194 protein-coding genes and 8 pseudogenes (2 of these 202 cut by a window edge) are annotated in these 230,686 nt (G+C 66.2%); 105 read left to right on the top strand and 97 right to left on the bottom strand.

The features are described from left to right. A protein-coding gene (locus GKZ92_RS11865) for a manganese-dependent inorganic pyrophosphatase (protein WP_035751572.1) crosses the window boundary here: on the bottom strand, window position 1 shows a 1-nt sliver of it. 923 nt of this gene lie to the left of the window's left edge; only 1 of the gene's 924 nt is visible here; its start codon straddles the left edge of the window (only 1 of its three bases is visible, at window position 1); its stop codon lies beyond the left edge, outside the window. A gap of 100 nt (window positions 2–101) precedes the next feature. Here GKZ92_RS11865 and GKZ92_RS11860 point away from each other — a divergent pair, with 100 nt between their 5' ends. Next, window positions 102–548 (top strand): MarR family winged helix-turn-helix transcriptional regulator, encoded by a 447-nt coding sequence (locus GKZ92_RS11860; RefSeq protein WP_035751574.1) that lies wholly within the window; start codon window positions 102–104, stop codon window positions 546–548. Further along, on the top strand, window positions 545–2,020 hold the full coding sequence (locus GKZ92_RS11855) for an MFS transporter (RefSeq protein WP_035751577.1): 1,476 nt from the start codon (window positions 545–547) through the stop codon (window positions 2,018–2,020). Before GKZ92_RS11860 ends, GKZ92_RS11855 begins: the two co-directional genes overlap by 4 nt. 1 nt (window position 2,021) lies before the next feature. On the opposite strand, the gene GKZ92_RS11850 is transcribed toward GKZ92_RS11855, so the two are convergent. Further along, window positions 2,022–2,834 carry an alpha/beta fold hydrolase gene (locus tag GKZ92_RS11850; protein WP_042376268.1) on the bottom strand — a complete coding sequence of 271 codons (813 nt, stop codon included), beginning with the start codon at window positions 2,832–2,834 and terminating at the stop codon, window positions 2,022–2,024. Between the two features lie 125 nt (window positions 2,835–2,959). Here GKZ92_RS11850 and GKZ92_RS11845 point away from each other — a divergent pair, with 125 nt between their 5' ends. From GKZ92_RS11845 to hisG, 5 genes are all read left to right on the top strand, one after another. Beyond that, window positions 2,960–3,427: a CinA family protein gene (locus GKZ92_RS11845; RefSeq protein ID WP_006360409.1), complete on the top strand. Its 468-nt coding sequence runs from the start codon at window positions 2,960–2,962 to the stop codon at window positions 3,425–3,427. Window positions 3,428–3,431: 4 nt separating this feature from the next. Beyond that, window positions 3,432–4,226, top strand: a complete 795-nt coding sequence (locus tag GKZ92_RS11840) for a helix-turn-helix transcriptional regulator (RefSeq protein ID WP_035751582.1) — start codon at window positions 3,432–3,434, stop codon at window positions 4,224–4,226. A 50-nt stretch (window positions 4,227–4,276) separates the two neighbouring features. After that, entirely contained in the window at window positions 4,277–4,948 is a 672-nt protein-coding gene (locus tag GKZ92_RS11835; RefSeq protein WP_042376306.1) for an HAD family hydrolase, read from the top strand. Continuing rightward, window positions 4,945–5,208, top strand: a complete 264-nt coding sequence (locus tag GKZ92_RS11830; RefSeq protein ID WP_006360406.1) for a phosphoribosyl-ATP diphosphatase — start codon at window positions 4,945–4,947, stop codon at window positions 5,206–5,208. Before GKZ92_RS11835 ends, GKZ92_RS11830 begins: the two co-directional genes overlap by 4 nt. A gap of 70 nt (window positions 5,209–5,278) precedes the next feature. Then, window positions 5,279–6,124 carry an ATP phosphoribosyltransferase gene (gene hisG, locus GKZ92_RS11825; protein ID WP_006360405.1) on the top strand — a complete coding sequence of 282 codons (846 nt, stop codon included), beginning with the start codon at window positions 5,279–5,281 and terminating at the stop codon, window positions 6,122–6,124. A 166-nt stretch (window positions 6,125–6,290) separates the two neighbouring features. On the opposite strand, the gene GKZ92_RS11820 is transcribed toward hisG, so the two are convergent. Together GKZ92_RS11820 and GKZ92_RS11815 are read right to left on the bottom strand one after the other, a co-directional pair. After that, complete coding sequence (locus tag GKZ92_RS11820) at window positions 6,291–7,151, bottom strand: thioesterase family protein (protein WP_006360404.1); 861 nt, start codon at window positions 7,149–7,151, stop codon at window positions 6,291–6,293. Window positions 7,152–7,199: 48 nt separating this feature from the next. Further along, on the bottom strand, window positions 7,200–8,081 hold the full coding sequence (locus GKZ92_RS11815) for a RecB family exonuclease (protein ID WP_006360403.1): 882 nt from the start codon (window positions 8,079–8,081) through the stop codon (window positions 7,200–7,202). A 163-nt stretch (window positions 8,082–8,244) separates the two neighbouring features. Between GKZ92_RS11815 and GKZ92_RS11810 the strand changes: the two genes are divergently transcribed. The 3 genes from GKZ92_RS11810 to GKZ92_RS11800 all read left to right on the top strand — a co-directional run bounded on the left by GKZ92_RS11810 (window position 8,245) and on the right by GKZ92_RS11800 (window position 13,680). Beyond that, the gene (locus tag GKZ92_RS11810; RefSeq protein WP_005200017.1) at window positions 8,245–9,075 is read left to right on the top strand and encodes a tRNA (adenine-N1)-methyltransferase; all 831 of its coding nucleotides are present in this window, start codon (window positions 8,245–8,247) and stop codon (window positions 9,073–9,075) included. A gap of 183 nt (window positions 9,076–9,258) precedes the next feature. Further along, the gene (gene arc, locus GKZ92_RS11805; RefSeq protein WP_155225302.1) at window positions 9,259–11,046 is read left to right on the top strand and encodes a proteasome ATPase; all 1,788 of its coding nucleotides are present in this window, start codon (window positions 9,259–9,261) and stop codon (window positions 11,044–11,046) included. A 114-nt stretch (window positions 11,047–11,160) separates the two neighbouring features. After that, on the top strand, window positions 11,161–13,680 hold the full coding sequence (locus GKZ92_RS11800) for an FHA domain-containing protein (protein ID WP_035751708.1): 2,520 nt from the start codon (window positions 11,161–11,163) through the stop codon (window positions 13,678–13,680). 108 nt (window positions 13,681–13,788) lie between these two features. Here GKZ92_RS11800 and glgP read toward each other — a convergent pair whose 3' ends face one another. Beyond that, entirely contained in the window at window positions 13,789–16,347 is a 2,559-nt protein-coding gene (glgP, locus tag GKZ92_RS11795; protein ID WP_035751590.1) for an alpha-glucan family phosphorylase, read from the bottom strand. 81 nt (window positions 16,348–16,428) lie between these two features. On the opposite strand from glgP, the gene dop reads away from it, so the two are divergent. From dop to GKZ92_RS11740, 11 genes are all read left to right on the top strand, one after another. Beyond that, complete coding sequence (gene dop, locus GKZ92_RS11790; RefSeq protein WP_006360398.1) at window positions 16,429–17,928, top strand: depupylase/deamidase Dop; 1,500 nt, start codon at window positions 16,429–16,431, stop codon at window positions 17,926–17,928. Between the two features lie 194 nt (window positions 17,929–18,122). After that, on the top strand, window positions 18,123–18,314 hold the full coding sequence (locus tag GKZ92_RS11785) for a ubiquitin-like protein Pup (protein WP_004019064.1): 192 nt from the start codon (window positions 18,123–18,125) through the stop codon (window positions 18,312–18,314). Next, window positions 18,311–19,192, top strand: coding sequence for a proteasome subunit beta (gene prcB, locus GKZ92_RS11780; RefSeq protein ID WP_006360397.1), 882 nt, complete (start codon window positions 18,311–18,313; stop codon window positions 19,190–19,192). Before GKZ92_RS11785 ends, prcB begins: the two co-directional genes overlap by 4 nt. Continuing rightward, complete coding sequence (gene prcA / locus GKZ92_RS11775; RefSeq protein ID WP_006360396.1) at window positions 19,189–19,989, top strand: proteasome subunit alpha; 801 nt, start codon at window positions 19,189–19,191, stop codon at window positions 19,987–19,989. The genes prcB and prcA overlap by 4 nt, the downstream gene beginning before the upstream one ends. A gap of 72 nt (window positions 19,990–20,061) precedes the next feature. Next, entirely contained in the window at window positions 20,062–21,420 is a 1,359-nt protein-coding gene (gene pafA / locus GKZ92_RS11770; protein WP_005200010.1) for a Pup--protein ligase, read from the top strand. A gap of 45 nt (window positions 21,421–21,465) precedes the next feature. Then, window positions 21,466–22,458, top strand: coding sequence for a helix-turn-helix transcriptional regulator (locus tag GKZ92_RS11765; protein ID WP_006360394.1), 993 nt, complete (start codon window positions 21,466–21,468; stop codon window positions 22,456–22,458). After that, window positions 22,458–23,426, top strand: coding sequence for a helix-turn-helix transcriptional regulator (locus GKZ92_RS11760; protein ID WP_006360393.1), 969 nt, complete (start codon window positions 22,458–22,460; stop codon window positions 23,424–23,426). Before GKZ92_RS11765 ends, GKZ92_RS11760 begins: the two co-directional genes overlap by 1 nt. A gap of 75 nt (window positions 23,427–23,501) precedes the next feature. Beyond that, the gene (gene tatA / locus GKZ92_RS11755) at window positions 23,502–23,765 is read left to right on the top strand and encodes a Sec-independent protein translocase subunit TatA (protein WP_006360392.1); all 264 of its coding nucleotides are present in this window, start codon (window positions 23,502–23,504) and stop codon (window positions 23,763–23,765) included. A 20-nt stretch (window positions 23,766–23,785) separates the two neighbouring features. Beyond that, window positions 23,786–24,760, top strand: coding sequence for a twin-arginine translocase subunit TatC (gene tatC, locus GKZ92_RS11750; protein WP_006360391.1), 975 nt, complete (start codon window positions 23,786–23,788; stop codon window positions 24,758–24,760). Next, window positions 24,757–27,585, top strand: coding sequence for a DEAD/DEAH box helicase (locus GKZ92_RS11745; protein ID WP_006360390.1), 2,829 nt, complete (start codon window positions 24,757–24,759; stop codon window positions 27,583–27,585). Before tatC ends, GKZ92_RS11745 begins: the two co-directional genes overlap by 4 nt. A 180-nt stretch (window positions 27,586–27,765) precedes the next feature. Continuing rightward, on the top strand, window positions 27,766–28,644 hold the full coding sequence (locus tag GKZ92_RS11740) for a DUF4333 domain-containing protein (protein WP_006360389.1): 879 nt from the start codon (window positions 27,766–27,768) through the stop codon (window positions 28,642–28,644). Between the two features lie 16 nt (window positions 28,645–28,660). Here the strand turns inward: GKZ92_RS11740 and GKZ92_RS11735 are convergent, their stop codons facing one another. Further along, window positions 28,661–29,617, bottom strand: a complete 957-nt coding sequence (locus GKZ92_RS11735) for a 5'-3' exonuclease (RefSeq protein ID WP_006360388.1) — start codon at window positions 29,615–29,617, stop codon at window positions 28,661–28,663. Between the two features lie 84 nt (window positions 29,618–29,701). Here GKZ92_RS11735 and GKZ92_RS11730 point away from each other — a divergent pair, with 84 nt between their 5' ends. Continuing rightward, on the top strand, window positions 29,702–30,844 hold the full coding sequence (locus GKZ92_RS11730; protein WP_006360387.1) for a M24 family metallopeptidase: 1,143 nt from the start codon (window positions 29,702–29,704) through the stop codon (window positions 30,842–30,844). Here GKZ92_RS11730 and GKZ92_RS11725 read toward each other — a convergent pair whose 3' ends face one another. Beyond that, entirely contained in the window at window positions 30,845–31,246 is a 402-nt protein-coding gene (locus GKZ92_RS11725; protein WP_035751598.1) for a PPOX class F420-dependent oxidoreductase, read from the bottom strand. 64 nt (window positions 31,247–31,310) lie between these two features. Between GKZ92_RS11725 and GKZ92_RS11720 the strand changes: the two genes are divergently transcribed. From GKZ92_RS11720 to GKZ92_RS11705, 4 genes are read left to right on the top strand one after another with little or no spacing between them, the layout of a single operon-like run. Beyond that, window positions 31,311–32,078, top strand: coding sequence for an SDR family NAD(P)-dependent oxidoreductase (locus tag GKZ92_RS11720; RefSeq protein ID WP_006360385.1), 768 nt, complete (start codon window positions 31,311–31,313; stop codon window positions 32,076–32,078). Next, the gene (locus tag GKZ92_RS11715) at window positions 32,075–33,334 is read left to right on the top strand and encodes a bifunctional cobalt-precorrin-7 (C(5))-methyltransferase/cobalt-precorrin-6B (C(15))-methyltransferase (protein WP_006360384.1); all 1,260 of its coding nucleotides are present in this window, start codon (window positions 32,075–32,077) and stop codon (window positions 33,332–33,334) included. Before GKZ92_RS11720 ends, GKZ92_RS11715 begins: the two co-directional genes overlap by 4 nt. Then, the gene (cobM, locus tag GKZ92_RS11710) at window positions 33,331–34,104 is read left to right on the top strand and encodes a precorrin-4 C(11)-methyltransferase (RefSeq protein ID WP_006360383.1); all 774 of its coding nucleotides are present in this window, start codon (window positions 33,331–33,333) and stop codon (window positions 34,102–34,104) included. Before GKZ92_RS11715 ends, cobM begins: the two co-directional genes overlap by 4 nt. Beyond that, entirely contained in the window at window positions 34,101–34,844 is a 744-nt protein-coding gene (locus tag GKZ92_RS11705) for a cobalt-precorrin-6A reductase (RefSeq protein WP_006360382.1), read from the top strand. The genes cobM and GKZ92_RS11705 overlap by 4 nt, the downstream gene beginning before the upstream one ends. On the opposite strand, the gene GKZ92_RS11700 is transcribed toward GKZ92_RS11705, so the two are convergent. Genes GKZ92_RS11700 through GKZ92_RS11690 form a run of 3 tightly spaced genes read right to left on the bottom strand, consistent with a single transcriptional unit; the run spans window position 34,797 to window position 38,195 of the window. Beyond that, window positions 34,797–36,374, bottom strand: a complete 1,578-nt coding sequence (locus GKZ92_RS11700) for a precorrin-2 C(20)-methyltransferase (protein ID WP_035751601.1) — start codon at window positions 36,372–36,374, stop codon at window positions 34,797–34,799. The two genes, GKZ92_RS11705 and GKZ92_RS11700, sit on opposite strands and share 48 nt — an antisense overlap. 2 nt (window positions 36,375–36,376) lie before the next feature. After that, window positions 36,377–37,000, bottom strand: a complete 624-nt coding sequence (locus GKZ92_RS11695) for a precorrin-8X methylmutase (RefSeq protein WP_035751714.1) — start codon at window positions 36,998–37,000, stop codon at window positions 36,377–36,379. A 13-nt stretch (window positions 37,001–37,013) separates the two neighbouring features. Next, a complete protein-coding gene (locus GKZ92_RS11690) occupies window positions 37,014–38,195 on the bottom strand; it encodes a nitrite/sulfite reductase (protein ID WP_155225301.1) in 1,182 nt (393 codons plus the stop codon). Window positions 38,196–38,280: 85 nt separating this feature from the next. On the opposite strand from GKZ92_RS11690, the gene cobN reads away from it, so the two are divergent. The 5 genes from cobN to GKZ92_RS11665 all read left to right on the top strand — a co-directional run bounded on the left by cobN (window position 38,281) and on the right by GKZ92_RS11665 (window position 46,905). After that, window positions 38,281–42,036: a cobaltochelatase subunit CobN gene (gene cobN / locus GKZ92_RS11685; RefSeq protein WP_442903302.1), complete on the top strand. Its 3,756-nt coding sequence runs from the start codon at window positions 38,281–38,283 to the stop codon at window positions 42,034–42,036. A gap of 93 nt (window positions 42,037–42,129) precedes the next feature. Beyond that, the gene (locus GKZ92_RS11680) at window positions 42,130–42,666 is read left to right on the top strand and encodes an FxsA family protein (protein ID WP_006360377.1); all 537 of its coding nucleotides are present in this window, start codon (window positions 42,130–42,132) and stop codon (window positions 42,664–42,666) included. Window positions 42,667–42,731: 65 nt separating this feature from the next. Further along, on the top strand, window positions 42,732–44,372 hold the full coding sequence (locus GKZ92_RS11675) for an amidohydrolase (RefSeq protein WP_035751605.1): 1,641 nt from the start codon (window positions 42,732–42,734) through the stop codon (window positions 44,370–44,372). Further along, window positions 44,369–46,051, top strand: coding sequence for an apolipoprotein N-acyltransferase (gene lnt / locus GKZ92_RS11670; protein ID WP_035751606.1), 1,683 nt, complete (start codon window positions 44,369–44,371; stop codon window positions 46,049–46,051). The genes GKZ92_RS11675 and lnt overlap by 4 nt, the downstream gene beginning before the upstream one ends. Window positions 46,052–46,059: 8 nt before the next feature. Continuing rightward, a complete protein-coding gene (locus tag GKZ92_RS11665; protein WP_035751607.1) occupies window positions 46,060–46,905 on the top strand; it encodes a polyprenol monophosphomannose synthase in 846 nt (281 codons plus the stop codon). A 71-nt stretch (window positions 46,906–46,976) separates the two neighbouring features. Here the strand turns inward: GKZ92_RS11665 and GKZ92_RS11660 are convergent, their stop codons facing one another. After that, entirely contained in the window at window positions 46,977–47,321 is a 345-nt protein-coding gene (locus GKZ92_RS11660; protein WP_006360373.1) for an RNA polymerase-binding protein RbpA, read from the bottom strand. Between the two features lie 281 nt (window positions 47,322–47,602). On the opposite strand from GKZ92_RS11660, the gene GKZ92_RS11655 reads away from it, so the two are divergent. The 6 genes from GKZ92_RS11655 (at window position 47,603) to GKZ92_RS11630 (ending at window position 51,597) form a co-directional block, all read left to right on the top strand. Further along, window positions 47,603–47,887 (top strand): hypothetical protein, encoded by a 285-nt coding sequence (locus GKZ92_RS11655; RefSeq protein ID WP_005199987.1) that lies wholly within the window; start codon window positions 47,603–47,605, stop codon window positions 47,885–47,887. After that, window positions 47,884–48,981 carry a DUF475 domain-containing protein gene (locus GKZ92_RS11650; protein WP_035751608.1) on the top strand — a complete coding sequence of 366 codons (1,098 nt, stop codon included), beginning with the start codon at window positions 47,884–47,886 and terminating at the stop codon, window positions 48,979–48,981. The genes GKZ92_RS11655 and GKZ92_RS11650 overlap by 4 nt, the downstream gene beginning before the upstream one ends. A 215-nt stretch (window positions 48,982–49,196) precedes the next feature. Beyond that, window positions 49,197–49,418: a DUF3263 domain-containing protein gene (locus GKZ92_RS11645; protein ID WP_006360370.1), complete on the top strand. Its 222-nt coding sequence runs from the start codon at window positions 49,197–49,199 to the stop codon at window positions 49,416–49,418. Between the two features lie 54 nt (window positions 49,419–49,472). Continuing rightward, window positions 49,473–49,802 carry a hypothetical protein gene (locus GKZ92_RS11640; RefSeq protein ID WP_035751610.1) on the top strand — a complete coding sequence of 110 codons (330 nt, stop codon included), beginning with the start codon at window positions 49,473–49,475 and terminating at the stop codon, window positions 49,800–49,802. Beyond that, complete coding sequence (locus GKZ92_RS11635) at window positions 49,799–50,533, top strand: VOC family protein (protein WP_035751611.1); 735 nt, start codon at window positions 49,799–49,801, stop codon at window positions 50,531–50,533. Before GKZ92_RS11640 ends, GKZ92_RS11635 begins: the two co-directional genes overlap by 4 nt. Window positions 50,534–50,625: 92 nt before the next feature. Beyond that, complete coding sequence (locus GKZ92_RS11630) at window positions 50,626–51,597, top strand: oxygenase MpaB family protein (protein ID WP_006360367.1); 972 nt, start codon at window positions 50,626–50,628, stop codon at window positions 51,595–51,597. A gap of 82 nt (window positions 51,598–51,679) precedes the next feature. Here GKZ92_RS11630 and GKZ92_RS11625 read toward each other — a convergent pair whose 3' ends face one another. After that, window positions 51,680–52,783, bottom strand: coding sequence for an NAD(P)/FAD-dependent oxidoreductase (locus tag GKZ92_RS11625; protein ID WP_006360366.1), 1,104 nt, complete (start codon window positions 52,781–52,783; stop codon window positions 51,680–51,682). A gap of 69 nt (window positions 52,784–52,852) precedes the next feature. Here GKZ92_RS11625 and GKZ92_RS11620 point away from each other — a divergent pair, with 69 nt between their 5' ends. The 5 genes from GKZ92_RS11620 to GKZ92_RS11600 all read left to right on the top strand — a co-directional run bounded on the left by GKZ92_RS11620 (window position 52,853) and on the right by GKZ92_RS11600 (window position 59,245). Further along, entirely contained in the window at window positions 52,853–54,082 is a 1,230-nt protein-coding gene (locus GKZ92_RS11620; RefSeq protein ID WP_035751613.1) for a glucose-1-phosphate adenylyltransferase family protein, read from the top strand. After that, window positions 54,061–55,761 carry a phospho-sugar mutase gene (locus GKZ92_RS11615; protein WP_006360364.1) on the top strand — a complete coding sequence of 567 codons (1,701 nt, stop codon included), beginning with the start codon at window positions 54,061–54,063 and terminating at the stop codon, window positions 55,759–55,761. Before GKZ92_RS11620 ends, GKZ92_RS11615 begins: the two co-directional genes overlap by 22 nt. 39 nt (window positions 55,762–55,800) lie before the next feature. After that, a complete protein-coding gene (locus GKZ92_RS11610) occupies window positions 55,801–56,232 on the top strand; it encodes a helix-turn-helix transcriptional regulator (protein WP_040004352.1) in 432 nt (143 codons plus the stop codon). A gap of 20 nt (window positions 56,233–56,252) precedes the next feature. Next, complete coding sequence (locus GKZ92_RS11605; RefSeq protein WP_035751617.1) at window positions 56,253–56,663, top strand: VOC family protein; 411 nt, start codon at window positions 56,253–56,255, stop codon at window positions 56,661–56,663. A gap of 170 nt (window positions 56,664–56,833) precedes the next feature. After that, on the top strand, window positions 56,834–59,245 hold the full coding sequence (locus tag GKZ92_RS11600; RefSeq protein WP_006360361.1) for an ATP-binding cassette domain-containing protein: 2,412 nt from the start codon (window positions 56,834–56,836) through the stop codon (window positions 59,243–59,245). A 154-nt stretch (window positions 59,246–59,399) separates the two neighbouring features. On the opposite strand, the gene GKZ92_RS11595 is transcribed toward GKZ92_RS11600, so the two are convergent. Beyond that, entirely contained in the window at window positions 59,400–60,662 is a 1,263-nt protein-coding gene (locus tag GKZ92_RS11595; RefSeq protein WP_006360360.1) for an HNH endonuclease, read from the bottom strand. 333 nt (window positions 60,663–60,995) lie between these two features. Here GKZ92_RS11595 and GKZ92_RS11590 point away from each other — a divergent pair, with 333 nt between their 5' ends. From GKZ92_RS11590 to GKZ92_RS11580, 3 genes are all read left to right on the top strand, one after another. After that, entirely contained in the window at window positions 60,996–61,433 is a 438-nt protein-coding gene (locus GKZ92_RS11590) for a globin domain-containing protein (protein WP_155225300.1), read from the top strand. 93 nt (window positions 61,434–61,526) lie between these two features. Continuing rightward, window positions 61,527–62,804, top strand: coding sequence for a glycosyltransferase 87 family protein (locus GKZ92_RS11585; protein ID WP_155225299.1), 1,278 nt, complete (start codon window positions 61,527–61,529; stop codon window positions 62,802–62,804). A 100-nt stretch (window positions 62,805–62,904) separates the two neighbouring features. Then, window positions 62,905–64,320 carry a cytochrome P450 gene (locus GKZ92_RS11580; protein WP_196221999.1) on the top strand — a complete coding sequence of 472 codons (1,416 nt, stop codon included), beginning with the start codon at window positions 62,905–62,907 and terminating at the stop codon, window positions 64,318–64,320. Window positions 64,321–64,578: 258 nt separating this feature from the next. On the opposite strand, the gene GKZ92_RS11575 is transcribed toward GKZ92_RS11580, so the two are convergent. From GKZ92_RS11575 to GKZ92_RS11515, 13 genes are all read right to left on the bottom strand, one after another. Beyond that, entirely contained in the window at window positions 64,579–65,178 is a 600-nt protein-coding gene (locus tag GKZ92_RS11575) for an FKBP-type peptidyl-prolyl cis-trans isomerase (RefSeq protein ID WP_155225706.1), read from the bottom strand. Window positions 65,179–65,213: 35 nt separating this feature from the next. Beyond that, complete coding sequence (locus GKZ92_RS11570; RefSeq protein WP_155225298.1) at window positions 65,214–65,681, bottom strand: SRPBCC family protein; 468 nt, start codon at window positions 65,679–65,681, stop codon at window positions 65,214–65,216. Continuing rightward, a complete protein-coding gene (locus tag GKZ92_RS11565; protein ID WP_155225297.1) occupies window positions 65,681–66,715 on the bottom strand; it encodes an LLM class F420-dependent oxidoreductase in 1,035 nt (344 codons plus the stop codon). Before GKZ92_RS11565 ends, GKZ92_RS11570 begins: the two co-directional genes overlap by 1 nt. After that, window positions 66,712–67,125: a nuclear transport factor 2 family protein gene (locus GKZ92_RS11560; RefSeq protein WP_155225296.1), complete on the bottom strand. Its 414-nt coding sequence runs from the start codon at window positions 67,123–67,125 to the stop codon at window positions 66,712–66,714. The genes GKZ92_RS11565 and GKZ92_RS11560 overlap by 4 nt, the downstream gene beginning before the upstream one ends. Beyond that, entirely contained in the window at window positions 67,091–68,104 is a 1,014-nt protein-coding gene (locus GKZ92_RS11555; RefSeq protein WP_155225295.1) for a DMT family transporter, read from the bottom strand. The genes GKZ92_RS11560 and GKZ92_RS11555 overlap by 35 nt, the downstream gene beginning before the upstream one ends. After that, window positions 68,101–69,228, bottom strand: coding sequence for an MSMEG_0565 family glycosyltransferase (locus GKZ92_RS11550; RefSeq protein ID WP_155225294.1), 1,128 nt, complete (start codon window positions 69,226–69,228; stop codon window positions 68,101–68,103). The genes GKZ92_RS11555 and GKZ92_RS11550 overlap by 4 nt, the downstream gene beginning before the upstream one ends. Further along, complete coding sequence (locus GKZ92_RS11545) at window positions 69,225–70,088, bottom strand: carbon-nitrogen hydrolase family protein (protein ID WP_155225293.1); 864 nt, start codon at window positions 70,086–70,088, stop codon at window positions 69,225–69,227. The genes GKZ92_RS11550 and GKZ92_RS11545 overlap by 4 nt, the downstream gene beginning before the upstream one ends. A 52-nt stretch (window positions 70,089–70,140) precedes the next feature. Next, window positions 70,141–71,592, bottom strand: coding sequence for an MSMEG_0567/sll0787 family protein (locus GKZ92_RS11540; RefSeq protein WP_155225292.1), 1,452 nt, complete (start codon window positions 71,590–71,592; stop codon window positions 70,141–70,143). Next, on the bottom strand, window positions 71,593–72,648 hold the full coding sequence (locus GKZ92_RS11535) for an MSMEG_0568 family radical SAM protein (protein WP_155225291.1): 1,056 nt from the start codon (window positions 72,646–72,648) through the stop codon (window positions 71,593–71,595). Between the two features lie 254 nt (window positions 72,649–72,902). Further along, window positions 72,903–74,174 carry an MSMEG_0569 family flavin-dependent oxidoreductase gene (locus GKZ92_RS11530; RefSeq protein ID WP_155225290.1) on the bottom strand — a complete coding sequence of 424 codons (1,272 nt, stop codon included), beginning with the start codon at window positions 74,172–74,174 and terminating at the stop codon, window positions 72,903–72,905. Then, entirely contained in the window at window positions 74,171–74,488 is a 318-nt protein-coding gene (locus tag GKZ92_RS11525; protein ID WP_006360346.1) for an MSMEG_0570 family nitrogen starvation response protein, read from the bottom strand. The genes GKZ92_RS11530 and GKZ92_RS11525 overlap by 4 nt, the downstream gene beginning before the upstream one ends. Then, window positions 74,481–75,380, bottom strand: coding sequence for a carbon-nitrogen hydrolase family protein (locus tag GKZ92_RS11520; RefSeq protein WP_075863237.1), 900 nt, complete (start codon window positions 75,378–75,380; stop codon window positions 74,481–74,483). The genes GKZ92_RS11525 and GKZ92_RS11520 overlap by 8 nt, the downstream gene beginning before the upstream one ends. 40 nt (window positions 75,381–75,420) lie before the next feature. Then, window positions 75,421–75,945, bottom strand: a complete 525-nt coding sequence (locus GKZ92_RS11515) for an MSMEG_0572/Sll0783 family nitrogen starvation response protein (protein ID WP_005195025.1) — start codon at window positions 75,943–75,945, stop codon at window positions 75,421–75,423. A 508-nt stretch (window positions 75,946–76,453) separates the two neighbouring features. Between GKZ92_RS11515 and GKZ92_RS11510 the strand changes: the two genes are divergently transcribed. Next, entirely contained in the window at window positions 76,454–77,140 is a 687-nt protein-coding gene (locus tag GKZ92_RS11510) for a ZIP family metal transporter (protein ID WP_155225289.1), read from the top strand. Between the two features lie 8 nt (window positions 77,141–77,148). On the opposite strand, the gene GKZ92_RS11505 is transcribed toward GKZ92_RS11510, so the two are convergent. After that, entirely contained in the window at window positions 77,149–78,264 is a 1,116-nt protein-coding gene (locus tag GKZ92_RS11505; protein WP_155225288.1) for an alpha/beta hydrolase, read from the bottom strand. A 126-nt stretch (window positions 78,265–78,390) separates the two neighbouring features. Between GKZ92_RS11505 and GKZ92_RS11500 the strand changes: the two genes are divergently transcribed. The 3 genes from GKZ92_RS11500 to GKZ92_RS11490 are packed head-to-tail and all read left to right on the top strand — an operon-like array spanning window position 78,391 to window position 84,043. Next, window positions 78,391–79,911 (top strand): DUF3375 domain-containing protein, encoded by a 1,521-nt coding sequence (locus GKZ92_RS11500; protein ID WP_155225287.1) that lies wholly within the window; start codon window positions 78,391–78,393, stop codon window positions 79,909–79,911. Beyond that, a complete protein-coding gene (locus GKZ92_RS11495) occupies window positions 79,908–80,708 on the top strand; it encodes a DUF4194 domain-containing protein (RefSeq protein ID WP_155225286.1) in 801 nt (266 codons plus the stop codon). The genes GKZ92_RS11500 and GKZ92_RS11495 overlap by 4 nt, the downstream gene beginning before the upstream one ends. Next, on the top strand, window positions 80,705–84,043 hold the full coding sequence (locus tag GKZ92_RS11490) for an ATP-binding protein (protein WP_196221998.1): 3,339 nt from the start codon (window positions 80,705–80,707) through the stop codon (window positions 84,041–84,043). Before GKZ92_RS11495 ends, GKZ92_RS11490 begins: the two co-directional genes overlap by 4 nt. Window positions 84,044–84,323: 280 nt before the next feature. Here the strand turns inward: GKZ92_RS11490 and GKZ92_RS23735 are convergent, their stop codons facing one another. Together GKZ92_RS23735 and GKZ92_RS23730 are read right to left on the bottom strand one after the other, a co-directional pair. Then, window positions 84,324–85,391 (bottom strand): ATP-dependent nuclease, encoded by a 1,068-nt coding sequence (locus tag GKZ92_RS23735; protein ID WP_230461794.1) that lies wholly within the window; start codon window positions 85,389–85,391, stop codon window positions 84,324–84,326. 132 nt (window positions 85,392–85,523) lie between these two features. Continuing rightward, window positions 85,524–86,093: an AAA family ATPase gene (locus GKZ92_RS23730; RefSeq protein WP_230461793.1), complete on the bottom strand. Its 570-nt coding sequence runs from the start codon at window positions 86,091–86,093 to the stop codon at window positions 85,524–85,526. A gap of 263 nt (window positions 86,094–86,356) precedes the next feature. On the opposite strand from GKZ92_RS23730, the pseudogene GKZ92_RS11480 reads away from it, so the two are divergent. Next, window positions 86,357–86,727, top strand: a pseudogene (locus GKZ92_RS11480) (SbcC/MukB-like Walker B domain-containing protein); the annotation flags it as partial. A 533-nt stretch (window positions 86,728–87,260) separates the two neighbouring features. On the opposite strand, the pseudogene GKZ92_RS11475 reads toward GKZ92_RS11480, so the two are convergent. From GKZ92_RS11475 to istA, 5 genes and pseudogenes are all read right to left on the bottom strand, one after another. Beyond that, window positions 87,261–87,565 (bottom strand): annotated as a pseudogene (locus GKZ92_RS11475) (transposase); the annotation flags it as partial. 118 nt (window positions 87,566–87,683) lie between these two features. Beyond that, window positions 87,684–92,948 carry a DEAD/DEAH box helicase gene (locus tag GKZ92_RS11470; RefSeq protein WP_155225284.1) on the bottom strand — a complete coding sequence of 1,755 codons (5,265 nt, stop codon included), beginning with the start codon at window positions 92,946–92,948 and terminating at the stop codon, window positions 87,684–87,686. Between the two features lie 8 nt (window positions 92,949–92,956). Then, window positions 92,957–95,944: a hypothetical protein gene (locus GKZ92_RS11465; RefSeq protein ID WP_155225283.1), complete on the bottom strand. Its 2,988-nt coding sequence runs from the start codon at window positions 95,942–95,944 to the stop codon at window positions 92,957–92,959. 386 nt (window positions 95,945–96,330) lie between these two features. Beyond that, window positions 96,331–97,121 (bottom strand): annotated as a pseudogene (gene istB / locus GKZ92_RS11460) (IS21-like element helper ATPase IstB). Next, window positions 97,118–98,623: pseudogene (gene istA / locus GKZ92_RS11455) on the bottom strand (IS21 family transposase). The pseudogenes istB (GKZ92_RS11460) and istA overlap by 4 nt, the downstream one beginning before the upstream one ends. A gap of 496 nt (window positions 98,624–99,119) precedes the next feature. Here istA and GKZ92_RS11450 point away from each other — a divergent pair. The 3 pseudogenes from GKZ92_RS11450 to GKZ92_RS11440 all read left to right on the top strand — a co-directional run bounded on the left by GKZ92_RS11450 (window position 99,120) and on the right by GKZ92_RS11440 (window position 102,493). Beyond that, window positions 99,120–100,417: pseudogene (locus GKZ92_RS11450) on the top strand (IS21/IS408/IS1162 family transposase). A 60-nt stretch (window positions 100,418–100,477) separates the two neighbouring features. Further along, window positions 100,478–101,186: pseudogene (gene istB, locus GKZ92_RS11445) on the top strand (IS21-like element helper ATPase IstB). A gap of 67 nt (window positions 101,187–101,253) precedes the next feature. After that, window positions 101,254–102,493: pseudogene (locus tag GKZ92_RS11440) on the top strand (IS256 family transposase). Between the two features lie 441 nt (window positions 102,494–102,934). Here the strand turns inward: GKZ92_RS11440 and GKZ92_RS11435 are convergent. Both GKZ92_RS11435 and GKZ92_RS11430 read right to left on the bottom strand, forming a co-directional pair. Next, window positions 102,935–104,263 carry a DNA cytosine methyltransferase gene (locus tag GKZ92_RS11435; RefSeq protein WP_230461792.1) on the bottom strand — a complete coding sequence of 443 codons (1,329 nt, stop codon included), beginning with the start codon at window positions 104,261–104,263 and terminating at the stop codon, window positions 102,935–102,937. A gap of 554 nt (window positions 104,264–104,817) precedes the next feature. Next, window positions 104,818–105,513: a hypothetical protein gene (locus tag GKZ92_RS11430; RefSeq protein WP_230461791.1), complete on the bottom strand. Its 696-nt coding sequence runs from the start codon at window positions 105,511–105,513 to the stop codon at window positions 104,818–104,820. Window positions 105,514–105,629: 116 nt separating this feature from the next. Between GKZ92_RS11430 and GKZ92_RS11425 the strand changes: the two genes are divergently transcribed. The 3 genes from GKZ92_RS11425 (at window position 105,630) to GKZ92_RS24000 (ending at window position 109,682) form a co-directional block, all read left to right on the top strand. Then, complete coding sequence (locus tag GKZ92_RS11425) at window positions 105,630–107,036, top strand: ParB N-terminal domain-containing protein (protein ID WP_155225282.1); 1,407 nt, start codon at window positions 105,630–105,632, stop codon at window positions 107,034–107,036. A 164-nt stretch (window positions 107,037–107,200) separates the two neighbouring features. Further along, on the top strand, window positions 107,201–108,865 hold the full coding sequence (locus GKZ92_RS11420; protein ID WP_230461790.1) for a DEAD/DEAH box helicase: 1,665 nt from the start codon (window positions 107,201–107,203) through the stop codon (window positions 108,863–108,865). Then, window positions 108,849–109,682 carry a protein NO VEIN domain-containing protein gene (locus GKZ92_RS24000; protein ID WP_155225280.1) on the top strand — a complete coding sequence of 278 codons (834 nt, stop codon included), beginning with the start codon at window positions 108,849–108,851 and terminating at the stop codon, window positions 109,680–109,682. Before GKZ92_RS11420 ends, GKZ92_RS24000 begins: the two co-directional genes overlap by 17 nt. A gap of 35 nt (window positions 109,683–109,717) precedes the next feature. Here GKZ92_RS24000 and GKZ92_RS11410 read toward each other — a convergent pair whose 3' ends face one another. The 3 genes from GKZ92_RS11410 to GKZ92_RS11400 form a co-directional block, all read right to left on the bottom strand. After that, the gene (locus GKZ92_RS11410; RefSeq protein ID WP_155225279.1) at window positions 109,718–110,164 is read right to left on the bottom strand and encodes a very short patch repair endonuclease; all 447 of its coding nucleotides are present in this window, start codon (window positions 110,162–110,164) and stop codon (window positions 109,718–109,720) included. 310 nt (window positions 110,165–110,474) lie between these two features. After that, window positions 110,475–111,080 (bottom strand): class I SAM-dependent methyltransferase, encoded by a 606-nt coding sequence (locus tag GKZ92_RS11405; protein ID WP_155225278.1) that lies wholly within the window; start codon window positions 111,078–111,080, stop codon window positions 110,475–110,477. 130 nt (window positions 111,081–111,210) lie between these two features. After that, on the bottom strand, window positions 111,211–112,377 hold the full coding sequence (locus GKZ92_RS11400) for an LLM class flavin-dependent oxidoreductase (protein WP_155225277.1): 1,167 nt from the start codon (window positions 112,375–112,377) through the stop codon (window positions 111,211–111,213). Between the two features lie 207 nt (window positions 112,378–112,584). Between GKZ92_RS11400 and GKZ92_RS11395 the strand changes: the two genes are divergently transcribed. Next, window positions 112,585–113,358 (top strand): helix-turn-helix transcriptional regulator, encoded by a 774-nt coding sequence (locus GKZ92_RS11395; RefSeq protein WP_155225276.1) that lies wholly within the window; start codon window positions 112,585–112,587, stop codon window positions 113,356–113,358. Between the two features lie 341 nt (window positions 113,359–113,699). On the opposite strand, the gene GKZ92_RS11390 is transcribed toward GKZ92_RS11395, so the two are convergent. The 3 genes from GKZ92_RS11390 to GKZ92_RS11380 form a co-directional block, all read right to left on the bottom strand. Then, a complete protein-coding gene (locus tag GKZ92_RS11390) occupies window positions 113,700–115,007 on the bottom strand; it encodes an ISL3 family transposase (RefSeq protein WP_155225275.1) in 1,308 nt (435 codons plus the stop codon). Window positions 115,008–115,693: 686 nt separating this feature from the next. Next, window positions 115,694–116,410 carry a DUF3558 family protein gene (locus tag GKZ92_RS11385; RefSeq protein ID WP_155225703.1) on the bottom strand — a complete coding sequence of 239 codons (717 nt, stop codon included), beginning with the start codon at window positions 116,408–116,410 and terminating at the stop codon, window positions 115,694–115,696. A gap of 555 nt (window positions 116,411–116,965) precedes the next feature. Continuing rightward, complete coding sequence (locus GKZ92_RS11380; RefSeq protein WP_155225702.1) at window positions 116,966–118,237, bottom strand: vWA domain-containing protein; 1,272 nt, start codon at window positions 118,235–118,237, stop codon at window positions 116,966–116,968. A 97-nt stretch (window positions 118,238–118,334) separates the two neighbouring features. Here GKZ92_RS11380 and GKZ92_RS11375 point away from each other — a divergent pair, with 97 nt between their 5' ends. After that, a complete protein-coding gene (locus GKZ92_RS11375; RefSeq protein WP_155225274.1) occupies window positions 118,335–119,048 on the top strand; it encodes an NrtR DNA-binding winged helix domain-containing protein in 714 nt (237 codons plus the stop codon). A gap of 71 nt (window positions 119,049–119,119) precedes the next feature. After that, window positions 119,120–120,373: an APC family permease gene (locus GKZ92_RS11370; RefSeq protein WP_155225273.1), complete on the top strand. Its 1,254-nt coding sequence runs from the start codon at window positions 119,120–119,122 to the stop codon at window positions 120,371–120,373. A gap of 20 nt (window positions 120,374–120,393) precedes the next feature. Here the strand turns inward: GKZ92_RS11370 and GKZ92_RS11365 are convergent, their stop codons facing one another. Continuing rightward, the gene (locus GKZ92_RS11365) at window positions 120,394–121,062 is read right to left on the bottom strand and encodes a M23 family metallopeptidase (RefSeq protein ID WP_155225272.1); all 669 of its coding nucleotides are present in this window, start codon (window positions 121,060–121,062) and stop codon (window positions 120,394–120,396) included. Window positions 121,063–121,431: 369 nt separating this feature from the next. Between GKZ92_RS11365 and GKZ92_RS11360 the strand changes: the two genes are divergently transcribed. The 3 genes from GKZ92_RS11360 to GKZ92_RS11350 are packed head-to-tail and all read left to right on the top strand — an operon-like array spanning window position 121,432 to window position 127,693. Then, entirely contained in the window at window positions 121,432–121,827 is a 396-nt protein-coding gene (locus tag GKZ92_RS11360) for an SseB family protein (protein ID WP_006359080.1), read from the top strand. Then, the gene (locus GKZ92_RS11355; protein ID WP_006359081.1) at window positions 121,824–122,462 is read left to right on the top strand and encodes a hypothetical protein; all 639 of its coding nucleotides are present in this window, start codon (window positions 121,824–121,826) and stop codon (window positions 122,460–122,462) included. Before GKZ92_RS11360 ends, GKZ92_RS11355 begins: the two co-directional genes overlap by 4 nt. A gap of 20 nt (window positions 122,463–122,482) precedes the next feature. Then, window positions 122,483–127,693, top strand: a complete 5,211-nt coding sequence (locus tag GKZ92_RS11350) for a putative T7SS-secreted protein (RefSeq protein WP_230461941.1) — start codon at window positions 122,483–122,485, stop codon at window positions 127,691–127,693. A gap of 118 nt (window positions 127,694–127,811) precedes the next feature. Here the strand turns inward: GKZ92_RS11350 and GKZ92_RS11345 are convergent, their stop codons facing one another. Then, complete coding sequence (locus GKZ92_RS11345; RefSeq protein ID WP_006360329.1) at window positions 127,812–129,200, bottom strand: IS1380-like element ISGosp1 family transposase; 1,389 nt, start codon at window positions 129,198–129,200, stop codon at window positions 127,812–127,814. 309 nt (window positions 129,201–129,509) lie between these two features. Here GKZ92_RS11345 and GKZ92_RS11340 point away from each other — a divergent pair, with 309 nt between their 5' ends. The 4 genes from GKZ92_RS11340 to GKZ92_RS11325 all read left to right on the top strand — a co-directional run bounded on the left by GKZ92_RS11340 (window position 129,510) and on the right by GKZ92_RS11325 (window position 133,116). Continuing rightward, window positions 129,510–130,604, top strand: coding sequence for an RHS repeat-associated core domain-containing protein (locus GKZ92_RS11340; protein WP_230461940.1), 1,095 nt, complete (start codon window positions 129,510–129,512; stop codon window positions 130,602–130,604). 16 nt (window positions 130,605–130,620) lie between these two features. Next, window positions 130,621–131,040 (top strand): hypothetical protein, encoded by a 420-nt coding sequence (locus tag GKZ92_RS11335; RefSeq protein WP_006359083.1) that lies wholly within the window; start codon window positions 130,621–130,623, stop codon window positions 131,038–131,040. A gap of 152 nt (window positions 131,041–131,192) precedes the next feature. Further along, window positions 131,193–132,500 (top strand): ISL3 family transposase, encoded by a 1,308-nt coding sequence (locus GKZ92_RS11330; protein WP_155225270.1) that lies wholly within the window; start codon window positions 131,193–131,195, stop codon window positions 132,498–132,500. Between the two features lie 112 nt (window positions 132,501–132,612). Continuing rightward, on the top strand, window positions 132,613–133,116 hold the full coding sequence (locus GKZ92_RS11325) for a nuclear transport factor 2 family protein (RefSeq protein ID WP_006359084.1): 504 nt from the start codon (window positions 132,613–132,615) through the stop codon (window positions 133,114–133,116). Between the two features lie 7 nt (window positions 133,117–133,123). Here GKZ92_RS11325 and GKZ92_RS11320 read toward each other — a convergent pair whose 3' ends face one another. Both GKZ92_RS11320 and GKZ92_RS11315 read right to left on the bottom strand, forming a co-directional pair. Next, window positions 133,124–133,606, bottom strand: coding sequence for an SRPBCC family protein (locus GKZ92_RS11320; RefSeq protein WP_042377011.1), 483 nt, complete (start codon window positions 133,604–133,606; stop codon window positions 133,124–133,126). 31 nt (window positions 133,607–133,637) lie between these two features. Further along, a complete protein-coding gene (locus GKZ92_RS11315; protein WP_268902894.1) occupies window positions 133,638–134,177 on the bottom strand; it encodes a TetR/AcrR family transcriptional regulator in 540 nt (179 codons plus the stop codon). A 161-nt stretch (window positions 134,178–134,338) separates the two neighbouring features. On the opposite strand from GKZ92_RS11315, the gene GKZ92_RS11310 reads away from it, so the two are divergent. Further along, window positions 134,339–134,626 carry a hypothetical protein gene (locus tag GKZ92_RS11310; RefSeq protein ID WP_006359087.1) on the top strand — a complete coding sequence of 96 codons (288 nt, stop codon included), beginning with the start codon at window positions 134,339–134,341 and terminating at the stop codon, window positions 134,624–134,626. A 3-nt stretch (window positions 134,627–134,629) separates the two neighbouring features. Here GKZ92_RS11310 and GKZ92_RS11305 read toward each other — a convergent pair whose 3' ends face one another. Then, entirely contained in the window at window positions 134,630–135,235 is a 606-nt protein-coding gene (locus tag GKZ92_RS11305; RefSeq protein WP_006359088.1) for a TetR/AcrR family transcriptional regulator, read from the bottom strand. A 598-nt stretch (window positions 135,236–135,833) separates the two neighbouring features. On the opposite strand from GKZ92_RS11305, the gene GKZ92_RS11300 reads away from it, so the two are divergent. From GKZ92_RS11300 to GKZ92_RS11290, 3 genes are read left to right on the top strand one after another with little or no spacing between them, the layout of a single operon-like run. Beyond that, window positions 135,834–137,069 (top strand): ABC transporter substrate-binding protein, encoded by a 1,236-nt coding sequence (locus GKZ92_RS11300; RefSeq protein ID WP_155225269.1) that lies wholly within the window; start codon window positions 135,834–135,836, stop codon window positions 137,067–137,069. Between the two features lie 51 nt (window positions 137,070–137,120). Next, the gene (locus GKZ92_RS11295; protein WP_035752478.1) at window positions 137,121–139,868 is read left to right on the top strand and encodes a branched-chain amino acid ABC transporter permease/ATP-binding protein; all 2,748 of its coding nucleotides are present in this window, start codon (window positions 137,121–137,123) and stop codon (window positions 139,866–139,868) included. Further along, window positions 139,865–140,587 carry an ABC transporter ATP-binding protein gene (locus tag GKZ92_RS11290; protein ID WP_035752475.1) on the top strand — a complete coding sequence of 241 codons (723 nt, stop codon included), beginning with the start codon at window positions 139,865–139,867 and terminating at the stop codon, window positions 140,585–140,587. The genes GKZ92_RS11295 and GKZ92_RS11290 overlap by 4 nt, the downstream gene beginning before the upstream one ends. A 70-nt stretch (window positions 140,588–140,657) precedes the next feature. Here the strand turns inward: GKZ92_RS11290 and GKZ92_RS11285 are convergent, their stop codons facing one another. Next, entirely contained in the window at window positions 140,658–141,224 is a 567-nt protein-coding gene (locus tag GKZ92_RS11285) for a TetR/AcrR family transcriptional regulator (RefSeq protein ID WP_035752472.1), read from the bottom strand. Window positions 141,225–141,294: 70 nt separating this feature from the next. Between GKZ92_RS11285 and GKZ92_RS11280 the strand changes: the two genes are divergently transcribed. After that, a complete protein-coding gene (locus GKZ92_RS11280) occupies window positions 141,295–142,737 on the top strand; it encodes a carotenoid oxygenase family protein (protein WP_035752469.1) in 1,443 nt (480 codons plus the stop codon). Between the two features lie 816 nt (window positions 142,738–143,553). On the opposite strand, the gene GKZ92_RS11275 is transcribed toward GKZ92_RS11280, so the two are convergent. Beyond that, window positions 143,554–144,336 (bottom strand): FadR/GntR family transcriptional regulator, encoded by a 783-nt coding sequence (locus GKZ92_RS11275; RefSeq protein ID WP_006359094.1) that lies wholly within the window; start codon window positions 144,334–144,336, stop codon window positions 143,554–143,556. Window positions 144,337–144,510: 174 nt separating this feature from the next. Here GKZ92_RS11275 and GKZ92_RS11270 point away from each other — a divergent pair, with 174 nt between their 5' ends. Continuing rightward, entirely contained in the window at window positions 144,511–144,819 is a 309-nt protein-coding gene (locus GKZ92_RS11270; RefSeq protein ID WP_042377000.1) for an ArsR/SmtB family transcription factor, read from the top strand. Between the two features lies 1 nt (window position 144,820). After that, entirely contained in the window at window positions 144,821–145,216 is a 396-nt protein-coding gene (locus GKZ92_RS11265) for a VOC family protein (protein ID WP_006359096.1), read from the top strand. Between the two features lie 15 nt (window positions 145,217–145,231). On the opposite strand, the gene GKZ92_RS11260 is transcribed toward GKZ92_RS11265, so the two are convergent. Then, the gene (locus GKZ92_RS11260) at window positions 145,232–146,365 is read right to left on the bottom strand and encodes a DUF2235 domain-containing protein (RefSeq protein WP_006359097.1); all 1,134 of its coding nucleotides are present in this window, start codon (window positions 146,363–146,365) and stop codon (window positions 145,232–145,234) included. A gap of 94 nt (window positions 146,366–146,459) precedes the next feature. Here GKZ92_RS11260 and GKZ92_RS11255 point away from each other — a divergent pair, with 94 nt between their 5' ends. The 5 genes from GKZ92_RS11255 (at window position 146,460) to fadD5 (GKZ92_RS11235) (ending at window position 152,183) form a co-directional block, all read left to right on the top strand. After that, window positions 146,460–146,966 (top strand): M15 family metallopeptidase, encoded by a 507-nt coding sequence (locus tag GKZ92_RS11255; RefSeq protein WP_006359098.1) that lies wholly within the window; start codon window positions 146,460–146,462, stop codon window positions 146,964–146,966. A 92-nt stretch (window positions 146,967–147,058) separates the two neighbouring features. Further along, on the top strand, window positions 147,059–147,436 hold the full coding sequence (locus tag GKZ92_RS11250; RefSeq protein ID WP_006359099.1) for a YciI family protein: 378 nt from the start codon (window positions 147,059–147,061) through the stop codon (window positions 147,434–147,436). Between the two features lie 10 nt (window positions 147,437–147,446). Beyond that, window positions 147,447–148,694 (top strand): RNA polymerase sigma factor, encoded by a 1,248-nt coding sequence (locus tag GKZ92_RS11245; RefSeq protein ID WP_155225268.1) that lies wholly within the window; start codon window positions 147,447–147,449, stop codon window positions 148,692–148,694. Window positions 148,695–148,875: 181 nt separating this feature from the next. Beyond that, window positions 148,876–150,480: a fatty-acid--CoA ligase FadD5 gene (fadD5, locus tag GKZ92_RS11240; protein WP_155225267.1), complete on the top strand. Its 1,605-nt coding sequence runs from the start codon at window positions 148,876–148,878 to the stop codon at window positions 150,478–150,480. Between the two features lie 95 nt (window positions 150,481–150,575). Continuing rightward, window positions 150,576–152,183, top strand: coding sequence for a fatty-acid--CoA ligase FadD5 (gene fadD5, locus GKZ92_RS11235; RefSeq protein ID WP_155225266.1), 1,608 nt, complete (start codon window positions 150,576–150,578; stop codon window positions 152,181–152,183). Window positions 152,184–152,265: 82 nt separating this feature from the next. On the opposite strand, the gene GKZ92_RS11230 is transcribed toward fadD5 (GKZ92_RS11235), so the two are convergent. The 6 genes from GKZ92_RS11230 to GKZ92_RS11205 form a co-directional block, all read right to left on the bottom strand. After that, entirely contained in the window at window positions 152,266–152,961 is a 696-nt protein-coding gene (locus GKZ92_RS11230; protein ID WP_006359103.1) for a hypothetical protein, read from the bottom strand. A 31-nt stretch (window positions 152,962–152,992) separates the two neighbouring features. After that, window positions 152,993–154,150 (bottom strand): FAD-dependent oxidoreductase, encoded by a 1,158-nt coding sequence (locus tag GKZ92_RS11225; protein ID WP_155225265.1) that lies wholly within the window; start codon window positions 154,148–154,150, stop codon window positions 152,993–152,995. Further along, a complete protein-coding gene (locus tag GKZ92_RS11220) occupies window positions 154,147–155,055 on the bottom strand; it encodes a DUF1295 domain-containing protein (RefSeq protein WP_006359105.1) in 909 nt (302 codons plus the stop codon). The genes GKZ92_RS11225 and GKZ92_RS11220 overlap by 4 nt, the downstream gene beginning before the upstream one ends. A 26-nt stretch (window positions 155,056–155,081) precedes the next feature. Continuing rightward, on the bottom strand, window positions 155,082–155,558 hold the full coding sequence (locus GKZ92_RS11215; protein ID WP_075863089.1) for a glutathione peroxidase: 477 nt from the start codon (window positions 155,556–155,558) through the stop codon (window positions 155,082–155,084). Between the two features lie 66 nt (window positions 155,559–155,624). After that, window positions 155,625–156,341: a ferredoxin reductase gene (locus GKZ92_RS11210; protein WP_075863088.1), complete on the bottom strand. Its 717-nt coding sequence runs from the start codon at window positions 156,339–156,341 to the stop codon at window positions 155,625–155,627. Further along, window positions 156,338–156,934 (bottom strand): sulfite oxidase-like oxidoreductase, encoded by a 597-nt coding sequence (locus GKZ92_RS11205; RefSeq protein ID WP_155225264.1) that lies wholly within the window; start codon window positions 156,932–156,934, stop codon window positions 156,338–156,340. The genes GKZ92_RS11210 and GKZ92_RS11205 overlap by 4 nt, the downstream gene beginning before the upstream one ends. An 81-nt stretch (window positions 156,935–157,015) precedes the next feature. On the opposite strand from GKZ92_RS11205, the gene GKZ92_RS11200 reads away from it, so the two are divergent. The 3 genes from GKZ92_RS11200 to GKZ92_RS11190 all read left to right on the top strand — a co-directional run bounded on the left by GKZ92_RS11200 (window position 157,016) and on the right by GKZ92_RS11190 (window position 159,894). Continuing rightward, a complete protein-coding gene (locus GKZ92_RS11200) occupies window positions 157,016–157,219 on the top strand; it encodes a DUF2945 domain-containing protein (RefSeq protein WP_006359109.1) in 204 nt (67 codons plus the stop codon). A 111-nt stretch (window positions 157,220–157,330) separates the two neighbouring features. Further along, entirely contained in the window at window positions 157,331–158,293 is a 963-nt protein-coding gene (locus tag GKZ92_RS11195; RefSeq protein ID WP_006359110.1) for an ABC transporter ATP-binding protein, read from the top strand. 8 nt (window positions 158,294–158,301) lie between these two features. Next, the gene (locus GKZ92_RS11190) at window positions 158,302–159,894 is read left to right on the top strand and encodes an ABC transporter permease (RefSeq protein WP_155225263.1); all 1,593 of its coding nucleotides are present in this window, start codon (window positions 158,302–158,304) and stop codon (window positions 159,892–159,894) included. Between the two features lie 99 nt (window positions 159,895–159,993). Here the strand turns inward: GKZ92_RS11190 and GKZ92_RS11185 are convergent, their stop codons facing one another. The 3 genes from GKZ92_RS11185 to GKZ92_RS11175 all read right to left on the bottom strand — a co-directional run bounded on the left by GKZ92_RS11185 (window position 159,994) and on the right by GKZ92_RS11175 (window position 163,036). Further along, window positions 159,994–160,860 carry an LLM class F420-dependent oxidoreductase gene (locus GKZ92_RS11185; RefSeq protein ID WP_042376984.1) on the bottom strand — a complete coding sequence of 289 codons (867 nt, stop codon included), beginning with the start codon at window positions 160,858–160,860 and terminating at the stop codon, window positions 159,994–159,996. Window positions 160,861–160,908: 48 nt separating this feature from the next. After that, on the bottom strand, window positions 160,909–161,799 hold the full coding sequence (locus GKZ92_RS11180) for a hypothetical protein (RefSeq protein ID WP_155225262.1): 891 nt from the start codon (window positions 161,797–161,799) through the stop codon (window positions 160,909–160,911). Window positions 161,800–161,872: 73 nt separating this feature from the next. After that, window positions 161,873–163,036 (bottom strand): beta-ketoacyl synthase N-terminal-like domain-containing protein, encoded by a 1,164-nt coding sequence (locus GKZ92_RS11175; RefSeq protein ID WP_035752446.1) that lies wholly within the window; start codon window positions 163,034–163,036, stop codon window positions 161,873–161,875. A 292-nt stretch (window positions 163,037–163,328) separates the two neighbouring features. Here GKZ92_RS11175 and GKZ92_RS11170 point away from each other — a divergent pair, with 292 nt between their 5' ends. The 4 genes from GKZ92_RS11170 (at window position 163,329) to GKZ92_RS11155 (ending at window position 172,030) form a co-directional block, all read left to right on the top strand. Then, window positions 163,329–165,725 (top strand): sensor domain-containing protein, encoded by a 2,397-nt coding sequence (locus GKZ92_RS11170; protein WP_230461938.1) that lies wholly within the window; start codon window positions 163,329–163,331, stop codon window positions 165,723–165,725. A 177-nt stretch (window positions 165,726–165,902) separates the two neighbouring features. Next, window positions 165,903–167,372: a sugar porter family MFS transporter gene (locus GKZ92_RS11165; RefSeq protein WP_155225261.1), complete on the top strand. Its 1,470-nt coding sequence runs from the start codon at window positions 165,903–165,905 to the stop codon at window positions 167,370–167,372. An 18-nt stretch (window positions 167,373–167,390) separates the two neighbouring features. Beyond that, on the top strand, window positions 167,391–168,404 hold the full coding sequence (locus tag GKZ92_RS11160; protein ID WP_006359118.1) for a nitronate monooxygenase: 1,014 nt from the start codon (window positions 167,391–167,393) through the stop codon (window positions 168,402–168,404). Between the two features lie 164 nt (window positions 168,405–168,568). Further along, window positions 168,569–172,030, top strand: coding sequence for a serine/threonine-protein kinase (locus GKZ92_RS11155; RefSeq protein WP_155225260.1), 3,462 nt, complete (start codon window positions 168,569–168,571; stop codon window positions 172,028–172,030). Between the two features lie 50 nt (window positions 172,031–172,080). Here GKZ92_RS11155 and GKZ92_RS11150 read toward each other — a convergent pair whose 3' ends face one another. Beyond that, on the bottom strand, window positions 172,081–172,839 hold the full coding sequence (locus GKZ92_RS11150) for an SDR family oxidoreductase (RefSeq protein WP_006359120.1): 759 nt from the start codon (window positions 172,837–172,839) through the stop codon (window positions 172,081–172,083). Between the two features lie 102 nt (window positions 172,840–172,941). Between GKZ92_RS11150 and GKZ92_RS11145 the strand changes: the two genes are divergently transcribed. Further along, window positions 172,942–173,793, top strand: coding sequence for a helix-turn-helix transcriptional regulator (locus tag GKZ92_RS11145; protein ID WP_006359121.1), 852 nt, complete (start codon window positions 172,942–172,944; stop codon window positions 173,791–173,793). A gap of 3 nt (window positions 173,794–173,796) precedes the next feature. Here GKZ92_RS11145 and GKZ92_RS11140 read toward each other — a convergent pair whose 3' ends face one another. Continuing rightward, on the bottom strand, window positions 173,797–174,267 hold the full coding sequence (locus tag GKZ92_RS11140; RefSeq protein WP_006359122.1) for a MarR family winged helix-turn-helix transcriptional regulator: 471 nt from the start codon (window positions 174,265–174,267) through the stop codon (window positions 173,797–173,799). Between the two features lie 115 nt (window positions 174,268–174,382). Here GKZ92_RS11140 and GKZ92_RS11135 point away from each other — a divergent pair, with 115 nt between their 5' ends. Together GKZ92_RS11135 and GKZ92_RS11130 are read left to right on the top strand one after the other, a co-directional pair. Beyond that, window positions 174,383–174,847, top strand: coding sequence for a DoxX family protein (locus GKZ92_RS11135; RefSeq protein ID WP_006359123.1), 465 nt, complete (start codon window positions 174,383–174,385; stop codon window positions 174,845–174,847). Window positions 174,848–175,114: 267 nt separating this feature from the next. Next, entirely contained in the window at window positions 175,115–176,629 is a 1,515-nt protein-coding gene (locus tag GKZ92_RS11130; protein ID WP_035752438.1) for an acetyl-CoA hydrolase/transferase family protein, read from the top strand. Between the two features lie 4 nt (window positions 176,630–176,633). On the opposite strand, the gene GKZ92_RS11125 is transcribed toward GKZ92_RS11130, so the two are convergent. From GKZ92_RS11125 to GKZ92_RS11110, 4 genes are all read right to left on the bottom strand, one after another. Then, a complete protein-coding gene (locus GKZ92_RS11125; RefSeq protein ID WP_035752436.1) occupies window positions 176,634–177,650 on the bottom strand; it encodes a YihY/virulence factor BrkB family protein in 1,017 nt (338 codons plus the stop codon). Between the two features lie 131 nt (window positions 177,651–177,781). Beyond that, the gene (locus tag GKZ92_RS11120) at window positions 177,782–179,104 is read right to left on the bottom strand and encodes an NAD(P)H-binding protein (protein WP_155225259.1); all 1,323 of its coding nucleotides are present in this window, start codon (window positions 179,102–179,104) and stop codon (window positions 177,782–177,784) included. Between the two features lie 131 nt (window positions 179,105–179,235). Further along, entirely contained in the window at window positions 179,236–179,673 is a 438-nt protein-coding gene (locus GKZ92_RS11115; RefSeq protein ID WP_155225258.1) for a nuclear transport factor 2 family protein, read from the bottom strand. A 14-nt stretch (window positions 179,674–179,687) separates the two neighbouring features. Continuing rightward, window positions 179,688–180,875, bottom strand: coding sequence for a lipase family protein (locus GKZ92_RS11110; protein ID WP_075863082.1), 1,188 nt, complete (start codon window positions 180,873–180,875; stop codon window positions 179,688–179,690). A gap of 437 nt (window positions 180,876–181,312) precedes the next feature. Between GKZ92_RS11110 and GKZ92_RS11105 the strand changes: the two genes are divergently transcribed. Together GKZ92_RS11105 and GKZ92_RS11100 are read left to right on the top strand one after the other, a co-directional pair. After that, window positions 181,313–182,107, top strand: coding sequence for a hydroxymethylpyrimidine/phosphomethylpyrimidine kinase (locus GKZ92_RS11105; protein ID WP_006357263.1), 795 nt, complete (start codon window positions 181,313–181,315; stop codon window positions 182,105–182,107). 139 nt (window positions 182,108–182,246) lie between these two features. After that, on the top strand, window positions 182,247–183,722 hold the full coding sequence (locus GKZ92_RS11100) for a flavin-containing monooxygenase (protein WP_035752424.1): 1,476 nt from the start codon (window positions 182,247–182,249) through the stop codon (window positions 183,720–183,722). Between the two features lie 57 nt (window positions 183,723–183,779). Here GKZ92_RS11100 and GKZ92_RS11095 read toward each other — a convergent pair whose 3' ends face one another. Beyond that, window positions 183,780–184,994: a cation:proton antiporter gene (locus tag GKZ92_RS11095; protein ID WP_155225257.1), complete on the bottom strand. Its 1,215-nt coding sequence runs from the start codon at window positions 184,992–184,994 to the stop codon at window positions 183,780–183,782. Between the two features lie 172 nt (window positions 184,995–185,166). Here GKZ92_RS11095 and GKZ92_RS11090 point away from each other — a divergent pair, with 172 nt between their 5' ends. Next, the gene (locus tag GKZ92_RS11090) at window positions 185,167–185,586 is read left to right on the top strand and encodes a DUF1622 domain-containing protein (RefSeq protein WP_006357574.1); all 420 of its coding nucleotides are present in this window, start codon (window positions 185,167–185,169) and stop codon (window positions 185,584–185,586) included. A gap of 55 nt (window positions 185,587–185,641) precedes the next feature. Here the strand turns inward: GKZ92_RS11090 and GKZ92_RS11085 are convergent, their stop codons facing one another. Next, on the bottom strand, window positions 185,642–186,469 hold the full coding sequence (locus tag GKZ92_RS11085; protein WP_230461957.1) for a GlxA family transcriptional regulator: 828 nt from the start codon (window positions 186,467–186,469) through the stop codon (window positions 185,642–185,644). Window positions 186,470–186,557: 88 nt separating this feature from the next. On the opposite strand from GKZ92_RS11085, the gene GKZ92_RS11080 reads away from it, so the two are divergent. Then, complete coding sequence (locus GKZ92_RS11080) at window positions 186,558–187,193, top strand: isochorismatase family protein (protein ID WP_155225256.1); 636 nt, start codon at window positions 186,558–186,560, stop codon at window positions 187,191–187,193. 87 nt (window positions 187,194–187,280) lie between these two features. Then, a complete protein-coding gene (locus GKZ92_RS11075) occupies window positions 187,281–188,069 on the top strand; it encodes a thioesterase family protein (RefSeq protein WP_155225255.1) in 789 nt (262 codons plus the stop codon). Between the two features lie 23 nt (window positions 188,070–188,092). Here the strand turns inward: GKZ92_RS11075 and GKZ92_RS11070 are convergent, their stop codons facing one another. Beyond that, window positions 188,093–189,166, bottom strand: a complete 1,074-nt coding sequence (locus GKZ92_RS11070; protein WP_075863348.1) for a YihY/virulence factor BrkB family protein — start codon at window positions 189,164–189,166, stop codon at window positions 188,093–188,095. Between the two features lie 81 nt (window positions 189,167–189,247). Then, complete coding sequence (locus tag GKZ92_RS11065; protein WP_006357580.1) at window positions 189,248–189,907, bottom strand: FMN-dependent NADH-azoreductase; 660 nt, start codon at window positions 189,905–189,907, stop codon at window positions 189,248–189,250. 96 nt (window positions 189,908–190,003) lie between these two features. On the opposite strand from GKZ92_RS11065, the gene GKZ92_RS11060 reads away from it, so the two are divergent. Continuing rightward, window positions 190,004–190,354 (top strand): winged helix-turn-helix transcriptional regulator, encoded by a 351-nt coding sequence (locus GKZ92_RS11060; RefSeq protein WP_006357581.1) that lies wholly within the window; start codon window positions 190,004–190,006, stop codon window positions 190,352–190,354. Window positions 190,355–190,363: 9 nt separating this feature from the next. Here the strand turns inward: GKZ92_RS11060 and GKZ92_RS11055 are convergent, their stop codons facing one another. The 6 genes from GKZ92_RS11055 to GKZ92_RS11030 form a co-directional block, all read right to left on the bottom strand. Continuing rightward, a complete protein-coding gene (locus GKZ92_RS11055; RefSeq protein WP_035752412.1) occupies window positions 190,364–191,095 on the bottom strand; it encodes a lysophospholipid acyltransferase family protein in 732 nt (243 codons plus the stop codon). Window positions 191,096–191,208: 113 nt separating this feature from the next. Then, window positions 191,209–192,252: an NAD(P)-dependent alcohol dehydrogenase gene (locus GKZ92_RS11050; RefSeq protein WP_035752567.1), complete on the bottom strand. Its 1,044-nt coding sequence runs from the start codon at window positions 192,250–192,252 to the stop codon at window positions 191,209–191,211. 118 nt (window positions 192,253–192,370) lie between these two features. Beyond that, window positions 192,371–192,769 carry a TraR/DksA family transcriptional regulator gene (locus GKZ92_RS11045; protein WP_050918651.1) on the bottom strand — a complete coding sequence of 133 codons (399 nt, stop codon included), beginning with the start codon at window positions 192,767–192,769 and terminating at the stop codon, window positions 192,371–192,373. Window positions 192,770–192,822: 53 nt separating this feature from the next. Next, the gene (locus GKZ92_RS11040) at window positions 192,823–193,242 is read right to left on the bottom strand and encodes a hypothetical protein (RefSeq protein ID WP_006357585.1); all 420 of its coding nucleotides are present in this window, start codon (window positions 193,240–193,242) and stop codon (window positions 192,823–192,825) included. Window positions 193,243–193,316: 74 nt separating this feature from the next. Next, window positions 193,317–194,822 carry a protein adenylyltransferase SelO gene (locus tag GKZ92_RS11035; protein WP_006357586.1) on the bottom strand — a complete coding sequence of 502 codons (1,506 nt, stop codon included), beginning with the start codon at window positions 194,820–194,822 and terminating at the stop codon, window positions 193,317–193,319. A 46-nt stretch (window positions 194,823–194,868) separates the two neighbouring features. Then, entirely contained in the window at window positions 194,869–195,072 is a 204-nt protein-coding gene (locus GKZ92_RS11030) for a zinc-ribbon domain-containing protein (RefSeq protein WP_006357587.1), read from the bottom strand. A 91-nt stretch (window positions 195,073–195,163) separates the two neighbouring features. Between GKZ92_RS11030 and GKZ92_RS11025 the strand changes: the two genes are divergently transcribed. Beyond that, window positions 195,164–195,889 carry a DUF6319 family protein gene (locus GKZ92_RS11025; protein WP_230461937.1) on the top strand — a complete coding sequence of 242 codons (726 nt, stop codon included), beginning with the start codon at window positions 195,164–195,166 and terminating at the stop codon, window positions 195,887–195,889. A 7-nt stretch (window positions 195,890–195,896) separates the two neighbouring features. Here GKZ92_RS11025 and GKZ92_RS11020 read toward each other — a convergent pair whose 3' ends face one another. Both GKZ92_RS11020 and GKZ92_RS11015 read right to left on the bottom strand, forming a co-directional pair. Further along, window positions 195,897–196,301 (bottom strand): VOC family protein, encoded by a 405-nt coding sequence (locus tag GKZ92_RS11020; RefSeq protein ID WP_006357589.1) that lies wholly within the window; start codon window positions 196,299–196,301, stop codon window positions 195,897–195,899. Between the two features lie 82 nt (window positions 196,302–196,383). Then, window positions 196,384–197,184 (bottom strand): crotonase/enoyl-CoA hydratase family protein, encoded by an 801-nt coding sequence (locus GKZ92_RS11015; protein WP_006357590.1) that lies wholly within the window; start codon window positions 197,182–197,184, stop codon window positions 196,384–196,386. A 77-nt stretch (window positions 197,185–197,261) separates the two neighbouring features. On the opposite strand from GKZ92_RS11015, the gene GKZ92_RS11010 reads away from it, so the two are divergent. The 5 genes from GKZ92_RS11010 (at window position 197,262) to GKZ92_RS10990 (ending at window position 203,962) form a co-directional block, all read left to right on the top strand. Next, window positions 197,262–197,810, top strand: a complete 549-nt coding sequence (locus tag GKZ92_RS11010) for a YceI family protein (RefSeq protein ID WP_006357591.1) — start codon at window positions 197,262–197,264, stop codon at window positions 197,808–197,810. A 149-nt stretch (window positions 197,811–197,959) separates the two neighbouring features. Further along, the gene (locus GKZ92_RS11005; RefSeq protein ID WP_155225253.1) at window positions 197,960–198,760 is read left to right on the top strand and encodes a DUF1542 domain-containing protein; all 801 of its coding nucleotides are present in this window, start codon (window positions 197,960–197,962) and stop codon (window positions 198,758–198,760) included. A 422-nt stretch (window positions 198,761–199,182) separates the two neighbouring features. Further along, window positions 199,183–200,424, top strand: coding sequence for an ABC transporter substrate-binding protein (locus tag GKZ92_RS11000; protein ID WP_155225252.1), 1,242 nt, complete (start codon window positions 199,183–199,185; stop codon window positions 200,422–200,424). A gap of 47 nt (window positions 200,425–200,471) precedes the next feature. Further along, window positions 200,472–203,240, top strand: a complete 2,769-nt coding sequence (locus GKZ92_RS10995; protein ID WP_155225251.1) for a branched-chain amino acid ABC transporter permease/ATP-binding protein — start codon at window positions 200,472–200,474, stop codon at window positions 203,238–203,240. Next, entirely contained in the window at window positions 203,237–203,962 is a 726-nt protein-coding gene (locus tag GKZ92_RS10990; protein ID WP_075863353.1) for an ABC transporter ATP-binding protein, read from the top strand. The genes GKZ92_RS10995 and GKZ92_RS10990 overlap by 4 nt, the downstream gene beginning before the upstream one ends. A gap of 393 nt (window positions 203,963–204,355) precedes the next feature. Here the strand turns inward: GKZ92_RS10990 and GKZ92_RS10980 are convergent, their stop codons facing one another. From GKZ92_RS10980 to GKZ92_RS10965, 4 genes are all read right to left on the bottom strand, one after another. Then, window positions 204,356–205,012, bottom strand: a complete 657-nt coding sequence (locus GKZ92_RS10980) for a hypothetical protein (protein ID WP_230461936.1) — start codon at window positions 205,010–205,012, stop codon at window positions 204,356–204,358. Window positions 205,013–205,241: 229 nt separating this feature from the next. Next, the gene (locus tag GKZ92_RS10975) at window positions 205,242–206,492 is read right to left on the bottom strand and encodes an NAD(P)/FAD-dependent oxidoreductase (protein ID WP_155225250.1); all 1,251 of its coding nucleotides are present in this window, start codon (window positions 206,490–206,492) and stop codon (window positions 205,242–205,244) included. After that, a complete protein-coding gene (locus tag GKZ92_RS10970; protein WP_155225249.1) occupies window positions 206,489–207,877 on the bottom strand; it encodes a cytochrome P450 in 1,389 nt (462 codons plus the stop codon). The genes GKZ92_RS10975 and GKZ92_RS10970 overlap by 4 nt, the downstream gene beginning before the upstream one ends. Window positions 207,878–207,896: 19 nt before the next feature. Beyond that, window positions 207,897–208,217, bottom strand: coding sequence for a 2Fe-2S iron-sulfur cluster-binding protein (locus GKZ92_RS10965; RefSeq protein ID WP_006357602.1), 321 nt, complete (start codon window positions 208,215–208,217; stop codon window positions 207,897–207,899). A gap of 172 nt (window positions 208,218–208,389) precedes the next feature. On the opposite strand from GKZ92_RS10965, the gene GKZ92_RS10960 reads away from it, so the two are divergent. Further along, on the top strand, window positions 208,390–209,025 hold the full coding sequence (locus tag GKZ92_RS10960) for a TetR/AcrR family transcriptional regulator (RefSeq protein ID WP_155225248.1): 636 nt from the start codon (window positions 208,390–208,392) through the stop codon (window positions 209,023–209,025). A gap of 307 nt (window positions 209,026–209,332) precedes the next feature. Further along, window positions 209,333–210,265: a hypothetical protein gene (locus GKZ92_RS23720; RefSeq protein WP_230461935.1), complete on the top strand. Its 933-nt coding sequence runs from the start codon at window positions 209,333–209,335 to the stop codon at window positions 210,263–210,265. A 3-nt stretch (window positions 210,266–210,268) separates the two neighbouring features. Here GKZ92_RS23720 and GKZ92_RS10950 read toward each other — a convergent pair whose 3' ends face one another. The 7 genes from GKZ92_RS10950 to GKZ92_RS10920 all read right to left on the bottom strand — a co-directional run bounded on the left by GKZ92_RS10950 (window position 210,269) and on the right by GKZ92_RS10920 (window position 216,933). Beyond that, entirely contained in the window at window positions 210,269–211,135 is an 867-nt protein-coding gene (locus tag GKZ92_RS10950) for a formate/nitrite transporter family protein (RefSeq protein WP_155225247.1), read from the bottom strand. A gap of 228 nt (window positions 211,136–211,363) precedes the next feature. After that, window positions 211,364–211,939, bottom strand: a complete 576-nt coding sequence (locus GKZ92_RS10945) for a hypothetical protein (protein ID WP_155225246.1) — start codon at window positions 211,937–211,939, stop codon at window positions 211,364–211,366. A 79-nt stretch (window positions 211,940–212,018) separates the two neighbouring features. Further along, window positions 212,019–212,177, bottom strand: a complete 159-nt coding sequence (locus tag GKZ92_RS10940) for a hypothetical protein (RefSeq protein WP_155225245.1) — start codon at window positions 212,175–212,177, stop codon at window positions 212,019–212,021. Window positions 212,178–212,204: 27 nt separating this feature from the next. Further along, window positions 212,205–212,975, bottom strand: coding sequence for an ethanolamine ammonia-lyase subunit EutC (eutC, locus tag GKZ92_RS10935; RefSeq protein ID WP_155225244.1), 771 nt, complete (start codon window positions 212,973–212,975; stop codon window positions 212,205–212,207). Further along, window positions 212,972–214,381, bottom strand: a complete 1,410-nt coding sequence (locus tag GKZ92_RS10930; protein ID WP_155225243.1) for an ethanolamine ammonia-lyase subunit EutB — start codon at window positions 214,379–214,381, stop codon at window positions 212,972–212,974. The genes eutC and GKZ92_RS10930 overlap by 4 nt, the downstream gene beginning before the upstream one ends. After that, window positions 214,378–215,820: an ethanolamine permease gene (gene eat / locus GKZ92_RS10925; RefSeq protein WP_006357610.1), complete on the bottom strand. Its 1,443-nt coding sequence runs from the start codon at window positions 215,818–215,820 to the stop codon at window positions 214,378–214,380. The genes GKZ92_RS10930 and eat overlap by 4 nt, the downstream gene beginning before the upstream one ends. Before the next feature lie 219 nt (window positions 215,821–216,039). Further along, entirely contained in the window at window positions 216,040–216,933 is an 894-nt protein-coding gene (locus GKZ92_RS10920; RefSeq protein ID WP_035752385.1) for an SGNH/GDSL hydrolase family protein, read from the bottom strand. Between the two features lie 263 nt (window positions 216,934–217,196). Between GKZ92_RS10920 and GKZ92_RS10915 the strand changes: the two genes are divergently transcribed. Then, window positions 217,197–218,084 carry a universal stress protein gene (locus GKZ92_RS10915; protein WP_006357612.1) on the top strand — a complete coding sequence of 296 codons (888 nt, stop codon included), beginning with the start codon at window positions 217,197–217,199 and terminating at the stop codon, window positions 218,082–218,084. Window positions 218,085–218,708: 624 nt separating this feature from the next. Here GKZ92_RS10915 and GKZ92_RS10910 read toward each other — a convergent pair. From GKZ92_RS10910 to GKZ92_RS10895, 4 genes and pseudogenes are all read right to left on the bottom strand, one after another. Further along, window positions 218,709–219,881 carry a L,D-transpeptidase gene (locus tag GKZ92_RS10910; RefSeq protein WP_006357614.1) on the bottom strand — a complete coding sequence of 391 codons (1,173 nt, stop codon included), beginning with the start codon at window positions 219,879–219,881 and terminating at the stop codon, window positions 218,709–218,711. 436 nt (window positions 219,882–220,317) lie between these two features. Continuing rightward, window positions 220,318–220,560 (bottom strand): annotated as a pseudogene (locus GKZ92_RS23715) (M23 family metallopeptidase); the annotation flags it as partial. A gap of 301 nt (window positions 220,561–220,861) precedes the next feature. Then, a complete protein-coding gene (locus GKZ92_RS10900) occupies window positions 220,862–221,701 on the bottom strand; it encodes a F510_1955 family glycosylhydrolase (protein WP_006357616.1) in 840 nt (279 codons plus the stop codon). Between the two features lie 111 nt (window positions 221,702–221,812). Further along, a complete protein-coding gene (locus GKZ92_RS10895) occupies window positions 221,813–222,130 on the bottom strand; it encodes a hypothetical protein (protein WP_010844644.1) in 318 nt (105 codons plus the stop codon). A 235-nt stretch (window positions 222,131–222,365) separates the two neighbouring features. On the opposite strand from GKZ92_RS10895, the gene GKZ92_RS10890 reads away from it, so the two are divergent. After that, the gene (locus GKZ92_RS10890; protein WP_006357618.1) at window positions 222,366–223,316 is read left to right on the top strand and encodes a M56 family metallopeptidase; all 951 of its coding nucleotides are present in this window, start codon (window positions 222,366–222,368) and stop codon (window positions 223,314–223,316) included. Window positions 223,317–223,344: 28 nt separating this feature from the next. On the opposite strand, the gene GKZ92_RS10885 is transcribed toward GKZ92_RS10890, so the two are convergent. Next, on the bottom strand, window positions 223,345–223,998 hold the full coding sequence (locus GKZ92_RS10885; protein WP_035718242.1) for a DUF305 domain-containing protein: 654 nt from the start codon (window positions 223,996–223,998) through the stop codon (window positions 223,345–223,347). A gap of 269 nt (window positions 223,999–224,267) precedes the next feature. Between GKZ92_RS10885 and GKZ92_RS10880 the strand changes: the two genes are divergently transcribed. Continuing rightward, window positions 224,268–225,203 carry a M23 family metallopeptidase gene (locus tag GKZ92_RS10880; RefSeq protein ID WP_006357620.1) on the top strand — a complete coding sequence of 312 codons (936 nt, stop codon included), beginning with the start codon at window positions 224,268–224,270 and terminating at the stop codon, window positions 225,201–225,203. Window positions 225,204–225,225: 22 nt separating this feature from the next. Here the strand turns inward: GKZ92_RS10880 and GKZ92_RS10875 are convergent, their stop codons facing one another. The 4 genes from GKZ92_RS10875 to GKZ92_RS10860 form a co-directional block, all read right to left on the bottom strand. After that, a complete protein-coding gene (locus GKZ92_RS10875; RefSeq protein WP_006357621.1) occupies window positions 225,226–225,555 on the bottom strand; it encodes a metal-sensitive transcriptional regulator in 330 nt (109 codons plus the stop codon). Further along, window positions 225,552–227,486, bottom strand: a complete 1,935-nt coding sequence (locus tag GKZ92_RS10870; protein ID WP_006357622.1) for a heavy metal translocating P-type ATPase — start codon at window positions 227,484–227,486, stop codon at window positions 225,552–225,554. The genes GKZ92_RS10875 and GKZ92_RS10870 overlap by 4 nt, the downstream gene beginning before the upstream one ends. Before the next feature lie 263 nt (window positions 227,487–227,749). After that, complete coding sequence (locus tag GKZ92_RS10865; protein WP_155225242.1) at window positions 227,750–230,104, bottom strand: heavy metal translocating P-type ATPase; 2,355 nt, start codon at window positions 230,102–230,104, stop codon at window positions 227,750–227,752. A 77-nt stretch (window positions 230,105–230,181) separates the two neighbouring features. Then, window positions 230,182–230,686: the 3' portion of a hypothetical protein gene (locus GKZ92_RS10860; RefSeq protein ID WP_006357624.1), read on the bottom strand. It continues 446 nt past the right edge of the window; only the last 505 of its 951 coding nucleotides appear in the window; its start codon lies off the right edge, out of view; its stop codon occupies window positions 230,182–230,184.

The following is a 230,686-nucleotide window of genomic DNA, read 5'->3' as shown; positions in this document are numbered from 1 at the left end:
TGCGACTCAGCTTTCGCTCGACGTTGCTGCATCCCAGCGTACGGCGGAGCTCCGACGTTCGATGATTGCCGCAGAGATAGTTGTAAAACTACAATCGTTTTATGTCGACAACGGACGCCCACGTGCGCTCGCAGACCACCACCGAGGTGTGGTTCGCGATGAACAGCCTCGTGCGGGATCAAGAGAAGCAGTCGCGTGCCCGCATCAGCGAGGTCATCGACATCCCGTTCAGCCGGTTCCGCGCGCTCCGCCGTGTCGCCGTGCGGCCGATGACGCAGCGAGACCTCGCGGAGCGAATGGGTGTGGATGCATCGGCCATGAGCGGCATCGTCAATGATCTCGTCGCCCGCGGGCTCGTGACCCGGGAGGCCGACGCCGACGACGGCCGGTGTAAGCGCGTCACGATCACCGACGCCGGCCGCCGGGTGATGGACGAGGTGACCGCGAACCCCGCGACTGCGCCCGAGATGTTCGCCGCGCTCGACGAGGCGCAGCTCCAGCAGCTCGCGGAATTGCTCGATCTCCTCCGCGCGGCGGCCGAGTCGTGAACGCCGCACGCGCTGCGTTGCGCGCTCGATCGGCCGACGGCACCCTGACGCGGCGGGACCGGCTCGTCATCCTCGCCACCTGTTGCCTGAGCCTGTTCATCGTCGGCCTCGACGTGTCGGCGGTGAATGTCGCGTTGCCGTCGATCAGTTCGGACCTCGGCGCGACGCCGGCGCAGCTGCAGTGGGTCCTCGACGCGTATGCGCTGGTGATCGCGAGCCTGCTGATCTTCGGCGGATCGCTCGGAGATCGCCTGGGCCGCAAGCGGATCTTCCAGGTCGGCCTGGTGACCTTCGGCGTCGCCTCGGTGTTGTGTTCGCTGGCACCGACACCGGAGGTCCTCATCGGGGCACGCATGTTGCAGGCCGTCGGCGGCGCGATGCTCAACCCGGTCGCGCTGTCGATCGTCACCAACGTCTTCGTCGATCCTCGCGAGCGTGCGCAGGCGATCGGACTGTGGGGCACCGCGTTCGGCATGAGCCTGGCATTCGGGCCGGTCGTCGGTGGGGCCCTCGTCTCCGGGATCGGGTGGGAGGCGATCTTCTGGCTCAACGTTCCGGTCTGCCTGCTCGCCCTCGGACTGACGATGCGATTCGTCCCGGAGTCGAGGGCCGAGCACGCTCGCCGCGCGGACCCGGTCGGACAGGTGTTGATCCTGACCCTCCTCGCCACCCTCACCTTCGCCATCATCGAGGGACGCCCCCAGGGGTGGACGTCACCGGGAGTGCTCACGTGTTTCGCCGTGTCGGCCGGCGCGTTCGTCGCGATGATCGCGTACGAGAGTCGCCGCGAGGAGCCGCTTCTCGACCCGCGATTCTTCCGGAGCGCGCCGTTCTCGAGCTCGGTCGCATGCGCGGTCATCGCCTTCGCCGCCACCGGGGGCTTCCTGTTCCTCAACACCTTGTACCTGCAGGAGGTTCGTGAGATGTCGCCGCTGCACGCGGGACTCATGACCTTGCCGATGGCGGCGGCGTCGGTGGTCTGCGCGCCCATCGCCGGTCGGCTCGTGGGCGATCGGGGAGCCCGGACACCGATGGTGATCGGAGGAGTCGGGATGGTGGCGGGCGCCCTGATGCTCACCGGCCTCGGCAACGACACCTCCCTCGTCTACGTCGGCGGCGCATATCTGGTCTTCGGGCTCGGCTTCGGGTTCCTCAACGCACCGATCACCAACGGGGCGGTCTCGGGGATGCCCCGAACGCAGGCGGGTCTGGCGTCGGCGATGGCCTCGACCGGCCGCCAGGTCGGCACCGCGCTCGGTGTCGCGGTGTTCGGCGCGGTGGCGTTCGCCGGAATCGAGGGGTCGGTCGCCGACGGGCTCGCCGCCGCCGCCCGCCCGGTGTGGCTGATCATGGCGCTGTGTGGCGCTACGGTCCTCGTTCTCGCCTTCGTCTCGACGGGGGCGTGGGCCCGTGGAACGGCTGCCCGCACACGCGAGCGGATCGAGTCCACGTCGGGGACCTGGGTGCCCTGACCTACCCCGGCCGGCGCTGAGCGTCGGCTTCGGTGGCTGCCCGTGCACCGGTTGCCTGCGAGTCCCACCACTCCGCGATCCGTTGCGCGACGACGTCGGGCGTACGGACCCAGCCGATGTGCGTCGTGTTGCCGCCCGCCGGGCATCGTGCGTCGTCGTAGCGCCAGTGGGTGATCGACTCCGGCGAGAACGCGGCGTCGAACGCTGATGCCGCACCGTCGGTGACGATCTCGTCGTCATCGAGCCGGATGGCCAGGGTCGGTGTCTCGATCGAGCCGTCGAGGGCGAACGGCGCCCTACCGGTGAGGACCATACGTGCCCACTGCCGCATCAGCGTTCGGGCCGTGGGGCCGCCGAAACCCTGCCGGGGCCAATGGCCGACGGCACCCGATACGGGCCCGACGGCCACGGCGATCGCGCCCAGGGCCAGACCGCGGAGCCCGTAGTGGCGTACCGCCGGCACCGACGCGCCCACTGCGACGATCCCGTCGGGCGTGTGATCCGACGACTGGGCGACCATCGCGGCGAGTTGCGCACCGAGGCTGTGCCCGACCACGACGACCCGCGTGCCCGGGACGTCGGCCCGGGTGCCGGCGATCGCATCGGCGAGGTCGGCGGCCTCGTCCTCGTAGGACCAGTCGGCGGTGTGGGAGGGCGGGGTTGTACCTTCCTCGACACCGCGGCGCGCGACGACGCGGACATCGAGCCCGTATCCCGTCAGTGCCTCCGTCAGCCGTCGGTAGACCCGCGCCGGCACGGCCATCGCCGGGGAGATCAGGATGGCGGTCGGCCGATCTGTGCTGGTCTGGGTCATGGCCCAAGAGTGACGCATCGCCGACGCCGGCACCACTACCTACCAGGTAGTGGTTTGATCTCGGCCCTATCCGGATATCGCCGGGGTGCTGTGATCGAAGATTCCGACCGAAAGGCGAGCCACCGATGTCCGACGTGACCGATTTCTCCGAGACGTGCGCGCGACTGGCCGACGCGATCGTGGAGCAGGGTGTGCACGTCGCGGTCGCGGAGTCGCTGACCGGCGGCAACCTCGCGAGCGAGCTGAGCAAGGCCCCGCAGGCGGGGGACTGGTTCCGCGGCGGCGTCATCGCCTACCACGAGGACGTGAAGTTCGGCCTACTCGAGGTGCCCGAAGGGCCCGTCGTCAGCGAGACGGCCGCACGCGCCATGGTGGCCACCACCGCGCGACTGTTCGACGCCGAGATCGTCGTCGCGGTGACCGGCGAGGCGGGGCCGGAACCCGACGAGGCCGCACCGGGAACCGTATGGTTCGGACTCGACCATCGCGGCCGGGTCTCCGCGACCCGCAAGGAGTTCGACGGCGAGCCCGAAGACGTTCTCGCCCAGACCATCGCGTACTCACTCGAACTGATCGAGAGCTGTCTACGATGACCCCATGACCGTCGAGGTGGGAACTCTGCTGCAGCAGTGGCGGTCTCGCCGGTCCATCAGTCAGCTCGACCTCGCCTACGAGGTCGGGGTCTCGCCGAAGCACCTCAGCTTCGTCGAGACGGGTAAGTCCCGCCCGAGTCCGGGGCTGCTTCACGCGCTGGCCGAACGTCTCGACATCCCTCTGCGCGAACGTAATTCGCTCCTCCTCGCGGCCGGTCACGCACCGCGCTACAGCGAGGAGCCCCTCGACTCGGAGACGATGACCCGCGTGCGCGGCGAGGTCAAGAGACTGCTCGACGCGCACAACCCCAACATCGGGATGGCCCTCGACCGCGCGTGGAACGTCGTGTTGGCCAACGACACCGCGATGCGGCTCCTGTCCCTGCTCCCGGACGAGCTCCAAGCCAGGCCGGTCAACCTGTTCCGGGTGTCGCTGCACCCCGACGGCTTCGCGCGGATGACGCACAACCTCGACGAGTGGGCCTCCTACCTGCTCGACCTCCTTCGTCGGATGGTGCGCATCACCGGCGACGAACGACTCGCCGAGCTCGAACGCGAGGTGTCGTCGTATCCGACCGTGTCCGGTCTGAACGGCGGGCAGGTGTCGGGCAGGTCGCGAGAGGTGGGTTCGCTGCTGGTGCCGTTCGAGCTGGAACTCGGCGACGAGGTCTTGTCCTTCTTCAGCACCCTGACCACCTTGGGTTCACCCCGCGATGTCACGCTCGAAGAGCTGACGATCGAGCTTTTCTACCCGGCCGACGAGCCGACGGAACGATGGGTTGCGATGATGCAGGGGTGACCGACTCCGCTGATCCCGCATTCCGACTCCCCGCCGCCGTCCTCTGGGACATGGACGGCACGCTGCTCGACTCCGAGCCGATCTGGGAGATAGCGATGTCCGAGCTGGCGGCGCTCCATGGCATCGCGATGACCCCGCACCTGCGCGAATCGACGCTCGGCAACTCCCTGCCCGACGCGCTGGCGAAGGTCCACGACGCCGCGGGTCTGTCGCCCGAGGTCCGGGATCCCGCCGCGGACGGACGGTGGACGCTGGACCGGGTGACCGAACTCTTCCAGGAGGGTCTCCCGTGGCGACCCGGCGCACTCGAGGCGCTGGAACTGATCGCCTGTGCCGGTATCCCGATGGCGCTGGTCACCAATACGGTGCGTGAGGCAGCCGATGTGGCCCTGGAGACGATCGGCCGTCATCGCTTCGCGACCACGGTCTGCGGCGACGAGGTCGCCGTCGGCAAACCCGCTCCCGACCCGTACATGCGCGCCGCCGAACTGCTCGGATTGCCGACCGCGGAATGCCTGGCGGTGGAGGATTCCCCGACCGGCGCTCAGGCCGCGACGGCGGCCGGATGTCTCACCCTCGTCGTCGAATCCGCGGCACCGGTGGAACCCGGACCGCTGCGGGTGTTTCGACGCTCTCTGGTCGGATTGGGACTCGACGACGTCACCGAGGCATGGACCGGCGGTCTCGCGCGTACCGCGACATGCCAAAATGAGGAATCGTGAAGACATTCGAGGAGCTGTTCGCCGAACTCAGCGACAAGGCCGAGAACCGCCCCGCGGGGTCGGGCACGGTCGCCGCGCTCGACTCGGGTGTGCACACCCTGGGCAAGAAGATCATCGAAGAAGCCGGCGAGGTGTGGCTCGCCGCCGAGCACGAGTCCGACGACTCGCTCGGCGAGGAGATCTCCCAGCTCATCTACTGGCTGCAGGTGATGATGATCAAACGGGGCCTCAAGCCGGAGGACGTGTACCGACATCTGTGACCGGAAGCCCCGGTCGCCGACACACAACCTCCCGCTCAGCTGAGCACAACCCCACGAAAAGGACATCGAGATGCTGCGAGTGGCTGTACCCAACAAGGGTGCGCTCTCCGAATCCGCGTCGGCCATTCTCTCCGAGGCCGGCTACCGCAAACGATCCGACTCCAAGGATCTGACGGTTCTCGACAACAACAACGACGTCGAGTTCTTCTTCCTCCGTCCCAAGGACATCGCCATCTACGTCGGGTCGGGACGCCTCGACCTCGGCATCACCGGCCGAGACCTCGCCGGCGACTCGGGAGCCCAGGTCCACGAGCAGCTCGCGATGGGCTTCGGCACGTCGACCTTCCGCTACGCGGCCCCGGCCGACCAGGAGTGGACCGTCGCCGACCTCGCCGGCAAGCGCGTCGCGACGTCGTACCCGAACCTGGTGCGCGACGACCTCGCCGGGCGCGGCATCACCGCCGACATCATCCGGCTCGACGGCGCGGTCGAGATCTCCATCCAGCTCGGGGTGGCCGACGCGATCGCCGACGTCGTCGGTTCCGGACGCACGCTGCGCCAGCACGGGCTGGCTGCCTTCGGCGAGTCGCTGTGCGACTCCGAGGCCGTGCTGATCTCCCGGCGCGACGCCGATCTCACCAAAGCCGAGAAGCAGTTCATCGCGCGCGTCCAGGGCGTCGTCTTCGGACAGCAGTACGTGATGATCGACTACGACTGCCCCAAGTCGCTCCTCGACAAGGCAACGGCGATCACCCCGGGCCTCGAGTCCCCGACGGTCGCCCCGATGGCAGATCCCGATTGGGTCGCCGTCCGCGCGATGGTTCCGCGCAAGGACCACCAGAACCTGATGGATGAGCTCTCCGAGCTCGGCGCGAAGGCGATCCTCGCCACCGACATCCGCTCCTGCCGGTTCTGACCCTTCGAGACGGCCGTCGCAGGCTCCGGCCTCCTCAGGGGGCGGGGGACGGCGGTCCGTCGCAGGCTCCGGCCTCCTCAGGGAGCGAAAAGGGGCACCCTCGACCAATCTCGGGGGTGCCCCTTTTCTCCTCCCTGAGGAGCGAGCTTGCGAGCGCCTCGAAGGGTCAGCCGACGGCGTTGAGCAAGACCGTCTGCGCCGACCGGCCGATGTAGCCGGAGGTGTCGTACAGGTCGCCGAGGGTCGCGCCGAAACCGTCGGGTCCGGCGACCATGTTGGCGTCGATGCCGACCCACGGCCCGCTCGGTACCCGCGTCAGATGCACGGTGGTGTCGGTGTTCATCCAGGACCAGCGGTCCGGGCGCAGTCTCGTACCCACACCGTTGGCGACGTCGATCACGATGAACATGGCCTCGAGGTCCGAGGTCTTCTCGCCCTCGACCAGCGGGAGGGCCGCGCGCAGCCACACCGCCGGGGTCTCGCCGTAGCGGCCCTCGGTGCGTGCCGATTCGACGGTTCCGATGAACCCGAGCGTTCCCCAGCTCACTGCTTCGCCGCTGTCGTCGGGGAACCCGATCTGGCTCGGCAGCTCGTCGGGCAGCGGGGTCAGGGGAGCGGGACCGTTGGCGATCTCGCTGGTGTCCGCGCCGCGGATGCGCCAGCCCACCGACTTCGCGGCCGTGCGGAACGAGCCGTCGGCCCGCTGCACCTCGAGCTCGGTCTCGACGAGACTGATCTGCCTACCCGGGCGGATCACGCGAGCGTGAATCCGGTTGACGCCCAGCCCGATCGGGCCGAGGATCTCGGTCGTCACGCGGGTGAAGTGCTGTGAGGGATCCGGGTCGCAGCGCAGCAACGACCGCATCATCAGCGCCGACGGCGGGCCGCCGTGCTGCATGGTCGGCGACCAGACGCTCAGGGTGGCGTCGGTCGGCTGGAAGTACTCATATCGCGCCGACGGGTCGCCGGCCGGGCTGGTGCCGTCGGACGCCGGGGCGTCGACGGGGACGTAGTACGAACTCTCCACGTGTCCAGCCTATGTGCATCTACATAATCGGGCGTCCCGGGGTGTGCCTCAGGCGACGAACCCGGGCGGCGGACCGGGGTAGGGCGGGATCTCGCCGCCGAACTCCGGGCACCGCGACTGGTGTTCGCAGAACCGGCACATCCGGGACTTCCGCGGCCGGAAGTCCCCGGAGGCGACGCCGGTGCGGATGGCCTGCCAGATCGCGCGCAGCGTCCGCTCGAAGCGGAGCAGCTCGTCGTGATCGGGGTGGTAGATCAGCTGCTGGCCGTCGGACAGGTACATCAGTTGCAGCCGGGCCGGCACGACGCCGCGCGTCCGCAGGATCGCCAGCGCATAGAACTTCATTTGGAACAGCGCCTTGGCCTCGTAGGCCTCGCCGGGGGAGCGTCCGGTCTTGTAGTCGACGACGCGGATCTCGCCGGTCGGTGCGACGTCGATACGGTCGATGAAGCCGCGCATCAGCATGTCGTCGGCCTCGATCTCGACGTGTTCCTCCACCGAGTCGGCATCGAAGGCGGTGGGGTTCTCCATCGTGTAGTACGTCGCGATGAGCTTGTGTGCACCGGCGATGAACGCCGCCTGACCGCCCTCGTCGATCACCCGCGCGAGCTGCGGGTCCTCCTCGCACAGCGCCGCCCAGGCCCCCTCGACGAGCAGCTCTGCCGAATCCTGGGTGCGGAGCTCGGCAGGCATGTCGAAGAGGTTCTCGAGTGCCGCATGGACGACGGTGCCGCGGGTCTGTGCGGCGGTCGGCGTCTCCGGGAAACGGTCGATGGCGCGGAACCGGTACAGGAGCGGGCATTGCTTGAAGTCCGCCGCCCGCGACGGAGACAGAGCCAGGGGGCGTCCGACGATCCCGCGCGCCCCCTCCGACGGGGGCGGCTCCGGCGCGGGGGTCGCGCTGGCGGAGGGGTTGTCGGTGCCGGTCATCGTGCTCACATCTCGCAGACTAGGCCGCAGCCCCGACACTCTGCCGGTCCGACACCCACCTGCGGTCGGGTATCGTCCTCACGGCCCACCGGACTCCCGACCACCACCTTCTCCGCCAGCGCGGAGGCGTCGGCTCCGTCCCGTTCACGAGAGGAAGCACCCAGTGCCCACCACCGGACCGTTCGCCGTCGGCGACCGGGTTCAACTGACCGATGCCAAGGGCCGAAAGTTCACGGTGCTCCTCGAAGAGGGCAAGCAGTTCCACACCCACCGCGGCGCCATCTCGCACGACGATCTCATCGGCTCGCCCGAGGGCAGCGTCGTCTCGGCCACCAGCGGCACCCAGTACCTCGCGTTGCGGCCGCTGCTCGTCGACTACGTGCTCTCGATGCCGCGCGGTGCCCAGGTCATCTACCCCAAGGACGCCGCGCAGATCGTCCTCGAGGGCGACATCTTCCCGGGCGCCCGCGTCTTGGAGGCCGGCGCCGGATCCGGCGCGCTGACGTGTTCACTGCTCCGCGCCGTCGGCACCGAGGGCGAGGTGAACTCCTTCGAGATCCGCGAGGATCACGCCGAGCATGCGATCCGCAACGTCGAGACCTTCTTCGGTGGCCGCCCGGACAACTGGAACATCGTCGTCGACGATCTCGCGAACGTCGACCAGGACGAACGCTTCGACCGCGTCATCCTCGACATGCTCGCGCCGTGGGAGCCCCTCGACGTGGTGCGCACCGTGTTGAAACCAGGCGGGGTCCTGACCATTTATGTGGCGACCGTCACCCAGCTCTCGCGCGTGATCGAGGCGCTGCGCGAGCAGGAGTGCTGGACCGAACCGCGTGCCTGGGAAACCCTGCTGCGTGAGTGGTCGGCGGTGGGTCTGGCCGTGCGGCCCGAACACAAAATGCAAGGCCACACCGCGTTTCTGATCACCGCCCGGAGGCTGGCCGACGGCACCACCACGTTGCGTCCGCAGCGTCGTCCGACCAAGGGCTGAGTTCTGCTCGTCCCGACCGCGGTCAACATCGCGATCACGTTGCGAAGACGCACATTTAACACACCCTCAACACCCCCGATCGGTCCGGTGAAGGGCGATTCTGCGTCCGTGCCGGTAGCGTAGGGATACGGCGCGAGCATTCCGATCGTGGGATCGGGTGATTGCCGGGGAGAGGAGTCAGCAATGACCGAATCTGACCGCCATGACGCCACCGGGGACCGTGCGGTCCCCGAGAGAGCGAGTGCACCCGACGAGGGCTTCACCCCTGCCTACACCCCGCCTCTCGCGCGGAGTGGTTCCGAACGCCCGTCGTTCGGACGCCAGGCAGACACCGATAGCCTCCAGGAACGCGTCGACAGCCTCACGGCGCGCAACGCGAAGCTGCTCGACACGCTCAAAGAAGCGCGTCAGCAACTCGTCGCCTTGCGCGAGGAGGTCGACCGTCTCGGTCAGCCGCCGAGCGGCTACGGGGTCCTGCTCGAGGTGTACCCCGACGCGACCGTCGACGTGTTCACCTCCGGTCGCAAGATGCGGCTCACCTGCTCGCCGAACATCGACACCGAGACCTTGACCAAGGGCCAGACGCTGCGTCTGAACGAGGCCCTGACCATCGTCGAGGCCTTGGCGTTCGACACGGTCGGCGAGATCAGCACTCTGCGCGAGGTTCTCGGGGACGGCAAGCGGGCGCTGGTCGTCGGTCATGCCGACGAGGAGCGCGTCGTGTGGTTGGCCGAGCCGTTGCTGGGCGAGGTCGACGCGGAGGACGGCAAGCGCCGCAAGCTGCGTCCGGGCGACTCGCTGCTCATCGACACCAAGGCCGGGTTCGCCTTCGAGCGGGTGCCCAAGGCCGAGGTCGAGGACCTCGTCCTCGAAGAGGTGCCGGACGTCGGGTACGAGGACATCGGTGGTCTCGGCCGGCAGATCGAACAGATCCGCGACGCCGTCGAACTGCCGTTCCTGCACAAGGACCTGTTCCGCGACTACCAGCTGCGGCCGCCGAAGGGCGTGCTGCTCTACGGTCCGCCCGGTTGCGGTAAGACGCTCATCGCCAAGGCCGTCGCGAACTCCCTTGCCAAGAAGATCGCGCTGTCCCGCGGAGACGACGCCAAGGAGGCGAAGTCCTACTTCCTCAACATCAAGGGTCCCGAGCTGCTCAACAAGTTCGTCGGTGAGACCGAGCGTCACATCCGGCTGATCTTCCAGCGCGCCCGGGAGAAGGCGTCCGAGGGCACCCCGGTCATCGTGTTCTTCGATGAGATGGACTCGATCTTCCGCACCCGCGGCTCCGGTGTCTCCTCCGACGTCGAGACCACGGTCGTGCCGCAGCTGCTCAGCGAGATCGACGGTGTGGAAGGCCTCGAGAACGTCATCGTGATCGGTGCGTCGAACCGCGAGGACATGATCGACCCCGCGATCCTGCGTCCCGGCCGCCTCGACGTGAAGATCAAGATCGAGCGTCCCGACGCCGAGTCGGCGATCGACATCTTCTCGAAGTACCTCACCGAGGAACTGCCGATCCACGCCGACGACATCGGCGAGTTCGGCGGGGATCGCACGGCCTGCATCAAGGCGATGATCGAGAAGGTCGTCGAGCGGATGTACGCAGAGAGCGAGGACAACCGGTTCCTCGAGGTCACCTACGCCAACGGCGACAAGGAGATCATGTACTTCAAGGACTTCAACTCGGGCGCGATGATCCAGAACGTCGTCGACCGTGCGAAGAAGTACGCGATCAAGTCGCAGCTCGACACCGGTGCCCCGGGTCTGCGTGTGCAGCACCTCTTCGATTCGATCCTCGACGAGTTCGCGGAGAACGAAGATCTGCCCAACACCACCAACCCGGACGACTGGGCTCGCATCTCGGGCAAGAAGGGCGAGCGGATTGTTTACATCCGCACGCTGGTCACCGGCAAGTCCTCCGGGACGAGCCGCGCCATCGACACCGAGACGAACACCGGGCAATACCTGTAGCACGCGCCTCATCCAGCAGACGACCGACTCCCCAGGGGGTCGGTCGTCTGCTGTACAGAACGGCATGAAAACCGTCGTCAAGCACTAAAGTTGGCGGCGATGAACAGTACATCGATGGCTCGCGGTCGGGTGATCGTCGACGGTGGGGCGCCTCATCCGCTGGGCGAATCCCCGCGCATCACCCTGGGCAGGGAACCCGACAACGACATCGTGATCAATCATCCGATGGTGTCGCGTCGGCATCTCGCCATCGAGTGGCGCGGGGCTGCGTGGTATCTCGTCGACATCGGTAGCACCAACGGCTTTTTCGCCGGCGGACGACGCCTGGCCGAGCTCATGGTCGCCGGCCCGACGCAGGTCCGGCTCGGCGACGTGAGCACCGGTCCGATAGTCGACCTGGTGATCGATCCGACCGCCTACCCGCCACCGCCGAGCGGTCAGATGCCGTCCGCACCCGCCCGTCCGGGTCCGTTCCCGCCGGGGCCACGGTCAGCGGGTTTCGCCGCCCCCGGCCACCCGGGACCGAACATGCCGCAGTCGGGCCGCATCCCGTCACGATCCTCGGGCGGACCCTCGCGCGCCGGTGCGCCGGAACCGATGCCCGCCGAGCTGCGCGACGCCCCGCATCTGCAGGCGCTGAAACAGAACGTCTCGGCGGTCTACCGGCTTCCGGGAGCACCGACTCCGCCCGAGCGCGAGTCGATCTCGCTGCGCGGTGTGCAGCGCATCGGCCGCACACCGGACAACGACATCGTCGTCAGCGACGTCCTCGCCTCCCGCCACCACGCGCAGGTGTCGAGCCGCGGCGGCGTCCTGGTCATCGACGACCTCGGCAGCGTCAACGGCACCTTCGTCAACGGCCGCCGGGTCAACAACGCGCCGCTGTCCGACGGTGACGTGGTCACGATCGGCAACAGCGACTTCGTGGTGTCCGGCGGCACGCTCATGCGCGGCCAGGAGAGCGCGGCGGTCGCCGACGGTCTCCACGTGCACGGGGTCAGCCTCATCGTCGACGGTGGTAAGCGGCTTCTCGCCGACGTCGACTTCAGCGCGAGTCCCGGCACGCTCACCGCGGTGATCGGCCCGTCCGGCGCCGGCAAGTCGACCGTGTCGAAGATCGCCGCGGGCCTGAACTCGCCGACGAGCGGCCTGGTCACCTTCGAGAGTCGCAACGTCCACGCCGAATACGACGCCCTCCGCACCCGAATCGGGATGGTCCCGCAGAAGGATGTGCTCCACCACAAGCTCACGCTCCGGCAGGCCCTGCGCTACGCGGCAGAGCTGCGACTGCCGCCCGACCTGTCGAAAGAAGACCGCGACCGGGTCATCGACGGCGTCCTCGGCGAACTCCAACTGACCGAGCACGTCGACACCCGCGTCGAGAAGCTCTCCGGCGGACAGCAGAAGCGTGCATCGGTCGCGATGGAGCTGCTCACCGGTCCATCGCTGCTGATCCTCGACGAGCCGACGTCGGGTCTCGACCCGGCCCTCGACCGCCAGGTGATGGCGACCCTGCGGCGCCTCGCCGACGCCGGCCGCGTCGTCCTCGTGGTCACCCACTCGCTGACGTACCTGTCGATGTGCGACCAGGTGCTGCTGCTCGCCCCGGGCGGCAAGACCTCGTTCTGCGGTGCGCCGGCGCAGGTCGAACAGGAGATGGGGACCTCCGACTGGGCGGAGATCTTCGCCTATGTCGCCGACCAGCCCGACGCCGCGTACACGCGCTACCTCGAACGGCATCGGCGTGCTCCGAATCCACCGCCGCCGCAACGTCCTCCGGGCCCGCCGATACCGGTGCCGCACACCAGCTTCACCAGACAGGCGTCGACCATCGCCCGACGCCAGGTACGGCTCGTCTTCGCCGACATCGGCTATCTGGTGTTCCTGGTGTTGCTGCCGGTGGTCCTCGGACTGCTGACGCTGGTCATCCCGGGGTCGAGTGGTTTCGCCCGACTCGAGGTGATCCCGAACGCGCCGCCACCCAAAGACGGCGCGGAGGCGATCCAGATCCTGGTGGTCCTCGTCGTGGGTGCCGCGTTCATGGGTGCGGCTCTGACGGTGCGCGACCTCGTCGGTGAGCGCGACATCTTCGAGCGGGAGAGAGCCGTCGGATTGCGTCCCGGCGCTTACCTGTTCGCGAAGATCGTGGTCTTCTTCATCGCCGCGATCCTGCAGACGATCATCATGGTCGGCATCACCTTCGCCGGTCGTGGGCTACCCGACTTCGGCGGCCCGATCCTGCCCCCGCCGCTGGCCCTGCTGTTCGCCGTCGCCGTGCTCGCCTGTGTGAGCACCCTTGTCGGACTCGCGATCTCGTCGGCGGTGAAATCCAACGAACAGGTGATGCCGCCGCTGGTCATCGTGGTGATGGTGCAGCTCGTCTTCTGCGGCGGCCTGTTCAAGCTGGACGGTGTCGGCCTGCAGCAACTGTCGTGGATCTTCCCCTCGTTCTGGGGTTACGTCACCGCCGCCGGCAGTGTCGACCTGTACAACATCAACGTCGCCGCACCCCAGCGGATCACGTTGTGGGAGACCTCGATCGCCCACAGCGCCATCGCCTACTCGGTGCTCGCCTTCATCAGCTTCCTGCTGCTGGCCTTCACCTACTCACGGTTGCGGCTGAAAAAGCGCTGAGCCAGCCGCACCCGACCGGTAGACGTCAACTCGACCGGCAGACGTCGATCGAGGTCTGGCGGTCGGGGCTGAGGTTCGGCAGTCGGGCCGAGCTCGTACGGCCTTCGCCTATCCCGCCGCATCGCCCGACGCCACCGGATACCGGACGAGTCCGAGTTCCGCGTCGTGCGAGAGCTGTTCGTGGCGGGGGAGTACGCGCACCGTGTAGCCGAGGTGGCCCGACGCCGGCGGGGTGGCCAGCACCGAGAAGATCACGCGACCCGACGCATCTCGTTCGGCGGCCGGGCTCATGTCGGTGATCGCGGGGTCGACGATGTCGCCGTCGTCGGTCACGCGGCCCAGCACGAGTTGGACACGGAGACTGTCGGGGTCGAGTTCGCCGACCGCCACGTGGGCGGACACGCGGAGACCGTCGTTCTCGCTCTCCTCGTCCACACCCGCGACGACGACCGAGCCCCAACCGGTCTCGATCTCCCGCCGATAGACGGCGAGGTCACGGGCGCCGGCATGATCGTCGGCGCACGCGGCGACGTAGGCCGCCGCGGCGGGGCAGTACAGCTCGGTGGTGTAGTCGCGAACCATGCGCGAGGCGAGGACTTGGGGGCCCAGACGGGTGAGCGTGTGGCGCATCATCTCCACCCACCGCGTCGGCAGCCCGTTCTCGTCCCGCTGATAGAACAGCGGGATCACCGTGTCCTCGAGGAGTGCGTAGAGAGCTTCGGCCTCGAGGTCGTCGCGCCGGTTCTCGTCCTCGACTCCCTCGGCCGACGGGATGGCCCAACCGTTGTCGTCGTCGGCCATCTCGTCCCACCAGCCGTCCAGGATGGACAGGTTGAGGCCGCCGTTGAGCGCCGACTTCATCCCCGATGTCCCGCACGCCTCCATCGGCCGCACCGGGTTGTTCAGCCACACGTCGCAGCCGGCGTAGATGTGGCGGGCCATCGAGATGTCGTAGTCGGGCAGGAACACGATGCGGTCGCGCAACTGCGGGTCCTCGGCGAAACGCACCACCTGCTGGATGAGCGCCTTGCCACCGTCGTCCGCCGGATGCGCCTTGCCCGCGATGACGAGCTGCACCGGCCGGTCCGGGTCGGTGAGGATGCGGCGCATGCGGTCCGGGTCGCGCAGCATGAGCGTGAGCCGCTTGTACGTTGCTGCGCGACGGGCGAATCCGATCGTCAGCACGCCCGGGTCGAAGAGGTCGGCGGTCCAACCGAGTTCGGCGTCGGTGAAGCCACGCTCGCGTCCGCTCGCATGCGCCCGGCGCCGGACCTCGGCGACGAGCTCGGCCCGCAGCGATTCGTGGGTCGACCAGATCGTCTCGGCGGGCAGCCCGGCGTAGACCTCGGGCGCGGAATCCTCGTCACTCGAGGCGAAGTCACGCCACACCTTCGCCACCCAGGTTGGGCCGTGCACGCCGTTGGTCACCGCGCCGATCGGCACGTCCGCGGCGTCGAAGCCGGGCCACAGGTCGGCGAACATCTCCCGGCTCACCTCGCCGTGCAGCTGCGAGACGCCGTTGCTGCGCTGGCCGAGCCGAAAGCCCATGTGCGCCATGTTGAACACGCCCGGGTCGGCCTCGTCGCCGAGCTCGGCGATGGTCGACGCGGGCAGGCCGGGCAGCAGTCGCGAGGTCCCGGAGGCGTCGGCGTCGAGGTACCGGTTCACCAGATCGGTGGGGAAGCGGTCGATCCCCGCCGGCACCGGGGTGTGCGTGGTGAAGATGTTCGACGCCCGGACCACGGCCTCGGCGGTGTCGAAGTCGAGCCCGGCGGCCACGTACTCCCGGATGCGTTCGGTGCCCAGGAATCCGGCGTGGCCCTCGTTCATGTGGAACACCGTCGGCTCGTCCCGGCCGGTCGCCCGCACATAGGCGCGTAGCGCGCGCACCCCGCCGATGCCGAGGAGGATCTCCTGCAGGATGCGATGCTCCTGGTCGCCGCCGTAGAGCCGGTCGGTGACGCCGCGCAACTGGTCGTCGGTGTTGGCTGCGATGTTGGAGTCGAGGAGCAGCAACGGGATCCGGCCGACGCTGGCAACCCACACCTGTGCAGACAGGGTCCGGCCGTCGGGCATGGAGATCTCGACGACGACGGGCGCGTCCCCGTCGGTGAGGAGGGTCAGCGGCAGATCCCGCGGGTCGTTGACCGGATATCGCTCCACCTGCCGGCCGTCGTGGTCGAGGCCCTGGCGGAAGTAGCCGGACCGGTAGAACAGTCCGACGCCGATCAGCGGGAGCCCGAGGTCCGAGGCGGCCTTCAGGTGATCGCCGGCGAGGATGCCGAGCCCGCCGGAGTAGATGGGCAGCACCTCGGAGACGCCGAACTCCATGGAGAAGTACGCGATCCCGGGCGGGACCGGATGGGTCTGCGCGTACCCGCCGAACCACTGCGGCGCATCGAGGTACTCCTCGAGACTCGCGTGCGCCGCCGAGACCCGCGCGCGGAAGTCCCCGTCGGCCGCCAGCTCGGTCAGCCGGGCCGGGTCGACGTCGGCGAGCACCCGCAACGGATCACCCGTCGCCTCCCACCGCTCGGCGTCGATCGTGGCGAACAACTCCTGGGTCGGCGGGTTCCACACCCAGCGCAGGTTGTGCGACAGGGGACCGAGGGCGGCGAGTTCGGGAGGCAGCGGCACCCGAACGGTGAACCGGCGGAAAGCTTTCACGGCGACGACGGTACTGGTGCCGGGCCCGCCCTGCGAGCGGGACGCTGCGAGCCTCTCCGCATCACCCTCTACCCTCGAAGCATGCAGCGAATCATCGGTACCGAGGTCGAGTACGGAATCTCCGCGCCCGGCGACCCGACCGCGAATCCGATCATGACCTCCACGCAGGCCGTTCTCGCCTATGCGGCGGCCGCCGGCGTGCCCCGCGCCAAGCGCACGCGCTGGGATTACGAGGTCGAGTCCCCGCTCCGCGACGCCCGCGGATTCGACCTCGGCCGCGGTTCCGGACCGGCTCCGATCATCGACGCCGACGAGATCGGCGCGGCCAACATGATCCTCACCAACGGCGCCCGCCTGTACGTCGACCACGCCCATCCGGAGTACTCCGCACCCGAGGTGACCGACCCGATGGACGCGGTCATCTGGGACAAGGCGGGCGAACGCGTCATGGAGGCCGCCGCACGCCACGTGGCGAGCGTTCCGGGTGCGCCCAAGCTGCAGCTCTACAAGAACAACATCGACGGCAAGGGCGCCTCGTACGGCACCCACGAGAACTACCTGATGGCCCGCGAGACCCCGTTCACCGCGGTCATCGCGGGTCTGACCACGTTCTTCGCCTCGCGTCAGGTCATCACCGGCTCGGGTCGCGTGGGCATCGGCCAGTCGGGCGACGAGGCGGGCTTCCAGCTCTCGCAGCGCTCGGACTACATCGAGGTCGAGGTCGGTCTCGAGACCACCCTCAAGCGCGGCATCATCAACACCCGCGACGAGCCCCACGCCGACCCGGAGCGCTACCGCCGGCTGCACGTCATCATCGGCGACGCCAACCTGGCCGAGACCGCGACCTACCTCAAGGTCGGGACCACCGCGCTGGTCCTCGACCTCATCGAGGCGGGCGTCGACTTCTCCGACATCGAGCTCGCCCGCCCGGTCCAGGCCGTGCACACCATCAGTCACGATCCGACCCTGACCGCGACCGTCGCACTCACCGACGGCCGCGAGCTCACCGGCCTGGCCCTGCAGCGCGAGTACCTCGAACGCTGCATGAAGTTCCACGAGCAGGAGCACTCCGACGACGAGCGGGCCAAGCACGTCCTCGAGACGTGGGCGGATGTGCTCGACCGCCTCGAGCGCGATCCGATGGAATGCTCCGACATCCTCGACTGGCCGGCCAAGCTGCGCATCCTGGAGGGCTTCCGCCAGCGTGAGGGCCTGTCCTGGTCGGCCCCGCGCCTGCAGCTCATCGACCTGCAGTACTCCGACGTCCGCCTCGACAAGGGTCTCTACAACCGCCTCGTCGCGCGCGGCTCGATGAAGCGTCTGGTCGACGAGAACGACGTGCTCGCCGCGATCCACGAGCCGCCGCGCAACACCCGCGCCTATTTCCGCGGCGAATGTCTCCGTCGTTTCGGGGCAGATGTCGCCGCGGCCAGCTGGGATTCGGTCATCTTCGACCTCGGCGGGGACTCCCTCGTCCGCATCCCGACGCTCGAGCCGCTGCGCGGGACGCAGGCCCACGTGGGCAAGCTTCTCGATTCGGTCAACTCCGCCGCCGAACTGGTCGACCAGCTGACGACCTGACACGCGCGGGGCATGTGCTTTGTTCCGCCCCAGTTGTCGCCGCCACAGGTAGTGTGGGACCACACGATTCCGAGGCCGATTCACCAGGGATCAGCGCCCGGCGGAAGCCGGTGAGATCCCAGGGGTCGCAAGACCCGATGGTGGTCGGTCGCGGGTAGCCCGCCAAGGGGCGATCGGTTTCAAGGAGGCAGCAGATGGCGCAGGAACAGACCAAGCGTGGTGGCGGCGGCGACGATGAGGGCGTCGGCCCCGATTCCGGTGCCGGACAGGAACGTCGCGAGAAGCTGGCCGAGGACACCGACGACCTGCTCGACGAGATCGATGACGTGCTCGAGGAGAACGCCGAGGACTTCGTGCGTGCTTACGTGCAGAAGGGCGGCCAGTGAGCGACAGGTTCGGATCACTGCCCCCTTTTTCACAATTTCGTACGGGTTCTGCTCTCGGCGCGGACATCTCGTCGTTCACCGAGTTCCTGCGGTTGCACGCGCCGGAGCAGCTTCCGCAGGCTCAGGTTGATCGCGTGGGTTCGTTCGCCGGGGGCGCAGACGGCGCCGGAGACATCCCGCACGGCACGACGATAGTCGCCGTGTCGTATCCGGGTGGGGTCGTGCTCGCCGGTGACCGGCGGGCCACGATGGGCAACCTGATCGCCACGCGCGACGTCAAGAAGGTCTACATCACCGACGAGTACTCGGCGGCCGGCATCGCCGGCACCGCGGGTATCGCGATCGAGATGGTCCGGCTCTTCGCCGTCGAACTCGAGCACTACGAGAAGATCGAGGGTGTCCCGCTCACGCTCGACGGCAAGGTCAGCCGGCTCGCGAGCATGGTGCGCGGCAACCTCGGCGCGGCCCTGCAGGGTCTCGCCGCGATCCCTCTTCTCGTGGGCTACGACATCGACCACGACGACCCGACCGAACGCGGCCGGATCTTCAGCTTCGACGTGGCGGGTGACCGTCACGAGGAGTTCGGCGGCTACACGGCCATCGGTTCCGGATCGGTGTTCGCGAAGTCGTCGCTGAAGAAGCTCTACCGCTCGGACCTGACCGCCGACGAGGCGATCGCCATCGCGGTCGAGTCGCTCTACGACGCCGCCGACGACGATTCGGCGACCGGCGGACCGGACCTGGTCCGCAAGATCTTCCCGATGGCCGCGGTCGTCGACGCACAAGGTGCACGGGAGGTGGACGCGGCCGAGATCGAGAGTGCGGCGCGGGCCGTCGTCGAACGCCGTGCCGCCGAGCACGAGGGAGGTGCCCGATGACCTTCCCGTATTACGCCAGTGCCGAGCAGATCATGCGCGATCGCTCGGAGCTCGCGCGCAAGGGCATCGCACGCGGGCGGTCCGTGGTGATCCTGACCTATGCCGACGGGGTGCTGTTCGTCGCGGAGAACCCGTCGAACACCCTGCGGAAGACGAGCGAGATCTACGACCGCATCGGCTTCGCCGCGGTGGGCAAGTACAACGAGTTCGAGAGCCTGCGCAAGGCAGGAATCCAGCTCGCCGACATGCGGGGCTACAGCTACGACCGCGCCGACGTGTCCGGTCTGTCCCTGGCCAACACCTACGCCAATGCCCTGGGCAGCGTCTTCACCGAGCAGGCCAAGCCGTTCGAGGTCGAGCTGTGCGTGGCCGAGGTCGCCCGGGCGGGCAAGCCGAAACCGTCTCAGCTGTACCGCATCTCCTACGACGGGTCGATCACCGACGAGACCCGGTTCCTGGTGATGGGCGGCGCGACCGAACCGATCGCGGCGGCTCTCAAGGAGAGCTATGCCCCCGACATGGCGCTCGCCGAGGCGATCGGGGTCGCGGTCAAGGCGCTCGCCACCCCGGCCGACTCCGGCAACGGAGCCCCGGCGTCGCCGCGCGAGCTGACCGCCGGCGACCTCGAGGTCGCGATTCTCGACCGCAACCGGCCGCGACGGGCGTTCAAGCGCCTGACCTCGGCCGCGGTCGAGGAACTCCTGCCCGCTGCCGCACCCACGACCAACTCCCCGGCCGAGGGTTCCTCAGCGGACGACACCACCTCCGGCGGCGACTCTTCCGGCGGATCGGACTAGAACGCGACGACTCGCGGTCGGCCTGGCGCTTCTGCCCGGTCGGCCGCGGGTCCCGCGAGTAGGGTTGGTCAAGTGCAGCGACGAATCATGGGCATCGAGACCGAGTTCGGTGTCACATGCACCTTCCACGGTCATCGGCGGCTGAGTCCTGACGAGGTCGCGCGGTACCTGTTCCGCCGCGTCGTGTCATGGGGTCGGTCGTCGAACGTCTTCCTGCAGAACGGCGCACGCCTGTACCTCGACGTCGGATCGCACCCCGAATACGCGACCGCCGAGTGTGACAGCCTGATCCAGCTGATCAACCACGACCGCGCCGGCGAACTGGTCCTCGAGGACCTGCTCGTCGACGCCGAGCAGCGTCTTGCCGACGAGGGGATCGGCGGCGACATCTACCTGTTCAAGAACAACACCGACTCCGCGGGCAACTCCTACGGCTGCCACGAGAACTACCTCGTCGTGCGGGCGGGGGAGTTCTCCCGGATCTCCGACGTCCTCCTGCCGTTCCTGGTGACCCGGCAGCTGATCTGCGGCGCAGGCAAGGTGCTGCAGACCCCGAAGGCCGCCACCTTCTGCCTCTCGCAGCGCGCCGAGCACATCTGGGAGGGCGTCTCCTCGGCCACCACCCGCTCGCGCCCGATCATCAACACCCGCGACGAGCCGCACGCCGACGCCGAGAAGTACCGGCGCCTGCATGTCATCGTCGGCGACTCGAACATGTCCGAGATGACGACCCTGCTGAAGGTCGGCTCGGCGGCGCTGGTGCTCGAGATGATCGAGGCCGGCGTGGCGTTCCGGGATTTCGCCCTGGACAATCCGATCCGCGCCATCCGCGAGGTCAGCCACGATCCCACCGGCCGGCGTCCCGTGCGTCTCGCCGGCGGACGGCAGGCCAGTGCCCTCGACATCCAGCGCGAGTACCACGCCCGCGCGGTCGAGCACCTCACCAACCGCCGTCCCGACCCCGAGATGGACATGGTCGTCGACCTGTGGGGCCGCATGCTCGACGCGGTCGAGGCCGACGACTTCGCGAAGGTCGACACCGAGATCGACTGGGTCATCAAACGAAAGCTGTTTCAGCGCTACCAGGACAAGTATTCGATGGAGCTGTCGGACCCGAAGATCGCGCAGCTCGACCTCGCCTTCCACGACATCAAGCGCGGCCGCGGTGTGTTCGACGTCCTGATGCGCAAGGGGCTCGTGGCCCGTGCGACCACCGACGAGGCCATCAAGACCGCCGTCAACGAGCCGCCGCAGACCACCCGTGCCAAGCTCCGTGGTGACTTCATCTCGGCGGCGCAGAAAGCGGGACGCGACTTCACGGTCGACTGGGTGCACCTCAAGCTGAACGACCAGGCCCAGCGCACCGTGCTGTGCAAGGACCCGTTCCGCAGCGTCGACGAGCGGGTCGACCGGCTGATCGCATCCATGTGAGCGAGCCTCCGCACCGCCTGATCGGCAAGGATCTAACCTGACGCAGTGGCCACTCCCAAAGTCGAGCGACTGCTCAATCTGGTGATCTGTCTGCTGTGGACGAAGCAGTACGTCACCGCCGACTACATCCGACGCAACGTCGCCGGTTACCAGGACGGCGACAAGTCCGACGAGGCATTCAACCGGATGTTCGAGCGGGACAAGAACGAACTGCGCGACCTCGGCATCCCGCTGGTCACCGGACGTTCGCCGATGGCGGCGGGCGCCGAGGGATACCGCATCGACCGTGACACCTACGAGCTGCCCGAGATCTCCCTGGACTCCGACGAGGCCGCCGCGATCGCCATGGCCGCCGCGCTCTGGGACACCCCGGAGGTCTCCACGCTGTCGCAGACCGCGATCCTCAAGCTGCGCGCCGCGGGCCTCGACGTCCGCTCGGAGGACGACCTCGGCTTCACCGCCGGCGGGTCGACGCGATCGATGGGTTCGGAGCAGGTCATCGCCGGACTCCTCGGCGCGATCCAGGTCAAGCGCGCCGTCGAGTTCACCCACCGGTCGTCGGCGACCGCGACCCCGGCCGTCCGTCGGGTCGAGCCCTGGGGTGTGGTGTCCCACCACGGCCGCTGGTACGTCGTCGGACACGACCTCGACCGGGCCGCCACCCGCACGTTCCGCCTGTCGCGGATCTCGACGGTGACGCCGGTCGGACCCGCCGATGCCGTCGACGTGCCCGTCGGCACGGACCTCCAGCAGATCGTCTCCGCGGCGGTCGATTCCGCGGCGGGCACCGACGGTCGCACCGCGCGCATCTGGGTGGCCGCGGGCCGGGCCGCCGGACTCCGCCGGGCCGCGACCACCTCCGAACCCGCTGACCTCGACGGTGAGGCGGGCGACGTGCTGACCCTCGACATCCATTCGCTGTCGGCGGTGGCGCGCATGGCGCTGGGCGTGGGCCGGGACGCGGTCGTCCTCGATCCGCCAGAGCTGCGCGACCTCGTGATCGCCGGCCTGGACCGCCTGGCGGGGGTGAGCGCCTGATGGCCGGTGCACAACCGTCGCGCCTGAACCGGCTGCTGGCGATGGTCCCGTATTTCCAGGCTCGGCGCGGCATCTCGATCGAGCAGGCCGCGCGCGAACTCGGCGTCACCCAGACGCAGCTCACCAAGGACCTCGAGTTGCTGTTCGTGTGCGGGCTCCCGGGTTACTACCCCGACGACCTGATCGAACTCGAGTTCAGCGAGGGCTTCGTCAGCGTCGGGTTCACCGCGGGCATGGACCGTCCGCTGCGGCTCACGACCGTGGAGGCCAGCACCCTGCTCGTGGCACTGCGTGCTCTCGTGGAGACGCCCGGTGTGGTCGACGTGACCGCCGCGCGGCGTGCCATCGCCAAGATCGAGGAGGCGGTCGGGGCGACCGCCGTGCCGGGTCTGTCCTCCGGTGCGGAGTTCGAGGCATCGCCGGGGGAGAACCCGACCTTCACCACCGTCCGCGAAGCCGTGCGTCGAGGACGTGCGCTTCAGCTGAGCTACTACTCGGCGAGCCGGGACAGCGTCACCGACCGTGTCGTCGACCCGATCCGGCTGCAGGTGATGGACCAGCACACCTACCTCGAAGCCTGGTGTCGCATGGCCGAGGGCGTGCGGTTGTTCCGCTTCGACCGCATCGACACCGCCGTCGAACTGGACGAACCGAGCAACCCGCCGGCCGAGGCCGAGTGGTCGTCGCAGTCGGTGCTCGTCCCGGAGAACCCCGATCTGCCGGCGGTCGAACTCGAGATCGATCCCGACCACCTGTGGATTCTCGACTACTACCCGGTGGAGCCGACCACCTCGATCGACGACCGCCATCCGGATGAACCGGTCCGCGCCCGCATGGTCTACGGCTCACCCGAGTGGCTGACCCGTTTCCTGCTCGGCTTCGGCGGCTCGGTCCGCGTCGTCGACGATCAGAAAGTCGCGGCGGCGGTCGTGGAATCGGCGGCGAGTGCGCGCGAGCGCTACCGCTGAACCGGGCGGTCCACCGGCCTCAGACAACTCGGGTAGCATTGGATACGGTCTGGATCCGATCTGAAGGGTGATCTCATGGGCTTCACTTCGTGGTGGCACTGGGCGATTGTCGCCGTCGTGCTGCTGATCCTGTTCGGCTCGAAGAAGCTGCCGGACGCCGCCCGAGGTCTCGGACAGTCGCTGCGCATCTTCAAGAGCGAGGTCAAGGAGATGCAGAAGGACGACAAGCCTGCCGACACCGCACCGGCATCTCCCGACGCCCCGCAGCGGGAACTCCCGTCGGCTGACAACACCCAGCCGGGCACGTCGTCGAACGCCGACACCAAGAAATCGGCTTAGGGGCGCGTCGGAGAATCCGAGTGCGCATCCCCTTCGACCCCCGACACCGCAAGCGCAAACTCAATCCCGACGGCACGATGTCGTTGGTCGAGCATCTCTATGAGTTGCGCACCCGCATGGTCATCTCGCTGTTGGCGATCGTGGCCACCACGATTCTCGGGTTCATCTGGTACAGCCACGGCTTCCTGGGCATCCCGTCGCTCGGCGACATGCTGCGCGGACCGTACTGCGACCTGCCGCCCTCGGCCCGTGCGACGCTGACCGCCGACGATTCCTGCCGTCTCCTCGCGACCGGCCCGTTCGACCAGTTCATGCTGCGACTCAAGGTCGCGCTCACCGCCGGTGTGGTCCTGGCATGCCCGGTGTGGATCTATCAGACCTGGCAGTTCATCACCCCCGGCCTGCATCAGAACGAACGCCGCTACGGCATAGCCTTCGTCACCGTCGCGACCACGCTCTTCGTCGCCGGCGCGGTTCTGGCTTATCTGGTGGTGGCGAAGGCCTTCGACTTCCTGTTGACCGTCGGCAACGAGGTCCAGGTCACCGCCCTCGCCGGTGACCAGTACTTCGGGTTCATGATCAACGTCCTGGTCATCTTCGGTGTCAGCTTCGAATTGCCCCTGCTGATCATCGCGCTCAATCTCGTCGGTGTCCTGACCTACGACCGGCTCAAGAAGTGGCGCCGCGGCCTGATCTTCGCGGTCTTCGTGTTCGCCGCCATCGTCACCCCGGGCCAGGACCCGTTCACCATGCTGGCCCTGGCCTGCGCGCTGACCGTGCTGCTGGAGTTCTCCATCCAGTTCGCGCGCATCGCCGACAAACGACGCGGCAGGCGGGCACCGAGCTGGGCCGGACTCTCCGATGACGAGGCCAGCCCGCTGCCTCCGACCCGCCCGGTCTCGTCGCCGTCGCCGGTCGCGACCTCGGCCGCGGGCACCTCGAACGCCACCCGGACCTCGACACGGGCACACGAGACATTCGACGACGTCCTGTGAGTCAACTCGACGCGTTCACGTCGCGGCTGGACTTCGGACTCGATCCGTTCCAGCGCCGTGCCTGCGAGGCTCTTGAAGCCGGTCACGGCGTGCTGGTCTGCGCACCGACCGGCGCGGGCAAGACCATCGTCGGCGAATTCGCGGTCCACCTCGCTCTCGCCGGCGGGACCAAGTGCTTCTACACGACCCCGATCAAGGCGCTGAGCAACCAGAAATATGCCGACCTCGCCGCCGTTCACGGCCATGAGTCGGTCGGACTGCTCACCGGCGACAGCTCCATCAACCCGGATGCGCCGATCGTCGTGATGACGACCGAGGTCGTGCGCAACATGATCTACGCCGAATCCCGCGCGCTCGACGGGCTGTCGCATGTGGTGATGGACGAGGTGCACTTCCTCGCCGATCGCTTCCGCGGAGCGGTCTGGGAAGAGGTGATCCTGCACCTCGAGCCGTCCGTGCGTGTGGTGAGCCTGTCCGCGACCGTCAGCAACGCCGAGGAGTTCGGCGAGTGGATCCAGACCGTCCGTGGCGACACCTCCGTCATCGTCGACGAGCACCGGCCGGTCCCGCTGTCTCAGCACATGCTGGTCGGCCAACGGATGTTCGACCTCTTCGACCCGGCCGATCGCGATCCCGCGGACCGGAAGGGGTCGCGTCCGCGGGTCAATCCCGAACTCAAGCGGCACATCCGTCACCGCATCCTGCTCGCCGAGGACGAGCGTGATTCGTCCCGGGGCCGAGGCCGGGGAGGTGGCGGGGGACAGCCGCGCCGACGCGACGGCCGGGGTCCACTGCTCTCGCGCCCGAATCTCGTCGGTCGCCTCGACCGTGAGGGTCTGCTGCCCGCGATCGGGTTCATCTTCTCCCGTGCCGGTTGCGACGCCGCCCTGGCTCAGTGTCTGCGGTCGGGTATCGCGCTGCTGACACCCGAGGAGGCCGCCGAGGTCGACGCCGTCGTCGACCGGCGCCTCACCGAACTCTCGCCCAGCGACGCCGACGTGCTGGGCGTGCAGGAGTGGCGCGAAGGTCTCCGCCGAGGCCTGGCTTCGCATCACGCCGGGATGCTCCCGACCTTCCGCCACGCCGTCGAGGAGCTTTTCGTCCGTGGGCTCGTCCGCATGGTGTTCGCCACGGAGACACTGGCTCTCGGGATCAACATGCCGGCCCGGTCGGTGGTCCTCGAACGTCTGGTGAAGTACAACGGCGAGTCGCACGTCGACCTCACCCCCGGCGAGTTCACCCAGCTGACCGGCCGCGCCGGACGCCGCGGGATCGACGTCGAGGGCCATGCCGTCGTGGTGTGGACACCCGAGGTCGTCCCCGAGGAGGTCGCCGGACTCGCGGGTGCCCGCACCTTCCCGCTTCGTAGCTCCTTCTCGCCGGAATACAACATGGCGGTCAACCTGCTCGGCCGGCTCGGTCTCGACGGGGCCCGTGAACTCCTGCACCGATCGTTCGCCCAGTTCCAGGCCGACCGCTCGGTGGTCGGGCTGGCCCGCAAGCTCCACGAATCGCAGCGGGCGCTGCGCAAGCTCGACGGCGAGCTGGCCCGCGCCGCCGAGGCCCGGGGTCTGGAACCCGGGGGAGTCGACGCCACCGGGGCACCGGCAGCGGGCGAGACCGAGGCGTACGCCGGGTTCCTCGGCTACGTCACGCTCCGCGAGGAGATCCGCCGTCGAGAACGAGACCTGAAGTACCGCAAGCGGATCAACACCGAGGATGCAATCGTCGCCGACCTGGCCGCGCTCAAACGGGGTCACGTCATCGGGGTGCCCGTCGGACGCCACCGGGGTCTCGCGGTGATCGTCGAACCGGCCACCCAGGCAGCAGATCCCAAGCCGCTGGTGGTCACCGAGGACGCCTGGTGCGGACGTATCGGGCTGCGTGACTTCGTCAATCCGCCCGAGGTCCTCGGCAACATGCGGTTGCCGAAGAACGCCGACCGCCGGACCGGACGCGGCCGCCGCGACCTCGCGTCTGCACTGCGGTCGACCGGGATAGAGATGCCCCGGGGGCGCTCCAAGAAGCGCGCCGACGCCGCCGATGACCCAGAGCTGGCCCAGATGCGTCGCACGCTGCGTGCCCATCCCGCGCATCAGATCCCGAACGGCGACGAGCTGTTCCGTCTCGCCGAGAAGCGCAACCGTCTGCTGCGCGACATCGTCACCGCCGAACGCAGCATCGGTGAGCGAACCTCGACGCTCGGTGTCACCTTCGACCACATCGTCGGTGTCCTCAGCGAGCTCGGGTACGTCGAACGCGTCCGCGAGGCCTCCGAATCGACCGGCCACAACATGCGGGTGACCGAGTCGGGCAAGCTGCTGGCCCGCATCTACAGCGAGAGCGATCTCGTGGTGACCGAGTGCATTCGCGCGGGCGTGTGGGACGACCTCTCGCCGGCCGACCTGGCCGCCGTCGTCGCCGCACTCGTCTACGAGAGCCGTCGCGACAGCTACGGCGGGGTCGATGCGCTGCCCGGCAGCACCTCGCTGCGTACTGCGATGGCCGCGACCGTGGACATCTGGTCGAAGGTGACGGCGGTCGAGTCGCGCCACCGGGTCAGTCCCACCCGGGAGCCGGACACCGGTTTCTCGCTCGCGGTGGCGACCTGGGCGTCGGGCCGATCGCTCAGCGAGGCACTGCTCCTCGCGGGCGAACGCGGTCAGCTGCTCTCACCTGGCGACTTCGTCCGGTGGAATCGTCAGGTCATCGACCTCCTGGAACAGATCCGGCTCTGCGTCGGCACCGACACCCGCCTGGGCGGCACCGCACGATCCGCGGTCAAGGCGATCCGCCGGGGAGTGGTGGCCGCCGAACTCGGTTGAGCCCGTCGGTTCACCAGACGACGCTGCGGGCCACCCTGCTCGAGGTTGCCTGATTGTCGTGTGTGCCTGAGGTAACGTTCATCCCGCATTCGGTGTCAGGGAGGGATGTCCCGGCACTGTCGCGTGACGTCACAGTTCGCCGACACCTCGTCGAGGTGGGAGCCGAGTGGGAGGGGACTCATGACCGACCCGAACAACCCGAATCCGTCCCAGCCCCAGCAGGGCCAGCCCGGCTCCGGCGACAAGACCGAGATCGTGAACACGGGCGGTTCCCAGGAGGGCGGCTCGCAGGCCGACCCCACGACGATGGCGCCCAACCCCGGTTACGGACAGCCCCAGCAGGATCCGTTCCAGGCGAATCCCTACCGGCAGAACCCCTACCAGCAGGCTCCCGGATACGCGCCCGGAGCGCAGGCACCGGGCCAGCCGGCCCAGAACCAGCCGACACAGGTCGGGTACCCCGGGGCGCAGCCCGGCCAGTACGGGCAACCCGGTGGTCAGCCCGCCTACGGTGCCCCGAACCAGGGTGCGCCCAACTACGGCGGACCCGCGCAGCCCTACGGTCAGCAGCCCGACCCCGCACAGTACGGTGCCGGACAGTACGGTGCCGGTCAGTACGGTGCGCCCGGCCAGTACGGTCAGCAGCCCTACAGTCAGCCGCAGCAGACCCCGGGCGCCTACGGCCAGAACCAGTTCGGCGGACCCGACCAGTTCAGCGGCATGGCGACGCCCAAGTCGAACAAGACGCTTCGGACGCTGCTGTTCGCCGGTGGCGGTGCGCTGATCGTGATCGCCGCGATCATCCTCATCACCGCCTTCGTCGCCCCCGGCTGGGCCCCGAAGAACCTCGACCAGCAGGCAGCCCAGGACGGCGTGCAGCAGATCCTCACCGAGGACTATCAGGCCAGCGATGTCAGCAATGTGAAGTGCCCGTCCGGCCAGCGCGTCAAGGAGGGGTCGTCGTTCACCTGCTCGGTGACCGTCGGCGGACAGGACCAGCAGGTCACCGTCACCTTCATCGACGACGAGGGTCGCTACGAGGTCTCGCGTCCCAGCTGACACGAGACCGCGCTGATCAGGCCTTGGGCCAGCCCAGCGCCTTCGACAACCGACCCACCGACGCCCCGATGCCCAGCTCCTCGACGAGCGCGGCCAGGGCCTCGGGGTCGGCCGGTTCCGACGGCAGCAGATCCGGGCCGCTGTCGATGGTCTCCGCGTCGGTGCGCACCGAGACGACGGTGCGGGCCGCCTCCAGGTAGTCCTCGGCGGCGAGCAGCGCCTTGCGTGCCCGCGTCGGGACCTTCGACGACGAGTCCCGGGCAGCCGCTTCGAGCGCGTCCAGGCTGCCGTATTCGCTGATCAGTTTCGCCGCGGTCTTCTCGCCGATGCCCGGTACACCGGGGAGGCCGTCCGACGGGTCGCCGCGCAGCATCGACATCTCCGCGTAGCCGATCCCGGCGCGATCGGCGGGTACGCCGTACTTCTCCCCGACCTCGACCGGCCCCATCATCTCCGCCTTCGCCAGTCCGCGCCCGACGTAGAGCACCCGCACCGGGACCGGATCATCGGAGACCACCTGCAGCAGATCGCGGTCACCGCTGACGACGACCACCGGATGCTCCGCCTCCTCCCAGGCGAGTGTTCCGATGACATCGTCGGCCTCGCAGCCGACCGCCCCCGAGGTCGCGATCCCCGCGGCGGCAAGGACATCCATGATCATGTCGACCTGCGGCGTCAGCGTGTCGGGCACTTCTTCGACGTCGATGGTCTCCGTGCCCGTGGCGTCGGTCGCACCGTCCTCGACCGCGACGCGGTGCGCCTTGTACGTCGGGATGAGGGCGGTACGGAACTCGGGACGCCAGTCGAGGTCGAGGCACACGACGAGCCGCGTCGGGTGTTCGCGTGTCACGAGATTCGCGATCGTGTCGATGAATCCCCGGACCGCGTTGACCGGTCGCCCGTCGGGGCTGGTCATCTTCTCGGGCAGGGCGTAGAACGACCGGAACCACAGGCTCGCACCGTCGAGCAGCATCAACGAATCCGTCACCTCCACACTCTCGCATTGACGGTGTCGCCGCGTCACCACGACCCGCACACCCGGCGGTAGTCTTCGACCATGGCTGCCACATCGACCACCGCCGGCCCGGCGGCACCGCTGTTCGATCCCGAGGTGTACCGCGAACGCATGCGACGCGCCGCGGAACTCACCCGCGACGCCGGCCTCGACGCGCTGGTGCTGGCGCCCGGTCCCGACCTGCGATATCTCGTGGGTTCGCGCGCCGACACCTTCGAACGCCTCACCGCACTCGTCATCCCCGCAGCGGGGGACCCGAAACTCGTCATCGCGCGCCTCGAGGTGCCGTCGCTGTCCGCCTCAGCCGTCGGCGACCTCGGCATCGAGGTGGCCGACTGGGTCGACGGCGACGACGCGCACGGTCTCGCGCTCTCCGGTCTGCCGTCGAATCCGACCATCGCGGTGTCGGATTCGATGCCCGCCCTGCACGTGATCCCGCTGGCCCGGCACACCGGCGCCACACCGCAACTCGCCACCGCAGTGCTGCGCGAACTCCGAATGCTCAAGGACGACGCGGAGATCGAGGCCCTGCGTCGTGCCGGCGCGGCCATCGACCGCGTCCATGCCCGGATGGGTGAATGGCTCAAGCCCGGACGCACCGAGCGGGAGGTCTCCGACGACATCGCGGCGGCGATCCTCGAGGAGGGCCACACCGAGGCCGCGTTCATCATCGTCGGTTCCGGACCCAACGGCGCCGACCCGCATCACGAGTTCTCCGACCGGGTCATCGAACGGTCCGACATCGTCGTCATCGACATCGGCGGACCGGTCGAACCCGGTTACAACTCCGACTCGACCCGCACCTACTGTTTCGAACCGCCCGCCGCCGACGTCGCCGACGCGTACGCCGCCCTGCACGAGGCGCAGCGGACTGCAGTCGCCGCCGTACGTCCCGGAGTCACCGCCGCCTCCATCGACGCAGCCGCCCGCGACCTGCTCCGCGAACGCGGCCTCGCCGAGGCGTTCATCCACCGCACCGGACACGGCATCGGCCTCTCGGTCCACGAGGAGCCCTACATCGTGAACGGCAACGACATCACCCTGCGCCCCGGCATGGCCTTCAGCGTGGAGCCCGGGGTGTACTTCTCCGGCCGCTGGGGTGCCCGCATCGAGGACATCGTCGTGGTCACCGAGGACGGCTGCGAGTCCTTCAACAACCGCCCGCACCAGCTGGTGCAGCTGTAGCTACCCCAGCAACGACGCCGACCCGAGCACCCGGGACACGCTGATCTCGATGACCACACGTCGAGGGTTGGGCTTCGGCTGCCGGTACCGCTGTGCGTAGCGCTGCTCCGCCTCGTGCACGCGTTCCGGTTCGCGGCTGACCCGCGCCGGACCCTCGAGGGTGAGCCAGCGGGGACCGTCGACGTTCGTCACCGCCGCGTAGCCGCCGCGCTCGACGTTGCGCACCTTCTGGCTGCCGTCGAAGGTGATCACCCGCGCCAGCCCGGCTTCGGGGTCCCAGGTGAAGCCCACGGCCACCGAATGCGGTGTCCCATCGGCCCGCAGCGTCGTGAGGGTGCCGAGATGGCGTTCGGTCAGGAACTCGAGTGCGGCGGGGCCGATGTCGGCAGCGGTACGTGACATGTCTGCCACGCTAGCGCCGGTGGGGTGACTTCGACGTGTCGGGGCTGGTGCGATACTGCTGTGCATGGCGTCTGAGACATCTGCGGGTTCGCTGGTCCTGTTCGGCGGCCGCAGTGAGATCGGTGTGGCCACCGCTCAGCGTTTGGCCGACGGGCGGACGGTGGTCCTCGCGGCCCGTCGGCCCGACGACCTCGCCGATCAGACCGCACTGCTTCTCGAGGCGGGCGCGACCGCCGTACACACCGTCGGCTTCGATGCCGACGACACCGACACCCACCCCGGGCTGATCGCGTCCCTGCTCGACGACTTCGGCCCGATCGGTATCGCGATCGTCGCGTTCGGGATCCTCGGTGACCAGACGCGCGCGGAAGCCGATGTCGCGCATGCCCTGCAGATCGCGCACACGGACTACTACGCCCAGGTCAGTGTGCTGATACCGCTTGCCGCCGCCCTGCGCGCACAGGGGTCCGGCACGATGATTGTCTTCTCCTCGGTCGCAGGGATCCGCGTGCGCCGGGCCAACTTCGTCTACGGCTCCACCAAGGCCGGGCTCGACGGCTTCGCCAGCGGTATGGCGGATTCGCTGCACGGCACCGGCGTCCGGCTGCTCCTCGCCCGACCCGGTTTCGTGATCGGCGCGATGACCAAGGAACTGATGGAGTCCGGGGTGAAACCCGCACCGTTCTCGAAGACTCCGGACCAGGTCGCCGATGCCGTCGCCCGCGCGTATCGCAAGGGGCGTGGTGAGGTTTGGATCCCGTCGGTGTTGCGCCCGATGTTCTTCGGCATGCGTCTGCTCCCTCGCGCGGTGTGGCGGAGACTGCCCCGATGAGTTCCACACCGTCGAATTCGGGTGTTCCGCCGCGCTTCGTGGTCGTCGGCATCGGCGCCGATGGTTGGCGCGGTCTCGGCGACGCCGCACGCGACGAACTGCGTGGTGCCCACGTGATCTACGGGGCGAGAAGGCAACTCGCACTCCTCGACGACGCCGGGCACGAGCTCACCGGCACGCGTGAGGTGTGGCGCTCGCCGATGTCGTCGCATCTCGCCGAAGTCCTCGAGAACGCCACCGGCCGTGTACACATCCTCGCCAGCGGCGATCCGATGTTCCACGGCGTCGGCGCCAGCATCGTCGCGCGGGTCGGGCCCGATCAAGTGCGGGTCGTCCCCACGGTGTCCAGCGCGAGTCTGGCGTGCGCGCGTCTCGGCTGGGACCTTGCGACGACCAGGATCGTCAGTGCCGTCACCGCCGACCCCGAGGTGGTCCTCACCGAGGTCACCGGCGGCGGACGTCTCCTCGTTCTCAGTCGGAACGAGATGACACCCGCTTCCGTGGCAGAACTGCTCTCGCAGAACGGATTCGGCGATTCGTCGATGACTGTCCTCGAACAGCTCGGTGGACCGGACGAGCGCATCCGTTCCTCGACCGCGGAATCCTGGGCACCTTCACCCGTGGACCCGCTCAACATCGTGGCCGTCGACTGCGTCGGACCACGTCGCAGCCGGATGCCCGGCCGCGACGACGACACCTACGACCACGACGGCCAGATCACCAAGTCCACGATCCGCGCGATCACTGTCGCCGCTCTCGAACCGGCCGGGGCGCAGCTCCTCTGGGACATCGGCTCAGGATCCGGAAGTGTGGCCATCGAATGGTTGCGCGCCGACGACCGGGGACGGGCGGTCGCCTTCGAGCAGAACGCGGACCGGGCGGAGCGGCTCACCGCCAACGCTCGCCGGCACGGCGTCGGTCATCGCCTGACGCTGCGCGGCGCCGCACCCGAAGCCCTTTCCGACGCACCGCCTCCCGACGCGGTGTTCATCGGCGGCGGCCTCGACGAGAAGGTCCTCACCTCCGCGTGGAACGCACTGCGACCGTCCGGACGGATCGTCGTCAACGCCGTCACCGTGGAGAACCAGGAGATCCTGGTCCGCTGGCATGCGGAACGCGGCGGCACCCTTCGGCGCCTGTCCGTGGAAACAGTCGCACCCCTGGGGACGATGAGCACCTGGCGGCCCGCGCTGCCGATCGTCCAGTGGGCCGCAACCAGAGACGACACAGCAGACAAGGCGGGATCGACGACATGACCGTCTATTTCATCGGCGCCGGGCCCGGCGCTCCCGACCTGATCACGCTGCGTGGCGCTCGGCTGCTGGGGGAGTGCCGCACCTGCCTGTATGCCGGGTCACTGGTACCCGGCGACATGCTCGAGTTGTGCCCCGACGACGCCGTCCTCGTCGACACGGCGCGAATGCCGTTGCCCGACATCGTCGATCACATCGTCGCCGCCCACGAACGCGGACACGACGTCGCCCGTCTCCACTCCGGTGACCTCTCGATCTACTCGGCATTGGCAGAGCAGCAACGCGAACTGCGTGCACGGGGCATTCCGTACGAGATCGTGCCCGGGGTACCCGCGTTCGCCGCCGCGGCCGCTGCTCTCGACACCGAACTCACCGTCCCCGGAGTGGGGCAGAGCCTGCTCATCACTCGGGTGTCGACGCTGTCGACCGACATGCCCCACGGCGAGGACCTGGCGAACCTCGCCGCAACCGGTGTGACACTCGCCCTCCATCTCGCCGCACACCGTGCCGGACAGATCGTCGAGGCGCTCGCACCGCACTACGGATCGGAATGTCCCACGGCGACCGTCGCTTTCGCGAGCCGACCGAACCAGCAGGTGGTGCGCTGTGCACTGAGCCGTCTACCGGAGACCCTGGACGCCGCCGACATCCGCAAGACCGCGATCATCTTCGTCGGTCGCGTGCTCGACGCCATGACGGATCCCGAGGTCACCGACAGTTACCTGTACTCCCACGCGCGAATGACGAAACTCCGCGAGACACCGCACCCATGACCGATGAACAGATCCTCATCCTCGGCGGCACCGGGGAGGCACGAGCACTGGCGGCGTCCCTGACCGAGACCGGGAGGTCGGTCATCAGTTCACTCGCGGGCCGCGTGGACAATCCGCGCCTCCCGGTGGGCCCGGTCCGCATCGGCGGCTTCGGAGGAGTCGACGGCCTGCGGGAGTGGCTGCTCAGCAACCGGATTCAGGCCGTCATCGACGCCACGCATCCGTTTGCGGCGACCATCACCCGGAACGCGGCGCAGGCCGCGTCGGAAGCGGGGGTGCCGCTGCTCCGGCTGCGTCGTGAACCCTGGGTCCCGTCCGACGCCGACCGCTGGATCCGCGTACCGGATCTCGCCACCGCTGCCGACGAGGTACGGCACCGCGGCAACCGGGTGTTGCTGACCACGGGTCGCCAGGACGTCGGCGAGTTCGCCGGCATCGACGACGTCTGGTTCCTGATCCGGGTCGTCGATCCGCCGACCGCGGAACTCCCTGCGCACCACGAAATTCTGCGGTCACGCGGGCCCTACGACTACGACTCCGAGCTTGCACTCCTGCGCGAGAATCGGATCGACCTGCTGGTCACCAAGAACAGCGGGGGATCGCTGACGAAGGCGAAACTCGACGCCGCCGCGACGATGGGGATCGACGTGATCGTCGTCGACCGTCCGATCGAGCCCGACGTCCCGGCGGTGTCAGAGGTTGCTGCCGCCCAGGCTTGGCTCGAGCGGCTGCTCGGCTGAGACCTGTTCCGGTTCCTCGGTGGGAGTGTGCCGGCGCGGGGTGAACACCAGCGGACCCCCGGCGCGGGACACCGCTCGGGTCGCCGACGAACCGATGATGAGCAACGTGCGCATGTCGACCACTTCGGGGTCGAGGCCGGCCACGGTCGTCGTGGTCAGTGACTGCTCCGGACCGCCCACATCGCGACCGAGGACGACGACCCGGTCGGATGAGACCGTCTGCAGCAGCGTGTGTTTGAGGGCCCCGACCTGCCACGACCGGCTGGCCGAACCCGGATTGTAGATCGCGATGACCAGGTCGGCGGCCAAGGCGGCACGGATGCGGCGCTCGATCACCGACCACGGCTTGAGCCGGTCGGACAGCGAGATCACCGCGAAGTCGTGACCGAGCGGCGCACCGACGGCCGCCGCGACGGCGGTCGCCGCAGTGATCCCCGGAACCACGCGCACCCGAACGTCATGCCACTGCGGTTCGGCGGCCACCTCGGTCACCGCGGCCGCCATCGCGAATACGCCCGGATCGCCCGACGACACGACCGCCACGCGCGCTCCGCGTCGGGCGAGATCGAGAGCGAACTCGGCACGCTCGGACTCGACCCGGTTGTCGCTCGCATGGACGCGCTGGCCCGGTCTCGGGGTCACCCGCTTGAGGTAGGTTGTGTACCCGACGAGGTCGGTCGCGGTGGCGAGTTCCGCGCGGACTTCGGGTGTCGTCCAGCTGTCGTGACCCGGTCCGAGACCGACGACCACCAGTTCGCCCGGTACCGGTTCCGGCTCGAAGCGCGGGTTGTTCCGTCGGCCGGGAACCACGAGGATCGAGAAGTACGGCACCTCAGCCGGATTCACCTCCGCCGCCGGCAGCACACGCTCGACGGTGGTCGACGCCCGTTCGACGTAGAAGGCCTCGTCGAGGCGGCCGGCCTCGCGCAACGCCTCCCGCACCCGTTCGAAGGTGCGGCCCAGTTTCATCACCACGATGGCGTCGGCCGAACGGAAGCGGAACAGCAGCTCTTCCGTCGATGCCGTACCCGGGACGACCGTCAAGGTCTCGTCGCCCTCCACCAGCGGAACACCGGTGGCCGCCGACGCCGCGCTCACCGACGTCACACCCGGCACGATCTCCGCATCGAAGTGCGGGGACAGCCGCTTGTGCATGTGCATGTAGGAGCTGTAGAAGAGCGGATCACCCTCGGCGAGAAGGACGACGTCCCGGCCCGCGCGCAGGTGGACGGCGAGCCGTTCCGCGCTCTCGGCGTAGAAGTCGTCGAGTGCACCCTGATACCCGCCGGGATGGTCGGTGGTCTCGGTGGTGACCGGGTACATGAGACGCTCTTCGGTCTGGTCTTCGCGCAGATAGGGTTCGGCGACCGACCGCGCGATGCTGTTGCCGTGGCGCGCACAGTGATACGCGACCACGTCGGCGGTGCTGATCACCCGCGCGGCCTTGACCGTCATCAGTTCGCTGTCGCCGGGCCCGAGGCCGATTCCCCAGAGCTTGCCGGGCCGCTGATCATCGTTGACTGCAGGCACATTCACTCCTGAGGGGTGGCGAGCGCGTTGACGGCGGCGGCGGTGATCGCCGACCCACCACGACGACCGGTGACGGTGATGAACTCGAGATCGGTGCGGGCAGCGAGGGCCTCGCACGACTCCGCGGCGCCGACGAAACCGACGGGCGCGCCGACGATCGCGGCCGGGCGGGGTGCGCCCTCGTCGATCATGTCGAGCAGGGCGAACAACGCGGTCGGGGCATTGCCGATCGCGACGACCGCGCCCTCGAGGCGTGGCAACCAGAACTGCAGGGCAGCAGCGGTTCTCGTGGTGCCCATCTCCTCGGCCAGAGCGGGGAGACCCGGTTCGGAGAGATGGCACAGCACCTCGTTGTCGGCGGGCAGACGCTTGCGGGTGATGCCGGACGCCACCATCGACGCGTCGCAGAGGATCGGTGCTCCGGCCTCGAGTGCCCCGCGGGCCGCGCGTACGACGCCGGGTGTCGCGATGACGTCGCGTGTGAGATCGGTCTGTCCGCAGGCGTGGATCATCCGGACGACCACGGTCGACACGTCGGAGCCGAAGGCGGACAAGTCCGACTCGGCCCGAATCGTCGCAAAGGACTGGCGGTAGATCGCGGCGCCGTCGCGCAGGTACTCGGTCATGATGCGCACGAGCCTAGCGGCGACGCCGGTCGTACCCGCCGTCGGGCGTGGCCTGCACCGACAGGTGTGTACCGGCGGGGGAGCCGCAGCGACGCTCGCACCCCACCCAGTGTTCGCGATCGCCTACCGGGAGGCCGGCCTCGACATGGGCGAGCAGGTCCTCGCGCACCGGGGCGTTGGCCGATCCGCAGCCCGGGGCGCCCACACAACAGCTGAGCCGTGCCCACGGCGAGTTCGCGTCGAAGATCAGGCCCATCGGTGCGAGCACCCGCACCACGGTCTCGGCAACGCCTTCACCGAGGTCACAGATCAGGATCTCCCGGTCCGGGGTGAAGACCACCGGCGACTCCACCGCGCCGATGAACTCGGCGAGGCGCGCGGGCAGGCGGCCGAGTTCGACGACCGAGCCGAGCAGCACCGATCCGTCGTCCTGGTCGAACCAGCCCACGATCGGCTCCACCGGGGCCGCTACGTCGTCTTCGTCGGATTCGACGGTGGGGGCCAGGTTCTCGGCGACGAGCCGCTCCAGGCGGTAGCGGTCCTCGGCGCCGAGATCGCGGACGCGCCAGGCGCCGGGCGCCACCGCGTTCAGACCGGCGGCCACCGAGATGAGTGCCTCGACGATCCCGGGCACCCCTCCGACCGATCCGACCGCGACGCCGCCGACCAGGATGTCGGCGACCACAGGTTCGGCCGAGCGCGCCACGGCACACGCGTCGGCGCCTCGGCGCCGGATGTCGCCGCGACCGTCGTCGACCCCGAACAGGAAGCGTCCCGAGATCGAGGTGGCCGCGGGATCGGCGCGCAGCGCGTCGTCGAGTGCCGCTGTCAGCGGACCTGCGTCGATGACACCGCCGATGCGGCCGGTCAGCGGGCTGACCTCGATGTTCCGGACCTTGTCGTGCGACGAGCTGGGCGCGAGGCCGGCGCTCACCACGGCGTCGGCCACGGCCTCGACGTCGGCGATCCCGCGCAGCTGCAGGTTCCCGCGCGCGGTGAGCTCGAGGAAGCCGTCGGCGTGAGCAGCCGCAGCCTGGGCGAGGGTGGTGAGCTGATCAGCGCGGATCCGGCCTCCGGGAAGCCGGATCCGGGCCAGTGCGCCGTCCTGCGCCTCGTGCGTGCTGAACACGCCGGGGCAACGATCCGCGGATTCCCGGATCGCCGTGCCGGGAGCGGGTTCAGCCGCTTCAGTCATCCCACCAGCCTACGACCGGACCAGGTGACGACTCCGCCGACCGGTCGCCGTAGGCTGAGACCCAACCGCGAGCGGGCTGAAGCCGGTGAGATTCCGGCGCGGTCGCGCCACTGTGAAGGGTCCCGGTAGACGCCGGTGCCCCAGCCAGACCAGTCCCTCGCACACACCCGACACTCCGGGCGCGACAACCCGGCGAGGAGACACGATGATCCTGCTGTTCTCGACCTCGGACACCGATCTGCTGACCGCGGCGGCCGCCGGCGAGGCGAACCCGGAAGTGGGGTTCCGCGGCGCGAATCCCGCACGACTGCTCATCGACGAGATCCCGGCACTGGCCGCCGACGCCGACCTGATCGTCGTCCGCATCCTCGGTGGAACGCGTGCCTGGGAAGAGGGACTCGCCGCGGTCGAGGCGACCGGCAAACCGCTGGTGGTGTGTTCCGGCGAGCAGCAACCGGACCCGGACCTGATGGCCCATTCGACGGTGCCGGCCGGTGTGGCCGCCCAGGCCCACGACTACCTCGCCGCCGGCGGCGTCGCGAACATCGTCAACCTGCATCATTTCCTCTCCGACACCGTGCTGTTCACCGGATACGGCTTCGAGCCGCCGCAGCAGACCCCGGCGTGGGGAATCCTGGAGCGCGCGCAGCGGGAGAATTCCGATGCACCGACCATCGCGGTGCTCTATTACCGCGCCCAGCACCTCGCCGGGAACACCCGCTACATCGACGCGCTCTGCAGCGCCATCGAGGAGCGAGGCGCCCGGGCGCTGCCGATCTTCTGTGCGTCCCTGCGTACCGCTCCCGACGACCTGATCGAGCTGCTCGGCACGGTCGACGCTCTCGTGGTCACGGTCCTGGCGGCCGGCGGCGCGACCCCGGCGACCGCATCGGCCGGCGGCGACGACGAGGCGTGGAACATCGAACAGCTTGCCGCACTCGACATCCCGATCCTGCAGGGCCTGTGCCTCACGGGTTCCCGGGCGGACTGGGAGGCGAGCGACGACGGTCTCTCACCGCTCGATGTCGCAACGCAGGTGGCGGTGCCGGAGTTCGACGGCCGGATCATCACCGTCCCGTTCTCCTTCAAGGAATTCGACGACGACGGCCTTCCCTGGTATCGGCCGGATCCCGAGCGCTGCGCCCGCGTGGCGGGCATCGCGGTGTCGCATGCACAGCTGCGCCGAATTCCGGCCGCCGACAAGCGCATCGCCGTCATGCTGTCGGCGTATCCCACGAAGCACGCCCGCATCGGCAACGCCGTCGGCCTCGACACCCCTCGGAGTCTGCTGCGTCTGCTCTCGGCCCTGCGCGCGGCCGGTTACGACATCGGACCGGAATCCGGTCCCGGTGCGATACCCGGTTTGGCAGAAGACGATTCGGATGCGCTGATCCACGAGATCATCGCGACGGGCGGTCAGGACCCGGATTGGCTGACCGAGGAAACCCTCGCCGCCAACCCGATCCGCCTGCCCGCCGCGGAGTACCGCGACTGGTTCGAGACGCTGCCGGAAGAACTGCGCAACGGCGTCGTCGAACACTGGGGCGAGGCACCCGGCGAGCTGTTCGTCGACCGGTCGAACAATCCCGACGGCGACATCGTCATCGCTGCACTGACTTTCGGCAACATCGCGATCATGGTGCAGCCGCCGCGCGGGTTCGGCGAGAACCCGGTGGCGATCTACCACGACCCCGACCTGCCGCCGTCGCATCACTATCTGGCGTCGTACCGGTGGATCGCCGCCCGACACGCAACGGGGCAGGCCGGTTTCGGTGCGGACGCGATCGTGCACGTCGGAAAGCACGGCAACCTCGAATGGCTGCCGGGCAAGAACCTCGGCATGTCCGCCAACTGCGGAACCGACGCCGCCCTGGGCGATCTCCCGCTCATCTACCCGTTCCTCGTCAACGACCCGGGGGAGGGGACCCAGGCCAAGCGCCGGGCCCACGCGGTGCTCGTCGATCACCTGATCCCGCCGATGGCGCGCGCCGAGTCCTACGGCGACATCGCCCGCCTCGAGCAGCTGCTCGACGAACACGCGAACATCTCCGCCCTCGACCCGGCGAAGCTTCCGGCGATCCGCCAGCAGATCTGGACGCTGCTCACCGCGGCGAAGATGGACCACGACCTCGGACTGACCGAACGCCCGGACGAAGAGGTCTTCGACGACATGCTCCTGCACGTCGACGGCTGGCTGTGCGAGATCAAGGACGTCCAGATCCGCGACGGCCTCCACGTCCTCGGCGAGGCCCCCCGCGACGACGCCGAGGTCGACCTCGTCCTCGCGATGCTGCGCGCCCGTCAGCTGTGGGGCGGAACGTCGGCGTTGCCCGGACTCCGTGAGGCACTGGGCCTTGTCGAGGACGGCACCGCCGAACGCGGGACCGTCGACACCGTCGAGGCGCAGGCCCGTGAACTCGTCGCCGCATGTGCCAAGGACGACTGGTCGGAGGCTGCCGTCGCCGAGGCCACCGCCGGATTGCCCGACGCGGTCGCCGACGTCCTGCGTTTCGCCGCCGGCGAAGTCGTCCCGCGTCTGCGGCAGACCACGGGGGAGGTGCCTCGCGTGCTGCACGCCCTCGACGGCGGCTTCATCCCCGCCGGCCCCAGTGGCTCTCCGCTGCGCGGACTGATCAACGTGCTGCCGACCGGCCGCAACTTCTACTCCGTCGACCCGAAGGCCGTGCCTTCGCGGCTGGCGTGGGAGACCGGACGCGCGATGGCCGACTCACTGCTGGAACGCTATGTCGCCGACCACGGCCACCACCCGGCGTCGGTCGGCCTGTCGGTGTGGGGGACCAGCGCGATGCGCACGTCCGGTGACGACGTCGCCGAGGTCCTCGCACTGCTCGGCGTCATGCCGGTGTGGGACGAGATGTCACGCCGCGTCGTCGATCTCGAACTCATCGACCTCGCCGAACTGGGCCGTCCGCGTATCGACGTCACGGTCCGGATCTCCGGGTTCTTCCGCGACGCCTTCCCCCACGTGGTGGCGATGCTCGACGACGCGGTCGCCCTCGCCGCCTCAGCCGACGAGCCCGACGACCAGAACTTCGTCGCCGCCCACGTCCGCGCCTCGATGGCCGATCACGGCGACCGTCGCCGCGCCGTCACCCGGGTCTTCGGTTCCAAGCCCGGAACCTACGGCGCAGGGATCCTGCAGCTCATCGACTCCCGCGACTGGCGCAGCGACGAGGACTTGGCTCGGGTCTACACCGAGTGGGGCGGCTACGCCTACGGGCGCGGACTCGACGGCGTGCCCGCGGTCGACGACATGCGCGCGGCCTACAAGCGGATCGCGGTGGCCGCGAAGAACACCGACACCCGCGAACACGACATCGCCGACTCCGACGACTACTTCCAGTACCACGGCGGCATGGTCGCGACCGTCCGCGCGCTCACCGGAACGGCACCCGAGGCGTACATCGGTGACAGCACCCGGCCCGACTCCGTTCGCACCCGGACGCTCTCGGAGGAGACCGCCCGCGTGTTCCGCGCAAGAGTCGTCAACCCGCGCTGGATCTCGGCGATGCAGCGCCACGGCTACAAGGGCGCCTTCGAGATGGCCGCGACCGTCGACTACCTCTTCGGTTACGACGCCACCACCGACGTCGTCGCCGACTGGATGTACGAGAAGCTCACCGAGTCCTACGTCCTCGACGAGACCAACCAGGAGTTCATGCAGCAGTCCAACCCGTGGGCACTGCACGGCATCGCCGAACGACTGTTGGAAGCCGTCGAACGTGACATGTGGCACGAACCGCCCGCCGACCTCCTCGATCAGCTGCGCAACGTCTACCTGCAGACCGAGGGCGACATCGAGGCCCGCGGCGAAGACTGAACCCCGGGAGAAAAATCGCCCCGTCGTTCGTTAACCTGCCAGACCCTGACGTCGAGGGTGCCCACAAGGCACCGAAAGACAGGTGAGACGACCATGGCACTCCGCTACTTCGCCGTGTACGCGCTGCTGGAGATCGCCGCCTTCGTGGCGATGGCGGTATGGCTCGGGTTCGGCTGGGCCGTGCTGATCAGCATCGCGGCCGGCGTCCTGGGGTTCCTGACGCTGCGCTGGCAGGGCCGCAAGGTGTTCGGCGAGTTGCGCCGCGCCGCCAACAACGAGGTCGACGCACGGGCGCCGCTGGCCGACACCGCGCTGGTCGCCGCCTCGACGATCCTGCTGGTCATCCCGGGTGTCGTCTCGACTCTCGCCGGCATCCTGCTGCTGTTCCCGCCGACCCGCAAGGTGTTGCGCCCGGTCGTGGTGGCCGTGGGCGCGAAGCGGATGGCGACCGCGATGGACCGCGCGGGCCTGTACGCAACCGGCGTCTACGGCAGCCGAATCCGCGGTGGCGGCGTCCCCGGTGGTGGGACCGTCGTCGACGGCGTGGTTGTGGAGTCCGACACCCCCGGAACCGGCTTCGGCCCAGGAACCACACCGATGACCACCCCGCAGCTGCCGCCCACGCGCTGACCTGGGCACGCCCCGCCCGACCCCTCCCGGCCACATTCACTCACGGCAAGGCAGACTGAACGATCGTGGCAACCCAACTGCTTCTCGGCGGTGCCGTGTACTCGGCGGCCGCCCCCGACGCGACCGCGATGGCCATCACCGATGGGGTGGTGGTGTGGGTCGGTACCGATGACATCGGCCGGGCTCTCCACCCGGATGCGGAGATCGTCGACCTGAACGGGCTCTTCGTCAGCCCGGGTTTCGTCGACTCGCACGTGCACCTCACGTCGACCGGTCTCTCGCTCGACGGTCTCACCCTCAACGAGGCGACGAGCCGGACGCACTGCCTGCGTCTCGTCGGGAAGGCGGTGGCCGACGACGCCGCCGCCGGCCACGACGAGGGCGACCTGCTCTGGGGTCTCGGCTGGGACGACTCGACCTGGGAGGGCCCCGAACCCGAGGACGGCCGGTTCCCGACGACCAGCGAACTCGACGCCGTGGTCGGTGGCCGCCCGGTGTACCTGGCCCGCGTCGACGAACACTCCGCGGTCGCCTCGACGGCACTCCGTCGTCTCGTCCCGGAACTCGCGGGCGCCGTCGGCTACCACCCGGAGGAGCCGCTTGTCGCCGAGGCGCATCATCTCGTCCGCGGTGCGGCCCGCCTCCTCGTCACCGCCGCACATCGTGAACGGGCGCAGCGTCGTGCGCTCGACGTGGCCGCCGCGCACGGTGTCGTCGCCGTCCACGAGAACGGCGGCCCCGACATCAGCGGTATGGACGACTTCCTGGCCATCGCCGACCTCGACCACCCCGTCGAGATCCGCCGCTACTGGGGACAGACCGTCACCGACGCCGACCACGCGGCCGAGCTGATGACCATCACCCGCGCCCACGCCCTCGGCGGCGACCTCTTCATCGACGGCGCGATCGGGTCGCACACCGCGTGGCTCAACGAGCCGTACACCGACGCCCCGGACACCCGCGGCATCAGCTACCTCGACATGGAGACGATCCGCGATCATCTCCGCGGCTGCACACTGGCCGGTATCCAGTCCGGTTTCCACGTCATCGGTGATGCCGCCACCGGTGCCGTCGTCGCCGCGCTCACCGAACTCGCCGACGAGCTGGGCACCCCGGCGATCGCCCGCTGCGCACACCGGCTCGAGCACGCCGAGATGGTCACCGCCCGCGACGCGGAGGTCCTGGCGCGCTGCGGCGTCATCGCCAGCATGCAACCGCACTTCGACGCCGAATGGGGCGGCGAAGGCGACCTCTACGACGCCCGACTCGGCAAGGCCCGCGCCGCAACGCTCAACGACTTCGCGATGCTCGCGAAAACCGGTGTGGCACTCTCGTTCTCGTCTGACGCTCCGGTCACGCCGATCGATCCCTGGTCGACGATCCGGGCCGCCGTGCACCATCATCAGCCGACCAACGCGATCTCCGCACGCGGCGCCTTCGCAGCGGCAACCCGCGGCGGCTGGCGCGCCGGCGGCATCAACGACGGTCTCACCGGCACCCTGACACCCGGGGCGCCAGCGAGCTACGCCGTCTGGGAGGTCGACGACCTCGTCGTCGCCGGCTCCCACGAGAAGGTGCAGCGCTGGTCCACCGACCCGCGTTCCCGTGTGCCCGCCCTGCCGGACGTCTCCCCGGGAGCCGAACTGCCGCGGTGCGTCCGGACCGTCCACCGCGGACAGGTCCTGTACGACCGGGCCGTCGGGTGAACGCCACCGACACGATGACGTCCGCCGAGGAGACCGAGGCGCGTTCGCGTCGCTTCACCCTGACCTGGGACTGGAGTCTCCGCACCCTGGCCGCGATCGTCGCCGGTCTGGCGATGTGGGCGGCCTTCCCGCCCCGCAACTGGTGGTTCCTCGCGGTCTTCGGGCTCGGCGTGCTGTTCACCGCCCTGTACGTGCGGCGCCCGCGGGTGCGCACGGGTGCATGGGTCGGCTTCGTCTTCGGGCTCGCCTTCTTCATCCCGCTGCTGCCGTGGATCGGCGTCTATGTCGGGCCGCTGCCGTGGCTCGCATTGTCGGTGCTGCTGTCCGGGTACCTCGCCCTGTTCGGCGCGATCGCCACCCTGACCATGCGACTCCCGGTCCCGCCGGTCTGGTTCATGGTCTCCTGGGTGCTCGTCGAAGCCCTGCGATCGGCGTTCCCGTTCGGCGGGTTCCCTTGGGGGAGAGCCGCTTTCAGTCAAGTCGACGGCCCACTGCTACCACTGGCCTCCGTGCTGGGCGCCCCCGGGCTGTCCGCCGGCGTGGCGTTGTTCGGCGCGTCGGTCGCCTGGATGCTGATCATCCTGGTCTCCGCCTATCGCCGATCCGCCCGATCGGCGGCGGCGCTCAACGGTGACCAGCCCTCGGGTTTCGTGCGGGTCGCGACCCTCGCCGTCGCCATCGCGCTGCTCGCACCCGTGGCGGCGATCGCCCTCACACCGGCCACCATCGACCGCACCATCTCGTCGGAGTCGGTGCACATCGGGGCGGTCCAGGGCAACGTGCCCCGACTCGGCCTGGACTTCAACGCACAGCGTCGTGCCGTGCTCGACAACCATGTGCGCACCACCATCGGCTACGCCCAGGCGATCGACGCCGGCCTCGCCGCCCCGCCCGATTTCGTGCTGTGGCCGGAGAACGCCTCGGACATCTCGCCGCTGGACAACGCCGACGCCGCCGCGGAGATCACCGCCGCCTCCGAGGCGGTCGGCGCCCCGATCCTCGTCGGCACCCTGATCCGCAACTCCGACGGCCGCCCCACGAACTCGGTGCTCGTCTGGGACGGCGCGAAGGGACCTGTCGACCGCTACGACAAACACATCGTGCAGCCGTTCGGCGAATACCTGCCCTGGCGCCCGTTCTTCCGTCTCTTCTCGTCGTATGCGGACATGGCCGGCAACTTCAAGCCGGGCACCGGTCCCACCGTCGTGGACGTGCCCGGCCGCTCGGGTGAGGTCACGGTGGGAGTCGCGACCTGCTGGGAGGTCGCCTTCGACCGTGCGGCGCGCCAGTCGATCCGCGACGGGGCGCAGATGCTTTTCGTCCCCACCAACAACGCGACCTTCGGCCGCACCGAGATGACATACCAGCAGCTGGCGATGTCGCAGGTGCGCGCCGTCGAACACGGACGTGCTGTGGTCGTCGCCGCGACCAGCGGTGTGAGCGCGATCATCGACGCCGACGGCTCGATCACCGAACAATCCGGCGTCTTCTCCTCGGACGTGCTGACCAGCACCCTCCCGCTGCACAACGGAACGACCCTCGCGACCCGCCTCGGGATGTGGCCCGAGGCCCTCGCGATCGTCGTGGCGGTGGGTGGTCTTTTGTTTGCGCTGGCCTCGCGTACTAGGTTCACACTCAAGCCACGCAGGGACGCCGCACGGGCGTCCGGTGACATTTAAGGAGCTCGATGGCATCGGGGATTGACGCCTCGGCAGGACAGCGGCAGTCAGGCGACGCGCCGCAGCCGGTGGTCGGCGCCGACGGAGCGGGCGCACTGGTCGTCGTGCCGACGTTCAACGAGCGCGACAACCTGCCGGTGATCGTCGAACGCCTCCAGGCCGCCCTGCCCGGCGTGCACCTGCTGGTGGTCGACGACTCCAGTCCGGACGGCACCGGCGAGGTCGCCGAGAAGCTGGCCCGCCAGGACGCCGAGGCACACGCCGAGAAGGGCGAGGAGTCGGGTCGCATCCACGTGCTGCACCGCGAGGAGAAGGACGGCCTCGGCAAGGCCTACCTTGCCGGTTTCGCGTGGGGCCTGAGCCGCGACTACCCGGTCATCGTCGAGATGGACGCCGACGGCAGTCACGCCCCCGAACAGCTGCACCGCCTGTTCGACGCCATCAACGACGGCGCCGACCTCGTGATCGGATCCCGGTACGTTCCCGGCGGCAAGCTGGTGAACTGGCCCAAGCACCGTGAGTTCCTCTCGCGCGGCGCCAACACCTACGCCCGCGTCGCTCTCGGCGCCAAGGTGCACGACATCACCGCCGGCTTCCGCGCCTACCGGCGCAGCGTGCTGGAGAAGATCCAGCTCGACACGGTCGAGTCGGCCGGTTACTGCTTCCAGATCGACCTGGCCTGGCGGACCGTGCGGGCCGGGTTCGATGTCCGCGAGGTGCCGATCACGTTCACCGAACGTGAGCTGGGCGTGTCCAAGATGAGTGGTGGCGTCATGTCGGAGGCCTTCACGATGGTCGCGCGCTGGGGCATCCAGAGCCGCCTCGAGCGCCTGGGCCTCGTCAAGAACTCCTAGCTCGGCATACACATACAGACCGGCCCGGCAGGTGTTCCTGCCGGGCCGGTCTGTATGTCAAGCGGTCGGGCTCAGTGCGAGATGCCCTTGCGACGTTGTTTCAGGAGGTCGAGGCGCTCGTTGAGAAGCACCTCGAGCTCTTCCTCGCTGCGACGCTCGAGCAGCATGTCCCAGTGGGTGCGCGGCGGCTTCGTCTTCTTCTCCTCGGGCTCTGCGCCCTCGAGGATCGTGCCTTCCATACCGTTCTTGCACGGCCACTTCGACGGCACCTCGGCGTCGTCGGCGAAAGGCACGTCGAAGATCTCACCGTTGTCGGTGCGGTACTGGACGATGCGACGTGGCGCGAGGTCGTGGTCGCGATCGGTCTCGTAGCTCACCGCGCCGAGGCGGCTACCCCGAAGTACTCGATCTGCCATGAAGGGTTCCTCTCAAAGCTTCGTCAGATTCTCAGTTTGCCGGATCTATCAGCTGTGTTCACGCGGCGTTCACCATCGAACGCAGCCAACTGAGTCGTCAACAGGAACATTCTACGCGCATTCCTCCCGGTGGCTCGCCACCGCCGACGACCCGTGTTGCCGGTGGCGGCTGCCGGACGTGCCGTGCCGGTCTCCGGGCGTCCGATCGGGGTACCGTCTCCGATGTGGAACAGGTCTCCCATCACCGGCGCCGCCCGTACAACTGTGCCTGGTGCGGCTCGATGATGGTCGACTCCGAACTCGGCCGGCGCCGCAAGTACTGCAAGCGTTCGTGCAGGCAGCGCGCCTATGAGCAGAGAACGCTCCTCGAGGGCACGTCCATTCCCGCCGACGCCGTGATCCTGTCCGCGGCCGAGGCCGCGGACTTCGGGGACCGGATGTTCGCCCTCCGCTGCGCCGCGGAGGACCTCGGCACCGCGGTCGCCGAACGCGCCGACCACGATGTCCTGGCAGAGCTGACCGACACCCTGCTCGAACTCGCGAAGGAAGCCGAGAAGCTGCGGTGATCACGCGCATCTTCGGCCTGTCCGCCGTCGTCTCGGTGGCGGCGCTGATCGTCGCCTATCTCTACCTCGGCTGGACCGGGCTCGCGCTGTGCGCCATCCTCGGCGTGCTCGAGGTGTCGCTGTCGTTCGACAACGCCGTCATCAACGCGACCATCCTCGAGCGGATGTCGGAGTTCTGGCAGCGCATGTTCCTGACCGTGGGCGTGCTCATCGCGGTCTTCGGGATGCGTCTGCTGTTCCCGCTGTTGATCGTCTGGATCACCGGCGGCCTGAATCCGGCCGAGGCGCTGCGGTTGGCCACCAACCCACCGCCGGAGGGGCAGACCCACTTCGCCGACGGCCAACCCAGCTACGAGACGATCCTCACCGAGGCGCATCCGCAGATCGCCGCGTTCGGTGGCATGTTCCTGTTGCTGCTGTTCCTGAACTTCGTGCTGACCGAGCGGGAGCGCACCTGGCTGACGTGGCTCGAGCGCCCACTGGCCAAGATCGGCAAGCTCGACCAGCTACCGGTCGTGCTCGCGTCGACCGGCCTCGTGCTCTGCGCGGAGTACCTCGCGTCCGACGACATCAGGGCCACCGTCCTGATCGCCGGGATCCTCGGCATGGTCACCTACATCACCGTCGACGGACTCAGTTCGCTGTTCATGTCCGACGGTCCGGAACACGACGAGCCGGGTCCGACCCGAGCGACCAGGGCGACCGGCAAGGCCGCGTTCTTCCTCTTCCTCTACCTCGAGGTGCTCGACGCGTCCTTCTCCTTCGACGGCGTGATCGGCGCGTTCGCGATCACCTCTGACCCGATCATCATCGCGCTCGGCCTCGGTTTCATCGGCGCGATGTTCGTCCGGTCCATCACGATCTACCTCGTGCGTACAGGCACGCTGGGGGAGTACCGGTATCTCGAGCACGGAGCGCACTGGGCGATCGGCGCGCTCGCCGTCATCCTCCTTCTGGGCGTGGAATTCCATATCGACGAGATCGTCACCGGCCTCGTCGGAGTGGCGTTCATCGGTGCCTCGCTCGCGAGCAGCATCCGGGCGAATCGACGCGACTCACGACGCCCGAAAACCCCGTCTTCGGTGAACGCCTGATGCCCCGATCGGAAGCGTTCGACGGGAATTCATGACCTTCCGGTGAACGTTCTGAGACACATTCGAATCACCCTGGGTCACTTGCTCCCGACTGTCGGTCGACAGGTGTACAAAGGACTCCGTCGGTGACGTGCGTCACGCACGATCCCGGGATTGCGCGACCGGGGCGAGGTGCCCCGGCACTACTTCGCAAACAGCACGCAGTTGGAGGTGGAATGAACGACAGGCAGCAGCAGATGATCCAGTTCGAGAAGTACTGGTACCCGCTGGGCGGTGGGTCGTCGAAGCAGATCATCGAGGAATTCGGGCTGTCTGATCGAGATTTCTTCACCGAGCTCAACCGGATCGTCGACGCCGATCCGCCGGAGGCCCTGAGCGCCGCCGAGCTACGCCGTATGCGTGAGGTCATCCGCCGTCGTCTGTGGATGGCCCGCTAGTCACGCGCCGGGCGCGGTTCTGCCGACGATCCGCGGTGAGGGGATAATCGATCCGTGCCCTTCTCCGACGACGATCTCGAATCGTTCTACCGCGAGATCGAGGCACGGACGGCTTTCCACGAGCTTATGCACCGGCGCCCCGCGGCGCGAGCGGAGCGTCGGATCGAGGCAGCCGAGTGTCCGACACCGGACAAGCTTCCCTTCTCGTCGCCGGCCGATGCGCTCGACGGCATCGACCGCATCAAGCGGCGAGCGCTGGGCACCCTGTCACTCCGCTACTACGAGTGCATGTGCGGTGCCTGGCACATCACCAGCTCGGCGCGGCTGACGTACCGACCCACCCCGCCGGGACCCCGTAGGCGGAAGGGTAAGAAGAAGCGGTGATCCCGCCGAACCCGTTCCCGACCGCGATCGTCGAACTCGCCTGCGCCGACCCCGCACTCGCCGCCCGTACTCACGCGAGCCTTCTCGGTCTCTCCGGTACGCCCGATGCCGATTCGCCGGCAGTGGTTCTCGGGAACACCGAGCTCCGGTTGCGTCAGGCACCCGCCGGGGATGCTGATGCCGAAGCCGATCACCGGGTGTATTTCACGGCCGACGACCTCCCGGCGATGCACCGGCTGCTGGTCCGACGCGGCTTCCCCGTGGTCGAGTCGACGCTCGGGGTGTTCGGCGAGACGGCCCCGCTCGGTGTCGCCGCCCGTGAGGCCGTGGGGGAGTCGACACATGCCGGGGATGTGACGGGGATGGACCACCTCGTCTTCACCTGCGACAACCGCGATCGGGCGGTCGCGCTGTTCGGCGGCGTGTTCGGCCTGGACTTCCGGCTCGACCAGCCGCTCGGCGACAACGCCCGGCAGCTGTTCTTCCGCGCCGCTGACCTCATCGTCGAGGTCGTCACCGCCGCGACCTCGACCGAGCCGCCGACCCCCGCTGCGACCTCGCTGTGGGGTGTCGCCTGGCGGTCCACCGACGTCGAGGTGACCCACGCGCGTCTGTCGTCTGCGGGTTTGGCACTCAGTGAGATCCGTACGGGCCGCAAGAAAGGCACCCGCATCTTCACCGTCCGAGAACGCGCCCTCGGCACCCGCACGGTCATCATCGGTCCTGCTTGAGTGCCGAAACCTGGGTTTTCGGCGCCCCCTGCGCTAATCTGACTACGAATGTTGTCGAAAGACACGCTGTCGAAAACGACGTTGGGGGCACCATGACCGCGGTACACGACGAACCGACGACCGCCGCACTCGAGGACACCGATCGCCTGATCAACCACCGTGACGACGAGATCGAGCTGATCCCGCCGGATTCGCTGACCGCGCAGCTCACCGGGCTCTACACGTTCCTGCCGATCAACGGTGCCGCGTTCGTGATGCAGGTGATGCATCCGGTGATCGGCGATGTCGTCGACAAGTACTCGGTGTTCCGCACGGACCCGGTCGGGCGGGCGATCCGGTCCGCCGACTCGGTGCTGCGCTGGACCTACGGCGGTCAGGAAGCCATCGCCGAGGGGCACCGCCTGCGGAAGCTGCACCAGCCGCTGCAGATGCGCAACGCCGAGGGCAAGCACATCAGTGCGCTCAACCCGGAGGCCTACGCGTGGGTCATCGCGACCGCATTCCCGACGATGACCACGGCCGCGCCGCTCGTCCTCGGCCGTGAGTTCACACTCGAGGAGCGCACGGAACTACTCCGCGACAACCGTCGCATCGCGAAGATCGTCCAGGTCCCGATGAAGGGCTACCCGGAGACCCTCGAGGAGTTCGAGGAGTACTTCGACGACTTCGTCGAGAACAAGCTGGTCCGTCACCCGGTGGCGATCGAACTCATCGAGCAGATGCGTGCCGCCCCGCCGGTGCCGAAGACCGTTCCCAAGGCGCTGCGCCCGGCCGTCAAGAAGGTAGCCGCCACCGCGTCGGTCCCGTTCCAGGATTTCAACTACCTCACGACCGTCGGCGTCATGGATCCGCGCGTGCGCGAGATCCTCGGGCTGACGTGGACCAACGAGGAGCAGCGCCACCTCGAGAAGATCCACCGTCGCCTGCGGTTCGCCTACCGCACCCTGCCCGAGCGTGCGACCTACTTCCCGCTGGCCTACCACGCCCGTCGCCACCACGACGCGATCCAGGCCATGAAGAAGCGCGAGAAGCAGAGCGCCGCTTACCAATACGCCGCCAAGTAGCTCCGCTCACGGGTCGCTCACGATCTCCGTTCCCGCTCACGCGGAAATCGTGAGCCGGTACAGAGATGATGAGCGGTTCGGCTCAGAGACCGAGGACCCCGACGACGTACTCGCCGATCGCCAGGCACGAGGTGATGCCTGGCGACTCGATGCCGAACAGGGTGACCAGCCCGGCGTGCCCGTGTGTGGCCGGCCCGTGGATGGTGAAGTCCGCGGTCGCCTCGCCGGGGCCGCTGGTCTTGGGTCGGATTCCTGCGTATGCGGGAGTCAGTGTGCCCGAGGGCAATCCGGGCCAGTAGCGGCGGATCGACTCCTCGAACCCGGCCAGGCGTGTCTCGTCGACCGAGTAGTCGAGCTGCTCGCCGTCAACCCACTCCACGTCCGGGCCGAAGCGCGCCGCACCGGCGAGGTCCATGATGAAGTGCACGCCCAGTCCGCCGTCGACCGGCACGGGATAGACCAGGTGCTCGAATGGTGCTCGTGCACCGGACAATCCGAAATAATTGCCCTTCGCCAGGTGTCGCGGCGGGATCGGACCGTCGAACCCGTCCAGGGAGCGGGCAACGTCCCACGCACCCAGCCCGGCGCAGTTCACGAGCATCTTCGCCGACGCCGAGCCGGCCTCCGCAGTGTCGACGGTGACTCCGCCGCTGTCGACGCGCCCGCCGATCACCCTGCTACGCAACGCCACTGCGCCGCCTGCGGACTCGAGGTCCCGTCGCAGAGCCCGGACCATGCCGTCGACGTCGACGATCCCGGTCGACGGCGACAGCAGCGCGGCCACACCGTGCACATCTGGTTCCAGTTCGTGCAGTTCGGCACCGTCGATCCGTCGCAGATCGGCGACACCGTTCGTCAGTCCGTGCCGGAGCAGTACGTCGAGCCGGTCGGTCTGGGCGTCGTCGGTGGCCACGATCAGCTTGCCCGGGCGACGCCAGGAGACGCCGTGCTCGTCGCAGTACCGGGTGAGGAGTTCACGACCCCGCACGCACAACCGCGCCTTCAGACTGCCCTCGGGATAGTAGATCCCTGCGTGGATGACCTCCGAACTCCGCGAGGTCGTCTGCGTACCGACCGAGTCGGCCGCCTCGACGACGATCACCTCGCGCCCGGTCGAAGCCAGCGCATGAGCCACGGCCAGACCCACGATGCCGCCGCCCACCACCAGGCAATCGGTCCGTTCCACCGGGTTCTCCCTTCTCCTCGCCCATCCGATCATCCCGGTACAGATCGAGGTCTCGGGCACACTGGGCTGATGCGGCACTCTGATGTTCTCGCGATCGTGCAGGCCGGTGGGCGTGGTTCCCGGATGGAGGTGTTGACCGATCGACGGGCCAAACCGGCCCTGCCGTTCGCGGGGAACTATCAACTCATCGACTTCCCGCTGTCGAACCTGCACCACAGTCACGTCGACGACGTCTGGCTGTGCGTCCAGTACGAGGCGGAGACGCTGACCCAACTGGTCGCCGGCGGGCGCCCCTGGGACCTCGACCGCACGAGCGGCGGACTGCGGATCGTCATTCCCGAGCAGACCGACGCCCCGGAGACCGAGGACGGCTTCGCCACCGGCAACGCCGACCTTCTCTACCGGATCCGCGACCGCATTGCCGAACACGGACCGGCCGAGGTGATCGTCATGAGCGCCGACCACGTCTACGATTTCGACTTCCGCGACGCCCTCGACACCCACCGCAGCCGCGGCGCCGAATGCACCATCGTCACCACGACCTGTTCGCTGGAGGAGGCGTCCCAGCACGCCACGGTCACCTCCCGCCGCGACGGCACCGTCCGCGAGTTCCGCTACAAGCCCGACCGTGCGACGACCCGCACGATCGCCACCGAGATCTTCATCTACGACCCGCAGGTGCTCATCGAAGGACTCGAAGGCCTGGTGCGCGAGACGACGGTGGGTTCGGCCGAGGACGACACCGGGCTCGGCGACTTCGGCGAACACCTCGTGCCGTGGTTCGTCGACCGCGGAAAGACGGTTGCGCACGCGATGTCGGGGTACTGGATCGACGCCGGCCGGCCGGAGACCTACCTGCAGGCACATCGGGATCTGATCGACGGCAGGATCGACGTCTTCCGCGCCGAGCGACCGGTCCTGACGAACCAGCCGCAGCGCGCCGCGGCCCGGATAGAAACCGGGGCGGTCGTCGAGGACAGCCTCGTCAGCAGCGGCGCCCACGTGTGCGGAACCGTGCGACGCAGCGTCCTCGGACCGGGCGTGGTGGTGGAGAAGGGGGCCACCGTCGTCGACTCGGTTGTCTTCGCGGACTCCGTGATCGGCACCGGGGCGTCCGTGTCGTGGTCGATCCTCGACGAACGGGTCCGGGTGGGGCCGCGGGCGACGATCGGTGGCCATCCCCGAACCCGGCCGGTGCCGACCGAGAAGATCACGCTCGTGGGGATGGACACTCAGATCCTCCGGGGAGCGAAGGTCGCTCTCGGCGACCGCGTCGAATGTCACCGCCGAATCCGCTGACTGATAGCGTCGCGCGGGTGATCGAGACCGCGCGTACCTGGCGAGACCACGACCCGGATCCGGCGACCCGCGCCGAACTCGCCGGCCTCATCGAGGCAGCCGAATCCGGAGACGCCGCGGCCGGCGCCGATCTCGACTCCCGATTCCGCGGCCCGCTGACCTTCGGTACCGCAGGGCTGCGAGGCGAGGTCGGGGCGGGGGAGACCCGTATGAACGTCGCGGTGGTCACCCGCGCCACGTACGGCCTCGGCCGCCACCTCATCGAGACCGTCGGGCCCGATGCGCGCGCCGTCATCGGTTGCGATGCCCGGTACGGTTCCGATGCTTTCCTCGACGCCGCCGCCGAAGTCCTTGCCGCACAGGGCGTCACCGTGATGACGCTCCCTCGTCGGCTACCGACCCCGGTGACCGCGTACGCCACCCGCGCGCTCGACTGCGACGCCGGGGTGATGATCACCGCGTCGCACAATCCGCCTGCCGACAATGGCTACAAGGTGTACCTCGGTGGCCGCGCCACCGACTCTGCCGGTCGTGGCGTCCAGATCGTCCCGCCCGCCGACGAGCAGATCGCCGCCTTCATCGACTCCGCGCCGCCGGCTGACGAGATCACCCGCGACGCCGCCTCGGTCGTCGCCCTCGACGGTACGACTCTCGAGGCGTACATCGCCCGGGCCGCCGCACTCCGGCCCGGCACCGGCCCCAGCCCGGTGCGCGTCGTCCTGACCCCGATGCACGGCGTCGGCGGTTCGACGGCACTCGCCGTGTTGAGCGCTGCAGGCGTCACCGACGTCCACGTCGTCGGCGACCAGTTCTCTCCCGACCCCGATTTCCCGACCGTCCCCTTCCCGAACCCGGAAGAACCCGGAGCCCTCGACCGTGCTCTCGATCTCGCCCGCCACGTCGACGCACATGTGGTGATCGCCCTCGATCCGGACGCCGACCGCTGCTCGGTCGCCACCCCCACCGACCGTGGCTGGCGGCAGCTCACCGGCGACGAAATCGGTTGGCTGCTGGGCGAACAGGCCGCCCGCGACGCCGGTCGCAACGGGAACACGCTCGCCTGCTCGATCGTGTCGAGCCGGCTGCTGGGGAAGATCGCCGGCCATCACGGACTTCGGTTCGCGGCGACCCTCACCGGCTTCAAATGGATCGCCCGGACACCGGATCTGCGATTCGGCTACGAGGAGGCCATCGGGTACTGCACCGACCCGGAGGCCGTGCGCGACAAGGACGGGATCTCTGCAATGGTCCGGGTCATCGGTCTCGTCGAAGAACTCGCCGCCGACGGCCGCACACTCGTCGACCTCCTCGATGACCTCGCCCGACGCCACGGCCTCCACGCGACTGCCCCGCTGACGATTCGCGTCGACGACGTCGCCGAGATCGGACAGATGATGGACCGGTTACGCACCACGACGATCGACGCACTCGCCGGCTCCCAGGTCGTCGAGGTCCTCGACCTCGCCACGGGTTCCGGCGACCTTCCGCCCACCGATGCACTCGTCCTCCGCACGGCCGCCGACGACCGGGTCGTCGTGCGGCCGTCGGGCACCGAACCGAAGCTGAAGTGCTACCTCGAGGTCGTCCTCGATTGTGCGGACACCGAGGTCCCGCACCTCCGCGCCGCCGAACGGCTCCAAGAGCTCAGCGTCGACATCGCCGCAGTTCTGCGCGGCTGAGTGGGCCCCGCGCGCCGGTTGACGATCTACGATCGACGGGTGCCCCGATCCGATTCCGACCAGCGGTTGCGTGACCTGACCCTGCTCCGCCAGGTCCGTGACCGGATCGACCGTGAGTATGCGCAGCCGCTCGACGTCGAGGCGCTGGCGCGGGGCGTCAACATGTCGGCCGGGCATCTGAGCCGCAAGTTCCGTCAGACCTATGGTGAGTCGCCGTACTCCTACCTGATGACCCGCCGCATCGAGCGGGCGATGACGCTGCTGCGCCGGGGCGATCTCAGCGTCACCGAGGTCTGTTTCGAGGTCGGCTGTTCGTCCCTCGGGACGTTCAGCACGCGGTTCACCGAGCTCGTCGGGGTACCGCCGAAGGTGTATCGCGAGCAGTCCGCCGATGCCACCGACGGAATCCCTGCATGCATGGCCAAGAACATCACCAGACCGATCAGGAATCGAGAAGCGCAGCGGGGGTGAGGATGCCTAGCCTGACATCCATGAACATCAGCATCCAGTACGCATTCCTCCCACACACCGATGGCGAAGCAGCTCTCGGCTTCTACCGCGACATCCTCGGCTTCGAGGTCCGCAAGGACGTCGGATACGAGGGCATGCGTTGGCTGACGGTCGGCCCGCCGAATCAGCCGGGCACGTCGATCGTGCTGTACCCGCCGGCCGCCGAACCGGGCATCACGGACGCCGAAAGGCAGACCATCCTCGAGTTGATCGCCAAGGGCAGCTACGGCGCGCTCACCCTCGCCACCGAGGACCTCGACGGACTGTTCGAGAAGCTGCAGGCCAGTGGCGTCGACATCGTGCAGGAGCCGATGGACCAGCCCTACGGCGTCCGCGACGCCGCGGTGCGGGACCCTTCCGGCAACCTGATCCGTATCGACCAGGCGGCCTGAAAGGTGTGCGGCGCCGGTCGATTGCCGCCACGTGAAGCGCTCGCCGGGGGAGTTGCCGAATCGCCGATGACTCTCCTGGTTGGATCGAGTCAGACCAGTACGCCAACGGAAATCCTGCCCGATCACGACGATGGCTGCGCACCGAGACGCGCCGCCGCGATGGAGACACGATGAGCCCTGCCTCGCGCACGAAGTCGACGCCCCGATCCGCCCCGGTCGACGAGTACGACACCCATCCCGCCGACACTCACGACCGCATCCGGGTGCACGGGGCCCGCGAGAACAACCTCAAGAACGTCGACGTCGAGCTGCTCAAACGGCGGTTGACCGTGTTCACGGGTGTGTCGGGGTCCGGTAAGAGCTCTCTGGTCTTCAGCACGATCGCCGCCGAATCGCAGCGTCTGATCAATGAGACGTACAGCGCCTTCGTGCAGGGCTTCATGCCGTCGATGGCCCGGCCCGATGTCGACGTCCTCGAAGGACTCACCACGGCGATCATCGTCGACCAGGAACGCATGGGCGCGAACGTGCGGTCGACGGTCGGCACCGCTACCGACGCGAACGCGATGCTGCGAATCCTGTTCAGCCGCTTGGGGAAACCGCACATCGGTTCGCCGCAGGCGTTCTCGTTCAACGTCGCGTCGATCAGCGGCGCGGGTGCGGTCACCGTTGAGAAGGGCGGCCAGAAGGTCAAGGAGCGCCGCAGCTTCTCGGTCACCGGCGGCATGTGTCCGCGCTGTGAGGGCCGCGGCGATGTCTCCGACTTCGACCTGACCGCGCTCTACGACTCGTCGAAGTCACTCAACGAGGGCGCCCTGACGATCCCCGGTTACACGATGGACGGCTGGTACGGGCGGATCTACCGCGGCTGCGGCTACTTCGACCCCGACAAGCCGATCGCCAAGTACACCAAGAAGCAGCTCAACGACCTGCTCTACAAGGAACCGACGCGAATCAAGGTCGACGGCATCAACGTCACCTTCGAGGGTCTGATCCCCAAGATCCAGAAGTCGATGCTGAGCAAGGACCGCGAGGCGATGCAGCCGCACATCCGCGCCTTCGTCGACCGCGCCATCACCTTCCAGACCTGCCCGGACTGTGAGGGCACCCGACTCACCGCCGAGGCCCGGTCGTCGAAGATCAATGGCATCTCCATCGCCGACGCCTGCTCGATGCAGATCAGCGATCTGGCGCAATGGGTCGCCGAACTCGACGAACCGTCGGCGGCGCCCCTGATCAAGTCGCTCCGCGAACATCTCGACGCATTCGTGGACATCGGCCTGGGCTATCTGTCCCTCGACCGCCCGGCGGGAACGCTGTCGGGCGGTGAAGCCCAGCGCACCAAGCTGATCCGTCACCTCGGATCGTCACTCACCGACGTCACCTACGTCTTCGACGAGCCGTCGATCGGATTGCACCCTCATGACATCGCGCGCATGAACGACCTCCTCCGGGCCCTACGCGACAAGGGCAACACGGTGCTCGTCGTCGAGCACAAGCCCGAGGTCATCGCCATCGCCGACCGCGTCGTCGACCTCGGTCCGCGAGCCGGCACCGACGGCGGCGAGATCGTCTTCGAGGGCACGGTCGAAGAACTCCGCGCCGCCGACACCCTGACCGGCCGTCACCTCGACGACCGCGCGTCGGTCAAACCCGACGTCCGCACACCCAGCGGTGCTTTCGAGATCCGCGGCGCGAACATGCACAACCTGCAGAACGTCGACGTCGACATCCCGCTCGGTGTCCTGGTCGTGCTGACCGGCGTCGCGGGGTCGGGCAAGAGTTCGCTGATCAACTCGTCGGTCGCCGGCGCCGACGGCGTGGTCTCGATCGATCAGACGGCGATCAAGGGTTCGCGACGCTCCAACCCGGCCACCTACACCGGACTGCTCGAACCGATCCGCAAGGCGTTCGCCAAGGCCAACGGCGTCAAACCGGCTCTGTTCAGCGCCAATTCGGAGGGCGCCTGCCCGAACTGCAACGGCGCGGGTGTCGTGTACTCCGACCTCGCCATGATGGCCGGCGTCGCGGCCCCGTGTGAGGTGTGCGAGGGCAAGCGTTTCCAGGCCGAGGTCCTCGAGTACACCCTCGGCGGCCGCAACATCAGTGAGGTCCTCGAGATGTCGGTGGCGCAGGCCGAGGAATTCTTCGCCGATGGTGATGCCAAACTACTTGCAGCGCACAAGATCCTGCGTCGCATGGTCGATGTCGGACTCGGCTACATCAAGGTCGGTCAGCCGCTGACGACCCTGTCCGGCGGCGAACGCCAGCGTCTGAAGCTGGCGACGCACATGGGGGAGAAGGGGGACGTCTACATCCTCGACGAGCCGACAACCGGTTTGCACCTCGCCGACGTCGAACAGCTCCTCGGGCTGCTCGACCGGCTCGTCGACTCGGGTAAGTCGGTGATCGTCATCGAGCATCACCAGGCGGTGATGGCGCACGCGGACTGGATCATCGATCTGGGCCCCGGTGCCGGCCACGACGGCGGTCAGATCGTTTCCGAGGGGACTCCGGCGGACATCGTCGCCGATCGATCCACCCTGACCGGACAGCATCTGGCCGAGTACGTCGGAGCCTGATTGCCCGGCGTTCCGTCCTGCCCAGCGCCACTGCCGGGCAGGACGGAGCCCGTGGGCTCGCAGTGTTCACACTGTGTACTTGTCAAAGATCGAATGCGGTCCCGGCTCTGTGCTCGTATGCCGGGTGCGAGAAGGTGCTACGCGAAAGCTGGCGTCATGCGGCGTCGTCGAGGCGCATGGTGCGGCGGTTGTAGGCGGGGCAGGGCCGACGCTGCGGGTCGATCTCGACGGGCGGGACGAGCCACGGGTGTCGATCGAATCCCATGACGACGTCCCATCCGTGGTGATGAACCTGGGTATGGCAGCGCTGACACAGCAGGCAGCCATTGTCGAGATCGGTGTTTCCGCCGTCGCTCCAGTGCTCGACGTGGTGCACCTGCGTATGAGACGGCGGTGCACCGCATTTGATGCAGAACTCATCGCGGATGATGATCGCTCGTCGCAGGTGGGCCGGGAACAGGCGCTGCTCACGGCCCATCTGCAGCGGCACGGTCTCGGCGTCGATGACGATCTCGGAAACCGAGCCGTCGCAGGACAACTGTCGCGCGGTCGCGTGCGTGACCGAACCCGTCCACGGCAGCGCGGCGGGATCTTCACCGTCCGCCGGGATCGTCAGCACGATCTGGGTATGTGGCGACCCCGCGCTGTCGACGGATGCGCCGAGAGCTGCCTGGTCCAGTAGTAGTTCGAAAGCGTCGGCCCGGCGTTGTTCGGCCGATCGTCGATCGTCCGCGCCGTCCGGCTCTGGGCGAGGTGCCGCACGCTCGTCGATCATCGCTGCGAACTTCTCACCGATCACCTGCGTGACATTGGCGCGGATGTCGATCCGAGCGTCATCCGTCACGCTGTGATTGAGCGTGTTCAATGAGCGATCGTCGGATGCGGGAACGCCCGTGTCCACTGACTCGGCGACGTCGTTGCCGATCCGCCGGGCGAAGGTCTGGACCTCGGCGGGCGTCGCTCCCGACAGGGCTTGGCTGACGAGCTGGGACTCGAATTCGGCCCGATCACCGTCGGAGAGGCCGTCAGGCGAGCGTTTCTCGATGAGTGCGACCCCGCTGACGACGGCATCGACGACCTCGACCGACAGTCGCCCATCCGCAGCGTGTCCGACCACCTTGCCGAGGCCGTACAGGCCAGCGAGGATGCGCATGAGCCGGGAAGCTGCGGATGGTGGGAATCCCATCTCGATCAGCAGTCGCTTGGTGGTGGAACCGGATCTTTCCGCCAACTGACTCTGGCCGAGTTGCGCTGTGTGACAGACGATCTTGTGGTCGACGACGTTGCGCATCTGTCGCAATGAATCGATTTCTTCGAATGTTGCTCTCCCAGAGGGGTCGTCAACCGGAGGGGTGATCGCGATGAGCTGGTCGAGGAGGGAGTCGAGCTTTGCCATGACCCCAATGTACTCGAACATACGTTCGGGTACCAGGTTTCTCCACAGCCGTTCGGAACGTCAGAAACGCGGAGTTGCAATATCTTTCACATTCGTTAACTGCATCGTCGTCTCTGGTGATCAACAGTCACAGGCGTTACGCAATGCGGACGAAGAGGGGTGGGTTTGTCTTTCTTCTTGGCTCATTCTCTTCTGGCTGCTCGGTGACGAGGTGGACTCGCAGAACAATCCGGTCGACCGAGGCGACCGCCCGGCGTCCATCTCACACGCACCCAAGGCGGTTGTGAGATCACCGTTACCCAGCCCTTGCGGCGCGACATTCCGGACGCAACGCCGCGGCCGGAGAGTCTTCGCATGGACAAACAACTATTGGAAGAAAGCCTGACCCTCGTCGATCTACCCGATTCCGGTCTCACCGTCCGGTTCTACGAGATCCTCTTCGAGCGCTATCCCGGCGTGAAGCCGATGTTCCAGCGGGACACCCGCGTCCAGGCCGAGATGCTGCGCTCCGCAGTGGTGTCGGTCCTCGATCACCTCGAGGACGCGGCGTGGCTGACGACCAATCTGCACGCACTCGGCAAGCGGCATGCGAGCCTCGGCGTCACCAGGCCGATGTACAGCGCGGTCGCCGAATGCATGATCGCCGCCATGGGTGAGATCGGCGGTGAGTCGTGGACGCCGGCGATGACCTCGGCGTGGGAGGAGGCGTTGGGCGCGGTCGCCACGATCATGCTCGACGGCTATCCCGACGAAGCCACGTCGGAAACCGCTGAAGAATCCGGCGCTGCCTGAGCCCTGCACACACGACCACCTCAGCGGGGTCACCGCCGCCCCCGCTGACTCTCAGCTCCACCGCGATACGATCCCGCTCGGAAGAGAGGGCTCGTGACAGTTGTGGACATTCCCCGGTCGGTGATCGATCGCTATCTCCGTTCGGCGTGGGCGCGAAGGCTGACGCTCGTCGTCTTCCTCGTCAGTGCGGCGATCGCGATCTTCGTACTCCCGAACCATCCGCCGGTGCCCTATCGCATCGATTTCGACGTCTATCGCATGGGAGGCCGCGTCTTCCTCGACGGCGGTGACCTCTACGGCACCCTTCCGACGCTCGGCGGCGGCTCCTATCTGCCGTTCACCTATCCACCCCTGGCGGCGGCCTTGTTCTCCGTGTTCACCGTCGTCCCGTTGGGACTGGGTCAAGCGCTGTTCACCGCTGCGACCATCGCCTGCCTGCTGGTGGTCTGCCGGATCGTGGTGGCCCACCTGACCGACCGCTCGTCGTCGGATCTCTGGTGGCTGGCGACCGCCGCGACCACCATCGGCCTGTGGCTCGAACCGGTCCGCGACACTCTGAACTTCGGGCAGATCAACATCGTGTTGATGACCCTCGTCGTCGTCGACGCCCTGCTCGGGCGAGGGCGTTGGTGGCGCGGCCTGCTGGTCGGTCTGGCCATCTCGATCAAGCTCACCCCGGCGGTCTTCCTGCTGCTGTTCTTCCTCCGACGCGACTGGCGAGCACTCGTCGTCGGCGCGGTGTCGGCCGTCGCCTATGCCGGCATCGGGTATCTGCTGGCGGCCGACGACTCCGTCACCTACTGGACATCCACCCTGTTCGACACCGAGCGCATCGGTAGTCCGCAATTCGCCAACAACCAGTCGGTGAAGGGCGAGGTGGCCCGACTCGGCTTCGAGTCGGAGCGCATCTGGTTCGGCGCGGCTCTCGTCGTCGGACTGCTCATCGCGTGGTCGGCGTGGCGCCTGCTGTCCGCGTCGGAGGCCTCTGCGAATGGGCGCGACGAGACGCTCGAGGTCGCGGCCGTGATGACCGTCGCCTTCGCCTGGCTGTTCTGCTCACCGGTCGCCTGGGACCACAGCTGGGTCTGGATCGTGCCGCTGCTCCTGGTGCTGATCGCACTGGCCGCACGCCTGGAGGCGTCGAGAATCTGGTGGTGGATGGTCGGCACCGGGCTGATCATCTTCGCCTACGCCCCGCATCAGCACGTCCCGCAGCGCTACGACGCCGAGCTGTCGTGGGCCTGGTGGCAGCACGTCATCGGGTCGTCGTACCTGGTCTGGGGACTGGTCGTGATCGTCTCCTTCGGCGTGCTCGCACCACGCCTGGCCTCGAACTCTGTCGGTGAAATCGTGAATAGCCGAGGGAACTGAGCGGCTGACACAGACTCGCCTCTTGAAACAACTGTCAAAATCCGTTCCAATGGTGCATAGTGACCTAAGGCACAACGGATCAACGGGGAGTGGCAAGGACATGGCTAGTCGGAAGAAGCAGATGCAGACCGCGCTCGGCAAGCTGAGCAGCATGTACCCGAGCAAAGAGCGCCCGCTGGCCGAGCCACCTGCGGGTTCAGGCCTCAAGCCGGTCATGGGTGATCCCGGTATCCCGTACCTGGGCAACACCCTTCAGGCCCTCGCGGACCCGCTGCAGTCGGCGATGGACCGCTTCGAGCGGTACGGCCAGGTGTCCTGGTCGGGTGCCCTCGGCATGAACATGGTGACCCTCGTCGGCCCCGACGCCATCGAGGCCGTGTGGATGAACCGCAACAAGGCGTTCTCCAGCGAGCTCGGCTGGGAGCCGATGATCGGTCCGTTCTTCCGCCGTGGCGTCATGCTCATGGACTTCGACGAGCACATGCAGCACCGCCGCATCATGCAGCAGGCCTTCAGTCGCCCGCGCCTGAACGGCTACCTGGACATCATGACCCCGCACATCGAGAAGACCCTCGCCAACTGGCAGGTGGGCAAGGGCTTCCACATGTACTCCAACACCAAGGACCTGACGCTCTCGCTTGCCACCGAGGTCTTCATGGGTGCGCACGTGAGCGAAGCCGAGGCGCATCGCCTCGAGAAGGCCTTCGAGGCCGCGGTCCGTGGCGGTCAGGCGATGGTCCGCAAGGATGTCGGCAACTGGACCTGGGCGCAGGGACTCCGCGGCCGCGAGGTCCTGCAGGAGTACTTCCGCTCCGAGATCCCGCTGCGTCGCGGCAGCGACGCCGACGACCTGTTCACCGTCCTCTGCAACAGCGAGAGCGACGAGGGTGAGACCTTCACCGACGAGGACATCGTCAATCACATGATCTTCGTGATGATGGCCGCGCATGACACGTCCACCATCGCGCTGTCGATGCTCACCTACTTCCTCGGCCGCCACCCCGAGTGGCAACAGCGTCTGCGCGAGGAGTCGCTGGCCCTCAACAAGTCGACCATCGACTACGACGACGTCGACAAGCTCCCCAGCATGGAGCTCGCGTTCAAGGAGACCCTGCGCCTCAACGCCCCCGTCGGCATGCTCTTCCGGATGGCCATCGAGGACACCGAGATCTGCGGCCACTACATCCCGAAGGGCACCCTGCTGGCCATCCACCCGTGGGCGACCATGCTGCGCAAGGAATGGTGGCCGAACCCCACCCATTTCGACCCCGAGCGCTTCTCGGCCGAGCGTCGCGAGGACAAGGTCCACCGCTTCGCCTGGGCCCCGTTCGGCGGCGGCGCACACAAGTGCATCGGCCTGTACTTCGGTGGCATGGAGGTGAAGTCGATCCTGCACCAGATGCTGCAGCGCTTCGAGTGGACCGTCCCGGCCGGCTACAAGCCCGAACTCACCTACGGCACCGGCCCGACCCCGGCCGACGGTCTGCCGATCGACATCCGGCACCGCGCGCTGTAACGAGCGAGTTCTTCCGTCCAGCACGAGGCTCCGCAAACCGGTCGACTTCAACCCGACCGGCAGACCTCGATCGACGTCTGCCGGTCGAGTTGAGGTTCGGCAGTCGGAAGATGCGGTCGACGCCACCACTCGCTCCCTGAGGTGCGAGGAGCGGTCGACGCCACCACTCGCTCCCTGAGGTGCGAGGAGCGATAGCGACGAGCCACGAAGGGCTGGTGACCAAACGGCCACCAGCCCTTCGTATTTCGTTCTAGATCCCTAAGACGCCGCGAGAATCCCGATCTCGAAGATGAGCGTGTCGCCGGGCTCGATCCCGGCGCTCGGCTGTCCCTGGGCGTAACCGTCGGCCGACGTCATCGCGACGCCTACCTTGGAACCGACCTTCTGTCCGGCGATCGCCTTGCTGAAGCCAGGGATCACGCCGTTGAGCGGGAAGTCGACGGGGGTGCCGCTCTGGTAGGCACTGTCGAATTCCTCGCCGTTGCGTCCGTTGACGCCGACGTAGCAGACCGTGACCGAGGCGGTTTCGGCGACGACGGGTCCGTCGCCCTCGACGAGGGTTTCGACCACGGTCTGGTCGACGCTGAACGGCGCCTGGACGGTGATCTTCGGCGCCTCGTTCTGGGTGGCGGCGACCATCTCCATCTCGCCGGTGGCGCCCTTCAGCGTCCACTGCGGCTTGGCGTCGTCCTTGGCCGACGCGGTGGGGCAGCTGGTCGGAGCCGAGCCGGTGTCGGTGCTGCCGGCTGCGGCGGTACCGGTGGCTTCGGTTGTGCCGGAATCGGAATCGGAGTCGGAGCTACAGCCGGCCACCGCGAGGACGAGGGCCGCGCCGAGCGCGAGCGTCGCATTCTTCATGTTCACCCTGGTCACGCTACCCGAGCGGCCGGTGATCACCGACCATCATGCTCGGCGATGAGCCGGGCCGCACGAGCGAGGTCGGCGCGGATCGCCCGCGCCGCCGGCCACCGGTTCACCGCCAGCAGGGGCACGCCGATGGCAGGCACCGTCAACGTCGCCACGGCGTGGACATCCGTGCCGCCGTCGGATCGTTCCTCGAAGCCCAACGTCAGTACTGCGTCGACCGATCGCCATCCACCGACTTCCCGCCACAACCGATGCGGCTCGCAGTCGGTGACCTCCATCCGCGGACCGACCCCGGGCACGATGGTGACGTCGGTCCAGCTCGTGCCGACGTCACCCGCCCGGTCGCCGACCACCTGCAGGTCGTCGATACGGCGCAGACTCGACTGCCACGCATGCCGATTGCTCGGGTCGGTGAGGTAGTCGAACGTATCCGCGACGGGCGTCGGGAACGCCACGACGTCGTCGATGATCGTGAACCGGGCGGGCGACAGCATCAGCTGATGAGCCCGGCGAGCTGGTCGATCTCCTCGATGGTGCGCGGTGAGACCAGCATCGTGGTGACACCGCAGGACTCCCACACCTTGATCTGCTCGCGCACGTGATCGAGGTCGCCGACGATCGCCGAGTCCTCGACGACCGCATCGGGGATGATCTGCGCCGCTTCCTCTTTGCGATTCGAGCGGAACAGCCTGGTCACCTCGTCGACGACGTCGGAGTACCCCATGCGGCGGTACACCTCGGCGTGGAAGTTGGTGTCCTCACTGCCCATCCCGCCCATGTACAGCGCGAGGAACGGCTTGATGGCGGCGTAGGTCGCGGCCTTGTCGTCGGTGATGACGATCTGGGCCGTGGCGATGACCTCGAAGTCCTCGCGACTCCGCCGGGCTCCCGGCTTGGCGAAACCTTCGTCGAGCCAGGCGTTGTACGTGTCGGCCATGCGCGGCGTGTAGAACAGCGGCAACCAGCCGTCGGCGATCTCGGCCGCGAGCGCGACGTTCTTGGGCCCCTCGGCGCCGAGCATGACCGGGATGTCCGGTCGCAGCGGATGGGTGATCGGCTTGAGCGGCTTGCCCAGTCCCGATGCGCCGTCGCCGTTGTACGGCAGGGGATAGTGCGGTCCGGCGCTGGTGACCGGAGCCTCCCGCGCCCATACCTGACGCATGATGTCGATGTACTCACGTGTGCGGCCGAGCGGCTTGGCGAACTTCTGCCCGTACCAACCCTCGACGACCTGCGGACCGGACACACCGAGGCCGACGATGTGGCGTCCGCCGGACAGGTGGTCGAGCGTCAACGCGGCCATGGCGCAGGCGGTTGGCGTGCGCGCCGACAGTTGCAGGACCGAGGTGCCCAGCCGCACGCGGTTCGTCGACGACCCGAGCCACGCCAGGGGGGTGTAGGCGTCCGAACCCCACGCCTCGGCGGTGAAGATCGAGTCGAAACCGGCCTTCTCCGCGGCGTCCACGAGGTCGGCGTGACCGGCCGGCGGCTGCGCGGCCCAATACCCCAGTTGCAGTCCGAGTTTCATTCGTTCGCCCCGCCCGCGGTCTCGGCTGCGGCTTCGGCTGCGATCTGGTCGAATTGCGCCCCCATCGCTTCGGCGAGTGCCTGCGCACCCGAGAGCGGCCGGACCATCACCATGAAGTCGTCGATCTTCCCGTCGTCGTTGATGTGGATGAAGTCGCAGCCGGTGACGGCCTTGCCGTTGACGGTGGCCTCGAAGACCAGCGCCGAATCCCGACCGCCCTCGTCGTTGATCTCCCGGACGTAGCGGAAGTCCTCGAAGACGCGCAGCACGCCCCGCAGGATCGCCGAGGTGATCGCCTTGCCCGGGTACGGCTTGAACGCGACCGGGCTGGTGAACACGACGTCGTCGGCGAGCAGATCCTGCATCGCCTGCGCGTCACGTGCTTCGACGGCCTCTCGGAACTGCTTCATGCATGTCCTCCTCATCCACGGCGGGGACGCCGTTGTGCGTACTTCTCCGCTCGACGCTAACCGATCCCCGTCGCCGCGCGGGAGCCATCAACACGACGAGCGCCACCGCCAGCACCGCGATGCCCGCCCAACCGATCGCGGTGATCGATTCCGACAGCACGACGACGGCCAGCACTGTGGCGACCGCCGGCTCGATGAGGGTGATGGTGGTGGCGGTCGAACTGTCGATCCGTCGCAGCCCGCGGCTGAACAAGACGTATCCGAGGAACTGCGGCACGACGACCAGGTAGGCGAGGACGACAAGGCCTTCCGGATGCTCGATCACCGACGGCACGCACACCGCCACCACCGGTAACAGCAGAACTCCGCCCAGTCCCATGACGCCACCGGCCGACGCCCCGCGGGCCAGTCCCTCGTTCATCAGGCGACGCATCGCCCACGAGAAGCCCGCATATGTCGCACCCGCGCCGAGCCCGAGTACGACACCCCAGGCCGACGCGGTGCTGCCCGAGACGCTGTCGCCGTGCGAGGACTCGCTGCGCGACAACGCCAGTGCGACACTGCCGGCGATACCCAGCGCACACGCGACGCTCCACCGCGTCGTCAACGCCCGCCCCTCGGCGACCCGTTCGATGACCGCCGAGAACAACGGCGCCGACGCCAGTGACACCACGGTGCCCAGCGCGACGCCGCCGATCCGCATCGAGCCGTAGAAGCACAGCGGGTAGATCGCCACGCAGATTCCGCCCGCCAGCACCGTCGGCCATCGCTGCATCAACGACGGCCAGGCAGCACGCACCGCACGCGCGTTGATCGCACCCTGCAGCAACCCGCCGCCCGACATCGCGATGGCACCGATCGTGACCGCGCTGAGCGCCGGCGCCAACGCGGCGACCGTGCCCGACGTCCCCCACAGGAACGCGGTGAGCGTCACGGCGAGGATCCCGGCGCGCTCCGCGGCGCGCGGATGCTCGCTCATCTGCGCGTCGGCATCGGATGGCGGGCATAGAACTCGAGATGACGACGGGCCGCGTCCTCCCACGTCAGTGACGCCGCCAGCGATCGCCCGGCGTTGACGCGCTCCGGGTCGGGTGTCAGCGCGTCCGCCAGGGCGTCGGCAAGTTCGGGCACCGTCGACGCGTAGGCGACCCTGTCGCCGAACACCTCCCGGAGGATGGGCAGCTCGCGGGTCACGACCGGCCGTCCGGCGGACAGCGCCTCCATCGCGGCCAGCCCGAAGCCTTCCTTGACCGACGGGAAAGCGAACACCCGGCCGGCGGCGACCAGCGACGGCAGCTCGTCGTCGGGTACGTTACCGAGGACGATCGGTTCGACGTCGAGTTCGGCTCGGCGACGGTCGAATTCGGCGCGATAGTCCCGATAGTCGAACAGCGTTTCCCCGCCCGCGAAGACGAGCGACAACTCCGGATGACGCTCCCGCAGCAAGCCATATGCGTTCAGCAGGTCGATGCTGCCCTTACGGGGTTCGATCCCGCCGACGGCCAGCACGTACTCGCCGAGCTTCGAGGTCCATCGGCCGCGTGCCTCCACCGCCGCCGAGGCGTCCGACGCCGCGTCGGCAAAACGTTGATAGGCAACACCATTGGGTATGACTTCCGGCGCCAGCCCCCACCCGTGCCGCACCTCGTCGGCGACCGCCCGTGAGACACAGATCCGCGCATACGGATTCACGACGGCCTTCTCGTGGCATTCGACGAGGATCGGCGTCGTGAACTGGTCGAGGTGATGGATCGTCCGGATACAGGTGCCAACGGCGTTGGCGCTGATGCAGTCCTGGGCGTGCACGATGTCGTAGGCACTCGCGTCGAAGGCGCCGCGCAGGGTGTCGATGGATCGCACGATGCGGTCGGTGATCGTCTCGTTCTCCCGATCGGCGAACGGCACCAGCCGCAACTTCACCGCCGGATCCACCGCGCGGAAGAAACCCTCGTCACCGCCGCGCGCCAGCGACCAGACCGACACGTCGACGCCGAGTCGCGCCATCGCCTCGGCCAGGTTCAACGTGTGGACCACGCCGCCACGCGGTTTCGTCGAATAGGTCAGCAGGGCGACTCGCGGGGAGGGGGAATCCACACCGGTCATGATAGGTCCGCGCCAGTCCCGGACTGGTGGCTCGCACTGCGGTAGGAGTCCGGGCGCAACTCGGCGAGGTGATTGAGCACGCGGCGGGCGCGGTCGATCTCCGCGTCGACGTCGACCGTGACGCTGGCCAGCCCACCCTTCGACCGTGTGGTGGCGAGTATGTCGCCGCCGGGTCCGACGACCTTGGCCTGCCCGAGGAACCGCAGCGAGCCCATCACGCCGGTCTGGTTCGACGACACGACGAACACCTGGTTCTCGGCGGCGCGGGCGCAGTCGTACAGGTCGAACAGCCGTGATTGCCGGTCGGCGGGGAGTCGGGCGGCGCGGTCGGTCACGCTCGCCGGCCATGCGGACAGCGCGGCGATGATTCGCGCGCCGTCGAGGGCAAGGGTCCGGGCCGACTCCGGGAAGGTCTTGTCGTAGTCGATGAGCATGCCGATCCGGCCGGCCGGGGTGTCGAACGAGCGGAACTCGTTACCGGCCGCGTAGGCGAGGGACTCACCGGCGGGCTGATGGACCTTGCGGTGGGTGCCGAGGATTCCGTCCCCGGAGACGCAGACCGCGGTGTTGAAGTGCCTGTCGCCGTCGGCCTCGGTGTAGCCGATGCAGACCGTCGTGTCGCCCGCGGCCGCGATCAGTGCGGCCAGTTCGGGGCCGTCGGGATCTAGCGCCGGTGGCAGCTCGTCAGGATCGGGATTGCGTAGGTCGCCCAGATAGCCGCCGAGCGTCGCATCCGGGAAGACGAGCAGGTCGACGCCATCGCGTGCGGCCGCTTCGACGATGCCGACGGCCTTGGACACGCCGCGCTCCACGTCGCGGCCGAAGTGCGCGGCGAGAGCACCGAGGGTGACCGTGCTCATGGTCGAACAGTACCGGGCTGACCGTCCGGAGAAGGTGTCACGCGAGCTCGGATCACGCGGCCCCCAACCCGGTGACCGTGGAGGCCACCGCGACGGTCACCGCGCCGTCGGGCCACCGCAGCCGCACGCCGGGCTCCGCGGTGAGACGACCACAGTCCGCGATGGTGAGAGTGTTCGGGGCCGGCACCTCGGCACGACGACCCGGTCGGTCCGCACTGAGCATCGCGAACCCGGGGAAGCACGTCAGCCAGGCGCCCATCGACGCACCGGTCGGGCGCTGCACGGCGGTCACGTCGAGTTCGGCTCCGGTGCCCGACGCCTCGGCGAGCATGCCGAGCGTCCCGGCGATCCCGGCCATGCTCACGTCCTTCGCCGACGCCGGTCCAACCCTCGCCAGATGACCTGCCATCGAGCACAATTCGTCGCTGCTTCGTGAACTCGTGGAGTCCCACTGCCGGTCGTGATAGCCCGGCCGCCACGACCCGCCGAGGTCTGCGTGCAGGGTGACGGTGTCGCCGACCGCACCGCCACCTGCACGCAGGGGACTGCCGGTGGTGCCCAACGCCGTCACCGACAGTGCCGATGGCACCCCGACCTGGGTGTGACCGCCGAGAACCGGTGTCTGCCAGGCGCGTGCAGCTGCGGAGATACCGCGGATGATGCGGGTCAGATGCGAGGTCGTGGGTGCGCCGACGGCGTCGAGGAGTCCGATCGGTCGTGCGCCCATCGCGGACAGGTCGTTGATGTTGACCAGCACAGAGCACCATCCGGCCCACTCGGGATCACGTTCGATCATCGACGGGATGATGGCGTCGCAGGCCGCGATCACGTCCGTCCCGGGCAGCGGCACGCCGTCGTCGCCGCGGAAACCTGCCGCGCCGAGCCCTCCGTCCTGCTCCGCGAACGGCGCAAGCGCTTCGGCAAGAACGGCTTTGGTTCCGTCGACGGTCCGCTGGATGCGGTGAATCGGCCATCGCATCTCCCGATGTGCCTGACCCGCGATCACCGGACCCGCCCCGCAGTCGTCCCAGCCGAGCCGCCGGAACATGCGTGCGTAACGGTCTTGCACGGTGGCGTCGAAGCGCAGTGCGCCATGCTGTTCGACGTGCGCACACGCCGCCCGCACGAGTGCCGGACCGATCCCGGCTGCGTGCCCGGGGTCGGCGACCACGAGCCGGCTACCGAACCACCAGCCGATGTCCTCGATGTCCGACGTTCCGTCCCACCGCACGGGTGCGACGCGGACTCCGCCGGCGATGGTCCCGTCCGCGAGGGTCGCGACGAGCACCACGGTGCGCGGATCGTCGTCGGTGTCGTCGAGGTCGGAATGCGCGAAAAGTCCCTGTCGATCGACGAACTCGTGGTGCCGCATCGCACGGTAGGCGGTGTGCTCGACGGCGGTGTCGGCGACCGTGATCAGGAAGTCCGGCCGTGCGGCGACGCGTCGTCGACCGGCGAGGATCGACAGTTCACCGCCGACGACGTCTGTGCTGGTTGTCCTCATTCAGCCACCCACCGTCGGGAGGATGCTGCACGCACCACATGCCGCGCAGCCGGCCCGCTGATCTGCTCCCGCCATCCCGATCAGGGTGAGATGGCGCGCGACCTCGCGACTGATCTTCTCCACGATGGCCGGGTCCGGTGCCGGCGCATCGTCGACGTCGACGGCGAGCGTTCCCGCATGACGCCGGAACGGCACGATGAACGGGTAGACACCCAGGTCGGCGAGTTCCTTGGCACCGGCGATCATCTCGTCGGCGTCCTCGCCCAGCCCGACGAGTAGATACGTCGACACCTGGTTTCGTCCGAAAACGCGGACGGCCTCAGTCCACGCCTCGCGATACTCGGCCATCGAGACCGACGACTTGCCCGGCATCCACCGTCGTCGCACCTCGTCGTCGAGGGATTCGACGTGGATGCCGATCGCATCCGCGCCGGCCTCCCGCAGCTCGGTGAGGACCGCGAGGTCGGCGGGTGGTTCGCACTGCACCTGGATCGGCAGGTGGGGGACCGCGGCCTTGATCGCGCGGACGCACCGCGCGAGGTGGCGGGCCCCGCGGTCGCGACCCCCGGTGGTGCCGGTGGTCATCACCATCTGGGTGATGCCGTCGAGTTCGACTGCCGCGCGGGCGACCTCGGCCAGCTGATCCGGCTTCTTCACCGCGATCGTCGACCCCGACCGCAGTGACTCCTCGATCGAGCAGAACCGGCACCGCTCCGATTCGTCGTAGCGGATGCACGTCTGGACCACCGTCGTCGCCAAGACGTTACGACCGTGTAGACGGGCGATCTTCTCGTAGCTGACCCCGTCGGCGGTCTGCAGGTCGTAGAACCGGGGCCGTCCGATGGCCTCGACCTCGATGCCGACATCCACTCCGTCGTACAGGACACGTTCGCCGTCGAAGACGAACGGACTCTGCGGGTTCCGCGGGATCGCAGCGTGCAGGCCGTCGACCATCAGGTGGCCGTCGTCGCTCGGCCCGGCACCGCCGGTCCGCTGCACCGGCGGCTCGCCCCGAATCCCGAGCAGTGCCAGGTCAACTCGTGTGGTTACCGTCATGGGTACTTCCCCTGTTCCCTGAGTAACAAGCTCTTGCTGCTCCCTGAGGTGCGAGCTCCATTGCCCCGTGAGGTGCGAGTTGCGTCTTCGCGTGCGTCGCGACGCAATCTGCCAAAAGACTCGTCCCCGTGAGCACCGCCGGAGGGCAGATTGCCCTCGGAGGACGCTGAGGGGGACGAGTTTTTCGAGCGCACGGCCCGCTTGTAGCGTTCACCTCGAGGTCCGGACCCAACTCCTCCGTTTCGCCCGGCCATCTACTGCGCCGCCGCCAATCGCGGGCGCCCCTGGTCCAGAACACCGACGATGTGCTCCGCCACGTACCTCGCGTCCCGATCGATCCCGAGGAACCGTCCCGATCCCCAGGTGTGCATCCACGGCAACCCGACGAAGCTGAGCCCGGGGACCTCGGTGATCCCGCGCGTCTGCATCGGGCGACCCCCACCGTCGAAGGCGCTGGCCTCGATCCACCGGTAGTCGGGTCGGTACCCGATGGCCCAGATGATCGACGTCACCCCGGCTGCTGCGAGATCGAGTTCGGCAGGGTCTTCGTCGGGAGCCCACACAGGTTCGTACCGCGAGGGTTCCGGCGCCTCGATCCCCAGCGAGTCGATGTGCCGGTCGATGTCGGAGCAGATGGAGTTGTAGGTTGCGTCGGCCTTGTCCAGTGCATCGCTGAGCGTCGGCGCGAACCGCAGCGTCGAGTCCTTGCCGTCGGTCAGCATGCCGTAGAGCTGCATGCCCTCGACAGCGAAGCGTCGGAGGTCGATGTCGCGGCCACCGTCGCGGCCGGTGACGTAGTGGTTGGTCTTCTCCTGCGCGGCACGGCCACCCGGATACTCCTGGGTGGGAGTGTCGTAGAGCCCCATGTCCGACAGCCACGTCATGCAGTCGCGTCCGCGATAGAACCGTGCGACCCGCGGCGCGTTGCCGACCGCCAGATGCACCTGCCGCCCGGCCAGGTGCAGGTCTTCGGCGATCTGCGTGCCCGACTGCCCGGTTCCGACGACCAACACCGCACCCTCGGGCAACTGGTCCGGGTTGAAGTACTCCTCGGAGTGGATCTGATGGACGGCCGGATCGAGCGCCGACGCGAACGCCGGGATCACCGGCAGCGGATAACCACCGGTCGCGATCACCGCCTGGTCGCACGTCACGGAGGTGACGCCGTCCGGACCGTCGAGGGTCACCTCGAACCGGTCAACACCGAGCCGCTGCAGACGGGTCACCCGCGTGTGTTCGACGAGCGGCGGCTCGAAGGTCTGCAGCCACCCCTCCAGCCAGGCCACGACCTCGTCGCGGGTCATGAACCCGTCCGGATCGGGGCCGTCGTAGGCATATCCGGGCAGCCGGCAATGCCAGTTGGGTGTCACGAGAGTGAAGTTGTCCCAACGCTTGTCGGCCCACGCGTGGACCGCGGTCTCGGCTTCGACGACGAGATGCTCGACTCCGGCCTGGCCGAGGTACCAGCTGACCGAGAGGCCGGCCTGCCCGCCGCCGATGACGACGACCGGTACGTGTGTGTTCATGAGCGCTCCCGTAGGTCGGTGGTGTGCGCGGGTAGCGGCGGGTACATCGAGACCACTTCGACCTCCGCCGAATCCGGATGCCGCGCAGCATCCTTGGTGATCTCCTCAGCGGACGCGGCGGCCGAGGTGCACGCGAACCCGTACTTGGCCCGCACCCGTGCGCTGGCTTCGTCGAGCGCGGTGGTGGCCCGCGCCCGGAAGTCGTCGACGCGGTACGAACCCGGCGCGAGGTGGTCGTGCAGGACGAGGCTGGGGGAGTAGTACTGGCGGAACAGCCCGTCGGGCCAGCGCACCTGGACGGTCATCTCAGGCATGAGCGAGGTCCCGCCAGGCGAGGTCGTCGGCGGTCTCTGGTTCGGTGAGCAGGCCGTACTTCTCTGGGCGGCGGTCCCGCAGGTGGAACATGCCGGCGCGCATCGCGGTGAAGCTCTCGCAGATGTCCACCTCGGCGACCGCGAGACCGCTGCCGAGGAGAGTGGTGGCGAGAATGTTGCCGCCCGGGTCGACGATCTTGGCGTTACCGACATACCGCAACGACCCGAACGTCCCGCTCTGGTTCGACGCCACCCAGAACACCTGGTTTTCCAGGGCGCGCGCGGCGTCGAAGAGGTTGAACCGGTAGGTCCAGCGGTCCTCCTGGAGATTCTCGGCGGTCGCGGTGCGTGCCGCCGGCCACGCCGAGAGGCTGGCGATGATCTCGGCACCCTTGAGAGCCATGATGCGGGCGGCCTCGGGAAACGCCTTGTCGTAACAGATTTGGAGTCCGACCCGTCCGACCGGGGTGTCGAAGACGCCGTATCCCTCGCCGGACGAGTACGACATGTTCTCGCCGAGCGGCTGGTGGACCTTCCGATAGCTGCCGTAGATCCGGTGGCCGTCGAGGACTGTGGCCGCGTTGTAGCGGGTCTCGCCGTCCTCGCCGAGTTCGCAGAACCCGATCGCCACCACCAGGTCTCCGACGATGGACTGCACCCGCGCGATCTCGGGTCCGTCGAGGGAGATCGCCGGTGGCAGCGACCGTGCACTGTTCTTCCGGGTGTCGCCGTGGTTGCCCAGCGACGACAAGTATCCGCCGATCGCCGCCTCGGGGAAGACCAGGAAGTCGACGCCGCGGGCCCGCGCCTGGGCGACATACTCTTCGATCGTCGCGTAGTTCTGTTCGAGATCGCGGGTGAAGTTCGCCGCGACGGTTCCGATGGTGGTCATAGGAATGTCCCAGGGTCGGTGGTGCGGAAAGTGTTGCGACTCAGACCATGTACGTCGAGTTGATGATCGCGCCCTTGCGTGCGTAGTGGATGATCGCGTCCTGGACGTCGAGCGGGTGCGCCGGGATGACGCCCTCGATCAAGTCCTCCTCGCGACCGCCATGGAGCGCGAGCCCGAAGCGGCAACAGAACACGGTGCCGCCCTCGGAGATGAAGGTCTCGAGCGCGTTGTTGATGTTCTGCTCACCGGGGAAGCCGGAGTCGCCGGTCGTCGGAAAGCCGCGCGTGGCAAGGCAATTGATGGCACCGGGGCCGTAGAAGTACATCGCGGATTCGAAGCCCTTGCGCAGGGCGCGGGTCGCCTGCAGCACCGCGACGAACGACACCGAGGACTCATGCGCGATGCCGTGCACCAGCGTGAAGTAAGTTTCACCGTCCTCGGCCTGGTAATCCGGGAAGATCTTGGTGCCGCCGTAGATGTTGGAGCCCTTGGGAAGTGAGGGATGCGGGATCTCCGCCAGCGACGCGGCGATGTTCTCGGTGATGGTTTCGTCGAAAGAGGGCACAAGGACTCCTGGATGGCGAGACGACGGCGCCTGGCGGCTCGGCGTGTGAGACGAATGCGGATCGGGCATCATTGCCCAAGAGCGGTGGATCGGAAGACTTCGATCTCATCGAGTAGCTGATCGCTACGAGAACCAGTTCACCCCTCGACGATTACCGGGTGGTTACCGCTGGAATAAATGGATGGCCGGTCTGCGTAACACGTCGCTCGACGCGCGCCCGTCCCTCAACCGCTCGTCAGGACAGCAGGATGGTCCGGCAACTAAAATGTCCGACGAACCGGTCGGGTCGGGGGTCTGACCGGTTCATCGGACGTAAGACAGCATATCCTCTGCGTCGCCGCAGATCGAGCGCGGGATCCGCAATTCTGTGACCTGTTTCTCACGGATTCCGGACGAACCCGACCTCTACGGCTCCGTAACCGTCGTTCGCCGTCGTCCACCTGGACGACACCGATCTCGTCCGACGTGTCGCACCATCTCGCCGAACGACGAGGCGCAAGCTGGACCCATGCTCACTGCGATCCTCTACGGACTCGTGACTGCGGTACCCATCGCGATCGGTGCCGCGATCGGTCTCCGGTGGGATCTCCCGGCTCGAGTCTTGGCGACCCTGATGGCCTTCGGCGCAGGCACGATGATCGCCGCGGTCTCCACCGAGCTCTTCCAGCCGGCGTTCACACAGGCCGGCATCGGCCTCGCCGGGGTAGCGCTGCTTCTTGGAACCGCGGTCTACGTGGTCGCCGACCACGTCGTCGAAACCAAACTCGGCTCCCGCGCCATCGGTCCGGCGCTCATGCTGGGTGTCTTCCTCGACGGCGTGCCCGAGAACAGCGCGCTGGGCGTCTCACTCACCGCTGGCGGCTCGCTCGTCCTGTTGGTGGCGATCGCCGTCGGCAACGTCCCGGAAGCGGTCAGCGGGGCGTCGTTGATGAGACGCGAACACGACATGTCGCTGCGCTACGCGCTGGTGATGTGGGTGGCCACCGCCGCGATCCTCATCGCGGTGACCGTGGGCGGTTATGCAGTCTCCGACGCCATCTCGCCGACCGCGGTCAGCATCGTCCAGGCCTTCGCGGGCGGCGCGACCCTCGGCGTCCTCGCGAACGGTCTGATGCCAGAGGCATACCGCGAAGGCGGCTGGTGGGTGGGCCTCGCCACTGCAGCGGGCTTCCTCCTCGCGTTCGTCCTGGCCTGACGGCGAACTCAGTGCGTCTGCGTGGCGTCCGGGTCGCTGGCAACGTGGCCCTGGGCGAGCTCTTGGAGTTCTCGGAAGACCCGCTTCGACGCCTCGGCCCAGGGCATCAGGATCGGGAACACGTGGAACATCCCCGGTTCCTCGAGCGCGCGCGTGGGCACCTCGGAGTCCTCCAGCCGCGCTGCGAATTCCCTGATGCCGTCGCGGAACATCTCGTCCTTGCCCCAGCACACGAAAGTCGGTGGGAACCAGTCCGGCTCCGGGTCGGCGTGGATGATCGAGACGCGAGCATCGTTCGGCTGCACACCATGTAGGTACGGCGTCACCGGGATGTTCCACGGCAGCACGTCGTACTGGGCGTTCTCGGTGATCGACGGGTGATCGAGGTCGAGATCGATCTCGGGGGAGAACAACGCCATCGCACCGGGCTTGGGTAGACCCTGCTCGTGCAGGTGCGCCACCAACGACGCTGCGAGGCCACCACCACCGGAGTCGCCGGCGATGATGATGTGCTCGGGTGTCACGCCGCGTCCCAGCAGCGCCCGGTAGACGTCGGCGGCGTCGAGAACACCTGCGGGAAAGGGGAACTCGGGTGCCATCCGATAGTCGGCGATGAACACCTCGAAACCGGTGATCCGCACCAGCGACGACGCGAACGCCGAGTACATGATCGGCGACGTCCCGATGTAGCCGCCGCCGTGCAGGTACAGGATGGTCGCGCCGATCTCCTGCTTCTCCTCGTCCTCGTCGACGTAGGCGTCGGTACTCGCCTTCGCGCGACACCACAGGCCGGGGACGCCGCCGATGGTGTCGTCGGTCAGTTCGACCCCGTCGGTCAGTTCGACGAACGGTGGCATCACCACGCGGCAGATCTCGTCGAGGATTTTCTCCATCGACCGGAATTCCTCGATCGGCAGACCCATCGAGTAACCCATGAACGTACGGATGGACTGCCGGGTGACGGCCTGGCCGATGTTGTCGAGCAGCCCCGACGGACCCGACCACGGCTTCTTGAAGGGCACGCGCGCGAGTCCGCCGAGCATGCTCGACGCCAGTCCGGCGACGGTCAGCGCCGTCAGCGGTCCGGACGCGGTCTCGACCTCGGGACGATCAGCCATCACCATGCTGCTCAGGGTAGCGAGGTGGGTCACGGGCGGCTCAACACACAACCACCGGACTGGGGTGCGCCCGGACGGACGTGGCAGACTGTCGCGGGTCCTGTAGTCCCCCGAGAACCCCGTGAGGCGGCGATGGAGAGTTCTGCCTTCCCGGCTCAGCGCGAGGCCGGGCGACCCGTCGTACCGTCGGAATCGGTGCAGGTCACACTGGGTGACGCCCTGGAGGCCAACCGCGCGCTGCAGAAGTCGGCGGCGGTCAAGCTGTTCGCCGCGAACAATTCGGCTCTCTACGTCACCTTGATGGAGCGTCACCTCGACTACGGCACCAAGATGTCGGAGGTCGAGCTGACGATGCGGCTCGAACGCGACCTCGCCGAACTCGACCTCACCGACGACCAGCCCACCGGCCTGGAGCTGGTCAAGCTGTGGGCCCGTCAGGGCTGGCTGCACCGCGTCACCGACACCACCGACCCCGACGCCCCCAACCTCTGCCATCTGACCAGCGAGGCCCGCTCGGTCCTGGACTTCATGCGCCGTCAGCGCCGCGAGGACTCCATCGCCACCGGTGGCTCGATCACCGGTATCGCCGCCGAACTCCGACGCGTCGCCGGACAGGTCAGCAACGACCCCGAGACCATCCGCCTGGAGCTCGAGGCGCAGATGTCCGACCTCGACGCCGAGCTCGCCGACCTCGAAGCCGGCCGCCGCCCACCGGTCGACCTCCGCGTCGCCGAGGACTCCGCCCGCGCGATCGGCTACCAGATGGAGCAGATCATCTCCGACATCGGCCAGTACGGCACGATGCTCGACCGCATCACCACCGCGCTGCTCGACGACCCGGGGGACTCCGACCTCGCCTACCGCGACCGTCAGCGCCAGCTCTTCGACGACTACGAGGCGCTACTGCAGTCGTCGCAGTCGGCGTCGTACCAGGCGTTTTCCCAGATGATCCAGGACCCGGAGCGTCGCGCCCGCCTCAAGGTCGACATCGACACGATCATCGAGAACTTCCCCGGGATGGACGCCGGGCTGCGGTCGGTGATGGACAACTTCTTCGGGCTGGTCACCCAGCAGATGGCCGAGGTCGGCCGCACCCGTCAGCGCTGTGCCCGTCGTATTCGACGCTTCGTCGCATCCGGCACCCTCGAGCAGAGCCGCGGTCTGGCCCGTCAGCTCAACGACGCCCTCGCCACCGCCAACGACCTGCTCAAGTCCTCGCTCGCAGACCGTCGCCTCGGCTACGAGCTCCCGCTCGCCGCGCCGACCCTCAACTCGATCGGTCGCCTCGCCTTCGAGATCCGCGAACACGTCCCACCCGCCCCGGCCTTGCCCGCCGGTGGCGCCGACGCCGATCTGACGGCCTTCGCGTCGATGACCGGGCAGGTCGACACCGTCGAACTCACCGAGACCGTCAACAACGCCGTCGCCGCCGGCCCGGTCGCGCTCACCGACGTCATCGAAAGTCTCGACGAGGCGTATCTCGCGCACGTCATCGTGCTGTGGTCCTGGGCCCAAAAGCAGGCCGCAGCAGGGGAGAAGGTGCCGATGACCACCGTGCGCTTCCGGTCCCTCCTCGGACATGACCATGCCATCGAAGTCCCCGACCTGACCTTCACCGAACCGATTCCGACTGCGGAGGTCGACGCCGAATGACCACCACCGACGACACGAGCGCCGAGCTCCCCGAGACCGAGGCTCCCGCAACGCCCGACGAGTTCGCCGGCTTCGACGACCTGCCCACCGTCGCCAACCGCGCCACCTCGCACGCCCCGAGCGCGCCCCGCTTCGACGGCGACGTGAGCGAGCTGCCCGACCGTGCCTGCTGGGCGCTGCAGAACCTGCTCGCCCGCCGCTACGTCAGCGGCGACCGGCAGCCGCAGCTGTGGTCGTGGGTGTCGGAGTACCAGGACGTCCTGCGCATCCGGCTGTCCGAACTCGACCTTCGTCTGCGCCTCGTCGACGAACTGCAGGTCGCCTTCGTCGCGCAGGCCGGTTATGACTCCCGGTGGGGCCGACGCATTCTCAAGCGCGAGACCGTCCACACCTACGACGCGATCCTGGCGCTGCATCTCGCCAAGTACATCCGGGCCGCCCGCGACGAGGATGCGCTGATCACCCGCGAGGAGATCCACGAGCTCTTCGCCGGCGTCACCAACACCATCGACCGCGACCTCGCACTCTTCGACAAGCGCATCGAGCGGGCGATCGACAAGATGGAAGAGCTCGAGTTCCTGCGCAAGCAGCGCGACGACGCCGACACCTTCACCGTCAGCCCGGTGATCTCCGCGGTCATGACGGCGTCGGTGATCACCGATCTGCAGCGCCAGTTCGAGCAGTTCATCGGCTCCGGCGACACGGGGGAGGAGCCGCCGGAGATCGCGGCTGACGAACCCGCACAGCCCGACGACGCTGAGGACGGCTTCGGCGACGACGAAGGAGACGACTGGTGAGCGTCGACCAGTACCACCTGTCCCGGTTGCAGCTGATCAACTGGGGCGTGTTCGACGGGTATCACTCGATCCCGTTCAGCTCCAACGGTTCTCTGATCACCGGGTCGTCGGGTTCGGGTAAATCATCGTTGCTCGACGCCATCTCGCTGGCGTTCCTGCCCGACCATCGCCGCAACTTCAACGCCTCGGGCGACGCCACCGCCGCCGGCTCGTCGAGCGGCAAGCGCACCGTCGGCAAGTACGTGCGCGGGGCGTGGGGTGAGCGACGCGACGGCACCAACGCGCACCGCGAGATCATGTACCTGCGCGGCACCGGCCCGGCGTGGGCGGCCATCGCGGTCACCTATACCTCCACGTCGGGCACCGCCATCACCGGCCTGGTCCTCAAGTGGCTGGCCGCGGGCAAGATGACCGACGCGCACAGCTCGTACTTCATCTACGACGGCGACGCCGACATCGTCGAGGCCTGCAACGAGTGGGCCGCGGCCAACTACAACTCGGCCAAGTTCCGCGACCGCGGCTGGCGCGGCGGACCCGGTGAGGGCAAGTACCTCTCGACGCTGTACTCGCTCATCGGCATCCGGGGTTCCGACGCCGCGCAGCAGCTCCTCGGAAAAGCGAAGTCGCTCAAGAGCGTCGGCGGTCTCGCACAGTTCGTGCGGGAGTTCATGCTCGACGCCCCGACGTCCATCGTCGGCATCGCCGACGCCCTCGAACAGATCGACCCGCTCGTCGAGGCCCGCGAGCTGCTCGACGTCGCGCGCCGCAAGCGCACCATTCTCGGCAACATCGAGGAGGTCCACGAGCGGTACGCGAGCGAGTCGGCGACGTTCAGCGTCCTCGACACCATCGACAGCAACACCATCCGCGGCTACGTCAACAACCTGCGGATCCGCAACGCGCAGCCCGAGGTCGCCGACCTCGACGACCAGATCACCCGCCTCGACAGTGATCTCGCCGCGCTGACTACCCAGCACGACCAGCTGCGCCAGGACCACAGCCTGCTGCTGGCCCGCATCGCCACCTCCACCGGCGACCTCGCCCCGCTGCGCGAACAGCTCGGCGGCGCACAGAAACTCAGCACCGAGGTCACCGCACGGCGAAACGCGTACGAGGACAAGGTCTCCGCACTCGGCTTCAGCGCGCCTACCAACGCCGAGGGCTTCTGGTCGCTGCGCGAGGAGCTCATCGAGGAGGCCACCAAGATCGACGGCCAGCTCGACGCCGGTCGCGCCCACTACGCCGAGGCGCTCGCCCGCGAGGTCGCCGCGCGTAGCCGCCGCGACACCGCGCAGGAAGAACTCGGCCGCGTCGAACAGGCCGGCTCCGCCCTGCCGCGCACCGAACACGAGATGCGCCGCGTCATCGCGCACGCGCTGCAAATCGACGAGTCCGAGCTGAAGTATGTCGCCGAGCTCGTCGAGCTCGACCCCGACGAGGAACGCTGGCGCCTGGCCGTCGAAAAGGTCCTGCGCAACGCGGGCCTGAGGCTGCTCGTTCCGGACAAGCACTTCCGCTCTGCCCTGCGCTTCGTCAACTCGCACGACATGCGCGGCCGGATCCAGCTGCACCAGGCCGAGACCCGCCCGATGCCCGACGTCGAGCCGGGCACCCTGGCCTCCAAGCTGCGTCCCGTCGACCCCGGCCACCCGTGTGCCGCCGAGGCGATGACCATCCTCGCGCGCCTGGGTAACCACATGTGCGTCGACAACCCGGGCGAGTTCTCCCAGTACGCGAAGGCCGTCACCGACCAGGGTCTGCGCAAGGACTCGGCGAAGCTGGCCGTCAAGGACGACCGCCAGCAGCTGCGCCGGTCGCAGTACATCTTCGTCGGCGACGTCGAATCCAAGATCTCCGCGCTGCGCGACGAACTCGCGTACGAGGAGCGCGCTTTCGAGGACGCCCGCGAGGACTGCGCCGAACTCGACCGTGAGCGTTCCGCCAAGGAACGACGCCGCGACGCCTACCGCCGTGTGTGCGAGCAGTTCACGCAATGGAATGAGATCGACGTCGACTCGGTCGATGATCGCGTCGACCAGCTCACCGACCAGTACGACCTCCTCATGGAGGAGCACCCCGACGTCGAGGCCCTGCAGCGCAAGGCCGAAGACCTCTGGGAGCAGGTTCGCAACGCGATCTCGCAGGCCGCGCTGGTCAAGGACAAGATCGCCCGCCAGGACGAGCGCCGCACCCAGCTGCTCGACCTCATCGACCGGCTGAAGCCCGAAGACGTTCCCGCACAGGCGGAGAAGACCCTCGACGGCTTCCGCGAGGACCTCTCGGCGACCCTCGACGTCCTCAACCCGGAGCCGTACCGCCAGGAGATCGTCAAGGCCGCCGGCCGCGAACGCGACCGCATGCGCTCCGACGCCCGACGCTCCCGCGATGAGCTGGCCCGGATCCTCGACACCTACGACGAGGAATTCCCCGACGCCATCCCCAACGACAGCGACGACTTCGACGAGCGCATCCACGACTACGTCGCCGTCTGCCGTCGCATCGACGGACGCGAACTGCCGTCGGCCTATGAGCGGATGCGGCGCCTGATCACCGAGCAGGCGCCCGGCGCGATTCTCGGTCTCCACATGGCCGCCGACGCCGAGGAACGACGGATCGTCGAGCAGATCGAGCGCGTCAACACTGGCCTCGGTGCGGTGGCATTCAACCGCGGAACCCGCCTGCGTCTGGTCCCGGGCCGGAAGAAGCTCGCCGCGGTGGAGGAGCTGACCGAGAAGGCTCGCCAGATCTCCAACCGCGCAACGGCGGTCAGCTTCGGCGACGAGCAGGCCATCCTCGAGCAGTACTCCGACATCCTGCTGTTGCGCGAACGCCTCGCCGGCAACACCCCGGAAGACCGCCAGTGGACGCGCGACGCCCTCGACGTGCGCAACCGCTTCGACTTCTACTGCGAGGAGCACGACGCCGAGTCTGGCGAGACCATCCGCACCTACTCCAACGCCGGTGATAACTCCGGCGGCGAGCAGGAGAAGCTGATGGCCTTCTGTCTCGCCGGTGCGCTGAGCTTCAACCTGGCCAGCCCGCACGGCAACGACAACCGGCCTATCTTCGCCCAGCTGATGCTCGACGAGGCGTTCTCCAAGTCCGACCCGCAGTTCGCTCAGCAGGCGCTGTCGGCCTTCCGCAAGTTCGGGTTCCAGCTGATCATCGTCGCCACCGTGCAGAACACCAGCACGATCCAGCCGTACGTGGACAACGTGGTGATGGTGTCGAAGACGGAGGTCGGTCCGGAGTTGCGGCCGGTTGCCACGGCGACGTCGACGACGATCAAGGCGTTCTCGGAGTTGCGGCGGTCGGGGAGTCAGTTGTCGGTGTAGGGGGTCCGTCCCGCAGAGGATCGTATTCAAGGTACGCCACCCCGGACTCTGAACCGATTTTTCGTACGATCGAGCGCATCAGCCGGTGTGGATTTGTGCCTGGCGGACGGAGACCGATGGGTGGAGACGTAATTGTTGACGAGTCGTCCTACCGGAAGATGGCTAGGACAAGGCGCGTACTGTCCCGCATTGCGAATAGCCTCTTCTGAACCGATACCGACTGCCGGTGGTCAAACACCCGACTGTCTTTCAACTGTGACCCGGGATTGGTATCAGTTTGCTAACTGCCTCCTGGACTACCGGACCCGCTCAGCTTGCTGGCGGAAATCTTGGCGGCTCGCGCGCTCACTTCCTTCGCGAGCCACACCATCCCGCCCGGATCGCCGTCCAGGTAGTCAGCAAGTTTGGAGATTGCGTGCTCTTTCCACGTCTTGCTGACTCGTAGGTGCCAGCTGCCTCCGCATTTTACTTTGCCGTCAATGGCGGCGTCCTCACCTAGTTGCTCTACGAGTTGCTCGACTGCTCGGCGTGGAAGCAGGTCCTCGATTTCAATATCGTGCTGTTTGGTACATGCGCCGTCCCATTTGTTCAAAGTCAGGATGCGTCTGTTGGGTTCCCAATTGAAACTCTTCAATTTATCAGCCGCTGCGCGTCCATGATCGTCGAAATCAAGCAGGGCGATGACCGGTGCTTCGGTTGCAGCTTCCGCGAGAATTGCTTGAGGGACTACGTTTGAGGCGTTACCTGCAGGAATGAAATAGATTCCCTCGACGAGATCATGTCGGTTCGCTGCGGTGCAGCACTGGTTGATGAAGAGGCCATCGGTGTACCCTTCGGTGACCACAACGACCTCGGTCCCTGCCGGAATTTCAAGGCTGCGCTCGAGAACATGAGCGAGCCCGGCGTCGCGGTAGAGTGCCCCTAGGAGTTGCGCTCTTTTCTCGTTTCCGCGGACACTGGCGGCCTTTTCAGTGAATCCATCGGGACGCTTTCGGAGCTCAGTAATTCTAGACGTCGACCTCCGCGATATCACGTAGGGTGAATGAGTTGTGACTACAAGCGAGACATCGGCGCGGGTTGCTAGTTCCTCGAGTTGGTCCCGAATGTCTTCCTGTCCGGCCGGATGAAGAAACGCCTCTGGTTCCTCCACTGCTAGAACGAGGGACCTTTTACTCTGTTCGGCCAGATACTGCAGCATCGACACGAGCACTGCCCCACGGATTCCAGTGCCCTTCGCTGACAACGGAGTCGTAACCGCGTCTCCAAGCCTAATCTCAACAGATGAGAGGGTGTCGTAAACGGTGGGCACTGCGGGCACCAACTCTGCATTGGAGATTTCAGGGAACATTTCCCCAACGCGTTCTTGGATCAAACCTCTAAGAGGCTCGAGGAGTTGAGTCTGCAATGATGTCAGATACTCATCACGAGCGGCGTCGGCCTTCGCGATTTCACTTCCAAGATGATCGGAAATTACCAGCTGCTATATCTCGCGGAACTTCCCCTTCAGTAGAGATTCGAGGTCCTGTCCACTGTGAATTACGGCGAACCGGACCACAGACCGGAATTGTGCCTCGAGCTTCGTGTGCTCGGCACTCTGAGCTGGCAGCGACGCGGCGCCGAACCCTTTGGCCTGGAATGAAGTTTGGCGTGTTCCGCGCGCACCAAAAGTGGTGACCATACGAATTTCGTTGTCCGCCGCGTAAGTCTTCACGGAGCCCTTGGTAGATGCGTTGCGTGCCTTGCGGATTGCTAGTTCGTAGGCTTGTGCCCGGCTCAGAAGGGTTCTTTCGGGCGAGGATTTTCCAACTTGAAAGGTCAACGCAATTCTGGTTGAGGGTGGGGCCCCGACCGACGGGGAGTCTTTTGTCGGTCGGTCATGTGCGGGGGAGTACACGGACTCAGGGTCGAGCGCGAGCTCCAGTGCACGTACGAGGTTTGACTTGCCACAGTTGTTCGGGCCGACAATGTAGTTGACGCCGTTGGACACGTCGAACTCGTGCTCACCAGAGAAACTTCGCAGATCTTTGACACGGATGTGAGTGAGTTTCATTTCGCGTGACCTAGGACCTTCTTCGGGTAGATGCTATCGATTCGTAGATCTTGCCAGCGTCGATCTCGTTGCGTCACAAAACGGTGTAGTCCGCTTGAGCTTGGACAGAGGTCGCTCGTCTTTGCGTGCTCCGGGCTTGTGGGTCTGTCCAGTCCGCCGCGCGAGGATTCGATTGGGGCGTTCGAAAGGTGGAGTCGTATCACTGGACCGGGCCCGTTGGTCAGTCAGGCGCCCAGCGGGGCTGGCTCCAGTCCGTCTCCCATAACGCCGGCGACAACTTCGGTGGCGAGCAGGAGAGGCCGATGACCTTCTGTCTCGCCGGTGCGCTGAGCTTCAACCTGGCCTGCCTGCACAGCAACGATAACCGGCCCATCTTCGCCCAGCTGATGCTCGACGAGGCTTCTCCAAGTCCGACCCGCAGTTCGCCCAGCAAGCGCTGTCGGCGTTCCGCAAGTTTGGAATTTGGCTGATCATCGTCGCCACGGTGCAGAACACCAGCACCATCCAGCTGTACGTGGACAACGTGGTGATAGTGCCGAAGGTCGAGGCTGGCCCGAATCTGCGGCCGATTGCCACTGCGACGTCAACGACGATCAAGGCGTTCTCGGAGTTGCGTAGGTCGGGGGCGTCAGTTGTCGGTGTAGGACGTGGGAAGTCGGTCCGGTCCGGGCGAGCAGGACCGTCGGTCACACAACGATCTGGCAATATCCGCCCGCGAGCCTCGACCGTCGGCTGGTCTATGCTCAGGTACTGCCTCCGTCGTCCCAAATGCTTGTGCGAAACGTCACCAGCGGTCCGGCGGAGTAGTCCTGCGAAGGATCGCGCAGAACATTCGCCGCGTCCGCGAAAGACTTGTCGAGTTCGCTTGTTGTTCTCCGAAGAAGAATTAGCAGTGGCCCGACGACGACTCCATCAGTTCGGTTACCAGGAAGAACCTCGAACGTGAACGAAGGCTACGTCAACGAGTCTGATCGACAGATACTTCACCACCGTCACTTGGACTGCACCTGAATCGAAGTCGAAGTCGACTGTCGGAGCTCGGTTTAAGGCATCGGTGAGACGTTTACACCTAGATGACGCCGTCCTCGATTGTAAAGTCCGCCTGCTCTGGCGGAGCCACACGGGTGAGGAATTCAGATGAGCATCACTGGGGATTTCGATGAGCGCCGTCATGATCATCCGGGACACGGTGGGATAAAAAGCGACGCGTCCGAACACCGCTGGATCAGCGCGGACCTGGTTGATGTCGGCCAGACAGTCACCGCCGATCGCAACCGCCAGGTCGGCGATGATCTTTCCCGGATCATGAGTTGCCAACGGTTTACGCCACAGTCCAAGCGCTGTCGACAAACCGGTGGTCAGGCCCGTTTTCTCCGCGGTCCGCAGAAACACCGCGGCCCCGGCATGCGACACCACCCCGGTTACGGACCCATCTACCGACAACGACGGTACGGCGACGTAGACTTACTCACCAGATTGGTGCTCCTCGATCATGAGATGTTCGGACCTTCGCAAGTCGAATTATCCCAGGTCAGGGCACCTTTCTTCGTTTACGACACGAGATCAGCGTGAAAGCGCCGGGCTAGTTGGTTACTGAAGGTGCCTCCATACCGAGACTGGGTTGCGTCGGAACTCACGCACGTCATGCGTCCTGACCGTTCGATACTCGAGCTCGGCCTTCTGGAGCGCGGTTTGGAGTTGTGAGCCGATAAAGCCTGGTTCACTCCGCCACAGCGGATGAGTCAGCAGCACACATTTGTCAGCTCTGGTCACTGCCGGTACGGAGGTCACCACGCGCATAACGGCACCGTTCAACGCTGCTGCAGCAGTGTCCATCCACGGTGCTGTCGGCGCCATAGAACGGGAGTTATCCAGCACCGACCCGGTAGCAAGCTCGAGCATGTCGAGTGCCAACCGCCAGTCCAACAGCGGATGGCGACGCGCATTGTTGTAGGACCGAAGGCAATCGGGGCATGAGGTATCGCAGTTGTCGGAGTGATTGGGGTCCTCCCACACGCTACGGAGTTCGCGAAGTGCGTCAGTCAGCAGCTGTTGGAACCCGGCTGGATCTCCGAGTTCTAGTGCGTACCCCGCGCCATTCTCTGCCGTGTCGGCGAGGAAGACCCCGGCTCCGACCTGCTCGGTAGTGTCGCCCTCGTTCGTTGTGGCTGGTAGGCGCATAGGGACGAGTCCGGCTGCGATTTCTACAGGGTCAAGATCGAGCAATACCTGCGCGGCACGGCGGAGTACCTCTGCGAAAGACGTATAGGCTGCTTTTCCTGACGGTAGGTCGTAGAGCGCAATGATGCCTGAGCCGACGTCAAGCGGTCCTGGGGTGATGAGAAGTGCATCAGTGACACGCACTTCGCCGATGGTGTTCATCGTGCCGGATGCCGCGGAAGGCGTCTCCGCGAGGACTGTCTTGTCGTAGCGAGTTTGAAACTCGTAGCCTCGGCCGAAGTTGTCGTTGACGGTGACGAGTTGGGCCTGCTCGTAGAGGTCCAGTTTGAGGTGTTCTAGCTGCGCAGTTTGCGTCGGCGAGTCGCCGGGTATGAGGGCCGGTGATGATGTCGTGCTTAGCACTTCCTGGTCATCGTTGAAAGCTCGTGGAGAGTAGGTGGTGCGGAATCCCCGTGGCTCGAACAGATTCATCTGAGTCATGGTGCTTCCGCATGCGTTGCACGTTGTGCGCGCTGTCAGAGTTGTTTGATCACATGCGTCGCATGTGCTCACTTGGCGTGGGCTTCCCAGCGGGTCAACGGCCTCGGCTTTGCTGCCTCTGAGGACGTATGCTGCGAATCCGTTCGCAGTGTGGACAAGTCCGTCCTTGACGACCTCGGCTCCCGGCGCAAAACTGCGGACTGCCAATTCGAGTGCCCGGTCGCTGACTGCGTTGCGCTCCATATCCCGGCGGGTTCGGACCTCCTTGCCCCAGAGGTTGCGGACTCTGGTGGGGAAGCCGAACATCGGAACCACGCCATGCCTGGCGAGTGCGGCGCTGAGTTCTGTATCAGCTGAGCCGCTCTCAGCATCTACGACCTCGTCGATGCGTGTAGCAAGCGCTGTGCGGATGAAGTCGTGGACGATCTTGCGATCGGATGGTGGGAGGGGGGTATGTGCGGACAGCCGGTCGACGATTGTATCGACAGACGGCGAGGTCGTTAGCCAGTCGACAACGCCGTCGCGAAACAGTGGTTGCCACTCGTAGATCTGGCCAAACGATCCATGGTTGCTATTTGGTGTCCAAGCGGGAGCTGGTGACTGAGCGGCAAAGGCTTGGAAGAGGCACTCGCTTGCCACGACGCGCTGGACGATTCTGGTTCGGGCCAGGTCGAGGAACGGCTGCGGTGGGACGTCGCCGGTGATCCGCTCGGGCCGATTGAAGTAGTACTCGTCGTGTGTCCTGTCGCGACAGATCGTCAGCGCGAAGCTCAATGCCTGCCCTGATCGGCCCGCACGCCCCACGCGCTGCTGATAGTTGAAGCGCTGCGGCGGCATGTTGGCCATGAGAGTGGAACGGAGCGAGCCAATGTCGACACCGACTTCCATCGTGGTCGTGACAGATAGGACATCCAGCCCGTTGGCAAGGCTGTTCTCGGACTGCGTAAAGGCGCCCTTGAACCATCGCTGCCGATCGCGCTGAACGGCAAGTGGCCGTGTCTGCCCGGTGAGCTCGGCGATCGCGAGACGGCGCGGGTCGCGATGCGCGAGCCATGAGTAGTAGTCGTCAGACTCAGCGGACAGCGGGTACTCCTCCAGAGCTGCTGCGAAGCACTGACGGTTGGCGCAGACTCCCAGGCTTGGCTGAAGGTGTGCAAAGTTGCAGCGATTGCAGCGCCATTCGGACTCACCCGGTGGGTGGAACCTGAGCGTGGAATCAGCGGAACTCGTTTTGAGTAGCCACCCGCTGACTGCGCGGGATACTGCAGCGTCACCCATGAGAGCCACGAGCTGGTTACTTAGCAGTTCCTCGTCGTGACCCAGCGCGGCTGCTACCGCCGCCAAGTACTTGTTGATCGGCGCCGGGGCGATCGCCACTTCGTCGACACCGCCGCGGTTACTGCCCTCGGTCCTCCCCATAAGGCCCAGAACCCGAATAACCGTGTGAAGCAGCTGAGCTTGTTCAGCTTCGTTCAGCGGTCCATGAACCGGCTCCCAACCATCGACGTCAACCCGTGCGATGGCAACCGATTCGAGATCACGTCGTGCGCGATCGAAGGTTGCATCGACGATCGCAGAACGTAGCGCAGACTTCAGCTTGGCTTGCCCGTTAGTGATGGGCGGTTCAGCCCATAGACCAGGCTGGGGTGGGCGAAAGGCTCGGTACCAGGGGGTCTCGCCATCGAGGTCATCCTCGAGCTGCTGGTTCCAGGGGTCGGTTCCGCCAGGGTTTGCGCCAAGTGACACTAGGACGTCGGTGATGCGATCGCACATGTCGCTGAAGGTGACCGTGGGGATGGCGCTGAGTTGGCTCACCGCCTCATCGAGAGCGGCCTGCTCGTCGTTTGTGAGTTCGAATCCGCTTTGTTGTTTCATCCGCGCCATTGCGCCGGCCAGCAGCTCGGGCTTGGCATGGAGCTGTGCGGGGTCGGCCTTGAGTGCGTCGAGTGCGGCGAGTGGATCAGCCCCTTCGGCGAGTTCCTGCCGTAGGACTTGCCGGATGAGGTCGCGGTGGTGGTTGCGTGCAACGCCGGCGGCCGTGCGCGCCGCATCATCTCGGCTGTCTGTGAAGACAATGGTTTTGGAGTTCGCGCCGCCGGCAGAGTCCTGGCCTTCATCAAGGGAGCGGACGAGCTGCGACAAGTAGAGTTGTGTAGCGGCGGCCGCGCCCGAGGTATGGGCTCGGATGGCCGAGGACACTTGCCCAGCCCGAAACGCTCCCTTCTTGGAAGGAGCTCCGGGTTTGTAGGCACATGCGGGGCAGCGATCGGGTAAGGCCGGAACGCGGTCCTCGGGGGAATCGCCTGTGAAGACTAGCCCGAGTCCGGTCGGTGTTCCGGAGGTTGACGCGATGCCTAGCGCCGGGTTCCACGCGACCTGGGAAAATGCCAGCTGGATATCGTCGCGTTTCCACGGTTTCAGCGCACCGAGGGTGCCCGGCCGGTACCAGAAGAATTGTTTTGCAGGCCTGAGGAATACAGGCTTCGCGCTCTGGCTCTCGTCGAGCGGTGTCGGCGAGAGAAGCGCGTCGGACCCTTGTGACTCGATGATGTAGCCGCCGAGACTGATATCGCCGCACTCGTAGCAGTAGAGGAGCTCGAGGACTCGTGCGCCGCAGTCCGAGCAGGCGCCGAGCGGTGTGCTGAAGAGCCGGCCAATCCTCCGGTCCTCGGAATGCTCTGTCACACCCGAGCAGTTCGGGTTACTGCATGCCCACATGCCACGGGGGACCCGGACGAAAAGGTGGGCACGTATGGGAATGGGAGTCGTTGCCGCAGTGCTCAGGTCAGCGTTTGCAAGTTGCTTGAATGCAGCTGTGATGAGCTGACCGCTGGTGTCGTCGGGGAAGAGACGAGCTGCGATGGTTTCGAGCGAAGTCGCACGAATGCGGTCTTCATTCTCGTTATGACATGCGGCAGCGATCGCATGGGTCAGATCGCCGGTGTCGATAGATTCGGCGGACAGCGATTCAGCTGCGCTTGCGGCGGGTGGTGTGATGGCGATGTGCTGCCCGGCCTCGATGGTGAAGCTGTCTGGGCTAACGCCAAAGAACTCCTCGAGGTATTTTCGGCCCTCGTCTGAATCGGTGAGTGACGCCGACGTTGCAATGACACGCAGCTGGGGGCTGTCTGCAGCCAGTCCGAGCCTTCGCAGCAAGGCGCGCAGGATCATTGCGACCTCGCTACCCTGCGTTCCCCGGTACAAGTGCAGCTCGTCGACCACGATCGTGAAGACGTTGTCGGTGCTCTCGTCGAGCCATGCTGCGGTCTGCGTAAAGATCTGCTCCTCACGGTGCCGCATCATCATGGTGTTGAGCATCGAGTAGTTCGTCACCAGGATGTCGGGCGCGTGGGCGATCATGTCCCAGCGAGTTAGCATCTCGCCGGAGCGAGGATCAGGGAACTGGCTAAGATCGACGTCAGACCGGCCATTTCGCTGAGCGTCAACCAGGGAGTCGTATTGGCGTGCGTAGGCGCGTAGCTCTTGGGCTACCTCGGCAACCTTCTGCTTCGACTTCTGACCCGACCCGGGGGTGTTGCCGGTGTAGCGGCCAAACCAGATGGGGTGGAGCGGATCTTCGTCGCGCAACTTTCGGACTGCGCGGCGTAGTCGGGTCATCTGATCCTCAACCAGGGCATTGGTCGGGTAGAGGATGAGGCTGCGGACAGCTGGCGCGCGGTCTTCGTTGCTTCGGATCGAGGTCCAGTCAGGTTTCGCTGCCTTCCACCATGGGGTGATCTGGGTTTGTGGTCTCCACGTCGAGGACTCGCGCACCAGCCTCAGAAGTATGGGGAGAAGGAATGATTCGGTCTTTCCCGAACCAGTTCCCGAGGTGACGACAACATTTCGGCCCACCGCGTCGCCGGGCAGGAAGTGGTGACGAATTGAGTTCGCCTGGTGCTCTCTCAGCGTAATCTTGTGCTCGGGTGCACCAGGGAACAGAGCAGTCGCGACGCGGCGGCCAATCGACGCCGGTATGCCGGCATCAGACGTGACATCGTCGAGCCGTGCGGTATTGGGGTAGGGTATGACTGGTTCGATCATCACCTTGCCCACGAGCGCGCCTGGTTTCGCGAGAAGTGCCCGGCGCTCGGCCATTACGGCATCATTGTTGAGCCAGAATGCGGTATCGAAGTAGCGCACATAGGTATCGCGTAGGGAGTCCGAAAGGGTTACGGGGGTAATCGGTTCCATTCGAAGCCTCACGTAGTCAGGAGTGTTACCAGGAGATCGGCACTTGCTCTGTCGATCGAGGAGTACAGAAGGCACTTACGTTTCGCCTGTGCGATAGTGACCGTCTTTGACGACGGCAGCTTGCCAGCGAAAGCGACCGCTGCGCGTTCGTAGAGGCCCGGGAGTTCACAGCCACGCGGAGTGAGCAGAGACTGGGAACTCTCGAGATAGAAGGCGAACGTTCTACCGGTCGCGTTTGCGGCGAGGTGCTTCGCGAGGTGAACACTCGTCGCTGCCGCGGTTCCCGCCTCCACGTCGGAGCTGCCGCGGTAAAGGTAGAGGTTCTCAAAGCCGCGCTTGAGGCGGTACGCACCCGGGATAGAGATATCGCCGGTTGGCTCCCACGTCGCGGAGCTGAGGTCGAAGCGTTCTGCAGACTCGAAGCCGGGCAACACTGCTCGCTCAAGAGCAGCAGCGACGTCGGAAAGCCGGGGCAGTGCTCGGAGAAGCTCGGCACCAGCATCCGGCGCAGGCGTACCATCCTCAAGGGCGGCGATTGTGTCTAAGTCCTCTGCGCTCGCCGGATTGAGCAGTAGTTCAGTGGGACCGGTCGTCGCGTCAATCTGCTTCAGAACCCGAGGCCCGAACTGTGATGTGACTGCGGACAGCGTGGAACGAGACCACCGCCCGATGAGCCGATATTGGCCCTTGGCCGTCTCTGCAAGACAGGAGGGCGACAGTTCCCACCGGACCGGCCGTCCGCGCTGGTCGCGTTCGACAGCGATATGCCCGAGAGCTTCCATCGTCCGGGTGAAGGTGTCAACAAATAGCGCTGAACCCTCCAGCTGACGCGCGATGCTGTCGAGGGAACCGAACGTTCCTCCTCCGAGGTGGACGAGAGCGTCGAGTGCGGCGTCCCAGTCGACTTTGGCCTCTGCAACTTCCGGCAGATCCGCGACACGGATCTCAGGCGTCGCTGACTCGCCATGCGAGGGTGAAGTCCGTTTCCCACCGTTGCGGGGCAACCAGCCAGGATATCGCTTCACCAGGCCACACGAGGTGCACTCTCCCTCAATGACTTTGGGGGCATCGCCTCCGTACCACGTCGGTAGTTGAATGCGGTGAGCGCCGGTAGCTACGCAGGAGGTAGGGTCGGGTGTTCCGATGCTGACACGGGTGGCCTTGCGGGTCTTGCGTGGTTTGCTCCAGAAGATTTTCTTCGTCGCAACTTCGGTTGCGACAATGCTCGTAGTTCCATCGCAGGCCAGACCGTCAACAACGACTTCGGTGGCCTCTCCCTCTGACGCGGAAAGCACTCCCAAGGGTCTGTCAAGGTTGTACACGAGCCGGGGCGTGCGGTCCCACGTCAGGTCATCGACAGCTTCACCAGAGCGTAGACGTACCGAGATCTGTTGAGTGGGTGTCTGTTTGGTCCCGGTAAAGAGTGACACCTGGTAGTCCCCGTCGGTAAGTCCTAGACCGGACAGGGGAGCCACGAGGGAACCTGTATTAGATACCCAGGTCTTCAGCGGAGTGTTCGCCTCGCTCTCGGCGATCGTGACCCGAAGATCTGTCTCACTCTGGACAGTCGCGCGCAGCTCAGGCGGACTGACCGTCGACCATTTGCGGATTCGCGACGGGATCTGCAGGCCTGCGGCGACTGTGAGCTGGTTCCTTGCGAGCGGTATCAGCTCGTTGAAACGGGTGGATGCGGGAGCAGTAAACAGCTGGACACCGCTGAACAACGACCAGCCATCGGGCAGCCCCGCGAACGACGTGACCATCTCGAAGCCAGGTCGGGCACACGTATCTAGGACGCGCTGCACTTCCTCGACTGCGCCGCTGGCGAGTTTGGTAGTTCCGGTCGTTCGAACCAGGATGATGGAATCGACGCCCAACTGCAGACGCTCTGCCTGCACATATGCGGACTGAAGGTCGTCGTAGATAAGCGGAACGACGTTTCGCGGATACCGCTTGTACTCCAGGCTGTCGTTGGTCTCCGAGTGTCGTATTCGGACCAGCCCCTCGAGCATTGAGCCGAAGTCGATTTCTTCTGTGTAGCTGGTCCGCCATAGGCCGGCAGTACCAGGTGTGAAGCCGATTGCTGTCCACTTCCCTGAGGTCTCCAGAACCTCCATGTGGCCGTCCATGCTGTCGCCGATAGGGCGAAGGCCAAGCGATAGGTCGAGCGATGAACCAAGGAAGCCGTTCCGCAAGTTGGCGACAAGCAACGCGCGGGCGGAACTGACGACCGTGGCTGAATCCAGTTGTGCACCATCCCAGTTCGCGAGCTCGACTGCGGCGACGGTAGCGATTCGCTCGTGAGAATCGGTGCGTTTCCATAAGCGGCGTAGGTTGCCCGTCGCGGTGGACGAATCAGACGTCAGCCACATCCCGAGGTACGGTGTGAGATCTTCAGGGGCGAGGCGCATTCCGGGACTCAGCCCGTACTGGGCGAACATTGATGGGAACCGGCGCCTGTCAGCGTCCCGGACCAGGGCCTGAGACATGGGTAGCCCGACGTACCTGTGCGTGAGTGCAAACGCGGTTGGTACCCCACGTTCGCCCTCGAGGTTCTCAAGCCACTTGTTGACGCGCTTCCATAGGAACTCCGCGTACTGAGGATAATGCCTCCGAAGCGCCGAATCGTTGTCGTCGAGTCCTAGGAGCCGTGCAAGCCGGGCGTAGTACGCGTGGGAGGCTAGGCCGCTTTCGGTATTGCCCATTTCCTCTGCAGCGATCACAGTTACTGCGAGAAAAGCGAGACAAGGCGGCTCGTCCATCGACTGCAAGCGCCAGCTGCGTGTCTTCGCAGCGATTGTCTTCAGCGAAAAGACGCCATCGCGATCTACTGTGACCGCCTTGACAACTTCAGCAAGGGCAGTGCGGGAAGATGACGACGTTTCTTGGGCCGCGATCGCGATCTGATCGATGAGATCCTGCTCGAGATCCATGTAGGCCGGCACAGCCTCGTCAGTCTCGGGGTAGATCACCTCCGCGACCGCGGCGTTCCACACCAGGTAACGCTGCCAGCGCTCTGCCGGAGTGCCTTTTGGCCTCCATGTATCAGTACTGTGCTTTGGTTCGTTAGCCAGGCGCAATTGATGTCCTTACCGACCGAGTATCTGTTTCGATGACACTAGCGAAGGGCTGTGACAGCGGACCGAACCTTAGTATGAGGTGAGGCATATCACGGTCTGGTCTTCGGCTCAGAGTACTTCGGTCGTCTCGCGGGCGAGATGGCAGTGCGCGTGCAGTCCGATTCTCATGTCGGAGCCAAGCATCACAATCAACTGTCCTCCGCAGCTTTGCACGCGGGCGGGCGGTAGTACAGTAATGTCAACGGCCAGTTTGATGTCCCCGCTGGTGGCCAGGTGAAAGTCCCCACCCTGTGCGGGATGTTCTAGGTGGGTGGCACCTCCGTTCGGTGTGTCATGCGGTAGGAGTCGCCGTCGGTGATGACGATGGTGGCGTGGTGCAGTAGCCGGTCGAGGATGCTGGCGGCGGTGGTGGCGTGTTCGGGCAGGAAGCGTCCCCATTGTTCGAAGGGCCAGTGACTGGCGATCGCGAGGGAGCGGCGTTCGTAGGCGCCGGCGACGAGCCGGAACAGTAGTTGGGTGCCGGTGTCGTCGAGCGGGGCGAATCCGATCTCGTCGAGGTTGAGTAGATCCTGACGCAGTAGGGTGTCGATGGTTTTGCCGACGGTGTTGTCAGCCTGCCCGCGATACAGGGTTTCTACGAGGTCGGCGGCGGTGAAGTACCGCACCTTGTGCCCGGCGTGCACTGCGGCGATCCCCAGCCCGATCAGGGTGTGACTCTTACCGGTCCCGGCGGGGCCGATCAAGGCCAGGTTGTGTTGGGCCCGAACCCATTCCAGCGACGACAGGTATTCGAAGGTGTTGGCTGGGATGGAGGGTGCGGTCAGGTCGAAAGATTCCAAGGTTTTGGTGACCGGGAACCCGGCAGCTTTGAGCCGGTTGCGGATGTTGGAGGCATCACGGGCGGCGATCTCGGCTTCGACCAGGGTTCGCAGCACTTCCTCGGGTGTCCATCGCTGAGTTTTCGCGGTGAGGAGTACCTCGGGTGCGCTGCGGCGGATCGAGGCCAATTTCAATCGGCGTAGCGCTTGGTCGAGGTCGGCAGGCAACGGCGGACAGATTGGGGTGCAACTGGTTTCGATGTTGTGGTGGTCATGACACCTCCTTATCGTCGGCGCCGAGCTTGTAGGCATCCAGCGAGCGGGTGGGCGCGGTAGGCAGGTGACCCAACAGTGCTGCGCCGGCCGGTCGCGGGTCGGGGGTGCCGGCTCCGGCATCGAGGATCGAGCGCACATCGGCGGCCTTGAACCGCCGGAACGCCACCGCCCTGGTCACAGCGGTGAGCACCTGTTCGCGGCCGTGGGAGGTGACGAGTCCGAGGATGTCGTCGAGTTCACGGGCCAGGCGGGTGTTATCGATCGCCGCGGCACCGACCAGGAACCGCTCCGCAACCTCACCGAGATCGCAGAACTGTTTTTCGGCCGCAGTTTTGGGTCGTGGCGCCCGACTGGGCGGTGTGCGTGGCCCCCCCGTAGTGGGCATCGTCGAGGACGACCTCTCCGGGTGCGGCCAACACATGCTCGGCGACCACCTCGCCCGAGGCGGGTTCGGCTAGCAGCCGCGCACCGTCCTGGATGAGGGTCACGGTGGTGCCGATGAGCCGGTTGGGTACCGAGTAACGGGCCGAGGCGTACCGAATACGGGAGAGGCGGTCGACCTTACGGGTGACCGGCGGTGGACCGACCTAAGCACGCAGAGATGGCAACGCGCTCAGTATGGTTCGTTCGATCGCGAGTTGCTCGGCGGGAACGCAAGTGTGTCGCTGTGGCGGCGGGTGTTGACCTCAACGCACCAATCCCGCGCGCCAGGTTCGCCGTATGCACATCCAGCTGCACGTCGTCACGACCAGCGGCGATCTTGGCTTCGGTCCACAACGGTTGCGCCAGATCTGACTGCGCGTACCCGCAGAGGTTCTCCACGATCCCTTTCGATTCCGGATCGCACCGTGACAGAAGTCTGGGGCGAATCCGTAGTGGGTGGCAAACCGCACATGCGCCGGGGTGGGTACGACGACGTTGGCGACGACTCCACCTTTGAGGCAGCCCATCCGATCAGCGAGTACCTTGTTGGGCACTCCGCCGATCTCATCGAAGGCTTCGGCGATGAATCCGAGTGTGGTGGTGGATGTTTCGTTGGTGGCGAACCGAACGAACCGCCAGCGTGAGAACGCCAGCACCGCGCAGAACATGTGCAGGCCGCCGATCACGGCCCAATCGATGACCAGGTAGTCACCCGGAGCCCACACTGCCGGGCGGCGGCCGCGATGGTGATCGCGGCGCCACTGTGTCTTCGCGGTGGGGACCAGACGACGGAAGTTGCGGGCCGAGCCTGCATAGCCCGCCGCTCGCGCTACCGGCAGCAGTCGTTTGGCGGTGATCCGGCCGTGTGATCGCTCGACGCGCTCTGCCACCAGTTCGGCGACGGCGTCGTAGTTGCGGGCCCGTTCCTTACGATCTGGTGGCTGATCATCGCCTCGAACCGGTCGACCACACGTTTGACGGTCTTGTGGGTGGTGCCGCACACCTCGGCTGCGGCGCGATAGCTTCCGAGTTCTCGGTAAGCAGAAATGATGTCCATACGGTCCTTCGCAGACTTCAATGGAACTCCCGGGCGGTGATGGTGATCGGTTGGCACCTTCACCGTCATCGCCTGGGCGCTCAGTTCCGGGTCGACACTACGAACACAGGGTGGGGACTTTTACCTGGCCACCAGCGGGGACCTCGACCTGGCCACCAGTGGGGACTCTCTCATGGCCATGGACACAGCACCGACGCTGATCTCGGTTCTGTATCCACCTAAGTCAGTAGCCCAGAACATCTCGAGGTAGCCCATGTTGAGGGTCACCAGACGATGTTTCGACCATCCCGGCAAGCACGTCAGACGGGTAAGTCCCCTGGTGTGGTGGGGTTTCAGGGCTGAGGTGAGGCCGTCACGTTGCGTGTCGGTGCCACTGTTGAGGCGGGCCATCGCGTAGTGGTCAGGGAGTTACCTACCAAGTGACTCAACAGAAGGACACACGACGCGATGTTGACGGCGCCTGAAAACTGACCCCTTGACGACGGGTGAATTTTGACCCCCCCGTCTTGTTAGGAGGGTGATTTCAGTGGAGCAGTGTGCGGAGATCCGCCGTTTGCATCGCAGTGAGGGTGTGCCGATCAAGGAGATCGCGCGCCGGTTGGGGGTGGCCCGTAACACGGTGCGGCGGCGTTGGCCTCAGACACGGCGCCGAAGTACTCATGACCGGCGAAGGGCTCGGTGGTCGATGCTTTCGAACCGCAGATCCGGGCGTTGTTGCGGGAGTATCCGACGATGCCGACGACGGTGATCGCGGAGCAGATCTAGTGGACGAGGTCGTTGACTGTCCTCAGAGACCGGGTCCGGGCGATTCGTTCGGAGTTTCGTGGGGTAGATCCGGTCAATCGGGTGATCTATCAGCCCGGCGGCTGCTCGCAGTGGGATCTGTGGTTCCCGACTACCGAATCCCAGTGGGCCACAATCAGTTCGCCATTTTGCTGGTGTTGGCGATGACGTTAGCGTTCTCCCAGATACCGGTCGGCGGTGATGATCCCGTCGCGCCAGGGCGGAGACATCCTGACGGGGATGTGGCTGCTGCTGCCGCAACTGGGCGGGGTGACCCGCAAGCTGGTGTGGGACCGTGAAGCCGCGATCGGCCCCAAGGGCAAGCCCACCGGGCTGGCGGCAAGATTCGTGGGCACCTTGGGTACTCGGCTGGAGCTGGCGCCACCGGGAGACCCCGAGTACAAGGGCATGGTCGAACGCAACAACCGATTCTTCGAGACCTCGTTCCTGCCGGGCCGCCAGTTCGCCTCACCGGACGATTTCACCGCCCAGTTCGATCGGTGGCTGGCCGATCATGCCAACACCCGAGTGGTGCGCGCGATCGGTGATCGACGCCTGTGTGATGTGCTCGCCGAGGACCTCGATCAGATGGCCGGGCTTCCCCCGAGCGCACCTCATATCGGGTTGAGTAGCCGGGTGCGGCTCGGTCGCGACTACTACGTACGTGTGGCCGGCAATGACTATTCGGTGCACCCGTCGGTGATCGGTCGCTTCGTCGACATCACCGCCGACCTGCAGCAGGTGCGTATCCAGTGCGGTGAGGTCACCGTCGCCGACCACGCTCGCAGCTGGGCCAACCACGTCACCATCGCTAATCCTCAGCACGTGCGGGCAGCCAAAGAACTGCGCCGCGACTACCGCCGCCAAGAACTCCTCCACCGGGCCCGAAACGCCGCCCGCATCCGCGCCCACCCCGACGGCCACGAGGTACCCATCCGGGCGCTACCGGACTACGACGAGCTGTTCGGGGTGCACTTTGCTACCCCGCAAGGTACTCACCCGCCCACCACGTCCACTATCGCTGAAAGGTGAAATATCATGTCCGACAACCAGACAGGTAAATAGATCGAGTTCGCGGCGCGGGCGTTGAAGATGCCGGCGATCCGCCGCTGCTGGGCCGAGTTGGCCGAGCGGCCCGCTCCGACAACTGGACCCACGAGCAGAACCTCGCCGCGATCCTTGACCGTCAGGTCAGTGAACGCGAAGCCAACGGCGCCGTGCTACGGATTAGTGGCGCTCGTTTCCCTGCGGTCAAGACACTCGAGGACTTCAACTTCGACCACCTTCCAGGATTGCGTCGCGATGTGATCGCCCACCCGGCCACCAGCACCTGGATCGCCAAGAGCGACAACGTGATCCTTTCTCGGACCACCTGGAGTGGGAAAACCCACCTCGCGATCGCGCTCGGGATCAAAGCCGTGCGCAACGCCTACCCCGTGCTCTTCGACACCGCCACCGGATGGGCCACCCGCCTGACCTAGGCACACACCACCGGCCGCCTGGCCTCCGAACTCAAACGGCTACGGCGCTACCGGCTGATCATTATCGACGAGATCGGCTACCTGCCGTTCGACTCCGATACCGCAACCTGTTCTTCCAACTCGTTGCCAACCGCTACGAACAAGGCTCGATCCTGATCACCTCGAACATGCCATTCGGCCGCTGGGGCGAAGTCTTCGCCGACGATGTCGTCGCCGCCGCACTCACCGACCGCCTCGTCCACCACGCCGAGGTCATCACCATCGACGGCGACTCCTACCGCACCAAAACCCGACGACAACTCGTCAACGCCGACCAATAACCACACCAAAGGGGGTCAAATTTCAACCGTCGATAAGGGGTCAGTTTTCGGCCGCCGTTGACACGCGATGTCCCACGACGATTCTGGCTTGCTCGCCCAGCTCGACGCACTTACGTCCGCTGATTCCGGGGCCGTGTTCGCCGAACTGATCCGAGCTGGCCTACAAGCCCTGATCGAGGCCGAGGCCAGCGAGAAAATCGATGCCGGCCGTTATGAGCGTCCCGCGGAACGCTCGACTCACCGTAACGGCCACCGCACCAAGACAGTGTCGACGACCTCGGGTGATGTCGAGGTCAAGATCCCCAAGCTACGATCCGGGTCGTCCTTCCCGAGCCTGCTCGAACGATGCCGCCGTATCGACAAGGCCCTGCACGCAGTGGTGATGGAGGCCTACGTTCACGGAGTGTCCACGCGCTCGGTCGATGACCTCGTCAACGCCCTTGGCGTGTCCTCGGGCATTTCCAAGTCCGAGGTCTCCCGCATCTGCGCCGGCCTCGACCACGAAGTGGCCGCGTTCCGCGAGCGCTCGCTGGCCCACACCGAGTTTCCGTACGTGTTCGCCGATGCGACTTTCTGCGAGGTTCGCGTCGGTGCCCACGTGGTGTCGCAAGCGTTGGTCGTGGCGACGGGAGTGTCGATCGACGGCACCCGTGAAGTGTTGGGTACCGCAGTCGGCGACTCGGAGTCCTTCGAGTTCTGGCGTGAATTCCTCACCTCCCTCAAAAGCGCGGGGTCTGTCTGGGGTGCATCTGGTCATCTCCGATGCCCACGCCGGATTGAAATCCGCTGTGGCCCAACAGTTCACCGGCTCATCGTGGCAGCGATGCCGAGTTCACTTCATGCGGAACCTGCACGGTGCGGTATCAGCAAAACAGGCACCCGTGGTCACCGCGGCGGTCAAGACCATCTTCGCTCACACCGAGCCCGCCGAGGTCGCCGCGCAGTGGGACCAGGTCGCCGACACCCTGGAATCGTCGTTCCCGAAGGTCGCGGCAATGATGGCCGATGCCAAACCCGACGTGCTCGCGTTCACCGCGTTCCCCAAGGCCCACTGGCAGAAGATCTGGTCAAACAATCCCATCGAACGGCTCAACAAAGAAATCAAACGCCGCGCCGATGTCGTCGAGATCTTCCCCAACCCCGCCGCGTTCCTGCGGTTAGCGACCGCGGTCGTGATCGAGGGCCACGACGAGTGGCAAGTCACCCGCCGCTACCTCTCCGACATCAGTATGGCCGAACTTCGCAAGGTAATCGCCGCCAAACACCGCGCTGCCGAAACAGTCGACGAAACACGCCAAATCGCCTAACGTTCACCACGACTCGTTGATCACAACGCGTGGCTCACGCCGGTCTGAAGTCCACCACCCTACGGGGCGCTATCCCGGGTTGTGACCGGGCTTCAGGCAGCCCGCGACCGCTGCCGTTGTAGGACCGACGCTGGTGTCGGCGCCAAACGGGTCTGGTCACCGCCCGGACGTGACCCCGGGATCGAGAGAGCCGACATCGAGCACGAAACTGAAATCGTCTGAAACCCCCGGGTTCGCGACGTCCTGCCCCACATATCTGAGGGCTCCCTCGAGTAGTTACCGGGCATTTTACGTTCCACGAGCGTTGCACCCGCCGGGCACCAAGCGGCGAACGCTTACTCGGGTTCGGTGACCTGTCACGTGGGCTGACTACGCGGCGAACAGGGCTAGGTTGGTTCGGCTAACACCTAGCTGAGTCACATTGAACTCGCTCGCCATACGTCAGCTGATCTTTGAGCGAAGGCTGCTGGTGGCGAATGCTGCGTGGCGGGCGTGGTTCTCCTGGCCGCGGAACGCGCGCCACTCGCCCAGCCGGTAGGTAGGCGTGCCGCCTCGTGCGCGCACGTCGATCTCGAAGTCCCGGCCAAGGAACTCGATTCGGCGCTCGATCTCGTCATCGCTCAGTGAGCGTCCAAGCGCCTTTCGTAAGCCCGCGAGCGAGACGTAGCCGCCGTGCTCCCTCAGCGCGCGATACACCTCGTCGCGATATTGGCTGGTCGCACCGTGATCGCCCCTCGATGTGCCCTCCTTGCGCAGCGCTGTTGCGATTGAAGCCCCGACGGCCCGCGCGACAGGAGGAGGGAAGGCGTTGCCGATCTGGCGATAGATCGCCGTCTTGCGGCGCTTCGGGTCGCCGAAGTCCCACTCGTAGCCGGGTCCGGACCAGCCTTGGATCCGGGCGATCATCTCGTTCGTTAGTTTGGGCACGAAGCTGGCAGGCATGCTGGGTCCGGGAGCGGTGTCCGCGATCCCGAGGCCGTCGACCCCCAGTTTCCGCCACTCTCGCTTCGCGCGAGTCGGTCCGAGGTCGGGGCCACCATGCTTCTTCGATCCGCCCACGATCGTCGGAGCGACACGGTCAGCGCGCTTCGCCCAGACCTCAGCGCCGGGCCATCCGTTCGCGGCCATCAGGTCATAAAGGGCGGCGCCAACCGTCTGGACCGCGGGTGTGGGTTCAGGCCAGGAGAAGTACGGCGCGAACTCCTCACGCAGGGCGACTAGGATGAAGCGCGGCCTCAGCTGCGGGACGCCGAAATCCTTGGCCTCCAGCAGTCGCCAGTCCGCGCAGTACCCGAGCTCGACAAATCGGTCGAGCACGGCCTGGCGGTACCCGGCGAAGCGCGGCATCGATAGCCCCCGGACATTCTCCAGCAGGACAGCATCCGGCTCCATGCGCCCCGCGGCCTCGACTGCCCACGCGAAGAGGTCGCGCTCGTCTGATGACCCGAGCTGCTTGCCCGCGATCGAGAAAGGCGGGCACGGCACGCCCCCGGCGAGCAGCGATGCCCCGCGGTGGTCCTCCGGTTTCCACACTTCGTCGTCGGCGACGTCCCCGACGACGACGGACGGCGACGGCAGCCCTTCTTCGGAGGCAATACGGGTCAGATTGCGTTCGAGTGTCGCTGCCGCGTCGCGGTCCAGCTCGACGGCAAGGGTGTGCCTGAATCCCGCGAGGTGAAGGCCGAGGCTCTGGCCTCCTGCCCCCGCGCAGATCTCTACGGCGGTCAGCTGGGTTGCGCGTGTCTTCCCCTCCATAATGCTGTCCATCATGTCAGGGGCATCCGACAATCCCGGGATGCGCGCCGTGGTTGGGATCGAGGATTGTCACCTCGGACGGCGGGACCCGTACCAGAGGGGGTCGAAGGGGAGGCGTATTTCGAGGGTCGCAGCGCGAGACCCGACGGCCAGAGCGCGACAACTCCTTCCCAGCCGGGTTCCGGGGGCGCGACCTGGCCGGCGACATACTCTGACCGCCGCGACACAGGGAGACCGAGCCGGCGCGCCGATGTGTCGCGTAGAACCTGTCCGGTGATTGCGCCCCCGGGTCCAGTCGCTCCAACTCGCTCGCGACAGTGACGCAAGCGGGATCGCTGGCAAAGTGTGTCTGAGCTCGAGGGACACGGGCGGACGTTACCGTGCTCTAGCTGGCGCCGTGGAGGGGGGCCTGGACCTCTACCTGACCTTATGTCCCCAATGGGAAGTGCCTTCCCACGCCAGTTGCTCGCGCGACGCGTGCTTCATCCGCGATGCTCGTACGGCGACTGCTTCGTCTGCGTGTCATACGGAGGAGGGCGCCAAATACGATCATTAATCGATGTGAACCGCTACTGAAGTCCATCCACCCGGCTGATGACATGCTTCCGTTGTTCTGGAGGCAGTCGAAGGTAAGATGTCCACGCTCGGTCCAGTTCAGTCGTGCCGCGGCGCCCGCGTTTCATCCAGCGAACGAGGCGGCGCAGCTCTGATGGACCAAGATCGCCCGCGGCCGCAATTGCGTCACTCACGCTGACGCTGTCTCGCAGGCTGCCTGCGCGGCACCGCTTGCATTCGGTAACAAATTCGGCGGCCTCAACACCATCTACATCCACAATTTTGCGCCGCGAGACAGCCAAGACCGCCGTAGTGACTTCATCGTCTGGGTAGGGTTCGCCTCCGGCAATTCCACACAAGGTGCACATGAAACCATCACGGGCAAGCACGTTTTGGCGGTCCTTGCTCGAGATGGTCTTCTGCTGCGCTGCTGCGCGACGGGACTTAGTATCCCAGACCGGAACCCCAGCTTTCACGAAACGTTGGTCCTCGCGCAAGAGAGTGGCGTCCTCAGTGTTCGTGTGTACGACCCAACCGTAGTCTCGAAGATCTCGGATACGCCGGTCCACCTGAGACACGCCCGGAAAGGCATCGCGCAGCTGGGTCTTCGTGAAGGTATTACCCTCACCGACAACCTGTAGAAGCCAGAGGGCGCCGCGAACCATCGCGCCTGCCGACAATTCGGGGTCGTCCCAGGTTGGTTGACTCACGTGATTCCTCTCGATAGACCGTTTTGCCCCGCCGGACCGGTATCGCTTTGTCAGACCTGTTTGGAATGATGGCCGCAACCACAGCTCAACATCGACCCGACACAAAGGATCATTACATGTCAGACTTCGGCATCCCGCCTAAGGGTGAGGAGGTCAAGGCGGTCATCGATCAGCGATACAAGCTCGCAATGACCGAGGACGGCGCGAAGGTTACGATCGACTGGCGCGGTGAACAGCGGCACGTCTACGTGATCTCGATGCCAGTCGACATGCTCTATTTCAATCCGGATACTCACCGGATTCGAGCGCAGCGCACACTCGACCCAGAGCGCAATCGTGCGATCGAGGACGATCCGTGGGGCCAGACGGCGCAGCAGTACCTCCATGACTTGTTGCGGCAGCGACCGTCGAATCCTGATCAAGTTGATCCTGAATACACAGCGCTCATGGAGGAACTGGACGACGTAGGTCAACGTGAGCCAGGGATAGTCAGCCCGCATGGGATCCTTGTGGACGGCAATACCAGGGCCGCCGCACTGATCGACCTCGGAGTGCAGAACATCCGGGTTGGTGTTCTACCGGACGACACATCGCGCCAGGACATCAACAATGTTGAGCTATCGCTCCAGCTTCGCAAGGATCGACGACGCGACTACTCGTACATCAATCGGCTGATCGCGATCGACGAGGAGTTGGGACGTGGCCGCTCGGAAGCCGATGTCGCAAAGGACTTCAACATCAAGCTCGCCACGCTCCAGCGTGACCGATGGGTCTATTCCCAGATTCTTGACGCGATCGAACGGAGTAAGTCGGCGGCGGGTGCGTCGCTACGATTGATTGACTTCGAACAGCACCAGGAGAAGTTGCGAGAGCTGCATCGCGACTATTCGAAACTTGCGGTGACAGATCCGGACGCTGCGAAACGTCTGTTCCAGTCACGCCTGGCCATGGTGCTCCTTGACTATCCCAAGACGTCATTGCGGCTCGCGGAAGCTGACTTCCATACGCGGTACCTCGCCACGCGGCTGCCCGAGGAGCTAAAACCCGAGGTGGCGACGGTGCCTGCGGTGTCGGTCCCAGGTATCTCTGGGACATCGCTCCCGAGCCAAAGCACTGACGCTGCGGCCGCTGAAGCTCTGACCAGTCGCCTCCTGCGCGCGAAAGCGATTACTAGCAACGCAGACAAAGGAAGTCCTGAGGAGGTTGCTAAAGCGTCGACCGTCATGAAGCAGGCACGAGAGACGTTCGATGTTGCCGTCAAGATGGCCGGTCAGAACGCGCAGCTCGTCAAGCGGCAGACTGCCGTTCCTGAACGATTGACCGATGCAGCGGATTACGTCACGCAGTGCGCTAACGAGTTCGCCGAGGCGCGAGCGAAGCGGGCGTTAGACGAGGAAGCCTTTGACGATGCGCTTGTCCTGCTCCGCGACAGTCTCATGATCCTCGCTCGGCAAGCTGGTCGAGCATTTCCAACGCCGGGTGAAGGCGTGGCTTGGCTCCTGGAAGCTGCACGGACCACGTAATGGTGACCGATAGACCAAGCCTCTCAATTGGTCTGGCGTCTGAAGTGACGCGTGTGCGTCTTACGGCCCGGCAAGGGCTTGAGAGTGACCTACGTCGCCTCGCGGTTAGGTTCCCCGCTAGCACCCAACCTTCGCCGGGCACAGTTGAGATAGAACTCGACGCCTTGCTCACTAACCTGGAGGCGCTTAGCCACTGGCCACACGCTGCTGAAGGCGAGGTGGTATGGGATGCGCAACTGGAAGCGTTGGTCGTCGATTCGCTACAGGACGCTCGCAGTGTCGCCGATCGGCTGGACTTTCGTGAGGCAAGAGAAGAGCTCGGCCCCGAGGCGGTCAACGATGTACTTGGGCATGAATGGATAGGCAACTTAACGCTGTTTCAGCGCAGGGACATCGCCAAGCTGTTGTCGCTCCGACATGGTGCGAACTTCTCCGTCCCTGGTGCCGGCAAGACGAGAGTCGGACTAGCTGTATTTCAGGCGCTCCGCCAGCAGGACGGCATTCGGCGACTGCTCATCGTGGGTCCAAAGTCGAGTTACGGTGCGTGGCTCGACGAGAACGCTGAATGTCTCGCCCCTGCACTTTCGATGGCCGTCGTCGAGGGTTCGTTGCCCAGTACCGTAGACGCGATCATCGTTAACTACGAACGTCTTCCGAAGCTCGTCAGCGCACTTGGGCGTTGGCTCATGGAATCACCGTCGATGATCATCCTCGACGAGGCGCATCGAATGAAACTCGGGGCTGAAGGCGCTTATGGGGCCGCCTGCCTTGCGCTCGGTCCCCGCGCAAGACGACGGCTGATCCTGACTGGCACCCCTGCCCCAAACGGCGCAAAAGACCTAGAGAACCTCTTCGCATTTGTGTGGCCCGGTACAGGGCGACAGAGCGTGCGGCGAGCGGTCAACAGCGCTGACCTATCCAGTGCTAGCCGCGCTCTCAAACCGTTGTTTACGAGAACCACGAAGAACGAGTTGCAGCTGCCGCCAGTGGAGACAACACTGCGGACCGTCACACTTCCTCCACTACATGCGGAAATCTATAGAGCCTTAGTCGGCCAGTTCTCCGCCCGAGCGAAAGGGAATGAGGGAGATTTCCAAGCACTTGGCCGAATTATGGTTTATATGCTAATGGCGGCGACTAGCCCGGCGTTGCTGTCTGTGGGTGCCACGAAGTACGAGCCACTCGCATATCAGGTGCCACCACTTCCAATCTCGCAACGATCGGCTCTCTATAAACTGATGCAAGATCTCCCGGCATACGAGTTTTCACCAAAGTACCAGGAGGTACTATCTCTAGTTGATGAGAACGCACGGCGCGGGCGAAAAACATTGGTCTGGTCCACATTTATTCGGAGCCTGAATACCCTAGATCGGATTCTATCTCCATACAGTCCAGCGATGGTCCACGGAGGTACCGCAGACCGCGACGAGCAGATTCAGCGCTTTAGATTCGATCCGGATTGCATGGTTCTGCTGTCGAATCCCGCCACACTCGGCGAGGGAATAAGCCTTCATCACGAGTGCCACGATGCTGTCTATGTGGACCGTGACTTTGCTGCTGGGCGCTTTCTTCAGAGCCTCGATCGAATTCACCGACTCGGTCTTCCTGATAGCGTCACAACTCGTATCACCGTACTGGCTTCGGACGGAACAATTGACGAGGTTGTCGCGGCGCGCCTGTCCACGAAACTGGCGTTCATGGGTGGAATTCTTGACGATCCTGCGGTTCAACAGCTCGCAGACTTGGATGAAGAGCCCTCTGTAGCAGGAGGCCTCGACCGCCAAGACATCAATGCCTTACTGGACCATCTAAATGCGCCTTCCTCCTGAGAGTGTCTTGCTCGCAGCAAAGCGCTGGCTCGAGATTCTTCCAACAAGTAGCGGGATTCCACGTGCACAGGCGCTGCTCACTACACACGTCAAATACAGTGACCTGACACCGACGCAATATGCCAGCGCGCTCACGCTCCTGCATGAACTCGAGCTGATCCAGGGCGGGCGGGTCGTTATTCCACCGGGCAGCCGAGTTTTGGGTGCGCTCCTGGAGAGGGCGGCTCCCACCTGGTTCTCGGACGCAGATCAGCTTGTGCGGTCGCCTGACGAATTGCCTTCTGACATCATCTCAGCTGGAAGGGCACTAGGACTCAATGAGGTTGAGGTCTACCACCAGCTCGTCTCAAGTTGGGGCAAGGTGGATACTGCAGCTCGTGAGCGCGTCGGAGCCGCGGGAGAGGCTCAACTTGTCAGGAGTCTCGAATCAGTCCCGGGTAGCCGAGTCGACCATGTCTCGGAATGGTCGGATGGGTTCGGATATGATATTTCGTACTCACACGGAAGAACGTTTGGGCATCTAGAGGTAAAAAGCACAACGCGTGCCGGGCGGTTTACCGCCTATCTATCGCGCCACGAGTACAGTGTTATGAGGCGGGACGACAGGTGGGTTTTCGTTGCGGTCCGCTTAACAGGGGACTTGAATATCTCCGCCGTTGGTTCTGTCTCGAATGAGTGGATCGAAGCGAATGTGCCTCGTGACCAGGGGCCATTCGGTAGCTGGGCTAGCTGTAAACTCGAGATCCCGACTGAAGTTATAGCTTCCCCGCTTCGCGAATTAGGAGAGGCCGTCGCAGATCGACTGCCGACATGGTAAAGACTGATTGAATCGTCGACATCTGCGCCAAAATGCTAAATATCGTGAGGCTCAATGGGTGTGAATCTGCCGACAGATCTTAGGGTGGCTAAGACTTTACTTACGGAGCCGTACAAATCGTCACGAATTTCGGTATCCCATATACGGACGACTTTCCACCCATTTCGAGCGAGTTCTTCGTCGGCCAGACGATCGCGCTGGATGTTGCGAGCTATCTTCTGGCGCCAATAATCTGACGACGCTGTCTCTGGGTTCCAGTGGTCGGGATGGCCATGCCAAAAGACTCCGTCGACGAACACTGCCACCTTCCAACGGGTGAATGCGATGTCCGGCCGACCGGGGAGGTCAGCCTTATGGATGCGATACCCAGTGACCCCCTCATTCCTGAGCGCCGCTCGAAGTGCGAGCTCTGGTTTGGTGTTCTTACTGCGGATTGCAGCCATGTTGCGGGAGCGACCGTCTTTGCTGAGATGATCGACCATGCCAACAGCATGACAAAGATCGAGGAGAGGTGCCGCGCCGGGGGGAGTCAGCTGACAGAACCAGCGTCTCGGTGCGAGCGTCCATCGCTTCGGACTGCAAATCGTCCGAACGTACTACGCGACCCTTCAAGCGCCCGGGGACGCTACCGGGGCTTGTAGGGATAGCGAGGATGTTGTCCACAGGCCGGTCGCGGTTACACGAATGATCCTTTCTGCCAGAAGAATTCGCAGTTCGTCAGGTGATCAGTGAGCCAAGCGGCCAGACAAATGGCCCACGTGCAATCAGTTTGCTGCCCGTTTGGGACAGCAACTACCTCGGCCGCAGCACCGCCACGAGGAACTCCGAGTCCGAGGTGAACGGCCGGACATCCCACGTCGACAGCAGCATGTCACTGGTGAACCCCGCCAACTCGGCGTCCGCCAGGAACTTGTCGAACGAGTACCCGCGGCCGGCACCGAATCCGATCACCGCACGGCCGTCGTCGCGCAGATGGCTGCGGAGTCGGTTCAGTACAGGGACGCGTGTACTGGGTGCCAGGAACGCCATGACGTTCCCCGCGGACACGACGATGTCGAACGGGTCGGGGATAGCGACCGCGGGAAGGTCCAGCTCCGCAAGGTCCTGGACCACCCAGCGCGGTCCGGGATGATCTTCTTCAGCTGCGGCGATGAGAACTGGATCGACATCCACGCCGACGACGCGGTGCCCGACGGTGTGTAGGTAGCCACCGGTTCGTCCAGGCCCGCAGCCGGCATCGAGGATGTGCGACCCGCGTGCGGCCATCGCGTCGATGAGTCGAGCCTCGCCCACTACGTCGTTGCCTTCACGCTCCAGTTTGCGGAAGCGCTCGACGTACCAGTGGGAATGGTCAGGATCCTTGGCGACCTGCTGCATCCAGAGGCTTTGTTCGATCATGTTCGCATTGTTGCAAACCTGACTGTGCGCATCACGGGGCGTCAAGGCGTGGCACGAAGGCGTGCAGCAGTGGCCAACGAAGTCGGTCGTCGTTGAGCGTGTCGACGACGACCGACCTACACCTGAACAGCTACGACTTCTCTGCCAGTTCCTGCTGGTACTTGCGCGTCATGTGGTCTACAGCTTCGAGCTGCTTCGCGGCATGGGCCTCCCGCACGGCTCGAGCATGCTCAGCGGCGTCGAGCGTCGCCTGCGCCTGACCTTGGAAGTGTGGGAACACCTCCTGTGCGAAGAGTTCCGCGGAACGCATGGTGTCCTGCGGGTTTGCCCAGTCGTGACCCATCTGCAGCAAACATCCGAAGCCGCCCGACTGATCCAACAGACGCTGGACCTGCGCTCGCGCTTGTTCAGCAGTGCCGATGACACCGATGCCGGCCTCGTTGATGAAGTCGATCATCTCCGTGAGCTTGCTTCCGGAGACGGCCATCTGGGGGAACGCCGCGACGTGCTGGAAGTAGTCGAACCACTGCTCGATGCCGTACTCGACCTGGCGATACGCCTCGGCTTCGGTCTCGGCGATGTGGAACGGCCCTGCGAGGGTCCACTTGCTGCGGTCGACGGTGACGTTGTTGGCCGCAGCCCGCTCCTCCATGACGTTCCAGTGGTGGCCGAGGGCGTCGAACCCGTCGGCGGAGAGTGTCGCGCCGATCGACAGCAGGCCGAGTCCGTGAGTGCCGGCGAGTCGTGGCCCGGTAGGCGACGCCACTGCCGCGACCACCACGTCGATGCCGTCGGCCGAGTACGGCGCCAGCTGGAGCTTGGCGTCGTACAGCTCGTGGGTGCGGGTCTTCGCGGACACCGTTTCGCCACGCAGCAGTCGCACGACGATGTCGAGGTTCTCCTGCAGCAGCTCCCGGGTGTCGGTGGGGTTCAGACCGATCATCGCGGAGTCGGTGGGGAGTGAGCCGGGTCCGACGCCGAAGATGGTGCGGCCGCGGGTCATGTGGTCGAGCTGCATGATGCGGTCGGCCGCCCACAGGGGGTTGTGGTAGGAGAGCGAGGTGACGCCGGTGCCGAATCGGATGCGCTTCGCTCGCTGGGAGGCCGCGGCGATCATGATCTCGGGGGAGGCGATGATCTCGCTGCCCGCGGAGTGGTGCTCGCCGAACCAGGCTTCGTCGTAGCCGAGGTGGTCGAGGTGTTCGACCAGGTCGAGGTCGCGTTCGAGGGCTGCGGTGGGGTTGCGGCCGGGTGCGTGGAACGGCGCCATGAAGTATCCGAAACGAAGCCTGCTCATGGGATCTCCTGTCGATCTGCTCGGCCGGCGGTCTGTCGGCCACGATCCCGAGACTAGAAAGAGTGTGACTGGCGACACAGTGCACGAAAGTGGACGATTTGCTCAGAGCCCTCGGTGCGCGTGGGCTGTTGCAATGCGTTGCATGTGCTCCGCATCACACTTGACCCGGTACAGTTCGGGGATTGGTGCCGTAGGGAGGAGTGGACGTTGGCCAGTCAGTCGGTCGTGCTGCCTGTGGACGAGTACGAACGGGTCTTCGCCATTCTCGACGCATGCTCAGAGGCGGAGACGCTCGATGCGTTCAAGAACGTCTTGATGGGTGCGCTGCACGAGCACTACGACTGCCTGAACACCACGTTCTTCACCGGTCCGACCTTTGTCACCGCGTTCTCGGATCCCAGCCCGGTGGTCACTGGGCGGATCACGCCGGTCATCGACGAGTATCAAGCGCGGTGGTACCCGAAGGATGTCTTCGCGTCCGCGCAGTCGCGTGCGGCGCTCTCGAAGACTCCGGCGATCTCGGCGGACAAGCTCGGCGGACTCGCCGACGATTCGGTCAGCTATCTACAAGACTTCTTGTACCGCAAGCAGTTACACAGCGCTTCCGTGATGCATCTCGACCTCGCGAACGACTGCCACGGATTGGTCGGGTTGTTCGACTCAGAGGGTAGGGAACCGGACCGCGTCCGGTTGCATGCGATGGGGCTGCTGTCGCGGCAGTTGTCCAACGTTGCGAAATTGCTTCCCGGGCAACCGCTGCCGTCGTGGCGGGAATGTCTGTCGCCGCGGCAGATTGAGCTGGCGGAGCTCGTTGCGGATGGGCACACCAATGAGGAGATTGCGTCGATACTCAACCTGGGAGTCGACACGGTGAAGAAGTATGTCAGCCGGGTGTTCGTGGCTACGCGGGTGAGGAACCGGGCGGAGTTGGTGAAGTTGGTTTACGTCGGTACCAACGGTTACCAGCAAGAAATGGCTTGAATCCGTGGCCGCTGGACCGCAAGTACGACGGCGAGTCGCCGTTGTGCGGATGCCTTTGTTGGCGCACACGTGCGGTGGCGGTTCTATTCGGGAATGTCGTCGATCGTGATCCGTAGGAAGCTCATTGCGGACTCGCAGGTGTCATCGAGTGAGGGCTTCTCAGCGCCGAATCGGGTAACTCCCGTGCCAACAACCGCGGCGCCAGACGCCACAAACACCGTGCACTCGGAGGGCATTGTTGAGCCCACAATCACTCGGCGACCTTGAACCTCGACGTCTGATCGCCACTCCATAGTTGCAGCATATTGCTGCTTATATCCGGTTAAGCGGCTCTTCCTGATTCAGAGTGCGTCGAGGTGTTGTGCGAGGCCGCCGGAGTGGATGAGTGACCGCAAGATGTAGTGGTTGAGGTTGCGGAAGCCCAACGCGATCCCGCGGAGGTGTTCCAGGCGGCCGTTGATCGCTTCGACGGGTCCGTTGGAGGCGCCGGTGTCGAAGTAGGCCAAGATCTCGGCACGCCGCGCCCATAATGATCGGCCGAGTTGGGCCAACTCTGCCAGCCCGGACGGAACGCCGGTATGAATCCGTTTGAGCAGCTTGTACATCGCGATCTTGCCGTCACGCTTGTTCTCCTGGCCGTAGGCGTTGATCAGCTCTTGGTAGATCGCGTAGGTGACCGAGACGGCCACGTGCTCCTCGTGAGCCTCCAACCCGCTACGTAGCCGGGCCTTCTGCTTGTCTGTCAGCAACGCGATCCGGGTCAGCAGTGGTCGGCGGATACCGTAGAGCGGATCACCCGTGCGGCCGCGGTGCCCACACGTATGGTGTTGCACGCGTTGACGACACACTGTGAGCTTCTCGGCGGCCAGATGGACCACGTGGAACGGGTCCATCACCGCCCGCGCCTTATCCAATGCCTCGGCGGTCGCGGTGCGATACCCGGTGAATCCGTCCATGGTGACCACCCGGATCCGGTCCCGAAAGGAGTCATCGCGGGCATCGAGCCAGTCCTTCAACGCCGCTTTGGACCGGCCGGCCACCATATCCAGCAAGCGCGCCGACCCGGTCCCATCCACAATCGGTGTGAGGTCGACCAGCACGGTCACGAAACTCGAATCACCATTGCCGCGAACATGTTTCCACTTGTGCTCATCAACACCGAGAACCCTGACACCGTCGAGTCGGCCAGGCGCCGAAGCCACCGTACGCGCCGCCTGCAACGCGAGGGCATTCACGGTGTTCCAGCCCAACCCGACCGACGCGGCGACCGCAGAGACGCTCATCTTGTCCAGAATCATCCGCCGAAGAATCCACGCGATCGTGCGGCGCGTCACCGCCGCGCGCGGCGCGACGATCGCCGAGATGTCGGCGCGAAAGATGCCCTGACCACACGCGCCGTTCTCGCAGGCGTAGCGCGGCACCCTCAGATGCAACCGGGTCGGATGGCCCACGATCGGTAGATCTGCCACCTCACGATCGACATGATCACGCAACCGACCCGCCCGCTCGCACCTCGGGCAGCTACTCTTCGGGGCCAAGACCTCGCAGAACAGGTGTGTGCGATCCTCGCCGTCGAGAGCGGCATCGGTGATCGTCACCCCGAGTTCGATCGTGCGGCAAATCGTGTCGGCAATGGCGCTACGCTGCAACGAGGGTCCTGTCGGTGTGAGTGATGAGGTGTAGGGGCTTTCATCTTCACACCACAGGACCCGCCCGCATCCCCGGCTCGCCGCCGCCGAACCCGACCTACATCTTGTGCCCGGTAGAACCCGTTCTACGCACCGTCAATCAGGAAGAGCCGGTTAAGCCCTCCTCTGGCTGCATAAGGTTTCCAACTGCCTGGGATAAGGAAGACCTGCCATCGTTACGAAACTTCCATTTGCAGCCCCGAGCAGTTTGGAAGTCCGAGGCTGCGACGTCCCGCAGGCTCTCGGGGATCAATCCAAACTGACTGGCAGTGCTGGGCTCGATCGCTGTGCAGGGCTCGTAAGTTGTTCCGTCGTTGTTAATGTTCCAGCGATTCGGAAACTGGATTTCAAACGGTAGAGAACGTCCAGCCTCATCGGTCTGCCGAATACTCAGCTGTCCTGACGGTTGCCCCGAACTTGACGCGGCAGTGTTAGGAACGGCGACACCGGTAGTGCTGCAGCTAGTAAGGGCCAGAGCAAGTGCCCCGGCGCCCAGGCACGTCAGCGGCCACTGCAGGCTAGGCTCTAAGGTTCGCTGCGGCATACGATTCGGTGCCTTCAATGTCGAGAAACTAGAGCGGCGCGGTGCCGATCGGGTCCGCGATCCGCCCGAGCGGTGTCGCCCGAAAGTCTTAGTTAAGGTCAGGTCAGAGCGGGATCTCCGTGATGGTCGCACGAAGAAATGAGATAGCTGTCTCACAGATTGTGGGCGTTGGCGGCCTTGGCGACCCGAGGCGAATGACTAGCGTTGTGACGATCGCGCTGCCGGACTGAACGATCGCGGCGCATTCCGCCGGCATTCCGGACCCGACAAGCACGCGCCGACCAGCAACTAGCGTGTCCGGAAACCATGTCTTTGTCTTAGAATTGAGGGTCTTGTAACCCGAGAGGGTAGTGTCCGTCCCATTGATATTTCCGACGAACTGGGACAATCGCGATCTGCCGTCAGAAATGAACGTCCACTGGCATCCTCGTGCGGTTTGAAAATCTGACGCCGCGGCGTCGTCTACCGAGTTTTCATCTAAACCCAGGTCCTCAATAGCAGCTTTGGGAACCTGGGTACATGGCTCAAACGTAGTTCCGTCGTTGTTTGAACTCCAGCGGTTCGGAAACGCCGTTTCAAAAGGCAGTCGATTACCGGCGCCATCAACCTGTCTGACGCTAGATTCGCTGCTGGCGGTCGACAGCGATGACAACGCAGGTAGAGGTGTACCCGATGTCGCGCAACTCGAGACTCCGAGAGAGGCAATCACCACCGCGGACAAGCTCGCGACTGCGTGGACGATCCGTCTAGGCGCCAAGGTTCGTCGCCCCAGTTGCGTCAGCGTTTTCGAGTCGGTCAGCGGCTTGCACGCATGAATCATCGAGCTTGTGCGCCGCATCTGCGTGGCTCGTCAACTGGTTCGTTAGCGAATCGACCGCTCGGATCAAGCCCTCATAAACCCGTTGGCCCTCTATGCATTCGCCAAAGTGATTGTTGAACGTGACCCGTGCAAGATCAAAGATGGCATCGTCTAGGATCGCCGCGACCTCCGCGGCAACCGCAGCTCGCCGCTCCCACTGAGCGCGCTCTGAGCGCAGCAAGTACTCGTCCCCATGCGGACTCACGGGCATCGATGGCGCTGGTTTGGGCAATAGCGAGTCATCCGAGAACGGTGTCGACACAAGTCCCCCTCACGCTCGCGCGCCCCGACGGCGCCCCACCCTCGCCGAACAGACTAGCCTGACCCGACGATTCCGCCATCTGATCCCACTACCTGTGGAGTCTGAACCCAGACTGCCCTACGGGCCCGACGACCAGATCGGCGAACTCCCAAGGACTTGAGGATGTGCCCGCGACTTGCACAGATCGGGGGAGAACCTGCCACGATTGTGGCCACCGAGCACAAGCCCGGTGGCCAGAACCGAACAACAACCCACTACCCCCGCCGACGCCCCCGCTTCCGGTTCGCGAGGTGGTACGAGTCCCGCGACATCTTGGACGCGTACCCCGCACCCTCGACCCTTGCCTGCGCACCAAGCGCCTCGATGCTCCGCAACTCCTGCTCGATCAGCATGTGCTCTTCAGGCGTCGCGAACGCCGACGCCCGCCGAAGCTGGTCCGCTGACTCGTCCAGGAGCGCACTACCGGCACCCACATCACCGGCCTCGAACGCCTCCGACGCCCTTAGCTTCGCCGCCTGGCCCTCCTGGTACAGCCGCTCCGACTCGACCTTCGTATCCGGCACGCGGCCCGAGGCCTCGTCACCCGGAACAACATTCACCGAAATCGGCAGCGACACCGTGTGTTCGGTGAGTGTCGCAGTCTCCACATATCGCAGCTCGAGCGTCGCGATCTGAGCCAGACCCAGCGCGGCCATCCCGTCGACCTTCATCCGCAGCAACAGCTTCCGCTCTTCGAGTGCGTAGAAGTCGCCGAGCTCGATCATCACCTCGCCGTCGGCGATCTGGTGTGCCGGCAGGTCGTTGTACAGCGACAACTCTTGCACCTGCGGGACGAAACGCACGGTCAGCGTCACCACCTGCGCCGACTTCGCCAGCAAACCCTCGACCTCGCCGGCGATCGTTGCACCCGCGGCGTCCGGGTTGTCGGCGAACACGTGGTTGCCGTTGCCCGCTTTCGCCATTGCCGATAGCAACGTCTCGTCGTAGCCGCGCCCGTAACCGAGCGTGGACGTGACGATCCCGTCGGCGGCGGCCTTCGACGTGACACTCGCGAACTTGTCGACCTCGCAGATCCCGCGGTTCACGTGTCCATCGCTTATGATCAGCACGGTGCCGCCTTTGATCCCGGCCGTCTGGGCGCTGCGCCGCAGCTCCCGCAGGCCGAGCAGGTAGCCCGACGACAGATCGGTGCAGCCGCCGGTCACGATCGACCCGATCGCGTCCGCCGCGCGCTGCTTGTCCGACAGGGGAGCGGCCGGTACGACCACCTGCGCATCGTCGTCGAAGGTGACTACGCCGAAAGCATCCGACGGATCCAACTGCGCGACAACGCCGGCGAGCGCTTTCTTCGCGCCCTCGAGCGGACTGCCGGACATCGACCCGCTCCGATCGAGCACCACCTGCATAGCAGTGGGGGCGCGTGTGGTTTCAGGCCCGGCAGGAGCCTGCAGTTCCAGCAGAACGGTCACTTCATCGGCGGTCTCGTGGGCCACCATCTCGACGTCCAGAGCAGCGGAGAGTTTCATCATTCTTCCTTCCTTCGTCCCGGCATCCGATCGAGACGGCGACTTTGCGCGAATCTGAGAATAGACCTTTACGCAGACATTCGCATAGCCTTCTGCTGTGACCACTCGTTCGACGCCGCTCACCGACTACCCACGACCGAACGTGGCCGTCGACATCGCGGTCCTCACCGTTTCCGACGGCGCGCTGAACGTGGTGATCCAGCGCGACGAGCAGGGGAGAGCCGCGTTGCCGGGGCGGTTCGTCCGGGAGCGGCGCACCGTCGAGGAGACGGTGCGCGAGGTGCTCGAACTGAAACTGGGGCTCTCGCCCGATCACGTCCGACCGCACCTGCTGGCGGTCTTCAGTGATCCTGACCGGGATCCTCGGGGATGGACGATCTCGGTCGCGCATGCTGTGGCCCTGCTGGCCGCCGAATTGTCCGACGTCACGGGCGAACTCGCACCCGTGACACCAACCGGTCAGCTGGCATCAGGGGAGCGGGTCCTTTACGACCACGCCGAGATCATTGCAGCGGCCACCGACAAACTCCGCGAACGTTACGAAGACCAGCCCGACCCGGACAACCTCCTGCGACCTCCGTACACGCTGTCGGAGCTGCGGGAACTGCATGAAGCGATCCTCGGGCGGCGGCTCATGCGGGACTCGTTCAACCGGAGGGCGCAGCCGTTGCTCGCCCCGCAGCTCGACGCTGAAGGCAATCCTGCGACGCGCGTTGGCGGCGGTCGTCCCGCACGGCTGTACGCGAAGGATGCGCCACCCACCGCGACCTTCGGGTGGCGGTTACCGAGCCCGAGGCCCGACACTCAATAGCGGCCACGCGACATCACCGGACGACGCTTCAGGTTCCACAGCGTCGTGCGACCACTGAACAAAGGAACTCCATGACGGACCCCCAGGCCCCGCTGCGTCGCGCACTCGGTCTCCACGACGCGGTGTTGGTCGGGCTGGGGGCGATGCTCGGCGCCGGAATCTTCGTCGCACTGGCGCCGGCCGCCGCCGCTGCCGGGTCGTGGCTGCTCGTCGGCCTCGCGATCGCGGGCGTCGTCGCGTATTGCAACGCAACATCTTCCGCGAGGCTGGCGGCTCTCTACCCGGTCTCGGGTGGCACCTACGTGTACGGCCGGGAGCGACTCGGCGAGTTCTGGGGATACCTCGCCGGGTGGGCGTTCGTCATCGGGAAGACCGCGTCGTGTGCGGCGATGGCACTGACGGTCGGGGTGTACGTCTGGCCGGAGCACGCTCATGCGGTCGCGGTTGCCGCCGTGGTCGCCTTGACCGCGGTGAACTACGCCGGGGTGCAGAAGGCGGCGTGGCTGACGCGCATCATCGTCGCATTCGTGCTGGCGGTGCTGGCCGCGGTGGCGGTGTCCGCGTTCACGTCCGATGTCGCCAGTGCTGACCGTCTGACGCTGAGCTCGGACGCAAGTGTCCTTGGGGTGCTGCAGGCGGCAGGTCTGCTGTTCTTCGCCTTCGCGGGTTACGCGCGGATCGCGACGCTGGGCGAGGAGGTTCGCAACCCCGCCCGCACCATTCCTCGCGCGATCGGAATCTCCTTGGGACTCACCCTCGTGGTCTACGCGCTGGTCGCGACCGCGGCGCTCTGCGTTCTCGGGGCCGACGGGCTCGGTGCCGCCGCAGCACCGCTGACGGCCGTCGCTGAAACCGCGGGCGCCGACTGGCTGGTCCCTGTCGTCCGCGTCGGCGCTGCGGTCGCGGCGATCGGGTCCCTGCTCGCACTCATCCTCGGTGTCTCGAGGACCGTGCTCGCTATGTCCCGCGACGGTCATCTGCCGCGGGCGCTGGCCGCGGTGCACCCGCGGACGCAGGTCCCGCATCGCGCCGAGCTGGTGGTCGGTGCGGTGGTCGCCGTCGTCGCCGCCACCGCCGATGTCCGTGCGGCCATCGGGTTCTCGTCGTTCGGCGTGCTGCTCTATTACGCGGTCGCCAACGCGTCGGCGTTCACGCTGTCTGGCGAGGAGAACCGTCCCGCGCGAGCCATCCCCGTGGTGGGTGTCATCGGGTGCGTGGTGGTGGCCTTCACGTTGCCGCTCACCTCCGTGCTCGCCGGGATGGCCGTGTTAGCAGTCGGAGCCGGCGTGTACGCATTTCGCAGTACACGCCGGCTCCGACGTTAGGGCTCAGGAAGAAGCGTCCGTCACGGGTGGACGCCGCGCTGGTTCAGCCACACCTGCGGGTTGATTTTCTTGCCGTTGGCATCCCAGACCTCGTAGTGCAGGTGGGGGCCGGTGGACTGGCCGCGGTTACCGACGGTGGCGATCTTCTGACCGGCGGTCACATGCTGCCCGGGACGGACGAAGCTCTGGTCGACGTGGCCGAAGACACCGGTGGTGCCGTCGTCCTGCTTGACGCGGACCCACTGGCCGAAGCCCGAGGCCGGTCCGGACTCGAGGACGACGCCGTCGGTGACGGCGTAGATGGGGGTACCGATCTTGTTGGCGATGTCGACTCCGTTGTGGTTGGTGCCCCAACGCGGGCCGTAGCCTGAGGTCACGGTGCCGCTGACGGGTTTGACCGCCTTGCGGATGCCGGGGTGGCCGGGGACGCCGGGGGTGAACGCCGACGGCGGCAGGATGTCGCGAGCGATCTTGTCCAGCTCGGGCGGCAGGACCAGGCCTGCGGGCATCTTCACGCTCTCCGGCAGGGCGATCTTGGCCGGCTGGGGCGCGGGCTGGGCTGCAGCCTGTGCAGCGTTGCCAACGGTGAGTCCGATGGCGCCGACGAAGACGACGAGCGCACCGGCTCGCACCGCCTTCCGGGCGCGGGTCTGCGTCGAGTGATGAGCGTTCTTGGGGTGTTGAGGCACAGCTTTTCCGTCTCGGTAACGATTTGGTATCGGGCAGGACACGGCGAGGTTACCCACATGGACCTGAGCTGATCCTTAGAGAACGGCTTCAGGGTGGGCGAGCTCACTCCAGAGCGACTGATTACCGAGGTCAAAGTGGGCCCGGTCACCTTTCGGGCGTAGTCGCTGTGACGTTTGTGCAGGTGGCTTCTCGCGTCGCCGGGCGATGGGGGCGGTGACCGGGTCGCAAAAACGCGGGACACGATCTCGACGAGTCGGTAGGCGGCCGCGACGACGCGGAGGAACCGATGCTGTGGACAGCTGACGGGAGAACCGGCCCTGAGTGATCTAGCATCATCCGGCACGGGGAGACGAATGTCGGGGGATTCGATGACTGTCACGTATGCGGGGGAGGTACGCGCGTACCTGTCCGGGTTCGGCGACCCGCCGAAGCTGTACGACGCATTGCGTGAGGCGCGCCTGGCGGTGCCGCTCGACGTCCACGGCCGCTTCTTCACCCTGACCCAGAGCGGCATTGCGTGGATGCTCGCGTTCACGACGCCACAGCGTCTGCGCGACTTCGCCGACCTCACCGACCGCGATCCGGCCGAGATCACCTACGTCGACCTCGCAGGCCAACAACTGATCGACGAGGTGCTCGACAAAGCTCCCGAGCCGACAGGCCTCGTCGTCGACCCTGCGACGTCGGAGATGATGACGTTCCCGCCCACCAAGGAACTGACACCTCACTGCTTCTACGACGACGAAGGTGAGATCGTCCGATGACCGACAACCTGGGCGTCACTCCGGCGGATCTGGAGAAGGCGAGCACGGGAATCAACGGGGTGATCGACGGTCTCGGCCAGACCGGCGTCGGCTCCGGATACTCCGCCGGCCTGGGTCGCGGGTACGGGGACCTCGACCTCGACGGCAAGACCATCGGTCACGCCGACCCGAAGTCGGGGCTCGAAGAGTACTGCGATCGCTGGGAATGGGGCGTGCGGGCCCTGGTGACCGGTGCCGCTGAAGTGTCGCGGGGCCTGGGGCTGGGAGCCAGCCACTATGAGCGTGAGGAAGAGTGGGCGGCCAACCAGCTCAAGGACTGGACCATGGACCTCATCGGCGACCCCAACCTGACCGCCGAGCAGAGCAAGGACATGTCCTGGAGTGACCTCTGGGACCACAACCGCAACGCCGTGACGAATCCGCAGTGGGCCCTGACCCCCGAGGAGATGCAGCGCCACAAGGAGTTCTTCAGCGCCACCGGAGCTACGTTCCTCGACGACATGGGGACGATCGGGAAGCACGCCGTCAACCCGGTGTCGTCGGTCACCGACACGATCGGCGGATTCCAGGAGAACGGCTTCACCGCCGACGCCCCAGCCGATCCCGATCCTGCCGTACCGAACGGCAATCAATGACCGAGGCAGCCTGAATGGGCATGTTCGACTTCCTCGAGGACGGCAAAGAGTTCCTCGGGGAAGTGGTCGACGGCGCCACCGACCTCCTCGGCAGCGGCTTGCGCACCGTCGGCCTCGACAAGATCGCGGCCACTGTCGAGGACTTCGGCGACGACGTCGCCAACTCCCTGGGTGCGATGCCCGACGAGCTGGAGCTCGAGCGCACCAACAATCCCAAGGAATTGGTCCTCGGTGACCCGGCGGGTATCCGGGAACTCGCCGGGAAATTCACCGATTTCGCCGGCAACTTCACCAGCGCCGGGGAGGGGCTACGCGGAATCTCGGCCGGCGACTGGACCGGGGATGGTGCGCAGGGCTTCGGCGACGCCATCGGAAGCCAGGTGCCGAAATGGTTCGCGGCGGCCGAGGCGGCGTCGAAAGCCGCTGCCGCGCTGACGAGCTGGGCCGGCGTCGTCGAGTTCGCCCAGCAGAAGGCGGCCGAGGCGGTCCGTGTGTGGGAGGAAGGCAAGCGCAAGCAGGCCGAGTGGGACGAGAAGCGGAGACAGTACAACTCCGAACTCGACGACTACCAGAACAACCGCCGCGACACCCCGCCCGTTCACCCGGGACCAGATCCCTGGCCGGGATACCGGGAAGAGGCGCGTCGAATACTGAAAATCGGCCGGGAACACCGCAATTCAGCGGCGCCTGGCACGAAGGCGGAACTCAGCGGCGCAGCGAACCTCGCACCGCCGATGCCCTCCGCGTTCGAGCAGGCGCAGATGAGTGCGAAGGACATCGGCACAGGCGGTTTCACCGCCTTCAACCATTTCGAAGCGGGCATGATCGGATCGGTGACCGAGGTCGTCAAAGCCCTCAACATGCTGAACCCGACCAACATCTACAACGTCACCAACCCCCACCAATACGCGCGCAACACCGCGGGCATGGTTGCCGGCCTCGTGCATCAGGTGGCACACCCCGATGAGTTCGTCCGCGGGTTCATCGGCTCCGGATGGTCGGGTGACCCGTCGCAGGCCCTCGGTAACCTGACCGGCAACATCCTGATGACGGTCGCGCCCGGCCCGAAGGGGACCGCGGCACTCACCGCGGGCCTCAAGACCACGCGGCATCTCCCGACGCCGGATTCGCCGACACCGTCCTCGCCGACGCCGCGCATCGATCCGGTGTCGCGCGAGACCGGACCGTCGCCGATCGCCCCGCAACCGTCCACGCCCGACATAACGCCCGCAAGTCACAGTGCCACACCGTCATCCGACCTTCTTGGCAGTGACGGACCTGATCTGCCGATCACGCACGACGGCCCGCCGGTACCGCAGGTCGATGGCTCGACGACGAGTGCCCAGCCCGACGTGCCTTCATCGCCCTCGGTTCCAGATCAGGGGACTCCGGCCGGTGGGGCCGTCGATTCGTCGCCCACCCCGACACCGGACGCACCACCGGCACGTCCCGACGCTCCACCGACATCACCGGATCAACCCGTCGGCGGCGCCTTCGACGGCTCTCCACCGGTCGGAACCCACACCGACGGACCCGCACCCACCTCGACACCCGAGCAAACGACGCCCCGCGGAGACGGACCGGACCCGACGTCCTCCGATCCGGTCGACGGCACCCCGAACTCTCGGCCCCTGGGAGACGACGACCCGCCCGGACCCGACCGCGGTGAGACGACCACGCCGACGGGGCTCGGCGCAGCTGACACCAGCTCGCCGTCCACGACGCCACACGCCCCGATCGACCAGAACGATGCGCCCAGCGTCGACCGCCACGACCCGCCGTCGAACAACCCGGACGGCGACGCCGCGCAGCCGAACCCGGTCCGGACCGACGACACCGGTGCCACCGACCGCGACGGTGCCCCGGTCACCGGCACACCGGAACCGACTCCGTCCAAGTCCGATGGAGACGGCCGCGGACACGGCCCGGCCCGCACCGACGAGCCCACCGGTCAGCACCCGCCGAAGGCGGCCGACGATCGCCCAGGGACGGCGGCTCCGCGCACCGACTCCGACGCACCGGGGTCGGCCAGACCCACGCCCGTGGCGCCGCACGCCGACGCTCCGGCGACTGGTCCCCACCCGGGAGTCGACACCCCGTCCCGTAGCCCGTCGAACGATTCGCCGACCACCCCGGTCGCGCCGGTCACCGGACCTCACACGGGACCGACGCCACACAGCACCCCCGACGCCGGACAGTCGAAACCGGCCAACGCACCAGTCAACCCGGCCACACCGAACAGGCCTGATGCGCCTGCGGCACCGCCGCGTACACCCGATTCCACTCCCGACCGCACCCCACCCGCCCGGGCCACACCCGAGGCGGTCCCTCCGCGTGACGGTGCCCGACCGGCACCGTCGAACCTCCACCACGCGCCCGAACCCGCTGTCCGGCACACGCCCGACCGCGACCCGGGGACTCCCGCGACCACACGGATCACCCCGGACGACCGGCCGATCCCGGCGGCGCTGTTCCCGGACCGACCGGCCGCACCGGACCGATCACCCACCGCGAACCCACGTCCTACGACGCCGGATCCCGACTCGTCACCGCGCCATCCCGGCCAACCGAACGGTCCTCATTCGGACACGCCCGATATCGACCACGACACCCGGGAACCCCACGACCCGGCGAACCCCGGCAGAACCGACGACCACGCGCCGGACCGGGCGGACACCAGCGAGGGCAACGAGGCGCCGACCCAATGCCGCAGCAACGGCGAACCGGTCAACGTTGCATCGGGGGAGTACTTCCTGCCGCTGACCGACGTCGAGTTGCCGGGCGTACTCCCGGTGCACCTAACGCATCGTCATCGCTCGAGGTATCGATGGGGCCGCTGGATGGGCCCGACCACACCGTCGACCTTCGACGCGCGGGCGATCGTCGGCGACGACCTCGTCACCATCGTCGACGCCGACGGCACGATGACGAACTTCCCCAAGCCCGAAGGCGATTCGGTGTCGCGCAGTGTCAACGCGACCGACTGGGAGCTACGGACCACCCCGACCGGCGGCTATCAGGTCACCCACATCCGCGACCGCCTGAGCTGGTTCTTCGTCCCGATCCCCGAACTCGGCGGGATCGATGTGCGTGCCGGGAGCATTGCGGTGTCGGCGATGACGGACCGTCACCAGAACCGGATCGAGTTCATCTTCGACGAACGCGGACGGCCCACGGCGGTGGAACACTCGGCCGGCTACCGGATCGACGTACAGTGCGACGGCGCGCGGCTCCTCGGCTACCGGCTCACCGCGGGACTGGACGGCCTACCCGTCGATCAGCAACTCTGCACCTTCGACTACCACCAGGGCAACCTCGCGGCGTCGACGAATGCGGAGGGCGCCACAACGTATTTCGGTTACGACGACGCTGCGCGCATGACCTGGTGGCGCGACTCGCTGGGCATGGAGTACTGGAACGCCTACGACGATCTCGGTCGGGTGACCATCCAGTCCGGGATGAACGGGGTCTGGTCGGGGCGGTTCGAGTATCACTTGCGTCCCGACGGGGACGGGTCGTACACCACGTATCGCGATGCTGTCGGCGCGACGACCGTCTATGGCGTTGACCCTGACGGTCGGGTGCGTCAGGAGTCCGACCCCGCCGGGCGGATCACCGCCACCGACTACAACGCCAACCGTCAGCCGCTGTCGATCACCAGCCCAGGCGGTGCGCGTACGATGCTGCACTACAACGCCTTCGGCGACGTCGAGCAGGTCACGGCACCGGACGGGAAGGTCACCGACGTCGTCTACGCGGGGCCCGGTCGTCCGGAACGGGTCGTCGAACCGGGCGGCATCACGACGCGAATCGGCTACGACGAGGACGGTTCGCCGACCAGCGTCGTCGACAATGCCGGTGCGGAGACCAGCTACACGTACGACGAGCACGGGGCGCTGAAGTCGCACACTGATCCTGACGGCGTCGTCGTGCGATACCGCAACAACGCTGCCGGCCTCCCGGTCACGATCTCAGACACGCTCGGTAACACCACACGAATCAGCTACGACGGATTGGGGCGTCCGACCGAGGTCGTCGATGCCGAGGGCGCACAGACCGTGGTGACCTACGACGCGATGGGCAACCGGACGAGTGTCACGGCACCGGATGGCGGCCAGTCGCGGTGGGAGTACGACGGCGAAGGCAACTGCATCGCGTACACCGATCCTGTCGGTGCGGTGACCCGTTGGGAGTACGGGCATTACGACCTGCCGGTCGCACGTATCGACGCCGACGGGTCGCGCACCGAGTTCAGCTACGACGCCACACGTCGGCTGGTGGCGGTCACCAACCCCGACGACCTGGTGTGGACCTACACCTACAACGCCGACGGCACGCTGGCGTCGGAGACCGACTTCAACAACGCAACAACGAGCTACACCTACGACGACGAGGGTCGGCTGGCGTCACGCACGAACGCTGCCGGGCAGACGGTGTTCTTCACCTACGACGCTGCCGGACGACTGATCGGCGACCTGACTGCTGATCCGGTCAATGCTGACCTCGACGGGGAGACAACGGAATACAGCTTCGATGCGGCGGGGCGACTGGACGCAGCAACCGGTGTCTTCGGACGCTGGCACACGAGTTACACGGCCGCGGGTTTACCTCAGCTCACCGGTGTTCACGACGGTCGGAGCGACTGGATCATCGAGTCCGCCTGGACCGGCGCCGGACGACTGGCGTCGCTGACGTCGCCGACCGGCGTAAGCACGCGGTACGGCTACGACCCGCGGGGTGTCCTCGGCTTCCTGTCCACTGCGGGACGCTCCTGCGACATCACCACCAGCCCGACCGGACGGGAACAGCGGCGGCGCTTCGAAGGCGCAGCGATCGATTCGACGTGGGATCCGGTGGGACGTCTCACCGGACGTTCCGTCATCGCTGTTGCTGAGCGCCCGGCGGCGCTGAACCTCGGACTTGGTGCAGCGGGCGTGGGGGAGAGGCGGCCCGACCGAACGGTCGCGGCCGCGGAGTACAGCTACCGTTCCGACGGGATTCTCACCGCGTCGACGTCGACACTGGCTGCCGGTCGGACTGACTATCGGGTCGACGTGCTCGGGCGGGTCGTCGAGGCCGCCAGTCCTGCCGGGACCGAACAGTTCTCGTACGCCGCCACGGGCAACATCACCGACTACGTATCCACAGGGGTGAGCAGCAGTAGCCCGGAGGTGCGTGGCGCTACCGACCCGCTGCTCCCTGAGCCTGGATCCGTGGAGGGGTGTGGGTGAGTGGTGGTGGGGTGTGCGTGAGTGGTTGATCGTGTTGTGGGCGTCGGGTATTCGCTGATCTTGCGTCAGCTTTTTCACTGGGTTTCCTGGTCGTGGGTGGGCGTGTTGGGGTGTTGGGTCAGGTGGTGTTCACCGCGGCCCACAGGGTGGTGAATGCGTGTTGGGATGGCCAGTGTCGGGGCAGGTGCAGGATGGGTGTTCGTGCTGGTCGGGCCAGTCGGGCGGGCACGGCGATGAGCGTGCGGCGCAGCGTCGCTCCGCGCGCGGCTCGTAGTCTGGGGGCCGCGCTGAGCGCGGCGAGGGTGCGCATGAGGTTGTGGCTGATGGCGGTCAGGGCCAGCCAGGCGGCGTTGGCGCCGAAAACGCCGGAGGGAAGATGCGCCAGCGGTCCGTCGATGAGGTCGGCGAACACGGTCTCGATGACGGCGTGGCCGCGGTGGTTGATGTCGGCGGTAACGGTGTCGTCGGTGGTGTTGGTGAAAAACGAGTGATACCGCCAGGCCGGCATCAGGGTGTCGGTGTCGGCGGGGTGATGGGCTTTGACTCGCCGCACGATGAGTCGGGCGGTGATCGGGTGCGGTGAGAGTGGTTTGACCGTGTAGGTGGTTTCGGCGACTTCGGCATCAGAGATCAACTCGCCGGTGTCGGGGTCGGTGACCGCCCCGGGATAGGACACCGGTGTCCAGGCGTCGTCGCCGATGGCGGTGATTGCGCGGGTGATCGCGGTGTTGGTCCGCAGGACCAGCGAGAACGTGGCGCCCAGGCGTTGGCAGGTAGCCATCACCTCGGCCGACCCGTAGGCGGCATCCGCGCGCACGGTGATCTCACCGGCGGCTCCGGCGCGGCGGGCGGTGGCGATGGTTTCGGCGAGCATCGTTGCTGCTCCGGCGCCGGAGGCGGCGCGCCCGGCGCGCAGCCAGGCGTTGGCGATCACCGGTGGGTGCTCGGGTGCACTGAGGGTGGCGATCAGCGGTGAGAGGCCCCGACGCAGCAGTTCACGTCCGGCGATCTTGGCGTGTCCGTAGGAGGCGCCGGTCTTCTGGTAGCCATAGACCGGGCGCAGCAGGGAATCGATATCGAGGAACACGCGGGCACCGTCGGTGGGTAACAATCCTGCCCGGGCACACATCGCCGGCAGCGAGCGCGTCATCACGGCGTTGAGTTGTCGGGTGTGCCCGGGGGTGAACTCCCGCAGGGTTTGTCCGATCGTGGCCGGGGCGTATACGCGGTCGAACAGGCGGGTGTGCCCACCGGCCCGGACGATGTCGAGGTCGTCGATACTGTCAGCGCCGCAACATAACCCGGCGATCACGGTCAGCAGTTTCGCTTCCAGGTTGGCTCCGGCGGAAGCGACCCGGGTGGTGCCCAGATCGACCCGTTCGGCCAGCAATGCGGCCACCCCGGTCGAGTGAGCCAATTCCATCACCGGCACCAACCCGGCATGCGACACCAGATTGTCATCGTCAAAGAGTGCCGACGTGGCCGAGAAGCTGTGTGATACTTTCACTGAAAGTGCCTTCTGAGCTGGGATGTTTAGTGTCTCAACACCACCAATCATCCCAGCTCAGAGGGCATTTTTATATCACCGACACCCCACACCCCTCCACGGATCCAGGCTGAGGTGCGAGGCGCCAGCCGAGCCTCGAAGGGCACGAAGGGCCGCCGCCGTTACTCCGGCACTCTCCTCGTGGACGACGGTCGCACGTCCTACCGCTACGACGCTGCGGGTCGCGTCATCTCGATGAGTCGTCGCCGACTGTCACGCAAACCAGATGTGTGGCACTACGCCTGGGATGCCCACGATCATCTGCGGTCGGTGACCACGTCGGACGGGACGGTGTGGACCTACACCTACGACCACGTGGGACGGCGACTGTCGAAGACCGATCAGTCGACTGGTGAAACCACGCGCTTCCATTGGCACGGGGAGCACCTCGTCGAGCAGACCGACCCCATGCCCGACGACGATCAGTGGTTGCAGGCCACAACCTGGGCCTACTCGCCGGCCGCGTACGCACCGCTGGCGCAGACAACTACTTCTGAGCCGATTGGCCTCACCGACGTCGACTCCTCCGAAGGAGCAGACCAGGACCGTGAGTTCAGTCTCAACCTCGGCAACGACACTGCTGCTGTGCCACCCTCGGCGCGCCGATGGACACAGTCCGAGATTGATCGTGAGTTCTTCGCGATCGTCACCGACCAGATCGCCTCGCCGACCGCGCTGGTTGACCCGGGCAGCGGGGAGATCGCCGGCCGATCAGTCCGGACCCTCTACGGCGAAACCGCATGGACGGGCGTATCGACCCCTTGGTCTTACCCAGGCCAGTACCTCGATCTCGAGACTGGGCTGCACTACAACCGGCATCGCTACTACCACCCGGACACCGGGCGCTACCTGAGTCCCGACCCGCTCGGTCTGGCGCCGGCACCGAATCCGCACACTTACCCAACCAACCCCGCTATAACCTGCGATCCGTTTGGGCTGATGCCCTGTTCCGGTGACGAGATCGTCGACACGTACGGACCCCTCAATCCTGGCCCACTACCCGAACAGACGCGTGACTCCTTCCGTGGGGCGATCTACACCGAGAAAGTGACGACCGAACCGATGACCTTGTATCGAGTTGGAACCGCGGGAGAAGGGCCATTCGGGAAGTTCTGGACACGAGTTGAACCACTCGGACCGATTCAAGCGCGGATCGACAGTGCCCTGAATCCCTTGTGGGGCAATAAAGCCACGGCCGTGACGACGATCGAAGTACCCGCCGGTGTCCGGTACTTCGAGGGATTTGTCGCACCGCAAGACGTGTACGCTGGCGGCGTGCTGCTCGGAGGTGGAAATCAGATTGTCTTCCGCCCCGACATGAGGATCCCCAGCGAGTGGCTCCGGGTATCAGCAAGGCCATTCTGAGAACAGGATCGAACGGGTGAACAGAGAATTATGTGAGCTTTCCAGGACCGCACTGATCTATTTCTTTGAGACGTACTCAGAGTCGACCGTCATCTATCTTGAGTTGCCTGACACACCAAACTGGAAGGCTCTCGACAATTACTTCTATCTTGGAGATGTTCAGGTCATTGACGACACATCAGTTCGTGCCGACCTTGGCTACAGTTGGAGTGTTTCGCTCACGCCTTCCAAGGTAGAAATCGGTAGCGACTTGTTCGATTTGACCATCTCAGGAACCGACCTACACCTGGAGTCATCAACAATCCACCGGGTGTATCGCGAAGGTTGGGTTCGCTTCTTCGTCATTCCGAACACAGACATCACCAATGCCGCACGGGACGCGCATGGCACAAATCTACGCGAACTTCAGTCAGAGATCTCTGACGGCGAGGATTAATGGCTCTTCCTGATTGACGGTGCGTAGAACGGGTTCTACCGGGCACAAGATGTAGGTCGGGTTCGGCGGCGGCGAGCCGGGGATGCGGGCGGGTCCTGTGGTGTGAAGATGAAAGCCCCTACACCTCATCACTCACACCGACAGGACCCTCGTTGCAGCGTAGCGCCATTGCCGACACGATTTGCCGCACGATCGAACTCGGGGTGACGATCACCGATGCCGCTCTCGACGGCGAGGATCGCACACACCTGTTCTGCGAGGTCTTGGCCCCGAAGAGTAGCTGCCCGAGGTGCGAGCGGGCGGGTCGGTTGCGTGATCATGTCGATCGTGAGGTGGCAGATCTACCGATCGTGGGCCATCCGACCCGGTTGCATCTGAGGGTGCCGCGCTACGCCTGCGAGAACGGCGCGTGTGGTCAGGGCATCTTTCGCGCCGACATCTCGGCGATCGTCGCGCCGCGCGCGGCGGTGACGCGCCGCACGATCGCGTGGATTCTTCGGCGGATGATTCTGGACAAGATGAGCGTCTCTGCGGTCGCCGCGTCGGTCGGGTTGGGCTGGAACACCGTGAATGCCCTCGCGTTGCAGGCGGCGCGTACGGTGGCTTCGGCGCCTGGCCGACTCGACGGTGTCAGGGTTCTCGGTGTTGATGAGCACAAGTGGAAACATGTTCGCGGCAATGGTGATTCGAGTTTCGTGACCGTGCTGGTCGACCTCACACCGATTGTGGATGGGACCGGGTCGGCGCGCTTGCTGGATATGGTGGGCGGCCGGTCCAAAGCGGCGTTGAAGGACTGGCTCGATGCCCGCGATGACTCCTTTCGGGACCGGATCCGGGTGGTCACCATGGACGGATTCACCGGGTATCGCACCGCGACCGCCGAGGCATTGGATAAGGCGCGGGCGGTGATGGACCCGTTCCACGTGGTCCATCTGGCCGCCGAGAAGCTCACAGTGTGTCGTCAACGCGTGCAACACGATACGTGTGGGCACCGCGGCCGCACGGGTGATCCGCTCTACGGTATCCGCCGACCACTGCTGACCCGGATCGCGTTGCTGACAGACAAGCAGAAGGCCCGGCTACGTAGCGGGTTGGAGGCTCACGAGGAGCACGTGGCCGTCTCGGTCACCTACACGATCTACCAAGAGCTGATCAACGCCTACGGCCAGGAGAACAAGCGTGACGGCAAGATCGCGATGTACAAGCTGCTCAAACGGATTCATACCGGCGTTCCGTCCGGGCTGGCAGAGTTGGCCCAACTCGGCCGATCATTATGGGCGCGGCGTGCCGAGATCTTGGCCTACTTCGACACCGGCGCCTCCAACGGACCCGTCGAAGCGATCAACGGCCGCCTGGAACACCTCCGCGGGATCGCGTTGGGCTTCCGCAACCTCAACCACTACATCTTGCGGTCACTCATCCACTCCGGCGGCCTCGCACAACACCTCGACGCACTCTGAATCAGGAAGAGCCGGATTAATGCTCCGGCCAAGCGCCATACATGAACCCATTGTCCTCAGTCCGCTGCGTCGGAATCGCCCACCGGAACAGACGGGACCCTATGGTGACAACATGAAGCCCGACCGCACTGACCGCCTCGACAACCTTGTCCGCATCGAATCCATCAAGCAACTCAAGCACCGCTACTGGCGCGCGTGCGATGCCAAGGACGTCAACGGCTTTCGCAGGTGTTTCATTACCCAGGGAGCACGCGTCGACTACGGCCCGCTGGGCACCTTCGACGATGCGGAGCCGATGGCGAAGATTTTCGAGCAGGTCGCTCTCCACAAGGTCGACGGACAGTACGTCATCTTCGACATGCACCACGGCTTCCATCCCGACATAACCCTGACGTCGGAGACCACGGCGACCGGGCGCTGGACCCTGAAGTTCCGACAGGTGAATCTGATCGACCGCACCGAGACGGTTATGACGGGGGAGTACGACGACGAGTACGTCGTCGAGGACGACGAGTGGAGGATGGCTGCCAGCACCCTCACCGAACGGTGGTCTCTCCGACGGCCACTCGATGACGACGCCACGGTGCATGCGGGGACGTTCGCCGACCCGGCCTGAACAGGCCTCAGGCCGGTTGCCGGACCATCACCGCCAGCCGCTCGAGGGTCTCCGTCATACCCTGTCGCAGATCGGTCTTGCGGTCTTTGAGTCCGTAGAGTGTGCCGATCAGGAACCACCCGAAGGCATTGAGCGGCTTGGTCACTTCGTACGATTCAGTGACGGTCGTGCCGGTGGCGTCGGGCTCGAACTGGTAGCCCCACCGCAGGATCCCGCCGATCCACTCCGTCCGTTCGAAGGCGAACACACGCCCACGATCTGCGACCGTGATAACGGGTTTGTTGAACCAGTCCGGTCCGCGGCCGGCGCTGTTGCGGGCCCGGAATCGCGCTCCGACGGCGGGACTGGTCGCCCCGTCGAGCCACCTCACATCCGCTATCTCCGAGGACAACTCGGGTGTGCGCGTGACGTCGGAGACGATGTCGTACAACTCTTCGGGGCTCGCGTCGATGTGGCGCGACACCGAGTCGCTGGTGAGATCCTGACGCATGATGGTCCTTCCTGAGTGCCCCGAGGCTCGCTCAGGGCGAATAGTGACGCACCCACATCTGCAGGGCGTCATCGAGTAGTCCTGTGTACGAACCGGTTTCGTAGGTCGCTCCCGGCTCATTCGACATCTGTTGCGAACCGATGCCCGAGACGACCGACGTGAGGAGGCGCAGGGCATCCTCGGAATCGGCACCGGGGCTCAATTCACCGCGTGCGACAGCAGTCGCCAGATCCTCACGAGCCTGATCGACGATCGCCCGCGCCGGAGCGAACGCCGCCTCGCTCGGCTCGAAACCGGGAACCGGTCGCCAGAACAACAGCGCCGCCAGGCCCGGTTCGGTCATCGACCAGCGGATGATCGCCCGTGACTGTTCGAGCAGTTGATCCAACCCGGGCTCACGGCTGAGTCGTGCGTCATCGACGTACCGACTCAGCTCGACATTTCCCATCTCGAACAGCCTGTCGTACAGGGCATTCAGCGACGGGAAGTACTTGTAGAGCGACGGGGGGCGCATCTGCATGCGTCGGGCGATCTCGGAGATGGAGACTGCTCCCACACCCTGCTCGTCGATGATGTTGCGAGCGTGGCCGAGTGCCTAATCGATCGTCGACTGCCGACGATCGGTCCTGCGCGCTGAGCTATAGGCTGTAGCCACAGCTACAGGGTATAGCTGTTGCCGGCCGGAGACAATGCCTACGCCGCAGAAACTCATGTTCGTGGCACCGTGGAACCATGACCAACCCCCAGCACACGCCCGACGGCCACTACGTGGTGATCAACGGCCGCAAGTGGCGTGCGACGGATCCGCTCATCCCGGACGAACGACGGTCCGAACTCCAGTCGATCCTGATGGCGTGGCGACGGGATGTGAAACGCACGAAGGGTGCACCGGAATCCCGTGCGGGCGTCCAGGCTGCGAAAGTCGCCTTGGGGGAGCGTGGCACTCCTTGGTGGGAGCAGACCGACGACGAGCGTCGTGTGCGCTGGGAAACCGAGGTGCCGCGACCGGGCGACGGGTGACCCTCAGCGCGGAACGATCGATTCGGCCGCGTATCGCCCTGCGCGTTCAAAGGTTTCGGTGATGTCGAGGTCGGGGTCGATCCGCCAGTAACGCATCGTCGACAGGTAGATCGCCGCCACCATCTGGGCCAGGAACTCCACCGGATGATCGGTGCGCAGATCGCCTTGTTCCAGGCCGGGCTCCAACAGGCGCCGCACCTGCGCGGTGAACAGGTGGCTGCGCTCGCTCAGTCCCTCCGACGCCGTCGCCAGTCGCTCGATCTCCCCGGTCACAACACGCATGTAGTCGGGATCGGCCATCGACGACTGGGCGAAGTCGATGAAGACTCCGACCACCCGGTCGTGGGTGCTGACCGGCCGTCGCAGCATCGAGTCGACGACCCGCCCGAAGACGCCCATGAGTTCGGCGTACAGCGCACTGACGAGGTCGTCCTTGCTGGGGAAGTAGTTGAAGAAGGTTGCCCGGGAGACCTCGGCGCGTTCCGCGATCTCCTCGACGGTCGCATCGGTGCCTCGCGTCGCGAGAAGTTCACGAGCGGCGGAAAGCAGCCGATCGCGCGTCTGCTGCTTGTTCCGTTCACGACGTCCGACGTGCGCAACCTCGGTCATCGGTGTGCCTCCGTCGGGTCGTCGAGCGGCCGGGTGGCGCCCTAGGGACCAATTCTTACATTCGGCCACCGATTTCTGGATGGTGGTCTAACTTTTGCCTTGAAGTCCAGTGTGATGTGGGACACGGTGACCTCGATACGCGGCGTCCTCGCTGCGCTCGGTCGACGCTACTCGGCCAGCGGGGTGGGGCGGCGGTGGTGATCGCGATTGCTGCCACTCGGCCGGCAGGGTGGAGCGGCGGTGGTGATCCCGGTTGCTGCCACTCGGCCGGCAGGGCTAGGGCGGCGGTGATCGTGTCGCTCGGCTAGCGGGGGCGGGGTGGCAGCCTCGCGGGAATCAGGTGACGCCACTCGGACGGAATGACGTGTGCCGGCACCGGCCACCCGGTCGACAGGGGTGGCGTCAGTTGTCGTGTTTGTCGTACGCGCGCATCTGTAAAACACTGTGCTGCACTAGAACTGAAGCCCACCGCACTTTCCCGAAAGCACTCATACCCGACATCATCCGGGTTTACAGTCACCACGACGCCGACCACAGTTCACCTCCTGCTCGCGCAACATCATCAGGCGGGCGTCAACTCCTATCGAAGGGTTCGCAGTTGAAATCACCAGTTGCACTCAAACGCGTCGCACGTACGACCGCCGTCCTCGGCTGCGCGAGCGTCCTGACTCTCGGCGCCATCACGGCCTGCGCCGACGACAGTTCCGAGAGTTCGAGCGCCGGGGAGACCAGCTCGCTGCCCAGCAACGCGGCAACCGGCGACCCGATCAAGATCGGCTTCATCACGCCCGAAGGCGGTGCGGTGACGACGCCGATGGTGCGCGAAGGTGGCGAAGCGGCCGTCGAGTACCTCAACAACAACGGTGGCGGAATCGGCGGGCACAAGATCGACCTCGTGGTGTGCAAGCAGCAGGAGGAGCCCGCCTCGGCGACCAAGTGCGCCAACCAGATGATCGAGGAGAAGGTTTCGGTCGTCGTGTCGCCGCTTGGTGCTCAGGGTGCCGTGATGCTGCCGATCGTCGCCGGCGCCGGGATCCCCTACGTCGCTCAGGCTCCGGTCTCGCAGGCCGAGATGGCCACACCCGGCTCGTTCATGCTCTCCGGCGGCATCGTCGCGGTGCTCGCCGGCCAGGCCGCCACCGCTGCCAAGGACGGCCTCAAGAAGGTCACCCTCATCATCGGCGACTCCGGCGACGCAGCAGCATCGGTCAAGGCCCTCGGCGAGCCGATGTTCAAGCAGGCCAACGTCGAGCTGAACGTCGTCACCATCCCGGTGGGAGCCGCCGACCTGACCCCGCAGATCACCGCCGGCCTCGCCGACAATCCCGACGCGGTCACCGTCCTCGGCGACACCCGCCAGTGCATCTCGGTGCTCAAAACCCTGCAGACCGTTGCACCGGACGCCAAGAAGTACCTGATCGCCAGCTGCCTCGACAAGCCGGTCCTCGACGCCGTCGGCAACGAGGCCGTGTCCGGGTCCAAGGCGTTCACCACCGTCAACCTCAGCTCCGACGACCCGAGCGTCACCCTGTACCGCAGTGTCATGGCGCAGTACGCCCCCGACACCGATCCCGCCGGTCTGGCCTACATCGGCTACCAGGTCGTCGCCGCACTGGGTGAGCTGAAGGGCCTGGAGGGCACCGTCGACGCTCAGGCCTTCAAGAAGGCGCTGTCGGAGGCCAAGGACGTCCCGCTGCCCGCCGCGCCGGGTATCACGTTCACCTGCGACGGCAAGGCCTTCCCGCCGCTGACGTCCCTGTGCAGCAAGGCGATCCTGGTCAGCGACGTGACCGCGGACGCCAAGCTCGAGAACACCGTCGTCACCAACAACTGATTCCGACCAGATCGGGGCCACGTTCCGGCGTGGCCCCGATCGAGGAGTTCCATGACTGACCATCTCGCGTTCCTGGTTCTCGGCCTCGGCAACGGGGCCGTCTTCGCCGCACTCGGCCTCGCCCTGGTGATGACCTTCAAGAGCTCCGGCGTGGTGAACTTCGCCACCGGTGCCGTGGCTCTGTATGCCGCCTACACCTACGCTTTCCTGCGTCAAGGTGAACTCCTCAACCCCATACCCGGATTCCCGACGACCATCTCACTCGGATCGGACGCGGGAGTCGCTGTTGCCCTGCTGATTTCCGTCGTGATCGCGGCGATCCTCGGCGTCATCCTCTACCTGCTCGTCTTCCGGCCCATGCGGACGGCACCGGCGCTGGCCAAGGCGGTCGCGGCCATCGGGCTGATGCTCGTCATCCAGGCGCTCATCGCGCTGCGCGTGGGGGAGGACACCCCCAGCGTCGGCCCCATCTTCAAGGTCGAGACCTTCAAGATCGGCTCCAGCACGGTACCCACCGACCGGCTACTACTCGCCGTCGTCATCGTCGGGCTCGCCATCTGCGCCGGACTCGTGTTGCGCTACACCCGATTCGGCGTCGCTACAGAGGCGGCCGCCGAATCCGAGAAGGGTGCACTCGTCACAGGTCTCTCCCCTGACCGTATCGCCATCGCCAACTGGGCATTGTCCTCGGCGACCGCAGGCCTGGGCGGCGTACTCATCGCCCCGATCGTGCCTCTCAACCCGGTCGCCTACACGATGTTCATCGTGCCGGCACTGGCCGCGGCGTTGGTCGGCAACTTCACCGCCATCTCGGTGACGGTCGGCGCCGGACTCGTCATCGGCATGCTCCAATCCGAGGCCACCAAACTGCAGACCACGTGGGACTGGATGCCCGACGCCGGTGTCGCCGAAGCGGTTCCGCTGATCCTGATCATCGGATTCCTCCTCGTTCGCGGGCAACCGCTGCCCGGACGAGGCGCGGTCATCCGCCAGGACCTCGGCCGCTCACCTCGTCCCCAACATCTGCTGGTCCCCGGGATCATCGGCGTCGTCGTCGCCGTCATCGCCCTGCTCACCACGTCCGGCTCTCTCCGCCTCGCGGTGATCGCCACGATGATCTACGGGATCATCGCGCTCTCCCAGGTCGTGGTCACCGGGTACGCGGGGCAGGTGTCGCTGGCTCAGCTGACCCTGGCGGGCGTGGGAGCGTACGCGCTGAGCAGGCTGACCGAGGACCTGAACCTGCCCTTCCCGATTGCACCACTTCTCGCCGCCTGCGCTGCGACCGTCATCGGCGTCATCGTCGGTCTGCCTGCCCTCCGTGTGCGGGGCTTGCCGCTGATGGTCGCGACCCTCGCGCTCGCCGTCTTCTGCGAGGCGTTCTGGTTCCGCAACCCGTCGCTCAACGGCGGTCTGCAAGGGGCACCGGTGGATGCACCGTCGATCTTCGGCATCGATCTCGGCATCGGTGCGGGCGAGGGCTATCCGCGTCTCGCGTTCGGCATCCTGTGCCTCGTCGTCCTGACGGTCGTCGCCTACGGTGTCGCGGCGCTGCGTCGTAGTGGGTTGGGCGCGGCGATGCTGGCGGTCCGTGCCAACGAACGGTCGGCGGCCGCAGCCGGAATCAACGTCGGCGTCACCAAGCTCATCGCCTTTGCCATCGCCTCCTTCCTCGCCGGCCTCGGCGGTGCGCTGCTGGCGTATCAGCAAACGCTTGCCACGGCGGGCACGTATGCGGTCTTCGCCGGCATCGGCCTCTTCGCGGTCACCTACGTCGCCGGCGTCACCTCCATTTCCGGTGCGATCCTGGCCGGCGTGATCGCACCCGGTGGCGTGATGTACTTCGCCGTCGACAAATACGCGTCCTTCGGCGACTACTACATGCTCGTCAGCGGCATCCTGCTGGTCCTCACCGTCGTCACCAGTCCCGACGGCCTGGTCGGTTACCTGCACACGTTGCCGTACCCGGGTCGACGCAGCGCACCGCCGGCCGAACAACCTGCGGAGTCGTCCACGACACCCGTCGCCGACGCACCGACGCCGCCGAGCGGTTCGGTGGTCCTCTCCGTCCGTGATGTCACCGTTCGCTTCGGCGCGGTCACCGCCGTCCGCGACGTCGGCTTCGACGTCCGCGCCGGGGAGATCGTCGGCCTGATCGGCCCCAACGGGGCGGGCAAGACCACCCTGATCGACGCGATCAGCGGCTTCGCTTCAGCCGAGGGATCCGTCGCACTCGAGAGATCGGCGATCGACGGACTGGCCCCGCACCGCCGCAGCCGTGCCGGCCTCGGCCGCACATTCCAGGACATCGAGCTTTACGGCGAGTTGTCCGTCGCGGAGAACCTGGCGATCGCGGCACGACGCGCACCCGGTGACACCTCGGACAACGTGCGCGACGTCCTGCGGATGCTCGAGATCGCCCATCTGAGAGACGTTCCGGCCGCCGACCTGTCCCAGGGTCAGCGGCAGCTGGTCGCGGTTGCCCGGGTCCTGGCCGGCCAACCCAGAGTCGCGCTTCTCGACGAACCGGCGGCGGGACTCGACAGCACCGAGAGCCGCTGGCTGGGCGATCGACTGAGAGCTGCACGCGCACATGGGGTCTCGATGGTTCTGGTCGATCACGACATGGACCTCGTCCTCAGCCTGTGTGACCGGGTGATCGTGCTCGACCTCGGCGAGGTGATCGCCGACGGCACACCCGACGAGATCCGGACGTCACCCGCCGTTGTCGGGGCCTATCTGGGCACCCCGTCGTCGGCGAAGGCAGCCGAACCCCATGCAGTGAAGGAGATGTCGTGACGGTACTGGAATGCCACGGCCTCGACGCCGGATACAGCCGAGGGAACCCGTGTGTTCACGGCCTCGAGCTGTCCGTGGACGCGGGTGAGATCGTCGCCCTGCTGGGACCGAACGGTGCCGGGAAGACAACTCTGCTGACGACCCTGGCAGGATTGCTGCCGCGTCTCGGTGGTGAGGTCACCGTCGCCGGACAGTCGGTGCGTCCGGGCGACGCGCGTGCGGCGGTCCGTGCCGGACTTGTCCTCGTGCCCGACGACCGGGCGCTGTTCCGCCGCCTGACCACCCGACAGAATCTGCACCTGGCAACACGTCTGCGGGGACGGGCGCGTGCTGAGGCCGTCGACAACGTGCTCGGCCACTTCCCGTCGCTGACCAAACGCCTGACGGTCTCGGCCGGCGACCTCTCCGGCGGTGAGCAGCAGATGCTCGCCATCGCGCGTGCACTCCTACAGAACCCGAAGGTGCTGCTCATCGACGAACTGAGCATGGGTCTGGCGCCCATCGTCGTCGAAACGATCCTGCCTGTCCTGCGTCAGGTCGCCGACGCCGACCGCACTGCCGTCGTCCTGGTCGAGCAGCACGTGCGGCTGGCCCTCGAGATCGCTGACCGGGCCGTCGTACTCGTCCACGGCGAAGTGGGGCTGGAAGATTCGGCCGCTGTGCTGTCGACCGACATCGAGCGGATCGAGGAGGCCTACCTTGGGACGGCACGCGCGTAGACGCCCACGCAAGCGCATAGCCGACCCGTCGACCAGCGCGACAGCGGACCTCGGCGTAGGCGGTCTGGACTCAGGCGGTCTCGGGCTGCGGCCGGTAGATGGCGTCGGTGATGCGGTTGGCGATGTCGGCGTGGGTGAGAAACCGAGCGGGGGACAGGAGTTCGGCGCACACAGCGCTGACCATGAACTCGACGGCGGCCTCGGGGCCGGGGGACAGGTGCCGCGCGATCGGTGACTCGGTGATGAAGGCGAGCGCACGGTCGGTGACGATGTCGATCAGCGTCGGATGTCCCTCGCGCCGGATCAACCAAGGTGTCAGCGACGCCGCGTCGTACCGGAGCGCGGCCTGCACCAGTTCGTTGCCGGCGTTGTAGTCGAGGACCTCGCGGACGAGCATGTAGATCGTGCCCCGCGGGTCGTCGGCAAACCGCAGGCGGCTCAACATGACCCGCTCGAGTGCATCCAACTCGGAGGAGACGATGGCCGAGATCAACTGATCGCGGGATGCGTACCGGCGATAGATGGTGGCCCGGCTGATGCCGGCCTCCTTGGCGACCGCGGCCAGCGTGAGCGCACCGACACCGACACGACGCGCGACCGCGCGCGCCGCACTCGTGAGGTCTTCGCCGCTCGACATTCCGCCATCCTAGATCACCCCATGTGAAACACCCTTGCGGGATTTGTCTCAAGCGTGAGACTCTTCAGCCATGTCTGTATCAGTCCCGACCCGGGCGCCTTCACGTGAGACCGGTGGAGAATCCCCGTGGGATTCTCAGCACGAAGAGTTCGACTACGAGATCGACGACATCGAGGGTCAGATCCCGTCCTCCCTGCGTGGCGTCCTCTTCCGCATCGGACCCGGTCGCTTCGAGATCGGTGGACATCCGATGACCCACATCTTCGACGGCGACGGCATGGTGTCCCGTTTCGACATCTCGCCCGACCGCATCCACTACCGCAATCGTTATGTCCGCACGCGTAGCTTCAAGCGTGCCAACGAGACTCAGCTCCCGCCGAAAGGGTTCAACACCCAACGCGTCGGCGGACCGCTTGCCAACGCGCTGAAGTTTCCCGAGAATCTCTCCAACACCAGCGTTCTGGTCCACGACGACGTGCTCTACACGCTGTGGGAAGGCGGACGACCGCACCGCCTCGACGCCGAGACGCTCGAGACGTACGGCAGCGAATCCTTCGACGGCGCGCTCAAGCGCATCGGTGCGTTCTCCGCACACCCCAAGGTCGACCCGAACACCGGTGACGTCTTCAACTTCGGACTCGACTTCTTCCCGCGGCCGATGATCCGCTGCTACCGGCTCGACAAGTCCAAACGCCTGCACAACGTCGGCACGGTGCCGATCCCCAAGCTCGGTTTCGTGCACGACTTCGCGCTCACCGAACGTCACCTGGTCTTCGTCCTCGGACCGCTGGTCGTCAGCCGGCCCATCCCGGTCGCATTGGGGATGCGCCCGTTCGGTGAGGCGCTCTCGTACAAACCGGAGTTGGGCACGACCATCGTCCTCGTACCGCGGGACGGTGGGAAAGCCACACGCATCGAGACGGATTCGCTGTTCCACTTCCATGTGGCGAATGCCTACGAAGCCGGACCCGAGACCGTCGTCGACATCGTCGCCCACGACGCGACCGGCGGATGGGCGCAGTGGAACAACTACCTGTGCAACTTCCGCGACAAGGCCGGACCCGCATTCGGCGGAACCCTCACCAGGCTGCGGATCAACCGCAACACCGAAGCCGTTGTGCGTGATCCACTAAACGAGCTCGGATGCGAGTTCCCGCAGGTGGATCCGCGGCTCGTGACCACCGCACACCGCTACGCGTACTTGGCGGAGGCCTCCGTACGCGGGGGCGACCCCGATTCGATCACGACCGTCGACACGACGACCGGAGCGCAGGATCGCTACACCACGCCGGGCAACACCGTGTGCGAGCCCCTGTTCGCCGAGGATCCCGAGAACCCGGGTGAGGGTCGCGGCTGGTTGCTCAGCCTCGAACACCGGCCGTCGGACAAGCGATCCCGGTTGATCGTGTTGAACGCCGAACGCCCGAGCGCGGGCCCGGTCGCCATCGCCACGCTCCGGCATCACGTGCCGATGACGTTTCATGGGGCGTACAAGGCGGCCACGTCGGAATAGTCCGATGCACTTGGGGATACCACTCCTGATGTCTGAGGTGCGAGGAGCGTGAGCGACGAGCCACGAAGACCTGGTGAGGTACGGTCGCCGGCCCTTCGTGGCTCCTCGCTATCGCTCGTCGCACCTCAGGGAGCGAGTGGGGTTGCCGGACTTCGTTCGTCGCACCTCAGGGAGCGAGTGGGGTTGCCGGACTTCGTTCGTCGCACCTCAGGGAGCGAGTGGGGTTGCCGGACTTCGTTCGTCGCACCGCAGGGAGCGAGTGGGCCTACATCCGTCGAAATGAAGTCGCGGGCGACTTCGATGCGGCTCAACGACTTCGATCGAGGTCGTGCAGCCGGGTTGAGTTCGCACGCGACATCAATCCGGGTGCGCGCCGCTACCCCTCGAGATAACTCGCGCGCGGCTTTCATCGCTTCGATCCGGCGTCGTAACAACTGTTCCGCGGCGTTCCGGTCGTAGTCGCATTCCCAGGTGATGTTGTCGACTCCCACCGCGTAGCGGTGTCGATGCCGTGCTGGTCTTCGATGAAGCACCCGAACATGTGCTTGCGAAACAGACCCGACAGTCGGACCATCTGATTGATGAGCTTGTCCAGCGACCAGGCGCACGACACGTTCTCGGTCAGCGTCGACCGTCGACGAGGATCGCGGCCACCTTGATGTCACGGTGTGTGACCAAGGATTGCGGCGGGGGTGGCCCCCGGACGACGCCGGTAACCCTCGAACATGATGAGCGGGAGCGACGCGGACGCAAGATGATCTCGCCGGGCCGACCGTCGCGGCACCTCGTCGCCCTGGTCGTCGACAATGGCGGGCTTCAGTCCATCACGTCCCGGACACGGGTGGTCTCGTGTCCGGCGAGGAGCGCCTGGTTGGAGTTCTTCATGTGACGCTGCCAGTGGGCTGCGGCCTCGGCGCCGTCGCCGGCGCGGACGAGGTCGACGAGCTTCTGGTAGGAGCGGATGAGCTTGGTGTACTGCGCGCGCGGCATCGGGTCGTCGTCGATGGTGTTGGCGATGTGGCGCTCGGCGATCTCGCTGAGCATGCCCGCGATCATTTCCATTGCCGAGTTGCCGGACAGCTCGACAATGCGGCGGTGGAACCAGACCGATGCCTGGGCCATGGTGCCGTTCTCGAAGGCCTCGTCGAGTTCGTTGTCGATGATCGCCTGGAGTTCGTCGAACGCATTGGTGTCACCGGTCTCCGCGAGCATCTCCGCGGCTGCGGGTTCGATGACCTCGCGGGCCCGCATGACTTCGGCGACCGTGGTCCCGGACAGCTCCAGCAACAGTCCTGCCGGACGCGCGACGATCTCGGGGCCGGGGACACGGATCCGGGCACCAGTACGCGAACCGCGACGCACCTCGACCAGCCGCTCGGACTCGAGGACGCGGACCGCTTCACGCAGCGTCGGGCGGCTCACCTGGAAGTGCGCCATGAGATCGGCTTCGTGCGGGAGGAAATCGCCGTCCTTGAGCCGACCGTCGACGATCATCCGACGCAGGGTGCGTGCCACCAGCTCAGCGGTCTTGGGGGACCGGATCGCACCGCTCGTGGTCGCGGGGACCATCATGGGAGCCAGGTTGACGGGCTTGGTCATGAGTACCTTCCTCGTGCTTGACCACCGACGCTCCCGAGGTGAGGGCGGCGGCCGAACCGGATCTGATCCCCGGGCCGATCTGATACACCCAGTTGTCAAACCCAGTGATACAAGTCGATTCTACGCAACCGCGGCGAGCTGGTCGGCGGCAGAACCGATCGCAGCATCGTTGACATGCAAGCGTGCGCTTGCCTATCGTCAGGTGTGGCAGACGTATTCCATGCTCTCGACGATCCGACGCGGCGTGCGATCCTCGACGAACTCGCCGACCGTGACGGTCAGACGCTGTTCGAGATCTGCGGACGACTCACCACGAAGCGGGGCTTGAGCCTGACCCGCCAGGCCATCTCGCAGCATCTGGGCGTTCTCGAGGCCGCCGGGCTGGTTCACACAGAGAAGCGCGGACGCGCCAAGTTCCACTACTTTGATCCGGCACCACTGGCGGACATCGCCAGACGGTGGCCGGTGACACGAAAGGCATGACATGAGAATCACGTTGACCTCGATCTTCGTCGACGACCAGCGCAAGGCGCTGAGTTTCTACACCGACGTACTGGGCTTCACCAAACATCACGACATCCCGATGGGGGAGAACACGTGGTGGCTCACCGTGAAGTCGCCCGAAGCGCCCGAGAGCGCCGAACTCCTACTGGAGCCGGCCGGGCATCCGGCGGTGAAGCCCTACCGGGATGCGCTCGTCGAAGACGGGATCCCGTTGGCGCAGTTCACCGTCGACGACGTCGAGGCCGAGTACCGGCGACTCAGGGAACAAGGCGTCGTCTTCACCCAGGAACCGACCGACATCGGCACTGCGGTGGTGGCCGTCTTCGACGACACCTGCGGAAACCTGATCCAGATCGCCGCGATCAAGGACGCCTGATCGGCATCCGCGCGGTCACACCCCGACGAGCGGCTTGGTCAGCGGCGGGATCTCGACGACCCGTGCTCGCAGCGCGTCGGGGTCGCCCTGGAACGTGGCAACCCACCATCCGATGTTCGGCGCCTTCCGTCGCCGACCGTCTTGATCGGACTCCCACCGGGTCAGCGCGGGTTCGGCAATCAGCAGCGGGGTCGCCGGGTCCTTCTCGATCTCGAGCCGGCGTCGCTGGAGTCGGTGGCGAATGGTGGTGCCGTGCAGTCGGAATGGCCCGATCGCGAGTTTGGCCAGGTTGACGATCTGATATGCGGCGTTCATCGACTTGTTCGCGGCATAACGGGGGAGCGTCGGATCGACGGGCTGCCGGATGGCGGTGAAGCGGTCGTAGGAGAACTCGAGGCCACGCAGGCTCGCCTCCCACACCATCCAGGCAAGGGTGAGTTCGGACGGTTCGACAACTTCCAGCCCACCGCCGATGTCGGAGTGGACACCCTCGAACCAGACCTGTTTCACGTCCGTCTGCGTGTTGTCGGCCTTTTCCCAGACACACGGATCGAAGGTCAGCCGGCACTCGTCGATTGCCAGCGCCTGCCGGGCGACCTCGACCCGCTTCCCGAGGTTCACGTCGTGGAACTTGTGTTTGTGCCGGGTGATGCCGGGTACGCCGAGGGCGCCGACGGTGTCGAACACTCCGATGAAGGCGACCGGGACCTCGCGACCGAGCGGAGCGTGTCTTTCCTTGTCCCGGTACAGCTGCAGGGCTTTCTCGAACAGGTTGCTCGTGGGGTCCTCGGCCAGCTGGCGTGGCGTGATCAGACCGACCTTGCCGATCATCCCGGCCAGACTCCTCGCGGTGTAAGCGCCCCGACTGAATCCGAACACGAAGATCTCGTCATCGGGCTCGTAGTTGAGGACGAGAAAGCGGTACGCATCGAGAAGATTCGCGTCCAGACCACGACCGAAGGCGCCCCCGAAGACGCGGTCGGACCACGAGGAACCCGTACCGACACCGTTGACGTAGTGGACGAGTTGGACCGCGCCGTCGGCGGCGTCGGTCTTCACGGCGCGAGCGATCTTCTCCACGTTGGAGATCCGCGGATCCTTGGCCGATTTCCAGGTGCCATCGCAGCAGATGATCAGTCGTTTCCTCATGTCGGCCCCTTGGCTTCGACGGCTCCGACACATCGACGGTAACGCCGCAGACCGGTACCCGCAGCCCGGGTCAGTCGTACGGTTTACTGGTCTGATGAGCAACCTCGCGTCTCGACTGATGGGCGCCGCACTCGCCGCAGGCGCCGCCGCGTCTGCCGTGCTCGGAGTCGGTTCGGCGGCGGCAGCGCCCACGGTCCTTGCCCCAGGGACACAAGGCCTGGCTCCCGGCCTCGCCGTGTCGTACACGCTCGCCTCGAACGAGGCTCGGACGCAGGGTGTTCCGATCTGGATCACCTCGGGGAAGCGGTCGGATGCCGAGCAACGGCAGCTCTGGCGGAACGCGATCGCCACCTATGGCAGTCCCGAGGCCGCCAGACGCTGGGTCCTGCCCGCCGAAGAGTCACCGCACGTTCGCGGCGAGGCGGTCGACGTCGGCCCGTGGGACGGTGCGGCCTGGCTCGAACGCAACGGTCACCGGTGGGGGCTGTGCCGGACGTTCGTCAACGAGTGGTGGCATTTCGAACTCGCGACCACACCGGGGACTCCGTGTCCGCCGATGTGGCCGGATGCCGCGGTCCGGGCGGATCGGCGCGGAATCTGACCGAACGGTCGTAGGCTGTCGATCGACGGGTCGCACGCTCGTCATCTCCTCACACGGACCGAGAGCCGGTCCTGGTGATCAGGAGGTCGACCATGCACTACTCAATCTTGTTGCACTACCCCGAGCACGACGCCTCGACGCTCGGCGAGGAAGCCATCCAGGCCGGGCAGGCCGCATTCTCGGCGTACACCCGTGCGCTGCAGGACGCCGGAGTCCTCGTGACTGCCGAAGTGCTACGGCATTCGTCCGCCACCACGACGATCCGGAAGGTCGGCGGCGAGCTCGTCGTCCAGGACGGGCCCTTCGCAGACACCAAGGAGCAACTCGGCGGAACGATCGTCATCGATGTCGATGACCTGGATGCCGCCATCGACTGGGCAAGTCAGGCGCCTCCGATCGACTGGGGTGTCATCGAGATCCGTCCCGGTGCCACTTACACCGTGAACGGGGCCTGGACCCCCAACGGATGATGCCGTACCGATGACCCGGGACGGGGCGCACGCCGCCGCCGATCATGCCGCACGCGAGTCGTATTCGCGGCTGGTAGCGCTTCTCGCCGCCGCATCCGGCGACCTCGCACTCGCCGAGGACGCGTTGTCGACCGCCTTCGAACGCGCGCTGAGCACGTGGCCCGAGCACGGCACGCCGGAGAAACCGACCGCGTGGCTGCTATCCGTTGCCCGCAACCACCAGCGTGATGTCTGGAAATCCGCCGCATACCGGAAGTCGGTCGACTTCGACGATCGGGCCGACAAAATCGCGGAGGTCAGCGTGACACCCATCGACGACCTCGACCCCGATGCGATCGGCGACAAGCGGCTCGAGCTGCTGTTCACCTGCGCACACCCGGCGATCGACCCGGCCATCCGGACACCGCTGATGTTGCAGGCGGTGCTCGGATTCGAGGCAGCCGATGTCGCCGCGGCGTTCGCGGTGGCCCCCGCGACGATGGCGCAACGCCTCGTACGCGCGAAGCGACGTATCCGGGACGCCCGCATCCCGTTCGTCGTTCCCGGCCGCGCGGCCATGCCAGCACGTCTGTCCGCCGTTCTCGAGGCGATCTACGGGTGCTTCGCAATCGCCTGGGACGATCCGGCCGGCTCCGGTACCGACGCCGTCGACTCGATGGCCGGGGAGGCGCTGTATCTGGCGGTGACGCTCGCCGACCTCCTCGATGATGAGCCCGAGGCGTGGGGCCTGGCCGCTCTCATCGCCCTCTCGTCGGCACGCGTCCCTGCCCGCACCGGATCGTTCGTCCCGCTGGAGGAACAGGACCCAGAACTGTGGAACGGAGACCTGATCCGCGACGGCGAAGCGATGCTCCGGCGTGCCGCCGCCCTCGGCGCTCCGATGGGACGGTTCCAGCTCGAGGCCGCGATGCAGTCGGTTCACAACGACCGCGCACGCACCGGCGTCGTCGACTGGGACGCTCTGCGGACATTGTCGGCCGCCCTCGTCATCGTCACCCCGACCGTGGGTGCACAGGTGGCTCACGCCGCGATCGTGGGGCGCGCGGGGTCACCAGCCGAAGGTCTGGCTCTGCTCGACCGACTCGAAGCAGAGCACGATCTCGACGACTTCCAGCCGTTTCACGCCACACGAGCGGATCTCCTCTCCCGCACCGGGTCTGCGGCGGCCGCACGGCACCACTTCGAGCGTGCCGCAGTGCTGTCGCGTGACCCGCGTGTCCGCGACTGGTTACGCCGCCGTGTGGACCACGTGTGCTGATGCGATTCACGCCGCAGCGGACGCCGGCGCAACGGACGAGGCCGGGGTCATAGGAGTCGACTAACCCTGCCATAGGTGCAAATCATCGGCCGCACAGCGCTTTCCGCAGGCTCACGGCCTAGGGTGATGACTCGGAACGACAAGTCGGACAACGGGTGTCCGCCACCGTAGGGAGGCCGTAATGACCGCAATCGCCGAGGCCATCACCGACCTGACCTCCGAGCCCTATCGCTCACGCCGCAATCACTGGAACAACCAGGTCTGCCGGCACGCGCTGATGACCCCCGCCGAGCCCGCGATCACCTACCTCGACGAGACCCGCACGTGGAAGCAGATCGAGGACCGGTCCCGTGCCTTCGCCGCGGCGTTGAGTCGACGCGGTGTGGGATTCGGCGACCGGGTCATGATGGCGCTGCTCAACCGCACCGAATACGCCGAGGCGATTCTGGGAGCGACCCTGATCGGGGCGATCGCGGTGCCCGTCAACATCCGCATGAGTCCCGCCGAGCTCGCCTACCTCATGACCGACAGCGGCGCGGCCGTCGTCGTCACAGAGACGGCGCTGACCGGCGTCGTCGATGCCGCACGCGCCCTGGACGGCGGCACGAACACGGTGATCGTCGTCGGCGAGAGCGACACACCCGAACATCTCTCGTTCGAGGACCTCGTCGCCGAGGACCCGTCGGACCTTCCGCTGGTAGACGTCCCCGAGGACGCCGTCGCGATCATCATGTACACCTCGGGCACCACCGGCCGGCCCAAGGGCGCGATGCTCACCCATCAGAACTTCCAGTCGCAGGCCGTCACGTCGATCTCCACCACGAATCCACGGACCGGTGACGTGGCGTCGATCGTCCCGCCGATGTTCCACATCGCCGGCCTCGCCACCTTCGCGATGGTCTTCTACCGCGGCATCCGCGCGGTCATCCATCCGCTCGGTTCCTTCGACCCCGACGCCATGCTCGACACCCTCGAGCGGGAGGGATCGACCTCGGTGTTCATGGTGCCCGCGCAGTGGCAGGCGGTCTGCGCCGCGCAACGGGCGCGCCCCCGGGAACTCCGGTTGCGTCACCTCAGCTGGGGCGGGGCCCCGGCGTCGGACACCGTCCTCGACGCCATCAACGAGACGTTCCCCGGAGTTCTCAACATGACGTCGTTCGGGCAAACCGAGATGTCGCCGGTGACCTGCATCCTGGAGGGCAAGGACGCCCTGCGGAAGATCGGATCGATCGGCAAGGTGGTGCCCGCGGTGACCGCGCGCATCGTCGACCCGCTGATGAACGACGTCGCGCCCGGCGAGGTGGGGGAGATCGTCTATCGCGGCCCGACCCTGATGAAGGGGTACTGGAACAAGCCTGAGGAGACCGCCGAGGCGTTCCGCGGCGGCTGGTTCCACTCCGGCGACCTGGTCCGCCAAGACGAGGACGGATTCCTCTTCGTGGTCGACCGCGCCAAGGACATGGTGATCTCCGGCGGCGAGAACATCTACTGCGCCGAGGTCGAGAACGTCCTCTACGGCCACCCGAGTGTCGCCGAAGCCGCGGTCATCGGCCGGGCGGACCAGAAATGGGGCGAGGTGCCCGTCGCCGTCGTCGTCCTCGCCGAGGGCGTCGGCAATCTGACCCTGGCCCAGCTGGAGCCTCATCTGAACGAGCACCTGGCGCGGTTCAAGCACCCCAAAGACCTCGTCATCGTCGGCGAACTGCCGCGCAACGCCGGGGGCAAGGTCACGAAACCCGTGCTGCGCCAGCGCTTCGGCAGCAAGGACGCCGGTCTGTCCGACTGACCCGGCGAAATCTCGCGAGCTACCCGGTGAGTCTGCGTAGGGTGTGACGCAGACAACAATGTCGACCATCGCCCGATCGACACGGGAGCCAGTGAATGACTGCAACCACCGAAGCCGCCGCCGACCTGACCACCGAGCCCTACCGGTCACGCCGCAACCACTGGAACAACCAGGTTCACCGACATGCGCTGATGACGCCGGACAACGTGGCGATCACCTACCTGGACAAGTCCACGACGTGGAAGCAACTCGATGACCGGTCACGGGCGTTCGGTACGGCGCTCAGCCGACTCGGTGTGCAGTTCGGCGATCGCATCCTGATGGTGCTGCTCAACCGGACCGAATACGTCGAGGCCGTCCTGGGTGCGACGCTGATCGGCGCCATCCCGGTTCCGGTGAACATCCGGATGAGCCCGGCCGAGGTCGCCTACCTCGTCGCCGACAGCGGCGCCAAAGTCATCGTGACCGAGAAGCTCCTCGCGCCGCTGGCCGATGCCGTGAGTGCGTCCACCGGCGGGATCGACACCCTGATCGTCGCCGACGGCAGCGAGAACCCGCAGCATCTGGAGTACGAAGGCCTCCTCGCCGAGGGCGACGCGGACCTGCCGGCGGTCGATGTCCCCGAAGACACCGTCGCGGCGATCATGTACACCTCGGGCACCACCGGAAAGCCCAAGGGCGCCATGCTGACCCACCAGAACTTCCATGCGCAGGCGGTGACCACGATGGCCACCACCGCGTCGGCCGATGCCGACGACGTGGCGTCGGTGGTCCCGCCGATGTTCCACATCGCCGGCCTGGCCGCGTTCGCCCCGGTCTTCTACCGCGGCATCCGCGCCGTCATCCACCCGCTCGGCGCCTTCGACCCCGACGCCATGCTCGACACCCTCGAAAGAGAAGGCACCACCTCGGTGTTCATGGTGCCCGCCCAGTGGCAAGCGGTGTGCGCAGCCCAGAAGGCGCGACCGCGAAAGCTCCGCCTGCGCAACATCAGCTGGGGTGCCGCCCCGGCGTCGGACACCGTCCTCAACGCGATGGGCGAGGCCTTCCCCGACGCGCTCAACATGACCGCGTTCGGACAGACCGAGATGTCCCCGGTGACGACGATCCTGGAGGGGAAGGACGCACTGCGCAAACAGGGTTCGATCGGCAAGGTGGTGCCCGCGGTGACCGCGCGAATCGTCGACCCGCTGATGAACGACGTGAAGCCCGGCGAGGTGGGGGAGATCGTCTACCGCGGGCCCAACCTGATGAAGGGCTACTGGAACAAGCCCGAAGCCACCGCGGAAGCGTTCCGCGGCGGCTGGTTCCATTCCGGCGATCTCGTGCGCGAGGACGAGGACGGGTTTCTCTACGTCGTCGACCGCGCGAAGGACATGATCATCTCCGGCGGCGAGAACATCTACTGCGCCGAGGTCGAGAACGTCCTCTACGGCCACCCGGCGATCATGGAGGCCGCCATCATCGGTCGCGCACACGCGAAGTGGGGCGAGGTGCCGGTCGCCGTCGTGGTCCTGGCCGACGGCGTCACCGATCTGACCCTGGCCGACCTGGAGGCCCACCTCAACGAGAACCTGGCACGGTTCAAGCACCCCAAGGATCTCGTCATCATCGACGAGCTTCCGCGCAACGCGGGTGGCAAGGTCGTGAAGCCGAAACTGCGCGAGACCTATGGCAGCAAGGATGCCGGGCTGGCCGACTGACCACAATCGCCCTCGAACGAATCAACCCGCCGCCTCGAAGAGGTGGCGGGTTGATTTTGTCAGCGGCGGGTCAGCCCGACCATCACTTCTTCTTCTTGTCTTTCTTGGGGCGGGTCGCCGCGAGCTCCCGGCCACGCCGCCGGTAGCGCCAGATGAACCAGCCGACGGCGATCGCGAGGATGACGCCGATGATCACGCCCCACGCGGTGGCGGCGCGGAAACCGGGTGCGTCGACGTCGAAGATGCGTTCACCCGCGTGTGCACCGTTGCCGCCGCCGATGACGACGGTCAGCGTCAGCAGGTTGGGGATCGCCACGATGACGCCGACCACGGCGAACGCGATGGCGGGGACATTTCGCATGCGGCTGCGACTCAGGAACGCGAACGTGAACAGCAGCAGCGGCACGAAGGTGCAGACGACACCGAGGACGAGGCCGGTCCAGACACCGCTGGCCATCGACCCGTCGACCCGGCGACCGATCTGTCCGGCCCACCACCGCGGCAGGAACGCCTCGAGGATGAAGTACGTGATCACCAGCAGGGCGGCGATGATCAGGCCGATCACGACCTTCTTGACGATCGTGTTCGCACGTTCGGCAGCCGTCGGTTTCAGTGACGTGTCGGTCGTCCCCGGCGTAGCCGGCGGTGTCGAGCCTGCCGTCGTACCCGGCAGTGTCGAGCCTGCCGGTGTCGACGCGGGCGGGACCGGCGAGGTGTGCGACCCGGGCGGCGGACCGGCCGGATCTGACGAATGGGCCGAGAACTGCTCGTTACTCATGAGGCCGAGTGTAGGCGCGAAAGATGACCTTTCAGGTGCGACGCCGCCGAGGATCGGCAGACGTCGGCGGACCGGTGTCGCGAATCCCGCCGTAGATTCCACGCCGCACGACCCACGGCTGCAGCACCGCGTCCACCGACCATGCGGGAAATCGGAATGCCCGGCCGTTCGGCGCGAACACCTGGAGGCCGTCGTGCTGCGCGCCGAGAACCGACCCCCACCGCCGTCGGGGTGGCACATAGCTCCGCGCACGGTCGGGGCGACCCGACAGGTCCCCACGGATGTTGTGGGCGAGAATCCGGTCGGCTCGGTTGCGAGCCGAGCTCCGGAGTGCGTCGGTCGCGGCGATGTCCCCGACGGCATAGACGAACCCGTGTCCGGGCACCCGCAGTTCCGGTGTCACGCGCACGAACCCGCCCGGATCGAGGAGGTCCGGTGGCAGCCACTCCGAGTTCGGTGTCACCCGACCGATCGCCCAGAGCACCGCGTCCGCCCGCACCGGCTCCTGCCCGGTGGTCCAGCGCACGGGTCCGCTGGTGATCTCGTCGCAGGCGAAGCCATCTGGTACCTGCGCGCGGTGTCCGCCATGCACTCCTACGCCGAGCCCGCGCAGCCGCGTCGACACGTTCTGCCAGGTTCGCCGGTGGTGACGGGGTAACGCGCGGTCGCCGGGGTGGTAGAGCTCGATCCGCTTGCCCGGCCACGTCGCGGCCAGGTTCGCCGCCGCGCTCACCGCGGCGGCACCGCCGCCGATCACCGCGATCGAATCCGCCTCCGCCAGGCGGTGATGCGCCGCGGCGAGGTCCCGGTCGACGTCGGCAGGAGACTGGAGGACCGGGCGCCGCCAGAAGCCGTTGCGGACCCCGGTTGCGATGACCAGGGCGTCGAACGGTTCGACGTGCTCGGTTCCGTCGGCGTCGGTGACCGTGACCGTTCGTCCATCGAGATCGGCCGCGGTCAGTGATCCGTGGACCGTGCGGACGCGGTCCAGCTTGCGGAACCGATCGAATGGGATCCGGTAGTCGCGGGCCCAGGTGTCGGGTCGGCTGAGGCGGAGTCCAAGTTCTTGACCGCTGACCAGCCCGGGCTTCGACGAGATCCCGACGACGTCGGCGTGCCCGGACAGATGGATCGCGGTGAGGATTCCTGTGTCACCGAGGCCGGCGATGACGACGCGGGGTCGGGTCATCCGGGGACGTGCTCGGTCGATTGCGGTGGTCGGGCACCGCGCGGCGGGCGGGGTACGAACAGCGATACCCGGTCGACGACATCGGCGTAACCGGGGCGTCGAGACAGGCTGCGCTGCTCCATCATCGGAATGCTGGCGCCGAGGAACATCGCCAGCATCACCACGACACCCAGGAGCAACCACCACCAGTCAGAGGGTGATGCGGCGATGCCGAACAAGGCCATCGCAACCCAGAAGGAGAACTCGCCGAAGTAGTTCGGGTGTCGGGACCACGACCACACACCGGTGTCCAGGACCGCTCCCGGTGTGCGTTGTGCCGTGAAACGACGCAACTGGGCGTCGGCGGCCGATTCGAGGCCGATGGCGGCGAACCCCACGGCCGCGGCCAGTGCGGTCAGCCAGACGATCGTCGAATCCGAATGGGTCACTGCGACATACACCGGGACCATGCCCAGGAACACCTGGATGGTGGGAATGACGTGGATGGCGAACAGGTCGACGACGATCGCGGCACCACCGGCGCGCTGCTTGAGCAGTCCGTAGCGCCAGTCCTCGTGGTCCAGACCCGGCCACCCGGTCGCCCAGTTGGCGGTCAGCCTGATCGCCCAGATCCCGACGACGACGGCGATGACCCAGCAGTGCACGGCATCGACGCCGACATCGCCTGCAGCCCACCAGTACACGAGCAGCACGGGCGGAATGACGCTCCAGTAGGCGTCGTACATGCTCGAGTTCGAGTACCAGCGGCTGAAGCCGAAGATCACAAGAGTCGCCCAGAGGTCGGCGACGAGGGTGTCGAGCCACAGATGACCGGTGTCGGGTCCCGACCACAGCCACGCGGCGGCGACCCCCAGTGCCACCACGTAGGCGATGACAACACGCACGAACGACGCTGTCCGGCTCACGATGTCTCGTCCCTACCGTCGGCGGATCACAGTTGTTGCTCGATGGACCCGACCAGTTTCTCGGGTTTGGTGGCCGGTGCGAATCGTTCGACGACGACACCGTCGCGATTGACCAGGAACTTGGTGAAGTTCCACTTGATCCGCCCGCCGAACACCCCCGACTTCTGCGTGCGCAGCCACTCGAAGAGAGGGTGGGCGTCGGGTCCGTTCACGTCGACCTTCGCAAACATCGGGAACGTGACGTCGTAGGTCAGCGAGCAGAAGTTCTTGATCTCTTCTTCGTTGCCGGGCTCCTGGTGTGCGAACTGGTCGCACGGGAAGCCGAGGACCCGCAATCCCTGATCCTGGTAGTCGCGATGCAGCGTCTCGAGCCCTTGGTATTGCGGCGTGAAGCCGCACTTCGACGCGGTGTTCACGATCAGCAATGGGTCGCCCCGGAACGTCGAGAGGTCGACGGGGTTGCCGTCGATCCCGGTCGCGGTGAAGTCATACGCGGAAGTCATGTCGCCACGCTACTTCCGGTCGGCCCAGAACAGCACGCATTGAACCGAACCCGCAGGCTACGAGCGTCAGTCGCCGAATCGTTCGGTACGGATCCGGGCTGGGTCGTGGCCGGCGTCGACCATCCACGTCGCACAGCCCTCGACGAACCTGTTCGGTCCGCAGATGTAGACGGTCGGCGACTTCGACGGGTTCATGGTGAGCGCGGCCAGCTCTTCCGAGTCGAGGCGCCCTGCTGGTCTCTGCGAACCTGCGGGTGCGACGCGTGTATGGACCAGATGGAGATCCATGCGGCGGTGCTCCAGGAGCTGCCGGATCTCGTCGCGGTAGTAGACGCGTTCGGGGCTGCGCACCGAGTAGACCAGGGAGAAGGGCGTGAGCGGTGCGTCGACCTCGCGGCTCCGGATCATCGACATGAGTGGCGCGACCCCGGATCCGCCGCCGATCAGCTGCACCGGGCGGTCGTCGCCGGAGGCCCAGGTGAAGTACCAGCCGTGTGGGCCGCTGATCTCCAGCGGGTCGCCGACCTCGACGACGTCGACCAGGTACGGCGATACCTCGCCGTCGTCGAGGCGTTCGACGGTGACCTCGATCGATCGGGTCTCCCGGGCGTCCGACACCGAGTAGGTGCGGGCGGTGGAGTAGCCGTCCTCTGCGGTGAGTCGGATGTCGACATGCTGGCCGGGTAGCACGTGGACGGGTTCGGGGAGAGCCAGCCGCAGGGTGCGTGCGGACGGGGTGATGTCGACGACGGAGGTGACCGTGGTGAGCAGCCAATCGGTCACGAGTACCGCTGCTCACGCCAGGGGTCGCCGTACATGTGATACCCGCGTTCCTCCCAGAAACCCGGCGTGTCGTCGGGCATGAACCGAAGGCGCCGAACCCATTTCGCGCTCTTCCAGAAATACAGGTGGGGGACCAGAAGCCGGGCGGGCCCGCCGTGTTCGGGTGCCAGGGGCTCGCCGTCGTAGGTGTCGGCGATCCAGCCCCGTCCGCCGGTCAGGTCGGCGAGCGGGACGTTGGTGGTGTACCCGCCGTGGCAATGCGCCATGACGTACGGTGCCGGTTCGAAGGGCAGCGCACCGACCAGAGTGTCGAAGGAAACCCCGCGCCAGCGCGTCGCGAACTTCGACCACCGTGTGACGCAATGGATGTCGGTCGTGATCTCCTCGTGGGACAGCGCCTGGAACTGCTCCCAGGTGAACGTCGTCGCACGGTGTTCGGCGGACTGCACGGCGAGCGACCATTTGTCCAGGGGCACCGATGGAGTGGGCTCGGCCGACAACACCGGGAAATCGAGGGTCGTGTACTGGCCCGGTGGAAGGCGGCGGGCATCGCGGTCGCGGCGGCCCACGAAGCCTCGGTTGACGATCGCCATGGTCGCGGAGTCTACGCGCAGCTGAACGGGACGGCTGTGTGGCGAGGTTTGGCGGAACATCGACCGTGGGCATTCCGGGGCATGGCGATCAACAAGAACGACACCGTCCGCTGGAACACCTCGCAGGGTCAGACCGAGGGGACCGCGGAGGAGAAGCGAACCAAGGAGTTCACGTTCGAGGGGCAGAAATTCAAAGCCAGTGAGGACGAACCCTATTGGATCGTGAAGTCGTCGAAGACGGGCGCCAAGGCAGCCCACAAGGAGTCGTCATTGAGCAAGAAGTAGACGGTGCGATACCGCCGAACGTGCGGTTTAGCGGCAGTCGCTCACGTTTCGGGCCTACCTCACCGGCTGCTGTGCAACGCTTATGGCGATCGCCGAATCTGGAGGTTCGCCATGCCCACCGGAGTATCCGACGCCACCGGGCGGCCACCTGCTGATCTCGCCGTCGACGTCCGTAAGCTGCACAAGTCCTTCGGCAGTTTCGAGGCCCTTCGCGGACTCGATCTCGAGGTCCGCCGCGGTGAGGTCCACGGGTTCCTCGGCCCCAACGGTGCCGGCAAGTCGACGACGATCCGCGTCCTCCTGGGCTTGCTGCGTGCCAACGCGGGTGAGGTGCGACTGCTCGGCGGGGATCCGTGGCGCGACGTCGTCGAACTGCATCGCCGACTGGCGTATGTGCCCGGCGACGTCTCGCTGTGGCCGTCGATGACCGGCGGCGAGATGATCGATCTCCTCGGTTCGATGCGTGGTGGGCTCGATGAGGACCGACGCGCCGACCTCGTCGAACGTTTCGAGCTCGACACCGCCAAGCGTGGCCGCCAGTACTCGAAAGGCAACCGCCAGAAGGTGGCGATCGTCGCCGCCCTCGCGTCGGACGTCGAACTGCTCATCCTCGACGAGCCGACATCGGGCCTGGACCCGTTGATGGAGAACGTCTTCCAGGAGGTCGTCGGGGAAGCCAAGGCGCGTGGCACGACCGTCCTGCTGTCGAGTCACATCCTCGCCGAGGTCGAATCCCTCGCCGACCGTGTGAGCATCATCCGCGACGGCGTCATCGTCGAGACCGGCACGCTGACCGAGCTGCGCGGTCACACCCGGACCGCGGTGCGCGCCGAACTCGACACCGTCCCGGCCGCCGATCGGCTCACCGACTTCCACGATGTGGACGTCGACGGTCACCGTCTCAGCGCGACAGTCGATTCCGATCGGATCGGCGCGGCGATGGAGGTGTTGACGGCGAGCGGGCTGCGGTCACTCACCGTCGAACCACCTTCTCTCGAGAGTCTGTTCCTGCGGCTCTACGACAGCGACAGTGACGGGGTCCGCGTCTCCGACAACCCGGCGGCAGGGGAGTGACCAGCGCGATGGCGTCTTCCTCGACGGTCGGAACCCGACCACTGCTCCATGCCTCACTCCGTCACGAGGGCCGGTCTTTCGCGCCGTGGATTCTGCTACCCACCGCGTTGTCGGTGTCGTCGGTGCTCATCTATCCCTGGTTGTTCTCCGACGCGCTGGAACGTAAGGCGTTCGCGGCCACGATCGGGGCGAATCCGGCTCTGGGACTGATCTTCGGGCCCGCCTACGACCTGTCGACCACCGACGGGTTCAACGCGTGGCGCAGTCTCGCGCTCGGCGGGTTCATCGCCGCACTGGGCGCGATCTTCATCGTCGTCAAAGCCAGCCGCGGCCAGGAGGATTCGGGGCAGGCGGAACTGCTGGCCTCCGGCGTCTCGGGCCGGTCGTCGCGACTCCTGACGGCCGTGGTCATGGCGGTGATCTGTTCGGCCGCGATCGGCATCGTCTCGTGCGTGCTGACCGGATTGTGCGGAGGAGACTGGGCATCCTCGGCGTTGCTCGCCGCCGGGTTCACGGTCTCCGGATGGATGTTCGCTGCCGTCGCCGCGGTCAGTTCGCAGATAGGGGCCGACGCCCGTGCGGCGACGACGATCTCGGTGTCGTTGCTCGGGATCCTGTTCGTCCTGCGAGGTTTCCTCTTCTCGATCAGCGCACCGGTGTGGACGTCGTGGATCAATCCGCTCGGCTGGATCGAGGAGACCCGGCCGGCATCGGGCAACCGCTGGTGGCCGTTGCTCATCGGCGTCGCGTTCGCGGTCGTCGTCGCGGTCGTCGGTTTCGCATTGCAGTCGTCTCGCGATTTCGGTCAGGGTCTGATCCCGTCCCGTCCAGGGCCGCCGCGGGGGAGCGCCGGTACACCTCTGAGCCTGGCGATTCGTCTCAACCGCGCACCGATCGTGTCGTGGGCGGTGGCATTCCTCGGTCTCGGTGTCGTCTTCGGGTACTTCACCCGGTCGGTGAAGGACCTGTTGACGAGCAACCCGGCGATGGCGTCGATCTTCGCCTCCGGTGCCGCATCCCCGGCCGACCTGATCTCCGCGTTCGTCACCACCATCCTGAGCATCGTCGGCATCATCGTCTCGGTCGCCGGCGTGCAGATCGTCAACCGCGTGCGTACCGAGGAATTGGATGACCGAGCCGAGCCCGTGCTGGCGACGGCTGTCCACCGGCTCCGGTACCTCGCCACGAATGTCGGTGTCGCACTGCTGGCGACGGCGGCGTTCCTGATGATCGCTGGTGTCGTGGTGGGTGTCTTCGCGTCGACCGCGGATATCGGGATCACCTTCGGTGACGCCCTCCTGCAGGCGGTCGCGACCATCCCGGCAGCGTGGACGGTCATCGCTTTCGCGGTCGCCATACTCGGTGCCCGCCCGGCGGCCCGTCCGGCGATCTGGTTGGGCGTGCTCGTCTCGTTCGTGATGACGGTGCTTGGCCCCAGTTTCAAACTGCCCGACTGGGCGCTCGGTTTCAGTCCGTTCCACCATGTACCCGACGTCGTCGTCAGCGACCCCGACTGGTGGGGGCTGGTGTGGATCGGCCTCGTCGCCCTCGGATTTCTTGCAATCGGTTTCGTCGGGTTCCGACGACGCGACATCCCGTGAGGTCGCTCAGATCCGTATGACGTTGAACCCGGAATCCGGGTTCAACGTCATACGGAAGATTCGGGTGGCCGACTAGTCACGCACGATCGCGCAACGTGATCAGTTCTGTCCGAGGGCCGCCGCGAGGCGACGCCACTGCTCGCGCGGGAAACCGCGGTGATCCTTCTGCAGGACCTGGACACACACGTGATCGGCGCCGGCAGATCGGTGCTCGTCGATGCGGGACAGGATCGCCGACTCGTCACCCCAGACGATCAGCGCGTCGAACAGCCGGTCGCTGACCGTGGTGAGGTCCTCGTCGGTGAAGCCGAGGCGACGAAGGTTGTTGGCGTAGTTCGGCATGGCGAGGTAACCCGTGAGCCACTTGGTGCCGATCGACCGTGCCTCGTCACGGTCCTCGGCGAAGATGGCGGTCTGCTCGGGCGCGAGGAGCGGCTCGGTGCCGAGGGTCTCACGGGCGGTCGCGGTGTGGTCCGGCGTCACCAGGTAGGGATGCGCACCGAGAGTCCGGTCAGCGGCCAAACCGAGCATCTTCGGCCCGAGGGCCGCGAGAACCCGGCTGTCGGCCGGGACCGGCTGCGGCGCCGAATCGAGTCCGTCGAGGAAGGCGCGGGTGGTCGCGAGCGGCTTCCGGTAGCGACCGGCCTCCTGCGCGTCGATCAGCGGCGCGTGGCTAATGCCCAGCCCGAGCAGGAAGCGTGAACCGAACTCGTCGGCGAAACTCGCGTGCGCAGCCGCGACGTCGTGCGGCTCGTGCATCCACATGTTGAGGATGCCCGTCGCGACCACGGTCTTCTTGGTGGCACCGAGCAGGTTGCGCACCGAATCGAGAACCGGGCCACCGACGTCGGGGATCCAGAGGGCGGTGAAGCCCAACTCGTCGAGCTCGGCCGCGGCTTCCGCGGCCTCCCCTGCGTCTCCGTACCGTAGTGGTGAACTCCAGATTCCTACCCCATCGAGATTCATGCTCTCGACACTACCGACGGCCTCGGCGATCGAGCGCGAATGCCGGGTTCATGCCGTCTCAGATGCTCCCGGCGCCGTCTGGGCGAGGCGGGCGTCGAGGGACGAGGTCAGCTGCCGGAAGATTCCTATGCCCACCGCACCGACCACGATGACGACGATCCCGGTCACCGTGCTGAACTCGTCGGTGAGCAATCCCGCGATCCCGATCGCCAAGACGAAGATCGGTACCCAGTCGAAGAGGTGGAGCATGCTCTGCGGTTTCTCATCGGCGTCCCAACCCTCACGGAGCGCGGCGCGATACGTGGCGAAGTCGGGATAGAACTCGGTGAACGCGATGGCGAACACGGTACCGCCGATCTGGATGATCCAGCCCGTCCAGAAGTCGTTCGGATCATCGAGGACGAGGTCACCGACAGCACCGGACACCGCGGCGACGCCGAAGCCGACGACCCACGCCCACGTGATGACGTAGTTGATCCGGAGGAACAGCGGGCTGTCCCAGACCTCCTCGTCGGTGGACTCGCGCGCGTACTGCAGGGTGAACGGTTGGCGGATCAGGATCGAGCCCAAGGCGAAGGCGACCAGCGCGATGTTGGTCATCTCGCCGCCCCACTTCTCCAGCCAGTCGATGACGCTCTCCGAGGCGAAGAGAGCCAGGGCGGCCATCGTCCCGAAGTAGGCGACGTCGAAGACCTCGAGAAGCTTGATCTTGGAGCCGCGTCGATGTCCGCCCACGACGAGCAGCAGTGACAACACGAATGCCGACGCCGCGGCTTCCTCGAAGCGACCCGGACCGGTGAGCAGCGCCATCAGGATCCATGGCGACATCCCCGCGAAGGGGGAGTTCAGGAATGCGGTGAGGACGCGCCGCGCCCCCGTCGCCTGCACTGTGCTCACCGTCGGCTGATCGGCCGCCGGTTTGTCCGGCGAGTTGGTCATGCCTGAATTGTGCGGCTTCGCTGCGGTTTTCCGCAGGAAACTCGGTAGATCCGCGGAACATCGTCGCGCTCGATCAGCTCTGGGGCGCGATCACCACCGCGGAGTTGTGGCCGCCCATGCCCAGCGAGGTCTTCAGTGTGGGTCCCGCTGCAAGCGGCGTGAGGCCGTCCAGCAGTTGCGGGATCCCGTCGGAAACCCTCGGAGTCGCCGGGATCCGACCCCGGTCGTATCCGAGAAGCGACGCGGCCAGCTCGACCGCACCCGCCGCGCCCTGGCAGTGCCCGGCAAGGGGTTTGACGGAGAACACCTCGCTGTTGGGCAGCATCGTCTCGGCGATTGTCGCCTCGGCGCGGTCACATTGCCGGGTACCGGGACCGTGTGCGTTGAGGTACCGGATCTCGTCACCGGCGACACCGGCGGTCGAGAGGGCCTGTTCCACGCAGCCCACCACATTGGTGAGCTGGGGATCGATCGACGTGACGTGATAGGCGTCGTGGGACATGGCCCCGCCCAACACATCTGCGTAACCGTCGGTCTCGGCGTTGGTCATCGTGAACGCGATGGCCGCTTCGCCGAAGGTGAAGCCCCGGCTGCCTTCCTGGAACGGACGGCAGGCGTCGAGTGCGTCGGTGTCGGTGATGGCGACGCCGAGTTGAACGAACATCCCGACCACCTCCGGCTTGGCCGACAGATCCGTTGCGACGACGAGGACGTCGTCGACGAGATCGGCGTCGAGCCACGACTTCGCGGTAACGATCGCCGCCGAACCCGAGGTGCACATCGCCGACACGTTCAACGCCGGACCGTGAAAGCCGTACTCCTGCATCAGCAACGACACCGGCGTGGACGGTGTCACCGACAGATACTGCCGACCGGTGTACTGCCCGACGCCGGAAGTCACCATCGGATACATCTCGAGATCACCGAGCACACACGCATGAACCAAACCGACACGCGAACCCGGGCGCCAACCGCGTTCGGTCGCATCCTCGATGGCCTCCCGCGCCGCACTTCGCATCGCACGCGCGAAGCGGGTGCTCCCGTCGGCCTGGTCGCCGCCCTCCGGCACGCGCACGATCCACCCCGGACCGCCGTCGTCTCCGGAACCGAATCCGAAACCCTCGTGCAATGCGGCCGCCGACTTGCCGGAGATGAGGCCACTCCACAGCGCCTCTCGCCCCCAGCCGTATCCGGTCACGGCCCCCACACCCGAAATAGTCGATCGCTGATTCGTCATTGGTGAATCCTCTTCATGGATTTGGAATTGTCGGCAGTTCTGCCAGGTGATCCGACCGAATGCCACCTCAAGAATCCCCCGGAAAGCGGCATTCGACTCATTTCGCGACGGGCGGGGTCGCCAATTCGACTTTCGCACGACTCGGCGGCGTTTTAGCCCACCCCGCGCCCCCTTTTTGGGGGATCATGTACACCGGGGGTCGGAACAGGGCGGGGGAGGGACTGACGCAGTGCCGGAATCGACGCCTACGGACGGTGGCCACAGCGATCTCGTCGCACCTCATGCCGAGCCCATGACCCGATCCAGCGACGCTGCGGTGGCCGAACGCTATCGCCTCCTCCTCGAACTGAGCCCGGACGCGATCGCCGTGCACCAGGACGGCGTCATCGTCTACGTGAACTCCGCCGCGCTCGACTTCGCCAGGGTCACCGACCGGGACGAGATGCTCGGCCGCCCGATCACCGACTTCGTCCACCCCGATGAACTCCCACACATGATCGAGCGGATCGTCAGCATGGGCGACGAAGCCGGTGCGGCGACGTACCCGGAAGAGGTCGTGATGGTCGACGCCCACGGGGTGTCGCGACCGATGGAGGTCACCTCCGTACGCACCGTCTGGCACGACGAACCCGCATACCAGGTGATCTTGCGGGACGTCACCGCGCAGAAGGCCATCGAGGCGGCGCTTCGACGGCAGGCGGCACTGCTCGACCATGTCAGCAACGCCGTGATCGCCGTCGACCGGAACATGACGGTGCGGTCGTGGAATCCGGCGGCCGAGCAGATGTACGGCATCACCGCCGGCGACGCCGTGGGGCGCGAGCTGGGTTCGGTCACCGGCGGCGATCTCGACGTCGAGGCCGCCGTGGCCCTGGGCGGCACCGTCGACCAGCTTCACCGCCGCGCCGACAACGACCGGACATTCCTCGCCCACATCTCGGTGACGTCGATGGACGACGGCTTCCTGATCGTCGCCGAACCCACCCGTAGACCGCTGATCGAACGCCTGGGCACCATCCTCGCCGCCCTCCACCAGGCGGTCATCGTGGTGCGGGCGGACGGCGGGATCGAACTCGCGAATCCCGCCGCCGCGACCATGCTCGGCCCGCACGGCGTTCCCGGTTCGTTCGTTCACGATCTGCCGCTCGACTTCGTCGGCGGAGAGTCACCGATTGTCCGCTGCCTGAGGACGCGGACCGCGATCACCGACGCCACGGCGACGATCAGCACACCGGGCGGCGAACGGTGGTTGTCGTGCAGCTGCCGGCCGATCGACGACGACACCGCGGAAGCGGTCGTGCTGGTGTCCTTCGCCGACATCACCGTGCGCTACCGCGAACGCACCCGGCTCGCGTGGGACGCGGTCCACGATCCGCTGACCCGGCTGTACAACCGGGCCGGGATCCTCAACGAGATCGAGTCACACCTGAATGCACTCGCCGAACACGAAACGGGTTGCGTGGCGATCTATTACATCGATCTCGACAACTTCAAACTGGTCAACGACTCGCTCGGTCACGCCGTCGGCGACGAGGTGTTGCACACCGTCGCCCAACGGCTCGCGGGTGCGACGCCCCGGGAGGGCGCGGTGGGCCGGATCGGGGGTGACGAGTTCGTCCTGGTCACCACCCACACCGGAGCGAACACGCCCGCGGAGATCGAGCGCCGGATCGAGTCGATACGCGCTGCGATCCGGCCGCCGTTGAGTGTGACCGACCGCAGCGAACCCCTGACGGTGCGGGTGAGCATCGGCGTCGCCACCGTGGCGGCCGGCGACCGCTACACCCCGACAGACCTCCTTCGCGACGCCGATATTGCTCTGTATCAGGCGCGCAAGGTATCTCGAGAACCCTATGTCCAATTTCGGACACATCACCGAGAGGAGCTGCAGCGCCGCCAACGCATCGAGGAGGAGCTCCGTCGCGCACTGACCGTCGACCCTTCCCAGCTGGAGATCCACTATCAGCCGATCGTGTCCACCGATAGCGGAACACTCGTCGCACTCGAAGCCCTCCTGCGGTGGAACCACCCCGAACTCGGTTCGATCCCTCCGACCGAGTTCATCCCTCTGGCAGAGCAATCCACGCTCATCGACAAGGTCGGCGCCCACGTCCTGGCCACGGCCTGCGCCGAGGTGGCCGGAACACCTCAGTTGCAGCAGGTCATGTTGTGCGTCAACGTATCCCGACGCGAACTCACCAACGGGAAGTTTCTACGCCGTCTCCGTGAGACGTGTGAGCAGACCGGCATGAATCCTCGCTCCCTCTGCCTCGAGATCACCGAGAGCGCACTCGCGCCGCTGGAGAGCGACCTGTTGAACCTGCTTCGCGACATCCGGACCCTCGGCGTCAGCATCTCGCTCGACGACTTCGGCACCGGCGCTTCCTCGCTCAGCGAGCTCTACCGACTGCCGGTGGGCATCCTGAAGACGGCCAAGGCCTTTGTCGACGCCCTCGGGGAGAACCCGAACGCCCGTACGATCCTCGCGGGCATCGTCGACGTCGCACACGCGGTGGGTGTCCGCGTGATCGCCGAGGGTGTCGAGACCCCTACCCAGGCAGCCACGATCGCGGCCGTCGGGTGCGATTTCGCGCAGGGGTATCACTATGGACGGCCGAAACCGCTCGCCGAGATCGTGGCCGGGAATTTGGCGATCTCGACCACGACCGCAACGCAGCCCGACGCCTGACCAGTCGATTCAGACCAGATCGATACCGACGCGTGTTCGGATGCGCGCCGCCTGACCTCACCCCGCGAGTAGATTGGGCGCGAAAACGTCGGAGACGACGACCATGCAACCGGACAGCGAGGTCACGGACATGCCCCAGGATTCGTGCTGCACCACACCGGCGATCGGGGTCATGTGATGGCCGACGCGCAACAACGCGAGATCGCCGAACAACACACCGCGAAGGTCATCGGCGTCACCGTCGCCGCGGCCGTCGGTGGTTTCCTCTTCGGTTTCGACAGTTCCGTGGTCAACGGCGCCGTCGACTCGATCGAATCGAATTTCGGTCTGGGCAAACTGATGACGGGTTTTGCCGTCGCGATCGCCCTGCTGGGCTGTGCACTCGGCGCATGGTTCGCCGGACGACTGGCCGACGTCTGGGGCCGCAAGCGGGTGATGTTGCTCGGCTCCGCACTGTTCATCATCTCGGCGATCGGGACCGCCTACACGCAGACGATCCCGGACCTGCTGCTCTGGCGCGTCCTCGGCGGAATCGGCATCGGCATCGCGTCGGTGATCGCTCCGGCATACATCTCCGAGATCGCACCCGCCCGCTATCGCGGCGCGCTCGCCTCGATGCAGCAGCTCGCCATCACCATGGGCATCTTCGCCGCTCTGCTGTCGGACGCCATCCTGGCCGACACCGCCGGCAGCGCATCGAACGACCTCTGGTGGGGTCTGGAAGCCTGGCGATGGATGTTCCTCGTTGGCGTGGTGCCCGCCGTCGTCTACGGCGTGCTCGCGTTGCTGATCCCCGAATCGCCGCGATACCTGGTGGGCCGCAACCGCGATGAGGAAGCCGCACGCATCCTCCAGACGGTGACCGGAGAGAACAACCCGCTCGACCGGGTCAAGGAGATCAAGCTCACCGTCAAGCGCGAGTCCAAGACGTCGATCAAGGACATCACCGGGCCGTCGTTCGGGCTTCATCCGCTGGTGTGGGTCGGCATCTGGCTCGCGGTCTTCCAGCAGTTCGTCGGCATCAACGCGATCTTCTACTACTCGACGACGCTGTGGCAGTCGGTGGGATTCTCCGAGAGCGACTCGTTCAAGACGTCGGTGATCACGGCGGTCATCAACGTCGCCATGACCTTCGTGGCGATCCTGTTCGTCGACCGAATCGGTCGTCGGAAGCTGCTGCTGGCCGGGTCCGTGGGCATGTTCATCGGCCTGCTGATGGCGTGCGTCGCGTTCACCCAGCAGATCGGTGAGGGTGAGAACATCTCGCTGCCGGACCCGTGGGGTGTGATCGCACTGGTCGGCGCGAACCTGTTCGTCGTCGCGTTCGCCGCGACCTGGGGTCCGGTGATGTTGGTGATGCTGGGGGAGATGTTCCCGAACCGCATCCGTGGTGTCGCGCTCGGCGTCTGTACCGCGGTGAACTGGCTCGCCAACTTCACCATCTCGATGCTGTTCCCGCCGATGACCGAGGCCGTCGGACTCGGAATCATCTACGGGTTCTTCGCCTTCTGCGCCGCCGCGTCCTTCATCTACGTCTTCAAGAAGGTCGAGGAGACCAAGGGGCTGGAACTCGAGGACATGGATTCGGTGGCCGAGTCCCGTCTGTCCCGGGTCACCGCTGCCCGCGGAACGCGCGAACAGGCATGACGACAGGAGCATCGGCCCGTGGCTGACCTTCGTGACCTCGCGGTGCCGGTCGTCGGGGCGCCGATGGCCGGCGGGCCGACCACGCCCGAGCTCGTGGTCGCCGTCAGCACCGCCGGCGGGCTCGGCCAATTGGCCGCCGGTTATCTTTCGCCCGAGCGCGTCGCGGCGGACATCGCCGCCGTACGCGCCGGCGGCGTCGACACCTTCGGGGTCAACATCTTCGTCCCCGAAACCGAGCCGGTGGACCGGGACGCCGTGGCCCGTTACCGCGACCGTCTGCTCGACTACGCCGCCTCGCTCGACGTGGAGTTGCCCACCATCGAGGAGCTCGGGGATGACGACGACCACTTCGACGCCAAGATCGCGCTGATGTGCGACGAGCGAATCCCGTTCGTCTCCTTCGCCTTCGGCTGCCCACCGGCGGACGCGGTCGCCGAACTACGACGACACGGATGCAGCGTCGGGGTCACGGTCACCACCGCAGACGACGCGGTTCTCGCCGCCGACGCCGGAGCCGACTGGCTCTGCGCGCAGGGACCCGACGCCGGCGGCCATCGATCTGTCTTCGACCGCCGGACCGAACCACCCACCCAGCCCCTCGACGACCTCGTCGAGGAGGTTCGTGCCCGCGTCGCAGTTCCGCTGGTGGCGGCCGGGGGAGTCGCGACCCGCGATCGAGCCGACCGGCTGCGGTCATCCGGGGCGGCCGCCGTCCAGGTGGGCACGCTGCTACTGCGTACCCGGGAGGCCGGCACCAAGCCGGCACACGCCGACGCCCTGGCCGATCCGGCGCGTACCGAGACTGTGGTGACCCGAGCGTTCAGCGGACGTTCCGCGCGAGCGCTGCGAAACCGCTTCACCGACGAGTTCTCCGAGGCCGCGGTCGCCGAGTACCCGGCGGTCAACAAGCTCACCGGCGGCATCCGACGCGCAGCCGCCACCGATCCCGACGGCATCAACCTCTGGGCCGGGACCGGATTCCGCGAAGCCGTCGTCGAGTCCGCGACGGAAACGATCCGCCGTCTAGGCTGATCCATGTCGCGCCCGCCGCCGCGCCGTGGCGCCTAGACTCGTGGCACGACCCGAGGGGACGCCATGAGCGAGCCTGCGATGCAACAGTGGCCGGAACCGGACTCCGAAAGTCCAGCCGACCGACCGCGATCGACGATGCCACGATCTGACCTCTAGAACGCTCGATGGCCCGCCGGACAGTCACGAAGTCCCCCGATCCCCCTGCCCGGGAGATCGCGGAAGATCTGAGCGCGGCCGGTTTCACCGACGCCCGGATCGCGGGTCGTGGCGGCTTCGGAGTCGTCTATCGGTGCCGACAGCCCGCGCTCGACCGTGAGGTGGCGGTCAAGGTGCTGCGGACCGGTGGCGACGAGACCGATCGAGTGCGGTTCCTCCGCGAACAGCAGGCGATGGGACGCCTGTCGGGTCACCCCAACATCGTCCACATCCTCGAGGCGGGCGTTACGCGATCGGGATTCCCGTTCATCGTCATGCCTTTTCACGTCCGCGGATCGCTCGACACCCGACTCCGGCGACAGGGACGCTGCGATGTAGCCGACGTCATCGACCTGGGTATCAAGATGGCCGGGGCCCTGGAGACCTCGCACCGAGCCGACGTCCTGCACCGGGACCTCAAACCCTCGAACATCCTGCTCACCGAGTACGGGCAACCACAGCTGACGGACTTCGGCATCGCCCGCCTCGCCGATCGGGACGACACCAGCCGCGGGCTGGTCCTCGGAACCCCCGCCTACACCGCAGCGGAGGTGCTGCGGGGCGACTCGCCGTCGGTGGCCTCGGACGTGTACGGACTCGGCGCCACTCTGTACGCGGCGCTTGCCGGTCGACCGGCGTACGGACGCCGCAAGAACGAGGACCTGGTCGCCCAGCTCTTGCGGATCACCACCGATCCGCTCCCGGACCTGCGCGTACAGGGTGTGGCGGAGCCCGTGTGGACCGTCATCGCGCGGTCGGTGTCCCGCACACCGGCGGACCGCTATGCAACCGCACTCGAGTTCGGCGAGGCACTGCGGCGGGCCGGCCTCGAACTCGGCCTCCCCGTTGCCGACGTGCCCGTTCCGCTCCTCGCCGGCATCGACGGTCCTACGCGCACCGACGCCGACTCGTCCATCGACACCTCGGGGTATCTCCATCTGGGCACGCCCGGCAACGGATCGGATGCCGGGTGCCCTCCCGTCGTCGCCACCAGATACCGGCCACCGGTCATGGCCCACGCCACGGTTCCGCGCATCCGACTGCTCGAGCGACTCGCCACCGACAACCGAACCCGCCTGATCCTGATCCACGGACCCGCCGGGTACGGGAAGACCGTTCTGGCCATCCAGTACGTCCAGGCGGCCGAGGCCTCCGGCGGCAAGACCGCGTGGTTGGCGATCGACGAGGACGACAACACCCCCGCGTGGTTCCTGTCCCACCTCGTCGACGCCATCAGCGTGACACTTCCCGGCCTCGGGACCGAGCTCACCCGCACCTTGGAGGAGTACGGCGAGGGCGCCGAGCGATACGTGCTGACCACGCTGATCAATCGAGCCCACACAACCGACGAGCACATCCGGGTCGTGCTCGACGACTGGCACCGGATCACCAACCCGGCGAGCCGGGCGATCGCGCGGTTCCTGATCGACAACGGCTGCCATCACCTGCAGCTCGTCGTCACCAGCCGGACTCGTCTGCATCTGCCGCTCAGTCGCCTCCGGGTGAAGCACGAACTGATCGAAATAGACTCTACGGCATTGCGTTTCGACATCGACGAGTCGCGGGAACTACTCATCGGGGGCACCGGGTTGTCGATCGACGACACCGATGTCGCCGAGCTGGAGGAGACCACCGACGGGTGGGTGGCGGCCCTGCAACTGGCGTCGCTGGCGCTTCGCGAGCACGATGATCCCCGCGCCGCCATTCGTCAGTTCTCGGCGAATCACCGCGAGCTGGGGGACTACCTCGCCGAGAACGTCCTCGACAGTCTCGACCCGGATCTGCTCGACTTCCTGCTGGCGACGTCGGTCGGTGAGCGCATCTGCGCATCTCTCGCGACCGCGTTGACCGGTCGACGACGCGCGCAGAGCGTGCTCGAGGACATCGAGGAACGCGATTTGTTCCTCACCAGGCTCGACCCCGAAGGACAGTGGTTCCGCTATCACCACCTGTTTGCCGAGTTCCTGCGTCGCCGGCTCGAGAAGCAGGAGCCGGACCGCTGCGACGAGCTCCATCGGCGGGCTGCCAGGTGGTTCGCCGAACGGCGCATGTTCAGTGCAGCCGTCGACCACCATCTCGCTGCCGGCGACGAATCCGAGGCGATCGAACTGGTCGAACGCGAGGGCTACGACATGCTCGAGCAGTCCAAGATGATCACCGTGCTCGGCCTCGCCGCGAAGCTCCCGCTCACGGCCCGTAGGCAGCGGCCCGACCTGCAACTGATGATCGCCTGGGCTCACGCGCTCCTGCACCACCGGGCGCCGGCCAACGCAGCACTGGCCTACATCGACGCAGCCCTACCGCCCGGGCCCGACACAGACGAAGACGTCGCCGACATACGCGCGGAGACGGCACTCATCCGTGCCGCGATGACCGTTCTCGACGACCAACTCGACGGCATCGACGAAGCCGTCGAGGCGTGCGTGGTGCGCGCCGACAACCTCCGCCCGTGGGTTCTGTCCGGTGTCGCCGCCATTGGATCGTTCCGCGAGGTCCAGCGGTTCGCCTACGACGAGGCACGAGACTGGCAGCGTTGGGCGCGTCCGCACCATCGGCGGACGAAAGGGCCGTTCAGCGTCATCTACGGATACATCCTCGACGGCGTGGCGACGCGGGAACAGCTCGATTTCGACTCTGCCGAGGCGGCGTTCCGGCACGCGATGAGCCTTGCCCGCGCCTCCGACGAGGACCGGTCCTACGGGTCTCGCCTCAGCGGCGCACTACTCGGGGAGTTGCTCTACGAGCGCGGTCAGGTCGAGGAGGCAGTGCAGCTCCTCGACGACACCTACAACCTGGGCGCCGAGGGTGGCATCGTGGAGATCATGCTTGCCACCCATGTCGTCGGCGCACGCGCGAAACACGCTCTCGGACAGGATGATCAGGCTGCCGAACGCCTGGACACCGGGGATCGGCTCGCACAGGCGCTGCACCTGCCGCGGATGGCGGCGCACATCACCGCCGAGCGCCTCCGTTCCGGAATCGGCGCGTCGGCGCTGTCCGCGGACTCGTTTCCGGCCGAGATGCCACACGACTTTCCCGACGGGATCGTCCAGGTCACCGCCGAGAAGACCGAGGAGGCTGCCATCCGGGCACTGCTGGCCGTCGGCGCCGACGACGCCCACCGCGCCGCGTGCCGCCGCGCACACGCCCTCACCGCGTCGATCGACACGAAGGCCCGACCCAGAGCGGCACTCAAGGCCCGACTGTTGCTGACCGAATGCGTCGCCGCGAGTGGATCTGCTTCTGAGGCGGAAGAACTCCTGCTTCCGATCCTCGATCGTTGTGCGCGTCTGGGTCTCGTGCAACCCGTGCTCGACGCGGGACCCGCTGTGCGACAGCTCGTCCGTAGACTCGGCACGACCGGCCGCGGGGACGTCGATCCGGCGGTGGTTCCGTTCCTGGACAGATTGCACGCGCCTCGTGCGGAGTGATCGGCCGACACTGCCCGTGCCGGTGGCAGTACGGATCGCGCGGGACGAGTTCAGTGCGGGTCAAGCCGATTGAGCGTTGCGACGACCTCGGCGTAGTCCCCTCGGGACTCGGCATGACGTAGGAACTTCACCCGGTCGACCTGAATCTCGGTGGCGTCCGGCTGCGTGTCGATGAGTTCGATGACCTCGGTCACGAAATCGTCGAGGGGCATGGCGAACTCGCTGTCGCGCTGTCCCGGCATCAAATCCGTGCGGACCGCGGGCGGTACGAGCTCGACGATCTCGACCGTGGTTCCGTCGAACTGCAGTCGGAGAGACTCGCTGAGCATGTGGATGGCCGCCTTGGTGGCGTTGTACGTCGGCGTGACGCGCAGCGGGGTGAACGCCAGACCCGACGATACCGTCATGATCGTGGCGTGCGGACGTGTCTGCAGATGCTCGATGAAGGCGCCGATCAGCCGGATCGGCCCGAGTAGGTTCGTCGTCACGGTGGCCTCCGCGGTCGCGAGGAATCCGGCGGGGGAGGTCCAGTCCTCGACCCGCATGATGCCGGCCATCGTGACCAGGACGTTGAGGTCAGGATGTTCGGCGATGACCGAAGCGGCCGCGGCGTCGATGCTGCCGGGGTCGGCGGTGTCGATGGCCACGGTGTGGATGTCGGGATGTTCGGTACGGATCTGTTCGAGGAGTTCGGTGCGCCGACCGCCGACGATGACGGTGTTGCCCTTCTGTTGGAGGCGGAGTGCCAGAGCGAGTCCGATGCCGCTGGTGGCGCCGGGGATGAAGATGGTGTTTCCGGTGATGTTCATGCATTCGAGTGTTCGTCGGAGCCGGCCGGACATCCAGAGTGCGCTCATCGGGGGATCGGCGATCCCTGGCTGAGGCGTCGGCGTGCGCGCGATACTGCACCGATGGATCGTGACGCGCTCGCCGGCTTCCTCGTCAGTCGGCGGAACAACCTCCAGCCCTCGGATGTAGGGCTGGTGACCGGTGCGCGGCGTCGGACCGCGGGCCTGCGGCGCGAAGAGATCGCGCAGCTCGCGACGATGTCGACCGACTATTACACCCGTTTGGAACAGCGTCGTGGGCCACAACCGAGTACCCAGATGCTCGCGGCGCTGGCTCGTGCCCTGCGGTTGACGCCGGACGAACGCGACTACATGTATCGCGTCGCCGGGCACAGTGCTCCCGATCGCGTCGTCGGTTCCGACTACATCGCCCCCGGTCTGCTCCGAGTTCTCGACCGCCTCACCGGCACCCCGGCGCTGATCCTCTCCGCGCTGGGCGAGACGCTGGTTCAGAACGATTCGGCCCGAGCCCTGTTCGGCGATGTCAGCCACCTGACCGGTTTCGAGCGCAGCGCCATCTACCGGTGGTTCACCCAACCCGATGTCGAGCGGCGCCGCTACCCGGAGGACGATCACGACCGCCAGAGCCGCGCGCAGGTCGCGTCATTGCGAGCGGCCTACGGCGTGATGGGAGCGCGATCGCGCGCGGGGGAGATGGTGCGCGAACTGTGCCGCCGGAGTGAGGAATTCGCCGCGCTGTGGGAGACACACCTGGTCAGTCGGCGATTCGAGGACCACAAGACCCTCATCCATCCCGAGCTGGGACACATCGAGGTCGACTGCCAGGCTCTGTTCACCGAGGACGAGGCCCAGGTACTTCTCGTCCTCACCGCCGCTCCGCGAACCGATGCCGCGGAGAAGATCGAACTGCTCAACGTCCTGGGGACGCAGCAGTTGAATCCGAGTCGCGAATGACCCTCAGCGCGAACCGGACTCGGTGTCGTTGATCCGCCGTCCGATCGCCGACACCTGCCGTAGTTGGGTGCGGGTCAGACGGTCGACGACCAGCCGCCGCACATTGGCGACATAGCCGGGTGCCGTGGCCACCACTTTCTCCCATCCCGCCGCTGTCAGCACGGCGTTGGTGAAGCGTCCGTCCTCCGGACACTGGTAGCGGCGGACCCATTCGCGCTTCTCCAGCCGGCTCACCACATGGGAGAGCCGTGAGAGGGAGCCGTAGGACATCTCGGCGAGCTCGCTCATCCGTAATGTGTGATCGGGCGCCTCGGAAAGCGCAGCGAGGACCTCGTATTCGAAGTGGGTGAGCTGAGCGTCGCGGAGCAGCTGTGCGTCGAGGGCATGGGGGAGCCGGGCCAGCGCCGTGGCCACCTGGATCCAGGCGTCCATCTCCTCGTCGTCGAGCCACTCGGGCTCTTGCTCTCCGGACACCCGGGCAGTCTATCGGATCGATTCACTTGAAGCTTCACTTGACTCTTCAACTCAATCCACTTAGGTTCGTCAATTGACACGTCAAGTCATCCCTCTCGAATCCAAGGCGGTTTCCATGTCCAATCCCATCGTCCGTAGCGTGGGAATCCTCCTCGCACGCATCGCGATCGGCGTCGTGTTCCTGGCCCACGGCCTGCAGAAGTTCCAGCAGAACGGCTGGGCCGGACCCAAGGCCGGGTTCGAGATGATGGACGTTCCGCTGCCTGCGGTCTCGGCGTTCCTGGTCACGTGGCTCGAGATCCTGGGCGGCATCGCACTGATCGTCGGCGCATTCACCCCGGTCGTCGCGATCCTCTTCGTCATCGACATGCTGGGCGCGGTGTTCATCACCCACATCGACAACGGTCTCTGGGCGTCCGACGGCGGCTACGAGTTCGTCCTGACCCTCGGCGCCGGCGCGCTCCTCCTCGCGGTCGTAGGCGCAGGCCGTTTCAGCGTCGACGCGGCTCTGGGTACCAAGCTGCCCTGGCTCGCCGTCGACAGCGGTCGACCGGCGGCGACGGTCGGCTCCGCCAACTGACCCCACGCACACCCGATTTCGGACCCGCAGCCCACGGCTGCGGGTCCGTACCGTTCTCGGGGCGGCTTCGCGCAAACGCCTCTCCACCGATGAAGGAGTCCTGTTCAACTGAGCGCAGTGCACTGAGACTCTGCAGTGTTGGTCAAGCGACCTTCTCACACGGCGGCTTATACCATGTCTGAATCGACATGTCTCGGTAATCCGTGATTTTGCCCATGTGCATCTGTGCTTATCCTGGGGAACGTGACCCCCTCAGTAGGTAGTTCCGTGCCATCGGGACGTATTCGCAACACCGCGTTCGCGTCGAAGGTGATGTCCGCCGACGACGCCGTGAAGTACATACAGCCGGACGACACCGTGGCGATCAGCGGTTTTGCCAGTGCCGGAACCCCGAAGGTCGTCATCCCGGCCCTCGCCGACAAGATCAAGAACACCCGGGCGAACGGCTCGAACTTCACGATCAACCTGTTGACGGGCGCCTCGGTCTCGACCGAAACCGAACGTCTCCTCACCGAGGTCGACGGCATCGCGCTGCGCATGCCGTACCAGTCGGAGAGCACGGCCCGCAAGCGGATCAACGACGGCCGGATGGACTACGTCGACATCCACCTGTCCCACGTGGCGCAGCAGGTCTGGGTGGGCTACTACGGCCAGGTCGACGTCGCCGTCGTCGAGGTTTCCGGAATCACCGAATCGGGGGAGCTGATTCCGGCCGCGTCCATCGGGAACAACAAGACCTGGCTCGACGTCGCGAAGAAGGTGATCCTCGAGGTCAACTCGTGGATTCCCGAGGCCGTCGAGGGCATGCACGACGTCTACTACGGCACCGCACTGCCGCCGCACCGCAAGCCGATCCCGCTGACCCGGGTGCAGGATCGAATCGGGCAGCCGACGTTCCGGGTCGACCCGGCCAAGGTCGTCGCGGTCGTGGAGACCAACCAACGCGACAGCGCCAGCCCGGTGACCCCGCCCGACGCGATCAGTGAGGCGATCGCCGGTCACGTCCTCGAGTTCTTCGACTACGAGGTCCGCAACGGTCGGCTGCCCGCCGACACACTGCTGCCTCTGCAGGCCGGCATCGGCAACGTCGCCAACGCCGTCCTCGGCGGTCTGGACCGCGGCCCTTACAAAGGTCTGACCTGCTACTCGGAGGTCATCCAGGACAGCATGTTGCGGCTGATCAAGGACGGGACCGTCGCACACGCGTCGTCGACCGCTCTGGCACTCAGCGAGGCCGGCATCGAGGAGCTGACGGCCAACGTCGACTTCTACCGGAACCACATCACCCTGCGTCCGCAGGAGATCAGCAACCATCCCGAGGTCGTTCGTCGTCTCGGCGTGATCGCGATGAACGGCATGCTCGAGGCCGACATCTACGGCAACGTGAACTCGACGCACGTGATGGGCACCAAGATCATGAACGGCATCGGCGGTTCGGGCGATTTCGCGCGCAACGGCTACGTGTCGCTGTTCATGAGCCCGTCCACGGCGAAGGACGGTGCGATCTCGTCGATCGTCCCGATGACGCCGCACGTCGACCACACCGAACACGACTGCCAGGTGCTGGTCACCGAACAGGGACTGGCGGACCTGCGTGGGCTGTCACCCCGACGCCGTGCCCGGCTGATCATCGAGAAGTGTGCGCACCCGGAGTTCCGGCCGATGCTGAACGACTACTTCGCCCGCGCCGAGGCGATGCCCGCGGCCGGCCAGACCCCGCACATCCTCGACGAGGCGTTCAGCTTCCACCAGCGGTTCCTGGACACCGGCTCGATGCGCTGAGTGGTCAGCTCGGTTCGTCGCCGGGCTGACCGTCCGGGGAGCTCTCGCCGTTCGTCCGGCCCTCACGAGGGTTGTCGAAGGTCACGTCGATCTCCTGGAACCCCTTGTTCCGCTGCGCCCGAACCTGCGCCGCATACGCGGCTTCGTCGCCCTCGGTGAGGATGACGTTGTCGGTGAACGGCGTCAGCAGCGACCGCGGGTACAGGTGGTCCACGCGGACGGCGTTCGCCTCGAGGCAGAACACCAGCACGATCGTGGTCACGTAGAGGAACGCGAGCAGGCCGAGAACGATCGCGAAGACCCCGTTCGTCGAGCTCGCATTGGCGATGACGCGCCCGACGTACACCGCGCCGAAGGTCTGAATCGCCTGCCAGCATGCTGCGGCCGCGAGCGCTCCGGGGAGCACGTCGCGGACGGACAGGGCGCGAGCAGTGCCGAACCGGAACGCCACGATGAACACGAGCGTGCTCAGCACGACCGAGCCGAGGATCGCGAACCAGCGGCCGGCGACGCCGAGCTCGATGCCGGCGGCGATGCCGTTGACGACGGTCAGTCCGATGACGGCGAGGCCGACCGTCGACAGCAGGACCAGGCCGCGCAGGCGCACGAAGATCGGATCCGGTCGTTCGTTGCGGGGGACGGCCCAGATGGTGTTCATCGCATTCTGGGCCGCGACGGCGACTCCCAGACCGCCGTACAGCGAGACCAGGACACTGATGATGAGCGCCGGGATCCCGCCGCTGAGTTTCTCGGGCTCGCCGAGTTGGCTGCCGATCACCGGGATCTGACTCATCGCCGAGTCGAGGATGCGCTCCTGCAAAGCCGGATTGTCGGCGAGCACGATGCCCAGGATCGTCGAGAACAGCAACAGCAGCGGGAACAGCGAGATGAACGCGTAGTAAGTGCACAGGGCGGCCAGATAGGCGCCCTGGTCGTCGACGAACTTGTAGATCACCGCGAGCGGGAACCCGGTCGCCGGGTGTCGTCGCTGGAAGTCGTCGATCCGTTCCGACAGCGACACCCGCTCACCTTCTGCTCGTCGTTCAGCCGGTCCTGCCGGCACCGCCCGGGCGGCGGGTGTGCTGACTGTATCCCGGCCGACAGCCGATCAGCCGTAGCCCGGTCCGTACCGCACTGAATTCGATCTGTGCCTCAGTGAAACGGATCCACGGCTGGTACACCGAGCTTGCGCAGCGGCCACCCGAGCCGCCAGTAGGCAAGTCCGACGACCCCGTGCGGAAAGAAGCGGCACGTGGTGGTGACCTCGGTGCGTGCAGGCTTCTGGCCGAGGTCACGAAGTGCGTACTCGACGAACCCGTTGCCGCGCGAGTTCTCGCTGACCTGGACGCGGAGGAACTCCGGTTGCTTCTCCGCGATTACGCGTCCCCTCCGTTCGAGCGAGTCCCAGATGTCGTCGGGTGTGCCGTTCTGGACGGTTGCGGACGTCGACTCGAACACCTCCTCGCCGGCCCAGTCCGGGTCGGTCGGGATGGGTTCGGCTGCGGGGGTGTCAGCGTTCGCGTTCGCCCACGTCGCGGCCTCTGAGCCGCGTTCGGCGCGGCTCAGCGTCTCGGCGACCGCTCGGCGGTACGGGGTCAGGCCACCCGGCGGGCGGGGGATGATCGAGTCGATGTCGCGGTTCCGGCAGACGGCGTCGCACTCGAGCGACTCGATCAGCGGTCGCGCGATCTTCCCTCGGATCGGGGTCACCAGGCGGACCCAGCGGCTCGCCACCGACGGCGTGAGGAACGGGAGGACGACCATCGTGCGCGGACGAAGACCGGCGACCTGCGCGTAGACCTGCATCATGTCGCCGTACTCGAGGACGTCCGGACCGCCGATGTCCCACGTCCGTGACTCCGGGACCTCCGCGGTCGCCGCCTCGACCAGGTAGTACAGCGCGTCGGAAGCGGCTATGGGCTGGATCTTGTTGCTCACCCAGCGCGGCGTCGTCATCGCCGGGAGCCGCTCGGTGAGGTGGCGGATGAGTTCGAACGATGCCGACCCGGACCCGATGAGCGTCCCGGCCTGCAGTGCGACGGTCTCGATCGACGAGTCGATGAGGATGTCGCCGACCTCGGCTCGCGATGCCAGATGTTCGGAGAGATCGGTGCCCTCGGGGTGCAACCCGCCGAGGTAGACGATCCGGGACACGCCGCACGCCTGTGCTGCTGCCACGACGTTCTCTGCGGAGCGTCGTTCCTCGGCCGCAAAATCCGCGTCGTTGCTCATCGAGTGCACGAGGTGATAAACGACGTCGACGCCGCGGAAGGCAGCGAGAAGCGAGTCCCGGTCGGAGAGATCACCTTTCACGACCTCGGCACGTGAGTCGTTCGTCCACGGCGCGTCGGACAGCTTCGACGGCGTCCGGGCCAGCGCGCGGACACGGTGCCCACGTTCGAGCAACCGGGGTGCCAGACGGCCTCCCACATAGCCGGTGGCTCCGGTGACCAGACAGGTTCGCGCTTCGTTCACATGACTCCTCTGTACCTTCGGGCGGTACCCCTCAGGCTAGGAGTGGAAACGTCGACCGCGGCCCGGTCGCCGGGTGTCGGTGCCGGATCGTTCCCTACGGCCACAGGTTGATAACGCGTGGCGGTGCCGGGTCAGGCGTCGCGCTCTTCGAGTGGTGAGTTCACGAACCAGAGGCTCTCTTCGTGCAGACGTTCACTCCGCCAACCGGTCTCGGTGCGGACCATCGAGTGGTGATAGTTGCCGCCGCAGGTGCTGAGCTCGGTCATCCCCACGAACTGCATGGGGTTGTAGAACATCGCCCGGATCTGTGCGCGGTCGCCTTCGAAGGAGTACTCGATGTTCGTGATGAAGTGTTGGCTGACGGTGACGAACGCGAAGTTCTCCTCGAGCCATGCGGCGATCTCGTCCCGACTCCCGGCCCGTCCGGCCGGAGCCGAGATGTAGTCGACCGTGGCGTCCGCGGTGAACACGGAGCGCCACAGATCCCAGTCCTTGGTGTCGACCGCGCGGGCGTATCGGTAGAGGACGTCGGCGATCTCGAACCGGTCGGCGATCTCCTGGGTGTTCACGTCTCTCCGATCAGTTAGTTCTTCGGCAGGGCGGCAGCTTTGGCGTTCAGCCACCTCAGCGCCTCGAGTTCGGACACCAAGCCCACGCCGTGGCCGAGGAACGTACCCGGCAACAACACCGGCAGATGCATCGTCTCGACGGTGACGTCGGCCCCCTTGGCACGCCAGGACCGCACCATGCGATCAGTGCCGCGGGGATCGACCACGTCGTCGCCGCGGTTCTGGCTGACCAGGACCGGCATCCGCGGGGCGACCCCGCCGAGTCGTTGATCGTTCACCGCCGTCAGCCACGGCTCCTTGCGCAGATGCGCCGCGATCGGCCGGCCGTCCTTGGTGTAGAAGGTCGTCGGCACGAACGGAAGCATCCTCATCACGTCGAACACGCAGTACGAGTTGACATCTCGCAGCACACTCCGACCGAGCGGGTTGAACGCGGCGAGGAACTTCGCGCGATGCTCGGGGTACGCGGCGATGAAACCGTTGACGACCCACCCGACGCCACCTCCCAGGAGGCTCCCGTCTCCGAGTCGGGCCAGGTCGGCGAGGTCCGGTGCCGGTGCCCCCGCGAAGGCCGCGAAGATCGGGAGTTCCGGGGCGTACGAGCCGGCCAGTTCGGCGGCGGAGCCGGACGCGAAACCACCCTCGGAGTACCCCCACAGGGCGACGGGCGCCTGCGCACTCACACCGAACTTCGGGTTGCGCGCCACACGGGCCATGTCCAGCATCGATGTCCCGAGCGACCTACGGTTCAGGTAGGGGTGATCGCCGGGCGTGCCGAGTCCTTCATAGTCGGTCAGCGCCACCGCGTAGCCATTGGCGAGCAACGCTCCGATCGCCATTTCCTCGTAGGCCTGTCCGTACCGCAGCAGACGTGACGGTGCGCACTGATCGCCGGCACCGATGGTCCCTGAACCGACCACCACGACCGGACGCTCACCGCGCCCGGCCCACGGAGTGCGGGGGACCAGGACGCTGCCGGTCACGGCCGTCGGACGGTTCCGAGCGCCGGTGCTCGCATACATGACCGTGGTGGTGCGGGCGTCGATGTTCGCGCCGGTGAACGGGATGACAGCCGCGTACGACGGCGCCGATCGGATCAGCGATCCGGGACGGGCGTCGAAGCCCGACGGCGGGTTGTAGAACCCGGCATACGGGTCCGCCGACGCGGGACCGATTCCGGCGAGTGTGGCGGTGGCGGCCACCGCGCAGGTGGCGAGGAGGGCACGTCGACGAAGACGACCACCTCTCGGAAAGCGTGCGCGAGACTGTTCGCGCACGAGACGACGTCGACCCTGACCCCCGATGAACATGTTCTAATTAGTTGGATAGATCACGTCCCGTGTCAACCGTCTGGAGAAAATCTCCCAAGGGCGGCGCGCGTCTCCGACCCGCCGGCGGGGGAGGCTCGATGGGGGTGTCCGTTTCTCCTTCGACACGATCCTGCACAGCCCGCGACAGACGATGGCGCGCATCGTGTCCGTGCTCGTCGATGCTGCCATGCGGTGTCGGACACCAGGCTGTTTGCTCGGGGAAACGTCACGGTCGGGAGGCTGCGACGGCCGACTCCGGTGCAAACGGGGTAGGGCTGGGGGTGTACAAAAGGACCCGGTTCATCTGCGAACCCCGAAAGGATCGAGCAATGTCAGTGGTGTCGTACGTGATCGCCGGGTCCGAGGCGACCGGAGGCGCGGGAATCCAGGCCGACCTGCGCACTTTCGCCCAGCTCGGCACCTACGGCGTCGGAACCATCACCTGCATCGTGTCCTTCGATCCGAAGGCCGGCTGGGGCCATCGTTTCGTGCCGGTGGACGCCGGCGTCATCGCCGACCAGATCGAGGCGGCCACGGTCGCGCACGAGCCCGAGGTCGTCAAGATCGGCATGCTCGGCACGCCCGCGACCATCTCGACGGTTGCCGAGGCACTGGCATCGCGGACCTGGCGGCACGTGGTCGTCGACCCCGTCCTGATCTGCAAGGGTCAGGAGCCCGGTGCGGCTCTCGACACCGACAATGCCCTGCGCTCGGAGATCCTCCCGCTGGCCACCGTGGTCACGCCCAACCTGTTCGAGGCCGCGACCCTCGCCGGCATGGACGAACTGGCCAGTGTCGACGACCTCGCCGAAGCGGCTCGCCGGATCGCCGATCTCGGGCCGAAGTGTGTCGTCGTCAAGGGCGGGGTCGGACTCGCCGGTGACGAAGCGGTGGACGTGGTCTTCGACGGCACCGACATCACCATCCTCCGCGCACCCAAGGTGGGCGACGAGCGCGTGTCCGGTGCGGGTTGCGTGTTCGCCGCCGCGACCACCGCCGGACTGACCAAGGGCGCCGACGTCCTCGACGCGGTGCGCGCGGCCAAAGAATTCACCCACCGCGGGATCGTCGGTCGCATCAGCTCGACCGCCCCGTTCGACGCCGTCTGGCACGGACAGCAGTAGCACTCCGCGCTGTGCGGTAAACCCACCCTTTATCGGCACAATCACCACCTTGATGGGGGGTGCGTTTGCCGAAAAGTGGTGGGCTTGTCGGAGCTGGCATCCTGGAGACAGCACCACGTCGGACAGCCAGGAGTGAACAGTGACCGCACCAGACCGCGTCGACGTCCTCATCATCGGAGCCGGGATCTCGGGCATCGGGGCCGCCCGCTACCTACGGACCAAGCGTCCGTCGAAGACGTTCACCATTGTCGAGGCTCGTGCAGCCGCCGGCGGAACCTGGGACCTCTTCCGTTACCCGGGCATCCGCTCGGACTCGGACCTGCACACCTTCGGCTACGAGTTCAAGCCGTGGACCGACAAGCAGGCGATCGCCGACGCCCCGCGAATTCTCGACTACCTCCACGAGACGATCGAGGAGAACGACCTCACCGGCCACATCCGGTACCACCACAAGGTCATGGCCGCCGCCTGGTCCTCCGACGACGCACGGTGGCTCGTCGACCTCGAGCGCACCGACACCGGGGAGCGGACGCAGATCAGCGCGCGGTGGATCTTCTGCGGTTCGGGCTATTACGACTACGACGAGGGATTCAGTCCCGACTTCGCCGGCGAGGACCGCTTCCGCGGTCAGATCGTGCACCCGCAGCACTGGCCGGAGGATCTCGACTACGCCGGGAAGCGGGTCGTGGTGATCGGAAGCGGTGCGACGGCCGTGACGCTGCTGCCCGCAATGGCCGAGGAGGCCGCGCACGTGACGATGCTGCAGCGCACGCCGACCTACGTCATCCCGTTGCCGCGTGAAGACGCAATTGCCAACTCGCTGAAGAAGATCTTCGGCGACGAGCGGGGATATGCGCTCACTCGGCAGAAGAACGTCGCGCAGCAGCGAATCCTGTTCGAACTGTGTCAGCGGTTCCCCCAGGTGGCGCGACGAATGATCCGGAAGATCAACAAGTCTCAACTCCCGGAGGACTTTCCGGTCGACGTCCACTTCAACCCGCCCTACGACCCGTGGGATCAGCGCCTGTGCGTGGTGCCCGACGCTGATCTCTTCCGCACCATCCGGTCGGGCAAGGCGTCGATCGTCACCGACCGGATCACGTCGTTCACCGAGACCGGCATCCTCCTGCGGAGTGGCGCCGAACTCGAAGCCGACATCATCGTCACCGCAACGGGACTCAACATCAAGATCATCGGCGGCATCGACCTCACCGTCGACGGCAACCCGGTCTCGCTACCGGACACCGTCGTCTACCGCGGGATCATGCTGTCCGATGTGCCGAACTTCGCACTGGCCATCGGGTACACCAACGCATCCTGGACACTGAAGATCGGGTTGCTGTGCCAGTACTTCTGTAAGTTGCTCGGGTACATGGACTCTCACGGTCACGACGCGGTGTGGCCGGTAGCCGACCCGGGCATGCCCACCCGGCCGTTGCTCGACTTCGGCGCCGGGTACGTCCAGCGCGCTCTCGACACCCTGCCGAAACAGGGACCGCACGCCCCGTGGGTGATGTCGATGAGCTACTACGCCGATCGTCGCCTGTTCAAAGGCGATGTCGCCGACGAGAATCTACGGTTTGCGCAGGCGCGGCAACCGGAGGTTCTCACGTAGGAAACACGGACAGAACGACATACCTCGCCGGCTTCACCTGTCGGGCAAGCGAAACAATCAGTCGAACTCTAAGTCCTTCGCGGCCTCTCGCCGGTTCAGTCGCTGGGCCACGAGACCCACCCCGAAGCCGTGCAACACGACACTCGCCAGGACCGTCACAGTCATCGCATACAGCGTCTCGTTGGCGACCATGCCGTCGAGTTCGTTGAAAGCAAGGAGACCGAAGACGATCGACGCGGTTCCGCGTGGCCCGAGGACGCCGATCAGAAGTCGATCACGTGGGCCGATGTCGGTGCGCAGCAGCGCGAGGTAGACGGGAACGATCCGGAGGACGGTCAGCGCGGCGAGGGCCAGAACGACGATCTGCCAGACGAACCCGAGTTCGAAGACCAGCACGGCGGCACAGCCGAAGACGAACCACATCGTGAGGGCCGCGAGCGCACTGACATCGTCGGCGAGGCGCAGTTGCTCGTCGCCCGGACCGTCGGCCCGGGCCGCCTTGTAGGCGATACCGCAGAGGAATGCCGCCACGAAGCCGTTGCCGCCGAGTTGCACCGAACATCCGTAGGCGAGGATCGGGATGAGGACGAGGCTGATCCGGATGGACTGTTCGGTGGCGAGCCCGCGGCGAATGGTGAAGTTCGTCAGTCGCGCGGCGAGGAGTCCGATGACGCTGCCCGCCAACACCGCCCACAGCGCAGACGGCACCGCCTGTTCGAGTGCTTCGGCGGGGGAGGAGGCGTGCTTGTGGTCGCCTGCGAGCGTCAGGGCGAAGACGAAGAGCGGCGCGATGATGCCGTCGTTGTAACCGCTCTCGATGTTCAGCAGGTGTCGCACCCGCGTGGGGAACCGCCGATCACGTACCAGCGACGAGGCGGGCGTCAGGTCCATCGGGGTCACCACGCAGGCGATCAGCAGCGCGACGCCGACCGCCATCGACGGCAGGAGCGCGACACCCAGCAGGGTCGCCAGGGCGACCGACAGCGGCATCGCAATGAGCAACAGCCGCAGAGATGTTCGACGTTCACCGGCGAAGTAGCCGCCTCGCACCTCGATGGCGTCGACGAACAACAGGAGAGCCAGGATCAGTTCGACGAAGGGTTCGGCTGCGTCGGTGTCGAGTGCGTTGCCGATGGAGTTGTTCGTGGTCAGCCCGATCACGAGGCCGGCGACCACCATCACGATGGCCCCGGAGATCTGGAGCCGCGACAACCGGCCCGCGACCAGGGTCCACCCGACGATCACCACGATCGCGATCAGTGCGGGAGTCATCGACCTCGCCCACGTGACAGCATTGTCGGATCTTATCCCGGCCGGCCGCGCTGATCAGGTAGGTCGCAGCGAGATCAGTCCACGTGAGGCAGCTTCGCCACGTCGTGAATCCAGAAGTCGGCTCGCTCCGGACAGCCGTTGCACACGGGTGGACGCGGATAGGCTGACGTGCATGGAGTTCGAGGACATCTTCACCGCGGTGGCGGTCGCATTCGAAGCGCTCGGCGCACTGGCCATGATCACCGGCTTCATCATCGCGCTCGTCCTCGGTGCGCGGTCGTTGTCCCGCAGGGAATCCGGCAGCGAAGCCTTCTCGATCCTCCGGACAACCCTGGGCTCGGCCATCCTCCTCGGTCTCGAGATCCTCGTCGCCGCAGACCTCATCCGGACGATCACCTCGAAGCCCTCGATCGAGGACGCACTGATTCTGGGGATCATCGTGGTGATCCGGACGGTGCTGTCGATGTCCATTCAGATCGAGATCGAGGGCACTCTGCCGTGGCGGCGGGCGGTGCTGACCAACGGCGGTCAGTTGCTGAGCAAGGCGGTGGCACGTGATGCGGCCGCGAGTCGGGCGGTCGAAGAATCGTGATCGGCTGATCGACAACGCGTTCGGATGCCCACCCGATGCGCCTCGGGATGAGGAGTCAGCCGGTGACCCGGAATTGACGGCGATAACTGGTCGGCGACGTCGCGAACGTCGCCGCGAAGTTCTGTCGCATCGTCACGCTGCTGCCGAAGCCGCATCGTTCGGCGATGGTGTCCATTCCGAGGTCGGTGGTCTCGAGGAGAACCCGGGCACGATCGAGGCGTTGCCGAAGGATCCACTGCGCGGGCGTCGTTCCGGTGACCATCTTGAAGTTCCGCACGAAGCTCCGGGTACTCATGGCGGCCCGGGAGGCGAGATGTTGCACGGTGAGCGAGTCGTCGAGATGCTGCGCGGCCCACTCCATGAGTTCGCCGATCGGGTTGCCTGTTGCCGTCACCGGGACGGGCTGTCGGGTGTATTGCGCCTGACCGCCGTCCCGGTGCGGCGCGACGACCAGGCGGCGGGCGACGTCGTTGGCGACGTCGGCACCCAACCGTTCGCGAACGAGGTGCAGGCAGGCGTCGATCGCCGACGCCGTGCCCGCTGACGTCAACACGTCACCGTGGTCCACGTACAGTACGAGCGAGTCGAGCGGGATGTCGTTGTGGCGCTTGCGTAACGCGTCCATCGCCGCCCAGTGGGTCACCGCCGATCGCCCGGACAGCAGGCCGGCGTCGGCGACCGGGATCGCGCCGAGACACAGCCCGACGATGACCGCGCCACGGTCGTGGCCGTCGATGAGGATCTGGCGGAGAGAGGCGTCGAGCGGCGGGAGATCCTCGGGCCAGGACGGCACGACGATCATGTCCGCATCTGCGGCAGCCTCCGGTCCCACAAGACCGGAGATCTTGTACCCCTCGCCGACGCCGACCTCGCCGCCGGCCATTCGCGCCACTCCCGACCGTACTCTGCGACGACGCATAGTGAGGTGGTCGGTCGACACCCCCGGCCGCCGACAGATGGGAGACCCGACCATGACCACGATCCGCCGCGCACTGATCCTCGTCGACGTCCAGAACCAGTACTTCGACGGCCCGCTGGCCATTCAGTACCCGCCTCGTGACATGAGCGTGCAGAACATCGTCCGACTCATCGACCACGCGAAGGAGCAGCGCATCCCGGTGGTGGCCGTCCAGCACACGTACCCGGCCGACGCGCCGGCGTTCGCGGAGGGGTCGCGATCGTGGGAACTGCACCTGGACGTCGCCTCGCGGGCGACACCGTCGTGGAAGCGGGTGCGCAAGATCCACGGCAGCGTGTTCGCCGGGACCGACCTGGCGGAGTGGCTGCGAGCCCAGGACGTGAACACGGTGACGTTCGCCGGCTACATGACGAACAACTGCGACCTGGCCTCGGCCGCGGGCGCCGAGGAACTGGGCATCGCCGCCGAGGTGGTCTCCGACGCAACCGGCGCCATCCACATCGCGAACGCCGCCGGGAAGGCCTCGGCCGAGCAGGTTCACAACACGCTGATGGCGATCCTCCACTCCAACTTCGCCGCGGTCGCCACCACCGATCAATGGATCGACGCCAGCGCCGGTGGAGACCCGCTCGACAAAGACGATCTGGCGTCCTCAGCCGTGGAAGGGCAGCGGGCATTCGGCGCCTGACGAGCGCGGTTTTATATGCCGACCGTCATAGAGTAGCGTGCACTGCGTTATCGCGGTCGTCATAGTCGCGTGAGGAAGAGTCCTACCATGCCCACACTCGCCGAACTCGTCTCGGGTTTCGATCCGACCTCGGAATTCGTCGTCCCCACCCAGTGGACGCAGGGTCGTACCGCTTACGGCGGGCTGACCGCGGCCATGTCGGTACTCGCCGCGCAGCTGACCGAGGGTAAGCCGCTACCGCCACTGAAGTCGGCACAGTTCCTGCTCAGCGCGCCGGTCGTCGACGCCGCGACGTTCACCGCCCGCCGACTCCGCGAAGGGCGATCAGCCTCGAGCGTCGCCGTCGAAACCGTGAGCGGGGGACAGATCGCCGCGCACGCGTCGCTGATCTTCGCGCAGCCGCGTCCGAGTGCGATCAGCCATGACCTCGTCGGCGCTCCCGAGGTTCCGGCACCCGAGGATTGTGGGCCGTTCGGCGACGCCTCGGCGCCCCTTCGTCCGGCGTTCGTCGACAACGTCGAGATGGTTCGGGCGGGTGGGACCGTCCCGCTGGGTGACGACGGGGACCCACGGTTCCTCGCCTGGGTGCGGCATCGCGGTGCCGAGGGAGTGGATCCGACGATCGCGCTGGTCGCCCTCGCCGACGCCCTGCCGCCGGCGACCACGGCCGCGTTCACCGAGTGGGCGCCGATCAGCACGATGAGCTGGTCGCTGCACATCTGCACCGACGACCTGCCGAAGCCGACGGACTGGATGCTCCTGGAATCGTCGAGCACCTTCACGCGCGACGGCTACTCCCATCAGTCGATGACCCTGTGGGACAGTGCATGGCGTCCGATCATCCAGGCCTCACAGACGGTTGCGCTGTTCGCCTGACGAAGCCCGGAGAAGTGCGGCGTTCAACCGCCGTGGGATTCCCTGAGGGCTCGGCCCTTCTCGATGTCTTCCTGGTGGATCTTCTCGTTCTTGTCCGAGACGGTGGTGTCGCGAGGGGGAAGCTGTAGCCGCTCTTCGGCAGCCATACCCGCCTGAAGCTGACGACCACGCTCGAGTTCGGCGTCGAACTCCGCGCCGAAGAGCAGGGCCAGATTGGTCAGCCACAACCACAGCAGGAAGACGATCACACCCGCCAGCGCGCCGTAGGTCTTGTTGTAGCTGCCGAAATTCGACACGTAGAGAGCGAACGCCGCCGAGGCCACGATCCAGGTGACGATCGCCAGGACTGCGCCCGCACTGATCCACCGGAACTTCGGTTGTTTCACATTCGGTGTCGCCCAGTACAAGACAGCGACGATCACCACCACGAAGACCAGCACCACCGGCCAGCGCACGATGTTCCACACAGTCAGAGCGGTGCTGCCCAGACCGATCGCATCGCCGATGGAACGTGCGATCGGTCCACTGACCGCGAGCATCAGCGCCACAGCAGCGGCGAGGATCAGGGCCACCAGCGTCACCAGCAGCATGGCGGGCCGCAGCTTCCAGATCGGACGGCCTTCATCGACCTCGTACATGCGGTTCATCGCACGACCGAATGCGCCGACATATCCCGACGCCGACCACAGAGCGCCGGCGAGACCGATCACGAGGGCGAGGCCTGCACTCGGCGCGGACACGAGTTGTTCGACGGGTGCACGCAGCGTGTCCACCGCATCCGACGGGCCCAGGTCTTCGACCATCGTCAGCACCGCGTCAACCGTCTTCTCTCCCTGTCCGAAGACACCGAGCAGCGAGACCATGGCGAGCAGTGCGGGGAACAGTGACAGCACCGAGTAATAGGTGAGCGCGGCCGCCAGGTCGGTGCATTGATCACGGGAGAACTCGCGGGCCGTCTTTCGCAGCACGAACATCAGCGACGGCTTGGTGAGGTCGGTGGGCGATTCGGGCTTACGTGGATCGTCTGGATCGGCGAGAGTCGGGTCGTCTTCGACGTCCCGGCCGGCCTTGTCCATGGTCTGCTCGTCCTTGCTCATACCCCGGTGTAGCCGCCGGGTTCGCAGACCAAACTCTCCATGCCTTGACCAGGCGGGACGGGGGAGCGCGCCCGGTGGCGGTCAGCCCGCGGAGGCGACCACACGTGACAGCGCGAGCTCGCGGCCGGCGATGCGCGCGTTCTCCTCGGCCTCGACCTTGAGTTCGGCCGCGATATCGGCGAAGGCATCGAGGGCAGGATTCACACCGACGAGCGTGAACTGACGTTTGACGATCCGGAGGTCGAGTCCCCAGACATCCTCCAGGACGCGGCGCAGCCACGGCGTCGAGTGGTCCCAGCCGTCCCTCGGCGTTCCCGGGTCGTAGTTGCCGCCCTGGGTCGTGACCAGCACCGCGGGCTTGCCACGCAGCGCGGCCGGGTCGACGCCGATCCGCGGATCGGTAGCTGCGAGGTCGTACCAGCCCTTGAAGTGTTGGGAAACACCGAAGTTGTAGAGCGGAACGGTGAGCAGCAACGCCTCGGCCCCGATGACCTCATCCGCGATCTCGGCGGCGAGGGCGACTGCCTCGCGTTGCGCAGCGTCGCGGTCGGCCGGCGGGACCGTTCCGGCGATCACGGCATCGCGCCACACAGTCGCGGAAACGGGATCGGTCGACAGATCTCGGCGTGTGACCGTCGAGTCCGGGTGAGCGCTGGTCCATTCGCGCTCGACGAGGTCGCCGAGGGCGCGGCTCGACGACGTGGAGGGGAGGATGCTGGCATCCAGACGGAACAAAGACATTCGAACTCCTCGGGAGTGACTAGGTATTTAGAAGTGACTACTCACAAGGTAGTACTGTCGTCGTCGAAGCGCCACCGGGCGACTAGGATGTGGTCGATGTCCGATATTTCCGCGACCGGCCACGCGCCGCGCACATGCGACGATGCGTTGCGTCGTGCGTTCGGCTTCCTGGGCAAGCGGTGGAACGGCATTCTCATCGCAACGCTGATGAACGGACCGGCGGGGTTCGCCGAATTGCGTTGCGCCGTCGGAGGAATAAGCGATTCGGTGCTGTCCGGCCGACTCTCGGAACTGACCGCGGCCAATCTGGTGGAACGCCTGGTGGATCCCGGACCGCCGGTGTCGGTGTCCTATCAGCTCACCGAGTCGGGGCGCGCACTCATGCCGGCACTGACCGCCCTCACCGCTTGGGCTTGGGAGAATCTGCCGCCGTCGGTGGCGGAGTAACTCGACGGATCAGACTGCGATCCGACACACTTCGTCGACCACACCCTGCAGGTCGCCCTGGATCATCCTCGTCAGCGCGGCAGGCGTCTCGTCCTTGAAGCCGGTCAGGTCGACCGGATCCCCGAAGGTCACCATCGGTCGGGCCCGATCGCTCTCCGATGAGTAGGCGATACCGGCGGACACGAGCGTGACGTCGACGCCCGCTTTCAACGCACGGTAGGCGATGTGGCCGATCCCGGTTCCGAGCTTCTGCAACCGGGTCACGTCACCCTCGTTGCAGGTCCCCTCGGGGAAGACGGCGATGCTGTCGCCGCGGACCATTCGCTCGACGCAGACGCCGAACATCTGGCGACCGGCCTCCGCGGCGGCCCGGACACCGTGGTCCTTCTGACGGAAGACCGGAATGCCGCCCAGGGTGTCGATCTTGCGTCGCTGCTCCGGGTCCTCGAAGAGTTCGTCTTTCGCCAGCACGCGCAGGTGACCGATGCGGGGACGAAGCGGTGAGCGGAAGCCTGCCGCCGCCAACACCAGCGGATCGCGCTCGGACACATGGTTGGCCGCGACCAGTAACGGTTTGCCGCTGCGGACCGCGCGAACCAGACGATCGCGGGCGGTGAACCCCACGACGGGCCTGATCTTGGCGGCGAGCACCCCGTACATCAACTTCGCGCGTACGCGATCCTGCTGGTGATCGAGGTAATGCGCGTATACGGCCTCAGACCGGGTGAGCTCCACATCCACGTAAGTTACGGTACCGTAGGTTAGTTGTCATGCCCAAGGAACGGCGAAACCAGTCTGTCTGTGGACGACGAAGAACAGCAGGTGGGGGGCTTGAGTCCATGCCGGGGCGATGTTCAGTCAGGCACCACGACGGCTCGACCACGTAGGTCATTGGCGGCCAATCGCCGGTAGGCCTCGACCCCGTCATCGAGCGAGAACCGTTCGACCGCCACCTCTAGGACACCGTCTCGTGCGAGGTCGAGAACCTCGATGAGCTCGTCGCGTGCTCCCCAGTACGGCGCGCGCACCGACACCTCGTAGGGCTGGGTGAAGAAGCCGACCTTCGCCGCGGCGACCATGTCGCCGATGCCCACGATCACCACGTCACCCATGGTCCCGACGACGCCCATCGCGATGTCGAGAGTGGGTTGCAGGCCGACGAAGTCGAAGACTGCGGTCGCACCGTCGTTCCCGGTGATCCTGCGGACGCCCGCGACGGCATCGGCGTCGGAGAGCACCACCTCGTGGGCCCCGACCTCGCGCGCGAACTCGAGCTTCTCGTCGCTCACGTCGAGGGCGATCACTCGCGACGGAGTCAGGTGCCGAAGCAGTTGGATCCCGACATGCCCGAGACCACCGGCTCCGATGACCACTGCCGTGGTGCCACCGACCAGCTTCGGAAGCGAGGGTTTGATCGCGTGGTAGGGCGTGAGGCCGGCATCGGTGAGAGGGACTGCATCCACCGGATCGAGGTCGCCGAGGGGCACCAGGTGGCGCGCATTGTCGACGAGCAGGTACTCGGCCATCGCGCCCGGGTTGCCCAAACCCGGTGGTGCGATGCCCAGTTCGCCGGCTCGGCTGCAGTAGTTCTCCAAGCCGCGGGAGCAGAAGTGGCAGACGCCGCAACCCCAGGCTCCGTACACGGCCACTGAGATGCCCTCGGAGATACCGGTGACGCCGGTGCCCACCTCGGCGACCACGCCGGCTCCTTCATGGCCGAGCGTCATCGGAAGGGGATACGGGAATCCTTCTTCGGGCAGGTTGAGGACGAAGTCGTCCGAATGGCAGGCGCCGGCTGCCGTCACCTTCAGGAGCACCTGTCCGGGACCCGGCGAGGGTTTGTCGACCTCACGCAGCTCCGGCAGTTTGCCCGGCTGGACGACCTGAATAGCCTTCATGCGCATACCTTTCGATCCGGCGGATGGTGGACCCGCCTTCCGGTCTACTCGGTCGGTCGCAAAGCCATGCGTCTTCCGTCGAACTCGGCACAATCCGCTCGGCGTGGCAACTTCCTGTTCACCACCGGCGGGATGGGTTCCGTGCCGCGCATCGCACGCATTGCCGGGCCGCGGGGAGGACCTCGAGTCGCTCGGGGTCGATGACCTCGCCGCACGTCTCGCAGCGGCCGTACGCTCCGCGACCGACGCGCTCGAGAGCAGCGTCGATCTCGTCCAGACGAACCCGCGATCGTTCGAGCTGGGCGACCAACTGGCCACGCTCGACGGCGAGTGTCGTCCCCTCCGGATCGTGTTCATCGTCGGAGGCGGCGTCCGCGGTCGACTCGATGACGGCGGCCAGACTCGCAGACAGTGATTCGATGAGCGTCGCGGTTCTCTCGCGCTCGGCGATCAGCGATGCTTCCGATTGGTTCGGGCCGGAGTTCGGGTCGGAGTGGATCACGTTGACCGAGCCCAGGTCTGTGGTCGACTCACGGCTCAAGTTGTACGCCGCAGGTACGACGTTCTCGGTCACGCATGAACGTCGCGGAGACCGACGGCGCCGCGCAACCCTGAACAGTTGACGCACCCCACGCAGCCGACACATCCAGCGCACCGCCGGCACAGCAGACAGGCCACGACACCGACACTGCCGGCGACCCCGAAACTGATTGCGGTGGCGACACTTCCGGCGACGAGCAGGCTGGCCATCGTCGCCGCCGAACCCGTGACGATCGCGCTCGCGACCGTAGCCGCCGAGGAACTGACACCGGCGCTGGCCACCGTGCCGGCCGACCCGGCGACGGCAGCGCTCGCGACGGTGCCGGCCGAACCGGCCACCGCCAGGCTCGACGTGGTCGCGATCGAGCCGGCGACCGCGGTCGAGTTCACGGTCGAGGGTGATTCGACGACAGAAGTCTCATCGCGGGTGAGTGTCCACATGATGTCCATGGTCGCGCAGTCGGAACACGCACGCAGGGGGTTCGGGGGCAACTCACCGGTGTTCCGCGGAACACTCCCGACACTCAGGTCCCGCAGAACGTCTGGAACGACGAGTTGAACTCGTCCGAAGCAGGCGCGGTGTACTTGACCCATTCGACGCGCCGCTCGAACGGGTGCGTCACGACGTCGAGTAACTCCTCGAACGGCGCGAGGTCACCCTCGTGCGCGGCGCGGAGGGCGGCGTCGACCATGTGGTTGCGTGGGATGTAGAGCGGGTTGACCTGATCCATCGCGTCTGCGGTGGTGTCGTCGTCCCGGCCGTGATCGGCGAGCGTCTCGCGCCATCGTGCGAGCCAGGGCGCCGAGACCTCCCGTGGGAGGAGTAGGTCGAGTGGAGCCGTTCGTCCGCGGAGTTCGTCGGCGAGCGCCCGGAAGGCCCCGGTCCAGTCGGCGCGGTGTTCTGCCATCAGGGCCAGCAGGTCGTCGATCAATGCGTGGTCGACAAAGGTATCGGCCAGCCCCAACTTGGCGGACAGACCTTCGTTGAGGTGCTGCTCGTACAGACCGTCGAAGGTGGACAGCGTGGCGGTCGCGATGGCGATCGCCTCGTCCGGCGTGGGGCTGATCAGCAAGAGAAGCGTTTCGGCGAACCGTGCAAGGTTCCATTTCAGGACGGCGGGCTGGTTCCCGAAGGCGTAACGCCCGCCCTGATCGATCGAGCTGAACACCGCTGCCGGATCGAAGGCGTCGACGAATGCGCACGGCCCGTAGTCGATGGTCTCGCCGGAGATGGTGGTGTTGTCGGTGTTCATGACACCGTGCACGAACCCGACGAGCATCCACTGGGCGACGAGGCGGGCCTGACGGTCGACAACGCCCTCCAGCAGCTTCGCGTAGCGGTTCCCACCACCGGTGGTCGGCAGGTCGGACAGGTCGGGGTAGTGGCGAGCAATCGCATAGTCGGCGAGGGGTTGCAGGATGTCGCCGTTGCGGGCGGCGAACTCGAAGGTACCGACCCTCAGGTGACTCGCTGCGACGCGCGCGAGCACGGCTCCGGGCTCGACACCGGTGCGGTGAACGCCGCGACCCGTCGCCACCACCGACAGTGACCGGGTGGTGGGCACGCCGAGAGCGTGCATGGCTTCGCTGACCAGGTATTCGCGGAGCATCGGTCCGACGACCGCGAAACCGTCTCCTCCTCGCGAGAACGGCGTCGGACCAGAGCCCTTCAACTGCATGTCGACGCGGTGACCCTCGACGTCGAGCAGTTCACCCAGCAGAAGTGCCCGCCCGTCGCCGAGCAGTGGGGCGTATCCGCCGAACTGATGTCCGGAGTACGCCGTCGCCACCGGTTGCCCGTCGGCGGGCACGGCTGCGCCGGCCAGGATCGCGACCCCGTCGTCGGAGCGCAAGGCCTCGACGTCCAACCCCAACGACGATGCGAGCTGTTCGTTCACGACGAGGAGCTGCGGATCGGGCACGTCGGCTCCCCGCCATTCGACGGTGAGCGGCGTCAGCTCATCGACGAAAGTGCTCTCGAAGCCGGTGATCGCGTCGGACGTGCGGGCGGGGGAGTCGGTGGCAGCCACTCTTCGAGCGTAACCACTCGTCGCGCTGCCCGACTTTCGCTGATGTCTACAGTGCGATGGCGGCGCCGCAGATGCCGCAGGCCTCGAACTCGCGCCGTCCCCAGCGCGCGATCGGGATGAAGAACACGGTGAACTGCTTGAACTCCCGCATCCGGGTCCACTGGGTGGTGTTGTGACAACGGGGGCACGTACGGGTCTGTCCTGCGCCGAGTTGCTGCTGCTTGGGGCCGTATCCGAAGACGAAGAACACTCCGTCATCGTATGCACGACCGCGACCGGCCCGTCCGGACTGGATCGAGACCCGGCACCCGTCAGTCGCACGCGTGTGCGAACATGGACGCGTGAGCTCGCAGAAGAGGACCGGCCTGACCGCCGTTGACCTGGAATCTCTGTCCGCCGCACTCGCGGCCGGCAAGCGCGTGACCGTCTACCTCCGTGACCCGATGCCGTCCCTCGGACTCGACGCCGGGACTTCGGCGCGGGTTCTGTCCGTCGACGGTTCGACGGTGACGGTGCGGCCCAAGGGCGTCGACGATCAGTTGCCCTTCGAGGCCGACGAACTGCAGCGCGCACGTTCCGCCTCAGCACCCGCGAAGGCAGCCCCACGGTCGCCCAGGACCGCCCCTGCCGACCCGACACCGTCGGTACGCCCTGCGCCGACACCGAAAGCAGCTGCAGTGGAACCGAAGCCGACGCCCGAGCCCACTACGCGTCCGGAGCCCGCACCGCCGCGATCGGCCGCGCCGAAGTCTGCTCCGGCGAAAGCTGCTCGACGGTCGAAGAACACGACAGCGGCGGTGAGCGTGACCATCACGTCAGCGGGTGAGAGCCTCTGGACGGTGTCGGTGGCGCACGGGAGTAAGAAGGGAAAGCCTGCTGAGGTGACCGCTGACCGCGTGGCCCGCGCGATGCAGGAACTCGGCGACGACGCAGCGATCACGGCCGTCGACGAGGTCATCGAATCCGCGCGCGAGGCCGCGCAGAGGAAGATCGAGGAGCTGACGCGCGAACTCGAGAACGCACGAGCAGCGCTCGCTCACCTCGACGTCGGGCCCGCCGAGAGCTGACTCGAGTTCATCCGGCCGGCGGGGCGAAGAACTCCAGCGCGATGTTGTCCGGGTCCCGGAACGATATCCCTGATCCGTAGTGGGCGTGCTTGATGCCGCTGTGCGCGATTCCGGCCTTGTCCAGACGGGCAACCCATTCTTCGAGTTCGGGCCGAGTGCAGGCGAATGCGACATGGTCCAGTCCGACGTTCCGCTCGTCGAAACCGTCAGCATCCGACCCGCTCGAACTATGGGTGTGGAGTCCGAAAAGCGTTCCGCCGGCGAGTGCGAAGACCGTGTGATGGAAGTTGCCGGATTCCTCGTCCTCGTCCAAGACCGGTTTGGCGTCGAACAGGGTCTGGTACCAAGCGGTACTCGCAGCAAGGTCACTCACGGTGATCGCGACGTGGGTGAGAGCGGGAAATGCAGGCATCGGATGCCTCCTCCCAGGAAGGGCGCCGGATGGGAACTCCGGACGCACCGACCAGTTTATCGCCGCAGCCAGAGTTCAGGCCTCAGTCCGGGTCGGTGAACCGAGGTTCCCGGCGGGCCAGGCCGGCGTGCACGGCCTCGAGCTGGTTCGGTGAACCGATCAGCTCGACCTGCAGTGTGCTCTCCAGCAGCAGCGCGGCCGATGGGTCGGTACCGGTCCAGGTCTCGTCGTAGAGGCGCTTCGCGGCGCGCACCGCGTGGGGCGACTTCGCCGCGATCTGGTGGGCGAGGTCCAAGGCGCAGGCGAGCGGGTCGTCGGCCGTGCCGGTGACCAGCCCGAGCTCGTGGGCCTCGGCTCCCGAGAGCACACGACCGGTGAAGGTGAGTTCTTTGGCCACGTCGGCCCGAAGGAGGCGCGGGAGCGTCTGGGTGATACCCATATCCGGCACCAGGCCCCACTTCACCTCCATGATGGACAGTCGTGCGTCGGGGGTCGCGTAGCGGATGTCGGCGCCGAGCGCGATCTGCAGGCCACCTCCGAAGCAGTTGCCATGGATCGCGGTGATCACCGGCGCCGGCACGTGACCCCAATCGAGAGACACCCGCTGCGCCTGGTTTCCGCGGTCGGCGTCGTCTCGATCCAGCAGAGAGTCGGCGAGCCCATCGCCGCCGAGTGATGAGATGTCGAGGCCGGAACAGAAGCTCTTCCCGGCTCCGTGGACGACGACCGCCCGCACTCGACGATCCGCCGCCAGGTCGCCCGTCACCGCGAGCAACGCGTCGAACATCGCGGGGTCCAAGGCGTTGTGCTTGTCCGCCCGATTGAGCGTGACCGTCGCGACGCCCGCATCGTCGACATCGAGCAGAATCCGTTGTTCCGTCATCGTCTTCACCACCTCGCCGTGTGTCGTCGGCCGTGCGATGGGCCCGGCCACGTACTCCGAGCGCTTACACTACGGCGGTGGCGGAATCAGTCTGGGAGTTCACCGAATCCGATGGTTCGGTCGTCGTGCACACCGATGTGGGCGGGCGGGCGGCACGCACCGGCCACCGACTGACGATCGCGATGCGCACCTGGTCGGCGTCGGTGACACTGACCGACGACCTCGTGCCGACGAACCTGAGCGCCACGATCGCGGTCGACTCGATGCACGTGGAATCCGGGGAAGGTGGACTCACCCCGATGACCGGTGCCGAGAGGTCACTGGCCCGCATGAACGCCCTGAAGTCCATGGGCGCCGACAAGTACCCCGAGATCACCTATGCGGCAGATACATTCAGCACTACGGACGGTGGTTACCGAGCCGACGGAGTGCTGACGATCCACGGTCGGTCACACCCGCATGGGCTGGACCTGCAGGTCGTCGAGACCGCCGATGGTTGGCAGATCTCGACCGAGTCCACCATCACTCAGAGCGACTTCGGGATCAAACCGTATTCGCTGATGATGGGCACGCTGAAGGTCGTCGACGACGTCCGCGTCGTCGTCGAGGTGGCCCGCACTCGCTGACCAGCGGTGGCCGCGCGCCTGACTTGGCTCCGGTGCGAGTGCGTTCCGGTCGGTACGCTCGATGGTGCGCGATTTGTCCGCCAGGTCCGTCAGCCCTCGCGGGCTTGCGCCGGACGAGCCCGTCGGACACGCACGAGCTGGAGAGAACCATGGAAGCACTGATCCTGATCGCCGTCATCGTCCTGATCGTCGTCGGGGTGGTGGTGATCGCTCAGCAGCGCTCGGGCACCAACGCGGCCCGAAACCTGGACGACGCGAAGGCCGACGCCCGACAGGCGATCGAACGGCTCGGCGGGCAGGTGTTCATGCTGATCGGCGACGGCCCGGCGTCGAAGCAGGCTCTCGCCGACGCGGGCGAGCGCTATACCGCGGCGGGGTCGCAGATCGAGCAGGCCAACTCACCCGCGCAGGCGCGCCTGGCCAAGCAGACCGCCATCGAAGGCCTGTACTACATCCGCGCGGCGCGGATCGCGATGAACCTCGATCCCGGTCCCGCCATCCCCGAACTCGAGGGCCGGCAGAGGGCGGGCAAGGTCACCGAGGATCGGAAGGTCGAGTTCGAAGGACGCCAGGTCGAGGCGTCGCCCAACCCGTCTGATCGGACGCCGAACTACTACCCGGGTGGCCGTGTCGCCGGGCGGCCGGTTCCGGCCGGCTGGTACTCCGAGCCCTGGTGGCGGCCGGCGCTCGTGGCGGGCGCCTGGGGTGTCGGATCGATGTTCCTGTTCTCCGCGATGTTCTCCGGCATGGCCGGCGTCCCGTACGACGCCCAGGGCTTCGAGAGTGGCATCGGCGATGGATCCGAAATGGGAGCCATCGACGGTGGCGCCGGAGGCGACGACTTAAGCGGGGGTGCCCCCGGCGGCGATGGCGGTTTCGGCGGAGACGGTGGTTTCGGTGGAGACGGCGGCGGTTTCGGTGATTTCGGTGGCGGAGGATTCGACTTCTGATCGACCTGAGGGGCATCGAAAACCGCGGTGTGTAGCCATCTTCGAGATGTCCTCCACCGGCAACGACCGCTCGGCGACTCGTGGTTCGATGTGCGGGTTTTGCGGCACGGTCCGCTCAACGGCGAAGAGGTCTCAGTACCTGGAATGGGCATAGACGTACAGCAAATGGAGCATCTTCGCATCCGCATGATGAGCCGGATGCAGCTCCTCCGCGACACAGACTAGAGCCGGCCTTGTCGACCCACTCGTAGCTTCCACCCTCGAACCCACTGGTCAGCGCACCGGCTATGGGTCAATCGCCCATCATTCGATTTTGGTGACACAGGTCACTCGACGCCCATATAGTTATCCAATGCCACTTAGTCATCTAAGTGACAGAGGACGGCGGCGCCGTACTTGATCCCCAATCGAAAAGGACACCTATGAAACCCTTCAGAGGCTCGCGCGTCGCCCAGGTGGTGGCTGCGTCGATCGCGGTGGTCGCGCTCAGTGCGACAGCTGCATGTAGCAGTGACGACAGCAGTGACGGCTCCGCGTCGGAGAGTGTCGCCGCACCGGAGGGTTCGTTCCCCGGAAATGCGGCCAGTGGCGAGCCGGTGAAGATCGGTCTCATCAACAACGAGGGCGGACAGGCCATCTCGATGCCCGAGAACCGGGAATCGGCCGAAGCCGTCGTCAAGTACGCCAACGAGAACCTCGGCGGAATCGGTGGCCGGCCCATCGAACTGGTCATCTGCAAGCAAGGTGAAGACGCCAATCAGGCCCGAGACTGTGCCAACAAGATGGTGGAGGCCAAGGTCTCTGCCGTCCTCATGACCAGTAGCGGCCAGGGCAATTCGATGGTCCCGATCATCACCGGGGCCGGCATTCCCTACGTTTCCGCAGCGGGTCAGGCATCGTCGGAGCTGACCACCGACGGTGCGTTCATGTGGACCGCAGGCCTGCCCGGCGCGCTCACCTCGATGGCGAAGTACTCCGCCAACCAGAGCATGAAGAACGTCACGGCCTACGTCATCGACGTCCCGGCAGCGACCGCCGGTGTCCAGGCGATGGGCGCCCCCGCCTTCCAGGCCGCGGGAGTCAACCTCAAGGTCGTTCCGATCCCGCCGGGCACCCCGGACGCCACTCCGCAGGTGAGCGCGGGCCTCGGCGACAACCCCGACGGTGTGGTCGTCATCGGTGAATCCACCCTCTGCACATCGGTGTTCAAGGCACTGGGCACGGTATCGACGACGGCCGAGAAGATGACCATCCAGCCGTGCTCCGATCCGGCCGTGGTGGAAGCGGTCGGCAACCAGAACCTCAACGGCACCAAGGTCTTCACCGCCTCGGTCATCAACGCCGACGATCCCGAGACGCAGCTCTACAAGGCGATCATGGCCAAGTACGCGCCCGACACCGACATCGAAGGATTCGCGATCATCGGTTACCAGGGCATGCTCGGCCTGGTCCGCGCAACCGAGTCGGTCCAGGGGACGGACACGTCGCCGGCCGCGTTGACCGCCGCGATCAAGTCCGCCAAGGACGTTGTCCTGCCGGCCGGTTACGGTCTCAAGTTCACCTGCGACGGCAAGGCGATGCCCGGCATGGTCTCGGTGTGCGGCAGCGGAGGAATCGTCGAGACCTTCGAAAACGGCGAGCTCGTCGACCCCCAGCTCGTCTGACCTGACGAACGTTCACCACACCCGCACGATCATCCGGAAGTCGGTAGATGACCCAAGATATTCAGTTCTTGCTCCTAGGGCTCGGCAACGGCGCTGTCTACGCAGCATTGGCACTGGCCCTGGTCATGACCTATCGGAGTTCGGGTGTGGTGAACTTCGCCACCGGTGCCATCGCGCTGTACATCGCGTACACGTACGCGTACCTGCGCGACGGCGAGCTTCTCATCCCGATCCCGGGGTTCCCCAAGACAATTGATCTCGGGGGACCCCTGGGATTGGCACCCGCCATGGTGATCGCACTCCTGATCGCCGCCGGCCTCGGCGCCCTTCTCTATCTCTGCGTGTTCCGAATGCTCAGGACCGCACCAGCCACGGCCAAGGCGGTCGCCTCGATCGCCGTGATGTTGGTGATCCAGGCTCTGCTCGCCGCCCGGGTGGGCACCAGCCCGGTGTCGGTGGATGCGATCCTGCCCACCGACATCATCGAGATCGGAGACATCCGCGTTCCCGCCGATCGCGTGTGGATCGCGGCACTGGTCGTCGTGCTGACGGTGCTGTTGATCCTCGCCTTCCGCCTGACCCGATTCGGTCTGGCCACCCGGGCAGCCGCCGAATCGGAGAAGGGCGCAATCGTCGCGGGCCTGTCACCCGAGCGCATCGCCTACGCCAACTGGGCACTGTCGACGATGATCGCAGGTCTGGCAGGCATCCTGATCGCCCCGATCGTCCCGCTGATCCCGGTGTCCTACACGCTCTTCATCGTGCCGGCCCTCGCCGCGGCGCTGGTCGGCAACTTCTCCGCGATCGGTCCGGCGGTCGCCGCCGGTCTGGGAATCGGTGTCTTGCAGTCGGAGATGACACATCTCCAGGCATCCGTCAGCTGGATGCCACAGTCCGGGATGGCCGAGCTCATACCCCTGGCGATGATCCTGATCTTCCTGGTGGTGCGCGGCAAACCCCTGCCGACCCGTGGTGCCATCATCCAGAACACTCTGGGCGCCGCACCGCGACCACGAAACCTGTTGATCCCCGCCATCGTCGGTATCGTGGTCGCCCTCGGGTTCCTGATCTTCACCGAGGGCAGTATCCGAGGCGCGGTCATCGTCACCTTCACGGTGGCGATCATCGCCCTGTCGCAAGTGGTGGTCACCGGGTTCGCCGGTCAGATCTCGTTGGCGCAGTTGACCCTTGCGGGAGTCGCCGCGTACACGATGTCGCGCCTGACCACCGATTGGGGCGTTCCGTTCCCGATCGCGCCGGTGTTGGCGGCTCTGGTGGCGACGGTGGTGGGTGTCGTCGTCGGACTCCCGGCACTGCGGATCCGGGGCTTGCCGGTCGCGGTCGTGACGCTCAGTCTCGCGGTGTTCCTGGAGGCGTTCTGGTTCCGCAACAACGAGTTCAACGGTGGGATCGACGGGGCGGTCGTCCAGGATCCGTCGCTGTTCGGTCTCGACCTCGGCATCGGCTCCGGAAGTACCTATCCCAACATCGCATTCGGCATCCTGTGTCTGATCGTCCTGACGCTGGTCGGCCTGGGCGTCGCCCGGCTGCGGACCAGTCGTCTGGGTGCCTCGATGCTGGCCGTTCGCGCCAACGAACGCTCCGCCGCCGCCGCCGGGGTCAACGTGTCACGAACAAAACTGGTGGCCTTCGCAATCGGCGCGTTCATCGCCGGGATCGGCGGCTCCCTCATGGCCTATCAACAGACGGTGGTGGTTCCCGAATCCTATGCCGCCATCGCCGGAATCGGCATGTTCGCACTGGTGTACCTGGCCGGCGTCACCTGCGTCTCCGGCGGCGTCCTCGCGGGCATCATGGGCGCCGGCGGCATCCTGTTCGTGCTGCTCGATCGCGCGGTCAACCTGGGCACCTACTACCACGTCATCACCGGCGTGCTCCTGGTCATCACCATCATCGCCAACCCCGAGGGCATCATCTCCGAGGTCCACAAGGCGACGAACTGGTTGCGCAACAGAATCTTCGGCAACCGCAAGGAAACCGATGCCGACCTCGACCTCGCACTCTCGTCCGGGACCCACACGACGGTCGAAGGGTTTTCGCGCGCACCGGGAGAGGTCATCCTGTCGTCGAAGGGGATCGGCGTCCGATACGGCGGGGTCACCGCCGTCGACGATGTGTCGTTCGACGTGCGGGACGGGGAGATCATCGGCCTGATCGGTCCCAACGGTGCCGGGAAGACCACGTTCATCGACGCCATCAGCGGGTTCGCCGACGCCACCGGCAGCGTGACCCTGGAGGGTGACAGCCTCGACGGGCAGCGCCCCTATCAGCGCAGCCGCCACGGCCTGGGTCGCACGTTCCAGGGGATCGAACTGTACGACGACCTGTCGGTCCGTGAGAACGTCGCGGTCGGAACCACCGCCGCCCGGCATCGCCCGGACACCGCGACGCTGGGGGACGAGGACCTGGACCGCCTCTTCGAGCTGTTGCACCTCACCCCGGTGGTGGACCGGCAGGTGAAGGAACTCTCGCAGGGGCAGCGGCAACTCGTCTCGGTCGCTCGCGCACTCGCCGGACGACCTCGGGTGGTCCTGCTCGACGAACCGGCTGCCGGCCTCGACAGCACCGAGAGCGTCTGGCTCGGACACCGCCTGCGTGCGATCCGTGATGCGGGGGTGACCGTCGTGATGATCGACCATGACATGGAACTGGTTCTCGCAGTGTGCGATCGGATCGTCGTCCTCGACCTGGGAGAGGTGATCGCGATCGGCACACCCGACGAGATCCGCACCGACCCCGCTGTCGCCAGCGCCTACCTCGGCGCCACCCACAGCGGTGAGGAGCTGAAAGCATGAGCCACGTACTCACCTGCACAGGTCTGGACGCCGGGTACACCGGCCGCCCGTGTGTCCGCGGATTCGATCTCGAACTCGCGGCCGGGGAAGTGCTGGCACTCCTCGGGCCGAACGGGGCGGGCAAGACGACGGTGCTGATGACACTGGCCGGGTTGCTGCCGAGCCTGGCCGGCGAGGTGTCGATCGACGGTCACAAGGTGAAGTCCGGACACGCACGGAGCGCCGCGAAGGCCGGACTGGTGTTGGTTCCCGACGACCGTTCGTTGTTCACCTCGCTCACCGTCGAGGAGAACCTGCGGCTCTCCGTCCGGTCTCGGCGTTCCTGGCCGACGGAACGGGACACCATTGTGGAGACCTTCCCCCAGCTCGCCGACCGGCTCAAGGTGGCCGCTGGTGCACTCTCCGGAGGCGAGCAGCAGATGCTCGCGATCGGACGGGCTCTCGTTCAGCACCCCAAGGTCCTGCTGATCGACGAACTCAGCATGGGCCTGGCGCCGGTCATCGTCGAACGCCTGCTGCCTATCGTCCGCGCCGTCGCCGACAACACCGGCACCGCAGTGATTCTCGTGGAACAGCACGTGCAACTCGCCCTTGGTGTCGCGGATACCGCGATGGTCATGCGGCACGGAAATCAGGTACTGCAGGGCAATGCGTCGGAGCTGGCCGCGACACCCGAGGTGATCGAGAACGCGTACATGGGTGAGGCGTTCGCTGGACCCTGACATCGCGGTGGTGTGCCACACGCCACGACTACGGGGCGGACGTCCGCGGCTGTGACCTGCGAGGACCATCGTTCTGCGGTGTCGAAACCGGGGCCTCGGCCGTGTCCGTACAGAGGTCGTTGTCAGCCAGTTTCCTGCGCTGCGCGCCGGCGAGGATCCGTCAGGAACGAAGGTGCATCGAGGTGTCGCCGACGTGGGTGATGTCGCCGTAGTCGCGACTCGCGAAGTGCCACTCACCGTCGTCGACAACGAAAGTGTCGTGGTGTCGGCCGATCATGACGACGTACTCTCCGTCCGGCCCGTGCTGCACCACCGTGTACGCTGCCCGCACCGACCCGGTTGCCGGAGACGAACACTTCCGCTCGGCCGAAGAGCTCTGCGACACCTGTGAGGTCACCGCCATCCAAGCGTTGAACGTAACTGCGCAGCAGGGCCGTGATGGCCGAAGTCGGAGATCCCATCAGCCGTGGACTCGGACGGCCAGCGACCGGAGGCGGCGGACGAGAAGGCTTCGCTCCCAATGGGGATCGGCGGTGTCGACGGTGGGGATCCGAGCAGTTCGGCGACAACCGCCATCGGCAAACGTTGGGCGACGGCGGCGACCCAGTCGATCCGGCCGTCGCGGAGCCCTTCGGACCACAAGCGCTCGACGGTGACGTCGATGAACGGTTCGAGTGCACGAACCCGCTTGGCCACCAACGACGGCATGACCATCGCACGGTGGGCTTTGTGACTCGGGTCGTCGACCGTGGCCAACACATGGATGGGGGAGCCCAACTCGGCTATCGGGTACTCCTCGACCTTGCCGCCCTCTTTCCACACCATCGTCGCGGTGAGGTTGGAGGAGAAATCTTCGGGCCGTGCTACCGCCTCGGCGATCGCATCCCATCCCGTGACGAGATAGAAGTTCGAGTCACCGACACGGCTGACAGGAGCGGCTCGGGTCAGAGCGGACAGTTCTGGATACGGATCGTCAAGATCATGCACGCCACAAGGGTGTATGCCGTTGTCCCGCGCACCTAGCAGTATCGGCAGGGTCGATACGATCACGGCATCGATCCGACCTGCGATTGTCTCAACGTGACGCTTCGAACTGCGGTTTGTCTCTGGGTCGTGGTGTCATGTCGTCTCACGGTGAGATCACGCTGACGGCTGCCGACATCGACCGGAACCGGGCCCGGGCTGGAGAAGGCCAGTCGGCGACGGGCTCGATCGACTGCCGCAGCGGTCGTCCAGCGACTCAGGTCAGCCGTGTCACCGGTTGGCCGGGGTGATCGCGCTATGCGGTCGCCTTGTTGCGAACCGACGCGAGTTGAGACGCGATCGGTATGTCGAGATCGGCAAGTGCATCGCGATCGACCGGCAGGCCCTGTGTCAGAACACGTTTGCTGAACATGAACTCTTGCGGACGATTGACGCAGTCGGCTGCGATCAGTTCTCCCGCTCGCAGGTAGAAGCAGGCGAACTCGCGGTCCGACGTCGGGTCCCCGCGGAGTACGACGCTGTCGTACCCGGTGTTGAGTCCGGCGATCTGCAGCTTGAGGTCGTATTGGTCTGACCAGAACCACGGAAGAGCCGAGATCGTCGCCTCCTTGCCGCACATGGTGGCGGCGGCGACCTTGGCCTGCTCACCGGCGCTCGGCACCGACTCGAGTCGCGTCTTCCCGTACCGCTCATCGTGATACGCGACGCAGTCTCCGGCCGCGGTGATGTGGGGGTCGCTCGTGCGGCCGTGCGCATCGACGATGATGCCGTCGTCGACGGCGAGCCCGGCTTCATGCGCGAGCTCGATGTTCGGCCGGACGCCGATCCCGACGATCACGAAATCCGCAGGGACAGTCTCGCCGTCGGCGAGGCGTACCCCCGTCACGCGATCTGTGTCGTCGTCGCCCTCGAAGCCGACGACGGTCGCACCGGTCCGGATGTGAACGCCCTCTGCTTCGTGGATTCGACGGAAGTAGTCGGAGACCTCCGGAGCGGTGACCCGCGGCAGGACACGGTCGGCCGCCTCCACGACGGTGACAGAGAGACCCAGTTTGCGCAGCGATGCCGCTGTCTCGAGTCCGATGTATCCGCCGCCCACGATGACGGCGCGCTTGCTGCCGGGAACATCGGCGCGGATCGCCTCGACGTCCTCGGCCGTCCGAAGGTAGTACACGCCGCCGAGGTCGGCTCCCGGAATCCGTAGGCGCACTGGGCGAGCACCGGTACACAGGGCGAGCCGGTCGTAGTACACCGACTCGCCATTCGTCAGGACGACGCGCTGTTCGGCGCGGTCGATGCGTTCGACTCGAGCACGACGAACCTCGATGTCCTGCTTGTCGTAGAACTCGGTGCCGCGGATCAGCAGGTCGTCGATCCCGACGGTGTCCGCCAGGTACGTCTTCGACATCGGCGGACGGTGATACGGCAGGTACGGCTCGTCGCCGACCAGGACGACCTCGCCGTCCCACCCCGACGACCGAAGCTGCGCACTCAGTTGGGCGCCGGCATGGCTGGCCCCGACGACGACCGCACGCCCCGTGGTCATGACCGTGTCTTCGGCGTGAGTTCGACCATCAGCTTGCTGTAACCACGGACGAAGTTGGACTGCACGTACTCGGGTTCCTCGATGACCTTGATGTCATCGAAGCGCTGCAGCAGTTCTTCCCAGAGGATGCGCAGCTGCAGTTCGGCGAGACGGTTGCCCATGCACCGGTGCACACCGAAACCGAATGCCATGTGGTTGCGGGCGTTCGGCCGGTCGATGATGAGTTCGTCGGGGCTGTCGAACTTGGTCTCGTCCCGGTTGCCCGAGGCGTACCACATCACCAGCTTGTCGCCCTTGCGGATGAATTGGCCGTTGAGAATCGCATCCTTCTTCGCGACCCGTCGCATGTACGCGAGCGGGGTCTGCCAGCGGATGATCTCCGACACCATGTTCGGGATCAGGCTCGGATCAGCCTTGAGCTTCTCGAACTCGGCGGGGAACTTGTTCAGTGCGTAGACACCGCCCGACATCGAGTTGCGCGTGGTGTCGTTTCCGCCGACGATCAGCAGCGTCAGGTTGCCGATGAACTCCATCGGACGCTTCACTAGGTCGGCGGTCTTCGGATCGGACTGCAGCATGCTGATGAGGTCGAATCCCGGTGCCTCGCCGGCGGCGCGTCGTGCGGCCTTGTCGTGCCACAGCGCGCTGAAGGCACGGGTCATCTCCAGGGCTGCCGCGTACACCTCGTCGGGATCGCTGGCGCCGCCGGTGGCCTGTTCGCTGCCGGACGCGAGATCGGACCAGCGGACGAGACTGCGCCGCTGCTCGTACGGGAAGTCGAGGATGGTCGCCAGGGTCCGGGCGGTGATCTCGACCGAAACGCGATCGACCCAATTGAACGGTTCGCCGACGGGAAGGTTGTCGAGAACCTCGCACACGCGTTCCCGGATCAGCCCTTCCATCTCCTTGAGATTCTTCGGGGCGACGACGCCCTGAACGGCGCGACGCTGCTCGTCATGCCGCGGCGGGTCCATCGCGATGAACATCTCGACGTCGAGGCCCGGTGGGGGAGTGCCGATCACGATGAAGGGTTCGGCCGAGAAGGTCTCGTGGTCCTTGTCGACTGTCATGATGTCGTCGTAGCGGGTGATCGACCAGAACGGGCCGAACCGGCTTTCCGGCTGATAGTGGACCGGCGCCTCGGCGCGGAGGCGAGCGAAGTAGGGAACCCACTGCCCCTGCCGGTACATGAACGGGTTGCTCATGTCGATCTCGTCCAGACCGACTTCGTTGACCGGCGGGATAGGCTGCTCCACATAGGTTTCCGGCCGCGACTCGCCGAGCAGGCGAGCACGCGTCTTGTGGAAGAGCTGGAGGCCCTGAACCTGACGGTCCAGCGGGATGTTCGCCTGCACCGTCTCAACGACGCGGTCGAGGATCTGCATCAGTGGTTCTCCGATCGGTTCAGAACTGGAATTCGGGAAGATTGACGATGAGGCCGTCGTGCTCGGCGTTCAGCGCGATCTGGCACGACAGACGCGACGTCGCCTGGCAGTCGGGATTCATCTCGAGCATCTGCTCTTCGGCGACAGTGCGGCTGCCGGCCGCGGCGGCCCACTGCTGCTCGACGATGACGTGGCAGGTGCCGCAGGCGGCGTCGCCCCCGCAGTCACCGTCGATTCCCGACACGCCGTTGTCGGTCGCTACTTGCATCAGGTTCTGTCCCTCGACGAACGGGACCTCCTGCTTTTCGCCGTCGTGGGTGACGAAGGTGACGCTGGCCATGACTTCCTCCTCGGGTTGGGCTGCCCCCGGTGTGACGATTGCCACGTGTTGGCGCTGTCAACATGAGAATGGCCCACGATGTTGTCCTTGTCAACATCCGTTGGCACACATGTTGCCCGTGTCGCGTTCACCCAGGTAGGAGGACTGCACACGCGTCGGTAGAGTGACCGCCATGGCATCGGAGCGCAGCACCTACCACCACGGCAACCTTCGCAATGCCCTCATCGACGAGGCGTGGGAGCTGGCGCGCACCAGCGCGCCAGAGAAGGTGACCGTCCGCGAGGCGGCGCGTCGCGCCGGCGTTTCCCACAACGCTGCCTACCGGCATTTCGCGGACCGCCAGGAGCTGATGACGTCGATCGCCGATCGTGCCCTCGCAACACTCGCCGACTTGATGCGCGAGCGGATCGCGACGGTTCCCGACGACCAGGCCCCCGGGGAGGTCGCACGATCCCGGTTCCGGGAGACCGCACGTGCCTATGCCCTCTTCGCGATCGACGAACCGCATCTGTTCCAGGTGGCGTTCCACGCCGAGTTCTCGCGACCGGGTGTCAATCCGGACGTGTCCGCGCGCCGCGACGGCCCGTACGCCATCCTGCACAGCGTCCTCGACGAGATGGTGGCAGTCGGGGAGATCCCGCCGGAACGCCGCCCGGACTCCGAGATCGTCTGTTGGGCAGCGGTTCACGGATTCGCCGAACTCTGCATCAAGGGACCGCTGGGGTTGTTACCCGAAGCCGAGCACGAGAACTACTTCGAGCGACTCATCGGCACGATTCTGCACGGACTGAAGGCCCCGCTCGGCTGACCCGTGAACTTCTGCGTCGCACGACGTTTCGACACTTCTCCACGGATTGCCCACCACCGGTGTTGAGCTGACGTATGTTCACCTGAACCCAATGCCGAGGGATTCGGGTATCTCCGCACGGGCGAGTCCGCAGCAAACGCCGCTCCGGAACGATCGAATACCGCGGAAGAGGTACCGGATGTCAACGAGAGGTCGTCGGTGTCGTACGACGCGCCTGATCGCCGCCATAGCCGTCAGCGGTCTGGCAATTGTCAGCTCTGCGTGCAACCAAGAATCCGACGCGAGCACAGGGGAGTCGCTGCAGATTGTGCTGGGTTCGCCTCCACAGGCGTCGCAGATCCCATTGGTCTACGGCGTCGACCACTACGGCGGTGACCTCGGGCTGAACCTCAGCGTCGAACAGAACGTCACGATCACCGACACGCACACCGACGCGGTGAAGACCTTGTCCGACGCCGATGCCGAGGTTCTGGCGACGTCGTTCTCCGCGATTCTGGATGCGCGGAAACGGGGAGAGGACCTCAAGGTGTTCTGCCCGTACGTCAGCATGGACGACTTCGTTCTGGCCGGCGCGAACGGTGTGAACACGGCCGGCCAGCTGTTCGAGACGTCGACCCGCGTGGGCATCGACAGCCCGGGCGGCGCCGGCGCCATCGTCCTCAACGCGCTGTTGAGCGGCATCGGCGAGCCCCGGGACGTCCACGAGATCCCGAATCCGAAGATCATCGAAAGCTCAAGCGCCCGAACCGAAGCGTGGGCTACAGGACAGCTCGACGCCACCGTCATCCACGACACGCAGTACGACGCCGCCCACTCAACGGTGAACCGGCCGGTCCTGATCGCCACCCTTTACGAGAACGCCCCCGGTTTCATCAAGGTGGCCCAAGCCGCCGAGGCCGACTGGCTCGTACAGAACCGTGAACTGGCCGCGCAGTACTGCGCCACCACGCTGCGGGCGATGAAGGAACTGAAGAGCGACTTCGCCGTCTTCCGGGCTGCGGTCGGCGAGTACGTCGAAGAACCGCCGTCCGAACAGTCACTCAGAGAGCTCTACGACCTCATCCAGAAGTACCCGTTCTGGACAGAAGACGGCGGGCTCTCCGACGAGAGTGTGGAATTCATGATCGACATCGCTACCGAGTCGGGCGTCCTGACCGGACCGATGAATGCCGCCGATGTCGTCGACCGGGAGACGCTGCGTAGGGCCGTCGAACTCGCGAACACGCCGTCGACGGGGTAGTACTCACTTCCTGCCTGAGGGCACGTCGTTGCGGTCGGAGTCGGGCCCGGGCGCTTGGCGTTCCTGCTCGACCAGTTGCTTGGTCCGGAGCAGGCGCAAGGCCGTCACCAGCACGATGCCGCCGATGATGTTGAACACGACGGTGTACCAGAACCATGACAACCACCCGACGACGGTGACCCCGCCGCCGACCTGGATCGCTCCGAAGATGAGCAGCGAGTCGAGGACGGAGTGGAACAGCTGTAGACCCGCCAGCAGAAACGCTGTTCCGACAGTCGCCGCGATCTTGGCCGGGTCGGACGACGTGCCCTGCTGCATCCGGGTCAGGAGAGTCATGACGGCTCCACCGAGCACCGCCAGACAAATGCTCTGCAACGACAGCGGGGCGTCGACGAAGTGGTGTGCCGACTCCGACAGGGTCTCGTTCCATTCCGGAAACGATCGCGTGATCAGCCACATGATGACCCAACCTCCGAGGAGGTTGGCGAGCAGTGTGCCGACCCAGAGCTTGATCAGCTGAAGAACAGACCCCTTACGCGCCACCACCGCGGCGATGGGCATCAGGAAGTCCTCGGTGAACAGCTCGCTGTGCGCGAGGTATATCGCGATGAGTCCGATGCTGAAGGCGAGGCCTCCCAGGAGGTGGCTGCCGGTTTCGTGGACGACGGCCAGCATCGCCATGACGCCGAGTCCGACCTCCAGCCCACCGAAGAAGCCGGTGATGAGAACTGTGCGCACCGCCCGGTACAGGCGTTCGGTGCCCTCGGTCACGACTTCGTCGAAGCTCTCCTCGAGTTGCTGTTCGAGGGGGCCGTCCGCGCGACCGGCCGCGCGTCGGTCGTCCTCGTGGTCCCGCTGGTTCGCAGTCATCGCCATTCCTCTCGGAACGCGGGGCAGGCGCCACGCACCGCCCCTGCGCGGTCCCGCGCTGCTGCAGGTGCGACCCGAATGCTACGCGTCGTCGACGACTACGCAGGGGAACCGACCGATGCACGGCCGGTGTGCGTTGATGACGGTCGGTGGGCGGGCTCAGGTACGAGGAGACCGAACAGGTTGCGACTCATTGTTTCCGGCCGACGAAACCCCCAGCGGTTGGGGTCAGGCCGGCTCCAGCGCCCGGTTCGCCTTCTCCAGAGCGGCGAGCGTACGCAGGACGGAATCCCGCTTCGCGGTCAGGTCCGACACCTTGGCCTTGCCGCTCAAGCCGGAGTCCTTCTGCGCGATCGCCAAGCGTTCCTCGATCTCCGCGAGCTGCGCCAGCAGGTTCTCGGCGCGGCTCATGAGCTCGGCGCGGTCGGGGCGGGTGACTCCGGACTTGTCATTCTGCGTCCTGGTCGCAGGCGCCTTGGTGCTCGCCTTCGGAGCGGTGGTCGTGGTGCGGGTCGTGACGCGCTGCCCGGTTCGAGACTTGGCACGCGGAGGGGTGTGCAAGCGGGTCTGGCTCAGCAGCGCACGGGCCTCGCGAGCGGCCACCCGGTGCTCGTGCTCTTCCTCATCCTCCGATGCGAGCGATCCACCCAGGGGCCGCAGACCGTACAAACCGACGAACTCGCGGGCCGCAGCAATGGTCTGTTCTGCAGTGCGGCAGCGCCCGCACCGCGGCTCACCACGGAACTCGGCGATGTCCTCGGTGGACGAGCACCACACGCACACGCGCGAAGTGAGGTCGGTCATGAAAGCATCGTCAGCAGCGGAATTCACGTGAGAAAAGACTACGGCACATGGCTTTTCGATCTGCAGCGGGGTTGCACCCTCAGTCCGACGGATGCCGCGACGGGTGTTCCTCTGAGGACGTCGCCGCGCCGATGACCTCAGCAAAGTAGGCGTCGAGCCGATCGAACAGGCCGAGGAAGGCCTCGAGGTCGCCGTCACCCGACGCCGCGTAGACCGCGATCGCCATTCGAGCAGGCACGCCCAGCAACCTCTCAGGTCACTTCATCTAGCCGTCCAGGATTCGTGCATCACTCCCGCTGAGTTGGTCGCGTGAGGTGTCCTTGAGCGCGACTCCGGATCTCCCGAGTTTGCGGGCGCCGTCGACCAGGGCCGCGGTGATCGCGGCGGCGGTTGTGTAGTCGAGGCCGTCGGGCGGGTGGATGTTGGAGATGCAGTTGCGGTCTGCGTCACTGCGTCCGGCTCGCGGGAGATGGGTGAGGTAGATACCGAGACTGTCGGCGACCGATAGGCCGGGGCGTTCGCCGATGATCATGATCATCGTCTGGGCGCGGAGGGCTTCGCCGATGTGGTCGCCGAGGGCGACGCGCGCTTGGGTTGCGATCACCGGGGGAGCGAGGGAGTAGCGCGGGGCGAGGGTGTCGAGGAGCGCTTCGAGCAATCCTCGTCCGTGGTCGGCGAGCGCACGCGGTGAGAGTCCGTCGGCGAGCACGATGGCGAGGTCGGCTCCGGTGTCGGGCAGGTGAGACAGATCCGCGGGCCGTCGCCCGAGATCTGGTCGCCGCAGGTACTCACTTCGGGAGCCGGCCTCGCTGTGCACATGGAGTGCTGGCTCGATGTCGAGATCACTGATCTGATCGTTGAGGTCGGCCACGTCGAGCGGTTCGTGCACGGCGTCGCGGGCTGCGGAGTGGGCAGCCTTGAACTCGAGTACTCGACGCGAGGGGAGTGAATTCCCGGCCCGGCCCAATCCGATCCGTGCTCGGGTGGTCAGTCGCAGTCCAGCCCAATGGTCCTCGGCCGGTTGGCGGGCGTTCATCGGGCCGCACTCAGTGCACGCAGGGGAGAGTCGAGCACGTCGACGGGCAGGATGCGTCCGTCGGTGTCGGCCATACCGAGTCCGGCCAGCCAGGCCTCGAATTCCGGAGCGGGACGGAGGCCGAGTGCCTGACGCACGTAGAGCGCGTCGTGGAAGGACAGGCTTTGATAGCCGAGCATGACGTCGTCGGCGCCAGGGACGGCGATGACAAACGCGGCGCCGGCGACACCGAGCAGGGTCAGCAGAGTGTCCATGTCGTCTTGGTCTGCTTCGGCATGGTTGGTGTAGCAGACGTCGACACCCATCGGGAGACCGAGGATCTTCCCGCAGAAGTGGTCTTCGAGACCGGCGCGAATGATCTGTTTCCCGTCGTAGAGGTACTCGGGTCCGATGAAGCCGACGACGGTGTTGATCAGGAGAGGTTCGAGGTCACGCGCCACGGCATACGCACGGGTTTCCAGTGTTTGCTGATCGACGGGTTTGCCGCCGGTGCCGAGATGCGCATTCGCCGACAGCGCGGATCCCTGCCCGGTCTCGAGGTACATGACGTTGTCACCGACGGTGCCGCGGTGCAGAGAGCGGCCTGCTTCGTTGGCTTCTCGCAACATCGCGATGTCGATTCCGAAACTGCGGTTGGCGCCCTCGGTCCCAGCGATCGATTGGAAGACCAGGTCGACCGGTACCCCTTTATCGATCAGGTCCACAGTGGTGGTGACGTGTGACAGAACGCAGGATTGCGTCGGGATCTGAAAGCGTTGTCGGATGTCGTCGAGCAGGTACAGCAGCTCCGAGGTCGCGTGTGGCGAGTCGGTCGCCGGGTTGATGCCGATCACCGCGTCTCCGCATCCCATCAACAATCCGTCCAGAGTCGCCGCCGCGATGCCGCGAGGATCGTCGGTGGGATGGTTGGGTTGCAGTCGGGTGGTGATGCGGCCCGGCAGGCCGACTGTGGTGCGGAAAGCTGCGGTGACGGTCGCGGCTGAGGCAACCAGGATCAGGTCCTGGTTGCGCATGATCTTCGATACGGCGGCAACCATTTCGGGGGTCAAACCTGCTGCCACAGCGGCAACTCGAGCGGCACCGTCGTCGCGAACCGCGGTTTCGAGGAACCAGTCACGCAGTCCGCCGACGGTCAGGTGCGCGATCGACTGGAACGCCACCCGGTCGTGGGTGTCGATGATCAGTCGGGTGACCTCATCGGTCTCATACGGAACGACCTGTTCTTCGAGGAAGGTCGTCAAGGGTAGATCTGCGAGTTGCCATGCCGCAGCGGCGCGTTCGGCATCGGACTCGGCAGCACACCCGGCGAGTTCATCGCCGGAGCGGCGGGGGGTGGCCTTGGCCATCAGTTCGACGAGTCCGTCGAAGGTGTAGGTCGTGCCCGAGATCGACTGGGTGTAGATCATCGTAGGTCGTCCTCCGCTTCGGCGAGCGCTGCGAATTCCTCGTCGGGCGAGTTCGCGACGAGCCGGTGTCGGCTGTACAGGGCGAAGTAGAGCATGAACAGGGCGAACACTCCGAGGCAGCACAAGGCTGCCACCACGTCGACGAGGAAAGTCGCGATGACCGCGATGACTGCGACGACGAGTGCGAAGCCCGTGGTCGCGACGCCGCCGGGGGTGCGGTACGGGCGCTTCATATCTGGTTCGCGGCGCCGTAGAACGATGTGGCTGACCATGATCAACACATAGCTCGAGGCGGCACCGAAGACAGCCATGTTCAACAGGAGGTCGCCTTTGCCGGTGAGCGACAGCAGGAAGCCGATGATCCCGGGCACGATCAGCGCTAGCGTGGGGGCCTTGCGTCGGTTGGTCACCGACAACACCGTCGGCAGGTAACCAGCTCGTGAGAGTGCGAACAGCTGGCGCGAGTAGGCATAGATGATCGAGAAGAAGCTCGCGACCAGACCGGCAAGCCCGATGTAGTTGACCACCTTGGCCATCGACGAATCACCCAGTGCCTCGACCAGCGGATTTCCCGACTCCGACATCGGACCTGCACCACCTGCGCCGGTCGTCAGGAACAGCACGGTGACACAGGTGATGAGAAGGACGCTGATCGCAGCGATGATGCCCCGCGGAACGTTTCGTTCGGGGTCGGCGGTCTCTTCGGCCGCCAGCGGTACACCTTCGATCGCCAGGAAGAACCAGATCGCGAACGGAATGGCCGCCCAGATCCCGATGTAACCGAACGGCAGGAACGACGACGACCCGGCTGCGTCCGTGGGTGCGATGTCGGTGAGGTTGCCGATCTCGAAGTGGCCGATGGCAGTGATCGCAAAGATGACCAGACCGACCAACGCGATGGCAGTGATCGCGAACATCACCTTCAACGCCTCGCCTGCGCCGGACAGATGGATTCCGATGAAGATCATGTACACGACCAGATAGACCCACCAGCCGTCGGTGATACCGAACAGGTTCAACGACTCGACGTAGGCGCCGATGAACGTCGCGATCGCTGCCGGCGCGATCGAATACTCGATCAGAATCGCCGTGCCCGTGGCGAATCCGCCCCATGGACCGAGTGCCCGGCGGGCGAACGTGTAACCACCTCCAGCCGCTGGAAGAGCCGAGGACAGCTCAGCCATCCCCAGCACCAGGCACAAGTACATCGCGGCGATGATGACCGCGGCGATCGCCAGGCCGCCGAAGCCGCCGTGTCCGAGGCCGAAGTTCCATCCCGAATAGTCGCCGGAGACCACGTAACTCACACCCAGACCGGCGAGCAGCAGCCACCCGGCGGTGCCGCCCTTGAGTTGACGCTTCGCCAGATAGTCCGCCGATTCTGCGTGACTGTCCACGCCACCGGTGTGGTGCGAACTCTTCGATTCGTCGATAGCCAAACCGGCCTCCTCGGGAGAAGGACCTAGACCCAGTTATCCAGGCCACACTGGTCCGTGAACGTGACGCCTGACATTAAGGCGAGCAACGTTGCAACCGAGTTGGCCAGGGTTGCGCACTGCCCGAACGGGCAGGGCCCGTCCCAGGGTGCGAGCCGCGAGACGTCGGACACGGACCAGCCCGATCGCCGCACCGGGCGAGCAGGTACTCGAGGCGGCCCCTCAGCGCAGTGCGGCCACGACCTGGTCGGCCATCGCCCGCTGACCGAGTGCATTGGCGTGCATCGCCGGGAAGCTGACCGCACCCAACGTCGGCTCGACCCATCGCCGATCGCCCGCGCAGGCGTCGTGGCCTGCGGAGACCTTGGTCATGTCCACATAGGTTGCGCGCGTGGCTGCGGCGGCGCGGCGCATGGCGTCATTGAGGGCGGCGAAGGCCCGGTGTAGGTATTCGGTGTCTCCGGGCGTCGTGAGCAGAGACGCCGAGCAGAGCGCCGAGCCCACCGCCGGGAAGATCTGCGGATACCCCACGAGAAGGACGCGGGCTCGCGGCGCGGCGCGTTTGATGATGCGCAACGCGTTCACGAGGTCGGGGTAGGTCGCGGAGTTGATCCTGTCGACAAACGAGGTGCCGAACTTGTCGCGGCACGGGGTGGCCGACAGCGGCGCCGCCAGCCAGGCCTGCTGGCAAGCCGAGGTCGAGAAGCTGAAGAGCCCGTTGTTGTTCGCGCCGATCGTCAAGGTGATCAAGCGGGTGGCCGACCCCACCGCGGTGATCTGCGGTCCCTGCCACAAGTGTTGCGCCTGGGTCAGGTCTTCGGTCGACGCGCCTGAGCAACTGACGTCGGCGACCGAGAGCCCGCGTCTCTCCGCGACGAGATGGGAGTAGTTGACCAGCGAGTTCGAACAGAACATTGCCGCATTCGTCGCCTGGGGGAATACCGATGCGCCTGCGCTGTAGCTGTCACCGAGATTGACGTACGGGTATCCGTCCGCTGCCCGGGCCCCGCCGGCGTGGGCGAGTCCGCAGACGAGGGCGAGGGCGGTGGCCGCCGCGGTCAGCACGGTTCGAATGCCGAGGCGCCGGCGTAGGTCACGGCCGTACGGCAAGGGCATTCGGGCACTCCAGATCGTGGTGCTCAAGTTACTGATGGTGCTGATGAGACTAACACGGACGGAGAATTGCCTAAGTTGCAGCCGTCGATTCAACGGGCCTGCATTTGTCGCGTGTGACGATTCTCTTTTTGGTCGAATCGGGTCAGGACCTTTCGACGTCATGCCGATGACCTTCGACTCCGGCTTGTCGGCGGTGGCGGGGCGAGGATGAGTGGAGTCGAGGGGAACTGCTGCCGCAGGCTGTGCAGGGTAGGAGACAAACCATGACTGATTCAGTGACCGATGCGACCGCACCGATTGTCGTCGGGGTAGACGGTTCGGACTCCGCTTTGATGGCGGTGAGGTGGGCGGCCGGTGCTGCAGTTCGGGAGCGACGACCCCTGCGGCTGATCTCTGCGGTGGGGATCGTGCCGGGCGCGTACGCGCCGACCGCGACGTTGACGTCCCCGGCAGTGGTCGAGGCGATGCACGCGGGCGCGGCGCGGGCCATCGAGGCCGCGACTCAGGTCGTCGCAGATGTCGACCCTGACGTGGACGTTGCAGGCAAGACTGTGAGCGGGTCGGCCATGCTGACGCTTCGTCACGCGTCCGCGTGGGCGCACATGCTCGTGCTGGGCAGGCGTGGTCTCGGCGGAGTGCGCGGACTGCTCCTCGGATCGGTCAGCACCGACGCCGCCGCGCATGCGGAGTGCCCTGTTGTGGTTGTGGGCGGGCCGGCGCCCACGACCGGCCCCGTGGTCGTCGGTGTCGACGGGTCGCCTACCTCGACTGCGGCGATCGCCCATGCGTTCCGTCAAGCTGACCTGTTGAACACATCTTTGCTCGGGGTGCACGCATATGGAGGGTCTTCGGGCGCAGCGTTCTACGGCGCAGACCAGAGGACCCTTCGACAGTTCGAGGACGAAGCCGAAGAACTGTTGGGTGAACAACTGGCCGGGTATCCCGAGGACTACCCCGATGTGCAGATCGAGCGTCACGTCGGCATCGCCTCACCTGCCGAAGAAATCTTCGATGCGGCTCAGACCGCGCAGCTCGTCGTCGTCGGGACCCGCGGACACGGGGGTATTCGGGGATTGCTGTTGGGGTCGACGAGTCGCGCCGTGGTGCAAGTGGCGCCGTGCCCGGTGATGGTGGTGCACCGCAAGCCCTGACCCGTGACCGGGTTGCTCACTCAGAAACAGGTGTTCCCGGAGGTGGAGCGAGTCACCGATCCTGTGCGGGCTCGCCGCGAGAGGTAGCGCGGTGGATCGACCGTAGGGTCGTCGTCGATGGTGTCGACGTGCGGGTCGGCGAGAATGTTGGTAACCGCAAGGGAGCTGGCACCGAAGGTGGCGAAGTGCGGGTTGACGTCTCTGACGACACTCCGTGCACGGTCCGCCGGCCAAACGAACGCCGGGATCGGCCAAGAAGACCCGAACGGCGCGCGGCGTGGTTGTCGTCCCACGCGGCCAGATCAGCCTCGCCTCGCACAGGTAGTACCGACGGACGCTATGCCGCCGCTGCTCGTTATTGATGTTGATCCTCACGGCACCGGTTCGCCCGCACAGGGTCTCGACATGACTGACCAACGGCCCTCGTGAATTAACCCCTGGCTCAGTGGGTGACCGGTAGTAGCACTCGTCGCGAGTGGTGGTGTGCTGCATTCGAGCGAAGTTCTGTACACCGCGAGAAGCGCCTGAGACAGTGAGCGGGTGAGCCCGTCGTGAACTCGCCCCGGCCGTGCATGGTCGGAAGAACGTGCTGAGCGTCGACGAACTCCAGCCAGGCGGGGGCGCCTAGGTGTCTGCGTTGCCGTTCTTCCATTGTGGCCACGGGATGTTCCAATCGCCGAGTCCATCAACTCCCGGCAGTGTGTCGGCGTTGGTGTTCTTGACCGTGACGGGGTCACCGCGCAGGGTGTTCTTCACGAGCCATTCCGCGTCAGTGGGACTCAGGTTTGGGCAACCGTTGCTGACGTTGCTGCTGCCTTGCGCCGACATCGACCACGGTGCGCCGTGCATGTAAATGCCGCTGTAGGACATTTGCACCGCCCATTGAACGGGTGTGCGGTATCCCGCTGCGGACTCGACAGGCACTCCGTAGGTGGACGAGTCCATGATGATGTGCTCGACGCGATCTCCGATCATGTAGATACCGCGGGGCGTCGGAGTGCTGTCTTTGCCGAACGAGGTCGGCATCGTGCGGATGACCTTGCCGTCTCGTTTGACGACTATCGTTTTGGTGTTGTCGTCGGCAACGATTTCCTGAGCTCGGCCAATCGTGAAGTCGTAGGACAAGTTCTCGTCGCCGTAGAGCCCGTCGCCGAGGTCGACTCCGTAAATGTTGACGGCGACACTGACTTTGGTGCCCGGCGTCCAGAAGCGTTCGGGCCTCCACCGGACTTCGGAGTCGCTGATCCAATAGAACGCACCCCGCATCTGGGGGTCAGACGACACGGTGATCGCCGCCTGTGCCTTCTTTCGGTCGGGGATGGGATCGGCGAACCGCACCCCGACTGTGTGGGCGATCCCGACGGTTTTCTCGCCGAGGATGGCAGCGCTGGTCAGTGACTCCGGTGAGGTCGTGGTGAAGCGCTGCGAGACGACCGATCGACCGCCCACGCCCACGGCCTCGGCTTGAACGGAATACCGCTTCGAATATCCCAGGGGTTGGGTGCTTGTCCACGTTGAGCCGTCCTCGCTCAGTGAGCCCGCCAAGGGACGGCCGCTGGCTGTGGGGATACGGACGTTTGTCAACGCGCCGCGGCTGGCCGTGACAACAATAGGAAGCCCAGGTTCGACAACCGCGTTGGGCGCGAGTCGACCGCCACCTTCGGTGGCCACAGCAATGGAAGGCTGTGCGATGTCGGCGAAGCTGTCAACGGCCTGAATCTCGTTGCTGTAGGCGGCGCCTCCGGTTGAGCTGCACGAGGTCAATAACATCACCACAGCCGTCAGGGCTGCGAGCATCAGCAGTCGCGGAATACCTGCCCGGACCGACCCGCGGCATCCACGAGCGCTCGAGCACTGCGGCTGCGCACCGTAAGCCGCCAAGAGATCACGTGGCTCTTCGATAGCTCGAGTCCTTCTTACGCGGCCCATCGATTGTGGCGAACCCTCTCACTCGGCGCCTGGACTAGGTTTACTATCCACGATAGTAGTTGAATGCTGTGCGCTCCTCTACCCGCTGCACAGCGCGAGAGAAGGTTCGAAACGTCTTCGTGGTGGGCGACCGCCGAGCGGTCACGTCGACCTCATTATTGCCGTGTGGCGACACCCCACAGGTAGTCCCCGCCGATGCGTGTTCGCCACCGCTCGCCGACGTCGAGGCCGTGGTGCGACAACTCTCGCGACACCTGCGGGACCACTCGTCCTCATACCTCCCGCGCGCCGATAAGGCGGGTCGTCCGACGACGTAGACTCCCCGGGTTCTCAACCACGGTGCAGGATCGAGTTTGGGTCCATCTTGCTGCCACACCTTGTAGTGCAGGTGTGGGCCGGTGGAGTAGCCGCGGTTTCCTACCGTTGCGATCTGCGCGCCGGCCAGGACTCGCTGCCAGACGCTCACCAGTGTCTCGCTGATGTGCCCATACACGCCGATCGTGCCGTCGTCTTGCAGCACTCGCATCCACAGCCCGAAGCCGGCGGCCTTCGATAACCGTCCCCGCCCAAGGCGATCTTTGAGGTCGCGGGTTCGGTGTGCTCACGCAGCTGTGACACGCGCAGCAAGTTCGTGGGGTAGTCGGGGCTGCTCGTCTCATCGATAACGACAGTGACGTCTTCGAAGACGTGGCGTTTCTGGGTGCCGTCAGGTGGTCGAGAGTGACCACCCAGGTCGGCCGGGTGCCACCGTCTGTCAGATCCTGCTCGTGGAGTGGGTGGAGTGGACGTGATCAAAAGCGCGTCCGGATCTGAGTCGCCTCCTTCCTTCGTTGCTCCACACGAGTCCGTTAGCTGAGCGTGTAGAGCAATTGTTCGTTTGCGGCGTATGCATTTTCGGCGTTTCTGGCGACCAGCGCGTTGACACTATTGATGGTGCTGCGTTGTTCCCAGTGTGTGCCGTCTGGGCTGCGCCAGACGGTGTCGGCGGTGTCGATGCCCCAGAGCGTGCCATCGGGTGCGGCCGCCAGGAGAGCTAGGGCCGGCGCATCGGGAACGGTTGCGAAGGTCTGGGCGTCGTCGGTGCTGTGTTGCAGGCCATCTGGGGTAGTCGCCCATACGCCGCGGTCGGTGATCGCGAGTGCTGCTGCGGCCAGGGGCGCGCCGGGGGTCCAGCTTCTCCCGTCATCGGTCGATACGAGCAGGCCGTTGATTCCGTCGAAGCCTACGAGTAGTTGTCCGTTGGTGGCGAGCGCGTGGAAGTCGATGTCGCCGGCCACCGATCTCGGTGTCCATGTCTGCCCGCCATCTTCGCTGGCGACGAGTCCCAGCGGGTTGGGTGCCGAGCTCCGCGGGCCGGGATGGCCGGAGGCGAAGATCCGATCAGAGCCGGTTACCCCGGCCAGTCCCATGAAGTCGTCGTCGGAGACGCCGACCCGGCTGGTGGTTCCATCTGCGGTGAGGGCGATTACGCCGGTGTGAGTTCCGGCGAGGATAGTGCCGTCGGCGCGGATGTGCAGGGCGTGGAGGTGGTCGAGTTCTGGGGTCAGTGTTGCGCTCTCTGCTGAGGTTGCCGACGGTGGTGGGGATGTGGGTTGTTCCCGGGTGGAGCAGCCGGTTAGCACAATCAGCGTGGCGATGACTGCGAGGACGACCGCAGCGGTGCGGTTGGACGGGTTTGAGGCAGGCAAGCGGCTAGGACTTTCGTGTGGGTAGGACTGAGTTCGGGCGTGGGTGGTGTGGTGATCGGGGTGGTGGCGAGACCGGGTAGGAGCCGCCCTAACCCTCTGGGGGTGTCGTGGTCACGACTTCTGGATGGGGGTGGAAGGCTGTGAAGGCTTTTGGCCGCAATGCTTTTGGAGGACGAGGGAGATGAGGACGTTGCCGAGGTGGTGACGTGCCCCGGAGAGGTCGCCGATCGCAGCGAGGTGGCGGACGAGACCGATGTGTGCGGCGAGGTGGCGGCGTCGGTTCGAGGTGACGCTGAGGTGGTGGGCGCGGTGGAAAAACTGGTGGGTCGAGTATGGCGTGGGTGCTCGGTAGACGTCTCGCATGGCATGCAGATACTGACGACGGTGGTCGTCGGGGGGCGAGTGCGTCTCCTTCGGGTTCTCGGTCACGGCGCATTCCTCGGACTGGTACGCGCAGGCCGGGTCAACCCGCGTCAACTAACTACTATAAAACCTAGTAATTGGCGGCGCGGTCGGTGCCTGAGTTGCGGCGTCACCGACGAACTTCTGGGGCATACTGGCTGGTGGTGCAGGTGGTGGGTCGCCGGGAAGGTGTGTTGAGTGTGGGTCTCAGCGAGCTGACGGCGGGGCGTCGAGGATCGAGGCGAACGATGGGTGAGCATCCATGAGTGCAGCGGTGGTGTTAGTTGTTGCCGCGGGTGTGCTGGGCTGGTTGTGGCCTCGATGGATGGTTCGGGTGCAGGGCCGTATCGATGCTCGTTGGGTGTTGGTGGCCTGGCCGGCCGCGCAGGTCGTGTTTGCGATGTTGTGGGTGGGAGCTGTTGTGACGCTGGCGGTTCCCGGCCATTTCGGCATCCATTCGTTGTCCGAGGTGGTGTCGTGTCTGCGGGTGTTGTCACACGGCGCATCCCCGCGGGTGGAGGCGATCTCCGGTGGCGTGCTGGCGGTGGTGACCGGGGCAGCGATTGTCCGAGCGGTGACGATCGCGGTGCGATCGGCGGTGCGGATGCGTGGTGCTCGTGAGGAGTATCTGCAGTCGTTGCGGTTGGTGGGCGCCCGCAGTGAGCGCTATCCCGACGTGTGGTGGCTCGCCGACGGGCGGCCGATGGCGTTTTGTCTGCCGGGTAAGGATGCCGGGATCGCCGCCACGACTGGGTTACAGGCGGCGTTGTCCGGTGAGGAACTCGATGCCGTCGTCGCCCATGAGCGCGCGCACCGGCGGCAACGTCATCACACCGTGGTGCTGGCGGCCCGCGCTCTCGGGCGTGCGTTTCCGCTGATTCCGTTGTTCAGCCGCGCGGGCCGTGAGGTCGCCGGCTTGGTCGAGCAAGCCGCCGATGCCCGCGCCGCCCAGCTGGTGGGTGCGCGGGCGGTCTGCTCGGCGTTGGGAACGTTGGCCCGTTCGGGGCCCGTGGCGGGCCCGGTGGGTGTGTTGTCGATCAGCGATTCGTCGTCCGTGGGGCCGCGGCTGAGCCGCTTGGACTCCGGTCACCGGTGCCGGTCGCGGCGTCATCATGTGGGTGCCGCCGCGGCGGTGGCTGGTGTGGTGGCGGTACCGACCACGCTGGCGGCATCCGGTGTCGTCGCGGCGATGGTGATCGCGATGTGTGTGTAGCCGAGGCAAACCCGGGCGGGTCGGGCCGCTAGGGGTTGTTGAGAAGCTGCTGCATCCTGGCGATTTCACTTTCCTGGTCAGTGACGATCTGGCGTGCCAGCGCGATCGCCTCGGGCGATTGGCCGTCTTGAATCTCGGTCTTGGCCATGGCGATGGCGCCGCGGTGGTGTTCGATCATCTGGGTCAGGAACAGGCGCGACGCCTCGGCGCCTTGCGCGTCGCGTAGCTGCTGCATCTGTTCTGGCGACATCATGCCCATCATCGACGGCATCGGGGAGGTACCCGGTGCCATCGAGGTACCCATGTCCATGTTGTGCCCCTGGCCCTCGAGTGGGGCTCCCCATTGCTTCAGCCACGACTGCATCTGCTCGATCTCGGGCTGCTGAGCGTCTTTGATCTGCTGGGCCAGACTGACGACCTGGGGGTTGATGTTGTCCTTCTCCAACAGGATGTCGCTCATCATGATCGCCTGGGTGTGGTGCGGGATCATCTGCTGGGCGAACGAGATGTCCGCGCTGTTGTGTTCGGCAGTGGCCGCCGCTGAGGATTCGGTACTGGCCGCGCTGGTACCCATCCCCGACATCGAGGAATGATCCTCAGTCGAGGTGTCCGAACACGCGGCCACCACTGTCAGAACAGCCGCTGCGGCAGCAACGACGACACCGGTTCGTGTGGCTCTCATCGATCTCCTCCTCAAGGGTGCTACTTCGCCACCGCCCGGCGGCGCTTCGATAACGATTCTACTAACGCCGATAGTAGTTACTCGCCTGTCCGGTGCCGGGAAAACGGGCTGTGAACTGCGCAAACAACGCCGCTAATGCCCGATTAGTTCGCTTCGTGGCGGGATGTTGTGTGACTGGTGGGGCACAAGTGACTTGTGGTGTGATCTCGCGGGTACACGCATGGCACTAGTGCGAGGGTCTACGACGTCCGTGGGGAAGGTGCGACCGCATGCAGATGGTGTTGACATCGCTACGGGTCAAGGCGGGGCAGCGGTGGGGCCCCAAGGCGCTGGGGGTGGCGGTGGCGGTGTGTGTGGGCGTTGCGCCTGTGATCGCCACCGCACCGGCGGCGGCCTCGACCGATGGACATGTGGCCGGGGAGTTGATCGCGATCGTGCAGGACTCGGTGAAGGCCGCATTGGGTGGTGCTGCAGCGGCGAGTTTGGGGGAGCCGATCACGCAGGCGGCGTCCTGCCTGGGCGCTCAGGCCCAGTCGGGCAGTGTCGGCGATGCGGGCAGTGTGGCCGCGCTGCAGTGCTTCGGAACGTTTTCGCGCATCGATCCGATAGACGGGTTCCGGATCATCGACGCGTTACCGCTGGCCCGGCTGGTGGCCACCCTGATCGCCGCGATCGTGCCGCACGATCCGAACGAGCCGCATGGCCCCCAACCGCAGGAACCCGGAACGCCGACGCCGCTGCTGCCCGGTAGTGGCGGCGCGGTGGCGCCGACTGCGGGTGAGATCACGTCCACCTTCGGTGACGGACGGGGCCATCAGGGCATTGATATCGGTAATGATCTGGGTGCGCCGATTGTCGCTGTGGCTGACGGGGAAGTCATCACCTCCGGACCCGCTGAGGGGTTCGGGTTGTGGATGCGGATCCGCCACGATGACGGCACGATCACCACCTACGGCCACAACGACGAGAATCTGCTCGAGCAGGGCGCGCGAGTACGGATGGGGCAATCGATCGCCACGGTGGGCAACCGTGGGGTGTCGACCGGCCCGCATCTGCATTTCGAGGTTCTCGATCCGACGGGAGTCAACGTTGATCCGGCACAGTGGCTGGCCGATCGTGGGGTGGTTCTGGCGATGGCCGCTGATGCCGACGCCCCCGCGCCGGGGCCGGTGGTGCCCCAGTGGGTCGGCGAACGACGCCTGTGACGAGCCAGCGCGGTGTGGTGGGTCAGGAACGAACGAGGCGAGCGATGGCCGCCGAGGCTTCAGCGATCTTCTCCTGTGCCTCGTCGCCGCCGGAGTGGGCGGCATCGAGCACGCAGTGGGTGAGGTGGTCGTCGAGCAAGCCCAGCGCCACCCCCTCCAGTGCCTTGGTCAGCGCCGAGATCTGGGTCAGGATGTCGATGCAGTACTGCTCCTCATCGACCATCCGGTGGATACCTCGGGATTGGCCTTCGATGCGCTTGAGCCGGGCCAGGTATTTGCCCTTGTCGCTGATGTAACCGTGGGAGGAGTGTTCCGGTGCGGAGGAGTTTCCCGGGGCGGAGGCAGTGGTCATGGACTCACCTTCTCAGTGGATCGCGGTCGGTTGTGCTGCAGTGCACGCACTGTACTCGCGCCTGGGTGCAGGTCGAGTCGGCGCAGCAGTTGCGCGTTGAGTGCGACCACGACCGTCGAGGCTGACATCAGGATCGCTCCGACCGACATCGGCAGGACGAACCCGATGGGCGCAAGAATTCCAGCGGCCAGCGGTACCGAGATCAGGTTGTATCCCGCTGCCCACCACAGGTTCTGCTTCATTTTTCGGTAGCTGGCGTCCGACAGCTCGATGACCGACAGCACCGAGCGGGGGTCGTCGCTGGCGAGGATGACCCCGGCCGAGGCGATCGCGACGTCGGTACCGGCCCCGATCGCGATGCCCACATCGGCTTGGGCCAAGGCCGGGGCGTCGTTGACGCCGTCGCCCACCATCGCCACCTTGCGTCCTTCGTGCTGCAACTCAGCCACCTTGCTGGCTTTGTCTTCCGGGCGTACACCGGCGAACACCCGGTCGATACCGAGGTCGTGAGCGACGGTGTGCGCGACCGCTTCAGCGTCGCCGGTGATCATCACGACCTCGACCCCGCGGGCGTGCAGCGCCTCGACGGCTTGGCGGGATTCCCCACGCACCTCGTCAGCGAGTTTGACAGCTCCGATCAGCTCAGTGTCGCGGGTGACATGCAAGATGATTGCGCCGTCGGCGCGCCAGCGATCAGCGATGGCCAGTTCCTGATGGCCCTGTTCCTCGAGCATGCGGGGCCCGCCCACCCGCACCGTGGCACCCTCGACGCGAGCGGTCACACCAACCGCCGGTGACGAGGTGAAGTCGGTGGCCGCGGGAACCGGCTGGGCGCGGTCGCCGGCCGCTGCGACAATTGCTCGCGCCAGCGGGTGCTCGCTGTCGGCTTCGGCGCTAGCTGCCAGGGTGAGCACGGTGTCCTCATCGACACCGTCGGCGCCCGCGATCTCGATGACGGTGGGCTCACCCTTGGTCAGGGTTCCGGTCTTGTCGAACAGCACCGCATCCACAGTGCGCATGGCCTCAAGTGCCAACCGGTCTTTGACCAGCACGCCGCCGCGGGCGGCGCGTTCTGTGGCAATGGCCACCACCAGAGGGATAGCCAAACCGAGTGCGTGAGGGCACGCGATGACCAGCACGGTGATGGTACGAATCACCGCCTGGTCGGGTTGACCGATGACCGTCCACACGATGGCGGTGATGATCGCTGAGCCGAGCGCGAACCAGAACAGCAGCGCTGCGGCGGAATCGGCCAACCGCTGGGCGCGGGAGGTGGAGTTCTGCGCGTCTGCCACCAGGCGCTGAATCCCGGCCAGCGCCGTGTCGTCGCCGGTGGCGGTGATCTGGACCCGCAGCCCCGAGTCGGTGGCCACCGTGCCGGCCACCACCTGATCGCCGATGCCGCGGCGCACCGTGCGCGATTCTCCGGTGACCATGGATTCATCGAGCTCGGCCGAGCCGTCCACGACGCGACCGTCGGCCGGGACGCTGGCCCCGGGGCGCACGATCACCACATCTCCGACCTGCAGCTCACTGGGAGCAACGGTGGTGATGTGGTCGCCCTCGACGCGTTCGGCCTCATCGGGCAGCAGCGCGGCCAGCGAGTCCAGGGCCGAAGTTGTCTGGGCCAACGACCGCATCTCGATCCAATGCCCCAACAGCATGATCACGATGAGCAGGGCCAGTTCCCACCAGAAGTCCAGTTCATGGTGCAACACACCGATGCTCGCACCCCAGGACGCCACGAAGGCCACCGTGATCGCCAAGGCGATCAACAGCATCATTCCCGGTGCGCGCGACCGCAGTTCTGCAGAGGCGCCTACCAGGAACGGCCGCCCACCCCAGCAGTACATCACCGTACCCAGCACCGGTGAGACCCACTGCAGCACTTGACTATCGGGTAGGTCGTAGCCGATGAGCATCGCGAACATGGGTGAAAAGGCTACGACCGGCACAGCCAGGGCACCCATGATCCAGAACAGCCGGCGGAACTGCCCGACGTGATCACCATGGCCCGCATGCCCGCCATGCCCAGCGTGATCATGTTCGGCGTGATCATGGTCTGCGCGGGCGCGCTCAGCATGGTGATCGTGGTGGTTGTGTGACGCTGCGGCGAGTTGGCCGTGGTGGCGTTCGTCGGCGGCGTCGTGACCGGCGTGCTCAGGGGAAGAGTGCTCGGAGGAGGAGTGCTCGTTCATACCGTCACCTTATACCTCTGGGGGGTATACGTCGAGGGGGTGGTGGATGGAGTTGTGGTCGATGAGTGGGGCGGGCTGGTGAAGGCGCGTAACCGCAGGCTGTTGCTGACGACGAACACGCTGGACAACGCCATGGCGGCGCCAGCCAGCATGGGGTTGAGCAGTCCCAGCGCGGCCAGCGGTATCGCGGCGATGTTGTAGGCGAATGCCCAGAACAGGTTCATTTTGATCGTTTTCAGAGTGCTGCGTGCCAAGGCGATCGCGTCGGCGGCAGCGTTGAGGTCGCCGCGGACCAGGGTGATGTCGGCGGCATGCATGGCGGCGTCGGTGCCGGTGCCCATCGCCAGCCCGAGATCGGCGTGGGCCAGGGCAGCGGCGTCGTTGACGCCGTCGCCGATCATGGCCACAACCTTGCCTTCGGATTGCAGATCGGTGATGACGGCGGCCTTGTTGGCCGGCAAGACGTTGGCGATGACGGTGTCGATCCCGACCTCAGCGGCGACGGTGTCGGCGACGGTCTGGTTGTCGCCGGTCAGCAGGATGGGCGTCATACCCAGTGCGGTGAGCCGGGCGATGGCGTGTGCGCTGGTGGGTTTGATCGCATCGGCGACCGCCAGGACCGCATGAGCGCGGCCGTTCCAGCCGACGAGTACGGCGGTCTGTCCGGCTTCCTCAGCGGCGGCCTGTGCCTCGTTGAGGTGGGGGTCATCCACGGCGATGTCGTGTTCGGCCAGCAGCGTCGGACGCCCGACGGTGACAACTCGTCCCTGGACCGTGCCGCGCACGCCTCGACCTTCGAAGCTGCGGAAGTCTTCGACCTCGTCGAGCTGTCCGACTTCGGCGGCTGCACCAGCAGCAATGGCGGCCGCGACGGGGTGCTCGGAGGCGTTTTCCACCGCTCCAGCGAGGGCGAGCACGTCGGCGCGAGTGGTGGTGGGGGAGGTGGTGACCTGGACGAGTGTCATCTGGCCCGTGGTGACCGTGCCGGTTTTGTCTAGGACAACGGTGTCGATGGTTCGGGTGGATTCGAGGACTTCGGGGCCTTTGATCACGATGCCGAGTTGGGCTCCGCGGCCGGTACCGACCAGCAGTGCGGTCGGGGTGGCCAGTCCCAGCGCGCAGGGGCAGGCGATGATCAGCACAGCGACCGCGGCGGTGAACGCCGCTTGCAGGGGATAGCCGGCGCCGATCCACGCGCCGAGGACTGCGATGGCGACGGTGATGACCACCGGCACGAAGACGCTTGAGATCCGGTCGGCCAGTCGCTGGGCGTGGGCCTTGCCGGTCTGGGCGCGTTCGACCATCGCGGCCATTTGCGCGAGTTGGGTGTCTGCCCCCACGCGGGTCGCCCGCACCCGTAGGTGTCCGCCGGCGCTGACTGTCCCGCCGGTCACGGTGTCGGCGGGGGCAACCTGGACTGGCATCGACTCGCCGGTGACCATGCTGGCGTCAACTGCCGAGGTGCCAGACACCACCACACCGTCGCTGGCGATCTTCTCGCCGGGCCGCACAATGAACTCGTCGTCGACGGCGAGCTCGCCGATCGGTATCCGATGCTGGTGGCCGTCCCTGACCACCGTGACGTCTTTGGCGCCCAGCTCCAACAAGGCCCGCAACGCCGCACCGGCTTGCCGTTTGGACCGCTTCTCGAAGTATCGGCCGGCCAGGACGAACATCGTGACCCCCGCGGCGACCTCGAGGTAGATGTTGCCTGCACCGTCAGAGGCGCCGACCGTCAAGGTGAATCCGTGGGTCATGCCTGGTTGTCCGGCGGTGCCGAAGAACAACGCATACAACGACCACAACAGCGCCGCGGTGGTGCCGACCGAGATCAGAGTGTCCATCGTGGCCGCGCCGTGGCGCAGGTTGAGCAACGCGGCGCGATGAAACGGCCAGGCCGCCCACACGATCACCGGCGCGGCCAACGTCAACGACGCCCACTGCCAGTAGGTGAACTGCAACGTCGGGACCATTGCCAGCGCGATCACCGGTACCGAGAGAACCACCGCACCGATCAGTCGGTGACGCAAGGCCACGAGCTCCCCGTCGTCGTCCGAAGGGTCGTCGTCGGGGTCGGCGCCTGTGGGAATGGCGGGCAGCGCAGCGCGGTACCCGGCCTGTTCGATGGTCTCGATCAGCAGGTGGGGGTCGACACCGGCGCGTGCGCTGACGTGAGCTTTTTCGGTGGCGTAGTTCACCGAGGCGCTCACTCCGTCGAGTTTGTTCAGTGTGCGTTCGATGCGTGCCGCGCACGAGGCACACGTCATGCCCGACACGGCGAGTTCGACATCGACGGTGCCTGTCTGCTCGGCGGTGGCCGCAGGTGGGTGGATCGGAGCTGAGGTGGTCATGGGGAAGTTCCTCGAAGGGTGAGCGCCTCGGCGCAGTGCCTCGGTGCAGTGGCCCCGGGGTGGCGCTGGTTAGCGAGTTAGTGTCCGGCGTGCGGATCGGCCGAGGGGGCCGTGGAGTTGGTTGTCGGGGCCGGGGCGCCGGTGGGGGCGTCGAGAACGAAGGTGGCGGTGTGCACAGCGCCGTCGACCTGGAAGTCGAGGTAGAGCAGATAGCGGCCCGGGGTGGGGGCGGTGGTGGCGAAGCGGACCTGTGGTCCCGCGAGTTGACCGGCGGTCGGTGCCGCGCCCTCAGGGTGAACATGCAGGTAGGCCAGGTCGCCCTGACGCAGAGCCACCAAGTGACCGAAAGCGCCCAGATACGGCTGCAAGGTAGTGACCGGTTGTCCTGCTCGCCGCACGGTGACGGTCAATTCGGACTCGGCTCCCGCGCGCAGGTGCCCGGCCAGCTCGATGTCGAACCCGTCGACGGATGACTGTCGTGATTCGGCGGCGGCTGGGGCCGGCTGGTAGTCACCGCTGACTTCGACGGTGCTGGTCAGGGTGAGGGGTTGACCGGTGGCGGCGGGCACGAAGTCGGCATAG

The sequence above is a fragment of the Gordonia sp. 135 genome (assembly GCF_009720185.1).
Classification (GTDB): Bacteria; Actinomycetota; Actinomycetes; order Mycobacteriales; family Mycobacteriaceae; genus Gordonia; species Gordonia alkanivorans.
The sequence above is the reverse complement of the archived record's forward strand: the minus strand, read 5'-3'. Positions and strand labels throughout refer to the sequence as shown.

Bases quoted from the DNA above. Each gene is read 5' to 3' on its own strand.
- GKZ92_RS10920 (WP_035752385.1), bottom strand. From the start codon at position 216,933: ATGCCCTTGCCGTACGGCCGTGACCTACGCCGGCGCCTCGGCATTCGA.
- GKZ92_RS10890 (WP_006357618.1), top strand. From the start codon at position 222,366: ATGAGTGCAGCGGTGGTGTTAGTTGTTGCCGCGGGTGTGCTGGGCTGG.
- GKZ92_RS11015 (WP_006357590.1), bottom strand. From the start codon at position 197,184: ATGACGGAACAACGGATTCTGCTCGATGTCGACGATGCGGGCGTCGCG.
- GKZ92_RS11555 (WP_155225295.1), bottom strand. From the start codon at position 68,104: ATGAGCGAGCATCCGCGCGCCGCGGAGCGCGCCGGGATCCTCGCCGTG.
- GKZ92_RS11535 (WP_155225291.1), bottom strand. From the start codon at position 72,648: ATGACGGTAACCACACGAGTTGACCTGGCACTGCTCGGGATTCGGGGC.
- GKZ92_RS10960 (WP_155225248.1), top strand. From the start codon at position 208,390: ATGGCATCGGAGCGCAGCACCTACCACCACGGCAACCTTCGCAATGCC.
- eutC (WP_155225244.1), bottom strand. From the start codon at position 212,975: ATGAACGCCCGCCAACCGGCCGAGGACCATTGGGCTGGACTGCGACTG.
- GKZ92_RS11170 (WP_230461938.1), top strand. From the start codon at position 163,329: ATGACCCGATCCAGCGACGCTGCGGTGGCCGAACGCTATCGCCTCCTC.
- GKZ92_RS11500 (WP_155225287.1), top strand. From the start codon at position 78,391: ATGGAGAGTTCTGCCTTCCCGGCTCAGCGCGAGGCCGGGCGACCCGTC.
- tatA (WP_006360392.1), top strand. From the start codon at position 23,502: ATGGGCTTCACTTCGTGGTGGCACTGGGCGATTGTCGCCGTCGTGCTG.
- GKZ92_RS10950 (WP_155225247.1), bottom strand. From the start codon at position 211,135: ATGACTGCGAACCAGCGGGACCACGAGGACGACCGACGCGCGGCCGGT.
- GKZ92_RS11530 (WP_155225290.1), bottom strand. From the start codon at position 74,174: ATGAACACACACGTACCGGTCGTCGTCATCGGCGGCGGGCAGGCCGGC.
- GKZ92_RS11355 (WP_006359081.1), top strand. From the start codon at position 121,824: ATGACCGACAACCTGGGCGTCACTCCGGCGGATCTGGAGAAGGCGAGC.
- GKZ92_RS10875 (WP_006357621.1), bottom strand. From the start codon at position 225,555: ATGACCACTGCCTCCGCCCCGGGAAACTCCTCCGCACCGGAACACTCC.
- GKZ92_RS11560 (WP_155225296.1), bottom strand. From the start codon at position 67,125: ATGAAGCAGTTCCGAGAGGCCGTCGAAGCACGTGACGCGCAGGCGATG.
- GKZ92_RS11185 (WP_042376984.1), bottom strand. From the start codon at position 160,860: ATGAATCTCGATGGGGTAGGAATCTGGAGTTCACCACTACGGTACGGA.
- GKZ92_RS11565 (WP_155225297.1), bottom strand. From the start codon at position 66,715: ATGAAACTCGGACTGCAACTGGGGTATTGGGCCGCGCAGCCGCCGGCC.
- GKZ92_RS11595 (WP_006360360.1), bottom strand. From the start codon at position 60,662: ATGTTCGAGTACATTGGGGTCATGGCAAAGCTCGACTCCCTCCTCGAC.
- GKZ92_RS11550 (WP_155225294.1), bottom strand. From the start codon at position 69,228: ATGACCGGTGTGGATTCCCCCTCCCCGCGAGTCGCCCTGCTGACCTAT.
- GKZ92_RS11760 (WP_006360393.1), top strand. From the start codon at position 22,458: ATGGCCGGTGCACAACCGTCGCGCCTGAACCGGCTGCTGGCGATGGTC.
- GKZ92_RS10885 (WP_035718242.1), bottom strand. From the start codon at position 223,998: ATGAGAGCCACACGAACCGGTGTCGTCGTTGCTGCCGCAGCGGCTGTT.
- GKZ92_RS23730 (WP_230461793.1), bottom strand. From the start codon at position 86,093: ATGAAACTCACTCACATCCGTGTCAAAGATCTGCGAAGTTTCTCTGGT.
- GKZ92_RS10870 (WP_006357622.1), bottom strand. From the start codon at position 227,486: ATGTTCGCGATGCTCATCGGCTACGACCTACCCGATAGTCAAGTGCTG.
- hisG (WP_006360405.1), top strand. From the start codon at position 5,279: ATGCTGCGAGTGGCTGTACCCAACAAGGGTGCGCTCTCCGAATCCGCG.
- GKZ92_RS11470 (WP_155225284.1), bottom strand. From the start codon at position 92,948: ATGGAACCGATTACCCCCGTAACCCTTTCGGACTCCCTACGCGATACC.
- GKZ92_RS11070 (WP_075863348.1), bottom strand. From the start codon at position 189,166: ATGAGCAAGGACGAGCAGACCATGGACAAGGCCGGCCGGGACGTCGAA.
- GKZ92_RS11730 (WP_006360387.1), top strand. From the start codon at position 29,702: ATGGCTGCCACATCGACCACCGCCGGCCCGGCGGCACCGCTGTTCGAT.
- GKZ92_RS11385 (WP_155225703.1), bottom strand. From the start codon at position 116,410: ATGATTCATGCGTGCAAGCCGCTGACCGACTCGAAAACGCTGACGCAA.
- GKZ92_RS11080 (WP_155225256.1), top strand. From the start codon at position 186,558: ATGACCACGATCCGCCGCGCACTGATCCTCGTCGACGTCCAGAACCAG.
- GKZ92_RS11695 (WP_035751714.1), bottom strand. From the start codon at position 37,000: ATGACCGAGTACCTGCGCGACGGCGCCGCGATCTACCGCCAGTCCTTT.
- GKZ92_RS11090 (WP_006357574.1), top strand. From the start codon at position 185,167: ATGGAGTTCGAGGACATCTTCACCGCGGTGGCGGTCGCATTCGAAGCG.
- GKZ92_RS11150 (WP_006359120.1), bottom strand. From the start codon at position 172,839: ATGAACATCACCGGAAACACCATCTTCATCCCCGGCGCCACCAGCGGC.
- GKZ92_RS10995 (WP_155225251.1), top strand. From the start codon at position 200,472: ATGACCCAAGATATTCAGTTCTTGCTCCTAGGGCTCGGCAACGGCGCT.
- GKZ92_RS11690 (WP_155225301.1), bottom strand. From the start codon at position 38,195: ATGACTGAAGCGGCTGAACCCGCTCCCGGCACGGCGATCCGGGAATCC.
- GKZ92_RS11225 (WP_155225265.1), bottom strand. From the start codon at position 154,150: ATGACCCGACCCCGCGTCGTCATCGCCGGCCTCGGTGACACAGGAATC.
- GKZ92_RS11520 (WP_075863237.1), bottom strand. From the start codon at position 75,380: ATGACCACCATCGGAACCGTCGCGGCGAACTTCACCCGCGATCTCGAA.
- GKZ92_RS11615 (WP_006360364.1), top strand. From the start codon at position 54,061: ATGTCACCGCCGAATCCGCTGACTGATAGCGTCGCGCGGGTGATCGAG.
- GKZ92_RS11135 (WP_006359123.1), top strand. From the start codon at position 174,383: ATGTCCAATCCCATCGTCCGTAGCGTGGGAATCCTCCTCGCACGCATC.
- GKZ92_RS11085 (WP_230461957.1), bottom strand. From the start codon at position 186,469: ATGGCCGGCGGCGAGGTCGGCGTCGGCGAGGGGTACAAGATCTCCGGT.
- GKZ92_RS11270 (WP_042377000.1), top strand. From the start codon at position 144,511: ATGCAAGCGTGCGCTTGCCTATCGTCAGGTGTGGCAGACGTATTCCAT.
- prcA (WP_006360396.1), top strand. From the start codon at position 19,189: ATGACCTTCCCGTATTACGCCAGTGCCGAGCAGATCATGCGCGATCGC.
- GKZ92_RS11005 (WP_155225253.1), top strand. From the start codon at position 197,960: ATGGAAGCACTGATCCTGATCGCCGTCATCGTCCTGATCGTCGTCGGG.
- GKZ92_RS11660 (WP_006360373.1), bottom strand. From the start codon at position 47,321: ATGGCAGATCGAGTACTTCGGGGTAGCCGCCTCGGCGCGGTGAGCTAC.
- GKZ92_RS10915 (WP_006357612.1), top strand. From the start codon at position 217,197: ATGACTGATTCAGTGACCGATGCGACCGCACCGATTGTCGTCGGGGTA.
- GKZ92_RS11370 (WP_155225273.1), top strand. From the start codon at position 119,120: ATGACGGACCCCCAGGCCCCGCTGCGTCGCGCACTCGGTCTCCACGAC.
- GKZ92_RS11060 (WP_006357581.1), top strand. From the start codon at position 190,004: ATGTCCGATATTTCCGCGACCGGCCACGCGCCGCGCACATGCGACGAT.
- GKZ92_RS11200 (WP_006359109.1), top strand. From the start codon at position 157,016: ATGGCGATCAACAAGAACGACACCGTCCGCTGGAACACCTCGCAGGGT.
- GKZ92_RS11540 (WP_155225292.1), bottom strand. From the start codon at position 71,592: ATGAGGACAACCAGCACAGACGTCGTCGGCGGTGAACTGTCGATCCTC.
- GKZ92_RS11075 (WP_155225255.1), top strand. From the start codon at position 187,281: ATGCCCACACTCGCCGAACTCGTCTCGGGTTTCGATCCGACCTCGGAA.
- GKZ92_RS11250 (WP_006359099.1), top strand. From the start codon at position 147,059: ATGCACTACTCAATCTTGTTGCACTACCCCGAGCACGACGCCTCGACG.
- GKZ92_RS11000 (WP_155225252.1), top strand. From the start codon at position 199,183: ATGAAACCCTTCAGAGGCTCGCGCGTCGCCCAGGTGGTGGCTGCGTCG.
- fadD5 (WP_155225266.1), top strand. From the start codon at position 150,576: ATGACTGCAACCACCGAAGCCGCCGCCGACCTGACCACCGAGCCCTAC.
- GKZ92_RS11605 (WP_035751617.1), top strand. From the start codon at position 56,253: ATGAACATCAGCATCCAGTACGCATTCCTCCCACACACCGATGGCGAA.
- GKZ92_RS11175 (WP_035752446.1), bottom strand. From the start codon at position 163,036: ATGACGAATCAGCGATCGACTATTTCGGGTGTGGGGGCCGTGACCGGA.
- GKZ92_RS11580 (WP_196221999.1), top strand. From the start codon at position 62,905: ATGGCTAGTCGGAAGAAGCAGATGCAGACCGCGCTCGGCAAGCTGAGC.
- fadD5 (WP_155225267.1), top strand. From the start codon at position 148,876: ATGACCGCAATCGCCGAGGCCATCACCGACCTGACCTCCGAGCCCTAT.
- GKZ92_RS11360 (WP_006359080.1), top strand. From the start codon at position 121,432: ATGACTGTCACGTATGCGGGGGAGGTACGCGCGTACCTGTCCGGGTTC.
- GKZ92_RS11410 (WP_155225279.1), bottom strand. From the start codon at position 110,164: ATGGTCGATCATCTCAGCAAAGACGGTCGCTCCCGCAACATGGCTGCA.
- GKZ92_RS11245 (WP_155225268.1), top strand. From the start codon at position 147,447: ATGACCCGGGACGGGGCGCACGCCGCCGCCGATCATGCCGCACGCGAG.
- GKZ92_RS10930 (WP_155225243.1), bottom strand. From the start codon at position 214,381: ATGATCTACACCCAGTCGATCTCGGGCACGACCTACACCTTCGACGGA.
- GKZ92_RS11850 (WP_042376268.1), bottom strand. From the start codon at position 2,834: ATGACCCAGACCAGCACAGATCGGCCGACCGCCATCCTGATCTCCCCG.
- GKZ92_RS11435 (WP_230461792.1), bottom strand. From the start codon at position 104,263: ATGATGGACAGCATTATGGAGGGGAAGACACGCGCAACCCAGCTGACC.
- GKZ92_RS11265 (WP_006359096.1), top strand. From the start codon at position 144,821: ATGAGAATCACGTTGACCTCGATCTTCGTCGACGACCAGCGCAAGGCG.
- GKZ92_RS11725 (WP_035751598.1), bottom strand. From the start codon at position 31,246: ATGTCACGTACCGCTGCCGACATCGGCCCCGCCGCACTCGAGTTCCTG.
- GKZ92_RS11620 (WP_035751613.1), top strand. From the start codon at position 52,853: ATGCGGCACTCTGATGTTCTCGCGATCGTGCAGGCCGGTGGGCGTGGT.
- GKZ92_RS24000 (WP_155225280.1), top strand. From the start codon at position 108,849: ATGCGCCTTCCTCCTGAGAGTGTCTTGCTCGCAGCAAAGCGCTGGCTC.
- GKZ92_RS11165 (WP_155225261.1), top strand. From the start codon at position 165,903: ATGGCCGACGCGCAACAACGCGAGATCGCCGAACAACACACCGCGAAG.
- GKZ92_RS11040 (WP_006357585.1), bottom strand. From the start codon at position 193,242: ATGGACATCATGTGGACACTCACCCGCGATGAGACTTCTGTCGTCGAA.
- GKZ92_RS11545 (WP_155225293.1), bottom strand. From the start codon at position 70,088: ATGAGCACGGTCACCCTCGGTGCTCTCGCCGCGCACTTCGGCCGCGAC.
- GKZ92_RS10945 (WP_155225246.1), bottom strand. From the start codon at position 211,939: ATGACCGACCTCACTTCGCGCGTGTGCGTGTGGTGCTCGTCCACCGAG.
- GKZ92_RS11715 (WP_006360384.1), top strand. From the start codon at position 32,075: ATGAGTTCCACACCGTCGAATTCGGGTGTTCCGCCGCGCTTCGTGGTC.
- GKZ92_RS11495 (WP_155225286.1), top strand. From the start codon at position 79,908: ATGACCACCACCGACGACACGAGCGCCGAGCTCCCCGAGACCGAGGCT.
- GKZ92_RS11275 (WP_006359094.1), bottom strand. From the start codon at position 144,336: ATGACCAAGCCCGTCAACCTGGCTCCCATGATGGTCCCCGCGACCACG.
- GKZ92_RS11260 (WP_006359097.1), bottom strand. From the start codon at position 146,365: ATGAGGAAACGACTGATCATCTGCTGCGATGGCACCTGGAAATCGGCC.
- GKZ92_RS11215 (WP_075863089.1), bottom strand. From the start codon at position 155,558: ATGACTTCCGCGTATGACTTCACCGCGACCGGGATCGACGGCAACCCC.
- GKZ92_RS11195 (WP_006359110.1), top strand. From the start codon at position 157,331: ATGCCCACCGGAGTATCCGACGCCACCGGGCGGCCACCTGCTGATCTC.
- GKZ92_RS11590 (WP_155225300.1), top strand. From the start codon at position 60,996: ATGGACAAACAACTATTGGAAGAAAGCCTGACCCTCGTCGATCTACCC.
- GKZ92_RS11740 (WP_006360389.1), top strand. From the start codon at position 27,766: ATGACCGACCCGAACAACCCGAATCCGTCCCAGCCCCAGCAGGGCCAG.
- GKZ92_RS11575 (WP_155225706.1), bottom strand. From the start codon at position 65,178: ATGAAGAATGCGACGCTCGCGCTCGGCGCGGCCCTCGTCCTCGCGGTG.
- GKZ92_RS11350 (WP_230461941.1), top strand. From the start codon at position 122,483: ATGTTCGACTTCCTCGAGGACGGCAAAGAGTTCCTCGGGGAAGTGGTC.
- GKZ92_RS10965 (WP_006357602.1), bottom strand. From the start codon at position 208,217: ATGGCCAGCGTCACCTTCGTCACCCACGACGGCGAAAAGCAGGAGGTC.
- GKZ92_RS11145 (WP_006359121.1), top strand. From the start codon at position 172,942: ATGGATCGTGACGCGCTCGCCGGCTTCCTCGTCAGTCGGCGGAACAAC.
- GKZ92_RS11525 (WP_006360346.1), bottom strand. From the start codon at position 74,488: ATGCCTGAGATGACCGTCCAGGTGCGCTGGCCCGACGGGCTGTTCCGC.
- GKZ92_RS11800 (WP_035751708.1), top strand. From the start codon at position 11,161: ATGGCTCGCGGTCGGGTGATCGTCGACGGTGGGGCGCCTCATCCGCTG.
- GKZ92_RS11380 (WP_155225702.1), bottom strand. From the start codon at position 118,237: ATGAAACTCTCCGCTGCTCTGGACGTCGAGATGGTGGCCCACGAGACC.
- GKZ92_RS11425 (WP_155225282.1), top strand. From the start codon at position 105,630: ATGTCAGACTTCGGCATCCCGCCTAAGGGTGAGGAGGTCAAGGCGGTC.
- GKZ92_RS11255 (WP_006359098.1), top strand. From the start codon at position 146,460: ATGAGCAACCTCGCGTCTCGACTGATGGGCGCCGCACTCGCCGCAGGC.
- GKZ92_RS11305 (WP_006359088.1), bottom strand. From the start codon at position 135,235: ATGACCGAGGTTGCGCACGTCGGACGTCGTGAACGGAACAAGCAGCAG.
- GKZ92_RS11645 (WP_006360370.1), top strand. From the start codon at position 49,197: ATGAACGACAGGCAGCAGCAGATGATCCAGTTCGAGAAGTACTGGTAC.
- GKZ92_RS11105 (WP_006357263.1), top strand. From the start codon at position 181,313: ATGTCAGTGGTGTCGTACGTGATCGCCGGGTCCGAGGCGACCGGAGGC.
- GKZ92_RS11325 (WP_006359084.1), top strand. From the start codon at position 132,613: ATGAAGCCCGACCGCACTGACCGCCTCGACAACCTTGTCCGCATCGAA.
- GKZ92_RS11815 (WP_006360403.1), bottom strand. From the start codon at position 8,081: ATGACCGGCACCGACAACCCCTCCGCCAGCGCGACCCCCGCGCCGGAG.
- arc (WP_155225302.1), top strand. From the start codon at position 9,259: ATGACCGAATCTGACCGCCATGACGCCACCGGGGACCGTGCGGTCCCC.
- GKZ92_RS10865 (WP_155225242.1), bottom strand. From the start codon at position 230,104: ATGACCACCTCAGCTCCGATCCACCCACCTGCGGCCACCGCCGAGCAG.
- GKZ92_RS11835 (WP_042376306.1), top strand. From the start codon at position 4,277: ATGGACGGCACGCTGCTCGACTCCGAGCCGATCTGGGAGATAGCGATG.
- GKZ92_RS11230 (WP_006359103.1), bottom strand. From the start codon at position 152,961: ATGAGTAACGAGCAGTTCTCGGCCCATTCGTCAGATCCGGCCGGTCCG.
- GKZ92_RS11180 (WP_155225262.1), bottom strand. From the start codon at position 161,799: ATGACCAACTCGCCGGACAAACCGGCGGCCGATCAGCCGACGGTGAGC.
- GKZ92_RS10975 (WP_155225250.1), bottom strand. From the start codon at position 206,492: ATGACCACGGGGCGTGCGGTCGTCGTCGGGGCCAGCCATGCCGGCGCC.
- GKZ92_RS11405 (WP_155225278.1), bottom strand. From the start codon at position 111,080: ATGATCGAACAAAGCCTCTGGATGCAGCAGGTCGCCAAGGATCCTGAC.
- GKZ92_RS11665 (WP_035751607.1), top strand. From the start codon at position 46,060: ATGGCATCGGGGATTGACGCCTCGGCAGGACAGCGGCAGTCAGGCGAC.
- GKZ92_RS11840 (WP_035751582.1), top strand. From the start codon at position 3,432: ATGACCGTCGAGGTGGGAACTCTGCTGCAGCAGTGGCGGTCTCGCCGG.
- GKZ92_RS11020 (WP_006357589.1), bottom strand. From the start codon at position 196,301: ATGCCTGCATTTCCCGCTCTCACCCACGTCGCGATCACCGTGAGTGAC.
- GKZ92_RS23735 (WP_230461794.1), bottom strand. From the start codon at position 85,391: ATGTTCCCTGAAATCTCCAATGCAGAGTTGGTGCCCGCAGTGCCCACC.
- GKZ92_RS11630 (WP_006360367.1), top strand. From the start codon at position 50,626: ATGACCGCGGTACACGACGAACCGACGACCGCCGCACTCGAGGACACC.
- dop (WP_006360398.1), top strand. From the start codon at position 16,429: ATGCAGCGAATCATCGGTACCGAGGTCGAGTACGGAATCTCCGCGCCC.
- GKZ92_RS11600 (WP_006360361.1), top strand. From the start codon at position 56,834: ATGAGCCCTGCCTCGCGCACGAAGTCGACGCCCCGATCCGCCCCGGTC.
- GKZ92_RS11570 (WP_155225298.1), bottom strand. From the start codon at position 65,681: ATGCTGTCGCCCGCCCGGTTCACGATCATCGACGACGTCGTGGCGTTC.
- GKZ92_RS11510 (WP_155225289.1), top strand. From the start codon at position 76,454: ATGCTCACTGCGATCCTCTACGGACTCGTGACTGCGGTACCCATCGCG.
- cobM (WP_006360383.1), top strand. From the start codon at position 33,331: ATGACCGTCTATTTCATCGGCGCCGGGCCCGGCGCTCCCGACCTGATC.
- GKZ92_RS11310 (WP_006359087.1), top strand. From the start codon at position 134,339: ATGACCAACCCCCAGCACACGCCCGACGGCCACTACGTGGTGATCAAC.
- GKZ92_RS11735 (WP_006360388.1), bottom strand. From the start codon at position 29,617: ATGCTGCTCGACGGTGCGAGCCTGTGGTTCCGGTCGTTCTACGCCCTG.
- GKZ92_RS11785 (WP_004019064.1), top strand. From the start codon at position 18,123: ATGGCGCAGGAACAGACCAAGCGTGGTGGCGGCGGCGACGATGAGGGC.
- GKZ92_RS11655 (WP_005199987.1), top strand. From the start codon at position 47,603: ATGATGGTCGACTCCGAACTCGGCCGGCGCCGCAAGTACTGCAAGCGT.
- GKZ92_RS11205 (WP_155225264.1), bottom strand. From the start codon at position 156,934: ATGGCGATCGTCAACCGAGGCTTCGTGGGCCGCCGCGACCGCGATGCC.
- GKZ92_RS11285 (WP_035752472.1), bottom strand. From the start codon at position 141,224: ATGTCGAGCGGCGAAGACCTCACGAGTGCGGCGCGCGCGGTCGCGCGT.
- GKZ92_RS11400 (WP_155225277.1), bottom strand. From the start codon at position 112,377: ATGAGCAGGCTTCGTTTCGGATACTTCATGGCGCCGTTCCACGCACCC.
- GKZ92_RS11705 (WP_006360382.1), top strand. From the start codon at position 34,101: ATGACCGATGAACAGATCCTCATCCTCGGCGGCACCGGGGAGGCACGA.
- GKZ92_RS11065 (WP_006357580.1), bottom strand. From the start codon at position 189,907: ATGTCTTTGTTCCGTCTGGATGCCAGCATCCTCCCCTCCACGTCGTCG.
- GKZ92_RS11050 (WP_035752567.1), bottom strand. From the start codon at position 192,252: ATGAAGGCTATTCAGGTCGTCCAGCCGGGCAAACTGCCGGAGCTGCGT.
- GKZ92_RS11155 (WP_155225260.1), top strand. From the start codon at position 168,569: ATGGCCCGCCGGACAGTCACGAAGTCCCCCGATCCCCCTGCCCGGGAG.
- GKZ92_RS11280 (WP_035752469.1), top strand. From the start codon at position 141,295: ATGTCTGTATCAGTCCCGACCCGGGCGCCTTCACGTGAGACCGGTGGA.
- GKZ92_RS11095 (WP_155225257.1), bottom strand. From the start codon at position 184,994: ATGACTCCCGCACTGATCGCGATCGTGGTGATCGTCGGGTGGACCCTG.
- GKZ92_RS10970 (WP_155225249.1), bottom strand. From the start codon at position 207,877: ATGCAGATCCTCGACCGCGTCGTTGAGACGGTGCAGGCGAACATCCCG.
- GKZ92_RS11860 (WP_035751574.1), top strand. From the start codon at position 102: ATGTCGACAACGGACGCCCACGTGCGCTCGCAGACCACCACCGAGGTG.
- GKZ92_RS11190 (WP_155225263.1), top strand. From the start codon at position 158,302: ATGGCGTCTTCCTCGACGGTCGGAACCCGACCACTGCTCCATGCCTCA.
- GKZ92_RS11505 (WP_155225288.1), bottom strand. From the start codon at position 78,264: ATGGTGATGGCTGATCGTCCCGAGGTCGAGACCGCGTCCGGACCGCTG.
- GKZ92_RS11845 (WP_006360409.1), top strand. From the start codon at position 2,960: ATGTCCGACGTGACCGATTTCTCCGAGACGTGCGCGCGACTGGCCGAC.
- GKZ92_RS11680 (WP_006360377.1), top strand. From the start codon at position 42,130: ATGGCACTCCGCTACTTCGCCGTGTACGCGCTGCTGGAGATCGCCGCC.
- GKZ92_RS10990 (WP_075863353.1), top strand. From the start codon at position 203,237: ATGAGCCACGTACTCACCTGCACAGGTCTGGACGCCGGGTACACCGGC.
- GKZ92_RS11295 (WP_035752478.1), top strand. From the start codon at position 137,121: ATGACTGACCATCTCGCGTTCCTGGTTCTCGGCCTCGGCAACGGGGCC.
- GKZ92_RS11720 (WP_006360385.1), top strand. From the start codon at position 31,311: ATGGCGTCTGAGACATCTGCGGGTTCGCTGGTCCTGTTCGGCGGCCGC.
- GKZ92_RS11320 (WP_042377011.1), bottom strand. From the start codon at position 133,606: ATGCGTCAGGATCTCACCAGCGACTCGGTGTCGCGCCACATCGACGCG.
- GKZ92_RS10910 (WP_006357614.1), bottom strand. From the start codon at position 219,881: ATGCTCGCAGCCCTGACGGCTGTGGTGATGTTATTGACCTCGTGCAGC.
- GKZ92_RS10880 (WP_006357620.1), top strand. From the start codon at position 224,268: ATGCAGATGGTGTTGACATCGCTACGGGTCAAGGCGGGGCAGCGGTGG.